At 59.7% G+C, this 194,775-nt stretch carries 168 protein-coding genes; 74 read left to right on the top strand and 94 right to left on the bottom strand.

Translation table 11 applies throughout. The features are described from left to right. The 9 genes from IMX17_RS22600 to fkpA form a co-directional block, all read right to left on the bottom strand. Positions 1–172: GTP-binding protein (locus IMX17_RS22600; protein WP_227255718.1), on the bottom strand; the 172-nt coding region annotated here is incomplete at its 3' end. Positions 173–242: 70 nt separating this feature from the next. Continuing rightward, positions 243–2,357 (bottom strand): elongation factor G, encoded by a 2,115-nt coding sequence (gene fusA / locus IMX17_RS22595; protein ID WP_033645245.1) that lies wholly within the window; start codon positions 2,355–2,357, stop codon positions 243–245. Positions 2,358–2,450: 93 nt separating this feature from the next. Continuing rightward, entirely contained in the window at positions 2,451–2,921 is a 471-nt protein-coding gene (rpsG, locus tag IMX17_RS22590) for a 30S ribosomal protein S7 (RefSeq protein WP_004956203.1), read from the bottom strand. A gap of 96 nt (positions 2,922–3,017) precedes the next feature. After that, positions 3,018–3,392 carry a 30S ribosomal protein S12 gene (rpsL, locus tag IMX17_RS22585; RefSeq protein ID WP_004930426.1) on the bottom strand — a complete coding sequence of 125 codons (375 nt, stop codon included), beginning with the start codon at positions 3,390–3,392 and terminating at the stop codon, positions 3,018–3,020. A gap of 143 nt (positions 3,393–3,535) precedes the next feature. Continuing rightward, positions 3,536–3,823: a sulfurtransferase complex subunit TusB gene (tusB, locus tag IMX17_RS22580; protein ID WP_033645246.1), complete on the bottom strand. Its 288-nt coding sequence runs from the start codon at positions 3,821–3,823 to the stop codon at positions 3,536–3,538. A 9-nt stretch (positions 3,824–3,832) separates the two neighbouring features. Next, entirely contained in the window at positions 3,833–4,192 is a 360-nt protein-coding gene (gene tusC, locus IMX17_RS22575) for a sulfurtransferase complex subunit TusC (RefSeq protein ID WP_046898743.1), read from the bottom strand. Between the two features lie 7 nt (positions 4,193–4,199). Beyond that, on the bottom strand, positions 4,200–4,589 hold the full coding sequence (gene tusD / locus IMX17_RS22570) for a sulfurtransferase complex subunit TusD (RefSeq protein ID WP_046898736.1): 390 nt from the start codon (positions 4,587–4,589) through the stop codon (positions 4,200–4,202). Beyond that, positions 4,589–5,311, bottom strand: coding sequence for a transcriptional regulator (locus tag IMX17_RS22565; protein WP_033645248.1), 723 nt, complete (start codon positions 5,309–5,311; stop codon positions 4,589–4,591). The genes tusD and IMX17_RS22565 overlap by 1 nt, the downstream gene beginning before the upstream one ends. Positions 5,312–5,684: 373 nt before the next feature. Continuing rightward, a complete protein-coding gene (gene fkpA / locus IMX17_RS22560; protein WP_016930330.1) occupies positions 5,685–6,524 on the bottom strand; it encodes an FKBP-type peptidyl-prolyl cis-trans isomerase in 840 nt (279 codons plus the stop codon). Between the two features lie 356 nt (positions 6,525–6,880). Between fkpA and IMX17_RS22555 the strand changes: the two genes are divergently transcribed. Further along, positions 6,881–7,108 (top strand): protein SlyX, encoded by a 228-nt coding sequence (locus IMX17_RS22555; protein WP_182265732.1) that lies wholly within the window; start codon positions 6,881–6,883, stop codon positions 7,106–7,108. Between the two features lie 63 nt (positions 7,109–7,171). On the opposite strand, the gene slyD is transcribed toward IMX17_RS22555, so the two are convergent. The 4 genes from slyD to kefG all read right to left on the bottom strand — a co-directional run bounded on the left by slyD (position 7,172) and on the right by kefG (position 10,452). Beyond that, complete coding sequence (gene slyD / locus IMX17_RS22550) at positions 7,172–7,759, bottom strand: peptidylprolyl isomerase (protein WP_182265731.1); 588 nt, start codon at positions 7,757–7,759, stop codon at positions 7,172–7,174. 112 nt (positions 7,760–7,871) lie between these two features. Beyond that, positions 7,872–8,075 (bottom strand): YheV family putative zinc ribbon protein, encoded by a 204-nt coding sequence (locus tag IMX17_RS22545; protein ID WP_015379274.1) that lies wholly within the window; start codon positions 8,073–8,075, stop codon positions 7,872–7,874. 14 nt (positions 8,076–8,089) lie between these two features. Then, positions 8,090–9,898 carry a glutathione-regulated potassium-efflux system protein KefB gene (gene kefB, locus IMX17_RS22540; RefSeq protein WP_182265730.1) on the bottom strand — a complete coding sequence of 603 codons (1,809 nt, stop codon included), beginning with the start codon at positions 9,896–9,898 and terminating at the stop codon, positions 8,090–8,092. Between the two features lie 2 nt (positions 9,899–9,900). Beyond that, positions 9,901–10,452: a glutathione-regulated potassium-efflux system ancillary protein KefG gene (gene kefG / locus IMX17_RS22535; protein ID WP_025159909.1), complete on the bottom strand. Its 552-nt coding sequence runs from the start codon at positions 10,450–10,452 to the stop codon at positions 9,901–9,903. A gap of 129 nt (positions 10,453–10,581) precedes the next feature. Here kefG and IMX17_RS22530 point away from each other — a divergent pair, with 129 nt between their 5' ends. Continuing rightward, entirely contained in the window at positions 10,582–12,495 is a 1,914-nt protein-coding gene (locus IMX17_RS22530) for an ABC transporter ATP-binding protein (protein ID WP_046898734.1), read from the top strand. A 6-nt stretch (positions 12,496–12,501) separates the two neighbouring features. On the opposite strand, the gene tauD is transcribed toward IMX17_RS22530, so the two are convergent. From tauD to IMX17_RS22500, 6 genes are all read right to left on the bottom strand, one after another. Beyond that, positions 12,502–13,350 carry a taurine dioxygenase gene (gene tauD, locus IMX17_RS22525; RefSeq protein ID WP_046898733.1) on the bottom strand — a complete coding sequence of 283 codons (849 nt, stop codon included), beginning with the start codon at positions 13,348–13,350 and terminating at the stop codon, positions 12,502–12,504. Continuing rightward, complete coding sequence (tauC, locus tag IMX17_RS22520; protein ID WP_033645254.1) at positions 13,347–14,183, bottom strand: taurine ABC transporter permease TauC; 837 nt, start codon at positions 14,181–14,183, stop codon at positions 13,347–13,349. The genes tauD and tauC overlap by 4 nt, the downstream gene beginning before the upstream one ends. After that, on the bottom strand, positions 14,180–14,947 hold the full coding sequence (gene tauB, locus IMX17_RS22515; RefSeq protein WP_033645255.1) for a taurine ABC transporter ATP-binding subunit: 768 nt from the start codon (positions 14,945–14,947) through the stop codon (positions 14,180–14,182). The genes tauC and tauB overlap by 4 nt, the downstream gene beginning before the upstream one ends. A gap of 9 nt (positions 14,948–14,956) precedes the next feature. Next, positions 14,957–15,952: a taurine ABC transporter substrate-binding protein gene (tauA, locus tag IMX17_RS22510; protein ID WP_182265729.1), complete on the bottom strand. Its 996-nt coding sequence runs from the start codon at positions 15,950–15,952 to the stop codon at positions 14,957–14,959. Between the two features lie 114 nt (positions 15,953–16,066). Next, a complete protein-coding gene (locus IMX17_RS22505) occupies positions 16,067–16,849 on the bottom strand; it encodes a PhzF family phenazine biosynthesis protein (protein WP_182265728.1) in 783 nt (260 codons plus the stop codon). Positions 16,850–16,860: 11 nt separating this feature from the next. Continuing rightward, positions 16,861–17,463: a LysE family translocator gene (locus tag IMX17_RS22500; RefSeq protein ID WP_182265727.1), complete on the bottom strand. Its 603-nt coding sequence runs from the start codon at positions 17,461–17,463 to the stop codon at positions 16,861–16,863. 119 nt (positions 17,464–17,582) lie between these two features. Here IMX17_RS22500 and IMX17_RS22495 point away from each other — a divergent pair, with 119 nt between their 5' ends. The 3 genes from IMX17_RS22495 (at position 17,583) to IMX17_RS22485 (ending at position 19,814) form a co-directional block, all read left to right on the top strand. After that, positions 17,583–18,563, top strand: coding sequence for a hydrolase (locus IMX17_RS22495; protein ID WP_033645258.1), 981 nt, complete (start codon positions 17,583–17,585; stop codon positions 18,561–18,563). Next, complete coding sequence (locus IMX17_RS22490; RefSeq protein ID WP_004930376.1) at positions 18,560–18,793, top strand: YheU family protein; 234 nt, start codon at positions 18,560–18,562, stop codon at positions 18,791–18,793. The genes IMX17_RS22495 and IMX17_RS22490 overlap by 4 nt, the downstream gene beginning before the upstream one ends. A 151-nt stretch (positions 18,794–18,944) precedes the next feature. Then, complete coding sequence (locus IMX17_RS22485) at positions 18,945–19,814, top strand: phosphoribulokinase (protein ID WP_042785488.1); 870 nt, start codon at positions 18,945–18,947, stop codon at positions 19,812–19,814. Positions 19,815–19,852: 38 nt separating this feature from the next. On the opposite strand, the gene IMX17_RS22480 is transcribed toward IMX17_RS22485, so the two are convergent. Next, complete coding sequence (locus IMX17_RS22480; RefSeq protein WP_025304517.1) at positions 19,853–20,260, bottom strand: OsmC family protein; 408 nt, start codon at positions 20,258–20,260, stop codon at positions 19,853–19,855. A gap of 382 nt (positions 20,261–20,642) precedes the next feature. On the opposite strand from IMX17_RS22480, the gene crp reads away from it, so the two are divergent. Together crp and IMX17_RS22470 are read left to right on the top strand one after the other, a co-directional pair. Next, positions 20,643–21,275 (top strand): cAMP-activated global transcriptional regulator CRP, encoded by a 633-nt coding sequence (gene crp, locus IMX17_RS22475; RefSeq protein ID WP_004090925.1) that lies wholly within the window; start codon positions 20,643–20,645, stop codon positions 21,273–21,275. Between the two features lie 50 nt (positions 21,276–21,325). Continuing rightward, a complete protein-coding gene (locus tag IMX17_RS22470; RefSeq protein ID WP_182265726.1) occupies positions 21,326–23,404 on the top strand; it encodes a YccS/YhfK family putative transporter in 2,079 nt (692 codons plus the stop codon). Between the two features lie 40 nt (positions 23,405–23,444). Here the strand turns inward: IMX17_RS22470 and IMX17_RS22465 are convergent, their stop codons facing one another. From IMX17_RS22465 to IMX17_RS22455, 3 genes are all read right to left on the bottom strand, one after another. After that, positions 23,445–24,662 (bottom strand): aspartate aminotransferase family protein, encoded by a 1,218-nt coding sequence (locus tag IMX17_RS22465; RefSeq protein WP_182265725.1) that lies wholly within the window; start codon positions 24,660–24,662, stop codon positions 23,445–23,447. 131 nt (positions 24,663–24,793) lie between these two features. Further along, positions 24,794–25,369 carry an aminodeoxychorismate synthase component II gene (locus tag IMX17_RS22460; protein WP_182265724.1) on the bottom strand — a complete coding sequence of 192 codons (576 nt, stop codon included), beginning with the start codon at positions 25,367–25,369 and terminating at the stop codon, positions 24,794–24,796. A 72-nt stretch (positions 25,370–25,441) separates the two neighbouring features. After that, positions 25,442–26,965 (bottom strand): helicase HerA-like domain-containing protein, encoded by a 1,524-nt coding sequence (locus tag IMX17_RS22455; protein WP_182265723.1) that lies wholly within the window; start codon positions 26,963–26,965, stop codon positions 25,442–25,444. Between the two features lie 218 nt (positions 26,966–27,183). Here IMX17_RS22455 and IMX17_RS22450 point away from each other — a divergent pair, with 218 nt between their 5' ends. Further along, positions 27,184–27,453 (top strand): hypothetical protein, encoded by a 270-nt coding sequence (locus tag IMX17_RS22450; RefSeq protein ID WP_042785491.1) that lies wholly within the window; start codon positions 27,184–27,186, stop codon positions 27,451–27,453. Between the two features lie 17 nt (positions 27,454–27,470). Then, positions 27,471–27,749 carry a type II toxin-antitoxin system RelE/ParE family toxin gene (locus tag IMX17_RS22445; RefSeq protein ID WP_182265722.1) on the top strand — a complete coding sequence of 93 codons (279 nt, stop codon included), beginning with the start codon at positions 27,471–27,473 and terminating at the stop codon, positions 27,747–27,749. Here the strand turns inward: IMX17_RS22445 and btsR are convergent, their stop codons facing one another. The 3 genes from btsR to ppiA all read right to left on the bottom strand — a co-directional run bounded on the left by btsR (position 27,750) and on the right by ppiA (position 30,885). Beyond that, positions 27,750–28,475 carry a two-component system response regulator BtsR gene (gene btsR, locus IMX17_RS22440; protein WP_046898723.1) on the bottom strand — a complete coding sequence of 242 codons (726 nt, stop codon included), beginning with the start codon at positions 28,473–28,475 and terminating at the stop codon, positions 27,750–27,752. After that, positions 28,475–30,160, bottom strand: coding sequence for a sensor histidine kinase (locus IMX17_RS22435; protein ID WP_044029984.1), 1,686 nt, complete (start codon positions 30,158–30,160; stop codon positions 28,475–28,477). The genes btsR and IMX17_RS22435 overlap by 1 nt, the downstream gene beginning before the upstream one ends. 155 nt (positions 30,161–30,315) lie before the next feature. After that, the gene (gene ppiA, locus IMX17_RS22430) at positions 30,316–30,885 is read right to left on the bottom strand and encodes a peptidylprolyl isomerase A (RefSeq protein WP_033636286.1); all 570 of its coding nucleotides are present in this window, start codon (positions 30,883–30,885) and stop codon (positions 30,316–30,318) included. A gap of 353 nt (positions 30,886–31,238) precedes the next feature. Between ppiA and IMX17_RS22425 the strand changes: the two genes are divergently transcribed. From IMX17_RS22425 to tsgA, 4 genes are all read left to right on the top strand, one after another. Beyond that, positions 31,239–31,577: a PTS lactose/cellobiose transporter subunit IIA gene (locus IMX17_RS22425; protein WP_025304525.1), complete on the top strand. Its 339-nt coding sequence runs from the start codon at positions 31,239–31,241 to the stop codon at positions 31,575–31,577. After that, a complete protein-coding gene (locus tag IMX17_RS22420; RefSeq protein ID WP_033645265.1) occupies positions 31,574–32,881 on the top strand; it encodes a 6-phospho-beta-glucosidase in 1,308 nt (435 codons plus the stop codon). The genes IMX17_RS22425 and IMX17_RS22420 overlap by 4 nt, the downstream gene beginning before the upstream one ends. A gap of 72 nt (positions 32,882–32,953) precedes the next feature. Beyond that, the gene (locus IMX17_RS22415) at positions 32,954–33,934 is read left to right on the top strand and encodes a LacI family DNA-binding transcriptional regulator (protein WP_094141724.1); all 981 of its coding nucleotides are present in this window, start codon (positions 32,954–32,956) and stop codon (positions 33,932–33,934) included. 191 nt (positions 33,935–34,125) lie between these two features. Then, positions 34,126–35,310: an MFS transporter TsgA gene (tsgA, locus tag IMX17_RS22410; protein ID WP_046898720.1), complete on the top strand. Its 1,185-nt coding sequence runs from the start codon at positions 34,126–34,128 to the stop codon at positions 35,308–35,310. 53 nt (positions 35,311–35,363) lie between these two features. On the opposite strand, the gene IMX17_RS22405 is transcribed toward tsgA, so the two are convergent. Continuing rightward, positions 35,364–36,632, bottom strand: a complete 1,269-nt coding sequence (locus IMX17_RS22405; protein ID WP_227414677.1) for a cytosine deaminase — start codon at positions 36,630–36,632, stop codon at positions 35,364–35,366. Positions 36,633–36,934: 302 nt separating this feature from the next. Here IMX17_RS22405 and nirB point away from each other — a divergent pair, with 302 nt between their 5' ends. From nirB to cysG, 3 genes are read left to right on the top strand one after another with little or no spacing between them, the layout of a single operon-like run. Continuing rightward, positions 36,935–39,484, top strand: coding sequence for a nitrite reductase large subunit NirB (gene nirB, locus IMX17_RS22400; protein ID WP_046898718.1), 2,550 nt, complete (start codon positions 36,935–36,937; stop codon positions 39,482–39,484). Further along, a complete protein-coding gene (gene nirD, locus IMX17_RS22395) occupies positions 39,481–39,807 on the top strand; it encodes a nitrite reductase small subunit NirD (protein WP_033645269.1) in 327 nt (108 codons plus the stop codon). Before nirB ends, nirD begins: the two co-directional genes overlap by 4 nt. 50 nt (positions 39,808–39,857) lie before the next feature. Next, on the top strand, positions 39,858–41,261 hold the full coding sequence (cysG, locus tag IMX17_RS22390; RefSeq protein WP_182265721.1) for a siroheme synthase CysG: 1,404 nt from the start codon (positions 39,858–39,860) through the stop codon (positions 41,259–41,261). Positions 41,262–41,312: 51 nt separating this feature from the next. Here cysG and trpS read toward each other — a convergent pair whose 3' ends face one another. The 12 genes from trpS to pilM all read right to left on the bottom strand — a co-directional run bounded on the left by trpS (position 41,313) and on the right by pilM (position 51,340). Then, positions 41,313–42,320: a tryptophan--tRNA ligase gene (gene trpS, locus IMX17_RS22385; RefSeq protein ID WP_004930324.1), complete on the bottom strand. Its 1,008-nt coding sequence runs from the start codon at positions 42,318–42,320 to the stop codon at positions 41,313–41,315. Positions 42,321–42,322: 2 nt separating this feature from the next. After that, entirely contained in the window at positions 42,323–43,021 is a 699-nt protein-coding gene (locus IMX17_RS22380; RefSeq protein ID WP_193550245.1) for a phosphoglycolate phosphatase, read from the bottom strand. Beyond that, positions 43,014–43,691 (bottom strand): ribulose-phosphate 3-epimerase, encoded by a 678-nt coding sequence (gene rpe / locus IMX17_RS22375; RefSeq protein WP_019456160.1) that lies wholly within the window; start codon positions 43,689–43,691, stop codon positions 43,014–43,016. Before rpe ends, IMX17_RS22380 begins: the two co-directional genes overlap by 8 nt. Positions 43,692–43,742: 51 nt before the next feature. Next, positions 43,743–44,555 carry an adenine-specific DNA-methyltransferase gene (gene dam / locus IMX17_RS22370; RefSeq protein WP_033651736.1) on the bottom strand — a complete coding sequence of 271 codons (813 nt, stop codon included), beginning with the start codon at positions 44,553–44,555 and terminating at the stop codon, positions 43,743–43,745. An 84-nt stretch (positions 44,556–44,639) separates the two neighbouring features. Beyond that, entirely contained in the window at positions 44,640–45,653 is a 1,014-nt protein-coding gene (locus IMX17_RS22365; protein WP_033645274.1) for an SPOR domain-containing protein, read from the bottom strand. Between the two features lie 156 nt (positions 45,654–45,809). Further along, complete coding sequence (aroB, locus tag IMX17_RS22360; RefSeq protein ID WP_182265719.1) at positions 45,810–46,910, bottom strand: 3-dehydroquinate synthase; 1,101 nt, start codon at positions 46,908–46,910, stop codon at positions 45,810–45,812. Positions 46,911–47,016: 106 nt separating this feature from the next. Beyond that, entirely contained in the window at positions 47,017–47,538 is a 522-nt protein-coding gene (gene aroK, locus IMX17_RS22355) for a shikimate kinase AroK (RefSeq protein ID WP_004391482.1), read from the bottom strand. 349 nt (positions 47,539–47,887) lie between these two features. Then, complete coding sequence (gene hofQ / locus IMX17_RS22350; RefSeq protein WP_182265718.1) at positions 47,888–49,132, bottom strand: DNA uptake porin HofQ; 1,245 nt, start codon at positions 49,130–49,132, stop codon at positions 47,888–47,890. Next, complete coding sequence (locus IMX17_RS22345) at positions 49,129–49,488, bottom strand: HofP DNA utilization family protein (protein WP_046898711.1); 360 nt, start codon at positions 49,486–49,488, stop codon at positions 49,129–49,131. The genes hofQ and IMX17_RS22345 overlap by 4 nt, the downstream gene beginning before the upstream one ends. Next, complete coding sequence (locus tag IMX17_RS22340; RefSeq protein WP_182265717.1) at positions 49,481–49,975, bottom strand: hypothetical protein; 495 nt, start codon at positions 49,973–49,975, stop codon at positions 49,481–49,483. Before IMX17_RS22340 ends, IMX17_RS22345 begins: the two co-directional genes overlap by 8 nt. After that, the gene (locus IMX17_RS22335) at positions 49,968–50,507 is read right to left on the bottom strand and encodes a PilN domain-containing protein (RefSeq protein ID WP_094141732.1); all 540 of its coding nucleotides are present in this window, start codon (positions 50,505–50,507) and stop codon (positions 49,968–49,970) included. The genes IMX17_RS22340 and IMX17_RS22335 overlap by 8 nt, the downstream gene beginning before the upstream one ends. Next, a complete protein-coding gene (gene pilM / locus IMX17_RS22330) occupies positions 50,507–51,340 on the bottom strand; it encodes a pilus assembly protein PilM (protein WP_046898708.1) in 834 nt (277 codons plus the stop codon). Before pilM ends, IMX17_RS22335 begins: the two co-directional genes overlap by 1 nt. A 121-nt stretch (positions 51,341–51,461) precedes the next feature. Here pilM and mrcA point away from each other — a divergent pair, with 121 nt between their 5' ends. Continuing rightward, entirely contained in the window at positions 51,462–54,020 is a 2,559-nt protein-coding gene (gene mrcA, locus IMX17_RS22325) for a peptidoglycan glycosyltransferase/peptidoglycan DD-transpeptidase MrcA (RefSeq protein ID WP_033645280.1), read from the top strand. A 51-nt stretch (positions 54,021–54,071) separates the two neighbouring features. Here the strand turns inward: mrcA and nudE are convergent, their stop codons facing one another. Beyond that, entirely contained in the window at positions 54,072–54,626 is a 555-nt protein-coding gene (nudE, locus tag IMX17_RS22320; RefSeq protein ID WP_046898707.1) for an ADP compounds hydrolase NudE, read from the bottom strand. Positions 54,627–55,071: 445 nt separating this feature from the next. On the opposite strand from nudE, the gene IMX17_RS22315 reads away from it, so the two are divergent. The 7 genes from IMX17_RS22315 to IMX17_RS22285 all read left to right on the top strand — a co-directional run bounded on the left by IMX17_RS22315 (position 55,072) and on the right by IMX17_RS22285 (position 61,974). Next, positions 55,072–57,207, top strand: a complete 2,136-nt coding sequence (locus IMX17_RS22315; protein ID WP_046898706.1) for an intracellular growth attenuator family protein — start codon at positions 55,072–55,074, stop codon at positions 57,205–57,207. A gap of 98 nt (positions 57,208–57,305) precedes the next feature. Beyond that, entirely contained in the window at positions 57,306–57,986 is a 681-nt protein-coding gene (gene yrfG / locus IMX17_RS22310; protein WP_182265716.1) for a GMP/IMP nucleotidase, read from the top strand. Continuing rightward, positions 57,983–58,390: a ribosome-associated heat shock protein Hsp15 gene (hslR, locus tag IMX17_RS22305; RefSeq protein WP_033645283.1), complete on the top strand. Its 408-nt coding sequence runs from the start codon at positions 57,983–57,985 to the stop codon at positions 58,388–58,390. Before yrfG ends, hslR begins: the two co-directional genes overlap by 4 nt. Before the next feature lie 25 nt (positions 58,391–58,415). Continuing rightward, on the top strand, positions 58,416–59,294 hold the full coding sequence (gene hslO, locus IMX17_RS22300; protein ID WP_182265715.1) for an Hsp33 family molecular chaperone HslO: 879 nt from the start codon (positions 58,416–58,418) through the stop codon (positions 59,292–59,294). Positions 59,295–59,488: 194 nt separating this feature from the next. Continuing rightward, complete coding sequence (gene pckA / locus IMX17_RS22295) at positions 59,489–61,108, top strand: phosphoenolpyruvate carboxykinase (ATP) (RefSeq protein ID WP_015379308.1); 1,620 nt, start codon at positions 59,489–59,491, stop codon at positions 61,106–61,108. Between the two features lie 126 nt (positions 61,109–61,234). Continuing rightward, a complete protein-coding gene (locus IMX17_RS22290; protein ID WP_004930730.1) occupies positions 61,235–61,498 on the top strand; it encodes a plasmid stability protein in 264 nt (87 codons plus the stop codon). Further along, positions 61,495–61,974 (top strand): type II toxin-antitoxin system VapC family toxin, encoded by a 480-nt coding sequence (locus tag IMX17_RS22285; RefSeq protein WP_079450505.1) that lies wholly within the window; start codon positions 61,495–61,497, stop codon positions 61,972–61,974. The genes IMX17_RS22290 and IMX17_RS22285 overlap by 4 nt, the downstream gene beginning before the upstream one ends. 32 nt (positions 61,975–62,006) lie before the next feature. Here IMX17_RS22285 and envZ read toward each other — a convergent pair whose 3' ends face one another. The 4 genes from envZ to cbpA form a co-directional block, all read right to left on the bottom strand. Continuing rightward, the gene (gene envZ / locus IMX17_RS22280; protein ID WP_033645286.1) at positions 62,007–63,377 is read right to left on the bottom strand and encodes a two-component system sensor histidine kinase EnvZ; all 1,371 of its coding nucleotides are present in this window, start codon (positions 63,375–63,377) and stop codon (positions 62,007–62,009) included. Beyond that, positions 63,374–64,093: a two-component system response regulator OmpR gene (gene ompR, locus IMX17_RS22275; RefSeq protein ID WP_004709363.1), complete on the bottom strand. Its 720-nt coding sequence runs from the start codon at positions 64,091–64,093 to the stop codon at positions 63,374–63,376. The genes envZ and ompR overlap by 4 nt, the downstream gene beginning before the upstream one ends. Before the next feature lie 256 nt (positions 64,094–64,349). Continuing rightward, positions 64,350–64,655, bottom strand: coding sequence for a chaperone modulator CbpM (locus IMX17_RS22270; protein WP_004930739.1), 306 nt, complete (start codon positions 64,653–64,655; stop codon positions 64,350–64,352). A 5-nt stretch (positions 64,656–64,660) separates the two neighbouring features. After that, positions 64,661–65,623, bottom strand: a complete 963-nt coding sequence (gene cbpA, locus IMX17_RS22265) for a curved DNA-binding protein (protein ID WP_046898703.1) — start codon at positions 65,621–65,623, stop codon at positions 64,661–64,663. A 230-nt stretch (positions 65,624–65,853) separates the two neighbouring features. Here cbpA and greB point away from each other — a divergent pair, with 230 nt between their 5' ends. The 6 genes from greB (at position 65,854) to IMX17_RS22235 (ending at position 72,274) form a co-directional block, all read left to right on the top strand. Then, a complete protein-coding gene (gene greB, locus IMX17_RS22260) occupies positions 65,854–66,327 on the top strand; it encodes a transcription elongation factor GreB (protein ID WP_033645289.1) in 474 nt (157 codons plus the stop codon). Positions 66,328–66,484: 157 nt separating this feature from the next. Next, positions 66,485–68,818, top strand: a complete 2,334-nt coding sequence (locus tag IMX17_RS22255) for a Tex family protein (protein WP_046898702.1) — start codon at positions 66,485–66,487, stop codon at positions 68,816–68,818. A gap of 297 nt (positions 68,819–69,115) precedes the next feature. Next, a complete protein-coding gene (locus tag IMX17_RS22250) occupies positions 69,116–69,418 on the top strand; it encodes a hypothetical protein (RefSeq protein WP_193550244.1) in 303 nt (100 codons plus the stop codon). 4 nt (positions 69,419–69,422) lie between these two features. After that, the gene (feoA, locus tag IMX17_RS22245; RefSeq protein WP_033645291.1) at positions 69,423–69,647 is read left to right on the top strand and encodes a ferrous iron transporter A; all 225 of its coding nucleotides are present in this window, start codon (positions 69,423–69,425) and stop codon (positions 69,645–69,647) included. Between the two features lie 72 nt (positions 69,648–69,719). Next, positions 69,720–72,035: a Fe(2+) transporter permease subunit FeoB gene (gene feoB / locus IMX17_RS22240; protein ID WP_033645292.1), complete on the top strand. Its 2,316-nt coding sequence runs from the start codon at positions 69,720–69,722 to the stop codon at positions 72,033–72,035. Continuing rightward, on the top strand, positions 72,035–72,274 hold the full coding sequence (locus tag IMX17_RS22235; RefSeq protein ID WP_016930385.1) for a FeoC-like transcriptional regulator: 240 nt from the start codon (positions 72,035–72,037) through the stop codon (positions 72,272–72,274). Before feoB ends, IMX17_RS22235 begins: the two co-directional genes overlap by 1 nt. 42 nt (positions 72,275–72,316) lie before the next feature. Here IMX17_RS22235 and IMX17_RS22230 read toward each other — a convergent pair whose 3' ends face one another. Then, complete coding sequence (locus IMX17_RS22230; RefSeq protein WP_004930765.1) at positions 72,317–72,601, bottom strand: YdgH/BhsA/McbA-like domain containing protein; 285 nt, start codon at positions 72,599–72,601, stop codon at positions 72,317–72,319. Between the two features lie 270 nt (positions 72,602–72,871). Further along, on the bottom strand, positions 72,872–73,642 hold the full coding sequence (bioH, locus tag IMX17_RS22225; RefSeq protein ID WP_193550243.1) for a pimeloyl-ACP methyl ester esterase BioH: 771 nt from the start codon (positions 73,640–73,642) through the stop codon (positions 72,872–72,874). Between the two features lie 40 nt (positions 73,643–73,682). On the opposite strand from bioH, the gene gntX reads away from it, so the two are divergent. After that, positions 73,683–74,366, top strand: coding sequence for a DNA utilization protein GntX (gene gntX, locus IMX17_RS22220; RefSeq protein ID WP_182265712.1), 684 nt, complete (start codon positions 73,683–73,685; stop codon positions 74,364–74,366). A gap of 58 nt (positions 74,367–74,424) precedes the next feature. Then, positions 74,425–75,000 carry a Fe-S biogenesis protein NfuA gene (nfuA, locus tag IMX17_RS22215; protein ID WP_004930777.1) on the top strand — a complete coding sequence of 192 codons (576 nt, stop codon included), beginning with the start codon at positions 74,425–74,427 and terminating at the stop codon, positions 74,998–75,000. A gap of 184 nt (positions 75,001–75,184) precedes the next feature. Here nfuA and malQ read toward each other — a convergent pair whose 3' ends face one another. Then, entirely contained in the window at positions 75,185–77,278 is a 2,094-nt protein-coding gene (gene malQ, locus IMX17_RS22210; protein ID WP_182265711.1) for a 4-alpha-glucanotransferase, read from the bottom strand. A gap of 9 nt (positions 77,279–77,287) precedes the next feature. Beyond that, positions 77,288–79,693 (bottom strand): maltodextrin phosphorylase, encoded by a 2,406-nt coding sequence (gene malP / locus IMX17_RS22205; RefSeq protein ID WP_193550242.1) that lies wholly within the window; start codon positions 79,691–79,693, stop codon positions 77,288–77,290. Between the two features lie 460 nt (positions 79,694–80,153). On the opposite strand from malP, the gene malT reads away from it, so the two are divergent. Beyond that, positions 80,154–82,868 (top strand): HTH-type transcriptional regulator MalT, encoded by a 2,715-nt coding sequence (gene malT / locus IMX17_RS22200; RefSeq protein ID WP_033651750.1) that lies wholly within the window; start codon positions 80,154–80,156, stop codon positions 82,866–82,868. A gap of 3 nt (positions 82,869–82,871) precedes the next feature. Here malT and IMX17_RS22195 read toward each other — a convergent pair whose 3' ends face one another. The 6 genes from IMX17_RS22195 to ulaA are packed head-to-tail and all read right to left on the bottom strand — an operon-like array spanning position 82,872 to position 87,297. Next, positions 82,872–83,558: an L-ribulose-5-phosphate 4-epimerase gene (locus IMX17_RS22195; RefSeq protein WP_046688554.1), complete on the bottom strand. Its 687-nt coding sequence runs from the start codon at positions 83,556–83,558 to the stop codon at positions 82,872–82,874. Between the two features lie 4 nt (positions 83,559–83,562). Further along, complete coding sequence (locus IMX17_RS22190; RefSeq protein ID WP_182265710.1) at positions 83,563–84,417, bottom strand: L-ribulose-5-phosphate 3-epimerase; 855 nt, start codon at positions 84,415–84,417, stop codon at positions 83,563–83,565. Positions 84,418–84,426: 9 nt separating this feature from the next. Continuing rightward, positions 84,427–85,083, bottom strand: coding sequence for a 3-keto-L-gulonate-6-phosphate decarboxylase UlaD (locus IMX17_RS22185; RefSeq protein WP_182265709.1), 657 nt, complete (start codon positions 85,081–85,083; stop codon positions 84,427–84,429). A 12-nt stretch (positions 85,084–85,095) separates the two neighbouring features. Next, positions 85,096–85,566, bottom strand: coding sequence for a PTS ascorbate transporter subunit IIA (gene ulaC / locus IMX17_RS22180; protein WP_182265708.1), 471 nt, complete (start codon positions 85,564–85,566; stop codon positions 85,096–85,098). A 10-nt stretch (positions 85,567–85,576) separates the two neighbouring features. Beyond that, the gene (gene ulaB, locus IMX17_RS22175) at positions 85,577–85,885 is read right to left on the bottom strand and encodes a PTS ascorbate transporter subunit IIB (RefSeq protein ID WP_033645301.1); all 309 of its coding nucleotides are present in this window, start codon (positions 85,883–85,885) and stop codon (positions 85,577–85,579) included. A gap of 14 nt (positions 85,886–85,899) precedes the next feature. Further along, positions 85,900–87,297, bottom strand: coding sequence for a PTS ascorbate transporter subunit IIC (gene ulaA / locus IMX17_RS22170; RefSeq protein ID WP_046898693.1), 1,398 nt, complete (start codon positions 87,295–87,297; stop codon positions 85,900–85,902). 354 nt (positions 87,298–87,651) lie between these two features. On the opposite strand from ulaA, the gene ulaG reads away from it, so the two are divergent. The 6 genes from ulaG (at position 87,652) to glpD (ending at position 93,564) form a co-directional block, all read left to right on the top strand. Further along, positions 87,652–88,716, top strand: coding sequence for an L-ascorbate 6-phosphate lactonase (gene ulaG, locus IMX17_RS22165; RefSeq protein WP_046898692.1), 1,065 nt, complete (start codon positions 87,652–87,654; stop codon positions 88,714–88,716). A 111-nt stretch (positions 88,717–88,827) separates the two neighbouring features. After that, a complete protein-coding gene (gene ulaR, locus IMX17_RS22160; RefSeq protein ID WP_033651753.1) occupies positions 88,828–89,583 on the top strand; it encodes an HTH-type transcriptional regulator UlaR in 756 nt (251 codons plus the stop codon). 84 nt (positions 89,584–89,667) lie between these two features. After that, positions 89,668–89,994 (top strand): thiosulfate sulfurtransferase GlpE, encoded by a 327-nt coding sequence (glpE, locus tag IMX17_RS22155; protein ID WP_004930790.1) that lies wholly within the window; start codon positions 89,668–89,670, stop codon positions 89,992–89,994. Between the two features lie 171 nt (positions 89,995–90,165). Further along, positions 90,166–91,002, top strand: a complete 837-nt coding sequence (gene glpG, locus IMX17_RS22150; RefSeq protein WP_033645306.1) for a rhomboid family intramembrane serine protease GlpG — start codon at positions 90,166–90,168, stop codon at positions 91,000–91,002. A 50-nt stretch (positions 91,003–91,052) separates the two neighbouring features. Further along, a complete protein-coding gene (locus tag IMX17_RS22145; RefSeq protein WP_004930797.1) occupies positions 91,053–91,811 on the top strand; it encodes a DeoR/GlpR family transcriptional regulator in 759 nt (252 codons plus the stop codon). Between the two features lie 244 nt (positions 91,812–92,055). After that, positions 92,056–93,564, top strand: a complete 1,509-nt coding sequence (gene glpD / locus IMX17_RS22140; RefSeq protein ID WP_004930801.1) for a glycerol-3-phosphate dehydrogenase — start codon at positions 92,056–92,058, stop codon at positions 93,562–93,564. 59 nt (positions 93,565–93,623) lie between these two features. Here glpD and glgP read toward each other — a convergent pair whose 3' ends face one another. From glgP to asd, 6 genes are all read right to left on the bottom strand, one after another. Next, on the bottom strand, positions 93,624–96,071 hold the full coding sequence (gene glgP / locus IMX17_RS22135; RefSeq protein ID WP_015379322.1) for a glycogen phosphorylase: 2,448 nt from the start codon (positions 96,069–96,071) through the stop codon (positions 93,624–93,626). A gap of 141 nt (positions 96,072–96,212) precedes the next feature. Next, complete coding sequence (glgA, locus tag IMX17_RS22130) at positions 96,213–97,643, bottom strand: glycogen synthase GlgA (protein ID WP_033645308.1); 1,431 nt, start codon at positions 97,641–97,643, stop codon at positions 96,213–96,215. 134 nt (positions 97,644–97,777) lie between these two features. After that, a complete protein-coding gene (gene glgC, locus IMX17_RS22125) occupies positions 97,778–99,055 on the bottom strand; it encodes a glucose-1-phosphate adenylyltransferase (RefSeq protein ID WP_004930810.1) in 1,278 nt (425 codons plus the stop codon). 15 nt (positions 99,056–99,070) lie between these two features. After that, entirely contained in the window at positions 99,071–101,053 is a 1,983-nt protein-coding gene (glgX, locus tag IMX17_RS22120) for a glycogen debranching protein GlgX (RefSeq protein ID WP_193550241.1), read from the bottom strand. After that, on the bottom strand, positions 101,050–103,236 hold the full coding sequence (glgB, locus tag IMX17_RS22115) for a 1,4-alpha-glucan branching enzyme (RefSeq protein ID WP_193550240.1): 2,187 nt from the start codon (positions 103,234–103,236) through the stop codon (positions 101,050–101,052). Before glgB ends, glgX begins: the two co-directional genes overlap by 4 nt. 443 nt (positions 103,237–103,679) lie before the next feature. Next, positions 103,680–104,783: an aspartate-semialdehyde dehydrogenase gene (asd, locus tag IMX17_RS22110; RefSeq protein ID WP_016930397.1), complete on the bottom strand. Its 1,104-nt coding sequence runs from the start codon at positions 104,781–104,783 to the stop codon at positions 103,680–103,682. A gap of 192 nt (positions 104,784–104,975) precedes the next feature. Between asd and IMX17_RS22105 the strand changes: the two genes are divergently transcribed. Further along, entirely contained in the window at positions 104,976–105,569 is a 594-nt protein-coding gene (locus tag IMX17_RS22105) for a YhgN family NAAT transporter (protein WP_025159894.1), read from the top strand. Positions 105,570–105,599: 30 nt separating this feature from the next. On the opposite strand, the gene gntK is transcribed toward IMX17_RS22105, so the two are convergent. The 4 genes from gntK to IMX17_RS22085 all read right to left on the bottom strand — a co-directional run bounded on the left by gntK (position 105,600) and on the right by IMX17_RS22085 (position 109,871). Continuing rightward, a complete protein-coding gene (gene gntK / locus IMX17_RS22100) occupies positions 105,600–106,127 on the bottom strand; it encodes a gluconokinase (protein ID WP_046687937.1) in 528 nt (175 codons plus the stop codon). A gap of 101 nt (positions 106,128–106,228) precedes the next feature. After that, positions 106,229–107,545 carry a gluconate transporter gene (gntT, locus tag IMX17_RS22095; RefSeq protein ID WP_004930830.1) on the bottom strand — a complete coding sequence of 439 codons (1,317 nt, stop codon included), beginning with the start codon at positions 107,543–107,545 and terminating at the stop codon, positions 106,229–106,231. A 340-nt stretch (positions 107,546–107,885) separates the two neighbouring features. After that, complete coding sequence (gene gntR / locus IMX17_RS22090) at positions 107,886–108,881, bottom strand: gluconate operon transcriptional repressor GntR (protein ID WP_004930833.1); 996 nt, start codon at positions 108,879–108,881, stop codon at positions 107,886–107,888. A 294-nt stretch (positions 108,882–109,175) separates the two neighbouring features. Beyond that, positions 109,176–109,871 (bottom strand): pirin family protein, encoded by a 696-nt coding sequence (locus IMX17_RS22085; RefSeq protein ID WP_033651758.1) that lies wholly within the window; start codon positions 109,869–109,871, stop codon positions 109,176–109,178. A gap of 389 nt (positions 109,872–110,260) precedes the next feature. On the opposite strand from IMX17_RS22085, the gene IMX17_RS22080 reads away from it, so the two are divergent. Next, positions 110,261–110,776, top strand: a complete 516-nt coding sequence (locus IMX17_RS22080; protein WP_046898688.1) for a GNAT family N-acetyltransferase — start codon at positions 110,261–110,263, stop codon at positions 110,774–110,776. Further along, on the top strand, positions 110,769–111,950 hold the full coding sequence (locus IMX17_RS22075; RefSeq protein ID WP_182265702.1) for a P1 family peptidase: 1,182 nt from the start codon (positions 110,769–110,771) through the stop codon (positions 111,948–111,950). The genes IMX17_RS22080 and IMX17_RS22075 overlap by 8 nt, the downstream gene beginning before the upstream one ends. Positions 111,951–112,009: 59 nt before the next feature. On the opposite strand, the gene iolE is transcribed toward IMX17_RS22075, so the two are convergent. The 4 genes from iolE to iolD are packed head-to-tail and all read right to left on the bottom strand — an operon-like array spanning position 112,010 to position 116,886. Beyond that, on the bottom strand, positions 112,010–112,906 hold the full coding sequence (gene iolE, locus IMX17_RS22070; RefSeq protein WP_046898686.1) for a myo-inosose-2 dehydratase: 897 nt from the start codon (positions 112,904–112,906) through the stop codon (positions 112,010–112,012). A 59-nt stretch (positions 112,907–112,965) separates the two neighbouring features. Then, on the bottom strand, positions 112,966–113,850 hold the full coding sequence (locus IMX17_RS22065; protein ID WP_193550239.1) for a sugar phosphate isomerase/epimerase family protein: 885 nt from the start codon (positions 113,848–113,850) through the stop codon (positions 112,966–112,968). Positions 113,851–113,881: 31 nt separating this feature from the next. Then, positions 113,882–114,904, bottom strand: a complete 1,023-nt coding sequence (locus tag IMX17_RS22060) for a Gfo/Idh/MocA family protein (RefSeq protein WP_193550238.1) — start codon at positions 114,902–114,904, stop codon at positions 113,882–113,884. Between the two features lie 41 nt (positions 114,905–114,945). Further along, positions 114,946–116,886 (bottom strand): 3D-(3,5/4)-trihydroxycyclohexane-1,2-dione acylhydrolase (decyclizing), encoded by a 1,941-nt coding sequence (gene iolD, locus IMX17_RS22055; protein ID WP_193550237.1) that lies wholly within the window; start codon positions 116,884–116,886, stop codon positions 114,946–114,948. Between the two features lie 546 nt (positions 116,887–117,432). On the opposite strand from iolD, the gene iolC reads away from it, so the two are divergent. Further along, the gene (iolC, locus tag IMX17_RS22050; protein WP_046898682.1) at positions 117,433–119,364 is read left to right on the top strand and encodes a 5-dehydro-2-deoxygluconokinase; all 1,932 of its coding nucleotides are present in this window, start codon (positions 117,433–117,435) and stop codon (positions 119,362–119,364) included. A 203-nt stretch (positions 119,365–119,567) separates the two neighbouring features. Continuing rightward, positions 119,568–120,404, top strand: coding sequence for a MurR/RpiR family transcriptional regulator (locus IMX17_RS22045; RefSeq protein WP_004930856.1), 837 nt, complete (start codon positions 119,568–119,570; stop codon positions 120,402–120,404). Positions 120,405–120,445: 41 nt separating this feature from the next. Here IMX17_RS22045 and IMX17_RS22040 read toward each other — a convergent pair whose 3' ends face one another. From IMX17_RS22040 to IMX17_RS22025, 4 genes are all read right to left on the bottom strand, one after another. Continuing rightward, a complete protein-coding gene (locus IMX17_RS22040; protein ID WP_182265698.1) occupies positions 120,446–120,784 on the bottom strand; it encodes a type II toxin-antitoxin system RelE/ParE family toxin in 339 nt (112 codons plus the stop codon). Between the two features lie 14 nt (positions 120,785–120,798). Then, positions 120,799–121,068: a hypothetical protein gene (locus tag IMX17_RS22035; protein WP_193550236.1), complete on the bottom strand. Its 270-nt coding sequence runs from the start codon at positions 121,066–121,068 to the stop codon at positions 120,799–120,801. Positions 121,069–121,242: 174 nt separating this feature from the next. Continuing rightward, entirely contained in the window at positions 121,243–122,064 is an 822-nt protein-coding gene (gene iolB, locus IMX17_RS22030; RefSeq protein WP_193550235.1) for a 5-deoxy-glucuronate isomerase, read from the bottom strand. Positions 122,065–122,141: 77 nt separating this feature from the next. Then, positions 122,142–123,647, bottom strand: a complete 1,506-nt coding sequence (locus IMX17_RS22025) for a CoA-acylating methylmalonate-semialdehyde dehydrogenase (RefSeq protein ID WP_193550234.1) — start codon at positions 123,645–123,647, stop codon at positions 122,142–122,144. A 556-nt stretch (positions 123,648–124,203) separates the two neighbouring features. Here IMX17_RS22025 and IMX17_RS22020 point away from each other — a divergent pair. After that, the gene (locus IMX17_RS22020; RefSeq protein ID WP_046898679.1) at positions 124,204–125,646 is read left to right on the top strand and encodes a sugar porter family MFS transporter; all 1,443 of its coding nucleotides are present in this window, start codon (positions 124,204–124,206) and stop codon (positions 125,644–125,646) included. A 31-nt stretch (positions 125,647–125,677) separates the two neighbouring features. Continuing rightward, a complete protein-coding gene (locus IMX17_RS22015) occupies positions 125,678–126,514 on the top strand; it encodes a TIM barrel protein (protein WP_193550233.1) in 837 nt (278 codons plus the stop codon). A gap of 35 nt (positions 126,515–126,549) precedes the next feature. Here IMX17_RS22015 and fetB read toward each other — a convergent pair whose 3' ends face one another. From fetB to IMX17_RS21990, 5 genes are all read right to left on the bottom strand, one after another. Beyond that, on the bottom strand, positions 126,550–127,323 hold the full coding sequence (fetB, locus tag IMX17_RS22010) for an iron export ABC transporter permease subunit FetB (RefSeq protein WP_033645324.1): 774 nt from the start codon (positions 127,321–127,323) through the stop codon (positions 126,550–126,552). Then, positions 127,310–127,987: an iron ABC transporter ATP-binding protein FetA gene (fetA, locus tag IMX17_RS22005; RefSeq protein ID WP_033645325.1), complete on the bottom strand. Its 678-nt coding sequence runs from the start codon at positions 127,985–127,987 to the stop codon at positions 127,310–127,312. The genes fetB and fetA overlap by 14 nt, the downstream gene beginning before the upstream one ends. 189 nt (positions 127,988–128,176) lie before the next feature. Then, positions 128,177–128,464 carry a FaeA/PapI family transcriptional regulator gene (locus tag IMX17_RS22000; RefSeq protein WP_033645326.1) on the bottom strand — a complete coding sequence of 96 codons (288 nt, stop codon included), beginning with the start codon at positions 128,462–128,464 and terminating at the stop codon, positions 128,177–128,179. A gap of 37 nt (positions 128,465–128,501) precedes the next feature. After that, a complete protein-coding gene (locus IMX17_RS21995) occupies positions 128,502–129,611 on the bottom strand; it encodes an FKBP-type peptidyl-prolyl cis-trans isomerase N-terminal domain-containing protein (RefSeq protein WP_182265696.1) in 1,110 nt (369 codons plus the stop codon). 29 nt (positions 129,612–129,640) lie between these two features. Beyond that, complete coding sequence (locus tag IMX17_RS21990; protein ID WP_370571642.1) at positions 129,641–129,985, bottom strand: hypothetical protein; 345 nt, start codon at positions 129,983–129,985, stop codon at positions 129,641–129,643. An 826-nt stretch (positions 129,986–130,811) separates the two neighbouring features. Here IMX17_RS21990 and IMX17_RS21985 point away from each other — a divergent pair. The 8 genes from IMX17_RS21985 (at position 130,812) to IMX17_RS21950 (ending at position 138,262) form a co-directional block, all read left to right on the top strand. Continuing rightward, on the top strand, positions 130,812–131,342 hold the full coding sequence (locus tag IMX17_RS21985; protein ID WP_019455211.1) for a fimbrial protein: 531 nt from the start codon (positions 130,812–130,814) through the stop codon (positions 131,340–131,342). A gap of 91 nt (positions 131,343–131,433) precedes the next feature. After that, the gene (locus tag IMX17_RS21980) at positions 131,434–131,985 is read left to right on the top strand and encodes a fimbrial protein (protein ID WP_033645330.1); all 552 of its coding nucleotides are present in this window, start codon (positions 131,434–131,436) and stop codon (positions 131,983–131,985) included. Between the two features lie 71 nt (positions 131,986–132,056). Then, positions 132,057–134,558 carry a fimbria/pilus outer membrane usher protein gene (locus tag IMX17_RS21975; protein ID WP_033645331.1) on the top strand — a complete coding sequence of 834 codons (2,502 nt, stop codon included), beginning with the start codon at positions 132,057–132,059 and terminating at the stop codon, positions 134,556–134,558. A 24-nt stretch (positions 134,559–134,582) separates the two neighbouring features. Then, complete coding sequence (locus IMX17_RS21970) at positions 134,583–135,329, top strand: molecular chaperone (RefSeq protein WP_046898674.1); 747 nt, start codon at positions 134,583–134,585, stop codon at positions 135,327–135,329. Positions 135,330–135,340: 11 nt separating this feature from the next. Continuing rightward, on the top strand, positions 135,341–135,952 hold the full coding sequence (locus tag IMX17_RS21965) for a fimbrial protein (protein WP_193550232.1): 612 nt from the start codon (positions 135,341–135,343) through the stop codon (positions 135,950–135,952). 14 nt (positions 135,953–135,966) lie between these two features. Continuing rightward, a complete protein-coding gene (locus tag IMX17_RS21960) occupies positions 135,967–136,971 on the top strand; it encodes a fimbrial protein (protein ID WP_046898672.1) in 1,005 nt (334 codons plus the stop codon). Positions 136,972–136,989: 18 nt separating this feature from the next. Next, positions 136,990–137,529: a fimbrial protein gene (locus IMX17_RS21955; RefSeq protein WP_094141582.1), complete on the top strand. Its 540-nt coding sequence runs from the start codon at positions 136,990–136,992 to the stop codon at positions 137,527–137,529. 109 nt (positions 137,530–137,638) lie between these two features. After that, complete coding sequence (locus IMX17_RS21950; RefSeq protein ID WP_046898670.1) at positions 137,639–138,262, top strand: LuxR C-terminal-related transcriptional regulator; 624 nt, start codon at positions 137,639–137,641, stop codon at positions 138,260–138,262. A 663-nt stretch (positions 138,263–138,925) separates the two neighbouring features. On the opposite strand, the gene IMX17_RS21945 is transcribed toward IMX17_RS21950, so the two are convergent. The 8 genes from IMX17_RS21945 to IMX17_RS21910 form a co-directional block, all read right to left on the bottom strand. Next, positions 138,926–139,933: an HlyD family secretion protein gene (locus IMX17_RS21945; protein ID WP_033638614.1), complete on the bottom strand. Its 1,008-nt coding sequence runs from the start codon at positions 139,931–139,933 to the stop codon at positions 138,926–138,928. Positions 139,934–140,025: 92 nt separating this feature from the next. Further along, positions 140,026–141,045 carry an NADP-dependent oxidoreductase gene (locus IMX17_RS21940; RefSeq protein ID WP_182265694.1) on the bottom strand — a complete coding sequence of 340 codons (1,020 nt, stop codon included), beginning with the start codon at positions 141,043–141,045 and terminating at the stop codon, positions 140,026–140,028. A 71-nt stretch (positions 141,046–141,116) separates the two neighbouring features. Beyond that, positions 141,117–141,740 carry a hypothetical protein gene (locus tag IMX17_RS21935; protein ID WP_182265693.1) on the bottom strand — a complete coding sequence of 208 codons (624 nt, stop codon included), beginning with the start codon at positions 141,738–141,740 and terminating at the stop codon, positions 141,117–141,119. Beyond that, positions 141,737–143,332, bottom strand: coding sequence for an MDR family MFS transporter (locus tag IMX17_RS21930; protein WP_182265692.1), 1,596 nt, complete (start codon positions 143,330–143,332; stop codon positions 141,737–141,739). Before IMX17_RS21930 ends, IMX17_RS21935 begins: the two co-directional genes overlap by 4 nt. Further along, complete coding sequence (locus tag IMX17_RS21925; RefSeq protein WP_227414673.1) at positions 143,329–147,405, bottom strand: amino acid adenylation domain-containing protein; 4,077 nt, start codon at positions 147,403–147,405, stop codon at positions 143,329–143,331. The genes IMX17_RS21930 and IMX17_RS21925 overlap by 4 nt, the downstream gene beginning before the upstream one ends. Before the next feature lie 74 nt (positions 147,406–147,479). Then, entirely contained in the window at positions 147,480–152,975 is a 5,496-nt protein-coding gene (locus IMX17_RS21920; RefSeq protein WP_046898666.1) for a type I polyketide synthase, read from the bottom strand. 39 nt (positions 152,976–153,014) lie between these two features. After that, on the bottom strand, positions 153,015–154,814 hold the full coding sequence (locus tag IMX17_RS21915) for an amino acid adenylation domain-containing protein (RefSeq protein WP_046898665.1): 1,800 nt from the start codon (positions 154,812–154,814) through the stop codon (positions 153,015–153,017). A gap of 62 nt (positions 154,815–154,876) precedes the next feature. Next, positions 154,877–157,951 (bottom strand): AMP-binding protein, encoded by a 3,075-nt coding sequence (locus tag IMX17_RS21910; protein ID WP_193550231.1) that lies wholly within the window; start codon positions 157,949–157,951, stop codon positions 154,877–154,879. Positions 157,952–159,047: 1,096 nt separating this feature from the next. On the opposite strand from IMX17_RS21910, the gene IMX17_RS21905 reads away from it, so the two are divergent. After that, a complete protein-coding gene (locus IMX17_RS21905) occupies positions 159,048–160,541 on the top strand; it encodes a PLP-dependent aminotransferase family protein (protein WP_182265691.1) in 1,494 nt (497 codons plus the stop codon). On the opposite strand, the gene IMX17_RS21900 is transcribed toward IMX17_RS21905, so the two are convergent. After that, on the bottom strand, positions 160,538–161,452 hold the full coding sequence (locus tag IMX17_RS21900; protein ID WP_182265735.1) for a DMT family transporter: 915 nt from the start codon (positions 161,450–161,452) through the stop codon (positions 160,538–160,540). The genes IMX17_RS21905 and IMX17_RS21900 overlap by 4 nt on opposite strands. A 298-nt stretch (positions 161,453–161,750) precedes the next feature. Between IMX17_RS21900 and IMX17_RS21895 the strand changes: the two genes are divergently transcribed. The 4 genes from IMX17_RS21895 to IMX17_RS21880 all read left to right on the top strand — a co-directional run bounded on the left by IMX17_RS21895 (position 161,751) and on the right by IMX17_RS21880 (position 168,616). Then, positions 161,751–162,989, top strand: a complete 1,239-nt coding sequence (locus tag IMX17_RS21895; RefSeq protein WP_182265690.1) for an SrfA family protein — start codon at positions 161,751–161,753, stop codon at positions 162,987–162,989. Then, the gene (locus IMX17_RS21890) at positions 162,989–165,934 is read left to right on the top strand and encodes a virulence factor SrfB (protein WP_182265734.1); all 2,946 of its coding nucleotides are present in this window, start codon (positions 162,989–162,991) and stop codon (positions 165,932–165,934) included. The genes IMX17_RS21895 and IMX17_RS21890 overlap by 1 nt, the downstream gene beginning before the upstream one ends. Further along, the gene (locus IMX17_RS21885) at positions 165,931–168,111 is read left to right on the top strand and encodes a virulence factor SrfC family protein (RefSeq protein WP_182265689.1); all 2,181 of its coding nucleotides are present in this window, start codon (positions 165,931–165,933) and stop codon (positions 168,109–168,111) included. Before IMX17_RS21890 ends, IMX17_RS21885 begins: the two co-directional genes overlap by 4 nt. 94 nt (positions 168,112–168,205) lie before the next feature. Beyond that, the gene (locus tag IMX17_RS21880; protein ID WP_046898660.1) at positions 168,206–168,616 is read left to right on the top strand and encodes a VOC family protein; all 411 of its coding nucleotides are present in this window, start codon (positions 168,206–168,208) and stop codon (positions 168,614–168,616) included. A gap of 266 nt (positions 168,617–168,882) precedes the next feature. On the opposite strand, the gene IMX17_RS21875 is transcribed toward IMX17_RS21880, so the two are convergent. After that, a complete protein-coding gene (locus tag IMX17_RS21875; protein ID WP_033645347.1) occupies positions 168,883–170,082 on the bottom strand; it encodes an NAD(P)/FAD-dependent oxidoreductase in 1,200 nt (399 codons plus the stop codon). A 300-nt stretch (positions 170,083–170,382) separates the two neighbouring features. On the opposite strand from IMX17_RS21875, the gene pitA reads away from it, so the two are divergent. Continuing rightward, positions 170,383–171,885 carry an inorganic phosphate transporter PitA gene (gene pitA, locus IMX17_RS21870; RefSeq protein ID WP_046898659.1) on the top strand — a complete coding sequence of 501 codons (1,503 nt, stop codon included), beginning with the start codon at positions 170,383–170,385 and terminating at the stop codon, positions 171,883–171,885. 73 nt (positions 171,886–171,958) lie between these two features. Here pitA and uspB read toward each other — a convergent pair whose 3' ends face one another. Beyond that, positions 171,959–172,294, bottom strand: a complete 336-nt coding sequence (gene uspB, locus IMX17_RS21865) for a universal stress protein UspB (RefSeq protein ID WP_004930978.1) — start codon at positions 172,292–172,294, stop codon at positions 171,959–171,961. Positions 172,295–172,728: 434 nt separating this feature from the next. On the opposite strand from uspB, the gene IMX17_RS21860 reads away from it, so the two are divergent. From IMX17_RS21860 to IMX17_RS21815, 10 genes are all read left to right on the top strand, one after another. Then, a complete protein-coding gene (locus IMX17_RS21860) occupies positions 172,729–173,502 on the top strand; it encodes an SDR family oxidoreductase (RefSeq protein ID WP_046898658.1) in 774 nt (257 codons plus the stop codon). A 104-nt stretch (positions 173,503–173,606) separates the two neighbouring features. Further along, the gene (locus tag IMX17_RS21855) at positions 173,607–174,515 is read left to right on the top strand and encodes a LysR family transcriptional regulator (protein ID WP_182265688.1); all 909 of its coding nucleotides are present in this window, start codon (positions 173,607–173,609) and stop codon (positions 174,513–174,515) included. Between the two features lie 267 nt (positions 174,516–174,782). Continuing rightward, the gene (gene uspA / locus IMX17_RS21850) at positions 174,783–175,220 is read left to right on the top strand and encodes a universal stress protein UspA (protein WP_004930988.1); all 438 of its coding nucleotides are present in this window, start codon (positions 174,783–174,785) and stop codon (positions 175,218–175,220) included. 200 nt (positions 175,221–175,420) lie between these two features. After that, the gene (gene gdhA, locus IMX17_RS21845) at positions 175,421–176,764 is read left to right on the top strand and encodes an NADP-specific glutamate dehydrogenase (protein WP_021505207.1); all 1,344 of its coding nucleotides are present in this window, start codon (positions 175,421–175,423) and stop codon (positions 176,762–176,764) included. A gap of 329 nt (positions 176,765–177,093) precedes the next feature. Continuing rightward, on the top strand, positions 177,094–178,080 hold the full coding sequence (locus IMX17_RS21840) for an autoinducer 2 ABC transporter substrate-binding protein (RefSeq protein ID WP_033636379.1): 987 nt from the start codon (positions 177,094–177,096) through the stop codon (positions 178,078–178,080). Positions 178,081–178,185: 105 nt separating this feature from the next. Next, positions 178,186–179,685: a sugar ABC transporter ATP-binding protein gene (locus tag IMX17_RS21835; protein ID WP_046898656.1), complete on the top strand. Its 1,500-nt coding sequence runs from the start codon at positions 178,186–178,188 to the stop codon at positions 179,683–179,685. Continuing rightward, the gene (locus IMX17_RS21830; protein ID WP_015379367.1) at positions 179,678–180,667 is read left to right on the top strand and encodes an ABC transporter permease; all 990 of its coding nucleotides are present in this window, start codon (positions 179,678–179,680) and stop codon (positions 180,665–180,667) included. The genes IMX17_RS21835 and IMX17_RS21830 overlap by 8 nt, the downstream gene beginning before the upstream one ends. Position 180,668: 1 nt before the next feature. Continuing rightward, entirely contained in the window at positions 180,669–181,622 is a 954-nt protein-coding gene (locus IMX17_RS21825) for an ABC transporter permease (RefSeq protein WP_094141595.1), read from the top strand. 10 nt (positions 181,623–181,632) lie between these two features. Further along, the gene (locus IMX17_RS21820) at positions 181,633–183,270 is read left to right on the top strand and encodes an FGGY-family carbohydrate kinase (RefSeq protein ID WP_004931001.1); all 1,638 of its coding nucleotides are present in this window, start codon (positions 181,633–181,635) and stop codon (positions 183,268–183,270) included. Beyond that, positions 183,270–183,869 carry an SIS domain-containing protein gene (locus IMX17_RS21815; RefSeq protein ID WP_046898655.1) on the top strand — a complete coding sequence of 200 codons (600 nt, stop codon included), beginning with the start codon at positions 183,270–183,272 and terminating at the stop codon, positions 183,867–183,869. Before IMX17_RS21820 ends, IMX17_RS21815 begins: the two co-directional genes overlap by 1 nt. Before the next feature lie 28 nt (positions 183,870–183,897). Here IMX17_RS21815 and rsmJ read toward each other — a convergent pair whose 3' ends face one another. From rsmJ to IMX17_RS21795, 4 genes are all read right to left on the bottom strand, one after another. Beyond that, a complete protein-coding gene (gene rsmJ, locus IMX17_RS21810; protein ID WP_028128290.1) occupies positions 183,898–184,644 on the bottom strand; it encodes a 16S rRNA (guanine(1516)-N(2))-methyltransferase RsmJ in 747 nt (248 codons plus the stop codon). 8 nt (positions 184,645–184,652) lie between these two features. Continuing rightward, positions 184,653–186,695 carry an oligopeptidase A gene (prlC, locus tag IMX17_RS21805; RefSeq protein WP_033645356.1) on the bottom strand — a complete coding sequence of 681 codons (2,043 nt, stop codon included), beginning with the start codon at positions 186,693–186,695 and terminating at the stop codon, positions 184,653–184,655. Between the two features lie 118 nt (positions 186,696–186,813). After that, complete coding sequence (locus tag IMX17_RS21800; protein ID WP_046898653.1) at positions 186,814–187,275, bottom strand: HIT family protein; 462 nt, start codon at positions 187,273–187,275, stop codon at positions 186,814–186,816. 16 nt (positions 187,276–187,291) lie between these two features. Then, a complete protein-coding gene (locus IMX17_RS21795) occupies positions 187,292–187,696 on the bottom strand; it encodes an ASCH domain-containing protein (protein WP_182265686.1) in 405 nt (134 codons plus the stop codon). Between the two features lie 135 nt (positions 187,697–187,831). Here IMX17_RS21795 and IMX17_RS21790 point away from each other — a divergent pair, with 135 nt between their 5' ends. The 4 genes from IMX17_RS21790 to IMX17_RS21775 all read left to right on the top strand — a co-directional run bounded on the left by IMX17_RS21790 (position 187,832) and on the right by IMX17_RS21775 (position 192,592). Then, positions 187,832–188,674, top strand: coding sequence for a 23S rRNA (adenine(2030)-N(6))-methyltransferase RlmJ (locus tag IMX17_RS21790; RefSeq protein WP_033636386.1), 843 nt, complete (start codon positions 187,832–187,834; stop codon positions 188,672–188,674). A 130-nt stretch (positions 188,675–188,804) separates the two neighbouring features. Continuing rightward, the gene (gene gorA, locus IMX17_RS21785) at positions 188,805–190,157 is read left to right on the top strand and encodes a glutathione-disulfide reductase (protein ID WP_004931014.1); all 1,353 of its coding nucleotides are present in this window, start codon (positions 188,805–188,807) and stop codon (positions 190,155–190,157) included. A gap of 159 nt (positions 190,158–190,316) precedes the next feature. Continuing rightward, the gene (locus IMX17_RS21780; protein WP_033645359.1) at positions 190,317–190,811 is read left to right on the top strand and encodes a molybdopterin-dependent oxidoreductase; all 495 of its coding nucleotides are present in this window, start codon (positions 190,317–190,319) and stop codon (positions 190,809–190,811) included. Then, entirely contained in the window at positions 190,808–192,592 is a 1,785-nt protein-coding gene (locus IMX17_RS21775; protein ID WP_116286893.1) for an ATP-binding protein, read from the top strand. Before IMX17_RS21780 ends, IMX17_RS21775 begins: the two co-directional genes overlap by 4 nt. Here IMX17_RS21775 and IMX17_RS21770 read toward each other — a convergent pair. Together IMX17_RS21770 and IMX17_RS21765 are read right to left on the bottom strand one after the other, a co-directional pair. Further along, entirely contained in the window at positions 192,582–193,433 is an 852-nt protein-coding gene (locus IMX17_RS21770; RefSeq protein WP_182265685.1) for a helix-turn-helix domain-containing protein, read from the bottom strand. The two genes, IMX17_RS21775 and IMX17_RS21770, sit on opposite strands and share 11 nt — an antisense overlap. Before the next feature lie 455 nt (positions 193,434–193,888). Continuing rightward, on the bottom strand, positions 193,889–194,775 hold an 887-nt coding region (locus IMX17_RS21765; protein WP_193550230.1), incomplete at its 5' end, for an autotransporter outer membrane beta-barrel domain-containing protein.

Raw genomic sequence — 194,775 nt, 5'->3', positions numbered from 1 at the left:
CTTTTTCTTCTGGCGCGTTATCGATCTGGTCGAAAGCACGTGCAGAACCGCCGTAGGTTTTAGCCAGAACGGTAGTGATCGCTGCAGTCAGGGTAGTTTTACCGTGGTCAACGTGGCCGATAGTACCAACGTTAACGTGCGGTTTTGTACGTTCAAATTTTTCTTTAGACACGGCTATATTCCTTACTATAGCGCTCTCCCCTTCTGGAGAGAGCACGGGACTTTGGTTTTAACCCTGCGGCTTATTTGCCACGGGCTTCGATTACGGCCTGAGCGACGTTGTTCGGTGCATCATCATACTTCAGGAATTCCATGGTGTATGATGCGCGACCTTTAGTCAGAGAACGCAGCTGAGTTGCGTAGCCGAACATTTCGGACAACGGTACTTCAGCGTGGATCTTAACGCCAGTCACTTCAGATTCCTGACCGCGCAGCATGCCGCGACGACGGCTCAAGTCACCGATAACGTCACCGGTGTTCTCTTCTGGAGTTTCAACTTCAACCTTCATGATCGGCTCAAGCAGAACTGGTTTCGCTTTCTTAAAGCCTTCTTTAAAGGCGATAGACGCGGCCAGTTTAAACGCCAGTTCAGAGGAGTCAACGTCGTGGTAAGAACCGAAGTGCAGACGAATACCCATATCTACTACCGGGTAACCAGCCAACGGACCAGACTTCAGCTGCTCCTGGATGCCTTTATCAACGGCAGGGATGTATTCGCCAGGAATTACGCCGCCTTTGATGTCGTTGATGAACTCGTAACCTTTCGGGTTAGAGCCCGGCTCCAGTGGGTACATGTCGATCACAACGTGACCGTACTGACCGCGACCACCAGACTGCTTGGCGTGCTTACCTTCAACATCGGTAATCTTCGCGCGAATCGCTTCGCGGTAAGCTACCTGAGGTTTGCCCACGTTAGCTTCAACGTTGAATTCACGCTTCATGCGGTCAACGATGATGTCGAGGTGCAGTTCACCCATACCGGCGATGATGGTCTGGTTAGACTCTTCGTCAGTCCATACGCGGAATGACGGGTCTTCTTTAGCCAGACGGCCCAGAGCCAGACCCATTTTCTCTTGGTCAGCTTTGGTTTTTGGTTCAACGGCGATAGAGATTACCGGCTCAGGGAATTCCATACGCTCCAGGATGATTGGAGAGTCTGGATCACACAGGGTGTCCCCGGTGGTCACGTCTTTCAGACCGATCGCAGCGGCGATGTCGCCTGCGCGAACTTCTTTGATCTCTTCACGCTTGTTGGCGTGCATCTGAACGATACGGCCGAAACGCTCGCGCGCAGCCTTAACGGAGTTCAGCACGGTGTCGCCGGAGTTAACAACGCCGGAGTACACGCGGAAGAAGGTCAGGTTACCTACGAACGGGTCGGTAGCGATTTTGAACGCCAGAGCAGAGAACGGCTCGTCATCACTTGCGTGACGCTCAGCCGGGGTGTCTTTACCGTCGTCCAGGATACCGTTGATCGCAGGAACGTCAGTTGGCGCCGGCAGGTATTCGATTACCGCATCCAGCATCGCCTGTACGCCCTTGTTCTTGAACGCAGAACCACAGGTAACCAGGATGATTTCGTTGTTCAGCACGCGCTGACGCAGAGCGGATTTGATTTCTGCCTCGGTCAGCTCTTCGCCACCCAGGTATTTTTCCATCAGCTCTTCGGAAGCTTCCGCAGCGGATTCGATCAGGTTCTGGCGCCATTCTTCAGCCAGTTCCATCATGTCAGCCGGGACGTCTTCGTATTCGAAGGTAACGCCTGCGTCTTCTTCGTTCCAGTTGATCGCCTTCATCTTCACCAGGTCGATAACGCCGGTGAATTTGTCTTCTGCGCCGATAGCCAGCTGCAGAGGAACAGGGTTAGCGCCCAGACGAGTTTTGATCTGGCCAACAACTTTCAGGAAGTTAGCGCCCATACGGTCCATTTTGTTAACGAACGCGATACGTGGCACTTTGTATTTGTTAGCCTGACGCCATACGGTTTCAGACTGTGGCTGAACACCACCAACAGCACAGTAAACCATTACCGCGCCATCCAGCACACGCATGGAACGTTCTACTTCGATGGTGAAGTCAACGTGCCCTGGGGTGTCGATGATGTTTACGCGATGCGGTTCGAACTGCTTGGCCATACCAGACCAGAAGGCAGTCGTCGCTGCAGAAGTGATGGTAATACCACGCTCCTGCTCCTGTTCCATCCAGTCCATGGTGGCAGCGCCGTCATGAACTTCACCGATTTTGTGGTTTACACCGGTGTAGAACAGAATACGTTCGGTAGTGGTGGTTTTACCGGCGTCGATGTGAGCACTGATACCGATGTTACGGTAGCGTGCAATGGGTGTTGTACGAGCCATTTGATTCCTCTATTCCTAGGGCGTTCAAGTTCAGTTAACCCAAGCGGGCCGATTTGACGCGCCCGCTTGGTTAGCATGACTACAGCCAGATGATTACCAGCGGTAGTGGGCGAACGCCTTGTTGGCTTCGGCCATACGGTGAACGTCTTCACGCTTCTTAACAGCAGAACCTTTGTTCTCTGCTGCGTCAGACAGCTCGTTCGCCAGGCGCAGAGCCATGGATTTATCACCGCGTTTACGTGCAGCATCAACGATCCAACGCATTGCCAGAGCATTACGACGAACCGGGCGGACTTCAACTGGTACCTGATAAGTAGAACCGCCAACGCGACGCGACTTAACTTCTACAGTCGGGCGAACGTTGTCGAGAGCGACTTCGAAAGCTTCCAGGTGATCTTTACCAGAACGCTGAGCCAGGGTCTCCAGCGCGGTATAGACGATTGCTTCTGCAGTAGATTTTTTACCGTCTACCATCAGGATATTTACAAATTTGGCCAGCAGCTCAGATCCGAACTTAGGATCTGGCAGGATTTTACGTTGGCCGATTACGCGACGACGTGGCATGGAAATACTCCGTTGTTAATTCAGGATTGTCCAAAACTCTACGAGTTTATTTTGACATTAAAGTTAAAACGTTTGGCCTTACTTAACGGAGAACCATTAAGCCTTTGGCTTCTTCACGCCGTACTTGGAACGAGCTTGCTTACGGTCTTTAACACCGGAGCAGTCAAGTGCACCACGGACGGTGTGGTAACGCACACCTGGCAGGTCTTTTACACGACCGCCACGGATCAGGATTACGGAGTGTTCCTGCAGGTTGTGGCCTTCGCCACCGATGTAGGAAGTCACTTCGAAACCGTTGGTCAAACGCACACGGCAAACTTTACGCAGTGCGGAGTTTGGTTTTTTCGGGGTAGTGGTATATACGCGGGTGCATACGCCACGTTTCTGCGGGCAGGCTTCCAGCGCTGGAACGTTGCTTTTAGCAGCCTTCACAGAGCGTGGTTTGCGAACCAGCTGGTTAATTGTTGCCATTAAAAAAGCTCCTGGTTTTTGCTTCGTACTAGCTTCGTAAACATGTGATAAATCCCCTCGTATGCACTACTGGCAAAGTACGAGGACGCAGAATTTTAGGGCTGACCAGTATGGGTGTCAAGAAATATACAACATCACTCTCATTACCAGGCCATTTGGCTGCGGTGTTGTTCGGTTAATTCAACGAAGTGATTATAGCCGACGACAGTGATTTTGTGCGAAAAATGACCAATCAACCCCCTGGCTTCCAGGTCGTCCTGCAGCGCATAAAGGGATATGGGGGCGGCGAGCAGCGATTCAAGATGGGCGCTGCCAACAAGGCCTGCGAGCACGCCGTCCTGCAGCAGCAGCAGCGCGTCGCCCTCCGCGGTCAGGCGCAACAGCGCGGGCAGGTCACATTGGTTTGGCGAATGGCTCAGGGTATACAACATCAGAAGTTCCTAAAACGTCATTATGGCGTCGTAGCCGGCCAATTCACGGCGCAGTTCGTCCGGCGCAAGCACCTCGGCATCCAGCACCCAATCGGTCACCTGACTCAGCCCACGTTCCTGCAGCGAAGCCTGGCACAGATAACACCGCTCCACGTCATACAGCGGCAGCACGCCGAAAGTGGCGATATAATTGCGCGCCAAAATCTTTTCCGGTTGCTGGCCCGGCAACAGCTGCAACACGCCATCGCCGATAAAAAACACCCCCAAATCTTCACTGAGCGCCGACGTGGCGAGCAGCGCATCCAGCCCTTCCCTGCCGCCGGCGCCGCCATGCGGCCCGTGGGTGAAAACAAAAGCGACTCGTTTCATCATTTCCTCAGAACTGCACCAGACGGTCGCAACTCAGCGACGCTTCGGCCAGGGAACCCAGCCCGCTCAGGGTAAAACCGGGCTGCAGGTTGGCGCCGACCAGCCCCTGCTGCTGCGCCTCCTGCTCGTCGGTGACGCCCCGACGCAGCGCGGCGGCCACGCAGACGTTGAGCACTACGCCGTGTTGCTGCGCGAGCTGCGTCCAGCCGCGCACCAGATCGAATTCGTCGCTGGCGGGCGCGGTTAACTGGTTGGCGTTCAACACCCCTTCACGGTAGAAAAAGACGCTGGAAAGACGGTGCCCTTTCGCCAGTAAAGCCTGAGCGAATTGATAGGCGCTGCTGGCCTGCTGCGTGCCATAAGCCGGGCCGGTAACCAACAGACAATAGTCGAGCATCAGCGGTCGCTTCCCACCAGGTCGCCGCTTTTAAACTGGCGAATGTACAGATAGACGGTGTGTTTGGAGATATTCAGACGATCCGCCACCTGGTTGATCGCATCCTTGATGTCGAAGATGCCTTTCTCATAGAGATTGAGCACCACCTGTCGATTCTTGGCGTTATTGGACACCGAGCGGTCGGCGTTCACCTCTTCGATGGTGAACTCCAGCGTCTGCGCCACCAGATCGTCGACGGAAGAGGCGAAGTTCACCGAAGACGGCACGTCCTGCGCTGTCGGCGGCATAAAGGTTTGCATGATCTGCGAGAACGGCACGTCGAGGTTCATGTTGATGCACAACAAACCAATCACCCGCTGCTCGCGATTGCGAATGGCGATCGTCACCGATTTCATCAATACGCCGCTTTTGGCGCGGGTAAAGTAGGCTTTCGACACGCTGCTGTCGTCGCCGGCCATGTCGTGCAGCATGCGCAGCGCCAGGTCGGTGATCGGCGAGCCGATTTTGCGCCCGGTGTGTTCCCCGTTGGCGATGCGCACCGCCGAGCTGTTCAGGTCTTCCAGCGCGTGCAATACGATTTCGCAGTGGCCGCCGATCAACATCGCCAGCCCGTCGACCACCGCTTCATAGGATTTCAGGATTTCATGATCCGTTTGAGTAAACGGACGTTCATTCAGCAAATCAAGTTCGCTGGCTTCGCTGGATAAAAGCGAATTCGACATCGAAGATACCACCCTCATAGATCGCCTGTGCCAGGGGGCGCAGCTAAAACCGCTCGGGCCGGAACGCTGCCGTCGTCGGCGCGCTGCAGCGCGGCTGGCTGAGAGCGGCATAAAACGGCGCGATGACATCCGCGGGCGAGGCGGCCGGGAACAATTTTAGGTACACGCCCTAAGGGGCAGACGCATGACTGATAAGTCAGAATTATTAGTCTAGCAAAGCGGCCGGAGCAAAGTCCTTGCGTTTGCGCGTGGTATTGACGTTAAGCCCGATGCCCGGCAGGCGTCAAGCGTTCAATGGAGAGAGCGGTAGCGGCTGCCGAAATGAAAACCGCCGCGGAGGGCATCCGCGGCGGTGGCAAACAGAGCGACGAGATTATTTCGCTTTGGCGTCGGCTTTGGCGTCGGCCGGTTTTTCGGCTTTAGCGTCGGCTTTCGGCGCCGCTTTCACATCCAGCAGCTCGACGTCGAAGACCAGCGTGGAGTTAGCCGGGATGCCCGGAACGCCGGTTTTGCCGTAGGCCAGCGCCGGTGGGATCACCAGCTTGATTTTGCCGCCTTTCTTGATGTGCTTCAGGCCTTCGGTCCAGCCAGGGATCACACCGTCCAGACGGAATGACAGCGGCTCGCCGCGGGTGTAGGAGTTATCGAACTCGGTACCGTCGGTCAGGGTGCCTTTGTAGTTCACCACCACGGTGTCGCTGTCTTTCGGCGCTTCACCCGCGCCCGGTTTCTCTACCTGATACAGCAGGCCGGATTCGGTTTTCTTCACGCCTTTTTCTTTAGCGAAGCTGTCGCGATACTTGGCGCCTTTGGTTTCGTTGTCCTTGGCGTCCTGCTCCATCTTCGCCTGAGCGGAAGCCTTCACGCGCGCTTCAAAGCCCTGCAGGGTCTTCTCGATGTCGGCGTCGTTCAGCTTGCTCTTGTTAGCGAAAGCGTCCTGAACGCCGGCGATCAGCTGATCTTTATCCAGCTTGATGCCCAGCTTCTCTTGCTCTTTCAGAGAGTTATCCATGTAACGGCCAAGAGAGGCGCCCAGTGCGTAAGCCGCTTGCTCGTCGTCGTTTTTGAACTTGCCGGTGCTTGGCGCTGCTGCCGCGTCCGCTGGTTTAGCGGCTTCTGCCGGTTTGGCGGCATCGGCTGCCATGACCTGGGTCGCATTCAGAGCAAAAGCCATGGTGGTTGCCAGAAGCGTGACTTTAAACAAAGATTTCATCCATTTCTCCAGTGTCTGAAGCAATGCCCCAAACAATCATTAGGTAAGATAACCGGGCTACTATAGCTGCCTGAAACAAAACAAAACAGTCGCACAGGTAACCAATCGAGTCAAAGTGTGACTCCCACTTTGCCAAGAAGTTTCCCATCCCTCGCTACTCACATGATAAATCAGATTTTTCTTGCAGAATATTCGGCGAGGTTAGCAAAAAACGGCATATCGAGCGCATAACTTTTCAGCACTTTACACTGCCGATCGCAACGTTGCGCGCCGCCCAAAGAAATAGCGCGAGCAAACCCGGCGCCAGCTGTTACCATAGCGCCGAATCAGGATTTTATCGCGTCAGAGGTAGCCTCATGCACAATCACGACATTCAAGGTCTGCTACAGCGGCTTGAAGAACTGGAAAGCCGTCAGGCCTTTCAAGAGCTTACTATCGAAGAGCTCAACCAGACCGTCACCCAGCATCAGATGGAAATGCTGAAGATGCGCGAACACCTGCGCATGTTGACCGACAAGCTGCGTTCGACCCAAACTTCGATGATCGCCTCGCAATCGGAAGAAACGCCTCCGCCGCACTATTGATGGGCGCCGCGCATAAAAAAGGGCAGCCGATGGCCGCCCTCTCGTCTCGTGATCGCGTTCTGCTTAGTGGCAGCCGCAACCGCCGTTGCCGCAACCGCCTTTACCGTGGTCGTGACTATGGTCGTGATCGTGGCTGTGGCCGTGACCGCCGCAGCAGCCTTCACCGTGCTCGTGGTGATGATCGTGCTCGCCGTGTACGTGACCGTGCGCCAGTTCTTCTGCGGTCGCTTCGCGGATCGCGACAACTTCCACGTTGAAGTTCAGGTTTTGGCCGGCCAGCATGTGGTTGCCGTCAACCACAACGTGGTCGCCGTCAACTTCAGTGATTTCAACCGGTACCGGGCCCTGATCGGTGTCAGCCAGGAAACGCATGCCGACCTGCAGTTCGTCAACGCCCATGAAGACGTCTTTCGGTACGCGCTGCACCAGGTTTTCGTCGTAGTTGCCGTACGCGTCGTTCGCGCCGACGTGAACGTCAAAACGATCGCCAACGTCGTGGCCTTCGAGCGCTTTTTCCAGACCTGCGATCAGAGAACCATGCCCGTGCAGATAGTCCAGCGGTGCGCTCACCGGAGACTCATCAACCAAAACACCGTCTTCTGTACGTACTTGGTAAGCCAGGCTGACCACCAAGTCTTTTGCTACTTTCATGATATCTCCTACCGTTGGCTACTAGGACGCGCACCGTTATCGGGATGCGCGCCTTTTCCGGACAGATTGTAACGGAAATCTGCCTCGCTGTACCCTTCGGGATAAAAAAACGCTACTTCGGCTGAAAAATGCCGATCACCTGCTCTTGCGGTCGAACGTGTTTTTCCACCTGTTGTTCGGTCTGGCGCTGGTGATGGCCGCACTTGACGCACTCCACCACTTCCACCTGATCCTCCCGCCATACCGCCAGCGTATCCATGGCGCTACAGCTCGGACACACCGCTCCGGCGATAAATCTCTTACGTGTTGCAGACATCGTTATGCTCCCGCTTATTCGTATTCATCCCAGCCGTCAAACTGGCGACTTTCTTTTTGCATTTCGCGATGGAACAGCTCTTCCAGCTCGCGCCGCGCCTCTTTCACGCGAGAAATTTGCGCCACGTCGCCCTGATGCGGCGGCATCAGCTCACGCAGCATGCGCATATCCAGACGTCGGAAATGCTGCTGGGCGCGAAAGGCCTGATGCGGGTGCATGCCCAATTCCATCAGCGCCTTGCGCCCCAGTTCCAGCGCGCTGGAGAAGGTCTCGCGGCTGAACTGTTTTACGCCCGCCTGTAGCAGCTCATGCGCCTCCACGCGGCCGCGCGCGCGCGCCAGAATGCTCAGGTTCGGGAAGTGCTGCTGGCACAGCCGCACGATCGCCATGGTGTCTTCCGGCTCATTGCTGGTGATCACGATCGACTTGGCCTTCTCTGCGCCCGCCGCGCGCAGCAGCTCCAGCTCGGTGGCGTCGCCGTAATAGACCTTGTAACCGTAGCGCCGCAGCACGCCGACGGCGCTGACGTCGCGTTCCAGTACGGTAATGCGCATTTTGTTGGCCATCAGCAGGCGGCCGATCACCTGGCCAAAACGCCCGAAGCCGACGATGATCACCTGCGGATCGTCATCTTCCACGTACGGCGTCTCCTCGTCTTCGTCTTTGGCGTTATAGCGGCGCGCCAAAATGCGATCGATGGCCTGCATCAACAGCGGCGTGGTCATCATCGACAGCGTCACCACCACCAGCAGCAAAGAGAGTTGATCCGGCTGCAGCACCTTTTGGGCGCCCGCCGCCGAAAACAGCACGAAGGCGAACTCACCGCCCTGGCTGAGCACGCCGGCGAACTGCAGGCGTACCGAACTGCGCAGGCCGAACAGGCGCGACACGCCGTAGAGCACGCCGGATTTCACCGCCACCAACGCCAACACGCCGATCAACACCTCGGCCAGATGGGTGTAGAGCACGCCGATATTCAACACCATGCCCACCGAGATAAAGAACAGCCCCAGCAGCAGCCCTTTAAACGGCTCGATGGAGATCTCCAGTTCGTGGCGGTATTCGCTCTCCGCCAGCAGCACGCCGGCGATGAAGGTGCCGAGCGCCATCGACAGACCGAGCGTCTCCATAAACAGCGCCGAGCCGAGCACCAGCAGCAGCGCCGCGGCAGTGAAGATCTCGCGCACGCCGGAAGCGGCGATATAGCGGAACAGCGGCCGCAGCAGGAAGCGGCCGCCGATCAGCATACCGCCGAACGCCGCCACCTTGAGCGCGATCTTCGCCCAGTCGTCGCTGGTGCCGCCGGCGCCGGCCAGAATGGGGATCAACGCCAGCGCCGGGATCACCGCCATATCCTGGAACAGCAGCACCGAGAAACCCAGCTGCCCGCCTTCGTTGCGGTTCATGCCCTTTTCGCGCATCAGCTGCAGCGCCATGGCGGTGGAAGACATCGCCAGGCCAACGCCGCCGATCACCGCCGCCTGCCAGGCGAAGTTCGTCAGGTACAGCAATGCGCCCAGCACCGCCGCGGTGATCAGCACCTGGCCGGCGCCGGCGCCGAAAATCGAGCGCCGCAGCTCCCATAGCTTGCTGGGGTTCAGCTCCAGGCCGATGATGAACATCAGGAACACCACGCCCAGCTCGGAGAAGTGCAGGATCTCGTCAACGTCGCGAATAAAACCCAATCCCCACGGGCCGATGGCGATGCCGGCGATCAGATACCCCAGCACCGCGCCAATCCCCAGGCGACGGGCGATCGGCACCGTCACCACCGCGGCGAACAGGAACAGTAAAATGGCGGTCAGTAAGGTCGATCCTTCCATGATCACCGCCCCCCGTGCGGCAGCGGGTGGCTCAGCCACTCCCCGTAGGCGTCTGCGTGGCTGCGCAGCACCTCCGGCTTTTGCCGCCGCGCCCAATAGACCACGAACGGCGTCAACCAGTGCATATGGCACATCCCGGCGGTCAACTCGAACGGCCGCAGGATATCTTCCATCGGATAATGGTTATAACCGCCGGTGCGGTAGGCGCCTTCCGGCTCGCCGGTGGTGATCACCGAACGCCAGTATTTGCCCGCCAGCGCATTGCCGCCCACGCCGCTGGCGAAGCCGCGCGACAGCACGCGATCCAGCCATTCCTTCAGCAGCGCCGGGCAGCTGTAGGTATACAGCGGGTGCTGAAACACGATGACCTGATGCTCACGCAGCAGCTGTTGTTCGTGATGAATATCGATAAAAAAATCAGGGTAGTGCGCGTAGAGATCGTGCACGGTGACATGTTCCAATTGCTGCGCCGGTCGAAGCAAAACCCGGTTCGCCACCGAGTCATGGGATTCCGGATGGGCATACAGCAGCAAGACCTTGGGCGGCTGCGACATCATTCCCCTCCAAAGCGTCGTCAGGGTAGCGGTTTTCCGTTACCATGCATCGCAAAGACAAAAACAGCGCGCGGTGCGCGTTCTGTTACCTTAATGATAATTTAACATACTCTGAACATACGGCGCTTTATGATTGTATTCTCCTCGCTACAAATCCGACGCGGCATCCGCGTCCTGCTGGACAACGCCACGGCGACGGTTAATCCCGGTCAGAAGGTCGGCCTGGTCGGCAAAAACGGCTGCGGCAAATCCACGCTGTTGTCGCTGCTGAAAGGCGAGATCGCGGCGGACGGCGGCAGCTTCACCTTCCCCGGCAACTGGGCGCTGGCCTGGGTCAACCAGGAGACGCCGGCGCTGGACGTGCCGGCGATCGAGTATGTTATCGACGGCGACCGCGAGTTTCGCCAGCTCGAAGCCGAACTGCAGGCCGCCAACGACCGCAACGACGGCCACGCCATCGCCACCCTGCACGGCAAGCTGGACGCCATCGACGCCTGGACCATTCGTTCCCGCGCCGCCAGCCTGCTGCACGGCCTCGGCTTCTCCAACGAACAGCTGCAAAGCCCGGTACGCGACTTTTCCGGCGGCTGGCGCATGCGTCTTAACCTGGCGCAGGCGCTGGTGTGCCGTTCCGATCTGCTGCTGCTCGACGAACCGACCAACCACCTGGATCTCGATGCGGTGATCTGGCTGGAGCGCTGGCTGAAAAGCTATCCCGGCACGCTGGTGCTGATCTCGCACGACCGCGACTTCCTCGATCCGATCGTCGACAAGATCCTGCATATCGAACAGCAGACGATGAACGAGTACACCGGCAACTACTCGTCGTTCGAACGCCAACGCGCCACCAAACTGGCGCAGCAGCAGTCGCTGTATCAGCACCAGCAAGAAAAAGTGGCGCACCTGCAAAGCTATATCGACCGTTTCCGTGCGCAGGCGACCAAGGCCAAGCAGGCGCAGAGCCGCATCAAGATGCTGGAGCGCATGGAGCTGATCGCCCCGGCGCACGTCGACAACCCGTTCACCTTCAGCTTCCGGCCGCCGGAAAGCCTGCCGAACCCGCTGCTGCGCATGGAAAAGGTCAGCGCCGGGTACGGCGAGAAAGTGATCCTGAAGTCCATCAAGCTGAACCTGGTGCCCGGCTCACGCATCGGCCTGCTGGGCCGCAACGGCGCCGGTAAATCGACGCTGATCAAACTGCTGGCCGGCACCCTGGAACCGCTGAGCGGCGAGATCGGTCTGGCAAAAGGCATCAAGCTGGGTTACTTCGCCCAGCACCAGTTGGAATTCCTGCGCGCCGACGAATCGCCGTTGCAACATCTGAGCCGCATCGCCCCAAGGGTGCTGGAGCAGCAGCTGCGCGACTATCTGGGCGGTTTCGGCTTCCAGGGCGACAAGGTCAGTGAAATCACCGAGCGCTTCTCCGGCGGCGAGAAGGCGCGGCTGGTGCTGGCGCTGATCGTCTGGCAGCGCCCGAACCTGCTGCTGCTCGATGAACCGACCAACCACCTGGATCTCGACATGCGCCAGGCGCTGACCGAGGCGCTGATCGATTTCGAAGGCGCATTGGTGGTAGTCTCGCACGACCGTCACCTGCTGCGCTCCACCACCGACGATCTGTACCTGGTGCACGATGGCCAGGTCGAGCCTTTCGAAGGCGATCTCGACGATTATCAGCAGTGGCTGATCGATCTGCAGCGCCAGGAAAGCCAGCAGGACGCGCCGGAAAAAGAGAGCGGTGCCAACAGCGCGCAGGCGCGTAAGGATCAAAAACGCCGCGAGGCGGAGTTCCGTACGCAAACCCAACCGCTGCGCAAGCAGATCGCCAAGCTGGAACAGCAGATGGAAAAACTGGGTGCCGAACTGGCGGCGGTGGAAGAGCAGTTGGCGGATTCCGCACTGTACGACATCAGCCGCAAGGCCGAACTGACCGACTGCCTGCAAAAGCAAAGCCAGGCCAAATCCGCGCTCGAAGAGACGGAAATGACCTGGCTGGATGCGCAGGAACAGTTGGAGCAGTTAACGCAGGCGTTCGACGCCTAACCGTTGTTACGCCTTGTAAAAGGGCTTGTCCCCCAGAATGGTCGCGCGGTGCATGATGCGCCGCTGCGGCAGATAATCCGCGTTGGCGTAGTGCTGCGTCACGCGGTTATCCCAGATCGCCACGTCATTCTCCTGCCAACGCCAGCGCACCTGAAACTCCGGTTTGGTGATGTGAGCAAACAGGAAATTCAGTAAAGCGTCGCTCTCCTTCGGCGCCAGATCGACGATCCGCGTGGTGAACCCTTCATTGACGAACAGCGCCTGCCGGCCGCTGACCGGATGGGTACGCACCACCGGATGCAACAGCGGCGGGTTTTTCTGCACCGCCAGTTGCCAGCGCTGATGCTCTTCTTCACTGCCGCGATGCTTGTGCTCCGGGAACGACTTGGTGAAGTCATGTTCCGCGCGCAGCCCCGCGAGCAGCGTTCTGAACGGCGCCGACAGCGCCTCATAGGCGGCGATGCCGCTGGCCCACAGCGTATCGCCGCCGGAGGCAGGCAAGGTCTTGGCCGCCAGGATCGCGCCCAGCGGCGGGTTCTCGATAAAGGTCACGTCGGTGTGCCAGTTGTCGTTGTCCGGCGGATTGTCGTCGTGAGTATCGAGCACGATGATCTCTTCCACGTCGGTGGCGTGCGGATAGACCGGATGGATATGCAGATCGCCGAAGCGGCCGGCCAGATCGCGCTGCTGCAGCGGTGTGATCGGCTGGTTGCGGAAGAACAGCACCTGATGCTTGAGCAGCGCATGATAAAGCTGTTCAAACTGGCCGTCGCCCAACGGCCGGGCCAACTCGACGTTTTCCACCAGCGCCCCGATGTAAGGCCCCAGCGGGGTGATATTCAGACGTTCGTTCATTGCTGTACTCCATGCCACGGGGTCAATCGGCGCTGCAGGGCGCGCAGCCCCAGCTCCAACCCAAATGCAATCACCGCAATCACGCCGATGCCGGCCAGCACCACGTCGGTCGCCAGAAACTCACCGGCGGATTGCACCATAAATCCCAGGCCGCGCGTGGCGGCGATCAGTTCGGCGGCCACCAGCGTCGACCAGCCGACACCCAGCCCGATGCGAATGCCGGTCAGGATCTCCGGCAGCGCGCTCGGCAGCACCACGAAACGCAGCACCTGCCAACGCGTGGCGCCCAGCGCGCGGGCGGCGCGCACCCGCACCTGCGCCACGCTGCGCACGCCCGCCACGGCGGACAGCGTCACCGGCGCGAAAATCGCCAGATAAATCAGCAAAATCTTCGAGGTTTCGCCGATGCCGAACCAAATCACCATCAGCGGTAAATACGCCAACGGCGGCACCGGACGATAGATCTCAATCAGCGGATCGAGGATGCCGCGCACCGTGTCGTTCAGCCCCATGGCGATACCCACCGGAATGCCGACGATCACCGCCGCCAGCAGCGCCACCAAAATGCGCCCCAGGCTGGCCGCCAGATGCTGCCACAGCGTGGCGTCCATAAAGCCTTGCGGGCTGGCGATGGTGATCAGCTGATGCAATACCTGCTGCGGCGCCGGTAGGAACAGCGGGCTGATCAGCTGCAGCGCCGTCACGCCCCACCAGACGATCAACACCGTCAACAGCGTGGCGCCGCTCAGCCAAACATTGCGCGGCACGCTGAAACGGCGCGTCGCTTTGCCCTGCGGCTGCGCCGCGGCCTTTAACGTGGAATGCAGGCTCATAACAAGGCCTCGCGCTGTTGGAAAACCTTGCCCAGCACGTATTCGCGCTGCGCGATAAATTCAGGATCGGACTTAATCGAGCGGCAGGCTTCGCCGTCGGCATAGCGTTGGCCGAAGTTCAGCGACAGCCGCTCCACCACTTGCCCCGGCCCCGGCGACAGCAGCAACAGCTCGCTGGCGAGGAACACCGCCTCTTCAATATCGTGAGTAATCAGCAGCACCTGCTTGCCGGTATCGCGCCAGATGGTCAGCAGCAGCTCCTGCATCTGCTCGCGAGTGAACGCGTCCAGCGCGCCGAACGGTTCATCCAGCAACAGCAGACGCGGATCGGCGGCCAGAGCGCGGGCGATGCCGACGCGTTGGCGCATGCCGCCGGAAAGCTGCCAGATGAAATGCCGCTCGTAACCGGCCAGACCGACGCGCTGCAACATCTGCTCCGCCACCTGGCGGCGCTGCGCCTTGCCGACGCCGGCCAGCTGCAGGCCGAACTCGACGTTGTCCACCACGTTACGCCACGGCAGTAAACCCTCATGCTGGAACACCACGCCCCGTTCGGCGCTTGGGCCATGAACGGACGTTCCATCCAGCGTGATGCTGCCAGCTGAAGGCTCGATAAACCCGGCGATTAAATTCAGCAGCGTGGTTTTGCCGCAGCCCGACGGGCCGAGCACCACCACCAGTTGCCCGGCGGCGATCTGGAACGACACGTCACGCAGCGCGGGCCGCCCCTGATACTCTGCTGAAAGATGGCTGACGTTTAGCATCCTGCTTCCTTACGACTGCGGCGCAGCCTGCACCTGTTTCACAAAACGGTCGGTCACATAAGCGCTGTAATCGCTGTCGACCTGCGGGATCTTGCCCTGCTGCTTGAGGAATTCGGCGGTATCGCGAATCGCCTTGTCCACCGGCTGACCGAGTTGGGCGACCTGATCCGCCACCGGCAGATAACGGTTCCCCTTCACCAGCTCCGGCACCTGCGCTTGCGGCACGCCGCTCAAGCGCGCCAAGGTGCTGAGATGGCTCGGATCTTTCAGCCACTGTTCCGGCGCCGCCAGGTAGGCCTTCTGCGCCTGCAGAGCGCTGGCGGCAAAGGCGGTCACCACGTCGGGATGTTTCTCGGCGAAGTCTTTGCGCACCACCCACACGTCCAGGGTTGGCGAACCCCATTCGCCCACCTGCGCGGAGTCGGTCAGCACCTTGCCCTGTTTGGCCAGTTCGTTGACCACCGGCGCCCAGACGTAGGCGCCGTCGATGTCGCCGCGCTGCCAGGCGGCGGCGATGGCCGGCGGCTGCAGATTGAGGATCTTCACCTGTTCAGGCTTGATGCCCCAATGTTTGAGCGAGGCCAGCAGGCTGTAATGGGTGGTGGAGATAAACGGCACCGCGATGCGCTTGCCGATCAGATCCTGCGGGCTTTTGATGTCATTCTTCACCACCAGCGCTTCGGAACTGCCGAGCTGCGAGGCGATGAGGAACACTTCGATGGGGAGTTTTTGGCTGGCGGCCACCGCCAGCGGGCTGGAGCCGATATTGCCGATCTGCACGTCGCCGGAGGCCAGCGCGCGCAACACGCTGGAGCCGCTGTCGAACTTACGCCAGTCGACGGTCGCGCCGGACTGTTTGGCGAAGCTGTTTTCCGCCTGCGCCACCTTGGCCGGCTCCGCCGACGTCTGGTACGCCACGGTCACGTCCACCGCATAGGCGCTGGCCGCGCTGAGCGACAGCGCCAGCAGCGCCGCGTTGCGTAAAGAAAAGAGTTTGCCCGCCATGTTCCGCTCCGTTGATAAAAATCTGTTCAGTTGCTGACAGTTTTATCTGAGCGATGACGGGCGATAAAAGAATAAAAAAGTCTTCTTTATTACCTTAGGTAATATTAAAACGAATCACAGCACGATCGTCCCGCGCAAGAACACGTGAGCATAGCCGCCGAGCAGCGTGCGGTCCCCTTGCAGTTCGCAGAACAGCTCGCCGCCGCGCGCCGAAATCTGCCGGGCGTGCAGCCGATGGCGGCCGAGACGCGCCGTCCAATAAGGCATCAACGTGCAGTGCGCGGAGCCGGTCACCGGATCCTCGCCGCCGTCGAGCGTGAAATAGCGCGAAACGAAGTCCACGGTGTCACCCGGCGCGGTGACGATCACCGCGCGGCCGGCCAATGCGATCAGCGCCGGGATGTCCGGGCGCAGCGCGCGCACCTGCGCCTCATTTTCCACCACCGCCAGCAGCGCTTTCGCCTGCCACACTTCCTGCGGCTGCACGCCCAGCAGCGCCGCGAGGCCCGCCGGTTCGGCGACTTTCTGCGGCGGCCTGGCGGGGAAATCAAGCACCAGCCGCTCCCCATCCCGCTCATCGCGCTTGACGAACAGCTCGCCGCCGGCCGATCTGAAGCGAATATCCTTCAGCGCCGGGTTAACCGCGCTGAACATCACATGCGCCGCCGCCAGCGTGCCGTGGCCGCAAAGATCGACCTCACGCTCCGGGGTAAACCAGCGAATGGCGGTCATGTCGCCCTCATCCCAGACAAAGCTGGTCTCCGGCAGGCCGATCTCGTTGGCGATCGCCTGCAGCCGCGCCGTCGGCAGCGGCTGCGTCAGCAGGCAGACCCCGGCCGGGTTGCCGCGCAGCCCCTCACCGGTAAAGGCGACCACGTGATAATAGTTTTCCGCCATCGTTCCGCTCCTTAATGCCAAATCAGTAATACACAGGCTGCAGTCAGCAGCCCCATGGAAACGTTGAAGATAATCCAGGCTTTTTTGCTGCGCAGCAGGCGGCCGATCACCGTGCCGAACGCCAGCCAGATAATGCCGGCGACGATGTTTACCGCCAAAATGCCCAGCGCGATCGCCGCAATGGAACCGTTGTACTTATCGCCCGCCAGACTGAAGCTCGCCACCGCGCCCAGCGCCATCAGCCAGGCTTTCGGGTTGAGGAACTGCAGCAGCCAGCCCTGATACAGCCGCACCGGCTGCGGCGGCGCCACGTCGGTTTCCAGCTTTTCATAGGCGGCGGTGGCGACTTTCCACGCCAGCCACAGCAGGTACAAACTGCCGAGGATTTTCAGGATCAGGTGCAGCGACGGGTAAACCAGGATCAGGCTACCGACGCCGAAGGCCACCAGCAGCAGAATGCTTTGCATGCCGAGCATGATGCCGATCATCAGCCACAACGAACGCATAAAGCCAAAGTTCGCGCCGGAGGTGGTCAGCAGCAGGTTATTGGGGCCGGGCGTGATGGCGGCGACCCACAGGAAGCCCAGCATCGAAAGGAATAAACTCGGTTCCATGGCACGGGTGCTCCTCACCCAAGGCGCTTTTTTGCAGTATCATTGTCAGTTATTGGTATTGAAGCTAACAGTGCGCCTGGGATCTCACAATAGTCGCCAACAACATTTTTACTCCGCCTATGCATGACGTCTTTCGCCCCCTGACCGGGGCCAGTAACCCGCACCTGCAAACGCTGTTGCCGCGGCTGGTGCGCCGCCGCGTGTTATTGAAACCGCATTGGCAACGGCTGGAATTGCCCGACGGCGATTTCGTCGATCTCGCCTGGAGCGAGGATCCGGCGCAGGCGCGCGACAAACCGCGCGCGGTGCTGTTCCACGGTCTGGAAGGCAGCTTCTACAGCCCCTACGCGCACGGCCTGCTCAACGCCTGGCGCGAGCGCGGCTGGCTCGGCGTGGTGATGCACTTTCGCGGCTGCAGCGGCGTGCCCAACCGCAAGCAGCGCATCTACCACTCCGGTGAAACCGAAGACGCGCGTTTCTTCCTGCGCTGGCTGCGCGACAGCTACGGTGAGGTGCCAACCGCGGCGGTAGGCGTTTCGCTCGGCGGCAACATGCTGGCCTGTTATCTGGCGCAGCAAGGCGCCGACAGCCTGCTGCAGGCGGCGGTGGTGGTCTCGGCGCCGCTGATGCTGGAGCCCTGCGCCTACCGCATGGAGCAAGGCTTCTCCCGCGTCTATCAGCGCTACCTGTTGGGGCAGCTGAAACAAAACGCCACCCGCAAGCTGTTGCACTACCCGGACACCCTGCCGCTCAAGCTGTCACAGCTGAACGGTTTGCGGCGCATCCGCGAATTCGACGACGCCATCACCTCGCGCATTCACGGCTTCAGTGACGCCACCGATTATTATCGCCGCTGCAGCGCCCTGCCGCTGTTGCCGGCGATCCAAACGCCGCTGCTGATCATCCATGCGAAGGACGATCCCTTCATGACCCATGAGGTGATCCCCGACGTCGCCGGCCTGCCGCGCAATATCGAATATCAGCTGACCGAGTTCGGCGGCCACGTCGGCTTTGTCGGCGGCACGCTGAAAAAACCGCACATGTGGCTGGAGCATCGCATTCCGGCCTGGCTTTCCCCTTATCTGGACATCCCGACGTGATCATTCCCTGGCAAGAACTGGCAACCGACACCCTGAACAGCCTGATCGAATCCTTTGTGCTGCGCGAAGGCACCGATTACGGCGAGCACGAACGATCGCTGGAGCAGAAGGTGGAGGACGTGCGCCGCCAGCTGAAAAACGGCGAAGTGGTGCTGGTGTGGTCGGAACTGCATGAGAGCGTCAACATCATGCCGCGCGGCCAGTTCCGCGCCGGCCAGGAAGAAATTTAGTGGCGCCCGGTTCTATGACTGACGGAAAAAATCAGGTAACAATGGGACATTGCAAACCAGCGCGCGCCATTTCTTCCTGACATAGAAAGCGTCAACAAGAGCCACAATAATCCCCTGACGCCGGCGCATTCAACACGGAGTGACAACCACCATGTCTGCCAAACATCCCGTTATCGCGGTGACCGGTTCCAGCGGCGCCGGCACCACCACCACCAGCGTGGCGTTCCGCAAAATCTTCCAGCAGCTCAACATTCGCGCCGCCGAGCTGGAGGGCGACAGCTTCCACCGCTATACCCGGCCGGAAATGGACGCGGCGATCCGCAAAGCACGCGATCTGGGCAGACACATCAGCTATTTCGGCCCCGAGGCCAACGACTTCGGCCTGCTGCAGCAGAGCTTTATCGAGTACGGCAAAAACGGCACCGGCCGTTCGCGCAAGTACCTGCACACCTACGACGAAGCGGTGCCCTACAATCAGGTGCCGGGCACCTTCACCCCGTGGGAGCCGCTGCCGGCGCCGACCGACGTGCTGTTCTACGAGGGGCTGCACGGCGGTGTGGTCACCGAGCACCATGACGTGGCCAACCACGTCGATCTGCTGGTCGGCGTGGTGCCGATCGTCAACCTGGAGTGGATACAGAAGCTGATCCGCGATACCGGCGAACGCGGCCACTCCCGCGAGGCGGTGATGGATTCGGTGGTGCGTTCGATGGAAGACTACATCAACTACATCACGCCGCAGTTCTCGCGCACCCACATCAACTTCCAGCGCGTACCGACGGTGGATACTTCCAACCCGTTCGCCGCCAAAGCCATTCCCTCACTGGATGAAAGCTTCGTGGTGATCCACTTCCGCGGGCTGGATCAGATTGACTTCCCCTATTTGCTGGCGATGCTGCAGGGCTCGTTTATCTCGCACATCAATACGTTAGTGGTGCCGGGCGGCAAGATGGGGCTGGCGATGGAGCTGATCATGGCGCCGCTGGTGCAGCGGCTGCTGGAAGGCAAGAAGATCGAATAAACGCGTTGAGCGCGGCGGCGGGCCGCGCTCCGTCTCGATTACGCCGGCTGGCGGATCTCGAAGCTGTGGGTCACCGTGGCGGCCTTGTTGAGCATCAGCGCCACCGAGCAGTACTTCTCCGCCGACAGGTTCACCGCTCGCTCTACGATTTTGTCGGTCAGATCCTGGCCGGTGACGATGAAGTGCAGGTTGATATGGGTGAACAACCGCGGAGCTTCTGCACGGCGCTCGGAGGTCAGCTTCACCTCGCAGTCGCGCACGTCGTTGCGCCCTTTTTGCAGGATGGACACCACGTCGATCGCGCTGCAGCCGCCCACCGACATCAGCACCATCTCCATCGGGCTGGGCGCTTTATCGCCGGCGTTGCCGTCCATCAGCACCTGGTGGCCGGAGGCCGATTCACCCAAAAACGTTAACCCTTCCACCCATTTAACTCTTGCCTGCATTCTGGTCACTCCGGTTGATTTCTTAAAATCAGAGTACGCTTTCGCATAGAAACAGGCAACGTAACCTGATGCTAATCATGCTGAAGCGAGACAACACGAGACACCCGCCTTACTCTGTGCTACAAACAGAGCCGCAATAAATCTTTCCGGGACACTGAATTTCAGGGAAACGCCCAGAGAAAGGCTCCTTTACCGGTATGTTAACAGAATGTAGCTTGCAGCGCTTACGGCAAGTTAATATGCTAGAGCGACAGCGTATTTTTATGACACGCCTCAAAACTTGCCGGTAGCCCTCGCTCATAACTGCGGCTACAGGCGGGTTTTACAGGGAACTCTGACCCCTGTGACACAAGGCAGCGATAACAACAGAGGATAACAGCGAATGGTTCTCGGCAAACCGCAAACAGACCCTACTCTCGAATGGTTCCTGTCTCATTGCCATATCCACAAATATCCATCGAAGAGTACGCTGATTCACCAAGGTGAAAAGGCCGAAACGCTTTACTACATCGTGAAAGGCTCCGTCGCGGTGCTGATCAAGGATGAAGAAGGTAAAGAGATGATCCTGTCCTACCTCAACCAGGGGGATTTCATCGGCGAGCTCGGATTGTTCGAAGAAGGCCAGGAGCGCAGCGCCTGGGTTCGCGCGAAAACCGCCTGTGAAGTGGCCGAAATTTCCTACAAGAAATTCCGCCAGCTGATCCAGGTGAACCCGGACATCCTGATGCGTCTGTCCGCCCAAATGGCGAGCCGCCTGCAGGTCACGTCCGAAAAAGTGGGCAACCTCGCCTTCCTGGACGTCACCGGCCGCATCGCGCAAACCCTGCTGAATCTGGCGAAGCAACCCGACGCCATGACTCATCCGGACGGCATGCAGATCAAGATCACCCGCCAGGAAATCGGCCAGATCGTCGGCTGCTCGCGTGAAACCGTTGGCCGTATTCTGAAAATGCTGGAAGACCAAAACCTGATTTCCGCCCACGGCAAGACCATTGTCGTCTACGGCACCCGTTAATCCCTGAAGAAACGGCGCAATCTGCGCCGTTTTTTTGTCCGTTCTCTGCCATGTGGCGCCGCCTGATCTACCACCCGGAAGTCAACTACGCACTGCGACAAACGCTGGTGTTATGCCTGCCGGTGCTGTTTGGCCTGCTGATTGGCCAGCTGCAGCTCGGCCTGATGTTCTCTCTGGTGCCCGCCTGCTGCAATATCGCCGGTCTGGACACGCCGCATAGGCGCTTCTTTAAACGGCTGATCGTCGGCGGTGCGCTGTTTGCCCTCAGCAGCCTGCTGCTGCAACAAGCCCTGCTGTGGCATCTGCCGCTGCCGGCGCTGATGCTGGGTCTGGCGCTGCTGCTCGGCGTCACCGGCGAAATCAGCCCGCTGCACGCCCGGCTGTTGCCGGCGGCGCTGGTGGCCGCCATCTTCGCTCTCAGCATGGCCGGCACGGTGCCAATCTGGCAGGCGCCGCTGTTGTACGTCATCGGCACCGCCTGGTACGGCTTATTCACCTGGTTCTGGTTCAAACTGTGGAAAGAGCAGCCGATGCGCGAGACGTTGAGCCAGCTCTATCTGGAACTGGCGGACTACTTCGAAGCCAAGTATTCGCTGCTGACCCAGCACACCGACCCGCAAACCGCGCTGCCGCCGCTGCTGGTGCGCCAGCAAAAGGTGATGGATCTGATCAGCCTGCTGTACCAACAGCTTAATTTCCTGCCGCACGCCAACAACCTCGATCAAAAGCGTCTGCAACGCGCCTTTCAGGTGGCGATGGATCTGCAGGAGCACATCACCGTCAGCCTGCACTTGCCGGAGGAAGTACAAAAACTGATGGAGCAGAGCCAGGCCGAAGCGATCATTCGCCGCAACGCCCAGGTGATCGCCGGCCGGCTGCGCGTGGTGGCGCACGATATTCTCTACCATCAGCATTCGAAGCGCTTTTCCATGACGCACGAGCTGGCGGCGCTGGAAAAAATGGCGGCGCAGCATCCCGACAACCCGGTCGGCCAGTTTTGCTACTACCATTTCAGCCGCATCGCCCGCCTGCTGCGCACCCAGCATCCGCTGTACCGCCGCGATTTGATGCCCAGCCAGCACCGCCTGCCGTTTTGGCCGGCGTTGGCCAGCTACCTGTCGTTCAAATCCACGGCGCTGCGCAACGCCGCGCGACTGGGGGTGACACTGGCGGTCGGCAGCAGCCTGGGGGCGGTATTCAATCTGCCGAAGCCTTACTGGATCCTGCTCACCATCATGCTGGTGAGCCAAAACGGCTATAACGCCACCCGGGTGCGTATTCAGCACCGTGCGCTCGGCACGATCGCCGGTCTGTTGCTGGCGGCCGGGCTGTTGCAGCTGCAGTTACCGGAAGCAGAAACACTGAGCATCATGCTGATGATCACGCTGCTGGCCTACCTGGTTTCGCGCAAGAACTACGGGCTGTCGGTGATTGGCTTTACGGTCACGGCGGTTTACACCCTGCAGCTGCTGGCGCTGAACGGCTCGCATTTTTTGGTGCCGCGTCTGATTGATACCTTGATCGGTTGCGTGCTGGCGTTCGGCGGCACCATTTGGCTGTGGCCGCAGTGGCAAAGCGGGCTGCTGCGCAAGAATGCCCATCAGGCGCTGGAAAACGATCAAGCCGCGCTGCGGCTGATGCTGAAGCAACCGGAGCCGGACGCCACCGCGTTGGCCTATGCCCGCATGCAGGTCAACCAGGCGCACAATGCGCTGTTCACTTCGCTCAATCAGGCGATGCAGGAACCGGGGTTCGCCTCGAACTATCTGGCGGACATGCGGCTGTGGGTCACTCACAGCCAGTTCATCGTCGAACACCTGAACGCCATGACCATTTTGGCGCGCGAGCACTACATGCTGACGCCGAAACTGGCGCAAGCGTATCTGCAAACCTGTGAAATCGCGCTGCAAAGCTGCCAGCAGCGGTTGGAATACGACGGCCCGAGCAGTGACAACAGCGGCATCATGCAGCCGCCGGATCTGCATCCAGAGATGCCCGTCACCGAGATGGAACGTCATTTGCGGCGTATTCTGTCGCACCTGAGCGTCATGCACACCATTTCGTCGCTGGCCTGGCGCCAGCGCCCGCACCACGGCATCTGGCTCAAGCGTAAACTGCGCGATCAATAAGGGCGCGGCATGCCGCGCCCCGTTATGCGCCGCAGGTGTTTCAGGCGTTGATCACATCCTGCACCGCCAGCTCGAACAGCGCCATGCCGGCCTCGATGTCCTGCAGTTCCACCACCAGCGACGGCGCGAAGCGGATCACGTTCGGCCCGGCGTTGAGGATCATCAGCCCACGCGCGGCGGCGGCGGTGAGGAAATCGCGCGCTCTGCCGTGATAATGCGGCGTCAGCTCGGCGCCGATCAGCAACCCCATGCCGCGAATGGCGGTGAAAATACTGTATTTATCGCCGATATTCCGCAAAGCCTGCACATACAGCGCATGGCGTTGCTCGATGCCGCTCAGCACCTCCGGGGTATTGATCACATCCAGCGCCGCCTCCGCCACCGCGCAGGCCAGCGGGTTGCCGCCGTAGGTGGTGCCATGAGTGCCCACCTGCATCACCGACGCAATCTCTTCGGTAGTCAGCATGGCGCTCACCGGGAAACCGCCGCCCAGCGCCTTGGCGGTGGTGAGAATGTCCGGCGTCACGCCATAATGCATATAGGCGAACAGCTTGCCGCTGCGCCCCATGCCGCTTTGCACTTCGTCGAACACCAGCAGCGCCTGATGTTGGTCGCACAGTTTGCGCACGCCTTTAAGGAAGTCGGCGTCGACCGGCGTAATGCCGCCCTCGCCCTGAATCGGCTCCATCACCACCGCGCAGGTGTGGTCATCCATCACCGCTTTCACCGCCGCCAGATCGTTGAACGGCACGTGCACGATATCAGCCGGCTTCGGCCCGAACCCGTCGGAATATTTGGCCTGCCCGCCCACCGACACGGTGAACAGCGTGCGGCCGTGAAACGCGTTATAGAAGGCGATGATTTTGGTTTTATAGGGGCTGTGGCGGGTGATGGCGTAATGACGCGCCAGTTTGAACGCCGCCTCGTTGGCCTCCGCGCCGGAGTTGGCGAAGAACACCCGATCGGCGAAGGTGGCGTCGATCAGTTTGCTCGCCAGGCGCAGCGCCGGTTCATTGGTGAAGACGTTGCTGGTATGCCACAGGGTTTCCCCCTGACGTTTGAGCGCCTCGACCAGCGCCGGGTGGCAGTGTCCCAGCGCCGTCACCGCGATGCCGCCGGAAAAATCGATATACTCTTTTCCCTGCTGATCCCAGACCCGGCTGCCTTTGCCGCGCACCGGCACAAACTGGGCGGGTGCATAAACAGGCAGGATCACCTGGTCAAAGGTGCTGCGGCTCACTGCGGATTTGTCAGTCATTTTCGGCTCCAACCTGAAGGTTTTTCAGCGCTATCGCGATGTTATGATGAAAATATAATCACGAAATATGCATAAAAAAACACTAAAGCGCAAATGCAAAACGCCTGACGGGCGAAAAAAATGCGAAGGGATTAACGCCTGAGGAAATTATCCAACAGCTGATGGCCTTGCTCGCTGAGCACGCTTTCCGGGTGGAACTGCACCCCTTCCAGCGCCAGCGTGCGGTGGCGGATGCCCATGATCTCATCGCGCACGCCGTCGCGTTCGCTCCAGGCGGTCACTTCAAAGCAATCCGGCAGCGTATCGGCTTTCAGCACCAGCGAATGGTAACGCGTCACGGTCAGCGGATCGCTCAGGCCGCGAAACACGCCGACGCCCAGATGGCGAATCGCCGAGGTTTTGCCGTGCATCACCGCGCGGGCGCGCACCACTTCAGCGCCGAACGCCTGCCCCAGCGCCTGGTGCCCCAGGCACACGCCGAGGATCGGCAGCTTGCCGGCGAAATGACGAATGGCGGCCAGCGAGATGCCCGCTTCGTTCGGGGTACAAGGGCCGGGGGAAATCACCAGATGCCGCGGCTCCAGCCGCTCGATATCGGCCAGCTGCAGCTCATCGTTGCGCTTCACCACCACCTCGGCGCCCAACTCGCAGAAGTACTGGTAAAGGTTATAGGTAAAGGAGTCGTAATTATCGATCAGCAGCAGCATGTTAGGTCCGGCAGAGAAAAACGCCGCCATAGTTTACTGATTTAACCCGCCGCTGCCGACGATAATTTCCGCTTACTTTTTACGGCCGCCGGTGATCGAGCCCAGCACGCCGCGCAGGATCTGGCGGCCGAGATCGCGCGCCATGCTCTTGGCGGCGGTCTGGACGATGCCGTCGCGTTTACCGCCGCGCGGGCCGGTGGAACCGAACAGCAGCTCGTTCAATCCGTCCATCAGGCCGCCGCCCGTCTGTTGCTGCGCTTGCGCCTGCGGTTGCTGCCCCTGCTGCGCAGTGCCGACGGTGGCGAAGCCGCCCGACGACAGCTTCTCGTAGGCGGACTCGCGGTCAATCATGTCTTCATAGCGGCCATACAGCGGCGACCTGTTGATCGCGCTGTTCAGCCCTTCCGCGCCGAGCATGCCCATTTTGGATTCCGGTGCGATGACCATCGCCCGCTCCACCACGTTCGGCCGGCCCTTCTCGTCGAGGAATGACACCAGCGCTTCGCCCACCCCCAGCTCGGTGATCGCCGTTTCGGCATCGAAGGCCGGATTGGCGCGCAAGGTTTGCGCCGCCGTTTTCACCGCCTTCTGATCGCGCGGCGTAAAGGCGCGCAGCGCATGCTGTACGCGGTTGCCCAACTGGCCCAGCACGCTGTCCGGGATATCCAGCGGGTTCTGGGTGACGAAGTAAATGCCGACGCCTTTGGAGCGGATCAGGCGCACCACCTGTTCGATCTTGGTCAACAGCGCCGCCGGCGCGTCGTTGAACAGCAGGTGCGCTTCATCGAAGAAGAACACCAGCTTCGGCTGTTCGGGATCGCCCACTTCCGGCAGATGTTCAAACAGCTCGGCCAGCAGCCACAGCAGGAACACTGAATACAGCTTCGGCTGATTGATCAGCTTGTCCGCCGCCAGCAGGTTGATCACGCCATGACCGTTGGCGTCGGTTTTCATCAGATCGTTGATGTCCAGCATCGGCTCGCCGAAGAACTGGTTGGCGCCCTGCTCTTCCAGCGTCAGCAACCCGCGCTGGATGGCGCCGATCGACGCGGCAGAGATGTTGCCGTACTGAGTCTGGAATTGTTTGGCGTTATCGCCGACGAACTGCACCATGGCGCGCAGGTCTTTCATGTCCAACAGCAGCAGCGCGTTGTCATCGGCGATTTTGAACACCAGTTGCAGCACGCCGCTTTGCACCTCGTTCAGATCCAACAGGCGCCCCAGCAGCAGCGGCCCGAGATCGGAAATGGTGGCGCGGATCGGATGCCCCTTTTCGCCGTAAATATCCCACGGGATAATGGTGCAGGCCTGCGGCTGCCAGTCGGTGACGCCGATCGCCGCCAGGCGTGCCTGCAGCTTCTCGGAAGGCACGCCCTCGGCGCCGATGCCGGACAGATCGCCCTTCACGTCCGACAGGAACACCGGCACGCCGATGCGCGAGAACTGTTCGGCCATTTTTTGCAGCGTCACCGTCTTGCCGGTGCCGGTTGCCCCGGTAATCAACCCGTGGCGGTTGGCCAACGCCGGCAAAATCACCAGATCCTGTTCCGGTTTTCCGTCTTTCATCGCCTTGGCGATAATCCGTGGTTCACTCATTTTCTGTTCCTTTGACGCTGACGCGGCGCGAAACGCGCCTGTTGATGCAATAAAGCTATAAGCGCCGCGTAACCCCGTCAAGGACAAACAAAAAGGGCGCCGTCGGAGCCTGATGAATTCAGATTGCGCTTAACGCCAGAGCCTCCGACCGTCCTTGCTTGAACAATAAAGCAGCGGTGTTATAGTGGATATTACGCTGTATATACGAGGTAAATACCATGCCTGAATCTACCGTGGTAATCCGCGTGGATGAAGAGTTAAAAACCGCTTTTGCCAGCGCAGCAAAGGCCGCCGACCGCACGGCTTCACAACTGCTGCGCGATTTCATGCGCGAGTTTGTAAGCCGCCAGGCTCAGCAGGAAGAATACGACCAGTGGCTGAGGGAAAAAGTCGAGGTGAGCCGCAAGGCGTTGCGTGAAGGCAAGTTCGCCGACGATGAAGAGGTCGCCGCTTATTTCGCCGAACGCAGAGCTAAATCAACGCGATAAACCACAAAAGGACTTTTGTGAAACTGATATGGACGGAACCCGCCATCGCCGATCGTCTGGCGATTTATGAATGGTTGGAACTTAAAAACCCGGCCGCCGCCGCAGAAAATGATGTAAAAATCGCTGACGCGGCGGCACGCCTCGTGCATCATCCCGCCAGCGGAAAAACGGGTCGGATAGCCGGCACGCGCGAGTTGGTCATCTCTCCGTCCTATCTGCTGGTCTATGAATGGGCGGCTCAGCGCGTCATCATCTTGGCCATCGTGCATACCCGCCGCCGGTGGCCACCCGTATAGTCACCCCCGCAGCCCCAATTGCTCCTTCAGCGCTTTCAAATAACGCCGGCTGACCGGCACCGGATCGCCGGCGGACATGATCATCTCCGCCGCGCCGCCTTCTTCGAAGCGGATCTCGCGCACCTGCTCCAGGTTGACCAAATACTGCCGATGGCAGCGCACCAGCGGCGTACGGCTTTCCAGCGTGCGCAGCGTCAATTCGGTGAAACACTCCATGCCGTCGCTGCGCACCACGAATACCCCGCTCAGTTTGGAACGGATCGCCAACACCTCGTCGAACCGCAGCAGATAGATGCGGCTGTGGCCGGTGCAGGGAATGTATTTCAGGTAGCCGGCGCTGTCATCCAGCGCCGTCACATCCTGCGGCGCACTGCGCTGCCGCAGGCGTTGCAGCGTCTTGCTCAGCCGCTTCGGCTCCGCCGGCTTCAGCAGATAGTCGAAGGCGTGCTCCTCGAACGCCTGCACCGCGTATTCGTCGTAGGCGGTCAGAAACACGATGTGCGGCATCCGATTGGGATCCAGCATGCCGACCATTTCCAGCCCGCTGATACGCGGCATTTGAATATCGAGAAACACCACGTCCGGCTGCAGCCGATGGATCTGGCTGATGGCTTCGATGGCGTTGGCGCATTCGCCGATGATCGTGATCCCCGCTTCGGCCTCCAGCAGATGGCGCAGGTTGTCGCGCGCGGAAGGCTCATCGTCAACAATCAGTGCGTTTAACATCAGGCGGCCCTCTCCATGGGAACATTGAGCGTAATGCGGGTATAGGCGTCCGGCCGGCAATCCACCTGCACGCCATAGCCTTCGCCGTAGCGCACGCGAATGCGTTTATCCACCAGATTCATACCCAGCCCGCTGCAGTTTGGTTTCGGCTGGAACAGCCCGGCGTTGTCCGTCACCTGCAGCAGCAGATGCTCGCCTTCGCAGCAGGCGCCGATTTCGATGCGGCCCACGCCCAACAGATGCGAGGTGCCGTGCTTGATGGCGTTCTCGACGATCGGCTGCAGCGAAAACGCCGGCAGCCGCGCCGCCAGCAGCGCCTCGGGCAGCGATACCGCAATCTCCAGCCGATCGGCGAAACGCGCTTTCTCGATCTGCAGGTAGGCGTTCACATGTTCTATCTCGTCCGCCAGGCTGACTTCATCATCCGAGCGCTTGAGGTTTTTGCGAAAGAAGGTCGAAAGGGACTGCACCAACTCGCAGGCGCGCTCGCCATCACGGCGGATCACCGCCACCAGCGTATTCAACGCATTGAAGAGGAAATGCGGGTTGACCTGCGCATGCAACAGCTTGATCTCCGACTGCGCCAACAACTGCTTGTGGCGCTCGTACTGTCCGGCCATGATCTGCGCCGAGAGCAGGCTGGCGATGCCTTCGCCCAGCGTGCGGTTGATGGTGCTGAACAGCTGGCTTTTCGGTTCGTACAGCTTGATGGTGCCGATGACCCGCTGGTTTTCGCCGCGCAGCGGGATCACCAGCGTCGATCCCAGCTTGCAGGCCGGATTGATCGAGCAGCAGTAAGAGAGCTGGTTGCCGTCGGCGTACACCACCTCGTTGTTGTCGATGGCGCGATGCGAATGCACCGAGGCGATCGGCGTCCCCGGCAGGTGGTGATCGTCGCCGATGCCGATAAACGCCAGCAGCTTGTCGCGATCGGTGATCGCCACCGCGCCGATACCCAGTTCCTGATAAATCACCCGGGCGACCTTCATGCTGTTTTCCTGATCGAAGCCCTGCCGCAGGATGCCCTCGGTACGCTCGGCGATTTTCAGCGCCTTGGAAGAGAAAGCGCTGGTGTATTTCTCGAACATCGCGCGCCGATCCAGCAGGATTTGCATAAACATCGCCGCGCCGACGGTATTGGCGATCATCATCGGCAGCGCGATGTGCTCCACCAGCTGCAACGCCTCGTTGTAAGGGCGCGCCACCGCCAGAATGATCGCCATCTGCAACACTTCCGCCACCAGCGCCACGCCGCCGACGAACAGCGGATTGAACAGCAGCTCGATGCGCCCGCGGCGCATGGCGATGCTATGTACGATGCCGCCGACCAGGCCTTCCGACACCGTGGAGATCGCGCAGGCCACGTCGGTCATGCCGCCGAGCGTATACCGGTGCAGGCCGCCGGTCAGCCCGACCAGAAAACCTACCGACGGCCCGCCCAGCAAGCCGCCCAGGACCGCGCCTATCGCGCGGGTATTGGCGATCGAATCCTGAATGTGCAACCCGAAATAGGTGCCCATGATGCAGAACACCGAGAAGATCACATAACACAGCAGCTTGTGCGGCAGGCGAATGGTCACCTGCATCAGCGGGATAAACAGCGGGGTTTTGCTCAGCAGATAGGCGATGACGAGATAGACGCACATCTGCTGCAACAGCAACAGCACCTGGTTAAATTCATACATGGCAGCAACTCATCCAGAGACAACAAAGGGCGAACGCCGGATTTCCGGTCTGGTTATTGTCTGCCGATTAGAGCATGGGGCGCGGGAGAAAACAGTGATGAAGGCAAGGCTTCGTGAGGAAGGACGGCCGACCCCGGCGGGATCGGCCAAAAAACTTACGGCAGCACCTTGGCCGACAGAATCACCACCGGTTTGGTCGGCACATTCTGGTAAGGGCCGACGTTGCCGGTCGGCACCTGAGCGATCTTGTCCACGACGTCCATGCCTTTCACCACTTTGCCGAACACGGCGTAGCCGAAGTCACGCTGGCCGTGATCCAGGAAGGCGTTATCGGCCACGTTCAGGAAGAACTGGCTGGTGGCGCTGTCCTTGTCGGCGGTGCGCGCCATCGAAATGGTGCCGCGCAGGTTGCGCAAGCCGTTGTCGGCTTCGTTCTTGATTGGCGCCTTGGTGGATTTCTGCTGCATGTCAGCGGTGAAACCGCCCCCCTGGATCATGAAGCCCGGGATCACGCGGTGGAAAATGGTGTTGTTGTAGTACCCGCTGTTAACGTAATCGACGAAATTCTGGGTGGAAACCGGTGCCTTCTGGCTGTCGAGCGCCAATTCGATATTCCCCGCCGAGGTGGTCAGCATGACGTGGGTTTCACCGGCGGCGAGCGCCGCTGGCGCCATCGCAGTCAGGGAACACAGCGCGACGAAGGTCACTAAAGTACGTTTGAACATTAACGGGTCCTTTCTCTGAGAGACAAACAACGGAAAAGCGCTTTGATTCTAAAGAGCTGTATCGGCAAGTGCCAGCCATTTACCTATATTTACCCAATTACGGGACATATCCTAGGTGGCCCTGAATTTTGCTGCGGAAAGTATGGGCGCAGAAGGCTTTTTTGCCAACCGCGTCACGCATTTTTTGCCCAGCACCGCCCCAGGGCGTTTTTTGCGATCTACCTCCCAGTTTGCACACCGGTTGCCGTTACCCTATATAAATGAGAGCGCTCTCATTATAAAAAGAACGGATACTGAGGTATCCCACGGCGGCGTCGCCGCGCAACACCTGGAGAAATGACGTGAGTGAATTGATGACTGAAGTCAGCCCCGAGTTTGAAAGCACCATCATGGAACTGCTGGTTTTCTCCGGCAGCGCGCGCAGCAATGCGTTGATGGCGTTGCGGCAAGCGCGCGCCGGCGACTTCGCCGCCGCGGCCAAACACATGGTCGAATCCAAAGAGTGGGTGAAGAAGGCGCACCTGATCCAGACCGAGCTGATCGGCCTGGACGAAGGCTGCGGCAAGCTGGCGATCAACCTGATCACGGTACATGCGCAGGATCATCTGATGAACGCCATGGTGATCCAGGATCTGGCCGACGACATGATCGAGCTCTATCGCCGTCAGTCGCAAACGGAGGGCCGCTCATGAGCACGCTCAAAATCGCGGTGATTGGCGGTGGCAGCAGCTACACTCCCGAACTGGTCGATGGGCTGATCCAACGTATCGATGAACTGCCGGTCACCGAACTGGCGCTGGTGGACGTCGAACCGGGCCGCCAAAAAGTGGAAACCATCGCCGCCCTGACCCGCCGCATGCTGGCGCGCCACGGGCTGGAACAGGTGAAGGTCAGCGTGCACTTCGCGCTGGACGAAGCGATTCGCGGCGCCGCTTTCGTGCTGACCCAGTTCCGCGTCGGGCAACTGCCGGCGCGCGCCGCCGACGAACGGCTGGGCCTCAAATACCAGCTGCTCGGCCAAGAGACCACCGGCGTCGGCGGCTTCGCCAAGGCGCTGCGCACCATTCCAGTAATGCTGGATATCGCCCGTCGGGTGGAAAAGCTGGCGCCGGACGCCTGGATCATCAACTTCACCAACCCGGCCGGCATCGTCACCGAGGCGGTGTCCCGCTTTACCAAAGCGAAGATCATCGGCCTGTGCAACGTACCGATCAGCATGCATCACATGATCGCCAACATGCTGCAGGCGCCTTACGCCGACGTACAGCTGCGGTTCGCCGGCCTGAACCACATGGTCTGGGTGCATCAGGTCACGCAGCAGGGGCGCGACGTCACCGGCAACGTGATCGACATGCTGTGCGACGGCGCGGCGCTGACCATGAACAACATCAAGGAAGAGCCCTGGCAGCCGGACTTCCTGCGCGCGCTCGGCGCCATCCCCTGCCCGTACCACCGCTATTTTTACCAGACCCGCGAGATGCTGGCGGAAGAGATGGCCGCCGCCGGCGAACGCGGCACCCGCGCCGAGCAGGTGATGCAGGTAGAAAAAGAGCTGTTCGAGCTGTATGCCGATCCGCAGTTGAACAGTAAGCCGGAACAGCTCAGCTTCCGCGGCGGTTCTTTCTATTCTGAAGTTGCGCTGGAGCTGATCCGTGCTATCCATAATAATCTCGGCACGCAATTAGTGGTCAACACCGCAAACCGCGGCGCAATCCATGGCCTGCCGGACGATGCTGTGATAGAAATCAACTGTATCGTCGATGCTCAGGGCGCGCATCCGCTGACCTTCGGCCCACTGTCGGAACCGATGCAGGCGCTGACGCAGCAGGTGAAAGCCTACGAACGCCTGACCATCGAGGCCGCGGTGCACGGCGATCGCCGCAGCGGCTTGCTGGCGCTGATCGCCAACCCGCTGGTGGGCAACGCCAATCTGGCGCAGCCGTTGCTGGACGAGGTGTTGACGATAAACGCGCCGTATTTGCCGCAGTTCAGGTAAGCGCCTGCGCGCGGTATGACAGGGGTTCGGCGCGCCGAACCCATTTTTTTAGCCGTAATCAGGAGTTGGACGATGGTGACACTGGAAGATGTCGCGGCGCTGGCGGGCGTATCGCGCGCCACCGTATCACGGGTAGTGAACGGCGACAGCAACGTCAAGGCGCCGACCCGCGAGAAGGTTGAGCGCGCCGTCGCCCAGCTCGGTTACACCCCCAACCCGGCGGCCCGCGCGCTCGCCTCCAGCCACAGCAATACCCTCGGGCTGGTCACCACGTCGTATCGCGGCGGCTTCTTCGGCGCGCTAATGGACTTCGTGCAAACCGAGGCCGAATCCCACGGCAAGCAGCTGCTGGTGACCCAGGGCCGCAACAGCGCCGAAAACGAATGGCAGGCGGTGCAGCGGCTGTTCAGCCTGCGCTGCGACGGCGTGATCCTGCACGTGCGTTTTCTCAGCGACGATCGGCTGCGCCAGCTGGCGGCGGAGCAACGTCATTTCGTGTTGCTCGATCGTCTGGTGCCGGGGCTGGAAGACCGCTGCGTCACCTTCGATCATCCGCTCGCCAGCCGCATGGCGACCCAGCAACTGCTCGACGCCGGCCACCGGCGCATCGCCTGCATCAGCGGGCCGCGCGAGCGGCCGTCGAGCCGCCTGCGGCTGCAAGGGTTTGAAGAGGCGATGCAGGCGGCGAATATCGAGCCGGTGGCCTGTCTGGAAGGCGTTTACGATCTGGAAAGCGGTTACCGCTGCGCCGATCGCCTGTTGCGGCAGGCCGCGCCGCCCAGCGCCATCTACTGCTGCAACGAAGAGATGGCGATCGGCGCCCTGCTGGCGATCAACGAGCACCGCCTGCGGGTGCCACAGGATATCTCCTTGATCTGCTACGACAGCGGCGAACGCGCGCCCTTCGTCCGCCCGGCGTTGAGCAGCGTACACTTTCCCATCAGCGAGATGGCGCAATACGCGGCGCGCAGGTTGATCGATCCCGCCACCCCGACACACCGTTTTGAGCCGACGATCATCAAGCGTGATTCCATTGTGACGGTACGCAAATAGATCACAATAATGCGTATCACCCCTTCATGGGTTGCATCAAAAAATCGACAGCCATCACAAAAAATCCCGTTGTCTGTGCTAGGATCCGCCCCCTGGTGGCCTGAACGGGACTTTTTTCTGCGTTTGCCAGGAAAAGCCAGCGGCCTTATGCCAGTTTTAAAACCTCTAACAGACATATTCAGGCCTATATAATGAATGACAGTAACCGCATACGGCTTACCTGGATCAGCTTCTTTTCGTACGCGCTGACCGGTGCTTTAGTGATCGTCACAGGGATGGTGATGGGAAACATTGCAGAGTACTTTAATCTGCCGGTTTCCAGCATGAGTAACACCTTTACTTTCCTCAACGCCGGCATTTTGATTTCGATCTTCCTCAATGCCTGGCTGATGGAAATCATCCCGCTGAAGCGTCAGCTGATCTTCGGCTTTGTCCTGATGGTGCTGGCGGTGGCGGGGCTGATGCTCGGCAAGAGCCTGACCATGTTCTCGCTGTGCATGTTTATCCTTGGCGTGGTTAGCGGCATCACCATGTCGATCGGCACCTTCCTGATCACCCACATGTATGCCGGCCGCCAGCGCGGTTCACGCCTGTTGTTCACCGATTCCTTCTTCAGCATGGCCGGGATGATCTTCCCAATCGTCGCCGCCATGCTGCTGGCTCGCCATATCGGCTGGTACTGGGTTTATGCCTGCATCGGCCTGCTGTACGTGGGGATCTTCGTGCTGACCCTGTGCTCCGAATTCCCGGTGCTGGGCAAGAAAGGCGCCGACGCCGGTCAACCGGTCGAGAAAGAAAAATGGGGCATCGGCGTGCTGTTCCTGTCGATCGCCGCGCTGTGCTACATCCTTGGCCAGCTGGGCTTCATTCAGTGGGTGCCTGAGTACGCCACCAAGTCGTTCAACATGGACATCGGCCAGGCCGGTAAGCTGGTGAGCGACTTCTGGACCTCATACATGATCGGCATGTGGGTGTTCAGCTTCATCCTGCGCTTCTTCGATCTACAGCGTATTGTTACCGTGCTGGCCGCGCTGGCCACCGGCGCGATGTACCTGTTCGTCAGCACCGACAATCCGGAGCACCTGGGCTACTACATCATGGCCCTGGGCTTCGTTTCCAGCGCCATCTACACCACGCTGATCACCCTCGGCTCGCTGCAGACCAAGGTCTCCTCGCCGAAGCTGGTCAACTTTATCCTGACCTGCGGCACCATCGGCACCATGCTGACCTTCGTGGTCACCGGCCCGATCGTGGCGAAAGGCGGGGCGCACGCGGCGCTGACCACCGCCAACGGCCTGTATCTGGCGGTGTTCGTGATGTGTCTGCTGCTGGGCTTCGTGACCAAGCACCGCAGCCACGGTCACGTAACGCACTGATTTCTTCGCATCAAATACATCAAGGGCGCCCGCAAGGCGCCCTTTTTTGCGCCTTAGCGCCGAAAATCCACCGTCTCATCCTGCTGCAGATGCAGCGTGGTTTCCGCCGGCCGCGTTTCGGCGATCACCGCGCCCTGGCGAATCGAATAACGCACCGGCGTCTGGCGGCGCACCGCGTCGAAACCGCTTTCCGCCGGCAGGATCACCAGGTTGGCGCTGTTGCCGGCCGCCAGGCCGTAGTCGCTCAGGTTAAGAGTGCGCGCGCTGTGGTGGGTGATCAGCTTCAGCCCGTCGTCGATTTGGCCATAGCCCATCAGCTGGCACACGTGCAGCCCCATATGCAGCACCTGCAGCATGTTGGCGGTGCCGAGCGGATACCAGGGATCGAACACATCGTCGTGGCCGAAGCAGACGTTGATCTCCGCTTCCAACATCTCCTTCACCCGCGTCACGCCGCGCCGTTTTGGGTAGCTGTCGAAACGCCCCTGCAGGTGAATGTTCACCAGCGGGTTGGCGACGAAGTTGATGCCGGACATTTTCAGCAGGCGGAACAGCCGCGAGGCGTAAGCGCCGTTGTAAGAGTGCATCGCCGTGGTGTGGCTGGCGGTGACTTTCTCCCCCATCTCCAGCTTCAAGGCCAGCGCCGCCACGGTCTCGACGAAACGCGATTGCTCATCGTCAATTTCATCGCAGTGCACGTCCACCAGCCGATCGTATTTTTGCGCCAGCGCGAATGCCTTGTGCAGCGACTCCACGCCGTACTCGCGGGTGAACTCGAAATGCGGAATGGCGCCCACCACGTCGGCCCCCAGCCGCAGCGCTTCTTCCAGCAATGCTTCGCCGTTGGGATAGGAAAGGATCCCCTCCTGCGGGAAGGCGACGATCTGCAGCGTTACCCAGGGCGCCACCTCCTGCTTAACTTCCAGCATGGCGCGCAGCGCGGTCAGCGTAGGATCGGAAACGTCGACGTGGGTGCGCACATACTGCACGCCGTTGGCGATCTGCCACTTGAGCGTTTGCCAGGCGCGTTGCTTGACATCTTCATGGGTCAACAAGGCTTTGCGTTCTGCCCAGCGCTCGATCCCCTCAAACAGCGTGCCGGACTGGTTCCAGGCCGGCTGGCCGGCGGTTTGCGTGGTATCCAGATGAATATGCGGTTCGACGAACGCCGGCAACGCCAGCCCGCCCTGCGCATCCAGCACGTCGCTGCGCCACTCCTGCCCTTCCGGCTGCGGCACCAGATGCGCAATGCGCCCCTGCTCGATCGCCAGTTGCCACAATCCTTCATGCCCGCTTAAACGCAGGTTGTCGATAAACTTCAATGGACGTTTCGCCACCCTTCACCTCTGCCGTTGCGCTGGTTTTCTTCATCATACTGGCAGCGGATCGCGCTGACAAAGTCGCCGTTGCACGCCGGCCTGCGCGTCTACTCCCAGCGGGGTAGTTGGTGCGCGACCTGACTCGCTTCAGCTAAAGGTGAATAAAATCCGCAACTTATCAAAAAACGTGGAAAATCATTCATATACCACGTTGTGGGTAGATAAAGGCGCGATTGATTTGCATCAATAAATTGCCCCTCGGGAGGGATAAGGTAAGCCTAGGAAACCCGAATTTTGAGGCAATAATGAGCAGAGTCAAACTTGCCGTGATCGGCAATGGCATGGTCGGCCACCGGTTCATCGAAGATCTGTTGGATAAAGCAGACAAAGACCTATTCGACATCACCGTATTTTGCGAAGAGCCGCGCATCGCTTACGATCGCGTGCATCTCTCTTCCTATTTCTCGCACCATACCGCCGAAGAGCTGTCGCTGGTGCGCGAAGGCTTTTACGAAAAGCACGGCGTGAAGGTGCTGCTCGGCGAACGCGCCATCACCATCAATCGCGACGAGAAAGTCATCCACTCCAATACCGGACGCACCGTCTATTACGACAAGCTGATCATGGCCACCGGCTCCTATCCGTGGATCCCGCCGATTAAAGGCTCGGATAGCCAGGACTGCTTCGTTTACCGCACCATCGAAGACCTGAACGCCATTGAAGCCTGCGCGCGCCGCAGCAAACGCGGCGCGGTGGTCGGCGGCGGGCTGTTGGGGCTGGAAGCCGCCGGCGCGCTGAAAAGCCTGGGGGTGGAAACGCACGTGATCGAGTTCGCTCCGGTGCTGATGGCCGAACAGCTCGACCCGATGGGCGGTGACCAGCTGCGCCGCAAGATCGAGCGCATGGGCGTCAAGGTACACACCGGGAAAAACACCCAGGAGATCGTCAACGGCGGCGGCACGGCGCGCAAAACCCTGCATTTCGCCGACGGCAGCCTGCTGGAAGTGGATTTCATCGTTTTCTCCACCGGCATCCGCGCCCAGGACAAGCTGGCGCGTCAATGCGGACTGGAGATCGGCCGCCGCGGCGGCATCGCCATCAACGACTGCTGCCAGACATCGGATCCGGACGTGTACGCCATCGGTGAGTGCGCCGCCTGGCGCGATCGCACCTTCGGCCTGGTGGCGCCAGGTTACAAAATGGCGCAGGTGGCCGCCGATCACCTGCTGGGCCGCGAAAACGGCTTCCAGGGCGCCGACATGAGCGCCAAACTGAAACTGCTGGGCGTAGACGTCGGTGGCATCGGCGATGCCCACGGCCGCACCGAGGGCGCCCGCAGCTACGTTTATCTGGATGAGAGCAAAGAGGTCTACAAACGCATCGTGGTCAGCGCCGACAACAAAACCCTGCTCGGCGCAGTGTTGGTCGGCGATACCAGCGATTACGGCAACCTGCTGCAGCTGGCGCTGAACGGCATCGCGCTGCCGGAAAACCCGGACGGCCTGATCCTGCCGGCCCATGCGGGCAGCAAGCCGGCCATCGGCGTGGATTCGCTGCCGGAAAGCGCGCAGATTTGCTCCTGCTTCGACGTCAGCAAAGGCGACATCATCCGGGCAGTCAACCAAGGCTGCCACACCGTGGCGGCGCTGAAAGCCGAAACCAAGGCCGGCACCGGCTGCGGCGGCTGCATCCCGCTGCTCACCCAGGTGTTGAACGCCGAACTGAGCAAGCAAGGCATCGAGGTTAACCACCACCTGTGCGAACACTTCGCCTATTCACGTCAGGAGCTGTTCCACCTGATCCGCGTCGAAGGCATCAAGTCGTTCGAGGCGTTATTGGCCAAATACGGGAAAGGTTACGGCTGCGAAGTCTGCAAACCGACCGTCGGCTCGCTGCTGGCCTCGTGCTGGAACGAATACATCCTCAAACCACAGCACACGCCGCTGCAGGATACCAACGACAACTTCCTCGGCAATATCCAGAAAGACGGCACTTACTCGGTGATACCGCGCTCCGCCGGCGGCGAAATCACCCCGGACGGCCTGCTGGCCATCGGACAGATCGCCAAAGAGTACAACCTTTACACCAAAATGACCGGCTCGCAGCGCATCGGCATGTTCGGCGCGCAGAAAGACGACCTGCCGGCCATCTGGCGCAAGCTGCTCGCTGCCGGCTTTGAAACCGGGCACGCATACGCCAAGGCGCTGCGCATGGCGAAAACCTGCGTCGGCAGCACCTGGTGCCGCTATGGCGTCGGCGACAGCGTCGGTTTCGGCGTCACGCTGGAACATCGCTACAAAGGCATCCGCACCCCGCACAAAATGAAATTCGGCGTCTCGGGCTGTACCCGGGAATGCGCCGAAGCGCAGGGCAAAGACGTCGGCATCATCGCCACCGAAAACGGCTGGAACCTGTATGTTTGCGGCAACGGCGGCATGAAACCGCGCCACGCCGACCTGCTGGCCGCCGATCTCGATAGCGAGACCCTGGTGCGCTACCTCGACCGTTTCATGATGTTCTATATCCGCACCGCCGATAAGCTGCAGCGCACCTCGGTATGGCTGGAAAGCCTGGAAGGCGGCATCGATTACCTGCGCAAGGTGATCGTCGACGACAAGCTCGGCATCAACGAGCAATTGGAAGCGGATATCGCCCGCCTGCGCGAGGCGGTGATCTGCGAGTGGAAAGAAACCGTCGAGCACCCGGAAACGCAGCTGCGCTTCGCCCACTTCATCAACAGCCCGCTGCGCGATCCGAACGTGCAGGTGGTGGCCGAACGTGACCAACACCGCCCGGCGCGCCCTGACGAGCGCATTGCCGTCACCCTGATCGACACCGAGGAGAGCCAAGCATGAGCCAGTGGATTACCGTTTGCCCCATCGCCGACATCCTGCCCGGCACCGGCGTGTGCGCCCTGATCGGCGATCGGCAGGTGGCGGTGTTCCGCCCCTATGCCGACGAACAGGTGTTCGCCATCAGCAATATCGACCCGTTCGCCCAGGCCAGCGTGCTGTCGCGCGGGCTGATCGCCGAGCATCAGGGGGAGTTGTGGGTCGCCAGTCCGCTGAAGAAACAGCGTTTCCGCCTGTACGATGGCCACTGCCTGGAAGATGACAGCCGCTCCGTCGCCAGCTTCACCAGCCGGGTGGTCGACGGCATCGTGCAAGTCGCGGCATAACCTTTCGGGGGCGCATCCCGCCCCCACGCCGATAACCCCGAGGAATGCCGATGGACTACCTGCCGATTTTCTGCCAACTGCAACACAAAGCCTGCCTGCTGGTCGGCGGCGGCGAAATCGCCGAACGCAAGGCGCGCCTGCTGCTGGACGCCGACGCGGCGCTGACCGTCAACGCCCTGGCCTTCAGCCCGCAGTTCCACCAGTGGGCGGCAGAAGGCCTGTTGACGCTGGCCGAAGGCGAATTCAGCCCGGCCCTGCTGACGGAAAAATGGTTGGTGATCGCCGCCACTGACCGGCTGGAGATCAACGCGCGGGTGTACCAGTGCGCCAACCAGCAGCGGGTGTTCTGCAACGTGGTCGATGACCCGAAACGCGCCAGCTTTATCATGCCGTCGATCATCGATCGTTCGCCGATCATGGTGGCGGTGTCCTCCGGCGGCAAAGCGCCGGTGTTGGCGCGGTTGCTGCGCGAGAAGCTGGAAGCGCTGCTGCCGCAACACCTCGGCAAGCTGGCGCAGCTGGGCGGATCGCTGCGTCAACGGGTGAAACAGCGCTTCAGCAGCCTCGGCGCGCGCCGCCGCTTCTGGGAGCGGCTGTTCGCTCACGATCGGCTGGCGCAATCGCTGGCCAATGACGACGCGGCTCTGGCCGAACGCCAGCTCGAACAGCTGTTCAGCGAACGGCCGGAGGATCGTGGTGAAGTGGTGCTGGTGGGCGCCGGGCCGGGCGATGCCGGCTTGCTGACGCTGAAAGGGCTGCAACAGATCCAGCAGGCCGACGTGGTGGTTTACGACCGGCTGGTCTCCGAAGCGATCATGACGCTGGTGCGTCGCGACGCCGAGCGCATCTTCGTTGGCAAACGCGCCGGCCATCACTGCGTGCCGCAGGAGCAGATCAACCACATCCTGCTGCAGCAAGCGCGGCAAGGCAAACGCGTGGTGCGCCTGAAGGGCGGCGATCCCTTTATCTTCGGCCGCGGCGGCGAAGAGCTGGAAACGCTGGCGGACGCCGACGTGCCGTTCTCGGTGGTGCCGGGCATCACCGCCGCCTCCGGCTGCTCCGCCTACAGCGGCATCCCGCTCACCCACCGCGACCACGCGCAGAGCGTGCGTCTGGTGACCGGCCACGCCAAGGCCGACGGTGGATTGGACTGGGCGACGCTGGCCGCCGGGCAACAGACGCTGGTGTTCTATATGGGGCTGTCGCAGGCGGCGGAGATCCAGCGCCGGCTGATCGCGAACGGACTGCCGGCCGCCACGCCGGTGGCGCTGGTGGAAAACGGCACGTCCTGTCGCCAGCGGGTGATCGAAGGCGAGCTTGGCCAACTGGGCGCCTTGTCCCTGCAGGCCGCGAGCCCCAGCCTGATCATCGTCGGCAGCGTGGTCAGCCTGCGCAGCAAGCTTAATTGGTTCGCCAGCGAGGAATCGCCCGCCGGCCTGGCGCAAATGGCGTGATACCGACGTAAAAAAAGCGGCCCAAGGCCGCTTTTTTTATTTGCGCCGGCGTTACGCCTGCGGCGGTACGAAACCGACGGCCTGATACACCTTCGCCAGGGTTTCCTGCGCGCGTGCGCGGGCCTTGGCGGCGCCGTCGCGCATCACCTGCTGCAGGTAGGCTTCGTCGTTGCGGAAGCGGTGGTAACGCTCCTGCAGCTCAGCCAGCATGCCGGAGACGGCTTCCGCCACCGCGCCTTTCAGGTGGCCGTACATTTGGCCTTCGAACTCGGCTTCCAGCTGCGCGATGCTCTTGCCGGTGACGCCGGCGAGGATGTCCAACAGGTTGGAGACGCCCGCCTTGTTGACCACGTCGTAACGCACGACAGGCGGCTCTTCCGAGTCGGTCATTGCGCGTTTGATCTTTTTGGTCACCGCTTTCGGATCTTCCAGCAGGCCGATCACGTTGTTGCGGTTATCGTCCGACTTGGACATCTTCTTGGTCGGTTCCTGCAGCGACATCACGCGCGCGCCGGATTTAGGAATAAACGGCTCCGGCACTTTGAACACGTCGCCGTACAGCGCGTTGAAACGCTGGCCCACGTCGCGGCTCAGTTCCAGGTGTTGTTTCTGGTCTTCGCCCACCGGCACCTGATTGGTTTGATACAGCAGGATGTCCGCCGCCATCAGCACCGGATAGCTGAACAGCCCGGCGTTGATGTTCTCCGCGTAGCGTGCGGATTTGTCTTTGAACTGCGTCATGCGGCTCAGTTCGCCGAAATAGGTGTAGCAGTTCAGCACCCAGCTCAGCTGCGTGTGCTCAGGCACATGCGACTGCACGAAGATGGTGCTTTTTTCCGGATCGATGCCGCAGGCCAGATACAGCGCCAGCGTATCCAGCGTGGCTTTGCGCAGCTTTTCGGCGTCTTGGCGCACGGTGATGGCATGCAGATCGACGATGCAGTAGATGCAGTCGTAGTCGTCCTGCATCTGCACCCACTGACGCAGCGCACCCATGTAGTTGCCGATGGTCAGTTCGCCGGACGGCTGCGCGCCGCTAAATACGATGGGCTTACTCATGTTTAAATTTCCTGATTCTCTAAAGATGACAGCCCAAGAGCGGGCAACAAATCGGCGAAGCGCTCCAACACCCGATCGGGGTGGCTCAGGGCGATCGATTCGCCGTAGTTATAACCGTAGGTAAAACCGACGCTCGGGCAACCGGCGCCCTGGGCGGCTTGAATATCGTTGCGCGAATCGCCGACGAACAGCAGTTCATGCGCTCGCAACCCAAGCTTGCCGAGCACCAGATACAACGGCGCCGGGTGAGGTTTCTTTTCCGTCACGTCGTCGCCGCCGATCACCAGCGAAAAATACTCGCCAATGCCCAGCGATGCCAGCAGCGGCGCCACGAACGGCGTCGGCTTGTTGGTCACCAATGCCATCGGGTAACAGTGCGCGGCCAGGCGGGCCAGCGTCTCTTGCACCTGCGGGAAAAGGCGGCTGCCGCTGTCGACGGTCTGCGCGTAGAAATGATCGAAGCGCTCACGCAGCCGGCCGCACTGCTCCGGCGTATCTTCCGCTTCCGCCCAGCGCAGCGCGCGCTGCACCAGCACGTCGGCGCCGTTGCCGATCCAGGTGCCGACTCGCTCTTCACCCGCTTGCGGCAGCCCCCTCTCTTCCAGCGCCATATCGATGGCGGACGCGAGGCCCGGCGCGCTGTCGACCAGCGTGCCGTCAAGATCGAAGGCCAGTGCGCGGATCGCGCCGAAATCAGCCATGGGAAACCTTCGCCAGCTCGCTGCGCATTTCGTCGATCACCTTGCGGTAGTCCGGCTGGCCAAAGATGGCGGAACCGGCGACGAACATATCGGCGCCCGCGGCGGCGATTTCGGCGATGTTGTCCACCTTCACCCCGCCGTCGACTTCGAGACGGATATCGCGGCCGCTGTCGTCGATCAGCTTGCGCACCTGGCGCAGCTTGTCGAGCGTGCCGTGGATGAACGACTGGCCGCCGAAGCCCGGGTTGACCGACATCAGCAGGATCACGTCGATTTTATCCATCACGTAATCAAGATAGCTCAGCGGGGTCGCCGGGTTGAACACCAGGCCGGCCTTACAGCCGTGCTCTTTGATCAGCTGAATGGTGCGATCGACATGTTCGGAGGCTTCAGGGTGGAAAGAGATATAAGACGCGCCGGCCTTGGCGAAGTCAGGCACGATGCGGTCCACCGGCTTGACCATCAGATGCACGTCAATCGGCGCGGTAATGCCGTAGTTGCGCAGCGCTTCGCACACCATCGGACCGATGGTCAGATTGGGCACGTAGTGGTTGTCCATGACGTCGAAGTGCACCACGTCGCCGCCTGCGGCCAGCACGTTAGCGGTATCTTCACCTAACCGGGCAAAATCTGCCGACAGAATGGACGGGGCAATCAAAAACTTTTTCATCCGCTTCTCCAAACGTAGGGTCGAGTTGTTATGCGCCGGGGTGCCCCCGGCTTAGCGATACAGCGCCAAAAGCTCGTTCACTTTACTGCGGCCGAGAATATTGCGGCTGATCGTGCGGCGCGCTTTCACCACATACAGCGCAGCATGCTGGTACCAGTCGCGCGTCAGCTCGGTATCGTGATTGGAAATCAATACCGGCACCCGGCTCTCTACCGAGAGCTGATGCGCCAGATGCGCCAGGCTCTGCTGATCGGCGATGCTGAAGCTGTTGGTGTGGTAAGCGGTGAAATTCGCCGTCGCCGACAGCGGCGCATAAGGCGGATCGCAATACACCACGGCGCCGGCTGCAGCCTTCGCCATGGTATCGCGGTAATGCTCGCAGACAAAAGTGGCATTGCGCGATTTTTCAGCAAACCAGTAGAGCTCTTCTTCCGGGAAGTACGGTTTCTTGTACCGGCCAAACGGCACATTGAACTCGCCGCGCAGGTTATAGCGGCACAGGCCGTTATAGCAGTGACGGTTCAGGTAGAGGAACAGCAGCGCCCGGCGGTAAGGCTCGGTGCTAGTATTGAACTCTTCTCGCAGCAGGTAAAACTGATCCGAGTTATTGAATTCATCGGCGAAAAGCGTGCGGGCATCGCGCACGAAGTCATCCGTGCGCAGCTTAACGATGTTATACAGGTTGATAAGATCGCTATTGATGTCGGCGAGAATGTAGGCGTCGTAATCCGTATTCAGAAAGACGGATCCCGCACCCACGAAGGGCTCGATTAAGCAGTCTCCCGCCGGCAGATGGCGACGAATCTCATCTACCAGCGGGTATTTTCCACCAGCCCATTTTAAAAAAGCGCGGTTTTTCTTCATGCCGTCAATTAGCTACTTATACAATTCAGAGCGGCGGATTGTACTCTGTTTCAGACAGCACATCAGCGCACAAATTTAAATGATTTATTTTTTAAGATCTTGCTGCACTTGGTGTACAGGTCGGACCCACGGTTTTTTCGCCTGCACATCGGCCGGCAACGAAGCAATGGCGCGCTTCGCTTCAGCAGAAGACGCATAGTTGCCGCTCACCAGCACGTACCACGGCTTGCCGTCACGCTTGGTGGCGTACACCAGGTAATTCTGCAGCTTCTGCTGTTTGGCGTAGGCGTTCAGCGTATCGGAACGCGAAGCGCTGCTCAGTTGCAAGGTATAGTGGCTGCCCGGCGCAGACTGCACAGAACTGCCGCTGCTGGCGACCGCTCCCGCTTTCGCGGTGGAAGACGGCTTGGCCGGCGGCGTATACACCGTAGTCGGTGATTTATGCTGCGTTGCGGTCGGTTTGGCGGCGGCGGTTTTCGCCGGCGTTTTATGCTGTTGCGGGGCAGTGCCCTGCACAGGACGCGTCGCTTCGCGCGCTGCGGCGCCGCTCATCACCGTCGCCGGTGCGGTCGGCAACGTCGACGCTGCGCCGGTCATGCCCTGGGTCGCGGCATCCACCTGCCCCTGCTGCTGCGACAGCGCATCCGCCATGTTGCCCGGCAAATCGACGCGCTGCTGCGCACCGCCTTGCTGAGGCTGCGTTTGCGCTTCGGTCGGCGTGCCGGAGATCGGCGGAACGCTGACGTTCTGCGGTTGCTGCGGCTGAGTCGCGCTCACGCCGTTATTATCGTGGGTATCCGTCGTGCCGCCCGGCACGCCGTTATTGGCGGTGGTCAGCGACGAAGAACCGGACAGGTTTATATCGCGGGCCGCGCCGTTTTGCGCGCCGCTCTCCTGCGCCGCTTCATGTTTGGTCGGCGCCTTCAGGGCTGAACCGATGCCGATAATCAGCAGCAGCAGCACCAAAATGCCGATGCCAATCATCAAATGCTGGCGCGAAACGGCGAAGCGCGGCGCGGCGGCCGGCTTGCGCGAACGCGTAGGACGACGATCGCTGCTATCAGGTCTGAGATCGTCTTCCGGTTTAAACTCGTCCATCTGAAACCCTCCAACTAGAGGCAAAAGCCCACCACCGTAGACCTACCGTGGCACGGGCGGATTAACCCGATGATGGCAAAGCGACACCCGTCGTGCTCTGCTCACTGTATTAATATAGATGCTAATGGCGGCTAAGCCACTGTTACTTAGTCCGATTTAATTACGCTTCCGCTCAGGCGAGCAGGCGGCGATCGACGCCAGCACCAGCTCATGCCCTACGCCGCCGCGCACTTCCGCCGCACCGATCGCGGTCGGCAACACCAAACGCAGTTCCCCCGCCAGCACTTTCTTGTCGCGCAACATGTGCGGCAAGTAGGATTCCGGCGTCATTTCCTGCGGCCCGCAGACCGGCAAGCCGGCGCGCAACAGCAGCGCTTTGATGCGCTCGATGTCTTCAACGGAGAACTGGCCGAGACGGTGCGCGGTTTCCGCCGCCATCACCATGCCCGCAGCCACCGCCTCACCGTGCAGCCACACGCCGTAGCCCATCTCGGCTTCGATAGCATGGCCGTAAGTATGGCCCAGATTCAGCAGGGCGCGCAGACCGCTTTCGCGTTCGTCTGCGGCCACCACCTCGGCCTTCAGCTCGCAGCAGCGGCGAATGCAGTAGGCCAACGCCTGCATATCCAACGCCATCAGCGCATCGATGTTATGTTCCAACCAGACGAAAAACTCGCGATCGAGAATGATCCCGTATTTGATGACTTCGGCCAGGCCGGAAGAGAGTTCACGCGTCGGCAGCGTTTTCAGGCAATCCAGATCAACCACCACCGAAGCGGGTTGATAGAAAGCGCCGATCATGTTTTTGCCGAGCGGGTGGTTGACGGCGGTCTTGCCGCCCACGGAGGAGTCCACCTGCGACAGCAGCGTGGTGGGAACCTGAATGAAGCGCACGCCGCGTTGGTAGCACGCGGCGGCGAAGCCGGTCAGATCGCCGACAACGCCGCCACCGAGCGCGATCAGCGTGGTATCGCGCCCGTGCGGTTTTTCGAGCAGCGCCGAAAACACCTGCTCCAACACCGCCAGAGATTTGTACTGCTCACCATCGGGAAGAATCACCTGATCCACCACGACGCCGCTCTGCTCCAGCACCTGCCGGACACGCTCCAGATAGAGCGGCGCCAGGGTCTGGTTGGTGACCAACATCGCTTGTTCACCCGCCTTTAACGGCATAAAAGAAGCCGGATCGTCAAACAATCCGGCGGCGATGGTAATCGGGTAGCTGCGCTCCCCAAGCGTTACAGTAATTCTCTCCATGTCGCGCTTAGTTCTCTGTATGGTACGGCGGTGGTTGATCCCCGCAACGGCGGGGAACACAAATCAGTTTTCCGCATTAGCCGACGGCGAACGCGAAAATCGGCAATCAGTTGCTTTCCAGCATGTTGATGATCTGGTTGGCAACCACTTTAGCGCTCTGATCGTCGGTGCGAATGGTGACATCGGCAATCTCTTCATACAACGGATTGCGCTCTTTCGCCAAAGCTTCCAGCACTTCACGCGGCGGAGAATCAACCTGCAGCAGCGGGCGTTTTTTATCACGCTGGGTACGAGCCAACTGCTTTTCGATCGTGGTTTCGAGATAAACCACCACGCCGCGCGCGGACAGACGGTTGCGCGTTTCGCGCGACTTCACCGAACCGCCGCCGGTCGCCAACACAATCCCTTGTTTTTCCGTCAGTTCATTAATGACTTTTTCTTCACGATCGCGGAAACCTTCTTCCCCTTCCACGTCGAATACCCAGCCCACGTCAGCTCCGGTACGTCGCTCAATTTCTTGATCGGAGTCGAAGAACTCCATATTGAGTTGCTGAGCTAACTGACGGCCAATAGTGCTTTTGCCGGCACCCATAGGCCCAACCAGAAAGATATTGCGTTTCTCTGCCATGTTTTTCGGTATTACTAAGACAATTCGTTAATGTTAACCCGCCCCGCCAATCAAATCAGCGGCGGGACCTAAACTGAAACCTCATGAGCGATAGTGCGAGATCAGACGAAAAATTATCTCAACACTCTTGGTAGTTTGGCAACCGAATAAATCGCAATCCACGCCGCGGGAGGGAAACCATATGTTTTTAACGGCGTCTTGGCGCTAACAAAAAACCTCGGTGCTCAATTCGGTAACCCTTGTAAGCTAAATCGGCCGCAGCGTCAAACGCAGATCCCCCCAAGGGGATAAAAAAGTGTATCTGCTCATCAACTTTAGGCGATTTGCCACCCGGCCGACAGGCCGCCGCTTATCCCTTAATCAGGGTCGGCGTAATAAAGATCACCAGCTCGCGTTTTTTCTGTTGTGCGCCGCCCTGCCGGAACAAGCCCCCCAGCAGCGGCGCATCCCCCAGTCCCGGCACCTTGTCCGCCGTCTTGCCGCGATGCCGTTGAAAAATGCCGCCGAGCACCAGGGTTTCGCCGTTTTTCACCGTGATCTGCGTCTTAATCTCCTGTTTATCGATGGTCAACGCCTCTCCGGCCCCTCGGCTGATGGCACGCCCCGGCATATTTTGGCTGATCTGCAACGTCAGCGTGATGCGCCCGTCCGGCAACACCTTCGGCGTCACCTCCATGCCCAGCACCGCCTCTTTAAACTCGATGGCGGTCGCACCGCTGGCACCGCTGGACACTTCATAAGGGATCTCCGTCCCTTGCTTGATGCTGGCGGTTTGCAGATGCGCCGTCAGGAGACGCGGGCTGGCGATGATCTCCACCTGATTTTCCTGCTCCAGCGCCGTCAGCTCCAGGCTCAGCAAACGCCCACTGATGCGCGCCAGATGGAAGCCGGCGTTCACCGCGCTGCGCTCCAACGGCAGGTTAACGCCGATATTGCCCGGCCGTAGCGGCCGTGCCGGCCTGTCGTCGGGCGCCAATCCCCAACGCACGCCGAGCTCACGCAGGCTTTCGCTGTTGATGGTCACGATATGCGCCGCCAGTTGCACCTGTGCCAGCGGCGCATCCATTTCCGTTATCCGCTTTTTCAACTGCGCCACTATCGGCGCGGTGTCGCGCAGCAGCAGCGTATTGGTGCGTTTATCCGCCAACACGCTGCCACGCTCGCTCAGCAACGCGCCACGTTGGGCGTTGAGGCTTTCGGCAATTTCCGCCGCATCGCCGTTTTGCACGGTCAACGTCAGGCTGTGCAAGGGTTGCCGCTGCGCCAGCGCCTCTTGCTGCTGTCTTTTTTCCCGCGCATCCGGCTCCGGGGAGATCAGCATCACGTTACCCTCCCGCGTCATCGTCAGTTTGCCCATACGCAGGGTCAGCGCCAGCGCCTGCGGCCAGGGCACATCCTCCAGCCGCAGCGTCAGGTTGCCGCTCACGCCCGGCGCAGCGATCAGGTTCATCTGCCGATAATCCGCCAAGGCCTGCAGGATGACCGTGACCGGCGCATCCTGAAACTCCAATGAGATTATCTGTTTATGCTGAGCCTGCGCGGCGCCGAGCGCCAAACACCCTAGCGCCAAGCCCAGTCCAGCGCGTCCTTTCATGATTTGTCATCCTTGTCGTCGATCATCAGCGATATGTCGCCGCGGCTCGCCGGGCACTCCGGTTCGGCCGTCAGCGCCTTCAACGTCAGGCTGCGCGCCTGCACCTGCGTCACCTGCCAGCGCTCGGCAAGCACCCGTTGTTGCGGCCGCAGGCGCAACCATTGCCCCGCCGGCGTCACCACCCAGCCATAGCGCTGCGTCGGTTGCCCGATGACGCCTTTCAGGCGCCAGCCCGCCGGGGATGTCTCTGTCTGGGCGCAAGCAGGCATCGGAGGCGGCGCAAACGGGTCGCGCGGTTCGGCGCATAAGGCCCACGGCCATAGCAGCCACCACCAACGGCCGGATCTTTTACTCATCGGCCAGCTCCTCGGCGGCATCCTGTAAAACCAACCGCGCCGTCATGCCCTGCGGCGGCGTCTCCACGCTCAATTGTTCGAGACGCAAATCGGCGGGCAGCGCCTCCAGCAGCGCCAACAAACCGAGGTAGTCAATGCGCAAGCTCAGCGTCTGCCGCGGTGGTTTTTCCTGCCGCTGCCAGCGCAATAAGGCGCCCCCCGCCCGTTGCAGCCCGTTCGTCAGATCGCCGGCGGCGGCCGGAACGAGCGGCGTCGGCGGTATCAGGGCGACCGGCGCCTCGTCCAGTTGGCGCTGCGCCACGGCGATCTGTTGCAGCAGGCGCTGTTGCCGCTCTGTCGCGCTTTCCCGCTGACGCCATTCGTCTTGCAGCATCCAGCCCCCGCCCAACAACGCCAACGTGCCGATGCCCAGCCATTGCGCGGCCAGCAATCGCCGGCCCGACAGGCCCAGCAAGAAGCGCAGCCCGGATGGCAAACGATTATCCATCACGCCCCCATTGCGCCACCAGATGAAAGGCGTACAGGCCGTCGTCGCGTTGCGCCACCTCCGCCAAACGCAGCCGCGGTAACGCGGGCATCCCCGCCAGCCGCCGTTCGAACTGCGAAATGGCGGCAGGAGAACGGCTCAATCCACGCAGCCGCAGGCCGTTCGCCGCATCGCTGTCCAACGCCGTGAGCCACAGCGGTGGGGGGAGGCAGGAGGAGAGTTGCTGCAGCAGTTGCAAATAACGCCGGTTATGTTGGGCATTGCGCGCCTGCCGTTCAGCGAGGGCGCCGTATCGCGCCCGTTGCGCCCGCTCTTGCTGCTGCTGACGGACGAGCAGCGTCACTGCCGCCAGCTCTTCTTCCAACAGCGCCAGCCGCTCCTGACGCTGCGCCTGTTGATGACGCAGTTGGCCGGCGACGAGGCCCCCTGCCAGCAACAGCACCGTTATCTGCAACAGCAACACGCCCAGCCAGAAACAGCCGCGCCGCCGATCGCGACGTTGCCGCCAGGGCAAAAAGTTGACCTGGTACATCAGCGGTCCTCCTCGCGCAGCGCCAGACCGCCGGCCAACGCGAACGCTGAGGGATGCACGGGCAACGGCGGACGCAGCTGCGTGAAGGCGCTGAGCGGCGACCAGGAAAGGCAGCCGACGGGCAAGGCTCCTGCCAGCACGCTGCCGGCATAGACCGGTCGATCATCGTCCGCCGGCATCTGGGCTTGCAACGCCCGCAGCGCCTGTGCGTCATCGTCGCCCGGCGTCAGCCCGAACGCGAACGCGCCGTCGGCCGGCGCCACCCACAGCCATTCTCGCTCGAGACGATGCATCAGCCCCGCGGTGTGCGGCACGCCCGCCGCCGTCGCCATCATCCGCAGCGCGCAGGGCGTAATATCGACCGCTTGCGGATGCAGGCCCGCCTGGCGCAGACAGTGCAGCCACTGCTGCAGCTCCTGCCGCCGCGCGGCGGTCAACAGCAGCGCCGCCCCATCCGCCGGCGCAGCGCGATAGTCGAGCGCCAGCGTCTGGCCGTCGAGTGGGAACTGCTTCACGCCGTGGCCAACGATATAGTCGCTGCGTTCCGGCTCGCGCAGCCGCGCGTCCGGCTGCACCATGCACTGTTGCAACACCCGCTGCGCCGGCAGGGCAATGCGTAAGGAAATATGTCGCGGCAGTTGGACGCGCCATTGCCGCAGCGCCCGGATCAGGGCTTCGGAAGGTGCCAGGCAGCCGTCGCGTAAAACCGCCTGCGGCAGCGTCTGTTGCCACCAGTGACGCAGTTGCCAGCCGTTGCGGCGGCGTTGGACCGCCAGCGCCCGCACGCAGTCGATTTGTATATCCAGCCCCACCTGCCATGCTTGAGGGAACATGTTTCACAAGCCTCCATAACATCCGATGATAAAAGAACATATCCATGTCGCAGGCTTGCCTTTATACTACCGCGCGGTTGTTTATAAACTGCCCAAATGACTTAGAAATGGGAAATCTCAGGTGAAGTTCGTAAAGTATTTACTAATCCTTGCAGTATGTTGCATCGTGCTGGGAGCAGCCTCGATTTTCGGCTTGTACAAATATGTCGAGCCGCAGCTGCCCGACGTCGCAACGCTGAAAGACGTGCGGCTGCAGATACCGATGCAGGTTTACAGCGCCGATGGCGAACTGATCGCCCAGTACGGCGAGAAGCGCCGCATTCCGCTGAAGTTGGATCAAATTCCGCCGGTGATGGTGCACGCATTTATCGCCACCGAAGACAGCCGCTTCTATGATCACCACGGTGTCGATCCGGTCGGCATCTTCCGCGCGGCCTCCATCGCGTTGGTCTCCGGCCACGCATCCCAAGGGGCCAGCACCATTACCCAACAGCTGGCGCGTAACTTCTTCTTAAGCCCGGAACGCACCCTGATGCGTAAAATCAAGGAAGCCTTCCTGGCGGTACGCATCGAGCAGATGCTGACCAAAGATGAAATCCTTGAGCTGTATCTGAACAAGATCTACCTGGGTTACCGCGCTTACGGCGTGGGCGCCGCCGCGCAGGTCTATTTCGGCAAGGATGTCAGTCAGCTCACCCTGAGCGAGATGGCGACCATCGCCGGCCTGCCGAAAGCGCCGTCCACCTTCAACCCGCTCTATTCGCACGATCGCGCCGTTGCCCGCCGTAACGTAGTGCTGTCGCGCATGCTGGACGAACACTACATCACGCAGGCGCAGTACGATCAGGCGCGTTCTGAAGATCTGGTCGCCAACTACCATGCGCCGGAAATCAGCTTCTCCGCCCCGTATCTCTCCGAGATGGTGCGTCAGGAGATGATCAAGCGCTACGGTGAAAACGCCTATACCGACGGTTATAAGGTTTACACCACCGTGACCAAACGGCTGCAGCTGGCGGCGCAGGAATCGGTGCGCAATAACGTGTTGGCCTATGACATGCGCCACGGCTATCGCGGCCCGTCAAACGTGCTGTGGAAAGTCGGCGAAGCGGCCTGGGATCGCAAACAGATTGTCGACTCGCTGAAAAACCTGCCGAACTACGGCCCGCTGGCGCCGGCGGTCATCACCGCCGCCAACCCGCAGGAAGCGACGGCGATGCTGGCCGACGGCAGCAGCATTGCCCTGCCGATGGCCACCATGCGCTGGGCGCGGCCATACCGTTCAGACACTCAGCAAGGCCCAACGCCGAAACGCGTCACCGACGTGGTGCAGCCAGGCCAGCAGGTCTGGGTACGTAAAGTGAACGAGGCCTGGTGGCTGTCGCAGGTGCCGGACGTCAACTCGGCGCTGGTTTCCATCAACCCGAACGACGGCGCGGTGAAAGCGCTGGTCGGCGGCTTCGATTTCAACCAGAGCAAGTTCAACCGCGTCACCCAGGCCCTGCGTCAGGTGGGTTCGAACATCAAACCGTTCCTGTATACCGCCGCGATGGATAAAGGCCTGACGCTGGCCACCATCCTGAACGACTTGCCGATCACCCGTTGGGATGCCGGCGCCGGCACCGACTGGCGGCCGAAGAACTCGCCGCCGACCTACGATGGCCCGATTCGTCTGCGTCAAGGGCTGGGGCAGTCGAAGAACGTGGTGATGGTGCGCGCGATGCGTGCGATGGGCGTCGACTACGCGGCGGAATATCTGCAGCGCTTCGGCTTCCCGGCACAGAACATCGTGCATACCGAATCGCTGGCGCTGGGCTCCGCTTCCTTCACCCCGATGCAGCTGGTGCGCGGTTACGCGGTGCTGGCGAACGGCGGTTACCTGGTCGATCCGTACTTCATCACCAAAATTGAAGACGACAACGGCAATACGGTGTTCGAAGCCAAACCTAAAGTGGTTTGCAGCAGCTGCAACCTGCCGGTGATCTACGGTGATACTCACCGTTCGGCCGTGCTGTCCGATGACAACATCGAAAACGTCGCCACCTCGCAGGAAGGCAGCAACAGCACGGTGCCGATGCCGCAGCTGGAGCAGGTAACCCCGGCTCAGGTGCAGCAGGACGGCGACCAACAGTATGCGCCGCACGTGATCAGCACGCCGCTGGCCTTCCTGATCCACGACGCGCTGAACAGCAATATCTTCGGTGAACCGGGTTGGATGGGCACCGCCTGGCGCGCCGGGCGCGATCTGAAACGTCATGATATCGGCGGCAAAACCGGTACCACCAACAGTTCCAAAGACGCCTGGTTCTCCGGCTATGGCCCGGATACCGTGACGTCGGTGTGGATCGGCTTCGACGATCACCGCCGCGATCTGGGCCGTTCAACGGTGTCCGGCGCCATCCCGGATCAGATTTCCGGCGGCGAAGGCGGTGCCAAAAGCGCCCAGCCGGCGTGGGACGACTTCATGAAGATCGCGCTGGAAGGCATTCCGGAGCAGAAAGTCACGCCGCCGCCGGGCATCATCAGCGTCACCATCGACAAGAGCAGCGGCAAGCTCTCGGGCGGTGGCGGCGGCAGCCGTTCCGAGTACTTTATCGAAGGAACGCAGCCGACGGACTACCCATCGCGCGATACCGGCACCACGCTGACCGATCCGGGCGGCGAAAGCCACGAGCTGTTCTGATCGAAAAGGGCCAGAGAAATCTGGCCCTTTTTTTATGCGGCGCGAAGCGTCTCAGCGCGAACCGCGCAGAAACGCCTCGGAGAGGAACAGCGCGCTGACGTTGCGCGCCTCACGGAAATCCGGTTCCGCCAGCAGCGCCATCATGTTGGCGATCGGCCAGCGCACCTGCGGCAGGGGTTCCGGTTCGTCCCCTTCCAGGCTCTGCGGATAGAGATCGTGCGCCAGCACGATATTCATTTTGCTGGAAAAGTAGGATGGCGCCATCGTCAGCTTGCTGAGGAAATCAAAGCGTCTGGCGCCGAATCCCACCTCTTCCATCAGCTCGCGGTTGGCCGCCTCCAACACCCCCTCGCCGGGATCGATCAACCCTTTCGGGAAGCCCAGCTCATAGGATTCAGTGCCCACCGCATATTCGCGGATCAGCAGCAGGTCATCGCCAATCACCGGCACAATCATCACCGCTTCGCGATCCGAAGGCCGCATGCGCTCATACACCCGCCGCACACCGTTGCTGAATTCCAAATCGACCGACTCGACGTTGAACAAACGCGAACGCGCGACCGTTTCCACTTTCAGAATTTTAGGTTTTTGCAGGTGTTTATCCATGATTGCCTCAAAGAGGTTACCCAGGCGCGGACAGGGCAACCGAAAAAATGATTGGCGTAACGCACGGCTCGTTGGCGCTCAAACGCTGACCAAATTCGATCTTGATCACATTGTGCGTTAAGGGCAAGCTCGGCCGCAACGCGCATGAACAGTAATTTACTTTCTTTTAACAAGCGTCGCCAGCCGCAGGCGATTTTCTGCACTGATTCAGCAAACAGCGCGCATGAAAATAGGATAATGCCGATATCGACGGCAGGAGCCGGTTGCTAGTATCACGCAGGCAAGAATCAGTGATAAAATGACCTTGCTTCATGAAGGAATGAGATCCAAAGCGAAAATCTGTTTGTTCCCTCATTAGTTCTGGGTGCCTCCTGGCGGTTTACTCCGTATAATATTCAGCTTTTCATCAGGTTGGCGAAATTCACGGGTGTGAGATGGGGATTGCATGAGCACAATAGTGTTGATATTGGCCTTAGTGCTTGTCTGCCTGATTGCCGCCGGCCTGTACCTGTGGTTCAAGGCCCGCCACCCGACGGCGCTGGCGCGCACGCTGCCGTTTATCAAACCCGCCCACCGCAAGCTGACCGACGAAGAACGCGCGGCGGTCGAGTTCTACCTCAATCAACAAAACAAACTGAGCAACAAACTGTTGCCCGGCGGCGGCGCTACGCTGCCCGCAGCCAAACTGGCGCTCACTCCGCAAAGCGATAACGTTTATCCCGTGACGCACGCCATCACCCGTTACGGGCTGGCCAGCGACGATCCCAATAAATGGCGCTATTACCTCGACGCTGAAGAGGTGCACCTCCCCCCGTTTTGGGAACCCTATATCACCGCCGACAACCATGTGGAAGTGATCAAAACCCAGACGCTGCCGCTGGTGATTTCGCTCAACGGGCACTCGCTGAAAGATCATATCCACGACCGGCCGCAGCCGCCGGTGGTGAACGCCGCGCCGACCAAAAACGCCTCCATCCGCAAGGAAGAGAGCGAGCATGTCGAGCTGGTGAACATTCGCAAGGAAACGCCGGAAGAGCACGCGCTGAACCGGCCGAACGGCATCCGTGAAGCCGTCATCATCTCCGCCGCGCTGCTGCTGCTGTTCTTCAGCCTGATCAGCCCGGTGCTGGTGATCCCCTGGATGATTTTCGTGGCGGTGCTGATGATCGCCTGGGGAGGGTGGAACCTGTTCCGCCGCCCGGCGTCGCGCGAGTTGAAAGAGATCCACTGCCTGCGCGGCACGCCAAAGCGCTGGGGCCTGTTCGGCGAATCCGGCCAGGGGCAGATCAGCAATATTTCGCTCGGCATTATCGATCTGATCTATCCGCCGCACTGGCAACCGTACCTGACGCAGGATCTGGGCAAAACCACCGATGTGGACGTCTATCTCAACCGTCAGGTGGTGCGGCAGGGGCGCTTCCTGTCGCTGCATGACGAAGTGAAGAATTTCCCGTTGCAGCAGTGGGGCCGCAATGCGGTGCTGGTCGCCAGCTCGGCGCTGGTTCTGCTGCTGCTGCTGATCTATATCCCGCTCAACCTGCCGTTGACCCTCAGCATGGCCTGGCTGCAAGGCGCGCAAAAAGTGGAAGTGACCAGCGTACAGGCGCTGGAGGCCACGCCGCTGCGCATCGGCGACACGCTGAAAGTGCGCGGCAGCGGCATGTGCTATGTCCCGCCGCCGGCCAACGGCGGCGGCGCCGTCAATTTTGCGCCGTTCGACTGCTCCGGCATCTATTGGAACACCGCCGCCCCGCTGCCGCAGCCGGAATCGGAAGTCATAGACAAAGCGACAGCCCTGCTGGCGACGGTCAGCGGTCAGCTGCATCCGAGCGGCGCCGATCAGAAGGTCAACCCGCAGCTGGCCAGCGCCATCGAGAAATCCGGCATGATCCTGCTGGACGATTTCTCCGATATCGTGCTGAAAACGCAGGATCTGTGCCAGACGGAAAACGACTGCGTACGGCTGAAAAACGCGCTGGTTAACCTGGGCAACGCGAAAAACTGGAGCAGCCTGGTGAAACGCGCCAAATCCGGCGCGCTGCAAGGCGTCAACGTCCTGCTTCGTCCGGTCAGCGCCGAATCGCTGGAAAGCCTGACCAAAGTGGCCACCTCGTCGTTCATCTTCAATGAGACGCGACTGGCCGCCGCTGCGCTCAACAGCCCGCCGCCAGGCGGTTTCCTGATCCGCAGCGACGAAGGCCGCCAGTGGGTCAGTCACCCCCAGCCGCAGACGCCGCAAAGCGAATACAACGCGCTCGACCAGTGGAATGAGCTGCAGCGCCAGTCCAACCTGCTGCTGCATACCCCATTCCAGGCGCAGGGCGTGATCACCAGCCTCAGCGTTGACGCCAACGGCACTCGCCACGTGGCGTTGCACAGCGAACCGGATATGATCACCCTGTGGCGCTATCTCGGCACCAGCCTGTTGTTGCTGGCCGTAGTGGTCAGCCTGGGTTATAACGCCTGGCGGCTGGTGCAGCGTCGGCGCATCAATCAGCACCGCGTCGCCGATATCCAGCGTTACTACGACAGCTGCTTCAACCCGCAGCTCAATCCGATGTCGATGCGGCCGATGGCCTGAACCTGACGCCGGGGCTTCGGCCCTGTCATCCGCTTATGCTACGCTAACGCTATTATTCTCATCTGCGGACTGCCCGTCGGTCCGCCCGTGGAGTTTTTATGGTTCCCGAGTTTGATTGGCCGCAGATCGATACCGTGCTGCTGGACATGGACGGCACATTGCTGGATCTGGAGTTCGACAGCCACTTTTGGCTCAGCCTGGTGCCACAGGCGCTGAGCGAAAGGCGCGCTATTCCGTTCGACGAAGCCCGCCACATCATCGAGCGGGAATACCAGGCGGTGCAGCACACCATGAACTGGTATTGCTTCGATTACTGGAGCGAGCGGCTGGATCTGGACATTTACCGCATGACCAGCGAAGTGGGCAGCCGCGCCCGGCTGCGCGAAGACACCGAGCCTTTTTTACGGGCGCTGCGCGACGCCGGCCTGCAAACCATTTTGCTGACCAACGCCCATCCGCACAGCCTGGCGGTGAAAATCGAGCATACCGGCCTCGATCGGCACCTTGATTTATTGTTTTCCACCCACACATTTGGTTATCCGAAAGAAGATCAGCGTCTGTGGCAAGCGGTGCAACAGCACACCGGATTCGACCCGCAGCGCACGCTGTTTGTCGACGACGGCGAGCCGATCCTCGACGCGGCGCGCACTTTCGGCATTCGTTACTGCCTGGGCGTGCAAAACCCGGACTCCAGCTCGGCGGAGAAAAGCTTCCAGCGCCATCCGTCGATGCGCGACTACCGCCTGCTGATACCGGCGCTGGCCAAGGGGGAAGCATGAAGGAAAAAGCGACGCGCGACGACGCGGTCCGACTGGATAAGTGGCTGTGGGCCGCACGCTTCTACAAGACCCGCGCGCTGGCGCGCGAAATGATCGACGGCGGCAAGGTGCATTACAACGGCCAGCGCGGCAAGCCGAGCAAGATTGTCGAGCTCAACGCCGAGCTCAAACTGCGGCAGGGCAACGAAGAACGTACGGTGATCGTGCTGGCGCTGACCAGCCAACGCCGCGGCGCCAACGAGGCGCAGCAAATGTATCAGGAAACCGAAGCCAGCATCGCCAACCGCGAAAAAATGGCGCTGGCGCGCAAGATGAACGCGTTGACCATGCCGCATCCGGACCGACGTCCGGACAAAAAGGAGCGGCGCGACCTGATGAAATTTAAATTTGGTGAGCAGGAATAACCCCTCACCGCAATGAGAGAAGATTATGTCCAACCATGACCAATTGCACCGTTACCTGTTTGAAAACTACGCGGTGCGCGGCGAGCTGGTTACCGTCAGCGAAACCTATCAGCAGATCCTGAACAACCACGACTACCCGGCGCCGGTGCAAAAACTGCTGGGCGAGCTGCTGGTCGCCACCAGTCTGCTGACCGCAACCCTGAAGTTCGACGGCGACATCACCGTTCAGCTGCAAGGCGACGGCCCGCTGAAGCTGGCGGTGATCAACGGCAACAACCGCCAGGAGATGCGCGGCGTTGCGCGCACCCAGGCGCCTATCGCCGACGACAGCACCCTGCATCAGATGATCGGCAACGGCGTCATGGTCATCACCATTTCCCCGACGGAAGGCGAGCGCTATCAGGGCGTGGTCGGCCTGGAAGGGGAAACGCTGGCCGAATGCCTGGAAGCCTACTTCCGCCAGTCTGAACAGTTGCCGACCCGCCTGTTCATCCGCACCGGCGAAGCGGAAGGCAACGCCGCGGCGGCCGGCATGCTGCTGCAGGTGCTGCCGGCGCAGGACGGCAACCTCGATGATTTCGATCACCTGGTGCAACTGACCAACACGGTCAAAAGCGAAGAGCTGTTCGGCCTGCCGGCCAATGAGGTGCTGTACCGCCTGTATCATCAGGAAGAAGTCACCCTGTATGAACCACAGGACGTGCAATTCCGTTGTACCTGTTCACGTCAGCGTTGCGCCGACGCGCTGCTGACGCTGCCGGCCGACGAAGTGGCGGACATGCTGGAGCAGGACGGCAATATCGACATGCACTGCGACTACTGCGGCAGCCACTATGTCTTTGACCCGGTTGATGTTGCCGCGTTGTATGCGGGCAACGCCGGCGAAAGCGACCGGTTGCACTAAGTCATACCCTCTCGGCGGGCGCGCCCGGCACCCGCCAAGCCCCGCCGTTTGCACGTTTGCTTTTTTCCGTGTGCTATCTCTCAGATCGTAACGAAATACCGCCTAAAACGTTAAATATTTGATACCCATCGCGGTTACGCACCGTTAGATCCCTACAATTGCCGCCAGAAATTCTGTGACCAAGGAGTAGTAACATGCGCGTTAAAGGTATAACCCCTCAGGATCTGGCCGCTTACGGCATTCACGACGTCAGCGAAATCGTTCACAACCCGAGCTATGAACTGCTGTTTAAGGAAGAAACAGACCCATCTCTGGAAGGTTTTGAGCGTGGGGTAGTCACCAAGCTGGGTGCCGTCTCCGTCGATACCGGCATCTTCACCGGCCGTTCGCCGAAAGACAAATACATCGTCCGCGACGACATCACCCGCGATACCGTGTGGTGGGCCGATCAGGGCAAAGGCAAAAACGACAACAAACCTCTCAGCCCGGAAGTCTGGGCCGATCTGAAACACCTGGTCACCGAGCAACTGTCCGGCAAACGCCTGTTCGTGGTGGATACCTTCTGCGGCGCCAACGCCGACTCGCGCCTGAAAGTGCGTTTCATCACCGAGGTGGCCTGGCAGGCGCACTTCGTGAAAAACATGTTCATCCGCCCAAGCGACGAAGAGCTGGCTGACTTCGAACCGGACTTCGTGGTGATGAACGGCGCCAAATGCACCAACCCGAACTGGCAGCAGCAAGGCCTGAACTCGGAGAACTTCGTCGCCTTCAACCTGACCGAGCGCATGCAGCTGATCGGCGGCACCTGGTACGGCGGCGAAATGAAGAAAGGCATGTTCTCGATGATGAACTACCTGCTGCCGCTGAAAGGCATCGCCTCGATGCACTGCTCGGCCAACGTGGGCGAGAAAGGCGACGTGGCGGTATTCTTCGGCCTGTCCGGCACCGGCAAGACCACCCTCTCCACCGATCCTAAGCGTCAGCTGATCGGCGATGACGAGCACGGCTGGGACGACGACGGCGTGTTCAACTTCGAAGGCGGCTGCTACGCCAAGACCATCAAGCTGTCTGAAGAAGCCGAGCCGGACATCTACCACGCCATCAAACGCGATGCGCTGCTGGAAAACGTCACCGTGTTGGCCGACGGCAGCATCGACTTCAACGACGGTTCGAAAACCGAGAATACCCGCGTTTCTTACCCGATCTACCATATCCAGAACATCGTCAAGCCGGTGTCCAAGGCGGGTCACGCCACCAAGGTGATCTTCCTGACCGCCGACGCCTTCGGCGTGCTGCCGCCGGTATCGCGCCTGACCGCCAACCAGACTCAGTACCACTTCCTGTCCGGCTTCACCGCCAAACTGGCAGGCACCGAGCGCGGCGTGACCGAGCCGACGCCAACCTTCTCCGCCTGCTTCGGCGCCGCATTCCTGTCACTGCACCCGACGCAGTACGCGGAAGTACTGGTGAAACGCATGCAGGCCGCCGGCGCCCAGGCTTACCTGGTCAATACCGGCTGGAACGGCACCGGCAAACGCATCTCGATCAAAGATACGCGCGGCATCATCGACGCCATCCTGAGCGGTGAAATCGACAAGGCGGAAACCGTTACCCTGCCTATCTTCGATCTGGCGATGCCGACCGCGCTGCCGGGCGTGAACCCGGAGATCCTCGATCCGCGCAACACCTATGCCAGCCTCGAGCAGTGGCAGGAAAAAGCGCAGGATCTGGCCGAGCGCTTCATCACCAACTTCGACAAATACACCGACACGCCTGCGGGTGCCGCGCTGGTCAGCGCCGGCCCGAAGCTGTAATTCGGTAGCGTTACCTCTTCAGCTAAGGCGCGGATCCCGCGCCTTTTTTTATTTCAATTGATTGCTTTTTAAGCAGCAGGACGAGAGAATAAGTCAATGCAATCATTGATAGCAAAGGAGGTTTCAATGGCTACTATCACCGTCAGAAATCTGGACGACGAAATCAAAGAGCTGCTGCGTATCTCAGCGGCGAAAAACGGCCATTCCATGGAAGAGGAAGCGCGCATGATCCTGAAACAGGCGCTGGTCAAAAAGCCGCCGCGCTATGGATTGGGTACCTGGATGCATCAGCACTTCGCCGAATTCGGCGGCGTTGAGCTGGAGATCCCACCGCGTGACGCCGTGCCGCCACGCATCGTCACCTTTGATGATGAAGATGACAACGCATGATCATTATCGACACCAACGTCATTTCAGAAACGCTGCGTCCCAGCCCGTACTACAACGTCATTAACTGGCTAAATGAAAAGGACAATGACGAGCTCTATCTCAGCGCCATTGTCCTCGCCGAACTGTTCAGCGGCGTGGCCTGCATGCCTGACGGCAAGCGCCAGCGGGATCTCAAGCTGAAATTGGCGGACGCCATTGAATTGAAGTTCGAGGGGCAGATATTGCCGTTTGATGGGCTGTGCGCGATGCAATACGCGGAATTGACGGCAAGGAATCGGCTGCTGGGTAAAGCGATGAGCGTGCCCGATACCCAAATCGCCGCCACCTGCCTGCATTACGGCGCCGCCTTGGCCACCCGCAATACCAAAGGCTTCCTCCACTGCGGCATCGAATTAATCGATCCGTGGCAGGCGCCGACCGGCCGCCGGTTGCATGAGGATGCGGCGGAATACTACGTGATGAGCAGAAAGTCCTGACGGGGCCGCAGCGGCGCGGCCCACATCAGAGGTCAGGCGGTTTCCCTGGCCGTTTGATGGCCGTTGGTCGACTCTTTTTTCTCCATCGGCAACGGAATATAAGCGCGGATCAATAGCCCGCCGCGCTCGCTGGTGCCGATATCCAGTTCGCCATCATGCGCGTCGATAATACGCTGCACGATCGCCAGCCCCAGGCCGGTGCCGCTGGTGCTGCGCGCGCTGTCACCGCGTACGAACGGCTGCAGCAGGTGCTTCAACTCGTCCGGCTTGATGCCCGGGCCGTCATCTTCCACCTGGAACCAGCCGCGCTGCAGCTCACGGCCGCTGCTGACTTTGATCCAGCCGTTGCCGTAACGCGCCGCGTTCACCACCATATTCACCGCCGCCCGTTTAATCGACAGCGGATGTACGTTCATCATCAGCTCGCCCGGCGACAGCGCGGTTTCAATCACCCGCTCATAGCCGCTCTCGGCCGCGACCACTTCGCCTAAAATGGCGTTCAGATCGCTGCTTTCGGTCGGCATTTCCTGCCCGGTGCGCAGATAATCGATGAACTGCTCGATGATGGCGTTGCACTCTTCGATGTCTTTATTGATCGACTCGGCCAGATAGCCATCTTCGGCGCTCATCATCTCCGTCGCCAGGCGGATCCGCGTCAACGGCGTACGCAGATCGTGGCTGACCCCGGCCATCAGCAACGTACGGTCATCCGCCAGCTGTTTGACGCCCGACGCCATCTGATTGAATGCGCGAGTCACCGACCGCACTTCGGAAGCGCCATACTCGCGCAGCGGCGGCGGAATAATGCCCTTGCCCACCTGTAGCGCCGCATGTTCCAGCTCCACCAGCGGGCGGTTTTGAATACGAATAAACAGCCAGGCGCCGCCGATCGCGAGCAGCATAATCGCCAGCGTATAGCGGAACAGCGGCGAGAAATCGCCCTGGTGGATTTCCGTCAGCGGCACGCGCACCCAGATATCGGGCTGCAGCCAGGTTTTCAGCCACACCACCGGGGAGTTCTTGTTCACCTCCACCCGCACATCGGTCGGCCCGCCGAGCTGCTGCGCCATCTGCTGGCTGAGGAACTGGTAGTGTTGCGCCCAGCGCAGGCCGCTCTCCTCCGCCGCCGAGTTGGTGTAGAGAGAGATGCCCAGTTCGCGGTAGATCTCACGGCGGAACGCCGGCGGCACCTCCAGCAGCGTGCCGTCCTCCAGCTGCAGCCGATCGGTCATCAGCATACGCACTTCGTAGGCCAATACCTTGTTGAACTGCTGCAGGCTGGGCAGGATGGCGAAGTTCAGCACCACCAGATAGGTCGTCACCAGGCTGACGAACAGCAAGGTGACGATCAACAACAGGGTTCGGGCAAACGAGCTACGCGGTGAAAAGCGCAATCGCCTCATGCCTTACTGCCGTCCGGGACGAAGACGTAGCCGAGCCCCCACACGGTCTGGATATAACGCGGATGCGCCGGATCTTCTTCAACCATACGGCGCAGACGAGAGATCTGCACGTCGATGGAGCGTTCCATGGCGCTGTATTCGCGGCCACGCGCCAGGTTCATCAACTTATCGCGCGACAGCGGTTCACGCGGGTGGCTGACCAGCGCCTTCAGTACCGCGAACTCGCCGCTGGTCAACGGCATCGGCTCGTCTTCGCGGAACATCTCGCGGGTGCCGAGGTTCAGTTTGAATTTGCCGAAAGCGATCACCGCTTCTTCCTGCGAAGGCGCGCCCGGCAGTTCGTTCGCCTGACGGCGCAGCACCGCGCGGATACGAGCCAACAGCTCACGCGGGTTGAACGGTTTAGGAATGTAGTCGTCGGCGCCGATTTCCAGGCCCACGATGCGATCGACCTCTTCGCCTTTCGCGGTGACCATAATGATCGGCATCGGGTTGCTCTGGCTGCGCAGGCGGCGGCAGATGGATAGGCCGTCTTCGCCCGGCAACATCAGATCGAGCACCATCAAATGGAAGGATTCACGAGTCAGCAAGCGATCCATTTGCTCAGCGTTGGCAACGCTGCGAACCTGGAAGCCCTGCTCGGTTAAATAACGTTCTAAAAGCGCGCGCAGGCGCATGTCATCATCGACAACCAGGATCTTATGATTCTCTTGCATGGTATTACTCCCAAAGGCTTTATTGCCTGACTCGAATATTGTTAGAAAACCTTGCCATTTGAGACAGCGTTTAATGGTATGTATTCTAGACGAAATTGTTACAAAGCTTATTCTTTTCCCCATTTATCAACAATTTTCAGTGAATGTCGACGGGGGTTCGTCAAAATTTCGCCCTTTATCGGCGCAATGTGGGGCGACGGCCCAATTTTGTGCAATTTCGCCACCGGGAAGCGCCCGGTGGCGTTCAGCTGTCGGGTCAGGAAGTTTGCAGGAAACGCGCCAGCTGCCTGCGCAGCTGCCGGTTCTCTTGCTGTAGCGCATCAACCCGATCGAGCAGCGTCAGCGCCATGGCGATCCCCGGCCAGTCCAGATCCAGCTCCGCCCGCAGCCTGCGTGCGCGCTGCAGATGGCTCAGCGCCGGATAATCAAACTCCCAGCGCGGCTGCGCCGGCTCCAGCGGCACGATAACGCCCAGGCCGACGATCTCGACCAGCTCGTCCTCTGAAATCTCCACCCTCTGACACAATTCCACCACGGTGAAAGTGATCTCTTTTTTCATCATCTGCTTTACTCCCATTCCGCGCGCGGGTTGAACGCCGCCTGTTCAGCCAGTTCCCGCCACAGGGCGCTGGCCTTCTCGTTCGGCTTCGGCGGCATCACCACCTTGAGAATAACGTACAGGTCACCGGGCTCTTTCTTGCCCGCCAACCCTTTGCCTTTGACCCGCAGCCGTTTGCCGCTCTGGCTGCCGGCCGGCACGGTCAGCGCGATTTTGCCGGTCAGCGTCGGCACCTCAATGCTGGCGCCGAGCGCCGCTTCCCACGGAGCGAGCGGCGCCACGATGCTCAGGTTGTGGCCGTCTATCTCAAACAGCGGGTGCGGCGCGAGGCGGATAACCAGATACAGGTCGCCGTTCTGGCCGCCGCCCACGCCGGCAACGCCCTGCCCCTTGAGGCGAATGCGCTCGCCGTCGCCCACGCCGGCCGGAATTTTCACGTTCAGCGTCTTGCTGGCTTCGCTTACCTGCCGCCCCAGTTCGTCGTACACCGGCAGCTTGTAGGAAATCTCGCGGCTTTGACCATGCAGCGTTTCCTCGAGGAACAGCGGCACCTCCATCTCCAGATCCTGGCCACGGAAGCCATGCCCGCCGTGCGAATGCGCAGAGGAACGGTGCCCGCCCGCCGCCCGCCCGCCGAACATGCTCTCGAAGAAGTCGGAGAAGTCTTGCGCGTCGGCACCGCCGCCGTGCCATGAGGCGCTCTGCTGATAGCCGCCGTGATCGCCGCGCGCCTGGCGGCCAAAGTTGGGATCGTTGCGATGCAGCCGGATCTGATCGTACTCGGCGCGGCGCTCGTCGTCCTTCAGTACCTCATAGGCTTCGGCCAGTTCCTTGAACTTGCTCTCGGCGTCGTCTTCAGTGCTCACGTCAGGGTGATATTTACGCGCCAGCCGGCGGTAGGCCGTTTTGATGGTTTTCAGATCGGCGTTGGGCTCAACGCCCATCGTGGCGTAGTAATCTTTAAATTCCATGCGGTAATACCTTCAATGTGTTGGGTTGTGCGCCAAAATTCCTTGTCTCTCTCGCCAGATATCCTCCTTTCGTCACATTCCTTTTCCGCTATCGCTAAGCATACTCCCGATTGTTAAAAGCTGCGCAAACTGAATAAAAACCGTGCGACAAGGCGCAGGCCCGCGCGCCATTTTTAAAGCCCTGCGCATTCACGTACACTGTGGCGGTGGCCCCATAAAGATAAATCACGATGAGAACTCAACTGATAACCCGTGAAGGGTATGACAAGCTCAAACAAGAGCTGGATTACCTCTGGCGCGAAGAACGCCCCGAGGTGACCAAGAAAGTGACCTGGGCCGCCAGCCTGGGCGACAGAAGCGAAAACGCCGACTACCAATACAACAAGAAGCGGCTGCGCGAGATCGATCGCCGCGTCCGCTATCTGACCAAATGCCTGGAGCAGTTGAAGATCGTCGATTACTCCCCGCAGCAGGAAGGCAAAGTGTTCTTCGGGGCCTGGGTGGAGGTAGAAAATGACGACGGCGAGATCAAACGTTTTCGCATCGTCGGCTACGACGAGATTTTCGGCCGCAAGGATTACATTTCCATCGATGCGCCGATGGCGCGCGCCCTGCTGAAAAAAGAGGTCGGGGACGTCGCCACCGTCAATACCCCGCTGGGCGAGGCGCAGTGGTACGTTAACGAGATAAACTACCCGAAGTAAGCTTTCAGCTTTTTCCGAACCGCCGCCAACGCCGCCGCCTGAGCTGTTCTCCACGCCGCGGCCGCGCGGCGGCGGCCCGCTCCGCTGGCATTTTCCGCGATCAATCCGTATAACTGTCCCCTGTTTATTCACCGTTCTCAATACAGATACCAGACCTATGAATGACCCACTGAGCCGCATTATTGCAACAGAACTGCAGGCCCGGCCGGAGCAAGTCGACTCCGCCATCCGTCTGCTGGATGAAGGTAATACCGTGCCCTTTATTGCACGCTATCGTAAGGAAGTCACCGGGGGCCTGGACGACACCCAACTGCGCCAGCTGGAAACCCGCCTGGGTTATCTGCGTGAACTGGAAGATCGTCGTCAGACCATCCTGAAGTCGATCGATGAACAGGGCAAACTGACCGAACAACTGGCGGGGGCGATCAACGCCACGCTGAGCAAGACCGAACTCGAAGACCTCTACCTGCCGTACAAACCCAAGCGCCGCACCCGTGGCCAGATCGCCATCGAAGCTGGTCTGGAACCGCTGGCTGACACGCTGTGGCAGGATCCGCAACAGCAGCCGGAACAGCTGGCTGAACGCTACGTCGACGCCGAGAAGGGCGTGGCGGACGTGAAAGCCGCCCTCGACGGCGCGCGCTATATCCTGATGGAGCGCTTCGCCGAAGACGCCGCGCTGCTGGCCAAGGTGCGCGACTACCTGTGGAAAAACGCCCATCTGGTCTCCAAAGTGGTCGAGGGCAAGGAAGACGAAGGTGCCAAGTTCCGCGACTACTTCGATCACCACGAACCGATTTCCCAGGTGCCTTCGCACCGCGCGCTGGCGATGTTCCGCGGCCGCAACGAAGGCGTGCTGCAGCTGGCGCTGAACGCCGATCCGCAGTTTGAGGAAGCGCCGCGCGAAAGCCAGGCGGAGCTGATCATCATCAATCACCTCAATCTGCGCCTGAACAACGCTCCGGCCGACGCCTGGCGCAAGGCGGTGGTCAACTGGACCTGGCGCATCAAGGTGTTGCTGCACCTGGAAACCGAGCTGATGGGCACGGTGCGCGAACGCGCGGAGGATGAAGCGATCAACGTCTTCGCCCGCAACATGCATGATCTGTTGATGGCCGCGCCGGCCGGCATGCGCGCCACCATGGGCCTCGATCCGGGCCTGCGCACCGGGGTGAAAGTCGCCGTGGTCGACGCGACCGGCAAACTGGTGGCCACCGACACCGTCTATCCGCACACCGGGCAAGCGGCCAAAGCCGCCGCCATCGTCGCGGCGCTGTGCATCAAACACAACGTGGAGCTGGTGGCGATCGGCAACGGCACCGCTTCGCGTGAAACCGAGCGTTTCTATCTCGACCTGCAAAAGCAGTTCAGCGACGTCCGGGCGCAGAAAGTGATCGTCAGCGAAGCGGGCGCGTCGGTGTATTCCGCGTCCGAACTGGCGGCGCAGGAGTTCCCGGATCTCGACGTGTCGCTGCGCGGCGCGGTGTCCATCGCCCGTCGTCTGCAGGATCCGCTGGCGGAGCTGGTGAAGATCGACCCGAAATCCATCGGCGTCGGCCAGTATCAGCACGACGTCAGCCAGAGCCAGCTGGCGAAAAAGCTGGACTCGGTGGTGGAAGACTGCGTGAACGCCGTCGGCGTCGATCTGAACACCGCTTCGGTGCCGTTGCTGACCCGCGTGGCCGGCCTGACGCGCATGATGGCGCAGAATATCGTCAACTGGCGCGACGAGAACGGCCGCTTCAGCAACCGTGAACAGTTGCTGAAAGTCAGCCGTTTGGGGCCGAAAGCGTTCGAACAGTGCGCCGGCTTCCTGCGCATCAACCACGGCGACAACCCGCTGGATGCCTCTACCGTCCACCCGGAAGCCTACCCGGTGGTGCAGCGCATTCTGGCCGCCACCGAGCAGGCGCTGCAGGATCTGATGGGCAACGCCTCGGCGGTGCGCAGCCTGAAAGCGGTCGATTTCACCGACGACAAGTTCGGCGTGCCGACGGTCACCGACATTCTGAAAGAGCTGGAGAAGCCGGGCCGCGACCCGCGTCCGGAGTTCAAAACCGCCACCTTTGCCGAAGGCGTGGAAACCCTCAACGATCTGCAGCCGGGCATGATCCTGGAAGGGTCGGTGACCAACGTCACCAACTTCGGCGCCTTCGTGGATATCGGCGTGCATCAGGACGGCCTGGTGCACATCTCCTCGCTGGCGGACAAGTTCGTCGAAGATCCGCACACCGTGGTGAAAGCCGGTGACATCGTCAAAGTGAAGGTGATGGAAGTCGATCTGCAACGCAAACGCATCGCGCTGAGCATGCGTCTGGATGAGCAACCGGGCGAAGGCTCGCCGCGCCGCGGCGGCAACGCGCCGGCACAGGCGCGCGACAACGCCAACCGTTCGGCGGGCGGCAACAAGGCCAAACCGCGCAATGCGGCGCCGGCCGGCAACAGCGCCATGGGCGACGCGCTGGCGGCGGCTTTCGGCAAGAAACGCTAAGTCAGACCAACAGGGCGGAGCCTGCTCCGCCCTTTCCAATGAAGAAAACTTGCGGCATTTTTGACCCGTCTCAATAAACCATCATCTTTTTATTTCCCGTTCTTGTGTGACCGTCCTCCCATTATTCAGCCAGCAAAAATCCCTTCTGCAGCCGTTTATTAACAACTCCGTTAACACGCATTTTTCATCTCGCGAATTGTGAGAGAAACACAAATGGTTACCGCTCGCATTACGGCGGAATAATGTTATTGAATTGCCTTTCACCAGAAATAAAAAAGGAAAAAACGCCATCGCCATTTGCAAACGAGAAAACCTGGCTACAAATACGTAACTGATTTAACTCGCCATTCTCATTTGCCGCTGCGTAAAAGCGGTGGTAAAACGGGGATTATCAAGGGGGCCAGCCAAAAAGCGGCCGCCGCCAAAATAATTGGTTACAATACCCTTACTTTTTGTATTGAACGCGATAATGATAATTACTATTATTTTCGCTCACTTTATTGCATGACCTTATGGATGAATACCGCCGACGGCGTGGCATTTTCGCCGGCAACGTCCAATTATCATCAGCCCGATGCTCATCGGCACCCGGAAGGTTAATGACATGCAGCTTCAACCTAAACGCACATATAAGATTGTCGGCTTTTCCAGCGAGATTGCGCCGGCCTACCGCCAGAAACTGTTATCGCTCGGCATGCTGCCCGGCTCTTCGTTCGACGTGGTGCGCGTCGCGCCGCTGGGCGATCCGATAGAAATTAAAACCCGCCGCGTCAGCCTGGTGCTGCGCAGGAAGGATTTGGCGCTGCTGCAGCTCGACGGCCAGCCCTGAGCCGGCGCGCCCTCCGTTTGCCGGTGCGCCTTTGCGCCGGCGCTGTTCTCCTTGAAGACGACACGCAGAACTATGAAAAAACTCACCATCGGCTTAATCGGCAACCCGAACTCCGGCAAAACCACGCTGTTCAACCAACTGACCGGCGCGCGCCAGCGGGTCGGCAACTGGGCGGGCGTGACGGTCGAACGCAAGGAAGGCCATTTCACCACCCCGCAGTCCGACGTGCGGCTGGTCGATTTGCCCGGCACCTACTCCCTGACCACCATTTCGGAGCAGACGTCGCTCGATGAGCAGATCGCCTGCCACTACATTTTGAGCGGCGACGCCGATCTGCTGATCAACGTGGTGGATGCCTCCAACCTGGAACGCAACCTCTACCTGACGCTGCAGCTGCTGGAGCTGGGCATTCCCTGCATCGTGGCGCTCAACATGCTCGACATCGCCAAAAGCCAGCATATCGATATCGACGTCGCCGCCCTGTCGGCGCGCCTCGGTTGCCCGGTAGTGCCGATGGTCTCCACCCGCGCCGACGGCATCGGCGTGCTGAAACAAATGATCGACAATCATCGCATCAACGAACAGCAGGCGCTGGTGAACTACCCGCCGCTGCTGCTGAAAGAGGTCGCCACGCTGAGCGACGCCATGCCGCAAACGCTGCCGGCGGCGCAGCGCCGCTGGCTGGCGCTGCAGATGCTGGAGGGCGACATCTACAGCCATCGTCTGGCCGGCCCCGCCGTGGCGCGGCTGCCAGCGGCCATTCAGGCGCTGCAACAGCAGCAGCAGGAGGACCCGGCGCTGGTGATCGCCGACGCGCGCTACCAGTCCATCGCCGCCCTGTGCGACGCGGTCAGCAACTCGCAGCAGGCGATGCCCAACCGCCTGACCGACATGCTGGATAAAGTGATCCTCAACCGCTGGCTGGGCGTACCGATCTTCCTGCTGGTGATGTACCTGATGTTCCTGCTGGCGATCAATATCGGCGGCGCGCTGCAGCCGATCTTCGATATCGGCTCGGCGGCGATCTTCATTCAGGGCATTCAGTGGCTCGGCTATACCCTGCACTTCCCCGACTGGCTGACCGTCTTCCTGGCGCAGGGCGTCGGCGGCGGCATCAACACCGTGCTGCCGCTGGTGCCGCAGATCGGCATGATGTACCTGTTCCTGTCGTTCCTGGAAGACTCCGGCTACATGGCGCGCGCGGCGTTCGTGATGGATCGCCTGATGCAGGCGCTCGGGCTGCCGGGCAAATCCTTCGTGCCGCTGATCGTCGGCTTCGGCTGCAACGTGCCGTCCATCATGGGTGCCCGTACGCTGGACGCCCAACGCGAACGCCTGATCACCATCATGATGGCGCCGTTCATGTCCTGCGGCGCCCGTCTGGCGATCTTCGCAGTGTTCGCCGCCGCGTTCTTCGGCCAGGACGGCGCCGGCGTGGTGTTCTCGCTGTATATGCTCGGCATCGCGGTGGCGATCCTGACCGGCCTGGTGCTGAAATACACCCTCATGCGCGGCGAAGCCTCGCCGTTCGTGATGGAGCTGCCGGTCTACCACGTGCCGCACCTGAAAAGCCTGCTGCTGCAAACCTGGCAGCGGCTGAAAGGCTTCGTGTTGCGCGCCGGCAAGGTGATCGTGGTCGCCAGCATGTTTATCGGCGGCCTGAACAGTTTCTCGTTCAGCGGCAAAACGGTCGACAACATCAACGACTCCGCGCTGGCTTCGGTCTCCAAGGTGCTGACGCCGCTGCTGCAGCCGATGGGCGTCCACAGCGATAACTGGCAGGCCACCGTCGGCCTGGTGACCGGCGCGATGGCGAAAGAAGTGGTGGTCGGCACGCTGAACACGCTGTACACCGCCGAGCATATTAACAAAGAGGCGTTCGACGCCGCCAACTTCAACCTGCTCGACGAGCTGGGCGGCGCGCTGCAGGAAACCTGGGACGGCCTGAAAAACACCTTCAGCCTGAGCGTGCTCTCCAACCCGATCGAAGCCAGCAAGGGCGACGGCGAGATGGGCGTCGGCTCGATGGGGGTAATGAGCAGCAAATTCGGCTCAGGCATCTCCGCCTACAGCTACCTGATCTTCGTGCTGCTGTATGTGCCTTGCGTCTCGGTGATGGGCGCCATCGCCCGTGAATCGAGCCGCGGCTGGATGACCTTCTCCATCCTGTGGGGACTGAACGTTGCCTATTCGCTGGCAACGCTGTTCTATCAGGCGGCCACCTTCAACCAACACCCGCAGTACAGCCTGACGGCGATCCTGGCGGTGGTGCTGGTAAACCTGCTGGTGCTGTTTGGCCTGCGCCGGGCGCGCAGCCGCGTCACGGTTCGCTTGGGCAACGCCACGCCGGCGGCCTGCTGTCAGGGCGCCAAAGGGAGCTGCCACTGATGGCCGGGCTGCTGCAGGTGCGCGATGCGTTGGCGCTGCGCGGCAGCGCCCAGGCGCAGCAGCTCAGCCAATCGCTGGCGACGCCGCTGCCGCTGGTGCAGGCGATGCTGGACCGTTTGACGGCGATGGGGAAAGTGGAACGCATCGAACAGGATGGCGGCGCCTGTCTGAGCGGCGGCTGCAAAAGCTGCCCGCAGGGCCAGGGGTGCAGCACGGTGTTCTACCGGCTGAAGGCCTAACGTTCAGGGGCGCCGCTGCGGGCGCCCCTGAACGTTCAAGGCTTATTGCTTGTCTTTGTAAACTTCGGCGATGGCGCTGAATTTACCGTGTTCGCGGCCTGCCAGGATCACGTAGTATTGACCGCCCTTTTCGTCCGCCAGTTTGGACAGCTCTTCCTTGGCATCCATCGGCGACGTGGTTTCCGCCGTGGTGGTGACGGTGCCGATCTTCTCGTATTTACCCGGATTCTTATCCAGATCTTCCTTGGTCAGCAGGGTTGCCGCCATGGAGCCGAAAGACACCGAACCCAGCACTGCCGCTGCAATAATCATCTTCAATGATTTCATGACACTAACCTCTCAATGGATAATTTATCTGTTATGAAAGCCGTCCTGGATCCATGCGTAGTACTGCAGGCTGCCGCGACATCCTCAGGCCTCGTTGCTTTCCCTGACGGGGCCTGTTTCCCAGAGACGAAACGCCAAAATGAAAATCGCCGCACGCGGTCTTTTCATTTTGCAGCCAACGCATTGACTCACTAAGTATTGAACAGCTTTGTCTTTTATCCACCCGGCAACGTTTTTTTTCGCGCTCTATTGTGCGTTTTCACGCTGCATTCAATGTGCTGCAATAAACGCTTCGATCATCGTCACAAATTCATCGGGATGAGAGATAAACGGCGCATGGGCGGCTTTGGCCACGATCTGTGACGTGGAGTTCGGCCAGGCGGCGTCGAGCAGCTCGGCGACCTTGCGCGGCACCAGCCCGTCCAGATAGCCATAGATCCGCAGCAGCGGCAGATCCAGCTCCGCCAGCGGCGCGCGCAGATCGGCAGTGCGCAGGATCTCCAGCCCACCGTTCAATACTTCGACGCTCGGCGTCGGCTGGTTGAGCACCACCGCTTTCAGCTGGCGCGCATCCTGACGCGCGCTCTCGGTGCCCAGCGTCTGCAGCGCCAGAAAACGCTCGACGGTGCGCTGGAAATCCAGGCTTAGCTGGTGCTGGAAACCGCTCAGCACATCCGGACGGATCCCCGGCCACGCATCGCGGGCGGCAAAGCACGGCGAGGAGGCCACGGTGATAAGCCCGCTGACCCGCTGCGGCTGCATCAGCGCCGCCTGGCTGGCCACCAGCCCGCCGAGCGACCAGCCGAGCCACCAGGCCTGCGGCGGGGCGGCCGCCAGCACGATTTCCGTCATCTGCGCCAGCGACAGGGCGCCGCCCCCCTGGCTGCGGCCGTACCCCGGCAGATCGACCAGGTGCAGGCGAAAATGCGGCGTCAGCCGCGCCTGAATGCAACTCCACACTTCGGCGTTCAACCCCCAGCCGTGCAGCAGCACAAGATCGCGTTCGCCTTCACCTATTGTTTGCCAGTACAGCGCTGTCATTGGTTATTGTCCTTTCATGCTTACCCGTCTCGGAGACGCTATGCTATCAATCCGCAGCCGCTGTTGGCTATGCCGACAGCCATTGAGCCTGATGCGTCATGGCCTCTGCAGCTGCTGCCTGCGTCACCTGCCGGCCAGACCGCCGTGTTGCCCGCGCTGCGGGCTGCCCGCCGGGGAGACGCGCACGCCCTGCGGCCGCTGCCTGCAACGGCCACCGCCCTGGCAACGGCTGGTGTTCGTCGGCGACTACGTGACGCCGCTCAGCCTGCTGGTAAAAAGGTTCAAGTTCCACCGCGCGCCCGAGCTGGCGCCGGCGCTGGCGCGCCTGATGCTGTTGCGCTGGCAGCAGGCGCGCGCAGAGCAGTATCTGAACAGACCCGACCTGATTTTGGCGGTACCCTTGCATGCAACACGCTGCTGGCGCCGTGGCTATAACCAGAGCGATCTGCTGGCCCGGCCGCTGGCGCGCTGGTTGGGTTGCGCCTACCGGCCCGCCGCCTTGCGCCGGGTGCGCAAAACCGCCCTGCAACAGCGGCTGAGCGCCTCTGCCCGCAGACGCAATCTGCAGCGCGCGTTCGTCTGTACCGTGCCGGTCGCCGGCCGGCATATCGCCCTGGTGGATGACGTGGTGACCACCGGCAGCACCGTCTCGGCGATCGCGGCGCTGCTGCGGCGGCAAGGCGCCGCCTCGGTGCAGATATGGTGCGTTTGCCGCACGTTGTAGTGCCACGGCAATGGGCGTATTATAACCGACTATAGAAGTCAACTATTGAGCTAATGCTATGATCCGTATAACAGATGCTGCACAGGAACACTTTGCCAAACTGCTGGCAAATCAAGAAGAAGGCACCCAAATCCGCGTATTCGTGATCAACCCGGGCACGCCGACGGCCGAATGCGGTGTCTCTTATTGCCCGCCGGACGCGGTAGAAGCGACGGATACCGAACTGAAGTTCGACAAACTGTCCGCCTATGTCGATGAACTGAGCGCGCCGTATCTGGAAGACGCCGAAATCGACTTCGTGACCGACCAGCTGGGTTCTCAGCTGACGCTGAAGGCGCCGAACGCCAAGATGCGCAAGGTCGATGACGACGCGCCGCTGATGGAACGCGTGGAATACGTGCTGCAGTCGCAGATCAACCCACAGCTGGCGGGCCACGGCGGCCGCGTAACGCTGATGGAGATCACCGACGACAACATGGCTATTCTGCAGTTCGGCGGCGGTTGCAACGGCTGTTCGATGGTCGACGTCACGCTGAAAGAAGGCATCGAGAAAGAGCTGCTGCAGAAGTTCCCGGAGCTGAAAGGCGTGCGTGATTTGACCGAGCACCAGCGCGGCGAGCACTCCTACTACTGATACCCTTCTTACTTGAAGTTGCAGCGTTGTTGGCCGCATGCGCGCACCCCAGTCACTTACTTAAGTAAGTTCCTGGGGATTTACGCACTTGCCGCCTAGCTGCAACGCCAATTAATTCGGGTATCCGTCATTTGGATGGGACTAAAGTTCTCGTCCTTTGACCTAATACAACGACACCTCATCGTCACCCCACCGACACCTTACGTCGGCGCTTGTCCAAATCCTTCAGCAGCCGGTTTATCCGCGGGTCGGCGAACATATCTTCCAGCGTTTGAGTCAGCTTGCGCCGCCAGTTAGGATACTGATCGCTGGTGCCGGGGATGTTGACCGGATCGGCCATGTCCAGCCAGTCTTCCGGCTGCAGGCCAAGCAAGGCGCTGGCGCTGTCGGCGACATAACGCTGCAGGCCGCGGTTGAGCAGCGGGCTCATGCCGAGCAGCGCCGCCTTCTTGCCCACCTTCTGCGGCACGCAGCCATAACGATGCAATCCATCCAGCAGCCCCTGCTTGGCGCGTTCCCGATCGGCGAACAGCGCCCGCAGGATTTCCGCATCCGGGTAGAGACCCAGCCGGTTGCCGAGCGTCAGATCGTCGCTTTGCCAGTAGCCGCGCAGCGTCGGCAGATCGTGAGTGGTGATGGTCGCCATCGCCTGCACCGGATAGGCCTGCGGCGCGCGGAAATGGTGTTCGCCGTCGCTTTCGAAATAGAGCACTTTGTAGGAATAGACGCCGCTGTCGCGCAGCTTGCCGACGATTTCCACCGGCACCGTACCGAGATCCTCGCCGATCACCATGCAGCGATGGCGCTGGCTTTCCAGCGCCAGCACCGCCAGCAGATCGTCCACCGGGTATTTGACGTAGGCGCCGCGATCGGCTGTTTCACCATACGGGATCCACCACAGCCGCAGCAGCGCCATGACGTGATCGATACGCAGCGCGCCACAGCTGGTCATGTTGGCGCGCAAAAGATCGATGAACGGCTGATACCCGCGCGCCGCCATCACGTGCGGATCCATCGGCGGCAGGCCCCAGTTTTGCCCCAGCGGGCCCAGAATATCCGGCGGTGCCCCGACCGACGCTTTCAGGCAGTACAGCTCGCGGTCACACCAGGTTTCCGCCCCGCCTTCCGCCACCCCGACCGCCAGATCGCGATACAGGCCGATCGGCATCTGCTGCTGCCTGCTCTGGTCAAAACACTGCGCGAACTGGGTGGCCGCCAGCCACTGCAGCCACAGGTAAAAACGAACCGTTTCCTGGTGTTCAGCGCAGAACTGCCGCACCGCTTCGCTATCCCCCTGCCGATAACGTTCGGGCCAGGCCGGCCAGCCCCACTGGCTGATGTCATCCGCCGCCAAATGGGCATGCAGCGCGTCGAAGGCCGCCTGCCGGTACAGGCTGTCGCCGCCGTCCGTCACGAATTGCTCGAACGCCTGACGCTGCGCGTCGTTTGGCTTGCGCGCCTGAAATACCGGAAACGCCAGCTTCAGCGCCGCCAGTTTCAGCTGCATCACGGCGGTGTAATCCACCCACTCCGCAGCGCGCGCCTTGGCCAGCTGTTTCTGCGTCGCCGGCTTCTGCCACCAGCGCTGCGCCGCGTCGCTGCGCTGGAAATCCTCCACCGCGTTGACGTCGATATACGCCAGGTTCAGCCAGCGGCGCGACGAGGGGCTGTAAGGGCTGGCGCTCTCCGGGTTGGCGGGGTACAGCGCATGGATCGGGTTGAGGCCGACGAAAGCGCCACCGCGTTTCCCCACCTCTTCCACCATCAGGCGCAGATCGCCGAAATCGCCGATGCCCCAGTTGCGATCGGAGCGCAGCGTGTACAGCTGAACGCAGGCGCCCCACAGCTTTTTGCCGGTCAACAAGGCGTCCGGCTCGAAGCAGCGCCTCGGCGCGACGATCACTCGGCATGACCACTGCCGTGCGCCCTGGCTCAACGTCAATTGGTGGTAACCCGCCGGCAGCTCACCGGGCAGCGTCAGGGTCTTGCGCGCGCCGACGCGCCCCTGCAGGCATTCGCCGTCTTCACGCTGCAGCGCCCACAGGTATTCGCCTTCGCCCGTCGGCGTCAGCGCCAACGGCGCGCCCTGATAGAACACCTTGACCGCCGGTAACGGCGGCGGCGCGGTATCCTGCACCGCATCATCGGGCCACTTCATGGCCGCCAGCAGCTTGCGCTTGGTCTGCGGCTCAATCGCCTGCCGTTTGCCGTGAGCATTGATGAAATCGGCAGCGATCCCCGCCTGCGCTGCCGCCTGATCGATACGCTTGCGATCCATTCGCTCTCCTTAACGTTTGGCTTGCCAGATGCGCTGCTGGTAATCGCGGATCGAGCGATCCGAGCTGAACATGCCGACGCGCGCGGTGTTAAGGATAGTCCGCCGCGTCCACTCGTCCCGATCGCGATACAGCTCATCGACCCGGCGCTGCGCCTGGCAGTACGAGGCAAAGTCCGCCAGCACCAGATAGGGATCGCCGCCTTCCAGCAGGCTGTGCAGCATCATGTCGAATGCGTGCTTGTCGCCGTGGCTGAAAGCGCCGCTCGCCAGCTCGTCCAAAATCGCCTTCAGGTGCTTGTCCTTCTTGCGGTAGCTGAGCGGATCGTAGCCCTTCGCCACTATCGCCTTCACCTGCTCCACGGTATTGCCGAAGATAAAGATGTTGTCTTCGCCCACCTGCTCGGCGATTTCGACGTTGGCGCCGTCCAGCGTGCCGACCGTCAGCGCGCCGTTCAGCGCCAGTTTCATGTTGCCGGTGCCGGAGGCCTCTTTACCGGCGGTGGAGATCTGCTCGGAGATATCCGCCGCCGGGATCATCAGTTCGGCCACCGACACGCGGTAGTCCGGGATAAACGCCACTTTCAGGCGATCCTTCACCAGCGGATCGTTGTTGATCTTCTCGGCCGCCTGATTGATGGCGTAGATGATGTTCTTCGCCAGGTAGTAGCCCGGCGCCGCCTTGGCGCCGAACAGGAACACGCGCGGCACGATGTCCAGATTCGGGTTGTCGCGCAGCTGGCGATACAGCGACAGGATGTGCAGCAGATTCAGGTGCTGGCGTTTGTACTCGTGCAAGCGTTTGATCTGCACGTCGAAGATTGCGTCCGGATCGAGCTTCAGCCCCATCACGCCGTGCACGTACTGAGCCAGCGCCACCTTGTTGTCGCGTTTGATCTGCTGATAACGCTGGCGGAACGCCGCGTCGTCGGCGAATTTCTCCAGCCCGCGCAGCGCGTCAAGATCGCCCGCCCACTCCACCTTCAGCGTCTCGTCGATCAAGCCTGACAGCGCCGGGTTGCACTGTTTCAGCCAACGCCGCGGCGTGATGCCGTTGGTGACGTTATGGAATTTGTTCGGCCACAGCTGGTGATATTCCGGGAACAGATCCTTCACCACCAGATCCGAATGCAGCTGCGCCACGCCGTTGACCGCAAAGCCGCTGACCACGCACAGGTTGGCCATGCGCACCTGCTTGTCATGCTGCACCGCCAGCTTGGCCCACATCGCCTCGTCGCCCGGCCAGTGCTTATCCACCAATTTTTTAAACCTGGCGTTGATCTGTTTGATGATGGAGAAATGGCGCGGCAGCAAGCTGCGCACCAATTTTTCATCCCAGCGCTCCAGCGCTTCCGGCATCAGAGTGTGGTTGGTGTAGGCGAAGGTGTTGCTGGTGATCGCCCAGGCCGCCTCCCACTCCAGCTGGTGCTCGTCCAGCAGAATGCGCAGCATTTCCGGAATGGCGATGGTCGGGTGGGTGTCGTTCAGCTGGATCACTTCATACTTCGGCAGTTCTTCAATCTTGCGGCCGGCCTGATGGTGCTTGCGCAAAATGTCCGCCACCGAGCAGGCGCACTGGAAATACTGCTGCATCAAGCGCAGGCGCTTGCCGGCCTGATGGTTGTCGTTCGGGTAGAGCACCTTGGTCAGCTTGTCGGCTTCTACGCCCTGCTTCTCAGCCTGCAGGAATTTGCCGTCGTTGAAATCGCTCAGGTTGAACGGATGCTGATGGGTCGCCTGCCACAGACGCAGCGGCTGCGCCACGCCGTTGCGATACCCCAGCACCGGCAGGTCCCAGGCTTCGCCGCGCAGGGTGAAGGCCGGGCGCCACAATTCGCGGCCGTCGGCCTGCTTCTCCAGCTTGCCGCCGATGCCCACGTCCACCGCTAATGCGGCGTTGTGGCGGAACCACGGATAGCTCTCGCGTTGCCAGTTATCCGGCGCCTCTTGCTGTTGCCCACCCTGGAACGACTGGCGGAACAGCCCGTACTGGTAGTTCAGCCCATAGCCGGTGGCCGGTTGTTCCACCGTCGCCATCGAGTCGAGGAAACAGGCCGCCAAACGCCCCAGCCCGCCGTTGCCCAACGCCGGATCGGTTTCCTGCTCCAGCAGATCCGCCAGCTTGACGTTCTGCTCGGCCAGCGCCTGCTCGACGGTGTCGTACCAGCCCAGGTTGATCAGGTTGTTCGCCGTCAACCGGCCGATCAGAAACTCCATCGAGATGTAGTTCACGTGACGCAGCGGTTTGGCGCTTTTGCGCGGCGCCGGCTGTGCGGCCAGTTGCTCGGCCAGCGCCGCACTGACGGCTTCCCACCATTGATGTTGCGTCATTTGCTGCGCGGAACTGAGGCCGAACCGTTGCCACTGACGGGCGAGCGCCGCCAGAAAAGCATCCTTCTTGAGCGTAGGCTGTGACATAAGGAAAACTCTCTATCCAGTAAGTGGGTCAAATTGCCGCTATCGTGCCGGTGAGAAAGCCTGACGGCATCATCCCGCCTGGGGATTAGCTGGGGAGGAGGATTGGGGCGTAGCTGGAATTGTGATCTCAGGCACTTTTTGACTCCCTTGCAACGATGCAAAAAAGCCCGCCAACGCGTGCGGCGAGCACTGAGAACGTTAACCATGACGTTAGCACAAGTATTCGCGCTGCTGAAGTTTTGTCCATGGCCGGAAATGCGATCCACAACCGTATCGCCGTACTCCGACGCCAAACGTAAAAAAGTGTGATCGATAGCAACTTAACTCCAAGCCGATGCGGAAGCTTGTTGCAATACGTTTAGGGTTGGCAGAAGTTAGGGGGAGCTATTAATTACGAACCATAAAATAATTAGCGCCACTCCAATCCCGGCGGGAACCGCGATTTATATCCTGGAATACTATGCTGATCCCATCAAAACTGAGCCGCCCGGTACGGCTGCAAAATACCGTGATCCGCGATCGCCTGCTGGCCAAACTGGCCAGCGCGGGCAACTATCGTCTGACACTGGTCAATTGCCCGGCGGGATACGGGAAAACCACGCTGATCGCCCAATGGGCGGCCGGCAAGGCCGATCTGGGCTGGTATTCCCTGGATGAGAGCGACAACCAGCCGGAGCGTTTCGCCAGCTACCTGATCGCGGCGCTGCAGCAGGCCAGCGGCGGCCGCTGCGTCAAGAGCGAGGCGCTGAGCCAGAAGCACCAGTACGCCAGCCTGTCTGCGCTGTTCGCCCAGCTGTTTATCGAGCTGGCCGACTGGCATCAACCGCTGTACCTGGTGATCGACGACTATCACCTGATCACCAACGACGCCATTCACGAAGCCATGCGCTTTTTCCTGCGCCATCAGCCGGAAAACCTGACGCTGATCCTGCTCTCGCGCACCCTGCCGCCGCTCGGCATCGCCAACCTGCGGGTGCGCGATCAGCTGCTGGAAATGGGCACGCAGCAGCTGGCGTTCACCCATCAGGAAGCCAAACAGTTCTTCGATTGCCGCCTGGCGGCGCCGATGGAACAGCAGGACAGCAGCCGCCTGTGCGACGAAGTCGAAGGCTGGGCCACCGCGCTGCAGCTGATCGCGCTGTCGGCCCGCCAATCCGCCTCCTCGGCCCAACTGTCGGCCAAGCGGCTGGCGGGGCTGAACGCCAGCCATCTGTCCGACTATCTGGTGGACGAAGTGCTGGATCACGTCGATGCCGATGCGCGCGCCTTCCTGCTGCGCTGTTCGGTGCTGCGCTCAATGAACGATGCGCTGATCGTGCGGCTGACCGGCGAAGACAACGGCCAGCAGCGGCTGGAGGAGCTGGAGCGCCAGGGGCTGTTTATCCACCGCATGGACGACACCGGCGAATGGTTCAACTTCCACCCGCTGTTCGCCTCTTTCCTGCGCCAGCGTTGCCAGTGGGAACTGGCGCTGGAGCTGCCGGGGTTGCACCGCGCCGCCGCCGAAGGCTGGCTGGCGCTGGGGTATCCGGCGGAGGCCATTCACCACGCGCTGGCGGCCAGCGACGTCAGCATGCTGCGCGATATCCTGCTGCAACACGCCTGGTCGCTGTTCCACCACAGCGAACTGGCCTTGCTGGAGGAGTGCCTCAACGCGCTGCCGTATGAGCGCCTGATCCAAAACCCCAAGCTGGCGCTGCTGCAGGCCTGGCTGGCGCAGAGCCAGCACCGCTACAGCGAAGTCAACACTCTGCTGGAGCGCGCCGAGCGCACCATGCGCGAACAGAAAATCGAGATAGACCAAACGCTGCACGCCGAGTTCGACGCCTTGCGCGCCCAGGTGGCGATCAACGCCGGCAAACCGGAAGAAGCCGAGCGGCTGGCGACCGAAGCGTTGAAATTCCTGCCGCTGTCCAGCTACTACAGCCGCATCGTCGCCACCTCGGTGACCGGCGAAGTGCACCACTGCAAGGGCGAACTGGCGCGCGCGCTGCCGATGATGCAGCAGACCGAGCAGATGGCGCGTCGTCATCAGGCGAACCATTACGCGCTCTGGGCGCTGCTGCAGCAAAGCGAAATCCTTATCGCCCAAGGCTTCCTGCAGGCCGCTTACGAAACCCAGGATAAGGCGTTCGAACTGATCCGCGAGCAGCACCTGGAACAGCTGCCGATGCACGAATTCCTGTTGCGCATCCGCGCCCAGATCCTGTGGTCATGGTCGCGCTTGGACGAAGCGGAAGACGCGGCGCGAGCCGGGCTGAAAATTCTGGCCAACTACCAACCGCAGCAGCAACTGCAGTGCATCGCCATGTTGGCCAAATGCTCGCTGGCGCGCGGCGATCTGGACAATGCCAATACCCATCTGCAGCGCTGCGAAACCCTGCTGCACGGCGCCCACTATCATCGCGACTGGCTGACCAACACCGACAAGTCGCGGGTGATCCACTGGCAGATGACCGGCGACACCGCCGCCGCCGCCCAGTGGCTGCGCCACACCGAAAAGCCCGGCATGGCGGACAACCACTTCACGCAGGGGCAATGGCGCAACATCGCGCGAGTGCAGATCCTGCTCGGCCAGTATGAAGAGGCCGGCGTGGTGCTGGATGAACTGAACGAAAATGCCCGCCGCCTGCGGCTGGTGAGCGATCTCAACCGTAATCTGCTGCTCAGCAACCAGCTCTACTGGCTGCAAGAGCGCAAGGGCGAAGCGCAGCAGGCGCTGATCGAAGCGCTGTCGCTGGCCAACCGCACCGGCTTTATCAGCCACTTCGTCATCGAAGGCGAAGCGATGGCGCAGCAGCTGCGCCAGCTGATCCAGCTCAACACGCTGCCGGAGCTGGAACAGCATCGCGCCCAGCGCATCCTGCGCGACATCAACCAGCATCATCGGCACAAGTTCGCGCATTTCGACGAGAACTTCGTCGATAAGCTGCTGACCCATCCGCAGGTGCCGGAACTGATCCGCACCAGTCCGTTGACCCAACGCGAATGGCAGGTACTGGGGCTGATCTATTCCGGTTACAGCAACGACCAGATCGCCGGTGAGTTGGATGTAGCGGCCACCACCATCAAGACCCATATCCGCAATCTGTACCAGAAGCTGGGCGTGGCCCATCGCCAGGAAGCGGTGCAGCAAGCGCAGCAGCTGCTGAAGATGATGGGGTACGGCGCCTGATAGTCAGCGCTGGCCGTAATAAGCGCCGGCGCCATGTTTGCGGCTGAAATGTTTCGCCGACAGGTGTTCATCGATCCGGCGCAGGCCAGGGTTAATGCCCCGGCTGATCCACGCCATCTTAGCCACCTCCTCGAGCACCACCGCGTTATGCACCGCCTCATCCGGCGAGCAGCCCCAACTAAACGGGCCATGCTGATACGCCAGAATACCGGGAATGTGCAACGGCTCGCGCCCGCACAGGGTTTCGATAATCACCCGACCGGTGTTCAATTCATATTCCCGCGCCACCTCTTCCGCCGTCAGCGCGCGGGTGCAAGGAATGTCGCCGGAAAAATAGTCGGCATGGGTGGTGCCGAACGCCGGTATCGCCTCACCCGCCTGGGCCCAGGCGGTGGCGTGAGTGGAATGCGTATGCACGACGCCGCCGAGTTGTGGGAATGCCCGGTACAGCGCCAGATGCGTCGGCGTATCGGATGAAGGCCGCAGTTGTCCCTCAACAACCTCCCCTCGCGCATTCACCACCACCATATCTTCCGCCCGCATCGTTTCATAAGGCACGCCGCTGGGTTTTATCACCATCAGATCGCTGGCCCGATCGATGCCGCTGACATTCCCCCAGGTATAGGTCACCAGCCCGTGCTCAGGCAGCGCCATATTGGCTTTGTAGACCTGCCATTTCAGTTGTTCCAGCATGTTAGCTCCCTATTTCCAACCCGGCCTCTGCCATGCGTTCAACCACCCAGGCACGCGCCTCCCGCACCGCCTGCAGCGGGTCGGGCGCCTTCTCGCTCCACATTTCGAGCAGATAGGGGCCGCGATAGCCGCTCGCAAGCAGCGTTTCGAAGCAGCGGGTGAAATCGACCACGCCCTCGCCGAACGGCACGTTCTTAAACTCTCCCGGCCGCGTATCCTTAACGTGCACCGCCACGATATGCCCGCGTCCGGCTACGAGCTCCATCTGTACATCGTTGTCCCAGGCAGACAAATTGCCGATGTCCGGGTACAGCTGAAACCATGGGTTATTCAGGTAGTGGGCATAGCCCAGCGCCTTGCTGACCGAATTCATCAGCGGATAGTCCATGATTTCCATCGCCAACATGACCTGAGCGCGGCTGGCCATCTCCACCGCCTGCGCCAATCCGGCGCGGAACCGGGCGCGGGTCTGCGCAGTAGACTGCTGGTAATAAACGTCATACCCGGCCAGTTGGATCACCCGGATGCCGGTATCCTGCGCCAGCCGAATAGCCTTGCGCAGGATTTCCAGCCCCTGTTCCCGCACCGCGTCGTCTTCGCTGCCCAACGGAAAACGCCGGTGGGCGCTGAGGCACAGTGAAGGCACCCGCACGCCGCTCGCTGCAACGGCGTTGACCAACGCGAGCCGCTGTTCGGCGCTCCAGTCCAGCCGCGCCAGACGGCCGTCGCTTTCATCGATCGACATTTCAACGAAATCGAATCCCAACTCCCCCGCCAGTTGCAAGCGCGTCAGCCAGTCCTCACCCGGCGGCAACGCTTTCTCGTAGATGCCCAACGGTACGGATTTTTGCAACATAACCGCTCCTCAGCCCCACAGTTGGGCGATGACGCGTTTAAATTCCCGCGCCGCCGCGACCGGATCGGCGGCATCGCGAATGCTGCGCCCGGCGATAAAGACATGGATGGGAATGCCCCGGAACAGAGGCAAATCCGCCAATGACAATCCGCCGGTAACCGTCACCTTGAAACCCATCTCGTTCAGGCGATGAACCGCGCGGATATCGTCATCGCTCCAGGCGACGCCCGCCGCCTGCGCGTCACGGCTGCGGTGATACACCACCTGACCAATACCCGCCTCACGCCACGCCTGCGCCTGTTCCCAGGTCCAAAATCCCGTCAGTTCGATCTGCACGTCGCCACCGAACTCATGCGCCACCTGCAGCGCGCCCTTGGCCGTATTGATGTCAGCGCAGCAGATCACCGTGATCCAGTCGGCGTGCGCCTCGAAGCACATCCGCGCCAAAATTTGCCCCGCATCGGCGATTTTCGCGTCCGCCAACACGATGCGATCCGGATACAGCGCTTTCAGATCGCGCACGGCCCGTACGCCTTCCGCCACACACAAAATAGTGCCGACCTCAATGATGTCGACTTCGGCCGCGATCAGGCGCGTCGTATTGTAAGCCGCGGCCATGGACAGGTTATCCAGCGCCACTTGCAGCATCGGTAAATGCGTTTTCATTGCATGTCTCCTTCAATTCGCCGCCGCCGCGGACGTTTTTTCGATCAACGCCAGTACCTCGCTCGCGCGGCGACAGGCCCGCAAGCGATCGAAGTTCGCCTCATCTTCGAACAGGTTCACTACCTGCATGATGCCCACCTCCTGATGCGTTTTGGCGTCCACCGCCGCCATGGTGATCAAGATGTCTATCGGATCGTTGTCCTCATCGCCGAAGCACACCGGCGTTTTCAAGGTGACCAAGGCGAAGCCGGTTTTCAGCACCCCTTCCTCTGGCCGACCGTGCGGCATCGCCAGGCCCGGCGCCAACACGAAGTAAGGGCCGTGCCGTTCGACGCCGGCCAGGATGGCGTCGAAATAGCGAGGCTCCACCACGCCGGCGGCCACCAACAGATCGACCCCCAGCCGCACCGCCTGCCGCCAGTCGGCAGCCTCCGCCTGCAGGTGAATAGCGTTGTTCTGCGCCAACGAATCGCTCAGTTTCATGACTCGCTCCTCACTGCTTCAAATCTTGCGGAAAATGCGCGCCGATGACTTCCATCAGCTTCGGACCGAAGTCGGCCGCCGAGAGCATATTGCGCACCCCGACCACGTATTTGTTGCCGCTGACGACGATCTCATCCGCGACATGGGTGGAAGCGATGATGATGTCAGCCCCGCTCAACTCGGATTTGTATTCCCCCACCGCACAGCTGTTGACCGAATGATCCACGCCTTGCTGCGTTAAAAATTGGTCGACTTTCATTTTCATGATCATGGAACTGCCTTGTCCGCAACCGCACACCGCCAGGATTCGTACCGTCATAATCTGCACTCCTATTAACGTGACGCTGGTTCAACCGATTGTTTTTCAGCATCTTCCTCCGCGCGCAGGGTGCGCCCGGCGAAGAACATGTACAGCAGCGCGATGGCGATCACCACGCCCATAAACCACAGGCCGAGGCTCAGCCCTTGCATCAGCGGCGGCGCCAGAATCGACCAGTCCGCCATTCCCATCCAGGCGCTCAGCCCGGTCAGCTTGATGGCCCACACGCAGCCCAAGATCTCTATCATCCCCATCACCAGGCAGATCTTCATCGCCGCGCGCCAGCCGCCAAAGTGGTTAGCGAACACGCCGATGGTGGCGTTAGAGAAGAACATGGGAATGAAACCGGGAATGATCATGATGGAAGCGCCGCACGCCAGGAGGATGCCGACGGCGATCAGTTGGCCGATAGTGCCCCACATAAAGCCCCACACCACGGCGTTGGGCGCGAAGCTATAGATGGCGGCGCAGTCGATGGCCAGTACCGCACCGGGGATCAGGCGTTGGGAAATCCCGTTGAAGGCCTCGGTCAATTCGGCGACGAACATGCGCACGCCCTGCACGATGATGAAAATCGCCACCGCGAACATCAGCCCGGTTTGCAGGATATAGATGCTCCAGTGGGTTTTACCGGCCATCGCCTGCAGGGTATCCAGGCCGAACGAGCAAAGAATGATGCCGAAGAACAGCGTCATCACGATGGCGGTGGAAACGATGTTGTCATGGAAAATGTTCAGCCACCCGGGCAGCTTCAAATCTTCCACGCTGTCCTCTTTTTTACCGAGATACGGCGCTGCCTTATACGCCAGCCACGAAGCGAACTGCTGTTGGTGCCCAATGGAGAAACCGCTGTTTTCCGTCACCGCCTGCGTCGGTTTGAACATCATGTTGGACGTGATGCCCCAATACAGTGAAGCCAACAGCGCGCTGCACAATACCGTTGTCCACATGCCGTAGCCCAGAATGTAGAAAAATACCGCGATCAACCCCACCTGCTGAAACATGATATGGCCGGTAAGCATGATGGTGCGGATGCCGGTAATGCGCCTCAACAACACGTAGAGTATGTTCAGCGCCAGCGCCAGCAAGACCGCGTAGCCGACCCAGCTATAGGCCTCCCCCATCCGATCGATGGTGGCCATCATCGAGGCATAGGTATCTGAAATCGCCCCGTTGATGCCGTACACCTCGGACAGCTTCGCCACCACCGGTTTGAACGTGCCGGTCAGGATGCCGGAACCGGCTTGCAGCAACATGAAACCGATAATGGTTTTGATCGTGCCTTTGATAATGACCGCCGCGCTTTTGCGCAGCAACGTGTAACCCAGCAGCGTAACCAGCCCCAACAGCAGCGGCGCATTGGTCATCACCTGGTTAAAAAAGACGGTGAAGATGGTGTAAAGAGTTTCCATACGGCTCTCCCGAAAAGGTTGGCATGCAGGTAACGCCTTCACCATACCAATCACAAGAAATCACAAAAAGATCATAAATGATTATTTGTGAACAACCTCGCAAGTTAAAAATCAATTCCACTAACATTCAATGAATTAGACGGCTTACATTTTATTACTCATTGAATTTAATAGCAGTTAATCAAACAAAAAGGAGATAAAAGGACGGCACAGCACGTAAATCCGGCGGTGTTAACGTGTATTTCGATCGTTGTCAGTTGAAAAAAACGGTGCTAGATTCGATCAAAACAAATCACATAAAATCTTTAAATGATTATTCGTGATTGGATTATCACCGCTAACGAGGAACGACCCATGAGTAAAGTCAACGACATCACCCGCGAATCCTGGATATTGAACACCTTTCCCGAATGGGGCACCTGGCTGAACGAAGAGATAGAGCAGGAGAACGTTGCGCCCGGCACCTTCGCCATGTGGTGGCTGGGCTGTACCGGCATCTGGCTAAAATCCGAAGAAAGCGCCAATCTGTGCGTCGACTTTTGGTGCGGCACCGGCAAGCAGAGCCACGGCAACCCACTGATGAAAACCGGCCACCAAATGCAGCGGATGGCAGGGGTGCGCAAGCTGCAGCCTAACCTGCGCACAACCCCATTCGTACTGGATCCCTTCGCGATTACCCAGCTCGACGCCGTCTTGGCCACGCACGACCACAACGATCACATCGATGTGAACGTCGCCGCGGCGGTGTTGCAAAATTGCGCCGCCACCGTTCCGTTTATCGGGCCGCAAAGCTGCGTGGATATCTGGATTGGTTGGGGTGTGCCGCCTGAGCGCTGCATCACCGTCAAACCTGGCGACGTGATAAAAATCAAAGACATTGAAATTCATGCGCTGGACGCCTTCGATCGCACGGCGCTCATTACACTGCCGGTGGAACAAAAAGCGGCGGGCGTTCTGCCGGACGGCATGGACCTGCGGGCGGTCAACTACCTGTTCAAAACGCCGGGCGGCAACCTTTATCACAGCGGCGATTCCCACTACTCCAACTATTACGCCAAGCACGGCAACGATCATCAGATCGATGTCGCCCTCGGTTCCTACGGCGAGAACCCGCGCGGCATTACCGACAAGATGACCAGCGCCGACATCTTGCGCATGGCGGAATCGCTGAACGCCAAGGTCGTTATCCCCTTCCACCATGACATATGGTCGAATTTCCAGGCGGATCCGCAGGAAATTCGCGTGCTGTGGGAAATGAAGAAAGACCGGCTCAAATACGGTTTCAAACCGTTTATCTGGCAGGTTGGCGGCAAGTTCATCTGGCCGCAGGATAAAGACAATCTGGAGTACCACTACCCGCGCGGTTTCGATGATTGCTTCACCCTCGAACCCGACCTGCCCTTCAAGTCTTTCTTGTAATCAACCGGTGTTGCATACGGATGCGCGCTTTTGAACGGGAATGATTCAAATCGTCAAACGGCGCGCATATAATCATAGGCAACGACGTTTTCTCTCTCCGACGGAGCCCGCATGACAGAGTCCCAACGCCACAACGCCATTCTCGATCTCTTGCAGCGCAAGGGGCAAATCTCCGTGGCGGACGTCATCGCGGCGTTTGACATCTCTCCGGCCACCGCGCGCCGGGACATCAACAAACTGAATGAAATCGGCAAATTGCGCAAAGTGCGCAACGGCGCCGAAGCCACACAGACTCCGCGCCCGGCCTGGACGCCGCTCAATATCCACCAAACCCAGCACCTGGACGAAAAAATGCGTATTGCGGCGGCCGCGGCACAGCTCTGTCAGCCGGGTGAAAGCGTGGTGATCAATTGCGGCTCCACCGCATTTCTGTTGGGCCGTGAAATTTGCGGCAAGCCGGTTCAGGTGATCACCAATTATCTGCCGCTGGCCAATTACCTGATCGAGCAGGAACACGACAGCGTGGTGATCATGGGAGGCCAGTACAACAAAACCCAGTCGATTACGCTGGCGCCCCAGGACGGCGACGCCACCCTGTACGCCGGGCACTGGATGTTCACCAGCGGTATCGGCCTCACCGCTGACGGCCTGTATAAAACCGATATGCTGACCGCGATGGCGGAACAGAAGATGCTCAACTACGTCGGTAAACTGGTGGTGCTGGTCGACAGCAGCAAAGTCGGCCAACGCGCCGGCATGCTGTTCAGCCGCACCGAGCAAATCGCCATGGTGATCACCGGCCGCGCCGCCGATTCGGCGATCGTTGAGCAACTGCGTCAACAAGGGGTAGAAGTACTGCTGGTGTGAGAAAACCACAAGCTTGCTCTGGTCTTAAACGCCGCAGAGTTGGTTACAATAGCGGCGTCCCCCAATAATGAGGCAGTCAGCAGTATGGAACAGTTCGAAGCGATCAACGTTGAACAGGCTTACACCCGCTGGAAAGAGGGCAGCGCCGCCCTGGTCGACATCCGCGATCCGCAAAGTTTTGAAGCCGGGCATACGCCGGGCGCCTTTCACCTCACCAACGCCACCCTGTCGGCCTTTATGCAACAAAACGACTTCGAGCGGCCGGTGATGGTGATGTGCTACCACGGCAACAGCAGCCGCAGCGCGGCGCAGTACCTGCTGCACCAGGGGTTCGACGCGGTCTACAGCATCGACGGCGGCTTCGAGGCCTGGGCCCGTCAGTATCCGCAAGACGTGGAAACCTCTGCCTGATCCCCGCCGCCCGCCCTGCGTCGGCGGGCTTCCCCTTCGTTTTTATGCGCGTTTTCGCGGGTTTTTCGCAGATCCGTTTGCCAGCGCTCAGGATTTCGACGTTATAATCGGCCGTCAGGGTTGCCGGCGCGCAAGCGGCGGCCAAAATCATTCACTTACGACGGAAAAGCAATGGTTAGAGTAATCGCCGTATCCAACCCGCGCCTGGCGCTGGCCTTTGTCGACTATATGGCGACCCAGGGCATCCGGCTTGAGCTGCGCAACAGCGGCGAGGCGGCGGAAATCTGGCTGGCCGACGACGGTCACCTCGAGCAGGTGCAACACGAGCTGCAGCAGTTTCTGGTCGATCCGCTCAACCGCCGTTATCAGGCCGCCAGCTGGCAGACCGGCCATACCGACGCCGGCCTGCACTATCAGAGCGAATCCTACCTGCACACCCTGCGCAGCAAAGCCGGGCCGCTGACGCTCGGCGTGATGGTGCTGTGCATCGCGGTCTACATCCTGATGCAGGCGCTCGGCGACGATACCGTGATGTATTGGCTCTCCTGGCCGCAGGACAGCAGCCAATACACCCAACTGTGGCGCTGGATCAGCCATGCGTTCCTGCATTTCTCCCTGCTGCATATCCTGTTTAACCTGATGTGGTGGTGGTATCTCGGCGGCCAGATGGAAAAACGCCTCGGCGCCGGCAAGCTGTTCGTGCTGGCGGTGGTGTCGGCGTTCTTCAGCGGCTGGGCGCAATCGCTGTTCAGCGGCGCGCTGTTCGGCGGGCTGTCGGGCGTGGTCTATGCGCTGATGGGCTACGTCTGGCTGTCGGGCGAACGTGCGCCGGAGCGCGGCCTGATGCTGCCGCGCGGTCTGATGGTGTTCTCGGTGCTGTGGCTGGTGGCCGGATATTTCGATATTTTAGGAATGTCGATCGCCAACGCGGCACACGTAGCCGGTTTAGTGTTAGGGTTATTGATGGCATTTTGGGATACGCGTCATCGCGCACACAACGAACAATAACAGCCGGGAGCTATGCCCAGCGGGTATAGCGGGCGTTTTAGGGGATTATCGTGAAGCAAACACAGCGTCATGACGCAATTATCGAGCTGGTGCGCCTGCAGGGTTACGTCAGCACGGAAGAGCTGGTCGAACATTTTGACGTCAGCCCGCAAACGATTCGCCGCGATTTGAATGACCTGGCCGACCAGAACAAGATCCAGCGTCACCACGGCGGCGCGGCGCTGCCTTCCAGCTCGGTCAACGCTGCCTATAACGATCGCAAGGTGATGTGGTCGGAAGAGAAAGCCCGCATCGCGCAGCGCGTCGCCAGCCAGATCCCGGACGGCGCCACGCTGTTCATCGATATCGGCACCACGCCGGAGGCGGTAGCCCATGCGCTGATGAACCACAAGAACCTGCGCGTGGTCACCAACAACCTTAACGTCGCCACCCTGCTGACCGCCAAGGAAGACTTCCGCCTCATCCTGGCCGGCGGCGAAGTGCGCACCCGCGACGGCGGCATCATGGGCGAAGCCACCCTGGACTTCATCTCCCAATTCCGCCTCGATTACGGCATTCTCGGCATCAGCGGCATCGATATGGACGGCTCGCTGCTCGAATTCGACTATCACGAAGTACGCACCAAACGCGCGATTATCGAAAATTCCCGCTGCGTGATGCTGGTGACCGACCACTCCAAATTCGGCCGCAACGCCATGGTAAACCTGGGCAACATGAACCTGATCGACTACCTGTTTACCGACCAGCTGCCGCCGCCGAGCGTGATGAAAATCATCGAACAGTACGACGTGCAGCTGGAGCTGTGCTGATTCGGCCTTAACCGGCGGGGCGCGCCGCCGCCCCGTTTCATCCCTTCCCCCCCGCACCGACAGCCGTTTGCGCGCCCGCGCCATATCCATGCTTCTTGTGTGACTATCATCACCAAACTGTTACCTCTATCACGCCTAAATGTTTTTGTTTGGTTAAGTCTTGGCTTGCTTGTTGGTTTTTGATTACAATCATGAGCGAAAACGAACATGAAAGAGCTATTTCGAACATCTGGAGGAAGATGACGTGGAAACCAAAGACTTGATCGTTATCGGTGGCGGCATCAACGGTGCCGGCATCGCGGCGGATGCTGCCGGGCGCGGGCTGTCGGTACTGCTACTGGAAGCGCAAGACTTGGCCTGTGCTACGTCTTCCGCCAGTTCCAAACTGATCCACGGTGGCCTGCGCTACCTGGAACACTACGAATTCCGTCTGGTGAGCGAAGCGCTGGCCGAACGTGAAGTGCTGCTGAAACTGGCGCCGCACATCGCGTTCCCGATGCGTTTCCGCCTGCCGCACCAGCCGCATCTGCGTCCGGCCTGGATGATCCGTATCGGCCTGTTCCTGTACGATCACCTGGGCAAACGCACCAGCCTGCCGGGCAGCAAGGGATTGCGCTTTGGACCAGAATCGGTGCTGAAGCCTGAACTGAAGCGCGGTTTCGAATATTCCGACTGCTGGGTCGACGATGCTCGCCTGGTGGTGCTGAACGCGCAGGAAGTGGAAAAACGCGGCGGCGAAGTGCGCACCCGCACCAAAGTGACCCGCGCATGGCGCGAAAACGGCCTGTGGATGGTGGAAGCGGTCGATATCGACAGCGGCAAAACCTTCACCTGGCGCGCTAAAGGCCTGGTGAACGCCACCGGCCCGTGGGTGAAAAACTTCTTCGACGACGGCCTGAAGCTGAAATCGCCTTACGGCATCCGTCTGATCAAAGGCAGCCACATCGTGGTGCCGCGCGTGCACGATCAGCCGCAGTCTTACATTCTGCAGAACGAAGACCACCGCATCGTGTTCGTGATCCCGTGGAATGACGAGTTCTCCATCATCGGCACCACCGACGTGGAGTACAAAGGCGATCCGAAAGACGTGAAGATCGACGAGAACGAAATCGCTTATCTGCTGAAAGTGTACAACGATCACTTCAAGAAGCAGTTGGGCCGCGACGACATCGTCTGGACTTACTCCGGCGTGCGTCCGCTGTGCGACGACGAATCCGATTCACCGCAGGCGATCACCCGCGATTACACACTGGACGTGCACGACGAGCAAGGCAAGGCGCCGCTGCTGTCGGTCTTCGGCGGCAAGCTGACCACCTACCGCAAGCTGGCCGAACATGCGATGGAAAAACTGGCCCACTACTACCCAGGCTGCGGCCCGGCGTGGACCAAAAACGCCACGCTGCCGGGCGGTGACATCGACGGCGACCGCGACGGTTACGCGGCCAAACTGCGCCGTGCGCACGGCTGGCTGCCGGAAGCCCTGGCGCGCCGCTATGCCCGCACCTACGGCAGCCAGAGCGAGCTGATCCTGGCCGGCGCTAATGGCCTCGCCGATCTGGGCGAAGATTTCGGCCACGGTCTGTATGAAGCCGAGCTGCGTTACCTGACCGAGAAAGAGTGGGTCGTGGAGCTGGACGACGCTATCTGGCGCCGCACCAAGCTCGGCATGTGGCTGGACGAAGCGCAGCAGGCGCGCGTGAAAGCCTGGCTGGCGGAACACGCGAAAACGAAAGCGCTGTCGCTGGCTTCCTGAGCCGCAGCGTAACGAAAAAGGGCCGGTTATCCGGCCCTTTGCTTTTTTCCTGCCCCGCTTTACAGCTTCACCGGCTTAATGTGCCAAATTTCATCCGCATATTCCTGAATGGTGCGATCGGATGAGAAGTAACCCATATTGGCGATATTCAGCACCGCGCGCCGCGTCCACTCGTCCTGATTGAGATAGACCTCGTCCACCTTGTCCTGCGTGTCCACATAGCTGCGGTAATCCGCCAACAGCTGATAGTGATCGCCGAGGTTGACCAGCGAGTCGAACAAATTGCCATAGCGCTTCGGCTCTTCCGGGCTGAACACCCCGGTGGCGATCTGCGTCAGCGCCTGATGCAGCTCCGGGTCCTGCTCATAGTACTGGCGCGGGTTGTAACCGTTGCGGCGCAGTTCCTCAACCTGCTCGGCGGTATTGCCGAAGATAAAGATATTCTCCTCCCCCACGTGCTCGCGCATCTCGACGTTGGCGCCATCCAGCGTGCCGATGGTCAACGCGCCGTTCAGCGCGAACTTCATATTGCTGGTGCCCGAGGCTTCGGTGCCCGCCAGCGAGATCTGTTCCGACAGATCCGCCGCCGGGATGATGATCTGCGCCAGGCTGACGCCGTAGTTCGGAATGAACACCACCTTCAACTGGGTATGCACGCGCGGATCGTTGTTGATCACTTTGGCCACGTCGTTGATCAGGCGGATGATCTGCTTGGCGGCATAGTAGGCCGAGGCCGCCTTGCCGGCGAAGATCACCACCCGCGGCACGCGCTCGATATCAGGGTCAGCCAGCAAACGGTTATACAGCGTGATGACGTGCAACACGTTGAGCAACTGCCGTTTGTACTCGTGGATGCGTTTGATCTGCACGTCGAACAGCGCATCCGGGTTGACCACCACGTTGAGCGTTTTGGCGATGTACAGCGCCAGCCGCTCCTTGTTCTGCCGCTTGGCGCGCTGCACCGCCTGCAGGAAGCTCGGGTAATCGATGTTGGCCTTGATCTCGCTCAGCTGGCTGAGATCGGTGCGCCAGGTTTGGCCGATGCAGTCGTCCAGCACCGCCGCCAACGGCGGGTTGGCCAGCGCAAGCCAGCGACGCGGCGTCACCCCGTTGGTTTTGTTGCAGAAACGAGTCGGGAACAGCCGGGCGAAGTCGGCGAACAGCGACTGCACCATCAGTTCGGAATGCAGAGCGGAAACGCCGTTGACCTTGTGGCTGGCCACCACCGCCAGCCACGCCATGCGCACCCGACGGCCGTTGGTTTCGTCGATGATCGAGACCCGCGCCAGCAGATCGTTGTCGCCCGGCGCCACCTCCTGCACCATTTTGAGGAAGTGATCGTTGATCTCGAAAATCAGCTGCAGATGGCGCGGCAAGATGCGGCCGAGCATGTCCACCGGCCAGGTCTCCAGCGCCTCGCTCATCAGCGTGTGGTTAGTGTAGGAGAATACCTGCTCCACCACTTCCCAGGCGTCGAGCCACTTGAACTTGTGCTCGTCGATCAGCCGGTGCATCAGCTCCGGAATCGACAACACCGGGTGAGTGTCGTTGAGGTGAATGGCGATCTTGTCCGCCAGGTTGTCGAAGGTTTTGTGCATCAGCCAATGGCGATTGAGAATATCCTGCACCGTGGCCGACACCAGGAAATACTCTTGTCGCAAGCGCAATTCACGCCCGGAGGAGGTCGAATCGTCCGGATAGAGCACGCGCGACACGTTCTCCGAATGGTTTTTATCTTCCACCGCCGCGAAGTAATCGCCCTGATTGAACTTGCCGAGGTTGATCTCGTTACTGGCCTGCGCGCCCCACAACCGCAGCGTGTTGGTGGCGTCGGTGTCGAAACCGGGGATCACCTGATCGTAGGCGATGGCCACGATTTCTTCGGTCTCCAGCCAGCGGGCCTTGGCCCCCTCCTGCTGCACGCGGCCGCCGAAGCGCACCTTGTAGCGGGTGTTGTGGCGCGGAAACTCCCACGGATTGCCGTACTCCAGCCAGTAGTCCGGCGATTCCATCTGTTGGCCATTGACGATGTTCTGCTTGAACATGCCGTACTCATAGCGAATGCCGTAGCCGCGCCCTGGCAGCGCCAGCGTCGCCAGCGAGTCGAGGAAGCAGGCCGCCAGCCGGCCCAGACCGCCGTTGCCGAGCCCGGGGTCGTTCTCTTCCTCCAGCAGCTCCGCCAGGTTCAGCCCCATCTCGTTCAACGCGTTGTCGATGTCCTGATAAATGCCCATCGACAGCAGCGCGTTCGACAACGTGCGACCGATCAGAAACTCCATCGACAGGTAATACACCTGCCGCACGTCTTGAGACAGCTGGGCCCGGTTGGAGCGCAGCCAGCGCTCCACCATGCGATCGCGCACCGCGAACAGGACGGCGTTGAGCCAGTCGTGGCGGTTGGCGATCGCCGGATCCTTGCCGACGATAAACATCAGCTTATAGGCAATGGAATGTTTCAGCGCTTCCACACTGACCGTAGGTGAGGTGTAACTAAACGGTGAAGTCATGGCTTTTTAATCCCTTGTAGGGAGCCCAGCCATCCGCCGCGGAATAGCTGGCCCCGCTGAACATGGACGCGGCACGCCGCGCCCCGACAATCAACCCAAACGGCTGCCCGCCGCGCGTCAACCCGCGACGCGAAACGCGGGCTACAAGCGTTGATAAAGCGACAGATACTCTTTCGCCGCCACCGGCCAGCCGAAGTCCACGCTCATGGCGTGACGCTGAACGTGGCGCCAATGTTTCGGCCGGCTCCACAGCACCATGGCGCGGCGGATGGCGTTGCCCAGCGCGACGGCGTCGCAATCGTCGAACACGAATCCGCTGGCGGTGCCGTCGGCCAGGTTCTCCAGCGCGCAGTCCACCACCGTGTCCGCCAGTCCGCCGGTGCGGCGCACCAGCGGCAGCGTGCCGTATTTCAGGCCGTAGAGCTGCGTCAGGCCGCAGGGCTCGAAGCGGCTCGGCACCAGAATGACGTCGGCGCCGCCGATGATGCGGTGGGAGAAGGATTCGTGATAACCGATCTGCACGCCGACCTGCTCAGGGTAGTCGGCGGCGGCGGCCAGAAACGCCTGTTGCAGCACTGCGTCGCCGGCGCCCAGCAGCGCCAGCTGCCCGCCCTGCGCCAGCAGTTCAGGCAACGCCTGCAGCACCAGATCGAGGCCTTTCTGGCTGGTCAATCGGCTCACTACCGCGAACACCGGCAGCGATTCGTCCACCTTCAGCCCCATGGCCTTTTGCAGATGCAGCTTGTTTTTGACCTTGCTTTTCAGATCGTCGGCGTCATAGCGGGCGCTCAGCCGCGGGTCGTGGGCCGGATCCCAAATCTTGTCGTCCACGCCGTTGAGGATGCCGCTCAACCTGCCTTGCCGCTGCCGCTCCTGCAGCAGCCCCTCCATGCCGTAGCCGAACTCCGGCCGGGTGATCTCGCGCGCATACGTCGGGCTGACGGCGGTCACGTGGTCGGCATAAAACAGCCCGGCCTTGAGGAACGACATCTGGCCGTAGAATTCCAGGCCATAGACATCGTAAAACGACGCCGGCAGCCACAGCTCGGTCACGTGATGGGCGGAGAACAGCCCCTGATAGGCCAGGTTGTGCACGGTGAACACCGAGCGCGCCGGATGGCCGTTGGCGGCCAGATAGGCGCAGCTCAGGCCGGCATGCCAGTCGTGGGCGTGCACCAGCTGCGGACGCCAGTAGCGATCCAGCCCCTTGGCCAGCTCGCAGGCCATCCAGCCCAGCAGCGCAAAGCGCCGGTGGTTGTCGGGGTAGGCGTACATGGACTGATCGTGGTACGGGCTGCCCGGCCGGTCATACAGCCAGGGCGCGTCGATCAGGTAAATGCCCACGCCATGGTAGGTGCCGTAACGCAGGCCGACCCGGCCGGCGAACGAGTCTATCTCCGCCACCAGCACGGTGTCGGGTATGCCGTTGCGTACGTCAGGGAAAGCGGGCAATAGTACCCGAACATCGGCGCCTTCGGCGATTTGCGCCGCCGGCAGCGCGCCAACCACGTCTGCGAGTCCGCCCGTTTTCAGCAGGGGGAACATTTCAGAACATACGTGTAAGACCTGCATTATCACTCCTGAAAGTCGGCCGAAGGCCTCTGGATAAGAAATAAAGCAGGCTTGCCGCTGTTATGTGTGCCGCGTTGCGCAAGCCATCGAACCGTTCATCGGGCGGCAGGCTATCGTTCTGCCCCCACGTTAACTCACAATTTTGACAACATTTCGCGCGTCACCAGCACGATGCCGCCTTCCGAGCGATAGAAACGCTTGCTGTCCTCATCGGCGTTTTCCCCGATCACCATGCCCTCCGGAATATGGCACGCACGGTCGATGATGCAGCGCCGCAGGCGGCAGGAACGGCCGACGTTCACGTCCGGCAACAATACGGTAGAGTCGATGGTGCAAAACGAGTTCACTCGCACGCGCGGGAACAGCACCGAATGCACCACCACCGACCCGGACACGATGCAGCCGCCGGACACCAGCGAATTCATGGTCATGCCATGGCTGCCGGAACGATCCTGCACGAACTTGGCCGGCGGCAGCGGCTCCATGTGGGTGCGGATCGGCCAGGCGCGGTCGTACATGTCCAGCTCCGGCGTCACCGACGCCAGATCGAGATTGGCGCGCCAGTAAGCGTCCAGCGTGCCCACGTCGCGCCAGTAAGGCGGCAAGTCGGGATTGGACGTCACGCAGGACAAGGTAAACGGATGCGCCCACGCCGCCTGCTGCGCGGTAATTTTCGGGATCAGATCCTTGCCGAAATCGTGGCTGGAGCCGGGGGTCGACATATCCTCTTCCAGCAGTTGGAACAGGTAGGCGGCATTAAAAATATAGATGCCCATGCTGGCCAGCGACATATCCGGGTTGCCCGGCATCGCCGGCGGATCGGCGGGCTTTTCCAGAAACTCGATGATGCGGTCGCTTTCATCCACCTTCATCACGCCGAATTCGCCGGCTTCGCTGCGCGGCACCGGCAGGCAAGCCACGGTGCACTGAGCGCCCTTCTCGACGTGGTCGATCAGCATGCGCGAATAATCCATCTTGTAGATGTGATCGCCCGCCAGGATCACCACGTATTCGGCCTCGTAGCGGCGGATGATATCCAGGTTCTGGTACACCGCGTCGGCGGTGCCCTTGTACCAATGCTCGGTGCTGAGGCGCTGCTGGGCCGGCAGCAGATCGACGAACTCATTCATCTCCTCGTTGAGGAACGACCAGCCGCGCTGAATGTGCTGCACCAGCGTGTGCGACTGGTATTGGGTGATCACGCCGATGCGGCGGATGCCGGAGTTCAGGCAGTTCGACAAGGCGAAGTCGATGATGCGGAATTTGCCGCCAAAGTGGACGGCGGGCTTGGCGCGGGTGGAGGTCAAATCTTTCAGACGTGAGCCGCGGCCGCCGGCCAGGATCAGCGCTACAGATTTAATCGGCAGCTGGCGCGCCAACATCAGGGGGTCTTTATTTTCAAACCTAACCATAGCGGACTCCTTTTATTATTTCTGTACCAGTACGCAAACCGAGCGCGCGGCCTGGTGCCAGGCGGGCAATACCGCCCGTGAGTCTTCCTGAATGAACGGGGCGACAACCTGCCAATCGCCTTCCGGCAGCCTCATCTCCATCGTTTGCGGCGTGGCGTTGACCAGCACCAACCAGCGCTGCGACAGCAGGATCTGCATGAGCGGCTCGCCCTGCTCCCACTGCTGCGCGTCGAGCGGCTGGCCTTGCGCGTTCAGCCACTGCACGCTGCCGTCGTCCTGCTGCCACCAGCGGTCCTGCTGCAGCGCGGGGATCTGGCGGCGCAGCGCGATCAGCGCCGCGACGTAATCAGTCAGCGCGTCGTCCGCCGTGGCCCAATCGAGCCAGGTGGTGGCGTTGTCCTGACAATAGGCATTGTTGTTCCCCTGCTGGCTGTGTCCCTGTTCATCGCCGGCCAGCAGCATCGGCGTTCCCTGGGACAGCAACAGCGTGGCGAGCATCGCCCGCTGGCTGGCCCTGCGGCGTTGCACAATGGCGTCGTCGGCGACCAGGCCTTCCACGCCGTGGTTGTTGCTGAAATTGCGATCGCTGCCGTCGCGGTTGCCCTCGCCGTTGGGCTGATTGTGTTTCTCGTTGAAGCTGACCACGTCCTGCAGGGTAAAACCGTCATGGGCGGTCAGCATGTTGACGGTGGCGTAAGGCGCTCGCCCGCGCTGATCGTACAGATCGCTGGAAGCGGCAAAACGCCGGGCGAACTGGCCGAGCGACACGCCGCTCTGCAGCCAGAAACGGCGAATGTCATCGCGGTAATGATCGTTCCATTCGGCGAAGCGGCCGGGAAACGCCCCCACCTGATAGCCGCCGGGGCCAACGTCCCAGGGCTCGGCGATCAGCTTGCAGCGCGACAGCACATCGTCCGCCAACATCGCCTGGAACAGCGGCGCATCGCGATCGAACCCCGGCGTGCGGCCGAGCACGCTGCCCAGATCGAAACGGAAGCCGTCGACGTGGCACTCCCGCACCCAAAAACGCAGGCAATCCATCACCCAGGCCACGCCCTGCGGCTGATCGAGCCGCAGCGTGTTGCCGCAGCCGGTGTCGTTGACATAGTCCCCTTCGGGCGTCAGCCAGTAGTAGCTCAGGTTATCGATGCCGCTCAGCGACAGCATCGGTCCGTCCATATCCAGCTCGGCGCTGTGGTTAAACACCACGTCGAGGATCACCTCGATGCCGGCTTTGTGCAGCGCCTTGACCGCATCGCGGAATTCGTTCAGCGGCGTGGCATCGGTGCTCAGGCTGGCGTAGCGGTTGTCCGGCGCATAGGGCGCCAGCACGTTATAGCCCCAATAGTTGATCAGCCCCAGCCGCTGCAGGCGCGGTTCGGAGGTATGTTGCTGCACCGGCAGCAGTTCCAGCGCGGTGATGCCGAGGCGTTTGAAGTGGGCGATCATCGCCGGGTGCCCCAATGCGGCAAAGCTGCCGCGCAGCGCCGGCGGGATCTGCGGGTGCAGCAGCGTCAGGCCGCGCACGTGCGCTTCGTAAATCACCGTCTGTCCCCAGGGCGTGGCAGGCGGGCGATCGTCCTGCCAGTCATACTGTTCGTCCACCACCACGCACTTCGGCATCAGCTCCGCGCTGTCGTACGGGTCCGGCTGCTCGTAACCGCCGTGCAGGTGCGGGTGATCCGCCACCGGCCCTTCCACCGCGCGCGCGGCCGGATCGAGCGCCAGTTTGTTGGGGTTAAAACGCTGTCCGTTCGCCGGGTCAAACGGGCCGTAGACCCGGTAACCGTAACGTTGCCCCGGCCTGCCGCCCGGCAAGTAGCCATGCCAGATATCGCCGCTGCGCGCCGGCAGCGGCAGGCGCACTTCGCGCTGCTGGCCGTCGAACAGGCACAGCTCCACCCGCTCCGCGTGCGCCGAGTACAGGGTAAAGTTGATGCCTTCGCCGTCGTAATGCGCGCCCAGCGGCGCGGCGAGGCCGGCCGTCAGCTCCGTCATGGCGCCTCCCGCAGCAGATAAATGGTCGCCAGCGGCGGCAGCGTTACGCAGATGGAGAAGTCGCGGCCATGGCTGCCGACCGCTTCGGAAGAGACCCGCCCCTGATTGCCGGCGTTGCTGCCATGATAGTGGTGCGAATCGGTATTGAGGATCTCGCGATAGTTACCGGCGCGGGAAATGCCGATGCGGTAGCGATAGCGCGGCACCGGGGTAAAGTTGCTGATGGCGATCAGCTCATTGCCCTGCGAATCGTAGCGTGCGAAGGCAAACACCGAGTTGTCGTGATCGTCGACCACCAGCCACTCAAAGCCATCCGGGAAGTAGTCGCGCTCGTACAGCGGCGCCTGCTGCCGGTAGCAGTGGTTCAGATCGCGCACCAGCCGCTGCACGCCGTTATGCCAGTTATCCAACCCTTCCAATAAATGCCAGTCGAGGCTAGTATCGAAATTCCACTCGCGCCCCTGTGCGAATTCGCAGCCCATAAACAGCAGCTTTTTACCCGGATGCGCCCACATAAAGCCGTAATAGGCGCGCAGGTTGGCGAACTTCTGCCAGGCGTCGCCCGGCATACGGTCGAGGACCGATTTTTTGCCGTGCACCACTTCATCGTGCGATATCGGCAACACGAAGTTCTCGGTATAGGCGTACAGCATGCCGAAGGTCATCTGGTTGTGGTGATACTTGCGGTGCACCGGATCGCACTTCATGTAATTGAGCGTGTCGTGCATCCAGCCGAGGTTCCATTTGTAGTGGAATCCCAGGCCGTTGGCGTCCGGCGGCAGGGTGACGCCGGGATAGTCGGTGGACTCCTCCGCCAGCGTCACCGCCCCCGGCTGCACCTGGCCGATAGTCTGGTTGGTATAACGCAGGAAGGCGATGGCCTCCAGATTCTCGTTGCCGCCGTAGTAATTCGGCACCCACTCGCCGTCGGCGCGGCTGTAGTCGCGATAGATCATCGACGCCACCGCATCCACCCGCAGCGCGTCAATGCCGAAGCGCTCCAGCCAATACAGCGCGTTGCCCGCCAGGTAGTTGCGCACCTCGTGGCGGCCGTAGTTGTAAATCAGCGTATTCCAGTCCTGATGGTAGCCCTCGCGCGGATCGGCGTATTCGTAAAGTGCAGTGCCATCGAAATTCGCCAGGCCGTAGGCGTCGCTGGGGAAATGCCCCGGCACCCAGTCGAGGATCACGTTGATGCCCGCCTCATGCGCCGCCGCCACAAACGCCCTGAAGTCGGCCGGCGTGCCGAAGCGCCGGGTCGGCGCATACAGCCCCAGCGGCTGGTAGCCCCAGCTGCCGTCGAACGGGTGCTCGTTGACCGGCAGCAGCTCGATATGGGTGAACCCCATGTCCTTCACATAGTCGATCAGCTGCACCGCCAACTCGCCGTAGCTGAGCCAAAAGTGGTTATCGGTGTGGCGACGCCATGAGCCGAGATGCACCTCGTAGATGGCGATCGGCTGGTCAAAATCGTTGGCGCGGCGGCGCGCCGGCGTCGACGGCACCACCTCCGGCAGCGGCGCCACCAGCGAGGCGGTATCCGGGCGCATCTGCGCCTCGAAGGCGTAAGGATCGGCTTTCAGCTGGGTATTGCCATAGCAATCGACAATTTCATACTTGTACAGCTGCCCGGCCCGTACGCCGGGCAAGAACAGCTCCCAGATGCCGTTCTCACGCCGCAGACGCATCGGATGGCGGCGGCCGTCCCAGAAGTTGAATTCCCCCACCACCGAGACGCGCTGCGCGTTGGGCGCCCAGACCGCAAAGCTGACGCCGTCGACGCCATCCAGCGTGACGAGGTGAGAGCCCAGCCGTTCATAGGGGCGCAGGTGCGTGCCTTCGGCCAATAACCAGCTGTCGATATCCTGCAGCAGCGGGCCAAACCGGTAGGGATCGTCGACGATCTGTTGATGATCGCGCCAGCTGACCTGCAGCTGATAGCGGAAAGGATTTTTTCGCCGCGGCACCACGGCGCTGAAGAAACCGCGCGGATCGTCGCAGTTCAGCTGCACCAGCCGCCGGCCGGTTTGCTGTTCCACCAGCCAGACTGCGCCGGCGTCCGGCAGCAGCGCGCGCACTTGCAGACCGTTATCGGTCGCATGCATGCCAAGCAGAGCAAAGGGATCGGCGTAATGGCCGGAGATGATCTGATCAATCACGTCACGATCGGGAAGTACAGGCATAGTCTTCTTCCTTAGATTAACAGCATGATCTAAGCACGGCTTGTTGGTTATTCCTTGGCCGTTTTGGTCATCATGCAATGCATTCGGACTCTAAAGCGTGATTGCGGTCGGTTATTGACCAATCTTTACTCTGCCGACCTGAATTTCGCTCTTTATGCTTATTTTTTGAAATATTTCAGTCATGGTGAAAAAGCGTTCACCCCTGCGTTAAGCATAGCCAATGTCTGTTAAAAACTGCTCGGCATTGGTGAGGAAAATTCTTCATTAAGAAAACTGCCAGCCTGACGGCATCTGCATGCGGCGGCCGACGAGAAGAGATGCGGGATACAGCCCAATGAAACAAGGCTTGCGATAACGCTGCCCGACGCGGCGCGCAGCGAACAAAAAAGCGGAAAATAAAGCGTTAGGGGGCTGAAAGCGCTCAGCCCCCAGGAAGTATGGGTTTACAGCAGGATACGCAGCATGCGGCGCAGCGGCTCGGCCGCGCCCCACAGCAGTTGGTCGCCCACGGTGAACGCCGACAGGTACTCCGGCCCCATATTCAGCTTGCGCAGACGGCCGACCGGCGTATTCAGCGTGCCGGTCACCGCCGCAGGCGTCAGTTCGCGCATGGTCAACTCGCGGTCGTTCGGGATCACGCGCACCCAGTCGTTGTGCGTCGCCAGCATCTGCTCGATTTCCGGCAGCGACACGTCTTTTTTCAGCTTCAGGGTGAACGCCTGGCTGTGGCAGCGCAGCGCGCCGACGCGCACGCACAGACCGTCGACCGGGATCACGCTGCCGGTATTGAGGATCTTGTTGGTCTCCGCCTGGCCTTTCCACTCTTCGCGGCTCTGGCCGTTGTCGAGCTGCTTGTCGATCCACGGGATCAGGCTGCCGGCCAGCGGCACGCCGAAGTTGTCGGTCGGCAGTTTGCCGCTGCGGGTCGCCTCGGTCACCTTGCGCTCGATATCCAAAATGGCGGAGGCCGGATCCTGCAGCTCTTTCGCCACGTCGGCGTGCAGCATGCCCATTTGGGTCAGCAATTCGCGCATATGGCGCGCGCCGCCGCCGGAGGCCGCCTGGTAGGTGGCGACCGACGCCCACTCCACCAGATCGTTGGCGAACAGGCCGCCGAGGGACATCAGCATCAGGCTGACGGTGCAGTTGCCGCCGACGAAGGTTTTGATGCCTTTGTCCAGGCCCTGCTGAATCACCGCGTGGTTGACCGGATCCAGGATGATGATGGCGTCATCCTGCATGCGCAGCGACGAGGCCGCGTCGATCCAGTAACCCTGCCAACCGCTGGCGCGCAGCTTAGGATAAACTTCGTTGGTATAATCGCCGCCCTGACAGGTAATAATGATATCGAGCGCGCTCAGGGCGTCGATGTCATAGGCATCCTGCAGCGTGCCCTGCTGGCCGCCGAAGGCCGGCGCGGCAGAACCGTGCTGCGAGGTGGAGAAAAAGACCGGGCGAATGGCGTCGAAATCGCGCTCTTCCGTCATGCGTTGCATGAGAACCGAGCCGACCATTCCGCGCCAACCGATGAAACCAACGTTTTTCATAATATCTGTGTCCCGCCCGGATAAGGGCTTATTAGGTGATAACGAGTTGTGTGCAATATCTCCTCACCTTACAAAATGTCGGCGCGGGCGCAAAGTGAATTTATTCGATGGCTGGGGATTTCTCAGCAATCCTTCTTATAGGCAAGGACGCGGCCGAAAAGGCCGAGGCGTTTTCCCGATCACGAGGTCAGCATGACAGAGATGATTTCCGCTACGGTATTGCTGTTTTTAATTATGGATCCGCTGGGCAACCTGCCGATTTTCATGTCGGTGCTCAAACACTTGGAACCGCGCCGCCGCCGCGTGGTGTTGATCCGCGAGCTGCTGATCGCCCTGCTGCTGATGCTGATCTTCCTGTTCGCCGGCGAGAAAATTCTGGCGTTCCTCAACCTGCGCACCGAAACCGTCTCCATTTCCGGCGGCATCATCCTGTTTCTGATCGCCATCAAGATGATTTTCCCCTCTCAGGAAGGAAACAGCTCCGGGCTGTCCGCCGGCGAGGAGCCGTTCCTGGTGCCGCTGGCGATCCCGCTGGTGGCCGGGCCGTCGATTCTGGCTGCATTGATGCTGCTGTCGCACCAGTATCCGCATCAGCTGCCCCATCTGGTGGCGGCGCTGTTGATCGCCTGGGGCCTCTCTGCGGCCATTTTGCTGATGTCGAACCTGTTCCTGCGCCTGCTGGGCAGCAAAGGCGTCAGCGCGCTGGAGCGGTTGATGGGGCTGATTCTGGTGATGCTGTCGACGCAGATGTTCCTGGACGGCGTGCGGGCTTACATGAAGCTGTAGGCGCCTGGCGGCGCCGACAACGGCCCGCGCTCAGCGGGCGGTAACGCGGCGAATATAGGCGAGCGTATCGGCGACCACGCCGTCCAGCGGCTGGTTGATGTCGATCGCTTGCACATCCGGCTCCTGCTCGCCCGGCTCTTCCAACGTGGCGAACTGCGAAACCAGCATCTGCGGTTTGAAGAAGTGACCTTTGCGCTGCTTCAGACGCTCCTCGATCACCGCCTTGTCGCCTTTCAGGTAGAGGAAATGCAGGTTGCTATTCCCTTCGCGCAGGCGGTCGCGATAGCTTTTCTTCAGCGCCGAGCAGACCAGCAGCGACACGGGATTGGTGCGTTGCATGGCGAAGATGGCGTCGTTCAAGGCCGCCAGCCACGGCGCGCGATCGTTGTCGTCCAGCGCATGCCCGGCAGCCATCTTGTTGATGTTGGCGCGCGGATGCAGATAATCGCCGTCCAGCATGGCGGCATCGGCCTCGCGGGCGACGGCGCTGGCGACGGCGGATTTGCCGCTGCCGGACACGCCCATCAGGATAAATACGTGATTCTGCGGATTGCTCATTGTGTCATGCCCTTATGGGAACTGGCGCAAACGCGCCAAATGCGTCCCGACTGATAAAGATACTTTGGAACGCCGACGCCCCGCAGGGCGCCGGATAAAGATTATACGACCGTCGCCAGCAGCAGGCAGCCCACCAGGCCGCACACCGAGATGATGGTTTCCAGCACCGACCAGGATTTGATGGTTTCCATGATGCTCAGGTTGAAGTACTCCTTGAACAGCCAGAAACCCGGATCGTTGACGTGCGAGAAGATGACGCTGCCGGAACCGACCGCAATCACCATCAGCTCAGGGCTGACGCCGGTAGTGGCGATCAGCGGCGCCACGATGCCGCCGGCGGTGATTGCCGCCACGGTGGCGGAACCCAGCGCCAGACGCAGTGCGGCGGCGATCGACCAGGCCATCAGGATCGGCGAAACGTTGCTGCCTTCCATCAGACCGGCGATGTACTTCTCGACGCCGCTGTCCACCAGCACCTGCTTGAAGGCGCCGCCGCCGCCGATGATCAACAGCATCATGGCGATGATTTTAATCGAATCGGTGATGGTGCCCATCACTTCATCCATGGTGCGGCCGCGGTTCAGGCCGAAGGTGAAGATAGCGATCAGCACGGCGATCAGGGTCGCCATCACCGGGTCACCGAAGAACTCGGCGAAGCGCAGCAGGCTGTGGCCCTTCGGCAGCACCATTTCAGCGACCGCGCGCAGCGCCATCAGGATCACCGGCACCAGCGACGTGGCGACGCTGACGCCAAAGCTCGGCATCTCCGCATCGGTAAAGGTTTTCGGGTTGTACAGGCCTTCCGGCACCGGCTTGTCGATGCCTTTGAGGAAGCGGGCATAGACCGGGCCGGCCAGGATCACCGTCGGGATCGCCAGCAGCGTGCCGTACAACAGGGTTTTACCCATGTCGGCATGGAAGATGGTGGCGATGGCGGTCGGGCCCGGGTGCGGCGGCAGGAAGCCGTGAGTTACCGACAGCGCGGCGGCCATCGGCACGCCGACGTACAGCAGCGGAATGCGCGCGGAGGCGGCGATGGTGAACACCAGCGGCAGCAACAGCACGAAGCCCACTTCGTAGAACAGCGCGAAGCCGACGGTGAAACCGGTCAGCACCACCGCCCATTGAATGTGTTTTCTGCCGAACTTGTCGATCAGCGTGGTGGCGATGCGCTGTGCGCCGCCGCAGTCCGCCAGCAGCTTGCCGAGCATGGCGCCGAAGCCCATGATCAGCGCCAGGCTGCCCAGCGTGCCGCCCACGCCTGCCTTGATGGAGCCGATGACCTTATCGACCGGCATCCCCTGTGCAATCCCGACCGCCAGAGCAACCAGAACCAGAGAGATAAAGCCGTTCAGCTTGAAGCGGATCATCAGCAGCAGCAGCAGCGCTACGCCGCCTGCAACAATCACTAATGGCATAGTTTTTCTCCAACCTTTTATCGCGACTCTCTTTACGATAGGCGTAAAGCGTGCGGTTGTTTTATTTTTAGGCTCTTTCCCGGTGTTTAAGAAGAGCTGTAGGTGTTGTTGATTCAGAGGTTCAGTCTTGCAGCAAGATGACCGCCCACTCGTTGTTACCGGTATCATGATACCGGTAACAACATAAACCTCGGAACCGGGTAAGCGGCTAAAATTCGCGTTCTGGGACAGAGATCAAACTTATGTCGGCAACGAGCGGCGGGCTTACAGGCGGGATAACCAGCGCGCCTCAGGGCGCGCAGCAAAAAGAAAGGGTGTTAAAACAGAACGTTAAAATGGCTCAGATACTGCCGCCTGGGATCACGGTGAAACCGACGTCCACCATGCGCGGGCACACCGTTTCGCCGCGCAGCCGGGCCAGCAGGCGCTCGGCGCCGATCTGCCCCATGCGTTCGCGCGGGGTCAGCACGCTGGCCAGCTTCGGCACCATCACTTGACCGATGTCATGGCCGTGGAAACCGGCGATCGCCATGTCCTGCGGGATCGACAGCCCCTGTCGCTGGCACTCGAAGGCCGCGCCGATCGCCAGGTCATCGTTGGTGCAGAAGATACTGTCGATCTGCGGATAATCGCGCTGCGCCTGGCGCAGCAGCTCGCCGCCGGCGGAATAGGAGGAAGACCGCGCGGTCATGATGCTGTACGGCTCCAGGCCGGATTCACGCATCGCCTGCTCATACCCCTGTTGTTTGATGATGGTACGTTCATCCTGACGGGCGCCGAAGTAGACCACGTGACGGTGGCCGTGCGCGATGATTTGCTGCGTCATCTGGCGCGCCGCCTCGAAGTTGTTGAATCCCACCGCCAGATCGATGCACGGCGAGACGCAGTCCATCAGCTCTACCACCGGAATGCCCGCCACCTCGATCATCTTCAGGGTGCGCGGCGTGTGGTGGCGCTCGGACAGGATCAAACCGTCGATATTGTAAGACAGCAGCGAGGTCAGACGCTCTTCTTCACGCTCCGGCAGATAGCCGTAGTGCGCCAGCATGGTCTGGTAGTTGTGCGCGTCGGTCACGCTTTCGATGCCGCGCAGCACTTCGGCGAACACCTGGTTGGTCAGCGACGGCAACAGCACGCCAATCGCCCGGCTGGTGGCGTTGGAGAGAATGTCCGGCGCGCGGTTGGGGATGTAGCCCAGCTCATCCAGCGCGACGGCGATTTTTTGCTGCAGGGCGGCGGAAACCTGGTCGGGATTGCGCAGATAACGGCTCACCGTCATCTTGGTCACGCCCACCTTGTCCGCCACATCCTGGAGTACCGGCCGTTTTTTCTTCATTATCAATGAACTGACTAACCGTGAATGGGCAGTCATTTTAGCAAAAAAAACGGCGCGCCGATATTGTCGGTTATGCGACGGCCAACGCAAAAAGGGCTCACACCGTGAGCCCTTCATACGCAGACAAAGGGGGAAAAAGCATGATTTCTCCCCCTTTGTGACGATCAGCCGAAAATCAATAAATTGATTTTCCTTGTTTTTATATGTTTTGCCGGCGTTAAGTCAGGCAACGTCGGCAGGCGAATCACTCACCTCAAGGGCCCACACCGTGAGCCCTTGATATTTACCGCTTAATCACACTGGCGGCAGATCGAACAGCAGAATTTCGCTCTCTTCGTCGGCCTGAATCGTCAGCGCCGATTCATCCCACACCGCAAACGCGTCGCTGATGCCGGCGGCCTGGCCATTGACCGAGACCTTGCCGCGCACCACCTGGATCCAAATGCGGCGGCCGGCGTCGATCGCGTATTCTGCCTGCTCACCTTTATTCAGCGCCCAACGCGACAGCGTCATGTCCTGGAACACTTTCAGCGAGCCGTCACGCGCATCCGGCGACAGCACCAGCTGACGGCCCTGCGGCGCGTCGAACATGCGCTGTTCGTAGCGCGGCTCCAGCCCGACCTGATCCGGGATGATCCAAATCTGGTACAGGTGCAACGGACGATCCTGATTGGCGTTGTACTCGGAGTGACGCACGCCGGTGCCCGCACTCATGATCTGGAATTCGCCGGCCTGGATCTGCTCCTTGTTGCCCATGCTGTCCTGGTGTTCCACCGTGCCGCTCAGCACGTAGGTCAGGATTTCCATGTCTTTATGCGGGTGAGTACCGAACCCCTGCCCTGCGTCGATCACATCTTCGTTGATCACCCGCAGCGCCGAGAACCCCATAAAGTTCGGATCGTAGTAATCGGCAAATGAGAAGGTGTGCCAGCTATCCAGCCAGCCATGATTGGCGTGGCCGCGGTCTTCCGCTTTACGTACATAAATCATATTCAACTCTCCTCAATGTTTTTTTACAGTCTAGTCCTGCCAGCAGAATAAGAAAGCGTAAAAAACTCATGCCTCTGTTCAAAAATTTCGATGAAATGAAACGGCGGATAGGCAGCGGATTTGTTGAAGGCGGAAACGGCTGAAAAATGGCAAAAAAAAAGCCAGCACCCGAGCTGGCTAAGTAAACACTGGAAGCAATGTGAGCAATGTCGTGCCTTCGCAGCGAGAGTATCAAGGGTTGATGCCCTCCCCGGAACGCATCGCAATAATAATCATTATCATTCGCACCTGTAAAGCGTTTTTTTTGACCCGTTTAAATAATATTGACTCAATGCAGTAAACGGATAAATTCAGAGGTTATTCAACCGGTAAGCGACAGGAGCAGCGAGATGAGCGAGATCGTGATACGCCACGTGGAAACAACGGATGCGCAGGCCCTGCATCATCTTTATTCTCAGACGCCCGTCTACCGCGATACGCTGCAGCTCCCGCTACCGTCCGTCGAGTCCTGGCAGAAGCGCCTCGCCAATCCCGAACCGGGCACGCATAACCTGGCCGCCATCATCGACGGGCAGCTTGCCGGCCAGTTGGTTGTGATGCTGAATCAGCGCGTTCGCCGCCGCCACGTCGCCACCTTCGGCATCGGCGTCGATCCGCGCTACCACGGCAAAGGCGTCGGCAGCCGCCTGATGCAGGCGATGATCGACCTGTGCGACAACTGGGCGGCCATCGAGCGCATCGAACTGACGGTGTTCACCGATAATCCGGCGGCCATCGCGCTGTACCGCAAATTCGGCTTCGAGATAGAGGGCACCAGCCGCGCCTATGCCATGCGCGACGGCGTGCTGGTCGATGCCTACCATATGGCGCGTCTGCGCTCCGGGCAGCCACGCGCAGATGCGTGATCTCATCCCCCCGCAGGGGCCACTGCGCCGGCCCCTTAACATCAATCGCCGAACCTTTTTACAAGCGCTGGCCGGCCTGACCGCCGCCGCCGGCATGTTCTCTCCCCTCACCCCATTAGGTGCCGCTATGCCAACTTCCGCCACCGGGCGCCCTGGTGCCCGCAACCTGATTACCGATGTGCCGGGCCTGAAGGTCGGCGTGGCGCAAGACAGCCGGGTGCGCACCGGCGCGACGGTGCTCCTGCCGGACAGCCCGGCGATTGCCGCCGTGGACGTGCGCGGCGGCGGCCCCGCCACCCGGGAAACCGATGCCCTGGGCGAAGACAATCTGGTGCAAACCATCGATGCGCTGACGTTCAGCGGCGGTTCAGTTTACGGCCTGGCGGCGGCGGACGGCGTCGCGGCCTGGCTGGGGCAACAGGGCCGAGGCTACGCGCTGCGCCCAGCGCCCGGCGTGCCGGTCTCCCCGATCGTGCCCACCGCCTGCCTGTACGATCTGGCCAACGGCGGTGACAAAAACTGGCAGCTCACGCCGCCGTATCGCCAGTTGGGTATCGACGCGGTCGGCAAGGCTGGATTGGACTTTCCGCTGGGCACCGTCGGCGCCGGCTACGGCGCCATGACCGGCATGGGCAAGCTGAAAGGCGGCCTCGGTTCGGCGTCTATCGTCGCCGCCAACGGCGCTACCGTCGGCGCGCTGGTGGCGGTGAACAGCCTGGGAGCGGTGGTGGCGCCCGGCACCCGCGCCTTTTGGGCGACGCCCTATGAAATTGACGGTGAATTCGGCAACGGCGGCGCGGCGGCGCTGGCGCAACTGCGCGCTCAGGGCGAAGACTGGATGGTGCAAGAGCCGCAGGGCGGCAGAAAGAACACCACCCTGGCCTGCATCGCCACCGATCTGGCGCTGACGCGCGTGGAGTTGAAACGGGTGGCCATCATGGCGCAAGACGGCATGGCGCGCGCTATTCGCCCGCTGCACAGCCCGTTTGACGGCGACGTGGTGTTCGCCCTGTCCACCGGGCAGCGCGAGGTACAGGGCAGCCGCGAACTGGCGGTGCTGCAGATCGGCGCGCTGGCTGCGGACACCCTGGCCCGGGCGATCGCCCGTGGCGTATACGCCGCCACGCCGTGGCCGGGCAGCCAGGTTGCCACCTGGCGAACGCTCGGCGGCTAACGCGCCGCCATCAAAAAGGGGCGCTGGCAGCGCCCCTCGAGTTTTATTGCCCTTACCGCTTAAATGCCGGCGGCTTCCCGAATATAGCGGCGCGCTTTCACCGCATACTCGAACGGGTTGGCCAGCGCCGGATCCTGCTCGGCCTCCACCACCATCCATCCCTTGTAACCGCGCTCGTCCAGCAGCTTGAACACCGGCCTGAAGTCGATCACGCCATCACCCGGCACGGTGAAGGTGCCCTTCTTCACGCCGTCGAGGAAGCTCAGCTTGTTGGCCTTCACTTCCGCCACCACCTCATCGCGCACGTCCTTCAGATGGACGTGGTTGATGCGCGGCAGATACTTCTCCAGGATCGCCATCATCGCCTGCTGGCTGCCTTCCGAATAGTAGGCGTGGCCGGTATCGAACAGCAGGTAGACGTCGTCGTTGACCATGCTCATGTAGCGATCGATTTCGGCGGTGGTCTGAATGCCGGTGCCCATGTGGTGGTGCAGACACACCTGCATGCCTTTGCCGGCGGCGATCTTCGCCAGCTCGTTGTAACCGTCGGCCACCCGCCGCCATTCTTCATCGCTGAAGTACGGCTTCTCTTCGAACACGCCTTTGGTGGTGCCCTGAATGCTCTTGCTCTGCTCGGAACAGCCGATCACCCTGGCACCCATGGCATGCAGGAAATTCATGTGGTTGATAAATTCATCGATGGTCTTGTCTTTCTGACCATCGGCGAAAAAGGTGCTGAACCAGGCGTTGCAGATCTGGATGCCGCGAATATCCAGCATCGGCTTCAGTACCGCTGGATCGCGCGGATATTTGCTGCCCACTTCGCTGCCGGTGAAGCCGGCCAGCGCCATTTCGCTGACGCACTGCTGAAAGGTGTTTTCCTTGCCCAGATCGGGCATGTCGTCGTTGGTCCAGCCGATCGGCGCAATGGCCAATTTCACGTTGTCTTTATTCATGGTCTGCCTCGGTCCTTGGAGGGCCGCCGGTGCAAACGCCGCCGGCGAGCCGAATAAGATTAGTTGCCCAACAGCTCTCTTTCGATGCGCTCTCGGGTCGCCACCGCCTGGTTCGGCATCTTTTCCGGATAGCCGAACAGCGAGGTGCAGATGATCGATTCGCCGCCAACCTTGAAGCTGCGGTTGGCGAATTCCATGTCGCGCAGCGTCTGGAACAGGGCGTCGAAATTCACCTCGCCTTCGCCGATGCCGACATGCTGGTGCACCGCAGCGTCAACGCCCGGCGGGTTGACGATATAGCGGCAGCGCTTGGTGTGGTTCATGGTGTCGGCGATCAGCACGTGGGAAAGATCGTCCCCGGCGTACTTCAGCATGCCGGCCACGTCGCCCTGCCCCTTGTCGTAGTAGAAGGTGTGCGGCACGCTGTAGAGGTATTTGACGTGGTCGCTGCGCAGCGATTTCACCAGATCGGCAGTTTCGTTGCTCAGCTCGCAGAAGTCCCACGGGTGCGACTGGATCTCCATACGGATGCCCTCACGCTCGACGATCGGCAGCAGCTCCTCCATCGAGCGATACCACAGCTCCTCGCAGATCTCCGGCTCGTTGGGGTTACCGGCCAGTTCGGTGTTGATCACCTGCACACCCATCTCCACCGCGATTTCGATCATCCGTCGCCAGTTTTTGACCGCCGCCTGGCGGCGATCTTCCCCCGGCCCGGACCAGCGATACACCACGATAAATGAGGAGATCTCCACGCCGGTCGCTTTCAGGGCGTTTTTATACTCCGCCATGATTTCGCGGCTGGCCTTCGGATGCTTGTAAAACGGGTTGATCTGCGGGTGCGGCGACTGCTCGATGTACTTATAGCCCCAGTCCGCCACCTGCTGAACCATTTTGGTCACGCCCAAATCCCGGATAACGTCGACATCAAAAGCGATCTTCATGGTCACTCCTCTGCAATCGTGGGTACAGGGTTCAAGCCGATGGCTTGTTGTAAAACGCCGGGCGCGCCGGCAGGGTCACCGGTACGATCTCGCCGCTGAGCTGGGCCGTCACGCAGGCGTCGGCGGTCACGGCGGCGGCGTAGCCGTCCCAGGCGGAAGGCCCGGTCAGTTGGCCCGCGGCCACGTCGTTGATGAACCCCTGCAGCTCGACGTCATAGGCGTCGATAAAGCGATCCTTCCAGTCGGTCAGGATTTCGGTCGACAGGCGGGCGCCGCTGCGCAGCTGCACCGAGGACGGCTCCGGCAGTTTGGCGATGCCGGTTTCCCCCACCACTTCACACTGAATGTCGTAGCCGTACTGGCAGTTGACGAAAATCTCGACGTCGATGCGGGTGCCTTTGGCGGTTTCGAACAGCACAATCTGCGGATCTTTCAGATGCGGGAACGCCTTCGGGCTCTTGCGCGGGAACACCACCTGCACCGACACATAGTCGTCGTCGAGCAGCCAGCGCAGCACGTCGATTTCGTGGATCAGGGTGTCGGTGATCGCCATATCGGTGGTGTAAGCCTCGCCGACCGTCGGGTTGCGGTGCGCGCAGTGCAACATCAGCGGTTCGCCGATCTGGCCGCTGGCCAGCACCTGTTTCAGCGCGCGATAGCCCTGGTCATAGGGGCGCATAAAGCCGACCTGCACCAGCCGCTTGCCGTGCTTCGCTTCGGCATCGACGATGTTTTTGCAGCCCTGCGCGGTCACCGCCAGCGGTTTCTCGCAGAACACCGGTTTGCCGGCGGCGATAGCCGCCAGCACGAATTCTTCGTGACTCGGCCCCCAGGAGGTGACCAGCACCGCCTGCACGTCGGCGGCCTTGATCAGATCGTGGCCGCTGTCATACACCCGCGCATCCAGCTGCAGATCGTTCACCGCCTTGGCGGCGTTGTCGCGATTGATGTCGTTCACCGCCACGACGCGGGCGCCCTGCAAAACTTTGCTGCAGCGACGGATATGATCGCGGCCGATGGCACCGGTGCCGATAACCCCAATGTTCAAAGTCATTTTCGCTACCCTCTGGAAAGTGTGTTGTGTTCGAAAACGAATCAGTAATCGCGCGCCTTATCGATGTTTTCCTGCAGTTTGCGCGCCACTGCGACGATTTTCTCGCTGTCGGCCACCTGAGCGCCCCCCACGCGCCACCAGCTGAGGTACTTGTGCACCATGGTCTTCGGCAGCACTTTGATGTCGAGCAGCGTGGAAACGGTTTGCCTGCGGGCGTCGGCCAGCGCGTCGAGCAGCTGCTGCTCGGTGGTGACGCGATAGGTTTTGCACCCGTAAGCCGCCGCCAGCATGGCGAAATCGACCGGCACCAACTTGCCGTCGAGCTTGCTGCCCTGTGGATTGCGGAAGCGGAATTCGGTGGTGTAACTGTCCATGCCGTGTTCCATCTGCAGGTTGTTGATGCAGCCGTTAGTCATGTTGTCAAACAGCACCACGTTGATCTTGCAGCCTTCCTGAATCGAAGTGACCAGCTCGGAATGGAGCATCATGAAGGCGCCGTCGCCCACCATCGCGTACACCTCGCGCTGCGGCTCGGCCAGCTTGACCCCCAATGCGGCGTTCACCTCGTACCCCATGCAGGAGTAGCCGTATTCCACGTGGTAACCGTGCTCGCCATGGTTGTGCCACACCCGCTGCAGGTCGCCCGGCAGGCTGCCGGCGGCGGCCACAATCACGCTGTCCGGCGGCAGCTCGCGGTTCAGCACCCCCAGCACCCGGCTTTGCGTCATCGCCGAGTCGGTCTGAGCGATAAATTCGGCGAACACCCGTTCGCGATCGAGGTGATCGTCTATTTCCGGCACAAAGCCTGCGCCGCTGTATTCCACCGCGTAAACACGCTCGGTCTCTTCACGCTGGGCGCCGCGCGCCGCGGCGATGGCGTCGCCCCAGCCGGCGCGATAATCAGCCTGCGCCAGCAGCGCACCCAGTTCGCTCAGGCCCTCGCGGGCGTCCGCCAGCACCTGCACGCCGTCGAGCTTGCCGGCGTCAAAGGCGCTGACGTTGATATTGAGGAAGCTCACGTCCGGATGTTGGAACAGCCATTTGGACGAGGTGGTGAAATCGGTGTAACGGGTGCCGACGCCAATCACCAGATCGGCCTGTCGAGCCAGCGTGTTGGCCGCCAGGCAGCCGGTTTCGCCGATGCCGCCGAGGTTAAATTCATGATCGCTCGGCACCGCGCCTTTGCCGGCCTGGGTCTCGGCGAACGGAATGCCGAAGCGCTCGGCGAATTCGCGCAGCGCCCGCCCGGCCTGCGAGTACTTCACGCCGCCGCCGCACACCAGCAGCGGTTTGCGTTTGGCCGTCAGCAGCGCCAAGGCGTCCGCCAACATGCCATCGGTCGCCGGGCGGCGATCGAGCCGGTGCACGCGTTTTTGGAAGAAATAGTCGGGGTAGTCGTAGGCTTCCCCCTGCACGTCCTGCGGCAGACACAGCGTCACCGCGCCGGTTTCCGCCGGATCGGTCAGCACGCGCATCGCGTTGATGCAGGCGCTCATCAGCTGTTCCGGCCGCACGATGCGGTCCCAGTACTTGCTCACCGCGCGGAACGCGTCGTTGGTGCTGATGCTGAGATCGTAAGACTGTTCGATTTGCTGCAGCACCGGATCCGGCTGGCGGGAAGCGTAAACGTCGCCCGGCAGCAGCAATAAAGGGATGCGGTTGGCGGTGGCGGTAGCCGCGGCGGTGATCATATTGGCGGCGCCGGGGCCGACCGAGGAGGTACAGGCGTAAATCTGCCGGCGCAATTTCTGCTTGGCGAAGCCGATCGCCGCGTGAGCCATCCCCTGTTCGTTACGGCCCTGGTGTACCCGCAGATCGCCACTATCCTGTTCCAGCGCTTGCCCCAGCCCCAGTACGTTGCCGTGGCCGAAAATCGCGAAAATGCCCGCAACGAATTTGGTTTCCACCCCGTCGGCCAGCAGATACTGGTTATCGAGAAATCTGACGAGCGCCTGCGCCATGGTTAGCCTGATCTTGCCCATTTACTCACCCTTTAGATTGAGGGCCGCCCCGGAAAGGGCTCGCGCCGAGCCGACAATCCCGTGTTTGTGTTACGCGGCGGCAGCTATTATCTTGAGCAGGCGATGCCCGCTGCTCACGAAGTCGACAACCTGAAACGTGAAGCGATTATAAACAAATATATTTTTCATAAAATCACATTACAGAAGAAACATTTCATTTTGCGATAAAGATCGCATATTGCATGAAAAGCCCGTTTCATCTCGTGGTTAAGCCTTCATGGGCTTCGTGCCGCGCACCGGCCGATAAAAGTCGTTGGCACATGGGCTGACAGCCTTTTCCTCTGCCCTCACCTCCCTTTTATGTTCGGCCTCGGCGGCCCTTGCGCAGCCGATTCATCGCCTTTTCCCACGCCTCCGTCGATGTTTTAAACGCATCACATTTTTGGGGTGTAAATTTCATTCCATATTGAAATTGAAATTTTCATTCCTCATACTGTTCCCATGCTTCCTGCAAGGCGCCACGCTCGGGCCGCCGCCGGAGTTTTGCTTAAACAGAAGGAAACGGGTATGGCTACACAAGAAAAACAGCTTGATGTCATTTGTCTCGGGCGCATCGCCGTCGATTTCTATGCTCAGCAGATCGGCGCGCGTCTGGAAGACGCCGGCACATTCGCCAAATACCTCGGCGGCTCTTCCGGCAATGTGGCCTACGGCACCGCCATTCAGGGGTTGAAATCCGGCATGCTGGCCCGCGTCGGCGATGAACACATGGGCCGCTTTCTGCGCGAAGAGCTGCAGCGCGTCGGGGCCGATACCCGCTGTCTGATCACCGACAAACATCGGTTAACCGGCCTGGTGATCCTCGGCATCAAGGATCAGGAAACCTTCCCGCTGATCTTCTACCGTGAAAACTGCGCGGACATGGCGCTGACGCCGGACGACATCGACGAATCCTACATCGCCAGCGCGCGCGCGCTGGCCATCACCGGCACGCACCTGTCGCATCCGAACACCCGCGCCGCCGTGTTGAAGGCGCTGGAGTACGCGCGCCGCCACGGTTTGCGCACCGCGCTCGACATCGATTATCGCCCGGTACTGTGGGGGCTGACGTCGCTGGGCGACGGCGAAACCCGCTTTGTGGAATCGGCACAGGTGACCCGCGAGCTGCAGGAAGTGCTGCACCATTTCGATCTGATCGTCGGCACCGAAGAGGAATTTCATATCGCCGGCGGCAGCACCGATACGCTGACGGCGCTGAAAAACGTGCGCCGGACGACCGCGGCCACGCTGGTGTGCAAGCGCGGCGCGCAGGGCTGCTCGGTGTTCGAAGATGACATCGCCGACGACTGGGCGCAGGTGAAGCTGCACGCCGGCGTGCGGGTGGAGGTGCTGAACGTGCTGGGGGCCGGCGACGCGTTTATGTCCGGTCTGCTGCGCGGCTATCTGAACGATGAGGGTTGGGATCAGGCCTGCCGCTACGCCAACGCCTGCGGCGCATTGGTGGTCTCGCGCCACGGCTGCGCGCCGGCGATGCCGACCAAACGGGAGCTGGACGACTACCTGCAGCGAGAACAGCAGGTCACGCGCCCGGATCGCGACGCGCGCCTGAACCACCTGCACCGGGTGACCACCCGCAAGCAACAGTGGCCAGAACTGTGCGTGTTCGCCTTCGATCACCGCAAGCAGCTGGCGGACATGGCGCGCGAAGCCGGCGTCGGCGAGGAACGCATTCCGCGTCTGAAGACCCTGCTGCTCACCGCGGCGCGGCAGGCTGCCGCGCAGGCCGGGCTCAACGGCAACAGCGGCATTCTGGCCGACACCACCTACGGGCAGGCGGCGCTGAACGAGATCACCGGCCAGGGATGGTGGATCGGCCGGCCGGTGGAGCTGCCCAGCTCGCGCCCGCTGCGCCTGGAGCACGGCAATATCGGCTCGCAACTGATCGACTGGCCGCAGGAGCACGTGGTGAAGTGCCTGGTGTTTTATCACCCGCACGACGCGGCGGAACTGCGCTGCGAACAGGATGCGCTGATCGCCGACGTCTACCGCGGCTGCTGCAAATCCGGCCATGAGTTGCTGCTGGAGGTGATCCTGCCGGATAGCAACGCCGACAAGGACGAGCGCTATTACCTGGAGATGATTGAACACTTCTACCACATGGGCATTCAGCCGGACTGGTGGAAACTGCCGCCGCTGAGCGCGGAAAACTGGCAGCGGGTCGGCGCGCTAATCGACGCCTGCGATCCCGACTGCCGCGGCGTGCTGATCCTGGGGCTCGACTCCCCGGAGGCGGTACTGAAGGCGGGCTTTGCCGCCGCCGCGGATGCGCGCTGGGTGAAAGGCTTCGCCGTCGGCCGCACCATTTTCGGCCAACCTTCGCGCCGCTGGCTACAGGGGGAAATCGACGACGCGGCCCTGATCGAGCAGGTGAAACAAAAATACCTGACGCTGATCGGTTTCTGGCGCCAGTACCGTCCGCAGACGGGCGGCGCGCACTGACAGCGACAGCAGGTTCACGTCCCCTTAAGGCCATTTCGCCGCTTTAAGGGGATTTTTTTGCCCATTTTCTGTGAAGTCGCGCAATGTGCGATCGAATAAATCGCTTTTTGAGGAAATGAAATTTCCGCTCCATCTGTTAAAATACCCTGTTAATATTTCAGGCGTCAGGCCAATGCGCCTTCACCCCACTGCGAGCCGAATGGATGAACAACCCAACTCAACTTTCGCTGTTACAGGACGAGATCCGCCACCGTTATGAAACGCTGAGCAAGCGTTTGAAGCAGGTGGCGCGCTACATTTTGGATAACAGTAACAGCATCGCTTTCGATACCGTTGCCTCCATCGCCGCACAGGCCAGCGTGCCGCCCTCCACGCTGATCCGTTTCGCCAACGCCTTCGGCTTCAGCGGCTTCAACGAAATGAAGCAGGTGTTCCGTCAGCATCTGATGGAAGAGACGGTGAACTATACCGAGCGCGCGCGCCTGTTCCGCCAAACCTCCACCGACGACAACGTCGCGCCGGAGAAACCGGCGGAAATCCTCAACGTGTTCACCATGGTCAACGCGCAGGCGCTGCAGCAGTTGGCGATGCAAATCGCCCCCGAGCAGTTGGATCGCGCCGTCGAGCTGCTCAATAACGCCGAAAACATTTACGTGATCGGCCTGCGCCGCTCGTTCAGCGTCGCTTCCTACCTCACTTATGCGCTGCGCCATCTGGAGCGCCGCGCGTTTCTGATCGACGGGCTGGGCGGCATGTTCACCGAACAGCTGAGCATGGTGAAACCGAAGGACGTGGTGATCGCCATCAGCTATTCGCCGTACGCCCGCGAGGCGGTGGAACTGGTGGAATTGGGCGCCAAGCGCGGCGCGCAACAGATCGCCATCACCGACAGCCAGGTCAGCCCGCTGGCCGCCTTCAGCGACGTCTGTTTCGTGGTGCGCGAAGCGCAGGTGGACGGGTTCCGTTCGCAGGTAGCCTCGATGTGCCTGGCGCAGACGCTGGCGGTCTCGCTGGCGCTGAATAACGCCCGGGACGAGTAAGGCAGTTGTGAACGCGCCCGACAGGCTCGGGCGCAGCGGGATTATTGCAGCAACAAATAGCGGTAGAGCGCGCTTTCCAGATCATGCTTCATGCTGATGAAAAGCAGAATCTCCACCGTTTGGCCGTCGTAGTCATAGATGACGCGGTATTCGCTGTCGGGATCCAATCGTTCGTGCAACCGCACTCCCATGCCCGCCAGCACGGCGTTGAAGCGGTAGCGGGCGGGATCGTCGGCAATTGCCGCGAGGGACGATAACAGCAGATTGTCCACGAACATCCCGGCTGCGGCGGCCCCTATCGTTCCGCTCTTATAAGACTCGATGTCTTTCAGGCTCCATTCCGCCGCCGGCGCGACGGTAAAACGTATTTCCTGGGGCATCCTGCACCTCGGGTCTATTTCCGCGCGTCACGCAGCCGCTGCAAGGTTTCTTCGGGCGACAGACCGCGCTGATTTTTAATCTCTTGCTTCGCCATCATAGTCAGTTTCAACAACGCGTTGGACTGGCGCTCGAGATTGCGTTCCCGAATTTCGGCCTCTCTCTCAGCCGCCGTTTGTACAAACAGCTCGGCAACACCACTTTTTGTGACGTAAACCCCGCCTTCAAACAGATCGGGCGAACCTAATCCTTCGCGCGCCGCTTTTTGAGACATGGTGGTCGTCATCGTTTTTCCTCCTGTGTACCGGCATTCTCACTGCATAACAGCGGTTCGTTAGATTCACTCAGCCAGAGAGCAATCGCGTGCGGACAGGTTATCATTTGAGCAAGAGAGAGGACAAATTTAGGTCAAATTTATACCCTGATAAAGAGAAAGCCCGGCAAGCCGGGCCTCAAGCGCTTATTGCGCGGCGGGGTAACCTTCGCCGTTAATCCAGGCGTGGTCTTTTTCCCAGGTGAACTTCCACTGCCGTACCGGCCCGGCCATCACGTTGAGATAATAGTTGTCGTAACCCGCCAGGGTCGCCACCGGGTGATAACCGCGCGGCACTTTCACCACGTCGCGATTGTAGACCGGCATGCACTCGTCGAGCGTGCGATCGTCGGTATAGACGCGCTGCATGCAGAATCCCTGCTCCGGCTGAATGCGGTGATAGTAGGTCTCTTCCAGATAGGTTTCGTCCGGCGAGTCTTCCCGATCGTGCTTGTGGCTCGGGTAGGAACTGGTGTTGCCCTCGTCGGTGTAAACCTCCACCACCAGCAGACTGTCCGCCGGCTCGCTATCCGGCAGAATGTTGTGCACCAGCCGCTGGTTGCGCCCCTTGCCGCGCCACTCCACGCCGATATCCGCCGGCGTGATCAGCCGTGAAGGCAGGTGGCCGCCGCCGGGCGCGCTGCACACCGCCAGCTCCAGATCGGTTTCCGCCCGCACCTCGATGCGATCGTGGTGCGGCACATACACCGCGTAAGGCGGCGTACGTTCGAACGGGCTCATGCGTTTGCCGATATGCGGGTATTCGGCGCGCCGCGTGGCGACGGAGGCGATACCGGCCACCAGCACCAGACACAGTTCCTTGTCGCCACATTCCAGCTGCAGCGACTGCCCGGCGGCCAGGCGGTAAACGTCAAAGCCGACATAGCGCCAACCGGCATTTTCCGGCGTCACGTGCTGGATACGCCCCTCGGCGTTCGGCGTCTGACATTTGGCAAGCAGTGAAGACATTTCGATTCTCCTGTTAACTCGCAGTGCAAAGGCCGTTACCCCGAAGGAGCAACGGCCTGGCCTGAGTGTGAAAGCGCTTAGCCCAGCGTCGGCATGCTGAATTCGGACACCGTCTGCTGCCCGGCCGGCCAGCGCGCGGTGGCGGTCTTCATGCGCGTGTAGAAGCGCACGCCGTCAGTGCCGTGCACGTTCAGCGCGCCGAACACCGAGCGCTTCCAACCGCCGAAGCTGTGGAACGCCATCGGCACCGGCACCGGCACGTTGACGCCGACCATCCCGGCCTGTACTTCTTGCACGAACTGGCGCGCATAGTGGCCGCTGCCGGTAAAGATGGCGCTGCCGTTGCCAAACTCGTGGCCGTTGACCGTGTCGATGGCGGTGCGGTAGTCCGGCACCCGCACGATGCCCAGCACCGGCCCGAAGATCTCTTCGCGGTAGATGCGCATGTTCGGCTTCACATGGTCGAACAGCGTGCCGCCGACGTAGTAGCCTTCAGGATAGCCCGGCACCTGATAGTTGCGGCCGTCGGCCACCAGGGTGGCGCCTTCTTTCACGCCCAGATCGATGTAGCCCAGCACCTTTTTCTGGTGAGCGGACGACACCAGCGGCCCCATTTCATTCTCTTCGCCGCCCTGCTGCAAGCCCGGCCCGACGCGCAGCTGCGCGATCAGCGGCTTCAGTTTGGCGATCAGTTTATCGGCGGTGTCGTCACCGACCACCACGGCGATCGGCAACGCCATGCAGCGCTCGCCGGCAGAGCCGAACGCGCCGCCCATCAGCGCGTTGACCGTGGCGTCCAGATCGGCGTCCGGCATGACGATCGCCTGGTTCTTCGCCGCGCCGAAGGCCTGCACCCGCTTGCCGTGCGCGCTGGCGGTGGTATAAATATGTTCCGCCACGGTGGAGGAGCCGACGAAGCTCACCGCCTGAATGCGCGGATCGGTACACAGCTGCGCCGCATCTTCATTGGCGCAGTGCACCACGTTGAACACGCCGTCCGGCAAACCGGCTTCTTTCAACAGTTCCGCCAGGCGCACCGAGGCCGAAGGCACCAGCGCCGGCGGCTTGAGGACGAAGGTGTTGCCGCATGCCAGCGCGATGGGGAACATCCACATCGGCACCATCGCCGGGAAGTTGAACGGGGTAATGCCCGCCACCACGCCCAGCGGCTGCATCAGCGAGAAGCTGTCGACGCCGCTGCCGACGTCCGGCGAGTACTCGCCCTTGATCAGATGCGGGATGCCGCAGGCGAATTCGACCACTTCCATGCCGCGCGTCAGTTCGCCCAGCGCATCCGAATACACTTTGCCGTGCTCGCTGACGATAAGCTCGGCCAGCTCGTCGCGGTGCTGTTCCAGCAGCGCCTTGAAATTGAACATGATGCGCGCGCGGCGCAGCGGCGTGGTGCGCGACCAGTCGGCGAACGCCCGATGGGCCACGTCGATGGCCTGCTTGACTTCGGCGGCGGTGCTCTGCGTGACGCGCCGCTCAACCTGCCCGCTGGCCGGGTTGTGCACGTCAACGGTTTGATTGCTGCTGCTCAGGCACACCTGCCCGTCAATAAAGTTACCCACGGTTTTCATGTCACGCCCTCTTTTCAAGTCCGCTGTCGCCTGGCCACACCCAGGCGGCGCGGCGTTAATCGTCCCGCTCGCCAAACCCCGTCGGCAAGCCGGCTACATCCTGACCGGATGCAGCAAACTCTATTTCATTGAAAAAAAAGTTTCAAATAAATTGTTTTGAAAAATTTGTTTTTAGTGCGTGAGGTCGCAATTTTGCGGTGTCGATCGGGTTGGCGCTTTCATTACCGCGCCAGTCAAGGCGCGGTTTCGCAGGAGAGTCCATCGCTAATACACACTGACTTTGCTACAGAAAATCCGCACTGCGCCTGACCTGCCGCCGTTACCGCCTCCCTCCGAGCGCCCAAGGCGCCCGGATCGCTCGCGACGGTTTTTTTTGAACTGGATCTAAAAATCAATATTCCATTATTCACTAATTATGAAATAAATGTTCTTGTTTGTTCCAGCATTTATCGACGACATCGCCTTGATGACAGGCACGGTTCACACCCTTCCGCTCGCCCTCTTCCCGACACCCCAACCGTGCGGACGGAAGCCAGGATAAAAATCGGAGCAACACATGTCATATCAGCGTAAGCACAATACCGGTTACATATTGCGAATTTGCGGCATCGCCGCCCTGGGCGGCATTCTGTTCGGCTACGACACCGCCGTGATCTCCGGCGCGATCGAAGCGTTGAAAACCTATTTCAATCTCAGCCCGGCCGAAACCGGTTGGGCGGTCTCCAACGTGGTGATCGGCTGCGTGATCGGCGCCTTCGCCGCCGGGCCGCTGGCGGCGCGCTGGGGCCGTAAAAAGGCGCTGATGCTGGCGGCGCTGCTGTTCACCGTTTCCGCCGTCGGCGCCGCATTGGCCCCGACCTTCACCTGGTTCGTCATTTACCGCATCATCGGCGGGCTGGCGGTCGGCATCGCCGCCACCGTGTCGCCGATGTACATGTCGGAAGTGTCGCCAAAAGACATGCGCGGGCGGGCGCTCAGCATGCAGCAGTTCGCCATCGTCTTCGGTCAGATCGTGATTTTCTACGTCAACTTCAAAATCGCCAGCCTCGCCAGCGAAGCCTGGCTGGTGGAAATGGGCTGGCGCTGGATGTTCGCCTCGGGCGTGATCCCCTGCATTCTGTTCTGCATCCTGGTGTTCGTCATTCCTGAATCGCCGCGCTGGAACGTGATGATGGGCCGCGACGATCAGGCGCTGGCGATGTTGACCAAGGTCTCCAACGCCGCCCACGCGCAGAATCTGCTGAAAGAAATCAAAGACTCGCTGCAGCAGGATCAACAGCAGCAGCACCGGAAGCTGAACTACGGCGATGTACGGGTGCGGTTCATCCTGTTCGTCGGCTGTATGATCGCCATGTTGCAGCAGGTCACCGGCGTCAACGTAATGATGTACTACGCGCCGGTGGTGCTGAAAACCGTTACCGAAAACGCGCAGGAAGCGCTGTTCCAGACCATCTGGATCGGCGTGCTGCAGCTGGTCGGTTCGGTCATCGGCGCCATGCTGATGGATCGCATGGGCCGCATTCCGCTGATGCGTTACGGCACGCTGGGCGCCATCGCCGGCCTGCTGCTCACCTCGTACGCGCTCTACACCCAGGCCACCGGCTATTTCGCGCTGTTCGGCATGCTGTTCTTCATGGTGTTTTATGCGCTCTCCTGGGGCGTCGGCGCCTGGGTGCTGGTGTCGGAGATCTTCCCGAACCGCATGCGCGCGCAGGGGATGAGCATCGCCGTCGGCTGCATGTGGGTCGCCAACTTCGCGGTGTCGCAGTCATTCCCGATGATCAACGATCACCCTTACCTGTTCTCGCATTTCCACGGCGCCTTCCCGATGTGGATCTTCGCCGCCTGTTGCCTGTTCAGCTACTGGTTTATCGGCCGCTATATTCCGGAAACCAAAGGCGTCTCGCTGGAAAAAATGGAGCAGGTGGTGTTGGCCAAACGCCACCGCCACCCGTTGCCCGACGGCAAGCCGCTGCCGCTGGAAAACGGCAAATCCTGATCTCTCACCCTGACCGCTGGAGCCATGCCCCATGAACATTGCGCTGGACCGTTTCTGCATTAACCGCAAGATCGCGCCGAATCTCGATCTGGGCCGTTTTTTCCGCCTGGTGAAACGCTGCGGGCTCAGCAAAGTTGAGCTGCGCAACGACATGCCCGGCGGCAAGGTGACCGACGATCTGAGCGACGCGCAGCTCAACGCGCTCGCCGCGCAATACGGCATCGAGATCGTCACGATCAACGCCCTCGGCAGGTTCAATCTGATGGATGACCCGGCGGCGCTGCAACAGCGCGCCGAAGCGATGCTGGCGCAGGCGCAGGCCATCCGCAGCCGGGCGCTGGTGCTATGCCCGCACTGCAGCGCCGACGACACGCGCAGCGAGCAGCAAAAACGCGACGACACCCTCGCGGCGTTGCGACTGCTGGCGCCGCTGTTTGCCCGCTATGGCGTACAGGGATACGTCGAACCGCTGGGCTTCGGCATCAGCTCGCTGCGATCGCCGCTGCTGACCCAGGCGCTCATCCGCGACTCGGGCGCGCCGTATCGCATCGTGCTCGATACGTTCCACCACTATCTGAGCGAAGTGACGCAGGCCGACTTCGACGCGCAGATCCAGGTGGCGCAGATCGGCCTGGTGCATCTGTCCGGCGTGGAGGACGGGCGGGATAAAAGCGCGCTGAGCGACGAAGAGCGCATCATGCTGAGCGAGGGCGATCGGCTGGAGAGCCGCCGCCAGGTGCAGAACCTGGAACGCCTGGGCTACACCGGCGTCTATGCCTTCGAACCGTTCTCTTCACAGCTGGACCGCTGGAGCGAGGCGGATATCGAACGGGAAATCCGCCAGAGCATCGCCCTGCTGCAAGGGTAAAAAAACGGCCTCCGCGGAGGCCGTTTTTCATGGCGTTACTTCAGGTTGCCGACCACCAGCTGATGGCGCTCGTTGTAAAACTTACGGTAGGCCAGATAGCAGGCGATGATGGTCGACAGGCTGGCGGTGGAAAGCAGCATGAAGGTCACCATAATCTGATATTTGATCGCTTTCACCGGATCGATGCCGGCGAAGATCAGCCCGGACATCATGCCCGGCAGGCTGACCAGCCCGACGGTTTTCGCCGAGTCGACGGTCGGGATCAGCGAAGCGCGGATGCTGTCGCGGATCAGCGCCGCCGACGCGAACTTGGGCGTCGCCCCCAGGCTGAGCATCTCCTGAATCTTCTGCTGCTCGCTTTTGAAACGCTGGCCGAGGTTGGTGTAGCACAGCCCCACCGCCACCATGGCGTTGCCGGCGATCATCCCGGAGATGGGGATCACCTGCATCGGCGTAAATTCGATGGAGCCGGTCAATACCAGCACCGCCAGCGTCAGCACCGCGCCGGTGGTGATGGCGATAAACGACGTCACGAACGCGTGTTCGACGTACTTGCTGCGTTTCTTGGCGTTGTAGGCCGCGTTAAAGCAGATGAACAACACCATCAACACGGTGAGAACGGCGTTATCCAGGTCGAAAATATACTTCAGCACGTAGCCGACGATGATCAGCTGCACCACCGCGCGGCAGATGCTCCAGATGATGTCCTTTTCCAGCGCCAGCTTTTCCCGGTGGCTGATCAGGATGGCGACCACCACCAGCACCATCGACAAGCCCAAGGATTCGTTGGTGATATTATGCTGATTCATGCTGTTGCTCCTGTGGCTCGGCGCCGTGCGCGCGCAGGGTGATCACCTCGTCCGCATGGGCTATCTCTTCGGTATCGTGCGTCACCCACAGCACCGCCAGCCGGTGTTCCGCCACCAGCTGATGTACGATTTCGTTGACGTTGCGCTTATTTTCCTCGTCCAACGCGCTGGTGATCTCATCGAGCAACAGCACCCGCGGCATAAACTGCAGGTTACGGATCAAAGACACCCGCTGCTTCTCCCCGCCAGACAGTTCATTGATGCTTTTCGTCAGCATCGCCTCCGGCAGGCCGAAACGCGCCAGATCGGCCTTCATTTTTCGCTCGGCCGGCGGTTCCTGGCGGATCTGGTACGGCAGCGCCAGATTGTCGTAAACCGTATTGCCGAACAGCGCCGGCGTCTGGAAGCAATAAGAGACCTGCTTGCGATACGCCTCCGGCGACATCTCGTCGATCGCCTGGCCGTCAAAATAGAGGCTTCCGCTGGTCGGATTCATTAAGGAAGAGATGATTTTCAGCAGCGTGCTTTTTCCGCAGCCGGAAGGCCCGGTGATCAGTTTGAACTCGCCCTCACCCAACGTGAAAGAGACGGAGTCCAGGATCACCTGGCGGTCTATTTGATAATGAATATCATCCAATCTTAGTATGTCTTTCTTTTCCTTCATTACGATGCCGGCTCCCTACACCTGTTCCCGTCTGAGCGATAAGTATATGGTCGCAAAAAACATCTTAGCAATGCCTGCGCGGAGGGCGGAAAGCGGAGAGGAGGATTGGCGGAGCGAAACGCACCGCCAAATAATAAGATTAATTAATGTTTAGCTGTAAGATAGTCAAAAGCGACCGTCAGGGTCGAATCACTCTTTTTTTATCGCTGCCTGTTCGTCACAGCTGTACCAGCGTAGAGAATTGTTGATGCTGCGGTGGGTGCAGCGGACCTTGCCCTCCTTTTCCAGCGCCAGCAGCAGGGTGCGGGTGGTATAAATGTTTTCACCGCATTTATCCGCCAGCTCGCGGGTCTTCGGCCACTGCTCCGGCGGGGGATGATGGCCGCCGGAGCCTTCCACACGATCCCTGCACAATCCTTGCAACACATTCAGCATCAGCGATTTTCTGCTTTCAAACGTTTTCGGCGCCTTGGCCATAGCATTCCTCCTGAGTGGTTACTGCTGAGCTCCCCGCTCACGACTGCACGTCAGCGATGCGCAGGGTATAAATCATGGTGGCGTCCGGAGGGATCGCCGGCGGGCTGCCCTGCTTGCCGTACGCCAACGCCGGCGGCACCACCAGCGTGATCGAGCCGTGGCGCTGCAGCTTCTCGATAGCCGCGCGAAACAGCGGCGGATAGCGCGTCAATGGCTGCGAGATCACCGTTCCCGCCAGCTCCATGTCTTTGATCACCCGGCCGTCGGTCAGGCTTTCGCGCACCACGATATCCACCCGATCGTCGGCGCCGATCGCACCGCTGCCGGCATAGTCCACCCGGTAGTAGAAACCGAGCGCATCTTGCTTGACTCCCTCCTGGCGGGCGAAATCGGCCAGATAGGCCTTGCCGTCCGGAGGGGGAGCCTGTGTCTGTTGCGTCTGCTGCAAACGTTGCTGCGCCGTGCGCAGCGCGCTGTCGATGGCGGCCTCATCCAGCCGCAACCGCCCGGCCAGGGTATCGGCGATGCCCGCCAGCAAAAGCTGCCGATCCGCCTCCAGTCCCGCGCGCCGGTTCTCCTGTTGCAGATGCAAAATATCGCGCCCCAGCGATACGCCGGCGGCATACGCCTGCTTGTCCGCCTCGCTGGCCAGCACCGGGGCCTCAGCCGCCTGCCGCCGCTCAGCCAGCAAGGTGTCTACCCGCTGCCGTTGCTGTGCCAACTGCGCCGTCAAGCTTGCGCTGCGCTGTTCGGCCCGCGTGAGCGAAGCGGCCAGCGCGGTCACCTCAGGCAACGGCGCAACGGCCTGCCGCAACGCCTTCAGGGCATCGGCCAACGGCCGAATATCGATATCGGTCCGCTCGCTTTTCGGCGCCGCGGCGGCCTGCGCCGCCGCCAACTGGCGCTCCAGCTGACGGATTTTCTCCGCCTGCTGTTGCACAGAGTGCTTCAGAGAAGTTAAACGAGCGCCGTCTGCCCCCGCGACGGCGGCCGGTTTGGCGGCCGGTGCAGGCGCCGGTTTACGCGCGGTTTCCTCCTTGAGAGCGGCCGGCGGAGCCTGCCGCTGTTCGGCAAACTTCAACAGGGCGGGAATGCCGTCGTCAGCGGCGCAAACGGCACCGCTCAGCGCCAACAGCCAAAGCCCCATCACCCCTCTTTGCGCGCATCGCTTCATGGCTACAGATTCTCGACCCGGTTGGACAGATCGGACATCAGCTCATGTTCGACGTCGGCGCAGAATTTCTCGGTTTTATATTGATAAAGAGCATCAATCGCTTTACGGGTGCTTTCATCCACATTGCCGCGCACGCCGGCATATCCGGAAGCGTTGGAAAGCAGACCGTTAAAATAGGCAATGCGTTTTTGGTAACTCTGCGGATTAATATTTTTTAATGAGTTAACCCGTTGCTGGCAAAGCGCGATACGTTGTTCATCGGATTTATCATTAGGATTGTTCTGTGAAAGTTTTTTCACGGAATTCAGGTTTGTCTTGCTGCCGCTCACGCAGCCTGACAGCGACATGAAAGACAGTAAAAATATAGCAGAAACTACCGTGCGGCGGCCGCCGCAAGCATTAATCATCGTTATCATTCCGTTTATAATCCTTTAATTGTCACTTAGGTCATCATTATGTGGCGAACGGCAACGGCACATGCCTTAATTTGATTAATCAAAATGGGTTAGGCAGTGAAAAATCCCTATGCCGCAGTGCAATAGAATAATTCACTACCGATGATATTGTTATTTAATTGTTAATAAATTAGACCTAAACGCGGGCTAAACACGAATCAAAAAGCCAATCCCTTAGGGAAAGAAAACCATGAAACAACAATAAAAACAATAGATTATGTTTTATATTTTGTTTCTAAAGGGAAATTCATCATCTGCTGCCTCAGGGCGATATTAGCAAAACAATATGGCGAATTGTAGGTATCAGCCTATTTCCCCCGATCTAATATCTCGCATATCGTTATTTATATAGTGATTTATACTGGATAATATTTGTATACGATCTATTGGTTTTAAAGCAAATATATTTCTTTTTCCTTTTGGTTTTATATTCTGAATTTGACTTAATTTAATAAAATCTATTTCCAAGCAATACTATTATTTGCAAGAATATTCCCAGCAACACGCCATACGTAAAACTCGTATTTTATTTACCAGAAAATCCATTGTCGATTTTCCCAATCTCGTTATTTCTCATAAATAACGGATGTTGGCGTATTGCCCAGAGCAAAAGGATCTGGCTCCAACCGTACGGCCGGCGACATGACGTTGCCGCCGCTGCGGGGGATTTAGATGTGCTGTTCTTTTTATTTAAAAACTCTCTACAGGAACCTGAGAAATGAAACTGAATAAATTAATGCTGGCAACCGTGATTGCTTTCGCTTCTGCATCTGTTGCTCACGCCGCATCTAATCAGGGCAGCGGTAAAGTCACCTTTACCGGCGAAATTATCGATGCGCCTTGCAGCGTCGCGCCGGAATCCGTTGACCAAACCGTACCAATGGGCCAGATCAGCAGCCGCATCCTGGCTAACCAGGGTAAATCCAGCATGCAACCTTTCAACATCGAACTGAAAGATTGCTCCATCTCCACCATGAAAAACGTCAAGGTGACCTTTACCGGCACGCCTGATCCGGTCAACAACAAACTGCTGGCCCTGAGCGGCACGGCAACCGGCGCCGGCATCGTGATCTACGACAACCTGCACTCCAAGGAAGTGGAACTGGGCACGGCGACCGACGGTCAGGGCCTGAACGACGGCGACAACTCGCTGAAATTCGCCGCTTACCTGCAGGGCAGCAGCGCCTCCGCCGCCGTGGTGCCGGGCGACTTCACCAGCGTGGCCAACTTCACCCTGGCTTACCTGTAATACCCCACAGGGGATGTCTCAGGGCATCCCCCGCTTGATTGCATGCCGACGAGAACGGCAAGGGAACAGGGCAAGACAGGGAGACGCCAGCATGACTATACGCCTTTGCGGCCTGTTGCTCATCGCGCTCAGCGTAGGCAGCGCGGCGGCGGCAGTGAAAAATCAGGGCCACGGCAAAGTCAGCCTGGGCGGCACCATCGTTGAAACGCCGTGCGGCATCGCCAGCGACAGCCTGGATCAAACCGTCGATTTCGGTCTGATCTCCATGACCGATGCCTCGCAGGACGGGCAATCGGTGCTGATCGGCAGCCGCCGCCATTTCACGATCAAACTGGTGAACTGCGAACTGGCCAGCCAGGTGAAGCCTGACTTCATCTATCGCGCGGCCAACGTCACCTTCGACGGCACCGCCGACAGCCGGGATCCTTCCCTGCTGGGCGTTTACGGCGAGGCGCAGGGCGTGGCTATCGAGCTGTTGACCGATGCCGGCACTCCGATCCCGCTCGGCAGCACGACGGCGGATTACCAGATCGTCGCCGGCGACAACACGCTGCGCTTTGGCGCGCAGTTGCGCCTGCATCCCGATAAGGCGCGGGCGGGCGGCTTCAGCTCTCTGGCCAAATTCACCCTGTCTTATCTCTAGCGCCGGCGGGCGCTGCACAGCATTACGTATTCAGGTCGCACGGATGACCTGCTATTGGGCGCGGACTTGCCATGAGTGATTATGCTATGACGTCATTACTGACACGGAAACACCTACCTCTTCTCGTCATTCTATCTTTCCTCTGGGTGCGTCCGGCATTTTCCGCCACGGAATTCAATACCGACGTCCTGGATATCGGCGAGCGCAGCAAAGTGGATCTTTCGCGTTTCTCCGATGCCGACTACGTCATGCCCGGCGCTTATTTGCTGGACATCAAGATCAACCAGAAAACGCTGCCCCAGCGCAGCATTCAGTATTTCCCGTCGCCGGATAACAAGAGCGGCAGCCAGGTGTGCCTGCCGCCTGATCTGGTGGAAAAAATGGCGCTGAAAGAAGAAGCGGCCAAAAAAGTCACCCTGTGGCACGACAACCAGTGCGCCGACATTCGCGGCATCAAAGGCGCGACCGTCTCCGATCGCATCGGCGGCGGCGTGCTGGCGATCACCATCCCGCAGGCGTGGATGAAATACTCCGATCCCGATTGGACGCCGCCCGAGCAGTGGGACGACGGCATTCCCGGCCTGCTGCTGGACTACAACCTGAGCGGCCAGTTAGGCAAGCAGAATCACAACAACAACACCGCCCAGAACCTGAGCAGCTACGGTACGCTGGGCGCCAACCTGGGCCCCTGGCGCCTGCGCGCGGACTACCAGGCCAATTACAATCAGCAGGCCGGCGATCGCAGCACCGGCTTCGACTGGAACCAGATCTACGCCTACCGCGCGCTGCCGATGCAGGCCGCCAAGCTGACGCTGGGTGAGATTTATCTCGACTCCGGGGTGTTCGACGCCTATCGCTTCACCGGCCTCAATCTGGCCAGCGACGAGCGCATGCTGCCGCCTAACCTGCAGGGCTACGCGCCGGAAGTGCGCGGCATCGCCAAGAGCAACGCCAAGATCACCGTCTCGCAGGAAGGCCGCACGCTGTACGAAACCACCGTGCCCGCCGGGCCGTTCGCCATTCAGGATCTCAACAGCTCGGTGCGCGGCAAGCTGGACGTCAAGGTGGAAGAGCAGGACGGCACCGTCTCGACCTTCCAGGTGGATACCGCCACCATTCCGTACCTGACCCGCCCGGGCTACGTGCGCTACAACGTGGCGCTCGGCAAAACCTCGGCCTACGACCACCGCACCCAGGGCCCGCTGTTTTCCGCCAGCGACTTCTCCTGGGGGCTGAGCAACGCCTGGTCGCTGTATGGCGGGGCGCTGCTCGGCGGCGACTATAACGCCTGGGCGCTCGGCCTCGGCCGCGATCTGAACGTGTTCGGCGCCATGTCGCTGGACGTCACCCAGTCGATCGCCCGTCTGCCCGGCGAGCCGACCGCCAGCGGCATGTCGTTCAAGCTCAACTACGCCAAACGCTTCGATGAGCTGAACAGCCAGATCACCTTCGCCGGCTACCGCTTCTCGCAGCGCAAGTTCATGAACATGTCGCAGTACCTGCAGGAGCGCTATGGCGATTATGACAAGAATTACAACGGCCGCCAGAAAGAGCTGTACACCATCACCGCCAGCAAAACCTTTATGGCGGAAGACAGCGCCAAGGCGATCACCGCCTACCTGACCTACTCGCACCAGACCTATTGGGATGCGCGAACCCAGGATCGTTACGGGCTGTCGGCCAGCAAGCTGTTCAGCGTCGGCGATATCAGCAACATCACCGCCTCGCTGTCGGCTTACCGCACCTATTACCAGGGCCGCACCGACGACAGCGTGATGCTCAACTTCACCGTGCCGATCGGCGACCGTCGGCGCGTCGGTTATGCGCTGCAAACCAACAACGGCGATGTCACGCAGACCGCGTCGTACAACGACTACAGCGATCCGGACAATACCTGGCAGGTCAGCGGCGGCTTTAATCAGTCCGGCAAATCGCTGGCGCGCGGGTACTACACCCACAACGCCTCGTTCGGCTCGCTGAACGCCAGCGCCTCTTACCAGCAGGACAGCTACTCGTCGATCGGCGGCTCGTTCCGCGGCGGCCTCACCGCGACCCGGCACGGCATCGCGGCGCATCAGAACTCGAGCAACGGCGGCAGCCGCATGATGCTCGACACCGACGGCATCGCCGGCGTGCCGATCAACAACGGCCGCGCCTACAGCAACCGTTTCGGGCTGGCGGTGATTTCCGACATCACCAGCTACTACAACACCGACACCCGCATCGACGTCAACAAGCTGGCGGACGACGTCGAGGCCACTCGCGCCGTGGTGCAAGGCACGCTGACCGAAGGCGCCATCGGCTACCGCCACTTCGAGGTGGTTAAAGGCAGCAAGCTGCTGGCCACCATTCGCCTCGCGGACGGCAGCGAACCGCCGTTCGGCGCCGCGGTGCTGAGCGAGAAAGGCCGCGAGGTCGCGGTGGTCAACGACGGTGGCTCGGTCTACCTGACCGGCGTGCAGCCGGAGGAAAAACTGGACGTCGCCTGGGAAGGCCAACGCCGCTGCCGCATCGTGATCCCGGGCGCCGCCAAGCCGCTGGACCAGCTGCTGCTGCCGTGCGCCACCCTGTAATCCGTAACGCTGAGAAATGATGACATGAACAAACACCCGATAACGCTACTGACCGCCGCCGGCCTGGCCCTGAGCGCCGTACTGCCCACCGCCGATGCGGCGATATCGCTGGATCGCACGCGCGCCGTTTATGTGAGCGACGCCAAATCGATCAGCCTGAATATCGTCAACGAAAACAAAGAGCTGCCCTTCCTGGCGCAGTCCTGGCTGGAGAACGAGCAGCACCAGAAAATCACCTCGCCGCTGGTGGTACTGCCGCCGCTACAGCGCGTGGAGCCGAGCGAGCGCAGCGTAGTGCGCATCACTAAAACGCCGGAGGCGGATCGCCTGCCGCAGGATCGCGAGTCGGTGTTCTACTTCAACCTGCGCGAAATTCCGCCTAAAAGCACCAAAACCAACGTGATGCAGCTGGCGCTGCAAACGCAGATCAAGCTGTTCTACCGGCCGAAGGCGATTGTCGCGCCCAAGGGTGAAGTGTGGCAGGAAAAGCTGGTGTTCCGTAAAAGCGGCGGCACCATCACCGTCGACAACCCGACGCCGTTTTACATCACCCTGACCGGCATGACGCGGCAAACGCAAAAACAGGGCGGCGGCGCGATCGGCGGTTTTCAGCCGCTGATGCTGAAGCCGAAATCCAGCGAAAGCCTCAAGCTGCACGACACCGGCATGAACAGCTTCGTCATCACCTACATCAACGACTACGGCGGCCACCCCGAGCTGCGCTTCGCCTGCAACGGCAGCGTTTGCACCGCCGTGCCCGAGAAAAAATAAGGAGGTCCAGCATGGCTGAATTCACCGATCGACTGCGTCCGCTGCTGCTCGGCGCACTGCTGTGCGGCGGCAGCGCGCTGGCGGCAACGCCGCTGGGCGTGATCGAAGGCACCACCGGCACCGTCAGCTTTCACGGCGGCCTGCTCAGCTCTCCCTGCAGCCTGACGCCGGACAGCCGGGACCAGTCCGTCGATCTGGGCGACGTCAGCGCACGCGACTTCCGCAACGCCGGCGATCGCAGCGCGCCGGTGCGTTTTCGCCTCTCGTTCCGCAACTGCCTGCTGGGCGCGCGCGCACTGGCGGATAACCCGGCCGGCCAGCGCAACGGCGACGCCGGCCGCCTCTACCTTCAGGGAGAGCAGGCCGCCACGCTGGTGTTTCTCGGCGAAAGCGATGTCGACAACCCATCGCTGCTGAAGCTGAACGGCGGCGTGCAGGGCATCGGTCTGCGCCTGCAAGACCAACAAGGCCAGGCGCTGGAGCTGAATCAACGCAGCCGCCCTTACATTCTGCAGCCCGGCAGCAACACCCTGTGGTTCAGCGCCAGCGTGGAATCCACCCAGCGGGCGGTGATGGCGGCCGGGTTCGCCGCCGTGGCGCACATTCAGGTGATTTACCTGTGAGGTTCGAGAACGCGATGAAAACTCAACTGACCAAACTCTGCCTGCCGCTGGCGATCGCGCTGGCGGCCCCCGCCGCCTGGGCCAACGGCTACGTCACGCCGGACGGCGGGCCGAAACAGTTCTATATCGATCTGAATGAAAGCAACATCACCAACCAGGTGGGGTTTACCAAAGTGTTCCCTTATTCGTTAGGTGGCCAATATACCGGCAAGGCCTACTGCGATACGCCGATCCCCAGAAGCCCGCACTTTTACAAGTCGGATTCGGCGTTGCCTCCCTCCGACTACGGCAACGGCTATTTAAAACTGAATGACTTTCTGGATTTAAAAGCCGAGGTGTGGATCGCCGGCAACAAGAAGGCCTATGTCACGGTGCCTTTTTACAACGAATCCAACGAGTATACCAATCACAGCTGTTCGCCGCCCTATGTGCAGGTAAACAACTACGAAAGCGGCTCCAAAGGCCGCATCACCTTCCGGGTGCGTAAAAAAATCATTAACGGCGTCGAGATTAACGATCGGCAGATCATCGAGATGTACGGCCGCCTCGGTTCGACCGACGGCGGTTTCGGCCCCAATCCGATGGCGCAGGTGTTTATCCAGTCCGCGATCCTTTACGTGCCGGATAAATGCGTGGTGAACGAAGGCCAGCTGATCAACGTCGAGTTCGGCGAAATCGGCGGCAGCGATCTCAACGGCTCGAACTACCCGCAAAGCATTCCGGTGCGCTTCCAGTGCGAAGGCGGCAGCTTCGAAGACGGCACGCTGAACATCAAGCTGGCGGTCTCGGGCACGGCCGCTTCCTTCAGCAACGAGGTGTTCAAAACCGACAAGAACGATCTCGGCATCCGGCTGACGCACAACGGCCAGCTGGTCATTCCGAACGAGTTTTACCCGGTGCCGAACATCGGCAACGGCGGCTCCTGGAACCTGGTGGCGGCGCCGTTCGCCAACGGCGGCGCGGAGATCGGCGAAGGGGAATTCAACGCGTCGGCCACCATCGTGGCGGCATTCCAGTAACCGAGGGAGGAACGGAAAATGCGTCTACGCGCTTTTACGCTGCTGGTCTGCGCACCCTGGTGGGTTGCCGTCATGCCGGCAGCGGCGAACACCGAGCTTATCGGCGCGCCGGTGCAGTTCCACGGTACCGTGGTGAGCCGCCCGTGCAATATCGAACCGCAGTCCGCCGATCAGCTGGTGGAGATGGGCACGGTGATCGTCAAAACCCTGTATCGCTACGGCCACACCACGCCGGTGCCGTTCAGCATCAAGCTGACCGACTGCAAGACCACGGTGTTCAAATCCGTCAGCGTGACCTTCAGCGGCACCGAAGACGGTGAGCTGCCGGGCAAGCTGGCGATCAACAACGGCGCGAACGGCGCCGCCATCGCCCTGTTCGATCATCAGGGCGCAGACATCGATTTGAATAAGGCCACCAGCGCCGTCGCGCTGCAAAACGGCCCCAATAGCCTGAACTTCACCGCGTATGTGCAAGGGCGGCCCAGCGCGATTCAAAACCAAAGCATTACCGAAGGCGAATTCACGTCCATCGCCAATTTTGTGCTGGCGTACCAATAAGCCCCGCACCGTCCCAGGGAAATCAGGAAAACGACCGGCGCGCGAACGCCGGCGATGGGCCGTCACCGTTTGCTCCGGCGCGGCGCCACGGCCTTTTAAGGAGTCACCCATGCCAGATATTCGCTTCACGCTGTTCGACAGCGATAACTTCTACCAGCAGGGGCTGCGTCTGCTGCTGCAGGACTATCTGCACTCCCTGAACGAATGCCACCGCCGGTACCCGCAGTTCTCGCCGCTGGCGCTGCAGGCGTTGGATAACATCGAGATCGTGTTCCGCACGCCGGAAGAGCGCTGGGGCTGCGCCTGTTGTTATCAAAGCCCTCACGGCGTTCCGCGCCAGCGGCAGCTGACCCTGCTGATCCTCGACGACGCGACCCAGCAACAGGTGAAAAACCTGCCGCCGCTGTTCAGCATCCATCGGCGCGATTCGGCCTACGCCATTCGCCTCAAGCTGCAGATGGCGTTGGAAAAGTTCATCCTGCATCCGTGGGTGGCGCTGCACGCCGCCGGCCTGTGGAAATGCCAGGCTTGCCGCATCGCCGCGCTCAGCCACTGCGAGAAAAAGGTGCTGGGTTTGATGAGCAGCGGCATGTCCGCCTGCAGCATCGCCGGCCTGCTGCAGCGCAGCCAGAAAACCATCAGCGCCCATAAGCGTTCGGCGATGCGCAAGCTTAACGTGCGTAAAAACAGCGAGCTGAATAAGGTGCTGCTGAATCAGCGCGGGCTGAATTAAGCGGTATACGCGATAAGCGAATGAGAATCATCGGGCTGCGCCTAAACGCAGCCCATGACAGATTAACCTGCCATTCTCTTTTCAATGAAAGAGCCTAAACGTCAGCCATAAATCAAAGATTCGTGCATTGGCCTGTAATATCACTGCGCCAGGATTTACCTTTGTCCTTAACCTTACAGTTATGTGCATCCCGGTGGCTAAGCACCTTCCCGGAACAGTTCTTTGCGCTATAACATGTGCCTGCGGCCGCAGACGCAGTCAGGGGTAGCAGTAAGCATGAAGCGAGTGTAATAACAATCGATAGACTTTTCATAACATATATCCTTATTCGTTCATATTTAAGTTTCATCGTTGTGCATATCGCAGAATAAATCTGCTTACGTCTTTCTATCTTCAACCCGTTTTGTTTAATACGCCTCCTTACCTCTCTATCAAAACTTCAACAATGAACGACGCCGTTCTATCGAACAACGCCCCAGGTAAATGCATTGATAATCACGCTCGTCCAGCGGCGATAAAAACGCGACGCCTTTTTACCGATATAAGAACCACCACCCAATGAATGAACAGGCTATGGTGATGACTATTATAGCTTTGCCGTCATTCCGGCACAGACCGCGTTGTAACATCCCTTGTCGAGGCGGATTTCCATATTTCCCGGCGCTATCCCCGCGTATCTACCGTAACAGAGGCCGAAAGGCCGCTGTCTATTTGTTGCGGAGAGTCAAAAACAATCTTTACTGGGACGCGCTGGACAATTTTGGTGAAGTTCCCTGTCGCATTATCTGGTGGTAATAAAGCAAAAGTTGCTCCTGTAGCCGGTGAAATACTATCCACCCTGGCATGAAATATTTTCCCTGGATACGCATCAACTTTCACCTCCACAGGCAATCCTTTACGCATACGTGCTTTCTGCGTTTCCTTAAAATTGGCGCTTATCCATGGAGCCGCTCCGGAGACGATACTGGCAATGGACTGCCCCGCCTGAACCATCATACCCACTTGCAAACTACGGTTGCTGATTACCCCATCAATAGGCGCAATAATCCGCGTGTAACTCAATGTCAATTTCGCCTGTTCCAGGTTTGCCTGAGCCTGTTCAACATTAGCCTGGCTTTGCTCAATTTCGCTTTGCAAGACCTGGAGTTTATCGCTTTGTGTTTTCAAGCTCGCTTGCGTTTGGTGGTATTTTGCCTCTGCGACGCGATAACTGGATGTGGCGTTATCCATGTCTCCCTTGGAAACATAATTCTTTTTCTGCAAAATTTGAAAACGGAGATACTGCTGATGCGCATACTGCAGAGTGGCTGCAGCAGAATTCACATCGCTGCGAAACTCGTCAATAGCACTTTTTTGCATTTGATAACTTGCCTGGGCATTCGTTAACGCCGCACGACTTTGCGCCAGAGTCGCCTCTGCTTTCTGCAACGCGACAACAAACTCCCTGTCGTCCAACTGAGCCAACAAGTCGCCCTTATTCACTCGATGATTGTCCCGAATCATAGAGTTAACCACCACCGCGCTGATGCGGGCGCTGACGTTTGTAATGTCGGCTTGCACATAAGCATTGTCGGTGGTTTGAAAGTAGCGCCAATAAAGCAACCAATAAAGAAATCCTGACAAAACCAGTAACACGAGCAGAAGGAAACCTATTTTTTTAGAATGTTTCATGATGAATTCCAACAACCTGAATGATGTACGCTTAATATCCACCATCCAGGTTGAAAATATTTTCATATTATGCGCAACAGTAGAGCCTATCGTTAGCACATCCGTATCAATTGTTTGCCGAAATGTTTTCCATTAAGTGAATCAATAAAAGCCTGAGGCGCATTTTCCAGCCCATCGACTATCGTTTCTCGGTATTTCAACACACCGTTCTCTGCCGCATTTAACAAGAATGCATCTGATTCGGCGTAGTCTTTGAACCATTCGGTTACCAAAAAGAAACGATTTACAGGCGCATCCGGCAGGGCAGAGAAAAAGTCCGCCGGGCCGGATGCATCAACATCAGTGCCTTTATTGTAATTGGCTGCATTACCGCAGATAGGCACCCTTGCCCCCTCATTCAGCAACTTGGCGACAAACAGTGATACGCGGCCGCCCACGTTCTCAAAATAGATATCGATACCCTGGGGGCACGCGGCGCGCAAATCCCGGTTAAGGTCGGCAGTCTTGTAGTTAAGGCAACTGTCAAAACCCAGCTCCTCCACGACATACCGGCATTTATCCTCGCTGCCGGCCAATCCCACAACGCGGCATCCCGCCAGTTTACCCAATTGCCCAACGACGGAGCCGACCGAGCCCGAGGCGGCTGAAACGACCAATGTTTCACCCGGTTTTGGCTTCGCGATTTTGTTTAAACCGAAATAGGCCGATCGGCCCGGCGTCCCGACCGCACCGAGAAAAATAGAAGGTGGTAATGTTGTCTCCGGCAAACGATGAACAGTGAAGTTTTGAGCATCACCGATATAATACTTTTGCCAACCGGAGAAGGTGAATACGCGATCGCCAACGTTAAACAAAGGATTACGCGAAGCCACGATTTCCCCAATAGCCTCTCCCTGAATCACTTCCCCCAGCTTTATCGGGTTCACGTATTTGGTACTTTTATTTAGCCGTGGCCGGAGATAGAGATCGATCGATAACCATTTGTTCTCAACCAGAAACTCTCCTGGTTCCAAGGGCCTCAACGAGCTGGTCTCCAATCTGAAGTTTTCCAGCGTAGCGGCGCCATCAGGGTGGCTGTTCAATACGATCGATGCATTCTCAAATTGACTCATGTTCTTCCCCCTCTTAACTACATAGATACATGTTTACGACATCAGCAACCGCCAGCCCAGTGGGCCAGGATTTAACGGCCTTTTTTACGCAAATGTGACGTCCAACGATATTTCGGCCAATAAAAACTGAACAACACCATCAACAAAGTCAGTGGCCAACCACAAATAAAAATAATCGTGTCAACGGGCAGATCCTCTCGCATTGACAGGCCATATACACCGACGGCTTTCAGAAGGAAAACCGAGATCCACGCCAATGATACTTCGTGCCACACTTGTGCGTATTGTGCGCTACCGTAAACGGGAATATCTTTCAACCTTGGCATCGCCTGTTCTGCCAGCGTACGTATCATTGGCTTGCCTACCAGAGAATAGAAGCCGAATACCACCACCACCGAAGATGCTCCGCTGACCGCGAGAAACACATTTTCTTTCTTGATTGCGAACGGAGCATAGCCGCGTAAATACAAATAGTGACTAACGCCTGAAACCAGAATTAATGCGATCACCGACAATGAACCGCTACGCTTGTTAAATATTTCCACTGCGCCTGAATAAATAGCCGTGAGCAGTAATGCAAAACCCGCCCCCCCCCACCAAAAGGCGATGTTATAAAGCACGATAGGGGTAATGATAGTAATGCAAGCATCGCGCGACATCAGGTAGTGCCATATCGTCATAGAGCGCTGACTCATTCCTTACCCTCTTTTTTGACATGCAAACGAAAATCGCGAGAAGAGAACATCACAAGCAACGCGGTTGCCAACATCATTCCGCCCATAATCAGAAATAGATCGTTAAACGCCATGATTTCCGACTGGCGGGCGATTCTTTTGCCAAGTATCGCGAAAGCCGTACTTTTTATACTCATGACGTCAACGGCCAAACCGCGTGCGATCATCAGACTTTTAACGTCATTGAGATACCCGGCAAAGGCATTGCTGCCGGTGACCAACGACGTCTTGACGACGTCGACATGCGTATAAATGCGCGTGATGAAAAAGGTGCTTAAGATGGCGGTGCCGCAAGAGCCTCCCAGACTGCGGAAGATATTGATCAACACCGCCGAAGAGGCACTGTCTTTTTGCTGAATATTGCGGGTAGCCAGCAAGGAAAGCGGCACCATGATAAAGGGCTGGCCTAATGCGCGGATCAACATGGACCAGGCCATCTGCGGGCCGGCAAAGTCGCCGTCCATCGCACAGTCCATAAAGGCACTGATGGCCAGACCAACAAACCCTATGCAAATGAGATACTTCTGGTTATATCGTTGAATAAGCAACGGGATAAAAGGCAGGATGATTAACTGAGGAAACCCCATCCAGATCACCACCGTACCGATATCAGAAGCATTGTAGTCATGTACCATCGTCAGGTAATACGGCACCAAGAATAACGTACCGTAGATAGCTACGCCCAACATTGCAAAAACCAAGATGGCGCACGAGAAATTGTAGTCCCGAAATAAACGAATATTGATAAGCGGCTGTGCATGCGTCAATTGGGCATACATAAATATTAAGAAACTAACAGCGGAAATGACCGCCAACACGCATATCATATTCGATTCTAGCCAGTTTTCTTCACCGCCCTTTTCTAAAATCACCTCAAGAGCACCCAAACACAGCATGACCGAAATGATGCCGACAAAGTCCCCGCGACGAATAATATTCCAGTCAATAACAGGGTGTTTTAAAGCATAGTGAATCAACCCCCAGGACAACAAAGCCGGTATTGCGTTGATATAAAATATGGCGTGCCAAGAGAAATTATCCGTCAACCAGCCTCCCAATGCCGGCCCTACCGCCGGCGCGAAAGTCCCTATAATGCTAAACAGCGACATGCCCAACGGCCGTTTTTTTAATGGCAGGATCTCAATTATCAAGCGAAATGAAATGGGGATTAGCGCCCCGCCACTGAACCCTTGAAGCGCCCTAAACACGATCATGGAACTCAGATTCCATGCGGCAGAACACAGCAGCGATGCCCCCAAAAAGCCGGCAATGCACCACAGCGCATAACGCCCGGTCCCCAGAGCCTGGCAAAGCCAACCACAAAGCGGAATTGCCACTATCTCTGCCGTAAAATAAGACGTCATCAGCCAGGAACTGTCATTCAGCGTCGCAGAAAGCGCGCCTTGAATCACTTTCATGGATGAATTGGCGATTTGGATATCCAAAATCGCCATAAAACCGCCGATTAATCCTCCGAGAATAGCGCACCATTCGCGCCTGGAGACCCTTGCGCCTTCGGCTGGCGTCGCGGCCGTTGTCAAAACGGCGCTCATGACAATATCTTCCGCAGCTGGCTGGCCGTATGGCTTATCTGAGGCAGATTCATCATCGAGATGTGATTGCCAGGCGCGCTTATTATCGTCATCCCCCCGCGAGCCAGACGAGCCCAACCCAGTCCGGGTATCTCTTGTGCAATGCGGTCCGGCAGAATCTCCTCCGCCTCCGCAACCACGATCCTGCCGGCATATTCTTTGCCCTGATAGCTATCTGTCGCAGCGATATGCGCCTGCAGAATCGTCAGAAAATGCTGGAACTGCGATGCGCTAATATTGTCAGGAACCAATTTTGCGCGCTTGAATTCCTGCAGGAACAACAATGAACGCTGCGCTTCGGACATCTCTGCCAGCGCAGGTGCGGCGATTGCAAATGACGCACCGGTAAAACGCTCCACCTTACGGGCGAAGTATGCAAGCCGTTCGAATTCATTCATCTGTGCGGCGCGATCAATCTGTATCTGAGGAGCGGGTTGATCGAGTATCAGCACCGTTGGCGTTCGCCCGTCGGCATGCTGCAGTTGACGCGCCATTTCGAACGCGATTGTCGCCCCCAGGGACCATCCGCCCAGCACCAGATTTCGCCGTTGCGCAATATCCTGCGCCTGCTGCAGATAGTATGCGGCCAGCACCTCTATATCGTGGTTGTAGGCCTGATCTTCACCGAAGTTCGCCACCTGCAGGCCATAGATCGGATAATCGGCCCCCAACTCACGCGCTAATGGGTAATAACACAAGATGTTGCCGCCTGCCGGATGAATCATCAAGAGCGTCGGTTTATCCTCCTCGACCCCGGCATTCAGCATCACCAACGGCGAAAATACTTGCCGTTCAGCCTGCGTCAGAAAGGCCGCCAACTCGCCGACACTGCCGTGTTCAAACAGCTGTCCTAAAGACAGGGTTGTGCCAAAATGCTGATTTATTTCAATCACCAACTTCAATGCGGTAATCGAATTTCCCCCCAGCGCGAAAAAGTCATCCCGCGTATCCAATCGCTCGCGTTGCAGCACGCGGCAATAAATGGCATATAAGCGTTGTTCGACGTCCCCTTCCGGCTCTCGCACCGATTGAGGTATGGCATCGTTCATGCGCGGCAAAGCACCATAGTCCACCTTACCACCGGCCGTTAGCGGCAAGCTGTCCAGCCAAACCCACTGATCCGGCTGCATGTAATGAGGGACCTTGCTTTGCAAAAACGCACGCACTTCCGAGCAACGAGCCGTTCCCTCGCCGCAACAATAGGCCACCAGCCGGCTCTCGCCCGCACCGTTCTGCCACTGTTTTACCGCGGCTTGAACGACCGTCGGGTGCTGCTGCAATACGTGCTCTATCTCTGCTAACTCCACACGATAGCCACGCACTTTCACCTGACGATCCAGGCGCCCTAAAAACTCGAGGTTTCCGTCCGGCAGCCAGCGTCCTTTGTCGCCAGTGCGGTAAAGGCACTCACCCGCCAAATAAGGATGCGGGATGAAATGCGCCCGGTTCTGCTCCTCTAAGCCGATATAGCCCGCAGCCACATGCTCGCCGCCAAGATAAATCTCACCAGGAAGGCCGATAGAGACTAACTGCTGATAAGGATCCAATACCAATACGTGGCTGTCGGCCAAAGGTTTGCCGACCGGCAAATAGTCGCTCATATCATCCAGCGAACCGTCCGGCAAGGTATAGGTCGCCACACCGACGGTGCACTCCGTAGGGCCGTAGTGATTGACCACCCGGCAGTCAGCCTGCAGTTGACGTATGCGTTTGACTAACGCCGCCGGGACTCTTTCTCCGCCCAAGACTAAAAGACGACGTGGCAATAACGCGCCCGCGTGGGGAGACATGAGCAATGCGGCCAGGTGGGTTGGCGTGATCTTCATGCAGTCCAAGGGATGACTCTCCAGATAGGAGAACAAGGCCTGCGGGTCATTAAGCTGCTGGGTGCTTATCACCTCCAGTTGTCCCTGGTAGATCAGCGCCGGGAACAGCATGGTATGCGCTAAGTCGGTAGTGAACGCGGAAAACATGCCATATCGCGCCTCGGCAGGTTGATCCAGGACAGAGGCGATGGCCTGGCAATATCGGCTTAGCTGAACATGATTGACCCTGACGCCTTTTGGCCTACCGGTGCTGCCTGAGGTATAAATGATGTAAGCGGGAGCGTCTGTCGGCATTGTTAATAATTGGGGATTCGTGCTCAGCGCGGCGCCGTGGCACTGGTCAATCGAGATTGTCGGCTGTGAAACCGCCGGCGAGCCGGCATCCACCAAAACGAAGCGCGCCTGTGCGTCCCGCAGAATAAAGTCGACCTGTTCCATCGGCAAAGTAATATCGACAGGCACATAGCATCCCCCGGCTTTCAATATTGCCAGCAGGGCCACGACACAGCGTTCGCTTTTGGCCATAAACAGCGCCACTGACTGCCCCGGCAACAGACCATGCTCCAGCAAACAGTGCGCGAGTCGGTTAGCCTGCTCGTTCAGTTGCCGATAGCTCAAAAGACGGCCATCGCAACGCACAGCCACCGAATCGGCATCCAAAGCCTCGGTCTGACGCTCAAACTGCCGATGAACCGCCATGGGAACGGCGTCAAGCATGCGTCTACACCCGCTCAGCAAGTGGCGACGTTCCTCGTGAGTCACCAATGAGAGATCGCGAACGGTTATTTGAGGCCGTTCGATGAGCGCTTCCAACACCGTACGCAGATCGCTCAACATGCGCGTTATCGTACTGCGGTTAAACAAATCGGGGTTGTAGTTTAAGGTAAACAGTAAACTACCGCGGCTTTCTTCAACCCACAGGTTTAGATCCAGTTTGGATACGCCATAATCGATTTTAAGCGGTTTATAGGTAAACAACGTGTTGTTGTGAAAATGAGGAAATACCTGATACGTCAGCGCCGCCTGAAAAAGCGGATTAACCTGCGGATTTCGGATATGGCCAATTTCCTCAAGAATATCATTGAGGGGAATAGCCTGATGTAGCTGAGCCTGTTCACTTTCCGAACGAACGTCGCCAATGATGTCTCGTAACGTCGCTTCCGGAACGATATCCAGTTTCAGGGGTAAGGTATTCATAAACAACCCCAGCATATTCTGTGTCTCAGGTTGGTTACGATTGGCAAAAGGACAACCGATAATGATTTGCTGCTGGTTGCTGTATTTGTGCAACAAGAGCATATAGGCCGAAAGAATCATATGGAAAGGCGTCGCGCCCAGCTGTGCAGCCTGCATCTGCAAACGCTGGGTGAAGCCACGATCAAAAGTATGGCTTGCCATACTGCCTTTGGTGCTCATTTTAGTTGGCCGTGGGCGATCGGTCGTTATCTCAAGCAGGCCTTGTGCGCTATCAAACTTTTTAGCCCAATACGCCAAACCCTTTTGATATTCCGCCGTGGCATACCACTGTTCTTCTGCCAATGCATAGTCGGAGAATTGCAGAAAATCGTTTGTACGCGGTGTCTCGCCATGGAGGATTTGGAAATACATCTCCATGAACTCTTTAAAGAACAAGCTGACCGTCCAGCCATCTGAGATAATATGGTGAAACGTCAGCAACAATACATATTCATGTTGATTGGTTTTAATCATGCGCCAATAGGAAAGTGGTCCACACGTCAAATCGAAAGAACGCTGCCCTTCCTCACGCGCAACGTTTTCTACCCATTCGTCACGCTCGTATTCAGGAAGAGACAAAATATCGTCATAGTGGAAATCGAACAGGACTTCATCACTCACGCACTGGCAGAGTTCGCCTTCCACCACGTTGAATGTGGTGCGAAGAATGTCATGCTTTTTCGTCAGAAACGTCAGCGCCTTTTTCACCCCCCCCATGTCGATGTCATGTTCGACGCGGCAAGTGACGGCATAAGGATTGTTGTACGCCTTACCGTCGTCAAGATACTGATCCAATACCCAAATACTGCGTTGGGAACCGGTCACAGGGAAGTGCCGCCTGGCCGAGTCAGCTTGTTTTCTGATGATTTTACCGGAAGCCAACACCGCTTGCGCTTTCTTCTCCCTAGCAATTTTTTTCAACTCATCCAAACTCAACGATTTGAGCATGGCGCTACTGATTTTAGTCATCATCAAGTCCCGCTTTTGCCTGATTGGCATGTTTGCCTACGTGGTTTCCCCCAGGCTCGCACCTGGGGGGAGCCGGGTTATTCGCCTTGCAGCAATACTTCCAACTCAGCAAGGATCAGTTTTGACAATCCTTTAACGGTCTGATCTTGGTAAAACAGATCGACGCGAATATCAATTTCAAAAATACCTGATACCGTCGACACAACCTGAACCGCCAACAGTGAATTACCGCCGAGTTCCGTGAAATTATCGTTCACGCCAATCCCAGAAATACCGAGGATGGACTGCCAAACTTTGACGATTTCCTTCTCGATGTCGTTTTCAGGTGCCACATATTCCACAGACAACACGGGCCGCACATGGCCATCAGCGACTTTTTCCTCTTCATTCGCCAATAAGGTTTCATTTTGAGCCGGGATAGATTCATCGATCAGTTGCCCAAGGTCACTGGTGACAATAACCAACTGTTCAAATTCCAAATGCGCCAGTTGGCGTTTCAGCGCATCGAGCCCTTCATTGAACAAAATATCCTTGTCTGCAAGATTGACTTTCACCGCCGCAGGCGCCGCCTTCTCGTCCGACTCCACCACCTGATTGACTTTGGTCATTTTAATCAGAGTGTAATTTTCCAACGTCAATAACGGCACACCGGCATGGGACAGGAAGATAATATCCATCGTAATGGCATTGTCCGTATGCTGATACGGCCCCTTCAGCTTGAGGTGTGCATAGCAATCCGTTTCCAGCGGCGAGTGGTAGGTTATTTTGCCGTAACTGATCGGCAGGAAGTTTTCCTGGGTGATATAAGTCAGGCAGCGGATCGCCGTGGCGTCGATCATCGCCGGGTGGAACGGATAGCGCGCAAAATCGTCATGGAAATCGGAACCGATGACTTTATGCATCAACCATTCGTTTTCCCCTTGCAAAATGTCTTGGTGATTGTCCCAACGCGGGCTCAGCGAAAGGAATACATCGCCAGTATTGGCGTTGCCCAGCTCGCACTCCAGCGGCTCGTATGCCAATGCTTTCGTACAGCGCTGGCGAATAGACTCAAGCGATGCTGGTTCCCCCTCTGACTCAGCCACTTTTGAGCTGACTAAACCCAACGCATGTTCCTGCCAGGTCAGATCCAACAGGCCTCTGCTTTGCAGGCTAAACTTGTAACCATGACTCTCTGCGGTGACCAGCAACTGCATGTTGCGCGGCCAGGCATGATGATAAATGATGGGTTGCGTCAACAGCAGATTCTTAACCTGCAATCTCTCTTGAGGTTTGAAATGGCTCATCCATTCGTACAGCATCGATAATATCGTCGCGCCGACCAATGACGGCTGATGCGTCAAGCGATGCTCATCAATGACCCAGTCTTTTTGCACCGCCAGGTTGACCCGATAACGCTCTTGCATTCCCTCACGGCCAATCAGCGTCAACAAATCGCCTTCTACTTCTTCAAACTGTGCAGATTTATTATTTTTTTGCTCAATCAGATGATTGCTCCAGCGCACCGCCATACCGATATCCCCCCACTTGCCCCAGTTGAGAGAAACCGTATGCCCAGAACGTTGCTGGTTACGGTAATGGGCGAAAGCGTCCATAAACGCATTGCCCGCGCAATAATCGATGCGCGCCTCATCGCCGACAATCGAAGTGATCGAAGAGAAGAGAATGAAGAAATCAGGCTGCTTATCTTTAAGCAGTTCGTCCAAAATCAAACTGCCGTTCACTTTGGGATTCAACACGCCGGCACAATCGGCGTCATTTTTAAGCGGAATAATTCCGCCGCCGGCAATCCCCGCGGTATGGAAAACGCCATCTATGCGGGTAAACCCGGCCAGCATATCGCGCATACTGGCATAATCGCAGACATCAACCTGCGCAAGATGCACGGTGTTTCCGCGTTCTTCCAGCCGTAAAACCCCCGCGATTTTCTCACTCACCGAATCGTCCACCGAATGCTGCTGCAGCCACGCTTGCCATTGATCGCGCGGCGGCAGTTCGGTGCGATAAGTCAGGATCAAAGTCGCATTGCTGACCTCTGACACATGGCCCGCAACCAACATGCCCAGACCGCCCAAACCGCCGGTAATCAGGTAGACACCCTCATCCTTCAACTCCGCAGCAATTCCCGTATCATCTTGCTTCAGATGAACAGCCTGATAATCTTCCTCCCAACGGTTGCGCCCGCGATAAGCCACCAGATTGCCATGTGTATCGATATGGCTTTCGTCAATCAATTGCTGTGCTAAATCATGGGGCGCCGCGTAGCCGAATAAATCCACATCCACAACGTGGCACCGCACTTCGGGATACTCGTGATAAAAGACGCGCGCAGGCCCAACGACCAACGCTTTTTGCGGTGAATACAGCCGTTCCTCCGTCACATTGAAAATATTGTTAGTCACAAACAAGAGGTGTAGGTTTTCCAGCAGGTTTTCACTGACCAATGCCTGCTGCAAATAAAGAGGGCTGTAAAATGCGTCGACCTGCAGCGCATAGCCATCACCGTTGCACTGCGGTGCGCCGTTATCGGCAGAAAGGTTCCACATATTAATGATGCGAGTGGGGCGCAACGCCAGGTTCTTCACACTTTTCAGCAGACGAACGTAGTCTTCGCGTTTAGAGGGATCGATAACGTAACAACCGTTCGCCGCATCCTCCTCATAGTGAGTGCCGCGCCAGACGGTCAATACGCGCTGTGCGCTTTCTGCCAGCTGCCTTTGAATATGCTCGGCGATAACCATGGCGTCCACGAACAGCAGCCAACATTCCGAGTCTGGATCGATGCGGCTACCTGCCATGAACCTGGCGGGAATGGTGCGTTTCCAGGCCGGCATGTGAAACCATTCTCCAATCTCCGCTTTTTTGCGTTTGAGAGCGCTGACGGAACTGGCGCTCTGTCCTCCTTCGGCTCCTCGCTTCAGCGCCGGCAGCTTGAATTCCTTACGTTCGAAAGGATAGCCCGGCAACGGCAACCGGCGGCGATGTTCATCACCGTAAAATTGAGCCCAGGAGATTGTTACACCGCTGGCCCACAGGCATCCCAGCGAGGTAAGTAAATATTCTCCCGTTAATTCCACATCCTTCGCGGTAGGCAGCGAAGAGTAAATCAACGCGCTTTCATCCGCCTTGAAATGCTGCTTCGCGGCCGATTCAAGAGAACGGCCTGGCCCCACTTCCAGGAAGATATAATGCTGATTTTCTTCAGACATCAACGTTTTGAATGCGTGAGAGAACAGCACTGGATTGCGCACATGTCTCACCCAATAATCACTGTCTGTGGCCAGCGCATCGGTTATCCAATCGCCACTCACCGTAGAGACGAATGGGATTTTTGGAGCGTGCAATTCAATGCCGTCAATGACCTCTTTAAAAGCAGGCAATGCCGGTTCCATCATGTATGAATGGAAGCCATGGGAGGTATCCAGATGCTTGCAAAACACATTGTTGTCTTCAAGCTGCCGTTGGAATACCTCAATCTCATCCAAATCGCCGGCGACCACGCAGAGCCCCGGATAATTCACGGCGGCAATCTCCAATTTGTCGCCCTGTAACCGCTGACGCAGCGACTCTTCATCCATCAGCACGGCAAGCATTGCGCCAGCCGGTAGCGCTTGTACCAGTTTGCCGCGTAACGCCACCGCGCGCAGCGCATCTTCAAGGGAGAACACGCCGGCAATACACGCTGCGACATATTCGCCAACGCTGTGGCCTATCATGGCATCGGGTTTAATCCCCCAGGACATCCATAATTGCGCCAGACTGTATTCGACAATAAATAACGCAGGTTGCGTAAACTGGGTTTCATTAATACGGTTTTTTCTTAATCCTTCGTCGCCTTGGAAAATTATCGACAATAAATTTACGCCCAAGATCGGGTCCAAATAGCGACAGCAGCGATCCATCACTTCGCGGAATTTCGGGTAAGTGACGTACAGCTCACGGGCCATATTGATGTATTGGTTGCCCTGGCCGGGGAACATAAACACCACGGCCTTATCGCCTTTCGTCAACGTTGAAATATTGGCAGACGGCTGGTTCAATTTCTCCAGTAACGTTTCACGATCCTGTCCTACGACGACCGTGCTGTGCGCAAACGACTGGCGGCCCACCTGTAGCGTGTAGGCAACATCGCCAAGATTGACGTCCTTGTTTTCAACCAAGAAATCATGCATACGTTGTTTCATCACTTCCAACGCAGTTCGGCTCTTCGCCGAGAATGGCAGCATAACCAGGCCATCATGGCGAGTGTTTGGCTCCGTTCGCGGCGGAGCCTCAAGAATGACACAGGCGTTCGTCCCCCCTACGCCAAACGAATTCACCAATGCACGATGCGGTTCGTCAGAACTCGCCAGTTTGCTCAATTCGGTATTCATCACAAACGGGCTGGTTTCAAATTCAATATTGGGATTTGGTGAAATATAATGCAGTGAAGCAGGAAGGTCCCCTTTCTCCAATGCCAATGACGCCTTAATTAAGCTTGCCATACCGGAAGCGGCATCCGTATGCCCGATATTCGTTTTTACCGAACCCAGCCGGCAATATTGTTTTCTGTCGGTAAATTCACTGAACGTCTGGCTGAGCGAAGTGAATTCGATAGGATCCCCCAACGCAGTCGCGGTGCCATGCGCTTCGACGAAACTGATGGTATCCGGATGAACTTGCGCGTTGTCGAACGCCTGTTTCGCCACCGAAATCTGGCCTTCGATACTTGGCGCGGTATAACCCGCCTTCATATTGCCGTCATTATTAATCGCCCCGCCTTTCAATACCGCATAGATATGGTCGCCATCACGCAATGCGTCACTCAAGCGCTTCAATATAACAACGCCGGCTCCGCGACTGAATACGGTGCCATTGGCACGAGAATCAAAAGCATAACAACGCCCATCCGCGGACTCCATTCCGCCTTGCATGTATTGGTAGCCACGGCGTTCAGGGGTATCGAGGGAAACGCCACCGGCGACTATCAGATCGCTTTCCCCATTCAACAGACTATTAATACCCATCACCACGGCGACCATCGCGGTAGAACACGCCGTTTGCACATTAACGCTGGGCCCTTTCAAATTCAGCTTGTACGACACCCTGGTGGTAACATAATCCTTATCGTTATTGGTCACCACTGAAGCACCGCTCACGTACTTTTGCACATCAGGATGCGTATTGACTTTATTCAAATGCCACGCAGTACCGGTTCCGCCAAAGACGCCGACTTTACCGGGATAGGTACTGGGTACATAACCCGCATCTTCAAATGCATGCCAACTGCATTCCAAAAATACCCGATGTTGAGGATCCATAATTTCCGCATCACGCGGCGTGATATCGAAGAAATTGGCGTCAAAATACTGCGCATTACCCAAGATGCCTCTGCGGCGAATATAGTTTGACGAGGCGATCATTTCCTCTTCAATGCCGCTGGCTCTAAGCTCCTCTTCAGTGAACGTACTGATCGTTTCTACACCATCTAGCAGATTTTTCCAGAACATTGCCTTATCTTCTGCACCCGGGAAGCGCGCAGACATTCCCACGATAGCGATATCCTTATCACGGCACGTCGTTTGATATTTCATCTTTACCTCACCATGTGTAGCACAATTAAAATTAATAAATTATTTGTTTTTTCCTAATAGCTCAGCATTTTTCTCTGCAATGCGTTGACTTAGCATCTGTACGGTTGGGTATTGGAATAAATCCATAATGGTAATGGGCGTGGGAAACTTATCTTTTATTTCCCTATGTACTTTAGACATTAATAGCGAATTACCTCCAGCGTCAAAGAAATTATCCTTCGTTGATAGCTCCTTATTTTTTAGAACCGTTCTCCATACAGAAATGATTTGCGCTTCTATATCAGAACTCATCTTGCCTTTTATATCAACCATCTCTTTCTCTCCTTTATTTTCATGCGAACGAAGGTTAGATTTATCGACTTTGCCATTTGGATGAATAGGCATCTTATCCAATGAAATAAATCTGGAAGGCAGCATAAAGAAAGGCAAAGACTTCGCCAAAGCGCTCTTTACCTCCTGAACATTAACAGGCTGTTGATGACGAGAAACATAAAATGCAGATAGCGTTGGCATTTTATTATTTTGGTTGAACTCTACAATAACGGCGGCGTGCGATATCTGGGGCAAAGCCTGCAAATGCATTTCGATTTCAGCCAGTTCAATCCGATGCCCACGAACTTTTACCTGATCATCAACCCTGCCGATAAATTCCAAGACATTGTCATCAAGGCATTTGACCAAGTCGCCGGTTCGGTACATTTTATGATTTTCGCCCGGGATAAAAGGATCTTTGACGAAACGCTCGAGTGTCAACGTTTCAGCATGCAGATACCCCTTGGCCAGAATGTCGCCGCCCAAATAAAGCTCACCGCAGTTTCCGGGGTGAACAGGTTTAAGCGCGTTGTCCAACACATAGGCGCGTGCATGGGGAATCGGCCGTCCTATGGGAACCATGCCGTCTCCCTGCTCTGGCAAGCACGGCCAGTGGCAGGCAAAAATAGTCGCTTCCGTCGGCCCATACAGATTGTGGATCTGTCCGGAGAATTGACGGCTCAAATCGTCGACCAAACTCTGCGACAGCGCTTCGCCACCGGCGAAAATATGCGTTAAAGTCCGACAATCTCCCACCACATCAGCATCAACGATAATACGTAACGCAGTGGGTACAAATTGGGCAACGGTAACCCGGTGGCGGCGAATGAAATTTGCCATTAGCAGGGGATCATATTTCATTTCCTCATCGATCAGGGCGCAGCTTGCGCCAGTCATCAAAGGCCAAAATATTTCCCAGACAGAAACATCGAAACTGAAGCTGGATTGGTTCAGTACCACATCATGCTGGCACAGACTGAATGCAGCCTGCATCCATTCCAGATACTGAACAACCGTGCGATGACTGACCATCACCCCCTTCGGCTTACCGGTTGATCCGGACGTATACATGACATAACAGAGATCGGAACCACTGACTTTCGGCAAAACCGATGCCAAGGGTAAAGTGAGGTCCAGGCACGTGATGTCCAACCATTCGCAACGCTGGGAGGCGTCTTTCAACGCCTGATCCAGAACACCGCTCGTAATGACCAGCCTCGTACCAGCATGGTCAATCATGTATGCCAAACGGTTAACAGGATAATACGGGTCCAATGGCAAATAGCAGGCGCCTGCCTTGAGTATTCCTAATAAACTGATAACCAGATCCATTCCCTTATTCAGGTAGACGCCGACGATATCGCCTGGCTTTATCCCATGACTAATTAATCGCTCCGCCAATGCATCCGTATATTGGTCCAACTTTTGATAGGTCAGTGTATTATTTTCACATCGCAACGCCACTAAATCCGGCGTGGTGTTACTCTGCCATTTAAATTTAGCATGAATAACTTCTTCAGATACCATGATCTGAACCTCTAATTTATATTGAATTGTTTGAAAAAATATCCCCTAAAAAACAGGACACATCAAAGAGTCATTCTTTCAATTATCCTGAGATATTCTTTTGACAGCCGAATCACTTCATCTTCTTTTATCGCCGCCATATGATAGTTAAAGCAAATATTTAGACATTCTCCTTCATGGATAGAAAATGTCATATCTACTTTTGCGAAATCGCTTTCTACCGCTTTGACGTCAATATCAACACCACCAGAATTGACCGGCGATGGCATCGCGCTTAAATAATTAAAACAGACCGGTGCATACAATATATCCATCCAACCCTGTGCACGAATGTCACAATTCAAAATATCATAAGGTATCGTCTGATTTTCCAATAACCCATGCACTCTTTTTCGACAACGCTCCAAAAGTAATCCGATATCCTCTTCGGGGCTGTACTTATCGTAATAAGTCACTCTATTTACGAAACAACCCAACAGCGAGGTTTCTTCATAAAGCATACGATTGGAGACAGGGATGCCAATAGGCACATGACGATAACGCGTAAAAGTATTTAGCAACACATTGAATGCCGTCAGCATACAAACAAAAACCGTGGTTTGGCGGCTTCTCGCAAAGGCTATGAGCGATTGCGTCAACGCTTTCGAGATCGTAAACCACAGATTTTTCCCCTCCGACGTATCTCTGGGGGAGAACAGGGAAGCATCTGCGCCGGTATGGACGTAATGAGCAAAAGTTTCCAGCCAAAATGCTCTTTCCTGCGGGTAACGCGTCGACTGAATGCACTGTTGTTGCCAGCAACGATAGTACCGATACCTCTTGCCTTGGCCTAGCCTAAAGCCACGATCGCCCGCGCGGTAGGCCTGAAAATAAGCAATGAATTGCTTGAAGAACAAACCGATAGAGTCATGGTCAAATACGGTGTGGTGGACCTGTAGCAAGAGAATATGCCGGCTCGCCGATAAGGACATGAACCGCATATGAATGAGCGGCATGAGTTCAAGATCCATCTCGGGTACGCCGGCGGCGGCCAACAGCCCTTCGTCGCTCAGCTCATCGAAAGTGCAGATCTCCGCCGCGCACTCCAGGCGCACGATCTTCAAGTCCGACGCGGGATATTCTCCCTCGCTGCAACTAACGTTGTCTAGATTAAAACAACTGCGCAATACTGGATTATTCTTCAAGATCTGCTGAATACTCCACTCCATGGCGGAAATATCCAGCGGCCCACCGAAGGTCAACCTAAACGCAATCTGATAAGCACCAGGCGCCGGACTGATTTGATCTAAAGTTAAAAAATAGCGCTGTTCACTAGAAATAGACGGGGGCGTAAAATCATTTCCAAGCACAACCGGGTCAGTATCATTGGCATAGTAAGGCACGATAAACGATAGCAGATGAGGCGTTGCATTATCGAAAAACAAGGTGTAATCAATATCGCTAAATAATCGGCGCTTAATTAATTGCCTTATCTGAATCACCTGCAACGAACCGCCACCCAGATCAAAGAAATTATCATCTGTGCCTAATTCACAGAAACCTAATGCCTCCTGGAATATATCAATGAGCTCTTGTTCCAACTCGTTGGCGGCGGGACGAAAAGCATAGCTCAGGGCAGGGCGTGATGGAACGGGTTGGGGTAATCGCTGGAGGTCCAGTTTTCCGTTAGGAAGTTTTGGCATGGTTTCGACAAAAATAAAGTGCGAAGGAATCATGGCTGCCGGTAACGTCAAACGCAAAAAATTCCTGATTTCGTTTGCCGAAATAGTTCCCTCAGATTCCGGAACCAGGTAAGCGATCAATCGTATGCCTCCCGTGCTTTCCTCTGTCTTCCGCACCAAGGCGTGTCTAATTCTGCAATCTTCACGTAAGGCGATTTCAATCTCTTCCGGATCGATTCGCACTCCATTTATCTTGATCTGGCGGTCGATGCGGCCCAGATAGACAATCTCGCCATGCGAATTGAATTTTCCCAAATCACCGGTTCGATGGCCACGATAGCACGCATGATCGATTTCCTGCGTAAAGAAACGTTGGTGAGTTAATGTATCGCGATTGAGGTAACCGCGCGCCACACCTTCCCCAACAATACAGATTTCCCCACACCGATCGCCGCTGACAGGTGAACAGTCATCATCAACAATCAGTATTTTACTGCCTCGCAATGCCTTGCCCAGAGTGACCGCCTTCCCTTTTTCCAAACGAGCGAAAGAGCCGTTTGCCGTCGTTTCCGTAGGACCGTAAAGGTTATACACCGTTGCGTCTGGACATTGCGCAAAGGTTCTCTCTTTTAGATCAAAGGGTACCGGCTCACCGGAAAGAAATACGGTTGTTGGTAAACGCGACGCGCCGTCGACTTGACGATCGTAGTGCAGCAACGCATCCCATACCGTCGGCACACAATAAAGCGCTCCTGAAGGATGTTGTTCGTACCAAGTCAGCAATTTTTCAGGCTCATGCAAAATATTGGCAGGTAAAATATGCAACGTATCGCCACGCAGCAAAGGGGCATAAAGTTGCGTAACCGCAGCTGCAAAACTCAAGGTTGAAGTCAGCGGTAATACTGCCTGAGCTTCAGGCCAAAGTGCTTGGTTGAACCAATCCAGGTAATAACTCAAATTCCCGTGCTCAATGACAACCCCTTTTGGTAACCCGGTAGAGCCCGAGGTATACAGCACATAAGCGATATCCGTTTTCTGTACCACGGGCAGGCTTATCGTAGCCGGCATATCTGCATAGACGATATCCTCTAACGCCAGCGTAGAAGGGAAATTTTTTTCTATCCCCGTTTTACGCATGATGGAAACCGTGGTCAGCAACAAAAAGGCTGCAGCATCATCGAGAATTTTTAATACTCTCTCGTTAGGCAAAAAATCTGATAAGGGAATGTAGGTGTAGCCCGCCTTGAGAATTGCCAACAATACCACAGGCATCATTAGACCTGGCTCCAGATAGACGGCAATTCTTCCTCGTGGATGCATCGGATATTTTGATAATAAATAGCGCGCTAGTAGATTAGACTGGTATTCAAGCTGGGCATAACTCAATGTGTGCTCGCCAAAAACGACTGCACGCTTAGCCGGTCGTTGGGTTGACCACGTCGAAATGGTTTCAAAAATAGGCTTTCTGTCATTCATAACAACTCCTTCCATATTTTCCGCCTAAACTTCAACAGTAAAAATCCAAAGAAACTCAGGCTCAAATCCCGGTATGTTTTTTGATCAAAAAAAGCCCGAAGATTGGCCATCAGATTCTTAATAAAGCTGGCGTTTTTCTTTGCAATCAAAAGACCGTCATTACGACAACTGACATATGCAGAGGAAAGCATGATCGCGCACTCTTGCCACGATTCATCTGAAATTTAAAATAATCTAGCCTATTTAATATCTCTAAATAGTTATAATTATGGATAAACCAAACTGAATGATTACGTCAAGTAATTAGTTATGGATAATAATGCCATGAGAATGATACTCAAAGACCAAAATGATTCAATTTGTAAACTATAAAGATTTGCGCATGATTACAATGGTCATAATTTAACCAAAATAATTGCAACAAGTTGATTTTAAAAAATATAAAAAAACAATCAAATAGGAAAATATTTGTTACATATGATATTTACTTTTGATTTTCTTGGCATTTGACAGAAGATAAAATTAAACGAACCTAAACAAATTGCGGTGTGAAACTCACTTTTAGAATAGGACTATAAATATGAAACCGTGATGCAATCGACATTTTATCAAATCATTTAAAAAATTATTTTTGTAATTATGAACATTTCAATATCTGGGTGTCGAGATAAAATCTTCGCATATATTCTCACCGTTAATGCATAACCATGTTACTGACGGGGGATAATTCAACGTTTCCCTTTGTATTACCCCTTTCCTTGTCGCTACATGATCAATCCTGCTTCAATGCTCACTTCACAGGACGCGACAGCGTTTGCGCTCAAAACCACCCACACGGATAGCCATGCCCCTATGGCCGCTAATGCTTACTTATTCCCGCAGGAGATTCCCGTTATTTACCCCGCATATTACGAATAAATACCCAAAATCTGGCGACCAGTTTTAAAACAGTTTCGAACGTTTCGTTACGCTCATTCAGGTGTAGCCAACGCTGAACTTAACAACAGCAAATAAATGATAAAAGATATCCGCTATTAACGCCGAAAATGGTCTACTCTGAGCGTTAATTTTCCCTATAGATTGCGAGCCGGAATGCATGCCCAGAACAGCCCAAGTCGTTGACGTTCCCGCCCTGGGCGAGCTCGATCGCCAGGCGGGGCAGCTAAGCCACCAGCTGGCGCAGGCCCTGCGCCGGGCTATCCACAAAGGCGATCTGAAAGCGGGCGATCTGCTGCCTTCGACACGCCGGCTGTCGGCGGCGCTGAATCTGGCGCGCGGCACGGTATTGGAGGCGTTCGCCCAGCTGACGGCGGAAGGCTTTCTCGAACCGCAGCCCGGTTCCGGCACCCGGGTTGCCCACTATCAGGCGCCGCGCCGCACGCCACGCGCCACGGTACAGGCGAGTTCGGCGGTAGCGGTTCCGCTTTCTTCACAGGCGCAGCATCTGGCGCGCTTCGCCGCCCAGGTGCGGGCGCTGCCGCCGGTGCCGTTCACCGTCTCGGTGCCGATCGGCGATACCGCGCCCGACGATGTCTGGCGGCGGCTCGGCAACCGCATCCGGGCGCGCGACCCCGGCGCCCCGTCGGGCTACGGCGATCCGCTGGGCGCGTTGCCGCTGCGCGAAGCCATCTGCGACTATGTGCGCCGTTCCCGCTCGGTAAATTGCACGCCGCAGCAAATCCTCATCACCGCCGGCACCCAGCAAGGACTGTATCTGGCCGCGCAGATCCTGCTGGACGCCGGCGACAGCGCCTGGGTCGAGGACCCCGCCTACGCCGGCATCACCGCCCTTTTTAACAGCCTGTTTCGCGATCGGCACATGATCAGGGTGCCCGTCGCTAACGACGGCATCGACGTTGCCGCCGGCGTGCGTCTGGCCGCCGACGCCCGCGCCGCCTTTGTCACGCCGTCGCATCAATACCCGCTGGGCATGCCGATGAGCATGGCGAAAAGAAGCGCCCTGCTGGCCTGGGCCAAAGAGCGGCAGGCCTGGATCGTGGAAGACGATTACGACAGCGAGATGCGCTACGCCGGCCACCCGTTCCCCTCGCTGCAAGGGTTGGCGCCCGAGCGGACGCTTTATCTCGGCACCTTCAGCAAGGTGCTGTTCCCTTCGCTGCGGCTGGGTTACGCCATCGTGCCGCCGCCGCTGGTCGACGCCTTTTGCGGCGCCCGGATCCTGATGGATCGTCACCCGCCCAGCGCGGATCAACACGTACTGGCCGCCTTTATCGCCGAAGGGTATCTCGATCGGCATATCCGCAAAATGCGCGGCGTCTACGCCGAGAAACGCCGGGTGCTGATCGAGGCGATCAACACGCATATCCCCGCCGATTTGGCGGTAGTGCAGCCCTGCGATCAGGGCATGCACATGGTGCTGTGGCTGAGGAAAGATCTCGATGACGTGCGGGTCGCCCAGTGCGCCAACGAAGCCGGGTTGGCGCTGCGGGCGGTGTCGCCGATGTATGCGCTCGGCCACGGTGAGCCGGGTCTGGTGCTGGGATTGGGCGGTTACCATGAACGCCAGGTACAGCAGGCGGTGAAACGGCTCGGCGAAGTGATCCTGGCCTGCGCCGGCAGCGGCGCCTAGCGGGAAAAACGCTTGGCGCCGAACACGCAAACCACCACGCCGGCCATCACGGCGATCATCATCGGCTGGACGGTTTCCTGCAGCAGCCAGGCCGCCAGCATCAGGCCGAAGAACGGCTGCAGCAGCTGCAGCTGCCCGACGGCGGCGATGCCGCCCTGCGCCAGGCCGCGATACCAGAAGATAAACCCAATCCACATGCTGAACACCGAGACGTACACCAGCGACAGCCAGGCGGCACCGCTGACGGCAGGCCAAGTGGCCGGCGCCGCCCACCACGCCGCCACCAGCGTCAACGGCAAGGCGACCACCAGCGCCCAGGAGATCACCTGCCAGCCACCGATCCGGCGCGACAGCACCGCCCCTTCGGCATAACCCAGACCGCACAGCAGCACCGCGCCGACCATCAGCGCATCTCCCTGCCAGGCGCCGCCGCTCCCTTGGCTCAGCGCGAACGCCCCCACCAGCGCAGCGCCGATGCCCGAAAAAGCCCAAAAAGCGGGCTTGGGCCGCTCTCCGCCGCACAAGACGCCAAAACCGGCGGTCGCCAGCGGCAGCAGGCCGATATACACCAGCGAATGCGCCGAGGTGGTGTGCTGCAGCGCCAGCGCCGTCAGCAGCGGGAAGCCGATGACCACGCCGAGCGCCACAAACAGCAGCGGCGGCAAATCGGCCCGCGTCGGCCGCGCCTGGCGAGTGATCCACAGCGCGCACAGGGCCAGCAAAGCGGCGATCGCCGCCCTGATCGCCGTCAGAAACAGCGGATCGAGCTCCAGCACCGCCACCCGGGTGGCGGGCAACGAGCCGCTGAAGATAATCATGCCGAGGAAACCGTTCATCCAGCCCTGAGCCGAATGCCCGACGGCGGAATGAGCAGGGGTAACAACAAGCGTTTTTTCAGACTGACTGTCCATCATGCGAATGCTCCGCACGCCTGAGGCATACCGAAATCGGCAACCCGCGAGGCGAGGTCATAGTGAAAGAGAACATCGTTCCCCCGGCGTCGCTTGCCGGGGCTGCGTTCTATTTTTCAGATAAAGCGGTTCACAAACAGGTCCAGATAGCGAGATTTTCACTGTGCCGGTTGCCAAAGTGCGCCGCTAACGCCAAAGAAGGGCGTTTTTCGGGCTGTCCTTGGCCGTTTGGCGGCGCTGCCTGCAGGGTATCATGGACTTTTATGCGTTTTTGCAGAACAGGACAAGGTGCGGCGCCGTGGTGAAACCCTTCTTACGCAGTGGCAGTTTGGATGATGTGCTGGCTTTAGGCGAAAACGGGCAACCGATCTACGCCTGCGCGCAGCAGCTGCGGGAAACCCTGCGTCTTCGCCGACAGCAGCAGGCCGCCGACTGTCTGGCGATCCCCCAGCCGAACGAAAGCGGCACGCGCATCGACTGGTATGCGCCCTTTCCGGGCAAGGTGACCTCCTGGCTGGCGGCAAGCGATGCCCAGCGCGCGCAGGCGGTGCGCCACCTGGAACACTGTCTGGCGACCTTCCGCAGCCTGACCGAACAGACCCAGGCGACCGATCACCCCAGCCACCGCCTGTTCGGCGCGCTGCTGGCCAAAGCGATGCACATTCCCGATCCCAACCACGTCTACCTGGTGGACGATCGGCCGGTGCTGACCTTTTGGGGCTTTATCAAACCGCAGGCGCAGAGCCCGGACGATCCGTTAGCCTGCCTGCGCCCGCTCGAATCGGAAGTGGAAAAACCGGCGCCGATCGCCGCCGCTCCGCGCAAACCGGCCGTTGTCGAACCGGTAAAACCAGCCCCGGCCGCCGAGCCTGAACCGGTGCCCGCCCCGACGGCGCCCGCCGAATCCCCCGCCGTTGTTCGCCCGCGTCGACGCCACGCGCTGTGGCTGTTGCCGGTACTGCTGCTAGGCAGCGCGGCGCTGGCCGCCTGGCTGCACCGCTCACCGCCGCCGCAACCGGCGATGCCGGCTGAGGTGCGCCATCCGGCACCGCCGGAAAAAACCGCCGCGCCGTTGCCTGAGCTGCGCTTGCCGCTGGCGCACGCCACGCTGATGCCGCCGCCCCCGGCGCCGGTCATCCCGCAGCCGGCGGACAAAAATGCGCTGGTGCTGCCGCCCGAGGCGGTGAAGGCCGGCTCCACCCGTTTCCTTAACGGCAAATGGCGCGCCACGGTGGCGCTGAAAGATCCGATCACCGGCAAGCGCCCCAGCCTGCAATACCGCCTGAACGCAGGCAAAGGCAGCGCCGTCATCGCCTACGGCGATGGCGTCAGCTGCCGGGTGGCGGTCGAGGCCGGGCTGATGCAGTCCGGCAATCTGGTGATCAACAGCCGCACCAAGGCGCGCTGCAGCGACGGCAGCCGCTACCAGATCCCGGAAATCGTCTGCCGCCAGGGCGAGACCGGGGCCGCGGAATGCACCGGCCGCTACGATGCGGACACCACCTATCCCATGACGTTCAAGCGCGAGAGTAAATGATGCTGGCACCCCTTACGGACTACAAACACGGCATTACGCTGATTCAGGACAGCGGCATTCAGTTTATGGACTTTGCCCTGACGCCGCGGCTGGACGCCGAGTTTCCCGGCAAATTCGTGCGCAAGACCGCCAGCGGCCCGCTGCTGCGCCTGCAATGGGAGGCCGAGAGCGGCAAATATCAGCTGCCGGCCGAGGGTGGGCAAGCCGCCGAAGTGGTGCGGCCGGAGTTCAGCTACCCGCTGCAGCAGTCGCTGCGCCTGCTGGATAAGCTCTGGCTGCCGTTGCCGTTCTTGCGCTATACCGCCTCGGGGACATTTTTGTCGGGCCCGGATAACTGGGCTCGCCTGCAGGTGGTGCAGCTGGATGAACCGGATCAGGACGGCAACCTGCTGCGGGTGGTGCTGGCCTTCGATACCCGCGCCGCCGCGCCCGGCCAGGAAGCGCTGGCGCCGGGCGAGAGCGATCTCGGCGCCGATCTGAGCTTCGCGCTGGCGCACCGCAACCACGAGCTGGGCGAGTTCCTCGATCTGACCTGGGTGGACGGCTGGCTGCGCGAGGCGTTCAGCCAGCGCGCCGCCGAGCGGGAACAGCGCACCGAGGCGGAGATCAACGCCGGGCTGAAAACCTTCGAGTATCAGGCGCACTACCTCAACCTGTTGCACATGCTCGGCCATCAGCTGACGGTGCCGCAGATAAAAATGGCGGCGGCGACGCTGCAACAGCCGGCGATCGACGTCGATCTGGTGCTGGACGTCGGCAATTCTCACACCTGCGGCGTGCTGGTCGAAGACCATCCGGAAGAGAGCAACGGCCTGAAGCAAACCTATGAGCTGCAGCTGCGCTCGCTGTCCGAACCGCATCACGTCTACAACGAACTGTTCGAGAGCCGGGTGGAGTTTTCTCGGGCCGCGTTCGGCAAGCCGCATCTGTCCTTCCAGAGCGGACGCGACGATGCCTTCCAGTGGCCGTCCATCACCCGCGTCGGCCGTGAAGCCGCGCAATTGGCGCAGCGACGCGAAGGGCATGAAGGCACCACCGGCATCTCCAGCCCGCGCCGCTATCTGTGGGACGAAGAGCGCTATGCGCCCGGCTGGCGCTTCAACGAGCGGCACGAGCCGATGGCCGCCGCCGCGCCGTTGACCACCTTGATCAACGACGAGGGCGTGCCGCTGTCCACCCTGCCGACGGCCGAACGGCTACCGGTGTTCGCCGCCCATTACAGCCGCAGCGCGGTGATGAGCCTGATGCTGAGCGAGCTGTTGGCGCAGGCGCTGATGCAGATCAACAGCATCACCCAGCGCAGCCGCATGCCGAACGCCGCCGCCCCGCGCCGTTTACGCGCCATCATCCTGACGCTGCCGTCGGCCATGCCGAAGCCGGAGCGGGAGATCTTCCGCCGCCGCATGCGGGAAGCGATCGGGCTGGTGTGGAAAGCCCTCGGCTGGCACCCGCAGGATGCGCCGTTCGACGGCGCGCACACTCGCTTCCCGGCGCCGCAGGTGCAGATCGAGTGGGACGAAGCCACCTGCGGCCAGATGGTCTATCTGTACAACGAAACCCAGGTGAACTTCGCCGGCCGCACCGACGCCTTCTTCGCCGCCATGGCTCGGCCCGATCGGCCGCTGGCGCCGGGTGAACAGCCCGGCAAGACGCTGCGCATCGCCTCCATCGACATCGGCGGCGGCACCACGGATCTGGCGATCACGCACTACTCGCTCGATGACGGCGTAGGCAACAACATCAAAATCAACCCGCGCCTGCTGTTCCGCGAGGGCTTTAAAGTCGCCGGCGACGACATCCTGCTGGACATCATCCAGCAGTTTGTCCTGCCCGCCGTGCAACAGGCGTTCGAGGCCGCCGGCGTGAGCGCCGCCGCGGCGCTGATGGACAAACTGTTCGGCAACGAAGGGCGCATGGACGGGCTTTCCACCCTGCGTCAGCAGGCCGCGCTGCAGATCTTCATGCCCGCCGGACGCGCGCTGCTCGCCGCCTATGAGCAGTACGATCCGCTGGACAGCCGCGCGGAAATCGCCGCCGGCCTCGGCGATCTGCTGCCGCAGCGGCCGACGCCGCAGGTGCTGGCGTTTATCAACGGCGAAGTACAGCGCGAAGCCGACAGCGACACCTTCGATATCCTGCACACCCCGCTGGTGATCCGTCTGGCCGACCTGCACGCCGCCTTCTTGTCCGATCGCATCGGCATCGGCCGCTGCCTGCGCCTGCTGGCCGAGGTGGTGGCGCTGTATACCTGCGACGTGTTGCTGCTGACCGGCCGCCCGGCGCGCTTCCCCGGCGTGCAGGCGCTGCTGCGCCACCTGCAGCCGCTGCCCGCCAGCCGCATTCTGCCGCTCGAGGGGTATCACACCCGCAGCTGGTACCCGTTCAACAAACGCGGCCGCATCGACAACCCGAAATCCACCGCCGCCGTGGGCGCCATGCTGTGCCTGTTGGCGATCGATCTGCGGCTGGAGAGCTTTTACTTCAACGTCGGGGATTTCCAGCCCTACTCCACCATTCGCTATCTGGGCATGCTGGACGGCAACAACATGCTGGCGGACGATAACGTCTATTACCGCGACATCGATCTGGATCGCGCCGATTTCGCGCTCGATCCCGCCGGCAGCTTCCAGCTGCGCGGCCCGCTGCGTCTGGGCTTCCGCCAGCTGGACAACGAACGCTGGCCGGCCTCGCCGCTCTATACGCTCACCATCAATGACGCCCAGCTGGCGCGCAAGCTGGCCGGCGACGCGGTGATCAGCCTGCGTCTGGCCATCACCGCCAGCGCCGAGCAGGGCGCCGAGAGCGTCAAGATCGCCCAGGCGCTGCTGGCCGACGGCAGCCCCGTCCCGGCGCACCACCTGCAACTGAAACTCAATACCCTGGCTGCCAGCGCCTCCGGTGCGACCCACTACTGGATAGACAGCGGGAGCATTTACCCACGATGAACACGCAAACCCTCGCCCCAGCGGCTCCGAATAACGCGCTTAGCGCCGGCATTTTGCAGGCGATCGACTGGGTGGACGCCGCACGCCGTCACTCCGCCCGCCTGGAACGGGAAGCCGATCGGCTGATACAGCGTTTACGGCGTTGCCATAACCGCGCCGCCCTGTTGGAAAACACACGGCCTGCGCAGGTCGCCATCGGTTTATATGGCCACAACGCCGCCGCCAAAGCCTATCTGTTGGCGGCGCTGGCGCCCGGCGCTAAACGCTTCGACGCGGACCTTTCGCTCGCGGTGCGCTACTGCACGGCGGCCGAGACGGGGCCCGCCGATTATCCGATCGCCCTCGCCTTACTCGATGAAGCGCAGTTGTTGGCCATGACGATTGACGCCGCCGCGATGAGCGGCTTCCGCCCGGACTGGGACGCCCGCGCCATCGCCGACCACCTGCAAGCGCTGACGCGCCACCGGCAGGCGGTCGCCATCGATGGCCTCGACGGCAATGCCGTACTGGCGCTGTGGGACAGCCTGCGCCGCCACGGCGACAAGGAGCAATCCACGCTCGACAGGCACTTCTGGCCGCAGGCGGTGACGCTGGCGCCGCAGTTGAGCATTGATGACCGCGCGCGCCTGTTTGCGCCGCTGTGGGGAGAGGAAGCGACGCTGACGGCGCGTTACCGCCAGTTGGCGCACGCGTTGCAGGCGCTCGACGGCAGCAGACGGGTTCATGCCCCGCACCGCGCGTTGGCGCTGCTAACCGCAAGCGCCGCACCGGAAAACGCCACGATCGCCGTCATGACCGAAAACGGCGATGAACGGGATATCGCACTGAGCGATCTGGCCTGGCTGACCGCAGAAGTGACCACCCTGCTGCCGCAGACGGCGCAGGCAGGCTTGCCCGCCGACGTGGCGCTGATCGACCTGCCCGGCAGCCGCATCTGTCCGCAGGCGGAGCCGGCGCAGCGTCTGCAGCAGGCGAAGCGCGCCCATTTACTGGCCCGTTGCGCCGACGGCCTGCACGCCAGCCTGCTGCTGGTGACCGATGCCGCCGCCACGCCGCAGGACGCCGCGCGCGTCGGCCAGGCGCTCGCCGATTGGGTCAACCACACCCAGGGGGAAACCCCGACGCTGCGCCAGCGCCGCAAGCCCGGTTTAATCTGGGCGATCACACCGTTCGACCTGCGTCAGGAAGGCAAAGCGCGGCCCGACGACGCCGTCCAGCGTCAGGTCGGCGAGCCCGGCGACAGCTGGGCCACGCTGCTGGCGCTGGATGAACAGGACTGCCGCCGGATGGTGAACTACCTGGCTGCACAGGCGCGCCCGGCCCACAAACAAGCGCGCTTGATCGAACAGCGTGAAGAGTTGCAGCGCGAACTGACGGAAAGCCTGCTCGGCAACTGGCTCTCCGCCGCCGATCCGCACGCGGCGCAGCAACACGCCCAGCAACTGTTGCGCGCACTGCAGGCGCAGGCCGGCCGCCACGGCGAACTGCTGGAACGGTTGCTGCCCCAGCGCGATACGCTGCGCCAGCTTTATCAGCAACAGCAGCATACGACGCCGTCCCAGACGACGCCGCCTTCGCCGTTTGGGCTGGATATCGATCTGTTCGGTGCGCAAGACCCTGCGGCGCCCGGCGAGCAGCCCGCATCGCCTTTCGCCGCGCGGATCTTCGCCGACTGGGTCAACCATCTGCGCGCGCTGCCTGACAGCCGCCGATTGCTGGATCTGCTCGGCGTCGACAGGCCGCACCTCGAACTGCTGGTCGATGCCCTGATCGGCGCCGCCTGCCGCCTGCGGCTCGACGACGAACTGGAGCGCGCGCTGTGCGCCGGGGGCTTGCCGGAACAGGGTGAAGATCGGCAGATCAGCCAGGCGCTGGCGCTACTGGGCGACTTCGTCGCCTGGCTCGGCTTCCAGCGGCGCGACGCGGCCACGCGCCCCGAGAGCCGCGTCAATCCCGGCCAGCCGATCTTTACCCCGCCGCCGCAGCCGGCGGTGGACTGGAGCGGCCAGCAGCGGCTAACCCGGCTGGCGCCGACGCCGACCAAAAATACCGCGTTTTATATCTATGACTGGCTGATCGGCCTGCAAACCCTGCTGGCGGAGAATGCCGCGATGGACAGCGCACTTGGTGAGGTGCAGCGTGCTGAGCTGGAGGGGATCGTGGCCGCGTTGCGATAAGCGGCGGCGCTGACGGCAATAGGGGGTGAAAACAGGATAAATCGGGCGCGACCGCTTATGCTAAAGAGTCACGTACCGCTCTTGGGAGAGAACCATGCCCCCTTTCAGCCTGAAGAATATCGATCATGTGGTGCTGCGCGTGCGCGATATGCAGAACAGCCTGCGTTTTTATACCCAGGTTATCGGTTGTGATATCGCCAAACAGCGGCCGGATTTGGGGCTGGTGCACCTGCGCGCCGGCGCCTCCATGATCGATCTGGTGGACGTCAACGGCATGCTCGGAAGAAAAGGCGGCATGCCGCCCGATGCCAGACAGCAGAACGTCGATCACTTTTGCCTGCGCATCGATCCGTTCAACGAAGACGCGTTGTTGACCTACCTGCGATCGCAGGGGATCGACGCTGATCCCGCCGAATCGCGCTACGGCGCGGAAGGCGACGGGCCGTCCATCTATTTCAGCGATCCGGACGGCAATCGCGTGGAATTGAAAGGGCCGGCAGGTTGAGAGAGAAAATGGAGCCTAATCACGATCGCCTCGGTGATTTTTGTCCTGCTATGCGCTGTCTTGCCGAACATCATTCTCTCTCGGCTGCTGCTGACACCGGACATGGCGTTGGAAATGGTTCACAAGTCTAATGAATGGGGTCTCGGCGATCCGCCAGCGCTTTCGACCGTCTACCTGCTAATGCTTTATGCAGCAGCAGCGGCGGTCGCTGGGTTGTGTCTGCGTTGTGTTCCAAAAAAATCGGCCTAACCCGTCACTGCTGAACGTTACCGCCCCTGCGCCGCCAGCGCCTGGGCGCAGGCCCAGGCCGAGCTCCAGGCCCACTGGAAGTTGTAACCGCCCAGCCACCCGGTCACGTCCACCACTTCACCGATAAAATAGAGCCCCGGCGCCTTGTGGGCCTCCATCGTCTTGGAGGAAAGTTCGTTGGTGTCGACGCCGCCGAGCGTCACCTCCGCCGTGCGATAACCTTCGGTGCCATTCGGCTGCACGCGCCAGTTCTGCAACAGATCCACCAGCGCCGCCTGCTGCGGCGCATTCAGCTGCTTCAGCGTCGCCTCCGGCAGTTGTCCCAGGGTCTGCAAGCATTCTACCAGCCGCTTCGGCAAGTGCAGCGCCAGGGTGTTTTTCAGGCTTTGGTTCGGGTGCTGCAGGCGCTGTTCATCAAGGAAGCCCGCCAGATCCAGCTCAGGAAGTAAGTTAATACTCACATACTCACCCGGTTGCCAGTAGCTGGACAGCTGCAATACCGCCGGGCCGGACAGGCCGCGATGGGTGAACAGGATGCTTTCACGGAAGCTGACGCCGTTCTCGGCGGTGATCACCGCCGGCACCGACACGCCGGACAGCGTTTGCACATGCTCCAGCAGCGGCTTATGCAGGGTAAACGGCACCAGCCCGGCGCGCGTCGGCAGCACCCTGAGGCCGAACTGCTCCGCCAGCTTGTAACCGAACGGCGAGGCGCCCAGCCCCGGCATGGATAATCCGCCGCTGGCCACCACAAGTGAGCGAGCACTTACTTTTTCGCCATTGAGCGCCAGCGCGTAGCCGTTCTCGGTTTTCTCCACGCCCAGCACTTCGCTGCGCAGGCGCATCGTCACCTGGCCCAGCTCGCACTCTTTGACCAGCAGATCCACCACCTGCTGCGCCGAATCGTCGCAGAACAGCTGCCCCAGCGTTTTTTCATGGTAGGCGATGCCGTAACGGTTGATCAGATCGATAAAGTCCCACTGGGTATAGCGCGCCAGCGCCGACTTGCAAAAATGCGGGTTGTTCGACAGATAGGCCGCCGGTTCGGCGTACATGTTGGTGAAGTTGCAGCGCCCGCCGCCGGACATCAGGATCTTGCGGCCCGGTTTTTTGCCGTTGTCGAGCAGCAACACGCGGCAACCGAGTTGCCCCGCCTGCGCGGCGCAAAACATGCCGGCGGCGCCCGCCCCAATCACTACGACATCAAACTGTTCCACCTGAGCCTCACTTATCAAAACCACAATCGCGACAAAAGAGCGCCATATTACGCCGTTTCGCCGCCGGTCACCGCCAAATTCACGGCGGCAGATTGTAAAGCCCCCGCGCCGCCAACGCCATAGTAAGAAAATATTACAGAGGTCAGAGCAGATTAACGCGTTGATATTCCATATTTTTGTTATAGACACGCCACCATTTCGTCATGTCCAAATCAAAAAAACGTCATATTTTCCTTTTCCCCGGCACCGGTTGTCACTGATAATGCGCGGCGTTCATGTCCACAAACTGGCGTAACGCTTATGCTGCATTTGTTCGCTGGCCTGGATTTCCATACCGGCCTGATGTTAATTCTCGCATTGTTGTTCGTGTTGTTTTATGAAGCCATCAACGGTTTTCATGATACGGCCAATGCGGTCGCTACAGTTATTTATACCCGCGCCATGCGCTCGCAACTTGCGGTCGTGATGGCAGGTTTGTTCAACTTTCTTGGCGTAATGCTCGGCGGTTTGAGTGTTGCTTACGCCATCGTCCACTTGTTGCCTACCGATCTGTTGTTGAACGTCAGTTCAGCACACGGATTAGCCATGGTCTTCTCCATGCTGTTGGCGGCAATCATCTGGAACCTCGGCACCTGGTATTTCGGTCTGCCGGCGTCCAGTTCCCATACGCTGATAGGCGCAATCATCGGTGTCGGTTTAACCAACGCCCTGATGACCCACACTTCGGTCGTGGATGCGCTTAACGTCCCGAAAATGATTGGCATTTTCCTTTCTCTGCTGTTCTCGCCGCTGGTCGGCATGATGGTGGCGGGAGTGATGGTGTTCGCCTTGCGCCGCTATTGGAGTGGCACCAAGAAACGCCAGCGTATCCACATGACCCCAGCGGAACGTGAAAAGGTCGACGGCAAACGCAAGCCGCCGTTCTGGACCCGTATCGCGCTGATCCTGTCGGCGATTGGCGTCAGCTTCTCGCACGGCGCCAACGACGGTCAGAAAGGCATCGGCCTTATCATGCTGGTGCTGATCGGCGTTGCCCCGGCCGGCTTCGTGGTCAATATGAATGCAACCGGTTATGACATCACCCGTACGCGTGACGCCGTGACCCACCTGCAGCAATATTACCAGCAGCACGGCGACGCGCTGTCGCATGCGGTGTCGTTGACGCCGCTGGTGCCAAGCCCGGATGACGACGCCGCGCCTGGCAAACCGGCCGAGTTCCACTGCGACAGTTCGCGCGCCATGCCGGCGATCGAGCTGGCTCAGGGCATGCTGACCGACCTGCAAAGCTACGATCAGTTGACGGTTGAGCAGCGCAGCCATTTGCGCCGCCTGCTGATGTGCGTGACCGACACGGCGGATAAAGTCGCCAAGCTGCCGGAAACCTCATCCGCCGATCAGCGCTTCCTGAAGAACCTGCGTCAGGATCTGCTGCAGACCGTCGAGTACGCGCCGATGTGGATCATCGTCGCCGTCGCGCTGGCGCTGTCGCTCGGCACCATGGTGGGCTGGAAACGCGTAGCCACCACCATCGGCGAGAAGATCGGCAAGAAAGGCATGACCTACGCCCAGGGCGTATCGGCCCAGATGACCGCGGCGCTGTCGATCGGCGTGGCGAGTTATACCGGCATGCCGGTCTCCACCACCCACGTTCTCTCTTCGGCGGTTGCCGGGACGATGATCGTGGACGGCGGCGGCGTGCAGAGCAAAACCGTGAAGAACATCCTGTTGGCCTGGGTGCTCACCCTGCCAATCTCGATTCTGCTTTCCGGTGCGCTGTATTGGGTCGCGTTGAAGCTGATCTAAGCGATAAGCATCATGAGGAAGGCGGCCGCATGGCCGCCTTTTTTTTGCCTGCATCAAGGGAAACAGAAAGGCATTAATACCAAATCATCATCGCTATCAGGCAGATGACCACCAGGCCGCACAGGGCCGAAGTCAGCATAAACTGCCCGCGCACCCGCTCGCAGCGGCGAATAAACTCCGGATCGTGGTGCTCGACATAGCGCTGCGCGAAAATATAACGCACCAGCCTCAGCTGCTTGCTGGGTTGGCCGTGGGCGGTAAAGAAGCCGCCGCCGTCGACATATTGGTACAGCAGCGGGTCACAGCCGCGCAATACCACCAGCAGCGCGCGCAGAGAAGAGTAATACCGCACCATGTTAACCACACACACCACACACAAGGCCCAAAACAGCGCGACGGTACTGATCATGATTGCCCCCTCAAGGCGTTGTTATCCGCGGCCATCCGCCGGGTCCAACCGCCCTACCTCATTACCCGATACTCTGCTGGAGCTTACCGCTCTCATCCCCTTTTTTTGCCTGCACGGGCCACGCCCATAACCCACCGCCTCCGAAGACGTTGCCGCACCGCACGATGAGATTTGCACGGCATGGTTCTACTCAGAGGAGAAATGATGAGGCCCATATCCATCATTGTAGGTTAATGAAACGCAAACTGGCCTGAGCAGTGGATAAAATTTACCGTCCTGTGCCGAAAAGTCACCTGCCGGGGCGTTATAAGCGATAACCGCCCGTTTTCGATTAGGCTGTTTTTATGGATAGTCTATCCCGCGCCACGCCGCTGATCTTTCCCCCCACGCTGGCTAGACTCAGGTTTCCGTTACGCTTTTCCAAGGAAACTGTTATGGCAAACCATTCAATCAAGGGAAAAACCGTCCTGATCGCCGGCGGTGCCAAGAACCTCGGCGGACTGATCGCGCGCGATTTGGCTGAGCAAGGCGCCAAAGCGGTGGTGATCCACTACAACAGCGCCGCCTCCAAAACCGAGGCGGAGAAAACCGTCGCCGCCATTCAGGCCGCCGGGGCGCAAGGCGTCGCGCTGCAGGCCGATCTGACCACCGCAGGCGCGGTCGAGAAGCTGTTCGCCGATGCTGTCGCCGCCGTCGGCAAGCCGGATATCGCCATCAATACCGTCGGCAAGGTGCTGAAAAAACCGATGATCGACATCAGCGAAGCCGAGTACGACGAGATGACCGCAGTCAACGCCAAAACCGCGTTCTTCTTCCTGAAAGAAGCGGGTAAGCACCTTAACGACAACGGCAAAATCTGCACGCTGGTCACCTCGCTGCTCGGCGCCTTCACGCCGTTCTACGCCGCTTACGCCGGCACCAAAGCGCCGGTGGAGCACTTCACCCGCGCCGCCGCCAAGGAGTTCGGCGAGCGCGGCATCTCCGTGACGGCGGTCGGCCCCGGCCCGATGGATACCCCGTTCTTCTACCCGGCGGAAGGCGCGGACGCCGTGGCCTACCACAAGACGGCGGCGGCGCTGTCGCCATTCAGCCAAACCGGCCTGACCGATATCGAAGACGTGGTGCCGTTTATCCGTCATCTGGTCAGCGATGGCTGGTGGGTCACCGGCCAAACCATCCTGATCAACGGCGGCTACACCACCAAATAAACCCGGCGGGGGCACCTATCGCCCCCGCACCTGCTCGCGCGCAACCGCGCCATGCGGCTACACTCTCTGTCAGAAACGGCGCCAAGGAACAGCAGGTCAACGAGATGGACAGATTCAATCAATATCGCGTATTCGTGCAGGTGGCGGAGATGGGCAGCTTTATCCGGGCGGCCCATGCGCTGGAGGTGCCGCGCGCCTCGGTGTCCGCCGCCGTTCAGCAACTGGAAACGCAGCTGGGCGTGCGCCTGCTGCACCGCACCACACGGCAAGTGCGGCTGACCGCCGACGGCGAACAGCTGCTCGAACGGCTGCGCCCGCTGCTGGCCGAGGTGGAGGATATCGATCAGTCGTTTCAGGCCAGCCAACGGCAGGCCTCCGGGCGGCTCAGCGTCGACGTGCCGAGCCGCATCGCCCGTCGGCTGATCGCGCCGGCGCTGCCCAGCCTGCTGCGGCGCCACCCTCATCTGCAGCTGGTGCTCGGCTCCGCCGATCGCGCCATCGATCTGGTGCAGGAAGGGGTCGACTGCGCGGTGCGCGTCGGCGATCTGCACGACAGCAGCCTGGTGATGCGCCCACTCGGCCATATCGCGCTGATCAACTGCGCCAGCCCCGCCTACCTGAGCGAATTCGGCCATCCTCTCCATCCCGCCGACCTCGCCAAGGGGCACTGGAGCATCGGCTACGCCTCGCCCAAAACCGGCCGCGAATCCCCCTGGGAATACCTGACCGGCGACGGCCACACCCAGCGGCTCGACTTGCCCAGCCGGGTGGTGGTCAACAACGCCGAAAGCTATATCGCCTGCTGCCGCGCCGGGCTGGGATTGATGCAAATCCCGCGCTACGACGTGCAACACCTGCTCGACGCCGGTGAACTGGTGGAAGTCCTGCCCGGTTACCGCGCCGCCTCCATGCCGATCGCCCTGATCTACCCCCATCGCCGCCAGCGTTCCCGCCGTTTGGCGGTGTTTCATGAGTGGTTTGAAAGCCTGCTGCAACCGCATCTGGAGCGCTGATTGCACATTTAGCGCTATACTTTGTTTAATAACGCTTATAATTCAAGCGGTCAGACCGTTAAAACCCGCATAACCCTTAGGCTTTTTCGCCGCGCGGGTGTACAACGAAAGGTATCGTGCGCAGAGATTTTCGATGCGGCGCAGTGTGATCGCCCCAACATATCATTGCGTTATCCGAATGATACTATGGAACCAAAAGCGCCAGGCGGGTACACGGAACGCCTGCTAACCCTTTTTAATCGGCATGTTTATGGAAGGAGTATTCTTATGGCTTACAAACACATATTGATCGCGGTAGACCTATCCCCGGAAAGCAAGATCCTGGTAGAAAAAGCCGTCTCTATGGCGCGGCCGTATAACGCCAAAGTTTCTCTGATCCACGTCGATGTCAACTATTCCGATCTCTATACCGGCCTTATCGACGTCAATCTCGGCGACATGCAAAAGCGCATCTCTGAAGAAACCCACCAGGCGCTGACCGAGCTGTCGCAAAACGCCGGCTACCCGATCACCGAGACCCTGAGCGGCAGCGGCGATCTGGCGCAGGTGCTGGTGGACGCCATCAAGAAATACGACATGGATCTGGTGCTGTGCGGCCACCACCAGGACTTCTGGAGCAAACTGATGTCTTCCGCTCGCCAGCTGATCAATACCGTGCACATCGATATGCTGATCGTGCCGCTGCGCGACGAAGAAGACGAATAAAGTAAGCGCTTGCTAACTTAACTGCCCAACGCCCGCGCCCTGCGGGCGTTTTTCATGCCGCCACGCCGATTAATCGCTTGATAATCAACCGCCCTCCGATGATATAGTCGCTAAAGACACAACATCCTCCCCCGAGCATCACCTATACCCAAATCTATAAGAAATAGCGGGGGAAAATTTAATGCTAAAAGGAGTTATCCATGGAATATGCCGTATCGGTAGAGTCTTTCCTGTCCTCGTTACAACGCCATAACCCCCACCAGCCGGAATATCTGCAGGCCGTGCGCGAAGTGTTCACCTCGCTGTGGCCATTTATCGAGCGCAACCCGCGCTATCGCGAACAGGCGCTGCTGGAGCGCCTGGTGGAGCCCGAGCGCATCATTCAGTTCCGCGTCAGCTGGGTGGACGATCGCGGCCAAGTGCAGGTCAATCGCGCCTTTCGCGTCCAGTTCAACTCGGCCATCGGCCCCTACAAGGGCGGCATGCGCTTCCACCCGTCGGTAAACCTGTCGATCCTGAAGTTCCTCGGCTTTGAGCAGACCTTCAAGAATGCGCTGACCACCCTGCCGATGGGCGGCGGCAAAGGCGGCTCCGATTTCGATCCGAAGGGCAAAAGCCAGGGCGAGATCATGCGTTTCTGCCAAGCGCTGATGACCGAGCTGTATCGCCACTTGGGCCCGGACACCGACGTGCCGGCCGGCGACATCGGCGTCGGCGGCCGTGAAGTCGGCTTTATGGCCGGCATGATGAAGAAACTGTCCAACAACACCGCCTGCGTGTTTACCGGCAAAGGGCTCTCCTTCGGCGGCAGCCTGATCCGCCCCGAGGCGACCGGCTACGGCCTGGTGTACTTTACCGACGCCATGCTTCAGCGCCACGGCCTGGGCTTTGAGGGGATGCGGGTGGCAGTGTCCGGCTCCGGCAACGTGGCGCAGTACACCATCGAGAAAGCGTTGGAGCTGGACGCGCGCGTGATCACCGTGTCGGATTCCGGCGGCACTCTGGTGGACGAAGACGGCTTCACCACCGAGAAGCTGGCGCACCTGGCGGAGATCAAAAACCAGCGCTACGGCCGGGTGGCGGACTACGCCCGCGAACGCGGCCTGACCTACCTGGCGGGCCAGCAGCCGTGGAACGTGCCGGTGGATATCGCCCTGCCGTGCGCCACGCAGAACGAACTGGATCTCGAGGCGGCGCAGACGCTGATCCGCAACGGGGTGAAAGCGGTGGCGGAAGGCGCCAACATGCCGACCACCATCCAGGCCACCGACGCCTTCCTCGACGCCGGCGTGCTGTTCGCGCCCGGCAAGGCGGCCAACGCCGGCGGCGTGGCCACCTCGGGGCTGGAGATGGCGCAAAACGCCGCGCGCATCGGCTGGCGGGCGGAAAAAGTGGATGTACGTTTACAACATATCATGGCGGATATTCACCATGCCTGCGTGGAATACGGCGGCGAGGGCAAGCAAACCCACTATGTACACGGCGCGAATATCGCCGGTTTCGTCAAGGTCGCGGAGGCGATGTTGGCCCAGGGCGTGCTGTAATCGGGCGCAAAGGTGATCTTGTTCACACATCGATTAAATGCTTCAATGCCGGCTCCTTCGCCGGCATTTTTTTCCGCGTCCAAGCCATCGAAATGATGCAAATTAGTTAATTAAAAGTTAATAAAAAGTTATTTATAGCCGTTTGATTGGTAGTAAATTTACCACCACTAAATAATTAAACATTTATTTAACAATAAATACGCCAGTATTTTACTTAAATGTGCACAGATCACATTTCATTAACTTCGGCTACGCTCCCTCTTCCATTCCTTTGTAATCTGCAGCGGTGGAAAAACCGCCACCCCTACAGATAAAAAAAGGTACAGCTAATGAAATTTAACCTCGCATTATTAAATGCATGTGTGGTTTCTGCGTGCATGTTATCGACAACACCTGTGTTCGCCGCTGATAAATATGAGATTGCCGTGGTTGCCAAAGTGACCGGCATTCCGTGGTTCAACCGCATGGAAGTGGGCGTCAACGAAGCGGCGAAAAAACTCGACGTCAACGCTTACCAGACCGGCCCGTCTACGCCGGATCCGGCCGCGCAGGTCAAGGTGATTGAGGATCTGATCGCCAAGAACGTCAACGCCATCATCGTGGTGCCGAACGACGCCAAGGTGCTGGAGCCGGTGCTGAAAAAAGCGCGCGACAAAGGCATCGTGGTGCTGACCCATGAATCCCCGGATCAGCAGATCGGCCAGTGGGACATCGAGACCATCGACAGCGAGAAATACGCGCAGGCCAACGTCGATGAGCTGGCGAAGGACATGGGCGGCAAAGGCGGCTACGCGATCTACGTCGGCTCGCTGACCGTGCCGCTGCACAACGCCTGGGCCGATTCCGCCATCAAATACCAGAAAGAAAAATACCCGGACATGTTTGAAGTCACCTCGCGCTTGCCGGTGGCGGAAAGCATCGATAAATCCTACGCCACCACGCTGGATCTGATGAAAACCTATCCGCAGATGAAGGGCATCATTGGCTTCGGTTCGCTCGGCCCAATCGGCGCCGGCCAGGCGGTGGCCAAGAAACGCGCCAAGGACAAAATCGCGGTAGTGGGCATCGCCATGCCGGCGCAGGCCGCCCCTTACCTGATGCGCGGCGACATCAAGAAAGCGCTGCTGTGGGATCCGAAAGACGCCGGTTATGCGCTGGTGACGGTGGCCGACCAGCTGCTGCAGGGCAAAGAAGTGAATAAGGACCTGTCGATCGAGGGCCTCGGCAAAGCCGACGTCGATATGGAACACAAAGTGATTCGGTTTAATAAGATTTTGGAAGTGACCAAAGACAACGCCCAATCGCTCGGATTCTGATTTTTCGCGTAATTTCGCCACACCGGGAAAGTAGTTAAACCCTCGTAGGGGCGCAGCGTTGCTGCGCCCAGGGCTTCGGCCGCTACGCAAGCACAGGTTAACGTTATGACAGCCTCCCCCGCATTTATCACCCTGGAGAATATCAGCAAGCGATTCCCAGGCGTGCTGGCATTAGACCAGATCAACCTGACGCTGAATAAAGGCGAAGTGCACTGCCTGGCCGGGCAAAACGGCTGCGGCAAAAGCACCATCATTAAAATCATCTCCGGCGTCTATCAGCCGGAAAAAGGCGCCAATATTTCGCTGGAAGGCAAACTCTTCCACGCCCTGACGCCGCAGCTGTCCGGTTATTACGGCATACAGGTGATCTACCAGGACCTGTCGCTGTTCCCTAACCTGACGGTGGCGGAAAACATCGCCATCCACCGTTACCTGCCCGGCGGCCACTTCTGGGTGCGCAAGCGGGTGATGCGCCAGACGGCGCTGGACGCCATGGCGCGGGTCGGCGTACACATCGATCCCGATAAAAAAGTAGAAAAACTGTCGATCGCCGATCGGCAGCTGGTGGCGATTTGTCGCGCCATCGCCGCCGAAGCGCGGTTGGTTATCATGGACGAACCGACCGCCTCGCTGACCCGCCAGGAGGTCGACGGCCTGTTGCGGGTGGTCAACGAGCTGAAGGCGGCCGGCATCTGCGTGGTGTTCGTCAGCCACAGATTGGATGAAGTGATGGAAGTCGCCGATCGCATCAGCGTGATGCGCGACGGCAAGCTGGTGGGCACCTGGCCGGCCAGCGAACTGGACAGCCATGAACTGGCGTTCCTGATGACCGGCCAACGCTTCCATTACAGCCCGCTGCCCCCGCTGCCGCCGGCCGAACAGGCGCCGCTGCTCGAGGTGCGCAACCTCAGCCGCGGCGAAAAATACCGCAACGTCAATCTGGCGCTGCGCGGCGGCGAGATCGTCTCGATCGTCGGCCTGCTCGGCGCCGGCCGCACCGAACTGTGCCTCAGCCTGTTCGGCATGACGCGGCCGGACAGCGGCGAGATCCGCATCGAGGGCCGGGCGGTGCAGCTGCACAACAACCGCGAAGCGGTGCGCCACGGCATCGGCTATGTGTCGGAGGATCGTCTGACGCAGGGATTGATCATGGAGCAATCGATCTACGACAACACCATCGTCACCGTCTTCGATCGGCTGCATACCTCGCTCGGGCTGCTGGATCACGCCAGGGCGACCGAACTGGTCAACCGGCTGATCCGCGATCTGAACATCAAGGTGTCCGACAGCGCATTGCCGGTGAAAACCCTGTCCGGCGGCAACGCCCAGCGCATCGCCATCGCCAAATGGGTGGCGACCCAGCCGAAGATCCTGATCCTCGACTCGCCCACCGTCGGCGTGGACATCGCCAACAAAGAGGGGATCTACCAGATCGCCCGCGATCTGGCGCAGCTGGGCATGGCGGTGCTGATGATCTGCGACGAGATCCCGGAAGCCTATTACAACAGCCATCGGGTGATGGTGATGCGCAAGGGCGAGCTGATCGCCGAATTCGCGCCGCACCAGAGTACCGAACAACAGATCGCCGAGGTGGTGAATGGATAAGTCATTATTGGCCCGCCTGGCCGGGCGGCACGAGTTTTATCTCGGCCTGCTGGTGCTGCTGCTGGCGATCGGCCTGAGCGCCGGCACCGATGAGTTTCTGACGCTCGGCAACCTGACCGACGTCGCCACCAGCTACGCCATTCTCGGCATCCTGGCCTGCGGGCTGTTCGTGGTGCTGATCGCCGGCGGCATCGACATTTCGTTCCCGGCGGTCACCGCCATCGCGCAGTATGTGATGGCCAGCTGGGTGATCCAGCACGGCGGCAGCTTCCCGCTGGCGTTCGCCCTGGCGATTGGCGTCGGCCTGCTGCTCGGGTTGGTGAACGGTTTCCTGGTGTATTGGCTCAAGGTGCCGGCGATCATCATCACCATCGCTACCCTTAACCTGTTCTACGGCCTGCTGGTGTACGCCACCAACGGTACCTGGCTGTACGGCTTCCCGGACTGGTTCATGAACGGCATCAACTGGTTCTCGTTCCAGGGCGCCGACGGTTACGACTACGGCCTGACGCTGCCGCTGCTGTGCCTGCTGGCGACCATCGTCGTCACCGGCGTGCTGATGAACCGCACCCGGCTGGGGCGCCAGATCTACGCCATGGGCGGCAACCGCGACGCGGCGTCGCGCCTGGGGTTGAACCTGCTGCGGCTGCACTTCTGCGTCTACGGCTATATGGGCATTCTGGCCGGCGTCGCGGCGGTGGTGCAGGCGCAGATCACCCAGTCGGTGGCGCCCAACTCGCTGCTCGGCTTCGAGCTGACGGTATTGGCGGCGGTGGTGCTGGGCGGCACCAGCATGAGCGGCGGCCGCGGATCGTTGACCGGCACCCTGCTCGGCGTGGTGCTGCTGGCCTTCCTGCAAAACGGGCTGACGCTGCTCAGCGTCTCGGCCTATTGGCACCAGGTATTCAGCGGCGCGATCATTTTGATCAGCATCAGCACCACCGCCTGGAACGAAAAACGCAAGCTGCTCAAGGAGATCTGACATGACGCAGTTAACTCGGTTGATCCCAAACGATCGGATCATTCGCCTGCAGGGCGCGATCATCATCGCGGTGGCGCTGCTGTTCGCCGGGCTGCTCGGATCGCGCTTCTTCAGCCTCGGCAACTTCCAGTCGATCGCCTCGCAGCTGCCGATCCTCGGCCTGCTGGCGCTCGGCATGGGCATCACCATGCTGACCGGCGGCATCAACCTGTCGATCATCGCCGGCGCCAACGCCTGTTCGCTGGTGATGGCGGCGATCATCGTCAGCCATCCCGACCAGCCGCTGTTCCTGGCGCTGGCGCTGTTGGCCGGCCTGCTGGTGGCGGTGGCGATCGGCACGCTCAACGGCGCGCTGGTAGCCTGGATAGGCGTCTCGCCCATCCTCGCCTCGCTCGGCACCATGACGCTGATCACCGGCCTGAATATTCTGCTGTCCAACGGCGCGGTGATCTCCGGCTTCCCGGCGGCGATTCAATTTCTCGGCAACGGCGCCGTGCTCGGCGTGCCGGTGGCGCTGATCCTGTTCCTGCTGGTGGCGGTGGGTCTGTGGCTGCTGCTGGAGCACACCACGCTGGGGCGCAGCCTGTACCTGATCGGCTCCAACGAGCAGGCCACCCGCTTCAGCGGCGTGAACACCGCGCGGGTGCAGATCGCGGTGTATATCCTGTCGGCGCTGCTCGGCTGGGGCGCCGCGCTGCTGATGATGGCCAAGTTCAACTCGGCCAAGGCCGGCTACGGCGAATCTTATCTGCTGGTGACCATTCTGGCCTCGGTGCTGGGCGGCATTAACCCGGACGGCGGCTTCGGCCGCATTCTGGGACTGGTGCTGGCGCTGATCGTGCTGCAAATGTTGGAAAGCGGCCTCAATTTGCTGGGGGTCAGCAGCTACCTGACCATGGCCCTGTGGGGCGGCGTGCTGATCCTGTTTATCGCGTTACAGAATCGAAAAGCCTGAGGAGAAAATAATGGCGAGCTATTTTATTGGCGTAGATGTGGGCACCGGAAGCGCGCGCGCGGGCGTATTCGATCTCAATGGCCGCATGGTCGGCCAGGCCAGCCGGGCCATCGATCTGTACCGGCCGAAGGCGGATTTCGTCGAGCAGTCGTCGGATAACATCTGGCAGGCGGTGTGCAATGCGGTGCGCGACGCGGTCAACCAGGCCGACATCAACCCGATCCAGGTCAAAGGGCTGGGCTTCGACGCCACCTGTTCGCTGGTGGTGCTGGATAAAGAGGGCAAACCGCTGACCGTCAGCCCCTCCGGCCGCACTGAGCAGAACATCATCGTGTGGATGGATCACCGGGCGATCGCCCAGGCCGAGCGCATCAACGCCACCAAACATCGGGTGCTGGACTTCGTTGGCGGCATCATTTCGCCGGAGATGCAGACGCCGAAACTGCTGTGGCTGAAGCAACACATGCCCACCACCTGGGCCAACGCCGGTTACCTGTTCGATCTGCCGGACTTCCTCACCTGGCGCGCTACCCAGGACGCCACCCGCTCGCTGTGTTCAACGGTGTGCAAGTGGACCTATCTCGGCCACGAGCAGCGTTGGGACAAGAGCTACTTCCAGCAGATCGGGCTGGAAGACGTGCTGGAACACGACGCGGCCAAGATCGGCAGCGACGTTAAAATGATGGGCGAGCCGCTGGGCCACGGCCTGACTCAGCGCGCCGCCAGCGAGATGGGGCTGATCGCCGGCACGGCGGTGAGCGTGTCAATCATCGACGCCCACGCCGGCACCCTCGGCACGCTGGGCGCCACCGGCGTCTCCGGCGAGGTGGCCGACTTCAACCGCCGCGTCGCGCTGATCGGCGGCACCTCCACCGGCCATATGGCGATGTCGCGCACCGCGCGCTTTATCGGCGGCGTCTGGGGGCCGTATTATTCGGCGATCCTGCCGGAATACTGGTTGAACGAAGGCGGCCAGTCCGCCACCGGCGCGCTGATCGACCACGTCATCCAGTCGCACCCGTGCTATCAGGAGCTGCTGGCGCAGGCGAAAACTCAGGGCCAGACCATCTATGAGGTGCTGAACGCCATTCTGCGCCGCATGGCCGGCGAGCCGGAGAACATCGCTTTCCTGACGCAGGACATTCACATGCTGCCGTACTTCCACGGCAACCGCTCGCCGCGCGCCAACCCGACGCTGACCGGCATCCTGACCGGGCTGAAGCTGTCGCGCACGCCGGAAGACATGGCGCTGCACTACCTGGCCACCATTCAGGCCATCGCGCTCGGCACCCGCCACATCATCGAAACCATGAACCACAGCGGCTACAGCATCGACACCATCATGGCCAGCGGCGGCGGCACCAAGAACCCGATCTTCGTGCAGGAGCACGCCAACGCCACCGGTTGCGCCATGCTGCTGCCGGAGGAGAGCGAAGCGATGCTGCTGGGCGGCGCGATGATGGGCACCGTGGCGGCCGGCGTGTTCGACACCTTGCCGGAGGCGATGAGCGCCATGAGCCGCATCGGCAAGACGGTGACGCCGCAGACCAACCAGATAAAAAGCTACTACGATCGCAAATACCGGGTGTTCCACGAGCTGTACAACGACCACATGAAATACCGCCGGTTGATGCAGGAGGAGGCGTGATGCAGCAAGAGTGGCGGCAGGCCGTGCAGGGCTGGCAAACCTACAGCCAGGAGCTGGCGCAGCTGAGCGAGCGCCTCGATGCGCACACCTGGCAACGGCTGCTGGCGCTGCTGGCCGACTGCCGCGGTAAAATCGCCGTCACCGGCGTCGGCACCTCGGGGATTGCGGCGCGCAAGATAGCCCATATGCTGGCCTGCGTGGAGCGGCCGGCGGTCTATCTCGACGCCACCGGCGCGGCGCACGGCGATCTGGGCTTCCTGCGCGCCGACGATCTGCTGATCCTGATCTCGCGCGGCGGCAATTCCGACGAGCTGACCCGCCTGCTGCCGACGCTGCAGGCCAAGGGAGTGACGCTGATCGCGGTGACGGAAAACCCGCATTCCGCCATCGCACAGGCGGCGCAGCTGACAATCGCCTCCGGGGTGCAACGGGAGATCGATCCGCTGAACATGCTGGCCACCACCTCGATTGTGCTGGTGTTGGCGATCTTCGACGCCGCCTGCGCTTGCCTGATGACGCGCAGCGGCTATGACAAGGCCGCCTTGCTGGCGGTGCATCCGGCCGGCGGCGTGGGGAAAAGTTTGCGGGAGGGAAACTGAGGGCCCGACACGGCGGGCCCGGCTGACATTACAGCGGCATGTAGATATCGAAACGGTGGCTTTTGGTCAGCGTGGCGGCGTGCGCCGGCACGTCGGCCAGCGGCGGCGCGTAGTCCGGGCGTTTCACCACCACGCGCTTGGTCGCCAAACGGCGCGCCGGTTCCAGCAGGCCGTCGGCGTCATCGTCGCTGCCCACCAGCGATTGGAACACCCGCATCTCTTTCTTCACCAGCGCGCTTTTCTGCTTGTGCGGGAACATCGGATCGAGATACACCACCTCCGGGCGCGGGCTGAGATCCGCCAGCGCCGTCAGGCTGGAGGCGTGCAGCAGCGTCAGGCGCTCGCGCAGCCACGGGCCGATTTCCGCATCCTGATAGCCGCGCTGCAGGCCGTCGTCCAGCAATGCCGCCACCACCGGATTGCGCTCCAGCATCCGCACCCGGCAGCCCAGCGCCGCCAGCACGAAGGCGTCGCGCCCCAGCCCGGCGGTGGCGTCCACCACGTCCGGCAGGTAGCTGCCCTTGATACCGACCGCCTTGGCCACCGCCTCGCCGCGGCCGCCGCCGAAGCGGCGCCGGTGCGCCATGGCGCCGGAGACGAAATCGACGTAGATCCCGCCCAGCTTCGGCTCGTCGCGCTTGCGCAGTTCCAGCCGCTGCGGGGTCAATACCAGCGCCATCGGCGCGTCGTCGTCGGACGTCAGCCGCCAGCGCTGCGCCAAAACAGACAAGGCGCCGGGATCGGCGCCTGCTTCACACAATAAACACACGCTCACGTGTCGGGTTATCCTTTAATGCCGTAATGGCGCAGCATAGCATCCAGCTGCGGCTCGCGGCCACGGAAGCGTTTGAACAGCGCCATCGGCTCTTCCGAACCGCCGCGCGACAGGATGTTGTCGAGGAAGGATTTGCCGGTCTCGGCGTTGAAAATCCCCTCTTCTTCGAAGCGCGAGTAGGCGTCGGCCGACAGCACTTCCGCCCACAGGTAGCTGTAGTAACCCGCCGCGTAGCCGCCGGCGAAGATGTGGCTGAAGGCGTGCGGGAAGCGGCCCCAGCTCGGCGAAGGCACCACCGCCACCATTTTCTTCACTTCCGCCAGCGTCGGCAGGATCTGCGCCCCTTTCTCCGGACTGTATTCGAAGTGCATGCGGAAATCGAACAGACCGAACTCCAGCTGGCGCAGAATGAACAGCGCCGCCTGGTAATTCTTGGCCGCCAGCAGCTTGTCGAGCATGGCCTTCGGCAGCGGCTCGCCGCTCTGGTAGTGGCCGGAGATAAACGCCAGCGCTTCCGGCTCCCAGCACCAGTTTTCCATAAACTGGCTCGGCAGCTCGACCGCATCCCACGGTACCCCGTTGATGCCGGAGACGCCGGCGGTATCGATCTGCGTCAGCATGTGGTGCAGACCGTGGCCGAACTCGTGGAACAGCGTCGTCACTTCGTTATGGGTGAACAGCGCCGGCTGGTCGCCCAGCGGGCGGTTGAAGTTGCAGGTCAGGTAAGCGACCGGTTTTTGCAGCGTGCCGTCGGCCTTGCGCAGGCTGCCGACGCAGTCGTCCATCCAGGCGCCGCCGCGTTTGTTTTCGCGGGCGTACAGATCGAGGTAGAAGCTGCCGCGCAGCTCGCCGTCGGCGTCGAACAGATCGAAGAAGCGCACATCCGGATGCCAGGTATCCACGTCTTTACGCTCTTTGGCGGTGATGCCGTAAATGCGTTTCACCACTTCGAACAGCCCTTCCACCACCCGCTGTTCCGGGAAGTACGGGCGCAGCTGCTCGTCGCTGATGGAGAACAGGTGCTGCTTTTGTTTTTCGCCGTAATAGGTGATGTCCCAGGCGTCGAGCTCGTCCACGCCATAGTGCTGTTTGGCGAAGGCGCGCAGCTGCGCCAGCTCCTGCTCGGCCTGCGGGCGGGCGCGCTTGGCCAGATCGCTCAGGAAGCCGATCACCTGCTCCGGACTTTCCGCCATCTTGGTCGCCAGCGACTTGTCAGCGTAGGTGTCAAAGCCCAGCAGCTGAGCCAGCTCATGGCGCAGCGCCAGCGTTTCCGCCATCACTTCGCTGTTGTCCCATTTGCCGGCGTTCGGCCCCTGATCGGAGGCGCGGGTGGCGAAGGCGCGGTACATCTCTTCACGCAACGCGCGGTTGTCGGCGTAGGTCAGCACCGGCAGGTAGCTCGGCATGTCCAGCGTCAGCAGCCAGCCGTCCTGCTCTTTGGCCTGCGCCATCGCCTGGGCCTGCGCCAGGGCGCTTTCCGGCAGGCCGCTCAGCTCGGCTTCGTCGGTAATCAGTTTGCTCCAGCCCATGGTGGCGTCGAGCACGTTGTTGCTGTAGGTAGAGCCCAGCTCGGACAGGCGCGCGACGATCTCGCCGTAGCGCTGCTGTTTGTCCGCCGACAGGCCGATGCCCGACAGTTCGAAGTCGCGCAGCGCGTTGTCCACCGCCTTGCGCTGCGGCACGCTCAGCGTCTCGAACGCCGCGCCCTCTTTCAGGCTGCGGTAGGCCTGGTACAGCCCTTCGTGCTGGCCGACCCAGGTGCCGTACTCGGACAGCAGCGGCAGCGCCTGCTCATAGGCGGCGCGCAGCTCCGGGCTGTTTTTCACCGAGTTCAGGTGCCCGATCGGCGACCAGATGCGCGACAGGCGATCGTCCGACTCCGCCAACGGCTGACACAGATTGTCCCAGGTGAACGGCCCCGGCTGCGCGACCACGCGCTCTACCGCGGCGCGGCAGTCCGCCAGCGCGGATTGCACCGCAGGCACGATATCTTCAGGGCGGATCGCCGAGAACGGCGGCAGGGAAAACGGGGTCAGCAACGGATTTGTCATAGGGCAGTCCTGATTAGCGTTGGGGCCCGCTACGAGGGCGAGCCTTAAAATGCGTATGAATCTCTAACATGGAGCCAGGCAACAGGAAAATCAATGCCCGGCGTTGATCGTTCGTGCCTTAAACGGCGCATTGGCGAATGCGGGCGGCCAGCGCCGCCAGCTGTTCGTCGTCGGCGCGCGCCGCGTCGTGGGAGGAAATGTAGCCTTCGTAACGCGTGAAAAACTTCGGCGAGGTCGATTCGATCGGCCGCCACTGCGCCAGCGACGCGGTGCCGTGCAGCGGGATCAGTTTGGCATGCACATGGTCGACGCCGTAGCCCTCGAACACCATGCCGCAGCGGCCGACGTCGTCGAACGCGCGATCCAGCTGCCGCGCCACCCGTTTGGTCGCCAGCATCAGCGCGCTCAGCACCTCGTCCGGCAGCTCAAACGCGTAGCTCGGGTGGTGCTCCTTGGGGATCACCACGCTGAAACCGTCGGTGTTGGGAAAGATGGACAGGAACGCCAGATGGTCGTCGTCTTCCCAGATTTTATGGCACGGCGCCTTGCCCGCCACGATGTCGCAAAAAATGCAGCTCATCCTTTCTCCTTGTGATTCACAGCGTTTCAACCCGTTCGAATTCTTCGAACACCAGCCACATGTCCGGCGCAAAGCTCCCCTCGCGGGTAAAGAATGCCTGATGCCCCTCGCGCCAAAATGCCAGGCTTTTGTCGCCTTCGCCCTCTTTGGCCGCCATCTCGGCGGTCACCTGATAGTAGCGCACCAGGCGCAGCGCCAGGGTTCTGATCACGCAGGCCGGTTCGCCGCGGCCATCGAGAACAATGCTGTAATCGCCGATCCTCGGGGTTTGTTCCCGACGATAGCTCGCATAGGAACTGCAGGTGGCGGTCTTCTCCCCGCTCAGCACCAATCCCAGCAGTTCGTCGGCTAACGCGGGGCCGTCGCCGAACGCCCAGCGCGCCGCGTCGGGGTAATTCGCCAAAATCGCCTGTTTGCTCATCGTCCTGTCCCTTTCTGTTAACGTCTGCGGCAACGGAGTCCGGTTTTTCCCGGCCAGACAGTTTATACTGTGCAGATTATAAGCCTTATTGCATTGAATGCTCCGTCTGCGGAGCACAAGGAACCGCCACCCGTCATGTTAAGTTATCGCCACAGTTTCCACGCCGGCAACCACGCCGACGTGCTCAAACACACCGTTCAGAGCCTGATCATCGAATCGCTGAAGGAAAAAGAGAAGCCGTTCCTGTATCTGGATACCCACTCGGGCGCGGGCCGTTATCAGCTCAGCGGCGAACACGCCGAGCGCACCGGCGAATACCTGGAAGGCATCGGCTTGCTGTGGCAACGCGACGATCTGCCGGAAGAGCTGGCGGCCTATATGAGCGTGGTGCACAACTTCAACCGTTCCGGCACGCTGCGCTACTATCCCGGCTCGCCGCTGATCGCCCGCCAGCTGCTGCGCCCGCAGGATAAAATTCACCTGACCGAGCTGCACCCGAGCGATTACCCGCTGCTGCGCAGCGAGTTCCAGAAAGACGAGCGCGCCAAAGTGCAGCGCGCCGACGGCTATCAGCAGCTGAAATCCCAGCTGCCGCCACCGTCGCGCCGCGGCCTGATCCTGATGGACCCGCCGTATGAAATGAAGACCGATTACCAGGACGTGGTCAAAGGCATTCAGGAAGGCTACAAGCGCTTCGCCACCGGCACCTACGCGCTGTGGTATCCGGTAGTGATGCGCCAGCAGATCAAACGCATGCTGCGCGATCTGGAAGCCACCGGCATTCGCCGCATCCTGCAGATCGAGCTGGCGGTGAAACCCGACAGCGATCAGCGTGGCATGACCGCCTCCGGCATGATCGTCATCAACCCGCCGTGGAAGCTGGAGCAGCAGATGAAAAACGTGCTGCCGTGGCTGCACAAGGTGCTGGTGCCGTCGGGCATCGGCCACCATCTGGTCAACTGGGTGGTACCGGAATAATCCCCGGCAGGGCGCGGTTCGCCGCGCCCTGCGTCCGCCTATCACAGCCATCGACGCAATCTTTGCGACAAACCCCGGTCAGGCGTTAAACTCTTACCCTCTTCAAATTCACAACTCATGGAAATCCCAGATGACGAAACATTACGATTATCTAGCAATTGGCGGCGGCAGCGGCGGTATCGCATCGATCAACCGGGCAGCCATGTACGGCCAAAAGTGTGCGCTGATTGAAGCCAAAGAGCTGGGCGGCACCTGTGTAAACGTGGGTTGTGTACCGAAAAAAGTCATGTGGCACGCGGCGCAGATCGCCGAGGCCATCCATCAGTACGGCCCGGACTACGGCTTCGACACTACCGTCAACGCCTTCGACTGGAAAAAGCTGGTCGCCAACCGCACCGCCTATATCGACCGCATCCACAATTCCTACGATAACGTGCTGGGCAAGAACAAGGTCGACGTGATTAAAGGGTTCGCGCGCTTCGTGGATGCGCACACCGTGGAAGTGAACGGCGAAACCATCACCGCCGATCACATCCTGATCGCCACCGGCGGCCGCCCGAGCCATCCGGCTATTCCGGGTGCGGAATACGGTATCGACTCCGACGGCTTCTTTGAGCTGGACGCCATGCCGAAACGCGTCGCCGTGGTGGGCGCCGGCTATATCGCCGTGGAGATCGCCGGCGTGCTGAACGCGCTGGGCGCGGAAACGCACCTGTTCGTGCGCAAGCACGCGCCGCTGCGCACCTTCGATCCGATGATCGTCGAAACCCTGGTGGAAGTGATGAACACCGAAGGGCCGAGCTTGCACACCGAATCGGTGCCGAAAGCGATCGTCAAGAACGCCGACGGCAGCCTGACGCTGCAGCTGGAAAACGGCAAGGCATTCACCGTCGACTGCCTGATTTGGGCCATCGGCCGCGAACCGGCGACCGACAACCTGAACCTCGGCGTGACCGGGGTGAAAACCAATGAGAAAGGCTACATCGACGTCGATAAGTTCCAGAACACCAACGTCAAAGGCATCTACGCGGTGGGCGACAACACCGGCGCGGTAGAATTGACCCCGGTCGCCGTGGCCGCCGGCCGTCGCCTGTCCGAGCGCCTGTTCAACAACAAGCCGGACGAGCATCTGGACTACAGCAACATCGCCACCGTGGTGTTCAGCCACCCGCCGATCGGCACCGTCGGCCTGACCGAGCCGGAAGCCATCGAGAAGTTCGGCGCGGACAACGTGAAGGTGTACAAGTCCTCCTTCACCGCCATGTACAGCGCCGTGACGCAGCACCGCCAGCCGTGCCGCATGAAGCTGGTGTGCGCGGGTAAAGAAGAGAAAATCGTCGGCCTGCACGGCATCGGCTTCGGCATGGACGAGATCCTGCAGGGCTTCGCGGTGGCGGTGAAGATGGGCGCCACCAAGAAGGACTTCGACAACACTGTGGCTATCCACCCGACTGCGGCGGAAGAGTTCGTCACCATGCGCTAAGCGCTACGTTTATCCCACTCTCAGGCCGGGGTAAATACCGGCCTGTTCTTTTTGTGCGGTTTACTATTCCCTTCGCACCCGCCTGCTTTTTCTGCCATTATTCTGCCTGATAAATTAGCGGGACTGATACAAACCTCCCCGCGCCTCTGGAGAACGCCGATGCTGTTCAAACTATGCAAAACCCTTGCGATGGCCTGCGTGGCCCTGATTATCGCCCAGAGCAGCGCGCTCAGCTTTACCCTGGAAGTGGCGGGCAAGATCGACAACGTGACCGATCCGGTCAAAAAAAGCTATCTGTTCACCGATAAACAGCTGTTGGCGATGCCGGTGCACAGCATCACGACCTCCACCTCCTGGACGCCGCAGAGGAAGTTTGAAGGGATTTCGGTGGCCGACATCCTGGAGCGCGTCGGCGCCAAGGGCGAGACGCTGACCTTCTACGCGCTGAACGATTATTACATCGACGTGCCGTTGTCCGACGTCAAGAAGTACAACATGATCCTGGCCTACAAGATGGACGGGGAGATGCTGAAGCTCAGAAACTTCGGCCCGCTGTTCCTGGTTTATCCGCGTGACGCCGCCGGGCCTGAGCTGAACTCGCCGTTGTACAACTCGCGCTTTATCTGGCAAGTCGACAGGATCGTGATCAAATGAAGCTGACGACCTTTAAGAACGGCAGCAGGCTGGCGATACCGGCTATCTTCGCCGCGCTGTTTCTGGTGGCTTCGACCGTCACGCTCTATTACTACAGCGCCACCCTGTCGAAGAAAGGGCTGTATGCCATCGCCGGCACGCAGGAGAATTACTCCTGGTCGATCGCCAAGTTCTCCATCAAGCTGGCGGAATTCGACACGTTCGTCGAGCAGCAGAGCCACGCGCCGCAGGTGGACAACGACAACCTGCGGCTGCGATTCGAAATCCTCTATTCGCGCTTTTACGTGCTGGAAACCGTCTCCGAATCCACGCAACCGCTGTACGCCGAGCCGGGTTACCCGGAAGTGGTCAAGCAGATGCGCCTGCAGATGGATCGCATCGATAAACTGCTGGATAACCCGAAAATCGACTTCAATCAGGTTTTCGCGGCCATGAAGGCCATCAAGCCTTACGCCATCGAAATGGCCAACCTGACCGACCACGCCGAGGTGAAGCAGCGCACCGCCGCCTATGAGGACTACATCGAGAAACGGCACATCATTTTCTATGGGCTGGTGATTGTCATGTTCTCGGTGATCGCGCTGATCGCCATCACCCTGATCGTGTTCCGTCAGCAGCGGCTGACCATTCGCCAGCAGGCCAAGGCGATCGAGGCGGAGAAAGCGACCCGCACCAAAAATGCCTTCCTCGGCGCCATCGGCCACGAGCTGCGCACCTCATTGCAGAGCGTGATGTCGGCCATCGACGTGCTGGTGAACACCCGAGTGTCGGCGGAGCATGCGGACACCTTCCAGCGGCTGGAGACCGCCGCGCAGCAGATCGAAAGCCAAATGAAAGATCTGACCGACTACGCGCACCTCGACAGCGGCATGATGGAGCTGCGCATCGTGCCGTTCGACGCGCAGAAGCTGATCGCGGAGACCGCCAACGAAATCGCCACCCTGACCCGCAAAGAGCAGGTCAAGCTAAGCTGCGAAGTGGAGTGCAGCCACCTGTTGGTGCACTCCGACCCGCTGCGCATCCGGCAGATTATCGTCAACCTGCTGACCAACGCCTACAAATACACCGAAAGCGGCAGCATTACGCTGCACAGCTGTCTGCGCCGTCAACCCGGCGGCAGTTCGCTGATTATCGAAGTGACCGACACCGGCATCGGTATCGAAAAAGACCAGCTCGATCAGATCTTCAAACCCTTTACCCAGTTGGATCAGTCGCATACCAAGCAATATGCCGGCGTGGGGATGGGATTGGCGATCGTGCACGGCCTGGTGACGCTGCTCGACGGCACCATCACGGTGTACAGCGAAATCAAGAAGGGCAGCACCTTTATCGTCAGCATTCCGGTGCAGATCAGTGAAGAAGAACGCGCCGACGAGCCCGCCACCGCCAATACCTCTCTGCAGCAGAAACCGCAGCAGGTGCTGGTGGTGGATGACAACAAGTCGGTGGGTGACGCCTTTGCGGCGTTGCTGGATAAGCTGGGTTACCAGCACGAACTGTGCGACTCGCCGGAGCGCGCGCTGCAGAAACTGCTCAGACGCCCTTACGACGCGCTGTTGCTGGATCTGCAGATGCCGGGCATCGACGGCGCCGCCCTGGCCAGGCAGCTGCGCAATCGTCGCGGCCCCAACCGCCATGTGCCGATCATCGGCATCAGCGCCTACACGCCGGAGCAGCTCACGGCGGATCAGCGCGCACTGTTCGACAACTACCTGATGAAGCCGGTTCGGCTGGATGCGCTGTCGAACGCGCTGGCCGAGGTGTTCCCCGCTAAAGATTAAAACAGCGTTGCAGTGCGGCTTCGATCACATGGAGCCGCACCGGTTTTTCATAAGGGCCGAGTACATCGTACTCACGCATCGCCTGAGCGATCTCCGACTCGCGTCGGTCGGTGCCCAGTTCGCCGGTCAGCACCAGTACCGGCGCGTCCGGGTTGTCGGAGGCGCGGATGGTGGCGATACAGCGATCCGCCGTTTCCTCACCGATCAGCCAGTCCACCACGTAACCGTCGAACAGGCTTTGCTGCAACGCTTGGCAGAAGCTGTCGACATCGTAAAACGCCACTGCGTTGAAACCGCAGCCGCCAAGATACTTGGCCAGCTCATCGGCCGCCTGATGCGAATCGTCCAATACCGCGATGCTCAACCGCTCGTCATCGCCGTAGCCGGGCCGGATTTCGATCAGCTCGACGCCATAACGCGGCCCTGCCGGCGCCTCATCGGCGCGATAGATATGCCATTGCCTCTCGATGCGCAGCGCCACAAATTCCGCCGGCCGCCCGGTGGGAAGCTCGTCGCCGATGTGCCCGACGCAAGGCATCGCCACCCCTGCCACAAAAAAGATGGCATCACGCGCCATGTTCGGTTCGGCCACCTCGTGTTCGGCGCTCAAATCGGCGATCGCCGCCGGCGTTTCTCCCAACGCGGCCGCGACGCTGTTGATCTGTTCCAGCGTCCAGGGGCTTTGCCCTTTCAATTTGCGGTGCGCATGTGAAAAACTCAGATCCAAGATGCGGCTGAGCTCTCGGGCATGCTGACGTTTTCCAATCCCATAATGTAAAAACAGCTCTCTGACCCGATTGGCAATCGACTGTGAATCGAATTTTTGGTGATTGTTATCCATTTGTTCCTTCGATTTTTTTTACTGATTTATCAGTCGTTTTGATTATTTCTGCTGAAAAAGCCACATCTAAAACTAGCATCCCATGCAATTATGCGTTAAAAACGTTGCTTGACATACCATGTTGCATCGTCAAACATGGTATCAAAAGAGACATACAGCAATACACTATAAAAAAACAACACCAGCACGTTTTTAATAATAACCATAGTAACACCAGGGAAAATTTGTTCCGTTGCCGCTACTGAGACGATGTCCACATCGCTCGGACTGCATAAGCAAAACGGGGCTTGAGCCTTTAGCGCTAATCTGTTTTACCCACTTTTGAGCCGGGATCCGTCAGGGTCCCGGTTTTTTATTGTCCTGACGCCGCGCCATCATACGTTCTCCCCCCGCCGCCGCAAATAAAAACGGAGCCGGCATGCCGGCTCCGTTGTCGTTGTAATGACCGCTGAACGTCAGAAGCGCCAGGTGAAGCCGGCGTTGACGCTGTTGTCCTGATGGTGCTGCGACAGCAGCCCGCCGTAGCCCAGCGACAGCGAGGCGTTTTCGTTCACCGCCACTTCCGCCCCCGCCTTCAGCACCATGCCGTCGCGCGACACCGGCACGCTGTCCACCACGAACGGCGCGTTGCCGCCGTTGAACCGCAGCCCGGTGCCGCGCGCCAGCCCGCCGTACTGGTGTTGCCACCCCAGCTCGCTGCGCAACGCCACCGTCGTGCCCGGGGTCACCTGCCACGCGGTGTCCGCGCGCAGCCCCAGCGTCGACACCGTCGCATCCGTGTGCTGCTTGTCGCCGCGCAGCGCCGCCGCGCCGCCGCTTTCCGCGATGCCGTTGTTTTCGAAGTTCACGTACGCCAGGTTGACGAACGGCTCCAGATTCAGCCACTCGCCCTGCACGCTGTAGCCCGCTTCCGCGAACAGCTGTTCGGTGCGCGCGCTGTACTTCGCCGCGTCACGGTCCGACTGCATCCCATAGTTCACCGACCGTTTGGTGTCGATGCGGTGCCAGGTGTAGCCCGCACCGCCGCGCAGCGCCAGTGCACCGAACTGCTTGTCGCCGTACGCCGCCAGGTGGTAGTTGTCGCTGTCCGCCTTCGACCCGTAGCCGCCGTGCAGCGAGGTGCGGGTGTAGCCGGTCGCCACCCCCAACCGCCAGTCGGCCGCCGCCGCCGAGTCCAGCCCGACCAGCACCCCGTAGGTCGAGGCCTGGTAACCCGTGGCGTTGGCGTCGCCCGACGCGTGGTCCCACGCCCCCAGCAGCTGCGCCCAGGCGCCGTCCTCGTCCGCCTTGATGGCCGACGAGCTCGCCAGCCCTTCCGCCTGACGCAGCCGCCCGTTCAGCG

The sequence above is a fragment of the Serratia sp. X3 genome (assembly GCF_014982455.1).
Lineage (GTDB): Bacteria > Pseudomonadota > Gammaproteobacteria > Enterobacterales > Enterobacteriaceae > Serratia > Serratia ureilytica.
The sequence above is the reverse complement of the archived record's forward strand: the minus strand, read 5'-3'. Positions and strand labels throughout refer to the sequence as shown.

What these genes read in the sequence shown, in the direction of transcription:
- IMX17_RS22365 (WP_033645274.1), bottom strand. Translation starts at nt 45,653, where the DNA reads ATGGACGAGTTTAAACCGGAAGACGATCTCAGACCTGATAGCAGCGAT.
- IMX17_RS21965 (WP_193550232.1), top strand. Translation starts at nt 135,341, where the DNA reads ATGGCTGAATTCACCGATCGACTGCGTCCGCTGCTGCTCGGCGCACTG.
- bioH (WP_193550243.1), bottom strand. Translation starts at nt 73,642, where the DNA reads ATGACAGCGCTGTACTGGCAAACAATAGGTGAAGGCGAACGCGATCTT.
- IMX17_RS22530 (WP_046898734.1), top strand. Translation starts at nt 10,582, where the DNA reads ATGATTGTATTCTCCTCGCTACAAATCCGACGCGGCATCCGCGTCCTG.
- tauB (WP_033645255.1), bottom strand. Translation starts at nt 14,947, where the DNA reads ATGCTAAACGTCAGCCATCTTTCAGCAGAGTATCAGGGGCGGCCCGCG.
- rpe (WP_019456160.1), bottom strand. Translation starts at nt 43,691, where the DNA reads ATGAAAAAGTTTTTGATTGCCCCGTCCATTCTGTCGGCAGATTTTGCC.
- IMX17_RS21995 (WP_182265696.1), bottom strand. Translation starts at nt 129,611, where the DNA reads ATGGGGCTTTGGCTGTTGGCGCTGAGCGGTGCCGTTTGCGCCGCTGAC.
- gntX (WP_182265712.1), top strand. Translation starts at nt 73,683, where the DNA reads ATGCTATCAATCCGCAGCCGCTGTTGGCTATGCCGACAGCCATTGAGC.
- btsR (WP_046898723.1), bottom strand. Translation starts at nt 28,475, where the DNA reads ATGTTAAACGCACTGATTGTTGACGATGAGCCTTCCGCGCGCGACAAC.
- IMX17_RS21800 (WP_046898653.1), bottom strand. Translation starts at nt 187,275, where the DNA reads ATGAGCTGCATTTTTTGCGACATCGTGGCGGGCAAGGCGCCGTGCCAT.
- tusD (WP_046898736.1), bottom strand. Translation starts at nt 4,589, where the DNA reads ATGCTCGACTATTGTCTGTTGGTTACCGGCCCGGCTTATGGCACGCAG.
- malQ (WP_182265711.1), bottom strand. Translation starts at nt 77,278, where the DNA reads ATGGATCGCAAGCGTATCGATCAGGCGGCAGCGCAGGCGGGGATCGCT.
- IMX17_RS21855 (WP_182265688.1), top strand. Translation starts at nt 173,607, where the DNA reads ATGGACAGATTCAATCAATATCGCGTATTCGTGCAGGTGGCGGAGATG.
- rpsL (WP_004930426.1), bottom strand. Translation starts at nt 3,392, where the DNA reads ATGGCAACAATTAACCAGCTGGTTCGCAAACCACGCTCTGTGAAGGCT.
- IMX17_RS22495 (WP_033645258.1), top strand. Translation starts at nt 17,583, where the DNA reads ATGCATGACGTCTTTCGCCCCCTGACCGGGGCCAGTAACCCGCACCTG.
- glgA (WP_033645308.1), bottom strand. Translation starts at nt 97,643, where the DNA reads ATGCAGGTCTTACACGTATGTTCTGAAATGTTCCCCCTGCTGAAAACG.
- IMX17_RS21905 (WP_182265691.1), top strand. Translation starts at nt 159,048, where the DNA reads ATGCCCAGAACAGCCCAAGTCGTTGACGTTCCCGCCCTGGGCGAGCTC.
- IMX17_RS21920 (WP_046898666.1), bottom strand. Translation starts at nt 152,975, where the DNA reads ATGAAATATCAAACGACGTGCCGTGATAAGGATATCGCTATCGTGGGA.
- IMX17_RS21790 (WP_033636386.1), top strand. Translation starts at nt 187,832, where the DNA reads ATGTTAAGTTATCGCCACAGTTTCCACGCCGGCAACCACGCCGACGTG.
- pitA (WP_046898659.1), top strand. Translation starts at nt 170,383, where the DNA reads ATGCTGCATTTGTTCGCTGGCCTGGATTTCCATACCGGCCTGATGTTA.
- IMX17_RS22255 (WP_046898702.1), top strand. Translation starts at nt 66,485, where the DNA reads ATGAATGACCCACTGAGCCGCATTATTGCAACAGAACTGCAGGCCCGG.
- gorA (WP_004931014.1), top strand. Translation starts at nt 188,805, where the DNA reads ATGACGAAACATTACGATTATCTAGCAATTGGCGGCGGCAGCGGCGGT.
- ulaR (WP_033651753.1), top strand. Translation starts at nt 88,828, where the DNA reads ATGACAGAGTCCCAACGCCACAACGCCATTCTCGATCTCTTGCAGCGC.
- nirD (WP_033645269.1), top strand. Translation starts at nt 39,481, where the DNA reads ATGAGCCAGTGGATTACCGTTTGCCCCATCGCCGACATCCTGCCCGGC.
- tauA (WP_182265729.1), bottom strand. Translation starts at nt 15,952, where the DNA reads ATGGCGGGCAAACTCTTTTCTTTACGCAACGCGGCGCTGCTGGCGCTG.
- IMX17_RS22085 (WP_033651758.1), bottom strand. Translation starts at nt 109,871, where the DNA reads ATGATTTATGTACGTAAAGCGGAAGACCGCGGCCACGCCAATCATGGC.
- IMX17_RS21830 (WP_015379367.1), top strand. Translation starts at nt 179,678, where the DNA reads ATGGATAAGTCATTATTGGCCCGCCTGGCCGGGCGGCACGAGTTTTAT.
- glpG (WP_033645306.1), top strand. Translation starts at nt 90,166, where the DNA reads ATGGTTAGAGTAATCGCCGTATCCAACCCGCGCCTGGCGCTGGCCTTT.
- IMX17_RS22035 (WP_193550236.1), bottom strand. Translation starts at nt 121,068, where the DNA reads ATGACGACCACCATGTCTCAAAAAGCGGCGCGCGAAGGATTAGGTTCG.
- IMX17_RS21930 (WP_182265692.1), bottom strand. Translation starts at nt 143,332, where the DNA reads ATGAGCGCCGTTTTGACAACGGCCGCGACGCCAGCCGAAGGCGCAAGG.
- IMX17_RS22340 (WP_182265717.1), bottom strand. Translation starts at nt 49,975, where the DNA reads ATGGATAATCGTTTGCCATCCGGGCTGCGCTTCTTGCTGGGCCTGTCG.
- aroK (WP_004391482.1), bottom strand. Translation starts at nt 47,538, where the DNA reads ATGGCAGAGAAACGCAATATCTTTCTGGTTGGGCCTATGGGTGCCGGC.
- tauC (WP_033645254.1), bottom strand. Translation starts at nt 14,183, where the DNA reads ATGAGCCTGCATTCCACGTTAAAGGCCGCGGCGCAGCCGCAGGGCAAA.
- IMX17_RS21985 (WP_019455211.1), top strand. Translation starts at nt 130,812, where the DNA reads ATGAAACTGAATAAATTAATGCTGGCAACCGTGATTGCTTTCGCTTCT.
- IMX17_RS22455 (WP_182265723.1), bottom strand. Translation starts at nt 26,965, where the DNA reads ATGAGTGAACCACGGATTATCGCCAAGGCGATGAAAGACGGAAAACCG.
- iolB (WP_193550235.1), bottom strand. Translation starts at nt 122,064, where the DNA reads ATGTCTTCACTGCTTGCCAAATGTCAGACGCCGAACGCCGAGGGGCGT.
- IMX17_RS22500 (WP_182265727.1), bottom strand. Translation starts at nt 17,463, where the DNA reads ATGGAACCGAGTTTATTCCTTTCGATGCTGGGCTTCCTGTGGGTCGCC.
- fkpA (WP_016930330.1), bottom strand. Translation starts at nt 6,524, where the DNA reads ATGAAATCTTTGTTTAAAGTCACGCTTCTGGCAACCACCATGGCTTTT.
- IMX17_RS22075 (WP_182265702.1), top strand. Translation starts at nt 110,769, where the DNA reads ATGCGTGATCTCATCCCCCCGCAGGGGCCACTGCGCCGGCCCCTTAAC.
- hofQ (WP_182265718.1), bottom strand. Translation starts at nt 49,132, where the DNA reads ATGAAAGGACGCGCTGGACTGGGCTTGGCGCTAGGGTGTTTGGCGCTC.
- IMX17_RS21915 (WP_046898665.1), bottom strand. Translation starts at nt 154,814, where the DNA reads ATGGTATCTGAAGAAGTTATTCATGCTAAATTTAAATGGCAGAGTAAC.
- gntR (WP_004930833.1), bottom strand. Translation starts at nt 108,881, where the DNA reads ATGAAGAAAAAACGGCCGGTACTCCAGGATGTGGCGGACAAGGTGGGC.
- IMX17_RS21900 (WP_182265735.1), bottom strand. Translation starts at nt 161,452, where the DNA reads ATGGACAGTCAGTCTGAAAAAACGCTTGTTGTTACCCCTGCTCATTCC.
- IMX17_RS22315 (WP_046898706.1), top strand. Translation starts at nt 55,072, where the DNA reads ATGAGCACAATAGTGTTGATATTGGCCTTAGTGCTTGTCTGCCTGATT.
- glgX (WP_193550241.1), bottom strand. Translation starts at nt 101,053, where the DNA reads ATGACGGAGCTGACGGCCGGCCTCGCCGCGCCGCTGGGCGCGCATTAC.
- glgC (WP_004930810.1), bottom strand. Translation starts at nt 99,055, where the DNA reads ATGGTTAGGTTTGAAAATAAAGACCCCCTGATGTTGGCGCGCCAGCTG.
- IMX17_RS21840 (WP_033636379.1), top strand. Translation starts at nt 177,094, where the DNA reads ATGAAATTTAACCTCGCATTATTAAATGCATGTGTGGTTTCTGCGTGC.
- IMX17_RS22270 (WP_004930739.1), bottom strand. Translation starts at nt 64,655, where the DNA reads ATGATGAAAAAAGAGATCACTTTCACCGTGGTGGAATTGTGTCAGAGG.
- rpsG (WP_004956203.1), bottom strand. Translation starts at nt 2,921, where the DNA reads ATGCCACGTCGTCGCGTAATCGGCCAACGTAAAATCCTGCCAGATCCT.
- IMX17_RS22230 (WP_004930765.1), bottom strand. Translation starts at nt 72,601, where the DNA reads ATGAAATCATTGAAGATGATTATTGCAGCGGCAGTGCTGGGTTCGGTG.
- IMX17_RS22185 (WP_182265709.1), bottom strand. Translation starts at nt 85,083, where the DNA reads ATGAAAACGCATTTACCGATGCTGCAAGTGGCGCTGGATAACCTGTCC.
- hslO (WP_182265715.1), top strand. Translation starts at nt 58,416, where the DNA reads ATGTCCAACCATGACCAATTGCACCGTTACCTGTTTGAAAACTACGCG.
- aroB (WP_182265719.1), bottom strand. Translation starts at nt 46,910, where the DNA reads ATGGAGAGAATTACTGTAACGCTTGGGGAGCGCAGCTACCCGATTACC.
- malP (WP_193550242.1), bottom strand. Translation starts at nt 79,693, where the DNA reads ATGTCACAGCCTACGCTCAAGAAGGATGCTTTTCTGGCGGCGCTCGCC.
- IMX17_RS21990 (WP_370571642.1), bottom strand. Translation starts at nt 129,985, where the DNA reads ATGTCGCTGTCAGGCTGCGTGAGCGGCAGCAAGACAAACCTGAATTCC.
- IMX17_RS21820 (WP_004931001.1), top strand. Translation starts at nt 181,633, where the DNA reads ATGGCGAGCTATTTTATTGGCGTAGATGTGGGCACCGGAAGCGCGCGC.
- feoB (WP_033645292.1), top strand. Translation starts at nt 69,720, where the DNA reads ATGAAAAAACTCACCATCGGCTTAATCGGCAACCCGAACTCCGGCAAA.
- IMX17_RS21885 (WP_182265689.1), top strand. Translation starts at nt 165,931, where the DNA reads ATGAACACGCAAACCCTCGCCCCAGCGGCTCCGAATAACGCGCTTAGC.
- prlC (WP_033645356.1), bottom strand. Translation starts at nt 186,695, where the DNA reads ATGACAAATCCGTTGCTGACCCCGTTTTCCCTGCCGCCGTTCTCGGCG.
- IMX17_RS21960 (WP_046898672.1), top strand. Translation starts at nt 135,967, where the DNA reads ATGAAAACTCAACTGACCAAACTCTGCCTGCCGCTGGCGATCGCGCTG.
- IMX17_RS22565 (WP_033645248.1), bottom strand. Translation starts at nt 5,311, where the DNA reads ATGTCGAATTCGCTTTTATCCAGCGAAGCCAGCGAACTTGATTTGCTG.
- IMX17_RS22290 (WP_004930730.1), top strand. Translation starts at nt 61,235, where the DNA reads ATGGCTACTATCACCGTCAGAAATCTGGACGACGAAATCAAAGAGCTG.
- IMX17_RS22065 (WP_193550239.1), bottom strand. Translation starts at nt 113,850, where the DNA reads ATGAAGATCGCTTTTGATGTCGACGTTATCCGGGATTTGGGCGTGACC.
- fetB (WP_033645324.1), bottom strand. Translation starts at nt 127,323, where the DNA reads ATGAATCAGCATAATATCACCAACGAATCCTTGGGCTTGTCGATGGTG.
- ppiA (WP_033636286.1), bottom strand. Translation starts at nt 30,885, where the DNA reads ATGTTCAAACGTACTTTAGTGACCTTCGTCGCGCTGTGTTCCCTGACT.
- iolE (WP_046898686.1), bottom strand. Translation starts at nt 112,906, where the DNA reads ATGAATAAAGACAACGTGAAATTGGCCATTGCGCCGATCGGCTGGACC.
- tauD (WP_046898733.1), bottom strand. Translation starts at nt 13,350, where the DNA reads ATGAACGAACGTCTGAATATCACCCCGCTGGGGCCTTACATCGGGGCG.
- tusC (WP_046898743.1), bottom strand. Translation starts at nt 4,192, where the DNA reads ATGAAACGAGTCGCTTTTGTTTTCACCCACGGGCCGCATGGCGGCGCC.
- glgP (WP_015379322.1), bottom strand. Translation starts at nt 96,071, where the DNA reads ATGACTTCACCGTTTAGTTACACCTCACCTACGGTCAGTGTGGAAGCG.
- IMX17_RS21880 (WP_046898660.1), top strand. Translation starts at nt 168,206, where the DNA reads ATGCCCCCTTTCAGCCTGAAGAATATCGATCATGTGGTGCTGCGCGTG.
- yrfG (WP_182265716.1), top strand. Translation starts at nt 57,306, where the DNA reads ATGGTTCCCGAGTTTGATTGGCCGCAGATCGATACCGTGCTGCTGGAC.
- pilM (WP_046898708.1), bottom strand. Translation starts at nt 51,340, where the DNA reads ATGTTCCCTCAAGCATGGCAGGTGGGGCTGGATATACAAATCGACTGC.
- IMX17_RS22465 (WP_182265725.1), bottom strand. Translation starts at nt 24,662, where the DNA reads ATGACTGACAAATCCGCAGTGAGCCGCAGCACCTTTGACCAGGTGATC.
- cbpA (WP_046898703.1), bottom strand. Translation starts at nt 65,623, where the DNA reads ATGGAATTTAAAGATTACTACGCCACGATGGGCGTTGAGCCCAACGCC.
- feoA (WP_033645291.1), top strand. Translation starts at nt 69,423, where the DNA reads ATGCAGCTTCAACCTAAACGCACATATAAGATTGTCGGCTTTTCCAGC.
- IMX17_RS21950 (WP_046898670.1), top strand. Translation starts at nt 137,639, where the DNA reads ATGCCAGATATTCGCTTCACGCTGTTCGACAGCGATAACTTCTACCAG.
- IMX17_RS21975 (WP_033645331.1), top strand. Translation starts at nt 132,057, where the DNA reads ATGAGTGATTATGCTATGACGTCATTACTGACACGGAAACACCTACCT.
- IMX17_RS22345 (WP_046898711.1), bottom strand. Translation starts at nt 49,488, where the DNA reads ATGAGTAAAAGATCCGGCCGTTGGTGGTGGCTGCTATGGCCGTGGGCC.
- IMX17_RS21980 (WP_033645330.1), top strand. Translation starts at nt 131,434, where the DNA reads ATGACTATACGCCTTTGCGGCCTGTTGCTCATCGCGCTCAGCGTAGGC.
- nirB (WP_046898718.1), top strand. Translation starts at nt 36,935, where the DNA reads ATGAGCAGAGTCAAACTTGCCGTGATCGGCAATGGCATGGTCGGCCAC.
- IMX17_RS21890 (WP_182265734.1), top strand. Translation starts at nt 162,989, where the DNA reads ATGCTGGCACCCCTTACGGACTACAAACACGGCATTACGCTGATTCAG.
- glgB (WP_193550240.1), bottom strand. Translation starts at nt 103,236, where the DNA reads ATGCCTGTACTTCCCGATCGTGACGTGATTGATCAGATCATCTCCGGC.
- IMX17_RS22080 (WP_046898688.1), top strand. Translation starts at nt 110,261, where the DNA reads ATGAGCGAGATCGTGATACGCCACGTGGAAACAACGGATGCGCAGGCC.
- IMX17_RS22040 (WP_182265698.1), bottom strand. Translation starts at nt 120,784, where the DNA reads ATGCCCCAGGAAATACGTTTTACCGTCGCGCCGGCGGCGGAATGGAGC.
- IMX17_RS21925 (WP_227414673.1), bottom strand. Translation starts at nt 147,405, where the DNA reads ATGATGACTAAAATCAGTAGCGCCATGCTCAAATCGTTGAGTTTGGAT.
- IMX17_RS22450 (WP_042785491.1), top strand. Translation starts at nt 27,184, where the DNA reads ATGCCTGAATCTACCGTGGTAATCCGCGTGGATGAAGAGTTAAAAACC.
- fetA (WP_033645325.1), bottom strand. Translation starts at nt 127,987, where the DNA reads ATGAAGGAAAAGAAAGACATACTAAGATTGGATGATATTCATTATCAA.
- asd (WP_016930397.1), bottom strand. Translation starts at nt 104,783, where the DNA reads ATGAAAAACGTTGGTTTCATCGGTTGGCGCGGAATGGTCGGCTCGGTT.
- IMX17_RS22190 (WP_182265710.1), bottom strand. Translation starts at nt 84,417, where the DNA reads ATGTTGCAAAAATCCGTACCGTTGGGCATCTACGAGAAAGCGTTGCCG.
- slyD (WP_182265731.1), bottom strand. Translation starts at nt 7,759, where the DNA reads ATGAAAGTAGCAAAAGACTTGGTGGTCAGCCTGGCTTACCAAGTACGT.
- IMX17_RS22470 (WP_182265726.1), top strand. Translation starts at nt 21,326, where the DNA reads ATGTGGCGCCGCCTGATCTACCACCCGGAAGTCAACTACGCACTGCGA.
- nfuA (WP_004930777.1), top strand. Translation starts at nt 74,425, where the DNA reads ATGATCCGTATAACAGATGCTGCACAGGAACACTTTGCCAAACTGCTG.
- IMX17_RS22015 (WP_193550233.1), top strand. Translation starts at nt 125,678, where the DNA reads ATGAACATTGCGCTGGACCGTTTCTGCATTAACCGCAAGATCGCGCCG.
- IMX17_RS21940 (WP_182265694.1), bottom strand. Translation starts at nt 141,045, where the DNA reads ATGAGTCAATTTGAGAATGCATCGATCGTATTGAACAGCCACCCTGAT.
- uspA (WP_004930988.1), top strand. Translation starts at nt 174,783, where the DNA reads ATGGCTTACAAACACATATTGATCGCGGTAGACCTATCCCCGGAAAGC.
- gntK (WP_046687937.1), bottom strand. Translation starts at nt 106,127, where the DNA reads ATGAGCAATCCGCAGAATCACGTATTTATCCTGATGGGCGTGTCCGGC.
- tsgA (WP_046898720.1), top strand. Translation starts at nt 34,126, where the DNA reads ATGAATGACAGTAACCGCATACGGCTTACCTGGATCAGCTTCTTTTCG.
- dam (WP_033651736.1), bottom strand. Translation starts at nt 44,555, where the DNA reads ATGAAGAAAAACCGCGCTTTTTTAAAATGGGCTGGTGGAAAATACCCG.
- iolC (WP_046898682.1), top strand. Translation starts at nt 117,433, where the DNA reads ATGGCTACACAAGAAAAACAGCTTGATGTCATTTGTCTCGGGCGCATC.
- IMX17_RS22425 (WP_025304525.1), top strand. Translation starts at nt 31,239, where the DNA reads ATGACTGAAGTCAGCCCCGAGTTTGAAAGCACCATCATGGAACTGCTG.
- kefG (WP_025159909.1), bottom strand. Translation starts at nt 10,452, where the DNA reads ATGTCGCAGCCGCCCAAGGTCTTGCTGCTGTATGCCCATCCGGAATCC.
- IMX17_RS22045 (WP_004930856.1), top strand. Translation starts at nt 119,568, where the DNA reads ATGAACAACCCAACTCAACTTTCGCTGTTACAGGACGAGATCCGCCAC.
- IMX17_RS21835 (WP_046898656.1), top strand. Translation starts at nt 178,186, where the DNA reads ATGACAGCCTCCCCCGCATTTATCACCCTGGAGAATATCAGCAAGCGA.
- IMX17_RS21825 (WP_094141595.1), top strand. Translation starts at nt 180,669, where the DNA reads ATGACGCAGTTAACTCGGTTGATCCCAAACGATCGGATCATTCGCCTG.
- IMX17_RS22105 (WP_025159894.1), top strand. Translation starts at nt 104,976, where the DNA reads ATGACAGAGATGATTTCCGCTACGGTATTGCTGTTTTTAATTATGGAT.
- IMX17_RS22060 (WP_193550238.1), bottom strand. Translation starts at nt 114,904, where the DNA reads ATGACTTTGAACATTGGGGTTATCGGCACCGGTGCCATCGGCCGCGAT.
- IMX17_RS22025 (WP_193550234.1), bottom strand. Translation starts at nt 123,647, where the DNA reads ATGAAAACCGTGGGTAACTTTATTGACGGGCAGGTGTGCCTGAGCAGC.
- fusA (WP_033645245.1), bottom strand. Translation starts at nt 2,357, where the DNA reads ATGGCTCGTACAACACCCATTGCACGCTACCGTAACATCGGTATCAGT.
- crp (WP_004090925.1), top strand. Translation starts at nt 20,643, where the DNA reads ATGGTTCTCGGCAAACCGCAAACAGACCCTACTCTCGAATGGTTCCTG.
- kefB (WP_182265730.1), bottom strand. Translation starts at nt 9,898, where the DNA reads ATGGAAGGATCGACCTTACTGACCGCCATTTTACTGTTCCTGTTCGCC.
- tusB (WP_033645246.1), bottom strand. Translation starts at nt 3,823, where the DNA reads ATGTTGTATACCCTGAGCCATTCGCCAAACCAATGTGACCTGCCCGCG.
- IMX17_RS21775 (WP_116286893.1), top strand. Translation starts at nt 190,808, where the DNA reads ATGAAGCTGACGACCTTTAAGAACGGCAGCAGGCTGGCGATACCGGCT.
- ulaG (WP_046898692.1), top strand. Translation starts at nt 87,652, where the DNA reads ATGAGTAAAGTCAACGACATCACCCGCGAATCCTGGATATTGAACACC.
- envZ (WP_033645286.1), bottom strand. Translation starts at nt 63,377, where the DNA reads ATGAGGCGATTGCGCTTTTCACCGCGTAGCTCGTTTGCCCGAACCCTG.
- IMX17_RS22460 (WP_182265724.1), bottom strand. Translation starts at nt 25,369, where the DNA reads ATGCTGCTGCTGATCGATAATTACGACTCCTTTACCTATAACCTTTAC.
- IMX17_RS21795 (WP_182265686.1), bottom strand. Translation starts at nt 187,696, where the DNA reads ATGAGCAAACAGGCGATTTTGGCGAATTACCCCGACGCGGCGCGCTGG.
- greB (WP_033645289.1), top strand. Translation starts at nt 65,854, where the DNA reads ATGAGAACTCAACTGATAACCCGTGAAGGGTATGACAAGCTCAAACAA.
- IMX17_RS22545 (WP_015379274.1), bottom strand. Translation starts at nt 8,075, where the DNA reads ATGTCTGCAACACGTAAGAGATTTATCGCCGGAGCGGTGTGTCCGAGC.
- IMX17_RS21945 (WP_033638614.1), bottom strand. Translation starts at nt 139,933, where the DNA reads ATGAAACATTCTAAAAAAATAGGTTTCCTTCTGCTCGTGTTACTGGTT.
- IMX17_RS22285 (WP_079450505.1), top strand. Translation starts at nt 61,495, where the DNA reads ATGATCATTATCGACACCAACGTCATTTCAGAAACGCTGCGTCCCAGC.
- IMX17_RS21770 (WP_182265685.1), bottom strand. Translation starts at nt 193,433, where the DNA reads ATGGATAACAATCACCAAAAATTCGATTCACAGTCGATTGCCAATCGG.
- ulaB (WP_033645301.1), bottom strand. Translation starts at nt 85,885, where the DNA reads ATGACGGTACGAATCCTGGCGGTGTGCGGTTGCGGACAAGGCAGTTCC.
- IMX17_RS22480 (WP_025304517.1), bottom strand. Translation starts at nt 20,260, where the DNA reads ATGCAGGCAAGAGTTAAATGGGTGGAAGGGTTAACGTTTTTGGGTGAA.
- IMX17_RS22020 (WP_046898679.1), top strand. Translation starts at nt 124,204, where the DNA reads ATGTCATATCAGCGTAAGCACAATACCGGTTACATATTGCGAATTTGC.
- glpE (WP_004930790.1), top strand. Translation starts at nt 89,668, where the DNA reads ATGGAACAGTTCGAAGCGATCAACGTTGAACAGGCTTACACCCGCTGG.
- IMX17_RS22335 (WP_094141732.1), bottom strand. Translation starts at nt 50,507, where the DNA reads ATGTACCAGGTCAACTTTTTGCCCTGGCGGCAACGTCGCGATCGGCGG.
- IMX17_RS22380 (WP_193550245.1), bottom strand. Translation starts at nt 43,021, where the DNA reads ATGGCTGATTTCGGCGCGATCCGCGCACTGGCCTTCGATCTTGACGGC.
- nudE (WP_046898707.1), bottom strand. Translation starts at nt 54,626, where the DNA reads ATGGATAAACACCTGCAAAAACCTAAAATTCTGAAAGTGGAAACGGTC.
- IMX17_RS21970 (WP_046898674.1), top strand. Translation starts at nt 134,583, where the DNA reads ATGAACAAACACCCGATAACGCTACTGACCGCCGCCGGCCTGGCCCTG.
- IMX17_RS21860 (WP_046898658.1), top strand. Translation starts at nt 172,729, where the DNA reads ATGGCAAACCATTCAATCAAGGGAAAAACCGTCCTGATCGCCGGCGGT.
- IMX17_RS22555 (WP_182265732.1), top strand. Translation starts at nt 6,881, where the DNA reads ATGCACAATCACGACATTCAAGGTCTGCTACAGCGGCTTGAAGAACTG.
- malT (WP_033651750.1), top strand. Translation starts at nt 80,154, where the DNA reads ATGCTGATCCCATCAAAACTGAGCCGCCCGGTACGGCTGCAAAATACC.
- IMX17_RS22415 (WP_094141724.1), top strand. Translation starts at nt 32,954, where the DNA reads ATGGTGACACTGGAAGATGTCGCGGCGCTGGCGGGCGTATCGCGCGCC.
- IMX17_RS21780 (WP_033645359.1), top strand. Translation starts at nt 190,317, where the DNA reads ATGCTGTTCAAACTATGCAAAACCCTTGCGATGGCCTGCGTGGCCCTG.
- cysG (WP_182265721.1), top strand. Translation starts at nt 39,858, where the DNA reads ATGGACTACCTGCCGATTTTCTGCCAACTGCAACACAAAGCCTGCCTG.
- IMX17_RS22505 (WP_182265728.1), bottom strand. Translation starts at nt 16,849, where the DNA reads ATGGCGGAAAACTATTATCACGTGGTCGCCTTTACCGGTGAGGGGCTG.
- iolD (WP_193550237.1), bottom strand. Translation starts at nt 116,886, where the DNA reads ATGGGCAAGATCAGGCTAACCATGGCGCAGGCGCTCGTCAGATTTCTC.
- IMX17_RS21935 (WP_182265693.1), bottom strand. Translation starts at nt 141,740, where the DNA reads ATGAGTCAGCGCTCTATGACGATATGGCACTACCTGATGTCGCGCGAT.
- IMX17_RS22420 (WP_033645265.1), top strand. Translation starts at nt 31,574, where the DNA reads ATGAGCACGCTCAAAATCGCGGTGATTGGCGGTGGCAGCAGCTACACT.
- hslR (WP_033645283.1), top strand. Translation starts at nt 57,983, where the DNA reads ATGAAGGAAAAAGCGACGCGCGACGACGCGGTCCGACTGGATAAGTGG.
- ulaC (WP_182265708.1), bottom strand. Translation starts at nt 85,566, where the DNA reads ATGAAACTGAGCGATTCGTTGGCGCAGAACAACGCTATTCACCTGCAG.
- ompR (WP_004709363.1), bottom strand. Translation starts at nt 64,093, where the DNA reads ATGCAAGAGAATCATAAGATCCTGGTTGTCGATGATGACATGCGCCTG.
- ulaA (WP_046898693.1), bottom strand. Translation starts at nt 87,297, where the DNA reads ATGGAAACTCTTTACACCATCTTCACCGTCTTTTTTAACCAGGTGATG.
- IMX17_RS21815 (WP_046898655.1), top strand. Translation starts at nt 183,270, where the DNA reads ATGCAGCAAGAGTGGCGGCAGGCCGTGCAGGGCTGGCAAACCTACAGC.
- gntT (WP_004930830.1), bottom strand. Translation starts at nt 107,545, where the DNA reads ATGCCATTAGTGATTGTTGCAGGCGGCGTAGCGCTGCTGCTGCTGCTG.
- IMX17_RS21955 (WP_094141582.1), top strand. Translation starts at nt 136,990, where the DNA reads ATGCGTCTACGCGCTTTTACGCTGCTGGTCTGCGCACCCTGGTGGGTT.
- IMX17_RS22485 (WP_042785488.1), top strand. Translation starts at nt 18,945, where the DNA reads ATGTCTGCCAAACATCCCGTTATCGCGGTGACCGGTTCCAGCGGCGCC.
- uspB (WP_004930978.1), bottom strand. Translation starts at nt 172,294, where the DNA reads ATGATCAGTACCGTCGCGCTGTTTTGGGCCTTGTGTGTGGTGTGTGTG.
- IMX17_RS22235 (WP_016930385.1), top strand. Translation starts at nt 72,035, where the DNA reads ATGGCCGGGCTGCTGCAGGTGCGCGATGCGTTGGCGCTGCGCGGCAGC.
- trpS (WP_004930324.1), bottom strand. Translation starts at nt 42,320, where the DNA reads ATGAGTAAGCCCATCGTATTTAGCGGCGCGCAGCCGTCCGGCGAACTG.
- pckA (WP_015379308.1), top strand. Translation starts at nt 59,489, where the DNA reads ATGCGCGTTAAAGGTATAACCCCTCAGGATCTGGCCGCTTACGGCATT.
- gdhA (WP_021505207.1), top strand. Translation starts at nt 175,421, where the DNA reads ATGGAATATGCCGTATCGGTAGAGTCTTTCCTGTCCTCGTTACAACGC.
- IMX17_RS22435 (WP_044029984.1), bottom strand. Translation starts at nt 30,160, where the DNA reads ATGTATGAATTTAACCAGGTGCTGTTGCTGTTGCAGCAGATGTGCGTC.
- IMX17_RS21910 (WP_193550231.1), bottom strand. Translation starts at nt 157,951, where the DNA reads ATGAATGACAGAAAGCCTATTTTTGAAACCATTTCGACGTGGTCAACC.
- IMX17_RS22000 (WP_033645326.1), bottom strand. Translation starts at nt 128,464, where the DNA reads ATGGCCAAGGCGCCGAAAACGTTTGAAAGCAGAAAATCGCTGATGCTG.